The organism is Bacillus sp. BC05(2025) (assembly GCF_056725905.1).
Genome location: NZ_JBWYRA010000001.1, coordinates 747,374 through 978,059, shown reverse-complemented (window position 1 = coordinate 978,059; position 230,686 = coordinate 747,374). Strand labels below are relative to the sequence as shown.

General features: G+C 35.1%; 231 protein-coding genes, 5 pseudogenes, 1 riboswitch and 1 other annotated feature (2 of these 238 cut by a window edge). Of the genes and pseudogenes, 167 read left to right on the top strand and 69 right to left on the bottom strand.

Going from position 1 to position 230,686, the window contains the following annotated elements:
• From fdhF to ACZ76X_RS05035, 17 genes are all read left to right on the top strand, one after another.
• On the top strand, window positions 1-2,892 hold the 3' portion of the coding sequence (gene fdhF, locus ACZ76X_RS05115; RefSeq protein WP_479849777.1) for a formate dehydrogenase subunit alpha. 48 nt of this gene lie to the left of the window's left edge; 2,892 of the gene's 2,940 nt are visible here — the last part of the coding sequence; its start codon lies beyond the left edge, outside the window; it ends in the stop codon at window positions 2,890-2,892.
• A 12-nt stretch (window positions 2,893-2,904) separates the two neighbouring features.
• A complete protein-coding gene (locus ACZ76X_RS05110) occupies window positions 2,905-3,387 on the top strand; it encodes a helical membrane plugin domain-containing protein (RefSeq protein WP_000729898.1) in 483 nt (160 codons plus the stop codon).
• A gap of 115 nt (window positions 3,388-3,502) precedes the next feature.
• The gene (locus tag ACZ76X_RS05105; protein ID WP_000039582.1) at window positions 3,503-3,847 is read left to right on the top strand and encodes a Na-translocating system protein MpsC family protein; all 345 of its coding nucleotides are present in this window, start codon (window positions 3,503-3,505) and stop codon (window positions 3,845-3,847) included.
• A 16-nt stretch (window positions 3,848-3,863) separates the two neighbouring features.
• Window positions 3,864-4,661, top strand: a complete 798-nt coding sequence (gene fdhD, locus ACZ76X_RS05100) for a formate dehydrogenase accessory sulfurtransferase FdhD (RefSeq protein ID WP_479849776.1) — start codon at window positions 3,864-3,866, stop codon at window positions 4,659-4,661.
• A gap of 20 nt (window positions 4,662-4,681) precedes the next feature.
• Window positions 4,682-5,698, top strand: coding sequence for a GTP 3',8-cyclase MoaA (moaA, locus tag ACZ76X_RS05095; RefSeq protein WP_479849775.1), 1,017 nt, complete (start codon window positions 4,682-4,684; stop codon window positions 5,696-5,698).
• A gap of 199 nt (window positions 5,699-5,897) precedes the next feature.
• The gene (locus tag ACZ76X_RS05090; protein ID WP_479849774.1) at window positions 5,898-6,677 is read left to right on the top strand and encodes a formate channel; all 780 of its coding nucleotides are present in this window, start codon (window positions 5,898-5,900) and stop codon (window positions 6,675-6,677) included.
• A 24-nt stretch (window positions 6,678-6,701) separates the two neighbouring features.
• The gene (locus ACZ76X_RS05085; RefSeq protein ID WP_479849773.1) at window positions 6,702-7,718 is read left to right on the top strand and encodes a molybdopterin-synthase adenylyltransferase MoeB; all 1,017 of its coding nucleotides are present in this window, start codon (window positions 6,702-6,704) and stop codon (window positions 7,716-7,718) included.
• An 18-nt stretch (window positions 7,719-7,736) separates the two neighbouring features.
• Window positions 7,737-9,044: a molybdopterin molybdotransferase MoeA gene (gene moeA, locus ACZ76X_RS05080; RefSeq protein ID WP_479849772.1), complete on the top strand. Its 1,308-nt coding sequence runs from the start codon at window positions 7,737-7,739 to the stop codon at window positions 9,042-9,044.
• Complete coding sequence (moaE, locus tag ACZ76X_RS05075; protein ID WP_479849771.1) at window positions 9,025-9,489, top strand: molybdopterin synthase catalytic subunit MoaE; 465 nt, start codon at window positions 9,025-9,027, stop codon at window positions 9,487-9,489. The genes moeA and moaE overlap by 20 nt, the downstream gene beginning before the upstream one ends.
• A gap of 4 nt (window positions 9,490-9,493) precedes the next feature.
• Complete coding sequence (gene moaD / locus ACZ76X_RS05070) at window positions 9,494-9,730, top strand: molybdopterin converting factor subunit 1 (RefSeq protein WP_479849770.1); 237 nt, start codon at window positions 9,494-9,496, stop codon at window positions 9,728-9,730.
• A 72-nt stretch (window positions 9,731-9,802) separates the two neighbouring features.
• Window positions 9,803-10,852: a P-loop NTPase gene (locus ACZ76X_RS05065; protein ID WP_479849769.1), complete on the top strand. Its 1,050-nt coding sequence runs from the start codon at window positions 9,803-9,805 to the stop codon at window positions 10,850-10,852.
• 14 nt (window positions 10,853-10,866) lie between these two features.
• Window positions 10,867-11,091, top strand: coding sequence for a hypothetical protein (locus tag ACZ76X_RS05060; RefSeq protein WP_479849768.1), 225 nt, complete (start codon window positions 10,867-10,869; stop codon window positions 11,089-11,091).
• A 38-nt stretch (window positions 11,092-11,129) separates the two neighbouring features.
• Window positions 11,130-11,528: a hypothetical protein gene (locus ACZ76X_RS05055; protein ID WP_479849767.1), complete on the top strand. Its 399-nt coding sequence runs from the start codon at window positions 11,130-11,132 to the stop codon at window positions 11,526-11,528.
• A gap of 137 nt (window positions 11,529-11,665) precedes the next feature.
• Window positions 11,666-11,914, top strand: coding sequence for a DUF1294 domain-containing protein (locus ACZ76X_RS05050; protein ID WP_000871327.1), 249 nt, complete (start codon window positions 11,666-11,668; stop codon window positions 11,912-11,914).
• Window positions 11,915-12,005: 91 nt separating this feature from the next.
• Window positions 12,006-12,947, top strand: coding sequence for an EamA family transporter RarD (gene rarD, locus ACZ76X_RS05045; RefSeq protein ID WP_479849766.1), 942 nt, complete (start codon window positions 12,006-12,008; stop codon window positions 12,945-12,947).
• A 79-nt stretch (window positions 12,948-13,026) separates the two neighbouring features.
• Window positions 13,027-13,452: a divergent PAP2 family protein gene (locus tag ACZ76X_RS05040; protein WP_048527641.1), complete on the top strand. Its 426-nt coding sequence runs from the start codon at window positions 13,027-13,029 to the stop codon at window positions 13,450-13,452.
• Between the two features lie 99 nt (window positions 13,453-13,551).
• Window positions 13,552-15,405 carry a terpene cyclase/mutase family protein gene (locus tag ACZ76X_RS05035; RefSeq protein WP_479849765.1) on the top strand — a complete coding sequence of 618 codons (1,854 nt, stop codon included), beginning with the start codon at window positions 13,552-13,554 and terminating at the stop codon, window positions 15,403-15,405.
• A 72-nt stretch (window positions 15,406-15,477) separates the two neighbouring features.
• Here the strand turns inward: ACZ76X_RS05035 and ACZ76X_RS05030 are convergent, their stop codons facing one another.
• Window positions 15,478-15,627: a YfhD family protein gene (locus ACZ76X_RS05030; protein WP_479849764.1), complete on the bottom strand. Its 150-nt coding sequence runs from the start codon at window positions 15,625-15,627 to the stop codon at window positions 15,478-15,480.
• A gap of 284 nt (window positions 15,628-15,911) precedes the next feature.
• Between ACZ76X_RS05030 and fabG the strand changes: the two genes are divergently transcribed.
• Complete coding sequence (fabG, locus tag ACZ76X_RS05025) at window positions 15,912-16,652, top strand: 3-oxoacyl-ACP reductase FabG (protein WP_479849763.1); 741 nt, start codon at window positions 15,912-15,914, stop codon at window positions 16,650-16,652.
• A gap of 51 nt (window positions 16,653-16,703) precedes the next feature.
• On the opposite strand, the gene dhaS is transcribed toward fabG, so the two are convergent.
• Window positions 16,704-18,188: an aldehyde dehydrogenase DhaS gene (dhaS, locus tag ACZ76X_RS05020; protein ID WP_479849762.1), complete on the bottom strand. Its 1,485-nt coding sequence runs from the start codon at window positions 18,186-18,188 to the stop codon at window positions 16,704-16,706.
• A 272-nt stretch (window positions 18,189-18,460) separates the two neighbouring features.
• Here dhaS and ACZ76X_RS05015 point away from each other — a divergent pair, with 272 nt between their 5' ends.
• The 6 genes from ACZ76X_RS05015 (at window position 18,461) to ACZ76X_RS04990 (ending at window position 24,966) form a co-directional block, all read left to right on the top strand.
• The gene (locus tag ACZ76X_RS05015) at window positions 18,461-18,739 is read left to right on the top strand and encodes a YhdT family protein (RefSeq protein WP_000800722.1); all 279 of its coding nucleotides are present in this window, start codon (window positions 18,461-18,463) and stop codon (window positions 18,737-18,739) included.
• A gap of 3 nt (window positions 18,740-18,742) precedes the next feature.
• Window positions 18,743-20,176 carry a sodium/pantothenate symporter gene (gene panF / locus ACZ76X_RS05010; RefSeq protein ID WP_479849761.1) on the top strand — a complete coding sequence of 478 codons (1,434 nt, stop codon included), beginning with the start codon at window positions 18,743-18,745 and terminating at the stop codon, window positions 20,174-20,176.
• Between the two features lie 114 nt (window positions 20,177-20,290).
• Entirely contained in the window at window positions 20,291-21,232 is a 942-nt protein-coding gene (locus ACZ76X_RS05005; RefSeq protein WP_479849760.1) for a nucleoside hydrolase, read from the top strand.
• Window positions 21,233-21,349: 117 nt separating this feature from the next.
• Entirely contained in the window at window positions 21,350-22,459 is a 1,110-nt protein-coding gene (locus tag ACZ76X_RS05000) for a serine hydrolase (RefSeq protein ID WP_098669860.1), read from the top strand.
• A gap of 98 nt (window positions 22,460-22,557) precedes the next feature.
• Window positions 22,558-24,066 carry an argininosuccinate lyase gene (gene argH, locus ACZ76X_RS04995; protein ID WP_479849759.1) on the top strand — a complete coding sequence of 503 codons (1,509 nt, stop codon included), beginning with the start codon at window positions 22,558-22,560 and terminating at the stop codon, window positions 24,064-24,066.
• 66 nt (window positions 24,067-24,132) lie between these two features.
• Complete coding sequence (locus ACZ76X_RS04990) at window positions 24,133-24,966, top strand: GNAT family N-acetyltransferase (RefSeq protein WP_479849758.1); 834 nt, start codon at window positions 24,133-24,135, stop codon at window positions 24,964-24,966.
• 35 nt (window positions 24,967-25,001) lie between these two features.
• Here ACZ76X_RS04990 and ACZ76X_RS04985 read toward each other — a convergent pair whose 3' ends face one another.
• Complete coding sequence (locus ACZ76X_RS04985; RefSeq protein ID WP_479849757.1) at window positions 25,002-25,751, bottom strand: (S)-benzoin forming benzil reductase; 750 nt, start codon at window positions 25,749-25,751, stop codon at window positions 25,002-25,004.
• Window positions 25,752-25,867: 116 nt separating this feature from the next.
• Here ACZ76X_RS04985 and ACZ76X_RS04980 point away from each other — a divergent pair, with 116 nt between their 5' ends.
• Window positions 25,868-33,340, top strand: a complete 7,473-nt coding sequence (locus tag ACZ76X_RS04980; RefSeq protein WP_479849756.1) for a DUF7507 domain-containing protein — start codon at window positions 25,868-25,870, stop codon at window positions 33,338-33,340.
• A gap of 43 nt (window positions 33,341-33,383) precedes the next feature.
• On the opposite strand, the gene ACZ76X_RS04975 is transcribed toward ACZ76X_RS04980, so the two are convergent.
• Window positions 33,384-33,941 carry a CatB-related O-acetyltransferase gene (locus ACZ76X_RS04975; RefSeq protein WP_098669855.1) on the bottom strand — a complete coding sequence of 186 codons (558 nt, stop codon included), beginning with the start codon at window positions 33,939-33,941 and terminating at the stop codon, window positions 33,384-33,386.
• Window positions 33,942-34,080: 139 nt separating this feature from the next.
• Here ACZ76X_RS04975 and ACZ76X_RS04970 point away from each other — a divergent pair, with 139 nt between their 5' ends.
• The 8 genes from ACZ76X_RS04970 (at window position 34,081) to ACZ76X_RS04935 (ending at window position 39,154) form a co-directional block, all read left to right on the top strand.
• Complete coding sequence (locus tag ACZ76X_RS04970) at window positions 34,081-34,422, top strand: ASCH domain-containing protein (protein WP_479849755.1); 342 nt, start codon at window positions 34,081-34,083, stop codon at window positions 34,420-34,422.
• Window positions 34,419-34,814, top strand: a complete 396-nt coding sequence (locus ACZ76X_RS04965; RefSeq protein WP_479849754.1) for an NUDIX hydrolase — start codon at window positions 34,419-34,421, stop codon at window positions 34,812-34,814. Before ACZ76X_RS04970 ends, ACZ76X_RS04965 begins: the two co-directional genes overlap by 4 nt.
• An 86-nt stretch (window positions 34,815-34,900) precedes the next feature.
• Window positions 34,901-35,521 carry an acetate uptake transporter gene (locus ACZ76X_RS04960; protein ID WP_000070938.1) on the top strand — a complete coding sequence of 207 codons (621 nt, stop codon included), beginning with the start codon at window positions 34,901-34,903 and terminating at the stop codon, window positions 35,519-35,521.
• 137 nt (window positions 35,522-35,658) lie between these two features.
• Entirely contained in the window at window positions 35,659-36,102 is a 444-nt protein-coding gene (locus ACZ76X_RS04955) for a flavodoxin (protein ID WP_098669852.1), read from the top strand.
• A gap of 16 nt (window positions 36,103-36,118) precedes the next feature.
• A complete protein-coding gene (locus tag ACZ76X_RS04950; RefSeq protein ID WP_479849753.1) occupies window positions 36,119-37,018 on the top strand; it encodes a WD40/YVTN/BNR-like repeat-containing protein in 900 nt (299 codons plus the stop codon).
• Window positions 37,019-37,234: 216 nt separating this feature from the next.
• A complete protein-coding gene (gene cspB, locus ACZ76X_RS04945; protein ID WP_001179150.1) occupies window positions 37,235-37,435 on the top strand; it encodes a cold shock-like protein CspB in 201 nt (66 codons plus the stop codon).
• Between the two features lie 342 nt (window positions 37,436-37,777).
• On the top strand, window positions 37,778-38,623 hold the full coding sequence (locus ACZ76X_RS04940) for an exonuclease (RefSeq protein WP_479849752.1): 846 nt from the start codon (window positions 37,778-37,780) through the stop codon (window positions 38,621-38,623).
• Window positions 38,624-38,806: 183 nt separating this feature from the next.
• Window positions 38,807-39,154, top strand: coding sequence for a hypothetical protein (locus tag ACZ76X_RS04935; protein ID WP_479849751.1), 348 nt, complete (start codon window positions 38,807-38,809; stop codon window positions 39,152-39,154).
• A gap of 238 nt (window positions 39,155-39,392) precedes the next feature.
• On the opposite strand, the gene ACZ76X_RS04930 is transcribed toward ACZ76X_RS04935, so the two are convergent.
• Together ACZ76X_RS04930 and ACZ76X_RS04925 are read right to left on the bottom strand one after the other, a co-directional pair.
• Window positions 39,393-40,484 carry a DUF3900 domain-containing protein gene (locus tag ACZ76X_RS04930; protein ID WP_001979919.1) on the bottom strand — a complete coding sequence of 364 codons (1,092 nt, stop codon included), beginning with the start codon at window positions 40,482-40,484 and terminating at the stop codon, window positions 39,393-39,395.
• A 262-nt stretch (window positions 40,485-40,746) separates the two neighbouring features.
• A complete protein-coding gene (locus ACZ76X_RS04925; RefSeq protein WP_479849750.1) occupies window positions 40,747-41,088 on the bottom strand; it encodes a hypothetical protein in 342 nt (113 codons plus the stop codon).
• Between the two features lie 362 nt (window positions 41,089-41,450).
• Between ACZ76X_RS04925 and ACZ76X_RS04920 the strand changes: the two genes are divergently transcribed.
• Both ACZ76X_RS04920 and ACZ76X_RS04915 read left to right on the top strand, forming a co-directional pair.
• The gene (locus ACZ76X_RS04920; RefSeq protein ID WP_479849749.1) at window positions 41,451-42,362 is read left to right on the top strand and encodes a VanW family protein; all 912 of its coding nucleotides are present in this window, start codon (window positions 41,451-41,453) and stop codon (window positions 42,360-42,362) included.
• A gap of 174 nt (window positions 42,363-42,536) precedes the next feature.
• Window positions 42,537-43,445 carry a VOC family protein gene (locus ACZ76X_RS04915; protein ID WP_479849748.1) on the top strand — a complete coding sequence of 303 codons (909 nt, stop codon included), beginning with the start codon at window positions 42,537-42,539 and terminating at the stop codon, window positions 43,443-43,445.
• 21 nt (window positions 43,446-43,466) lie between these two features.
• On the opposite strand, the gene ACZ76X_RS04910 is transcribed toward ACZ76X_RS04915, so the two are convergent.
• Both ACZ76X_RS04910 and ACZ76X_RS04905 read right to left on the bottom strand, forming a co-directional pair.
• The gene (locus tag ACZ76X_RS04910; RefSeq protein ID WP_479849747.1) at window positions 43,467-44,384 is read right to left on the bottom strand and encodes a GNAT family acetyltransferase; all 918 of its coding nucleotides are present in this window, start codon (window positions 44,382-44,384) and stop codon (window positions 43,467-43,469) included.
• Window positions 44,381-44,899 carry a GNAT family N-acetyltransferase gene (locus ACZ76X_RS04905; protein WP_479849746.1) on the bottom strand — a complete coding sequence of 173 codons (519 nt, stop codon included), beginning with the start codon at window positions 44,897-44,899 and terminating at the stop codon, window positions 44,381-44,383. The genes ACZ76X_RS04910 and ACZ76X_RS04905 overlap by 4 nt, the downstream gene beginning before the upstream one ends.
• 304 nt (window positions 44,900-45,203) lie before the next feature.
• Here ACZ76X_RS04905 and ACZ76X_RS04900 point away from each other — a divergent pair, with 304 nt between their 5' ends.
• Window positions 45,204-45,881 carry an MgtC/SapB family protein gene (locus ACZ76X_RS04900; protein WP_098670259.1) on the top strand — a complete coding sequence of 226 codons (678 nt, stop codon included), beginning with the start codon at window positions 45,204-45,206 and terminating at the stop codon, window positions 45,879-45,881.
• A gap of 203 nt (window positions 45,882-46,084) precedes the next feature.
• Window positions 46,085-49,000 (top strand): collagenase ColA, encoded by a 2,916-nt coding sequence (colA, locus tag ACZ76X_RS04895; protein WP_479849745.1) that lies wholly within the window; start codon window positions 46,085-46,087, stop codon window positions 48,998-49,000.
• A gap of 421 nt (window positions 49,001-49,421) precedes the next feature.
• Here colA and ACZ76X_RS04890 read toward each other — a convergent pair whose 3' ends face one another.
• On the bottom strand, window positions 49,422-50,675 hold the full coding sequence (locus ACZ76X_RS04890; protein ID WP_479849744.1) for an ATP-binding protein: 1,254 nt from the start codon (window positions 50,673-50,675) through the stop codon (window positions 49,422-49,424).
• 634 nt (window positions 50,676-51,309) lie between these two features.
• Here ACZ76X_RS04890 and ACZ76X_RS04885 point away from each other — a divergent pair.
• The 5 genes from ACZ76X_RS04885 (at window position 51,310) to hlyIIR (ending at window position 56,686) form a co-directional block, all read left to right on the top strand.
• A complete protein-coding gene (locus tag ACZ76X_RS04885; protein ID WP_479849743.1) occupies window positions 51,310-51,750 on the top strand; it encodes a hypothetical protein in 441 nt (146 codons plus the stop codon).
• A 435-nt stretch (window positions 51,751-52,185) separates the two neighbouring features.
• A complete protein-coding gene (locus ACZ76X_RS04880; protein ID WP_017560598.1) occupies window positions 52,186-52,479 on the top strand; it encodes an ArsR/SmtB family transcription factor in 294 nt (97 codons plus the stop codon).
• Between the two features lie 442 nt (window positions 52,480-52,921).
• Window positions 52,922-54,157, top strand: a complete 1,236-nt coding sequence (locus tag ACZ76X_RS04875; protein ID WP_479849742.1) for an N-acetylmuramoyl-L-alanine amidase — start codon at window positions 52,922-52,924, stop codon at window positions 54,155-54,157.
• Window positions 54,158-54,459: 302 nt separating this feature from the next.
• On the top strand, window positions 54,460-55,698 hold the full coding sequence (gene hlyII / locus ACZ76X_RS04870; protein ID WP_479849875.1) for a hemolysin II HlyII: 1,239 nt from the start codon (window positions 54,460-54,462) through the stop codon (window positions 55,696-55,698).
• A gap of 382 nt (window positions 55,699-56,080) precedes the next feature.
• Window positions 56,081-56,686: a hemolysin II regulator HlyIIR gene (gene hlyIIR / locus ACZ76X_RS04865; protein ID WP_098670252.1), complete on the top strand. Its 606-nt coding sequence runs from the start codon at window positions 56,081-56,083 to the stop codon at window positions 56,684-56,686.
• A gap of 122 nt (window positions 56,687-56,808) precedes the next feature.
• On the opposite strand, the gene ACZ76X_RS04860 is transcribed toward hlyIIR, so the two are convergent.
• On the bottom strand, window positions 56,809-58,287 hold the full coding sequence (locus ACZ76X_RS04860; protein ID WP_479849741.1) for an Lsa family ABC-F type ribosomal protection protein: 1,479 nt from the start codon (window positions 58,285-58,287) through the stop codon (window positions 56,809-56,811).
• 861 nt (window positions 58,288-59,148) lie between these two features.
• Entirely contained in the window at window positions 59,149-59,652 is a 504-nt protein-coding gene (locus tag ACZ76X_RS04855) for a GNAT family N-acetyltransferase (RefSeq protein ID WP_479849740.1), read from the bottom strand.
• A gap of 255 nt (window positions 59,653-59,907) precedes the next feature.
• Here ACZ76X_RS04855 and ACZ76X_RS04850 point away from each other — a divergent pair, with 255 nt between their 5' ends.
• The 6 genes from ACZ76X_RS04850 (at window position 59,908) to ACZ76X_RS04825 (ending at window position 64,484) form a co-directional block, all read left to right on the top strand.
• Entirely contained in the window at window positions 59,908-60,306 is a 399-nt protein-coding gene (locus tag ACZ76X_RS04850; RefSeq protein ID WP_353768449.1) for a DUF2871 family protein, read from the top strand.
• A 171-nt stretch (window positions 60,307-60,477) separates the two neighbouring features.
• Window positions 60,478-61,869: an FAD-binding oxidoreductase gene (locus ACZ76X_RS04845; RefSeq protein ID WP_479849739.1), complete on the top strand. Its 1,392-nt coding sequence runs from the start codon at window positions 60,478-60,480 to the stop codon at window positions 61,867-61,869.
• A 4-nt stretch (window positions 61,870-61,873) separates the two neighbouring features.
• On the top strand, window positions 61,874-62,839 hold the full coding sequence (locus ACZ76X_RS04840; RefSeq protein WP_479849738.1) for a bile acid:sodium symporter family protein: 966 nt from the start codon (window positions 61,874-61,876) through the stop codon (window positions 62,837-62,839).
• Between the two features lie 12 nt (window positions 62,840-62,851).
• Entirely contained in the window at window positions 62,852-63,199 is a 348-nt protein-coding gene (locus tag ACZ76X_RS04835; RefSeq protein ID WP_479849737.1) for a DUF4260 domain-containing protein, read from the top strand.
• A gap of 23 nt (window positions 63,200-63,222) precedes the next feature.
• Complete coding sequence (locus tag ACZ76X_RS04830) at window positions 63,223-63,750, top strand: GrpB family protein (RefSeq protein ID WP_479849736.1); 528 nt, start codon at window positions 63,223-63,225, stop codon at window positions 63,748-63,750.
• 134 nt (window positions 63,751-63,884) lie between these two features.
• Window positions 63,885-64,484: an FMN-binding negative transcriptional regulator gene (locus ACZ76X_RS04825; RefSeq protein WP_479849735.1), complete on the top strand. Its 600-nt coding sequence runs from the start codon at window positions 63,885-63,887 to the stop codon at window positions 64,482-64,484.
• Window positions 64,485-64,557: 73 nt separating this feature from the next.
• Here the strand turns inward: ACZ76X_RS04825 and ACZ76X_RS04820 are convergent, their stop codons facing one another.
• The 5 genes from ACZ76X_RS04820 to ACZ76X_RS04800 all read right to left on the bottom strand — a co-directional run bounded on the left by ACZ76X_RS04820 (window position 64,558) and on the right by ACZ76X_RS04800 (window position 69,250).
• On the bottom strand, window positions 64,558-64,746 hold the full coding sequence (locus ACZ76X_RS04820; RefSeq protein ID WP_098669557.1) for a Phr family secreted Rap phosphatase inhibitor: 189 nt from the start codon (window positions 64,744-64,746) through the stop codon (window positions 64,558-64,560).
• Window positions 64,743-65,837 (bottom strand): response regulator aspartate phosphatase, encoded by a 1,095-nt coding sequence (locus tag ACZ76X_RS04815; protein WP_479849734.1) that lies wholly within the window; start codon window positions 65,835-65,837, stop codon window positions 64,743-64,745. The genes ACZ76X_RS04820 and ACZ76X_RS04815 overlap by 4 nt, the downstream gene beginning before the upstream one ends.
• Before the next feature lie 253 nt (window positions 65,838-66,090).
• Window positions 66,091-67,557: a protein adenylyltransferase SelO gene (locus tag ACZ76X_RS04810; protein ID WP_479849733.1), complete on the bottom strand. Its 1,467-nt coding sequence runs from the start codon at window positions 67,555-67,557 to the stop codon at window positions 66,091-66,093.
• 178 nt (window positions 67,558-67,735) lie between these two features.
• A complete protein-coding gene (locus tag ACZ76X_RS04805) occupies window positions 67,736-68,734 on the bottom strand; it encodes an NADP-dependent oxidoreductase (RefSeq protein WP_479849732.1) in 999 nt (332 codons plus the stop codon).
• Between the two features lie 114 nt (window positions 68,735-68,848).
• Window positions 68,849-69,250, bottom strand: a complete 402-nt coding sequence (locus ACZ76X_RS04800; protein ID WP_479849731.1) for an ArsR/SmtB family transcription factor — start codon at window positions 69,248-69,250, stop codon at window positions 68,849-68,851.
• A gap of 470 nt (window positions 69,251-69,720) precedes the next feature.
• Here ACZ76X_RS04800 and ACZ76X_RS04795 point away from each other — a divergent pair, with 470 nt between their 5' ends.
• Both ACZ76X_RS04795 and ACZ76X_RS04790 read left to right on the top strand, forming a co-directional pair.
• On the top strand, window positions 69,721-71,340 hold the full coding sequence (locus ACZ76X_RS04795) for an FAD-dependent oxidoreductase (protein WP_479849730.1): 1,620 nt from the start codon (window positions 69,721-69,723) through the stop codon (window positions 71,338-71,340).
• Window positions 71,341-71,720: 380 nt separating this feature from the next.
• Complete coding sequence (locus ACZ76X_RS04790) at window positions 71,721-72,665, top strand: glycerophosphodiester phosphodiesterase (protein WP_479849729.1); 945 nt, start codon at window positions 71,721-71,723, stop codon at window positions 72,663-72,665.
• Between the two features lie 48 nt (window positions 72,666-72,713).
• Here the strand turns inward: ACZ76X_RS04790 and ACZ76X_RS04785 are convergent, their stop codons facing one another.
• The 3 genes from ACZ76X_RS04785 to ACZ76X_RS04775 form a co-directional block, all read right to left on the bottom strand.
• Window positions 72,714-73,391: a YdcF family protein gene (locus ACZ76X_RS04785; protein WP_479849728.1), complete on the bottom strand. Its 678-nt coding sequence runs from the start codon at window positions 73,389-73,391 to the stop codon at window positions 72,714-72,716.
• Window positions 73,392-73,484: 93 nt separating this feature from the next.
• Complete coding sequence (locus ACZ76X_RS04780) at window positions 73,485-73,994, bottom strand: DUF3916 domain-containing protein (RefSeq protein WP_479849727.1); 510 nt, start codon at window positions 73,992-73,994, stop codon at window positions 73,485-73,487.
• A gap of 2 nt (window positions 73,995-73,996) precedes the next feature.
• On the bottom strand, window positions 73,997-74,839 hold the full coding sequence (locus ACZ76X_RS04775; RefSeq protein WP_479849726.1) for a LysR family transcriptional regulator: 843 nt from the start codon (window positions 74,837-74,839) through the stop codon (window positions 73,997-73,999).
• A gap of 85 nt (window positions 74,840-74,924) precedes the next feature.
• Between ACZ76X_RS04775 and ACZ76X_RS04770 the strand changes: the two genes are divergently transcribed.
• A complete protein-coding gene (locus ACZ76X_RS04770; protein ID WP_479849725.1) occupies window positions 74,925-76,157 on the top strand; it encodes an MFS transporter in 1,233 nt (410 codons plus the stop codon).
• A gap of 110 nt (window positions 76,158-76,267) precedes the next feature.
• Here the strand turns inward: ACZ76X_RS04770 and ACZ76X_RS04765 are convergent.
• Window positions 76,268-76,477: pseudogene (locus tag ACZ76X_RS04765) on the bottom strand (hypothetical protein).
• 257 nt (window positions 76,478-76,734) lie between these two features.
• On the opposite strand from ACZ76X_RS04765, the gene ACZ76X_RS04760 reads away from it, so the two are divergent.
• Window positions 76,735-77,868: a serine hydrolase domain-containing protein gene (locus ACZ76X_RS04760; RefSeq protein WP_479849724.1), complete on the top strand. Its 1,134-nt coding sequence runs from the start codon at window positions 76,735-76,737 to the stop codon at window positions 77,866-77,868.
• A 35-nt stretch (window positions 77,869-77,903) separates the two neighbouring features.
• On the opposite strand, the gene pepF is transcribed toward ACZ76X_RS04760, so the two are convergent.
• Window positions 77,904-79,691 carry an oligoendopeptidase F gene (gene pepF / locus ACZ76X_RS04755; RefSeq protein ID WP_479849723.1) on the bottom strand — a complete coding sequence of 596 codons (1,788 nt, stop codon included), beginning with the start codon at window positions 79,689-79,691 and terminating at the stop codon, window positions 77,904-77,906.
• A gap of 117 nt (window positions 79,692-79,808) precedes the next feature.
• Window positions 79,809-80,600, bottom strand: a complete 792-nt coding sequence (locus ACZ76X_RS04750; protein WP_479849722.1) for an arylamine N-acetyltransferase family protein — start codon at window positions 80,598-80,600, stop codon at window positions 79,809-79,811.
• Between the two features lie 215 nt (window positions 80,601-80,815).
• Here ACZ76X_RS04750 and amyS point away from each other — a divergent pair, with 215 nt between their 5' ends.
• Window positions 80,816-82,357: an alpha-amylase gene (gene amyS, locus ACZ76X_RS04745; RefSeq protein ID WP_479849721.1), complete on the top strand. Its 1,542-nt coding sequence runs from the start codon at window positions 80,816-80,818 to the stop codon at window positions 82,355-82,357.
• An 83-nt stretch (window positions 82,358-82,440) separates the two neighbouring features.
• Here amyS and ACZ76X_RS04740 read toward each other — a convergent pair.
• A pseudogene (locus tag ACZ76X_RS04740) lies at window positions 82,441-82,527 on the bottom strand (exosporium leader peptide); the annotation flags it as partial.
• Between the two features lie 234 nt (window positions 82,528-82,761).
• Between ACZ76X_RS04740 and ACZ76X_RS04735 the strand changes: the two are divergent.
• The 4 genes from ACZ76X_RS04735 (at window position 82,762) to ACZ76X_RS04720 (ending at window position 87,238) form a co-directional block, all read left to right on the top strand.
• On the top strand, window positions 82,762-83,481 hold the full coding sequence (locus tag ACZ76X_RS04735) for a hypothetical protein (protein ID WP_479849720.1): 720 nt from the start codon (window positions 82,762-82,764) through the stop codon (window positions 83,479-83,481).
• A gap of 453 nt (window positions 83,482-83,934) precedes the next feature.
• Entirely contained in the window at window positions 83,935-85,836 is a 1,902-nt protein-coding gene (locus ACZ76X_RS04730) for an endonuclease MutS2 (protein ID WP_479849719.1), read from the top strand.
• 6 nt (window positions 85,837-85,842) lie between these two features.
• The gene (locus ACZ76X_RS04725; protein WP_479849718.1) at window positions 85,843-86,367 is read left to right on the top strand and encodes a GNAT family N-acetyltransferase; all 525 of its coding nucleotides are present in this window, start codon (window positions 85,843-85,845) and stop codon (window positions 86,365-86,367) included.
• 160 nt (window positions 86,368-86,527) lie between these two features.
• Entirely contained in the window at window positions 86,528-87,238 is a 711-nt protein-coding gene (locus tag ACZ76X_RS04720) for a histidine phosphatase family protein (RefSeq protein WP_479849717.1), read from the top strand.
• Between the two features lie 50 nt (window positions 87,239-87,288).
• Here the strand turns inward: ACZ76X_RS04720 and ACZ76X_RS04715 are convergent, their stop codons facing one another.
• A complete protein-coding gene (locus ACZ76X_RS04715) occupies window positions 87,289-88,254 on the bottom strand; it encodes a quinone oxidoreductase family protein (RefSeq protein WP_479849716.1) in 966 nt (321 codons plus the stop codon).
• A 122-nt stretch (window positions 88,255-88,376) separates the two neighbouring features.
• Between ACZ76X_RS04715 and ACZ76X_RS04710 the strand changes: the two genes are divergently transcribed.
• The 3 genes from ACZ76X_RS04710 (at window position 88,377) to ACZ76X_RS04700 (ending at window position 90,578) form a co-directional block, all read left to right on the top strand.
• Window positions 88,377-89,270 carry a LysR family transcriptional regulator gene (locus ACZ76X_RS04710; protein WP_479849715.1) on the top strand — a complete coding sequence of 298 codons (894 nt, stop codon included), beginning with the start codon at window positions 88,377-88,379 and terminating at the stop codon, window positions 89,268-89,270.
• Between the two features lie 301 nt (window positions 89,271-89,571).
• Window positions 89,572-90,084 carry a DUF2690 domain-containing protein gene (locus ACZ76X_RS04705; RefSeq protein ID WP_479849714.1) on the top strand — a complete coding sequence of 171 codons (513 nt, stop codon included), beginning with the start codon at window positions 89,572-89,574 and terminating at the stop codon, window positions 90,082-90,084.
• A gap of 17 nt (window positions 90,085-90,101) precedes the next feature.
• Window positions 90,102-90,578 (top strand): DUF2690 domain-containing protein, encoded by a 477-nt coding sequence (locus tag ACZ76X_RS04700; protein WP_061659197.1) that lies wholly within the window; start codon window positions 90,102-90,104, stop codon window positions 90,576-90,578.
• Between the two features lie 97 nt (window positions 90,579-90,675).
• Here the strand turns inward: ACZ76X_RS04700 and ACZ76X_RS04695 are convergent, their stop codons facing one another.
• Window positions 90,676-91,167 carry a DinB family protein gene (locus tag ACZ76X_RS04695; RefSeq protein ID WP_479849713.1) on the bottom strand — a complete coding sequence of 164 codons (492 nt, stop codon included), beginning with the start codon at window positions 91,165-91,167 and terminating at the stop codon, window positions 90,676-90,678.
• A gap of 184 nt (window positions 91,168-91,351) precedes the next feature.
• Between ACZ76X_RS04695 and ACZ76X_RS04690 the strand changes: the two genes are divergently transcribed.
• Together ACZ76X_RS04690 and ACZ76X_RS04685 are read left to right on the top strand one after the other, a co-directional pair.
• The gene (locus ACZ76X_RS04690) at window positions 91,352-91,828 is read left to right on the top strand and encodes a DinB family protein (RefSeq protein ID WP_113710877.1); all 477 of its coding nucleotides are present in this window, start codon (window positions 91,352-91,354) and stop codon (window positions 91,826-91,828) included.
• A 219-nt stretch (window positions 91,829-92,047) separates the two neighbouring features.
• Window positions 92,048-93,085 (top strand): DUF4003 domain-containing protein, encoded by a 1,038-nt coding sequence (locus tag ACZ76X_RS04685; RefSeq protein ID WP_479849712.1) that lies wholly within the window; start codon window positions 92,048-92,050, stop codon window positions 93,083-93,085.
• Between the two features lie 103 nt (window positions 93,086-93,188).
• Here ACZ76X_RS04685 and ACZ76X_RS04680 read toward each other — a convergent pair whose 3' ends face one another.
• Window positions 93,189-93,953 carry a DUF817 domain-containing protein gene (locus ACZ76X_RS04680; protein WP_479849711.1) on the bottom strand — a complete coding sequence of 255 codons (765 nt, stop codon included), beginning with the start codon at window positions 93,951-93,953 and terminating at the stop codon, window positions 93,189-93,191.
• Between the two features lie 271 nt (window positions 93,954-94,224).
• On the opposite strand from ACZ76X_RS04680, the gene ACZ76X_RS04675 reads away from it, so the two are divergent.
• The 5 genes from ACZ76X_RS04675 to ACZ76X_RS04655 all read left to right on the top strand — a co-directional run bounded on the left by ACZ76X_RS04675 (window position 94,225) and on the right by ACZ76X_RS04655 (window position 98,298).
• Complete coding sequence (locus tag ACZ76X_RS04675; RefSeq protein WP_479849710.1) at window positions 94,225-95,259, top strand: FecCD family ABC transporter permease; 1,035 nt, start codon at window positions 94,225-94,227, stop codon at window positions 95,257-95,259.
• On the top strand, window positions 95,260-96,276 hold the full coding sequence (locus ACZ76X_RS04670; RefSeq protein WP_479849709.1) for a FecCD family ABC transporter permease: 1,017 nt from the start codon (window positions 95,260-95,262) through the stop codon (window positions 96,274-96,276).
• Window positions 96,277-96,297: 21 nt separating this feature from the next.
• The gene (locus ACZ76X_RS04665) at window positions 96,298-97,206 is read left to right on the top strand and encodes an ABC transporter substrate-binding protein (protein ID WP_479849708.1); all 909 of its coding nucleotides are present in this window, start codon (window positions 96,298-96,300) and stop codon (window positions 97,204-97,206) included.
• A gap of 218 nt (window positions 97,207-97,424) precedes the next feature.
• Window positions 97,425-97,976 (top strand): GNAT family N-acetyltransferase, encoded by a 552-nt coding sequence (locus ACZ76X_RS04660; RefSeq protein WP_479849707.1) that lies wholly within the window; start codon window positions 97,425-97,427, stop codon window positions 97,974-97,976.
• 94 nt (window positions 97,977-98,070) lie between these two features.
• Window positions 98,071-98,298: a coiled-coil domain-containing protein gene (locus ACZ76X_RS04655; protein ID WP_001047302.1), complete on the top strand. Its 228-nt coding sequence runs from the start codon at window positions 98,071-98,073 to the stop codon at window positions 98,296-98,298.
• Between the two features lie 74 nt (window positions 98,299-98,372).
• On the opposite strand, the gene ACZ76X_RS04650 is transcribed toward ACZ76X_RS04655, so the two are convergent.
• The gene (locus ACZ76X_RS04650; protein WP_479849706.1) at window positions 98,373-99,698 is read right to left on the bottom strand and encodes an ArsB/NhaD family transporter; all 1,326 of its coding nucleotides are present in this window, start codon (window positions 99,696-99,698) and stop codon (window positions 98,373-98,375) included.
• Window positions 99,699-99,960: 262 nt separating this feature from the next.
• Here ACZ76X_RS04650 and ACZ76X_RS04645 point away from each other — a divergent pair, with 262 nt between their 5' ends.
• Both ACZ76X_RS04645 and bshB2 read left to right on the top strand, forming a co-directional pair.
• On the top strand, window positions 99,961-100,311 hold the full coding sequence (locus tag ACZ76X_RS04645) for a YojF family protein (protein WP_479849705.1): 351 nt from the start codon (window positions 99,961-99,963) through the stop codon (window positions 100,309-100,311).
• A gap of 15 nt (window positions 100,312-100,326) precedes the next feature.
• Window positions 100,327-100,989 (top strand): bacillithiol biosynthesis deacetylase BshB2, encoded by a 663-nt coding sequence (gene bshB2, locus ACZ76X_RS04640; RefSeq protein WP_097907609.1) that lies wholly within the window; start codon window positions 100,327-100,329, stop codon window positions 100,987-100,989.
• Between the two features lie 107 nt (window positions 100,990-101,096).
• On the opposite strand, the gene ACZ76X_RS04635 is transcribed toward bshB2, so the two are convergent.
• A complete protein-coding gene (locus ACZ76X_RS04635) occupies window positions 101,097-101,525 on the bottom strand; it encodes a cytidine deaminase (RefSeq protein ID WP_097907608.1) in 429 nt (142 codons plus the stop codon).
• Window positions 101,526-101,633: 108 nt separating this feature from the next.
• Complete coding sequence (locus ACZ76X_RS04630) at window positions 101,634-102,185, bottom strand: DUF5823 family protein (protein WP_479849704.1); 552 nt, start codon at window positions 102,183-102,185, stop codon at window positions 101,634-101,636.
• Window positions 102,186-102,545: 360 nt separating this feature from the next.
• Between ACZ76X_RS04630 and ACZ76X_RS04625 the strand changes: the two genes are divergently transcribed.
• On the top strand, window positions 102,546-103,745 hold the full coding sequence (locus ACZ76X_RS04625) for a multidrug effflux MFS transporter (RefSeq protein WP_479849703.1): 1,200 nt from the start codon (window positions 102,546-102,548) through the stop codon (window positions 103,743-103,745).
• A 579-nt stretch (window positions 103,746-104,324) separates the two neighbouring features.
• Window positions 104,325-105,716 carry an amino acid permease gene (locus tag ACZ76X_RS04620; protein WP_142291789.1) on the top strand — a complete coding sequence of 464 codons (1,392 nt, stop codon included), beginning with the start codon at window positions 104,325-104,327 and terminating at the stop codon, window positions 105,714-105,716.
• 57 nt (window positions 105,717-105,773) lie between these two features.
• Here ACZ76X_RS04620 and ACZ76X_RS04615 read toward each other — a convergent pair whose 3' ends face one another.
• On the bottom strand, window positions 105,774-106,793 hold the full coding sequence (locus tag ACZ76X_RS04615) for a zinc-binding alcohol dehydrogenase family protein (RefSeq protein ID WP_479849702.1): 1,020 nt from the start codon (window positions 106,791-106,793) through the stop codon (window positions 105,774-105,776).
• A 310-nt stretch (window positions 106,794-107,103) separates the two neighbouring features.
• Between ACZ76X_RS04615 and ACZ76X_RS04610 the strand changes: the two genes are divergently transcribed.
• From ACZ76X_RS04610 to aiiA, 4 genes are all read left to right on the top strand, one after another.
• Window positions 107,104-107,433, top strand: coding sequence for a PadR family transcriptional regulator (locus ACZ76X_RS04610; RefSeq protein ID WP_001969260.1), 330 nt, complete (start codon window positions 107,104-107,106; stop codon window positions 107,431-107,433).
• Complete coding sequence (locus ACZ76X_RS04605; protein WP_479849701.1) at window positions 107,420-107,983, top strand: HAAS signaling domain-containing protein; 564 nt, start codon at window positions 107,420-107,422, stop codon at window positions 107,981-107,983. Before ACZ76X_RS04610 ends, ACZ76X_RS04605 begins: the two co-directional genes overlap by 14 nt.
• Window positions 107,973-108,839, top strand: coding sequence for a DUF4097 family beta strand repeat-containing protein (locus ACZ76X_RS04600; RefSeq protein WP_479849700.1), 867 nt, complete (start codon window positions 107,973-107,975; stop codon window positions 108,837-108,839). The genes ACZ76X_RS04605 and ACZ76X_RS04600 overlap by 11 nt, the downstream gene beginning before the upstream one ends.
• A gap of 333 nt (window positions 108,840-109,172) precedes the next feature.
• Complete coding sequence (gene aiiA / locus ACZ76X_RS04595) at window positions 109,173-109,925, top strand: quorum-quenching N-acyl homoserine lactonase AiiA (RefSeq protein ID WP_479849699.1); 753 nt, start codon at window positions 109,173-109,175, stop codon at window positions 109,923-109,925.
• Between the two features lie 40 nt (window positions 109,926-109,965).
• Here aiiA and ACZ76X_RS04590 read toward each other — a convergent pair whose 3' ends face one another.
• The 3 genes from ACZ76X_RS04590 to ACZ76X_RS04580 form a co-directional block, all read right to left on the bottom strand.
• The gene (locus ACZ76X_RS04590; RefSeq protein WP_479849874.1) at window positions 109,966-110,460 is read right to left on the bottom strand and encodes a hypothetical protein; all 495 of its coding nucleotides are present in this window, start codon (window positions 110,458-110,460) and stop codon (window positions 109,966-109,968) included.
• A gap of 89 nt (window positions 110,461-110,549) precedes the next feature.
• Entirely contained in the window at window positions 110,550-111,014 is a 465-nt protein-coding gene (locus ACZ76X_RS04585; protein WP_479849698.1) for a DMT family transporter, read from the bottom strand.
• A gap of 13 nt (window positions 111,015-111,027) precedes the next feature.
• A complete protein-coding gene (locus tag ACZ76X_RS04580; protein WP_479849697.1) occupies window positions 111,028-111,474 on the bottom strand; it encodes a DMT family transporter in 447 nt (148 codons plus the stop codon).
• Window positions 111,475-111,583: 109 nt separating this feature from the next.
• Between ACZ76X_RS04580 and ACZ76X_RS04575 the strand changes: the two genes are divergently transcribed.
• From ACZ76X_RS04575 to ACZ76X_RS04555, 5 genes are all read left to right on the top strand, one after another.
• Window positions 111,584-112,276, top strand: a complete 693-nt coding sequence (locus tag ACZ76X_RS04575) for a cyclic nucleotide-binding domain-containing protein (RefSeq protein ID WP_479849696.1) — start codon at window positions 111,584-111,586, stop codon at window positions 112,274-112,276.
• 352 nt (window positions 112,277-112,628) lie between these two features.
• Window positions 112,629-113,141 (top strand): DUF4352 domain-containing protein, encoded by a 513-nt coding sequence (locus tag ACZ76X_RS04570; protein ID WP_479849695.1) that lies wholly within the window; start codon window positions 112,629-112,631, stop codon window positions 113,139-113,141.
• Between the two features lie 77 nt (window positions 113,142-113,218).
• Window positions 113,219-113,557, top strand: coding sequence for a DUF4064 domain-containing protein (locus ACZ76X_RS04565; RefSeq protein ID WP_479849694.1), 339 nt, complete (start codon window positions 113,219-113,221; stop codon window positions 113,555-113,557).
• A gap of 112 nt (window positions 113,558-113,669) precedes the next feature.
• On the top strand, window positions 113,670-114,758 hold the full coding sequence (locus tag ACZ76X_RS04560; protein ID WP_479849873.1) for a flavin-containing monooxygenase: 1,089 nt from the start codon (window positions 113,670-113,672) through the stop codon (window positions 114,756-114,758).
• Between the two features lie 266 nt (window positions 114,759-115,024).
• The gene (locus ACZ76X_RS04555; protein WP_063262580.1) at window positions 115,025-115,273 is read left to right on the top strand and encodes a hypothetical protein; all 249 of its coding nucleotides are present in this window, start codon (window positions 115,025-115,027) and stop codon (window positions 115,271-115,273) included.
• Window positions 115,274-115,309: 36 nt separating this feature from the next.
• On the opposite strand, the gene ACZ76X_RS04550 is transcribed toward ACZ76X_RS04555, so the two are convergent.
• The gene (locus ACZ76X_RS04550; protein WP_479849693.1) at window positions 115,310-116,353 is read right to left on the bottom strand and encodes a serine hydrolase domain-containing protein; all 1,044 of its coding nucleotides are present in this window, start codon (window positions 116,351-116,353) and stop codon (window positions 115,310-115,312) included.
• Between the two features lie 242 nt (window positions 116,354-116,595).
• A complete protein-coding gene (locus ACZ76X_RS04545; RefSeq protein ID WP_479849692.1) occupies window positions 116,596-116,802 on the bottom strand; it encodes a hypothetical protein in 207 nt (68 codons plus the stop codon).
• 131 nt (window positions 116,803-116,933) lie between these two features.
• Here ACZ76X_RS04545 and ACZ76X_RS04540 point away from each other — a divergent pair, with 131 nt between their 5' ends.
• Window positions 116,934-117,215, top strand: coding sequence for a hypothetical protein (locus ACZ76X_RS04540; RefSeq protein WP_262787228.1), 282 nt, complete (start codon window positions 116,934-116,936; stop codon window positions 117,213-117,215).
• 29 nt (window positions 117,216-117,244) lie between these two features.
• Here the strand turns inward: ACZ76X_RS04540 and ACZ76X_RS04535 are convergent, their stop codons facing one another.
• The gene (locus tag ACZ76X_RS04535) at window positions 117,245-117,535 is read right to left on the bottom strand and encodes a DUF3784 domain-containing protein (RefSeq protein ID WP_097889798.1); all 291 of its coding nucleotides are present in this window, start codon (window positions 117,533-117,535) and stop codon (window positions 117,245-117,247) included.
• A 111-nt stretch (window positions 117,536-117,646) separates the two neighbouring features.
• On the opposite strand from ACZ76X_RS04535, the gene ACZ76X_RS04530 reads away from it, so the two are divergent.
• From ACZ76X_RS04530 to bla2, 3 genes and pseudogenes are all read left to right on the top strand, one after another.
• Window positions 117,647-117,928 carry a MazG nucleotide pyrophosphohydrolase domain-containing protein gene (locus ACZ76X_RS04530; RefSeq protein ID WP_479849691.1) on the top strand — a complete coding sequence of 94 codons (282 nt, stop codon included), beginning with the start codon at window positions 117,647-117,649 and terminating at the stop codon, window positions 117,926-117,928.
• A pseudogene (locus ACZ76X_RS04525) lies at window positions 117,927-118,127 on the top strand (hypothetical protein); the annotation flags it as partial. The gene ACZ76X_RS04530 and the pseudogene ACZ76X_RS04525, both read left to right, overlap by 2 nt.
• 283 nt (window positions 118,128-118,410) lie before the next feature.
• Window positions 118,411-119,181: a BcII family subclass B1 metallo-beta-lactamase gene (bla2, locus tag ACZ76X_RS04520; protein WP_479849690.1), complete on the top strand. Its 771-nt coding sequence runs from the start codon at window positions 118,411-118,413 to the stop codon at window positions 119,179-119,181.
• A gap of 451 nt (window positions 119,182-119,632) precedes the next feature.
• On the opposite strand, the gene ACZ76X_RS04515 is transcribed toward bla2, so the two are convergent.
• Window positions 119,633-120,664: a hypothetical protein gene (locus ACZ76X_RS04515; protein WP_479849872.1), complete on the bottom strand. Its 1,032-nt coding sequence runs from the start codon at window positions 120,662-120,664 to the stop codon at window positions 119,633-119,635.
• Between the two features lie 275 nt (window positions 120,665-120,939).
• Here ACZ76X_RS04515 and hcp point away from each other — a divergent pair, with 275 nt between their 5' ends.
• The 6 genes from hcp to ACZ76X_RS04485 all read left to right on the top strand — a co-directional run bounded on the left by hcp (window position 120,940) and on the right by ACZ76X_RS04485 (window position 125,739).
• Entirely contained in the window at window positions 120,940-122,226 is a 1,287-nt protein-coding gene (gene hcp / locus ACZ76X_RS04510) for a hydroxylamine reductase (protein WP_033692232.1), read from the top strand.
• 454 nt (window positions 122,227-122,680) lie between these two features.
• Complete coding sequence (locus ACZ76X_RS04505; RefSeq protein ID WP_000429483.1) at window positions 122,681-123,001, top strand: PadR family transcriptional regulator; 321 nt, start codon at window positions 122,681-122,683, stop codon at window positions 122,999-123,001.
• 75 nt (window positions 123,002-123,076) lie between these two features.
• Window positions 123,077-123,418: a DUF1048 domain-containing protein gene (locus ACZ76X_RS04500; protein WP_001969217.1), complete on the top strand. Its 342-nt coding sequence runs from the start codon at window positions 123,077-123,079 to the stop codon at window positions 123,416-123,418.
• Between the two features lie 155 nt (window positions 123,419-123,573).
• Entirely contained in the window at window positions 123,574-124,335 is a 762-nt protein-coding gene (locus tag ACZ76X_RS04495) for an ABC transporter ATP-binding protein (protein ID WP_479849689.1), read from the top strand.
• Window positions 124,336-125,085, top strand: coding sequence for an ABC transporter permease (locus ACZ76X_RS04490; protein WP_000837837.1), 750 nt, complete (start codon window positions 124,336-124,338; stop codon window positions 125,083-125,085). It begins immediately after the preceding gene.
• A gap of 282 nt (window positions 125,086-125,367) precedes the next feature.
• Window positions 125,368-125,739 carry a DUF805 domain-containing protein gene (locus tag ACZ76X_RS04485; protein ID WP_001267895.1) on the top strand — a complete coding sequence of 124 codons (372 nt, stop codon included), beginning with the start codon at window positions 125,368-125,370 and terminating at the stop codon, window positions 125,737-125,739.
• A 187-nt stretch (window positions 125,740-125,926) separates the two neighbouring features.
• Here the strand turns inward: ACZ76X_RS04485 and ACZ76X_RS04480 are convergent, their stop codons facing one another.
• Window positions 125,927-126,889, bottom strand: coding sequence for a helix-turn-helix transcriptional regulator (locus ACZ76X_RS04480; protein WP_479849688.1), 963 nt, complete (start codon window positions 126,887-126,889; stop codon window positions 125,927-125,929).
• Window positions 126,890-126,998: 109 nt separating this feature from the next.
• Here ACZ76X_RS04480 and ACZ76X_RS04475 point away from each other — a divergent pair, with 109 nt between their 5' ends.
• The 8 genes from ACZ76X_RS04475 (at window position 126,999) to ACZ76X_RS04440 (ending at window position 136,191) form a co-directional block, all read left to right on the top strand.
• On the top strand, window positions 126,999-127,478 hold the full coding sequence (locus tag ACZ76X_RS04475) for a GyrI-like domain-containing protein (protein ID WP_098254461.1): 480 nt from the start codon (window positions 126,999-127,001) through the stop codon (window positions 127,476-127,478).
• Between the two features lie 146 nt (window positions 127,479-127,624).
• Window positions 127,625-127,882, top strand: a complete 258-nt coding sequence (locus ACZ76X_RS04470; protein ID WP_163254273.1) for a DUF3963 domain-containing protein — start codon at window positions 127,625-127,627, stop codon at window positions 127,880-127,882.
• Between the two features lie 151 nt (window positions 127,883-128,033).
• On the top strand, window positions 128,034-128,663 hold the full coding sequence (locus ACZ76X_RS04465; protein ID WP_479849687.1) for a LysE family translocator: 630 nt from the start codon (window positions 128,034-128,036) through the stop codon (window positions 128,661-128,663).
• Window positions 128,664-128,762: 99 nt separating this feature from the next.
• Window positions 128,763-129,524: a glycosyltransferase family 2 protein gene (locus tag ACZ76X_RS04460; RefSeq protein ID WP_001969207.1), complete on the top strand. Its 762-nt coding sequence runs from the start codon at window positions 128,763-128,765 to the stop codon at window positions 129,522-129,524.
• A gap of 593 nt (window positions 129,525-130,117) precedes the next feature.
• A complete protein-coding gene (gene sigI, locus ACZ76X_RS04455; protein WP_000950302.1) occupies window positions 130,118-130,840 on the top strand; it encodes an RNA polymerase sigma factor SigI in 723 nt (240 codons plus the stop codon).
• Window positions 130,830-132,161 carry an anti-sigma factor domain-containing protein gene (locus ACZ76X_RS04450; protein WP_479849686.1) on the top strand — a complete coding sequence of 444 codons (1,332 nt, stop codon included), beginning with the start codon at window positions 130,830-130,832 and terminating at the stop codon, window positions 132,159-132,161. Before sigI ends, ACZ76X_RS04450 begins: the two co-directional genes overlap by 11 nt.
• Window positions 132,162-132,338: 177 nt before the next feature.
• On the top strand, window positions 132,339-135,686 hold the full coding sequence (locus ACZ76X_RS04445; RefSeq protein ID WP_479849871.1) for a trifunctional glycoside hydrolase family 18/polysaccharide deacetylase/glycosyltransferase family 2 protein: 3,348 nt from the start codon (window positions 132,339-132,341) through the stop codon (window positions 135,684-135,686).
• A 229-nt stretch (window positions 135,687-135,915) separates the two neighbouring features.
• A complete protein-coding gene (locus tag ACZ76X_RS04440) occupies window positions 135,916-136,191 on the top strand; it encodes an ArsR/SmtB family transcription factor (protein ID WP_000662958.1) in 276 nt (91 codons plus the stop codon).
• Window positions 136,192-136,350: 159 nt separating this feature from the next.
• Here the strand turns inward: ACZ76X_RS04440 and ACZ76X_RS04435 are convergent, their stop codons facing one another.
• Entirely contained in the window at window positions 136,351-137,553 is a 1,203-nt protein-coding gene (locus ACZ76X_RS04435; protein WP_042514799.1) for an ankyrin repeat domain-containing protein, read from the bottom strand.
• Between the two features lie 371 nt (window positions 137,554-137,924).
• Here ACZ76X_RS04435 and ACZ76X_RS04430 point away from each other — a divergent pair, with 371 nt between their 5' ends.
• The gene (locus ACZ76X_RS04430) at window positions 137,925-138,725 is read left to right on the top strand and encodes an ABC transporter ATP-binding protein (protein ID WP_479849685.1); all 801 of its coding nucleotides are present in this window, start codon (window positions 137,925-137,927) and stop codon (window positions 138,723-138,725) included.
• 193 nt (window positions 138,726-138,918) lie between these two features.
• Here the strand turns inward: ACZ76X_RS04430 and ACZ76X_RS04425 are convergent, their stop codons facing one another.
• A complete protein-coding gene (locus tag ACZ76X_RS04425) occupies window positions 138,919-139,242 on the bottom strand; it encodes a winged helix-turn-helix transcriptional regulator (RefSeq protein WP_001072989.1) in 324 nt (107 codons plus the stop codon).
• A gap of 124 nt (window positions 139,243-139,366) precedes the next feature.
• Between ACZ76X_RS04425 and ACZ76X_RS04420 the strand changes: the two genes are divergently transcribed.
• The 7 genes from ACZ76X_RS04420 to ACZ76X_RS04390 all read left to right on the top strand — a co-directional run bounded on the left by ACZ76X_RS04420 (window position 139,367) and on the right by ACZ76X_RS04390 (window position 145,324).
• The gene (locus ACZ76X_RS04420) at window positions 139,367-139,900 is read left to right on the top strand and encodes an NAD(P)H-dependent oxidoreductase (RefSeq protein WP_033691915.1); all 534 of its coding nucleotides are present in this window, start codon (window positions 139,367-139,369) and stop codon (window positions 139,898-139,900) included.
• Window positions 139,901-140,042: 142 nt separating this feature from the next.
• Window positions 140,043-141,533, top strand: a complete 1,491-nt coding sequence (locus ACZ76X_RS04415) for a class I adenylate-forming enzyme family protein (protein WP_479849870.1) — start codon at window positions 140,043-140,045, stop codon at window positions 141,531-141,533.
• Window positions 141,534-141,644: 111 nt separating this feature from the next.
• Window positions 141,645-142,193, top strand: a complete 549-nt coding sequence (locus tag ACZ76X_RS04410; protein ID WP_479849684.1) for a GNAT family N-acetyltransferase — start codon at window positions 141,645-141,647, stop codon at window positions 142,191-142,193.
• Between the two features lie 182 nt (window positions 142,194-142,375).
• On the top strand, window positions 142,376-142,939 hold the full coding sequence (locus ACZ76X_RS04405) for a GNAT family N-acetyltransferase (protein WP_071722856.1): 564 nt from the start codon (window positions 142,376-142,378) through the stop codon (window positions 142,937-142,939).
• Complete coding sequence (locus ACZ76X_RS04400) at window positions 142,936-143,640, top strand: SDR family NAD(P)-dependent oxidoreductase (protein WP_479849683.1); 705 nt, start codon at window positions 142,936-142,938, stop codon at window positions 143,638-143,640. Before ACZ76X_RS04405 ends, ACZ76X_RS04400 begins: the two co-directional genes overlap by 4 nt.
• Window positions 143,637-144,413, top strand: a complete 777-nt coding sequence (locus ACZ76X_RS04395) for a GNAT family N-acetyltransferase (protein ID WP_479849869.1) — start codon at window positions 143,637-143,639, stop codon at window positions 144,411-144,413. The genes ACZ76X_RS04400 and ACZ76X_RS04395 overlap by 4 nt, the downstream gene beginning before the upstream one ends.
• A gap of 11 nt (window positions 144,414-144,424) precedes the next feature.
• Complete coding sequence (locus ACZ76X_RS04390) at window positions 144,425-145,324, top strand: PhzF family phenazine biosynthesis isomerase (RefSeq protein ID WP_479849682.1); 900 nt, start codon at window positions 144,425-144,427, stop codon at window positions 145,322-145,324.
• 32 nt (window positions 145,325-145,356) lie between these two features.
• Here ACZ76X_RS04390 and ACZ76X_RS04385 read toward each other — a convergent pair whose 3' ends face one another.
• Window positions 145,357-145,566, bottom strand: a complete 210-nt coding sequence (locus tag ACZ76X_RS04385) for a hypothetical protein (RefSeq protein ID WP_479849681.1) — start codon at window positions 145,564-145,566, stop codon at window positions 145,357-145,359.
• A 175-nt stretch (window positions 145,567-145,741) separates the two neighbouring features.
• Between ACZ76X_RS04385 and ACZ76X_RS04380 the strand changes: the two genes are divergently transcribed.
• From ACZ76X_RS04380 to ACZ76X_RS04320, 13 genes and pseudogenes are all read left to right on the top strand, one after another.
• Window positions 145,742-146,581, top strand: coding sequence for a phosphotransferase family protein (locus ACZ76X_RS04380; protein ID WP_479849680.1), 840 nt, complete (start codon window positions 145,742-145,744; stop codon window positions 146,579-146,581).
• A gap of 28 nt (window positions 146,582-146,609) precedes the next feature.
• On the top strand, window positions 146,610-147,170 hold the full coding sequence (locus ACZ76X_RS04375; RefSeq protein WP_479849679.1) for a DUF7010 family protein: 561 nt from the start codon (window positions 146,610-146,612) through the stop codon (window positions 147,168-147,170).
• Between the two features lie 25 nt (window positions 147,171-147,195).
• On the top strand, window positions 147,196-148,020 hold the full coding sequence (locus tag ACZ76X_RS04370) for an MBL fold metallo-hydrolase (RefSeq protein WP_479849678.1): 825 nt from the start codon (window positions 147,196-147,198) through the stop codon (window positions 148,018-148,020).
• Window positions 148,021-148,036: 16 nt separating this feature from the next.
• Window positions 148,037-148,603, top strand: coding sequence for an SGNH/GDSL hydrolase family protein (locus ACZ76X_RS04365; protein WP_479849677.1), 567 nt, complete (start codon window positions 148,037-148,039; stop codon window positions 148,601-148,603).
• A 358-nt stretch (window positions 148,604-148,961) separates the two neighbouring features.
• The gene (gene spxA / locus ACZ76X_RS04360; protein ID WP_479849676.1) at window positions 148,962-149,357 is read left to right on the top strand and encodes a transcriptional regulator SpxA; all 396 of its coding nucleotides are present in this window, start codon (window positions 148,962-148,964) and stop codon (window positions 149,355-149,357) included.
• 31 nt (window positions 149,358-149,388) lie between these two features.
• Complete coding sequence (locus ACZ76X_RS04355) at window positions 149,389-149,523, top strand: BA3454 family stress response protein (RefSeq protein WP_479849675.1); 135 nt, start codon at window positions 149,389-149,391, stop codon at window positions 149,521-149,523.
• A 192-nt stretch (window positions 149,524-149,715) separates the two neighbouring features.
• Entirely contained in the window at window positions 149,716-150,129 is a 414-nt protein-coding gene (gene saiR, locus ACZ76X_RS04350) for an Rrf2-family transcriptional regulator SaiR (protein WP_479849674.1), read from the top strand.
• A gap of 125 nt (window positions 150,130-150,254) precedes the next feature.
• The gene (locus ACZ76X_RS04345; RefSeq protein WP_479849673.1) at window positions 150,255-150,590 is read left to right on the top strand and encodes an IDEAL domain-containing protein; all 336 of its coding nucleotides are present in this window, start codon (window positions 150,255-150,257) and stop codon (window positions 150,588-150,590) included.
• Between the two features lie 15 nt (window positions 150,591-150,605).
• Window positions 150,606-150,775: pseudogene (locus ACZ76X_RS04340) on the top strand (DUF3888 domain-containing protein); the annotation flags it as partial.
• Window positions 150,776-151,761: 986 nt separating this feature from the next.
• Complete coding sequence (locus tag ACZ76X_RS04335; RefSeq protein WP_098671070.1) at window positions 151,762-153,081, top strand: aromatic amino acid transport family protein; 1,320 nt, start codon at window positions 151,762-151,764, stop codon at window positions 153,079-153,081.
• Window positions 153,082-153,188: 107 nt separating this feature from the next.
• On the top strand, window positions 153,189-153,611 hold the full coding sequence (locus ACZ76X_RS04330) for a SpoIIAA family protein (protein ID WP_479849868.1): 423 nt from the start codon (window positions 153,189-153,191) through the stop codon (window positions 153,609-153,611).
• 193 nt (window positions 153,612-153,804) lie between these two features.
• A complete protein-coding gene (locus ACZ76X_RS04325; protein ID WP_479849867.1) occupies window positions 153,805-154,314 on the top strand; it encodes a heme-degrading domain-containing protein in 510 nt (169 codons plus the stop codon).
• 563 nt (window positions 154,315-154,877) lie between these two features.
• On the top strand, window positions 154,878-155,477 hold the full coding sequence (locus ACZ76X_RS04320) for a nitroreductase family protein (protein WP_479849672.1): 600 nt from the start codon (window positions 154,878-154,880) through the stop codon (window positions 155,475-155,477).
• A 333-nt stretch (window positions 155,478-155,810) separates the two neighbouring features.
• On the opposite strand, the gene ACZ76X_RS04315 is transcribed toward ACZ76X_RS04320, so the two are convergent.
• A complete protein-coding gene (locus tag ACZ76X_RS04315) occupies window positions 155,811-156,128 on the bottom strand; it encodes a winged helix-turn-helix transcriptional regulator (RefSeq protein ID WP_001000104.1) in 318 nt (105 codons plus the stop codon).
• Between the two features lie 302 nt (window positions 156,129-156,430).
• Between ACZ76X_RS04315 and ACZ76X_RS04310 the strand changes: the two genes are divergently transcribed.
• The 6 genes from ACZ76X_RS04310 (at window position 156,431) to ACZ76X_RS04285 (ending at window position 165,541) form a co-directional block, all read left to right on the top strand.
• On the top strand, window positions 156,431-157,168 hold the full coding sequence (locus ACZ76X_RS04310) for a GTP cyclohydrolase II (RefSeq protein ID WP_479849671.1): 738 nt from the start codon (window positions 156,431-156,433) through the stop codon (window positions 157,166-157,168).
• Entirely contained in the window at window positions 157,161-158,264 is a 1,104-nt protein-coding gene (ribD, locus tag ACZ76X_RS04305; protein WP_098228819.1) for a bifunctional diaminohydroxyphosphoribosylaminopyrimidine deaminase/5-amino-6-(5-phosphoribosylamino)uracil reductase RibD, read from the top strand. The genes ACZ76X_RS04310 and ribD overlap by 8 nt, the downstream gene beginning before the upstream one ends.
• A gap of 59 nt (window positions 158,265-158,323) precedes the next feature.
• The gene (locus ACZ76X_RS04300) at window positions 158,324-158,893 is read left to right on the top strand and encodes a 5' nucleotidase, NT5C type (RefSeq protein WP_061658569.1); all 570 of its coding nucleotides are present in this window, start codon (window positions 158,324-158,326) and stop codon (window positions 158,891-158,893) included.
• A gap of 458 nt (window positions 158,894-159,351) precedes the next feature.
• The gene (locus tag ACZ76X_RS04295; RefSeq protein ID WP_479849670.1) at window positions 159,352-161,076 is read left to right on the top strand and encodes a methyl-accepting chemotaxis protein; all 1,725 of its coding nucleotides are present in this window, start codon (window positions 159,352-159,354) and stop codon (window positions 161,074-161,076) included.
• A 366-nt stretch (window positions 161,077-161,442) separates the two neighbouring features.
• Window positions 161,443-163,671 carry a putative mucin/carbohydrate-binding domain-containing protein gene (locus tag ACZ76X_RS04290; protein WP_479849669.1) on the top strand — a complete coding sequence of 743 codons (2,229 nt, stop codon included), beginning with the start codon at window positions 161,443-161,445 and terminating at the stop codon, window positions 163,669-163,671.
• 172 nt (window positions 163,672-163,843) lie between these two features.
• Window positions 163,844-165,541: a M4 family metallopeptidase gene (locus ACZ76X_RS04285; protein ID WP_479849668.1), complete on the top strand. Its 1,698-nt coding sequence runs from the start codon at window positions 163,844-163,846 to the stop codon at window positions 165,539-165,541.
• A 287-nt stretch (window positions 165,542-165,828) separates the two neighbouring features.
• Here the strand turns inward: ACZ76X_RS04285 and ACZ76X_RS04280 are convergent, their stop codons facing one another.
• Window positions 165,829-166,824 carry a zinc-dependent alcohol dehydrogenase family protein gene (locus tag ACZ76X_RS04280; RefSeq protein WP_479849667.1) on the bottom strand — a complete coding sequence of 332 codons (996 nt, stop codon included), beginning with the start codon at window positions 166,822-166,824 and terminating at the stop codon, window positions 165,829-165,831.
• Window positions 166,825-167,151: 327 nt separating this feature from the next.
• Between ACZ76X_RS04280 and ACZ76X_RS04275 the strand changes: the two are divergent.
• From ACZ76X_RS04275 to ACZ76X_RS04240, 8 genes and pseudogenes are all read left to right on the top strand, one after another.
• Window positions 167,152-167,676, top strand: a pseudogene (locus ACZ76X_RS04275) (glucose-6-phosphate dehydrogenase); the annotation flags it as partial.
• Between the two features lie 350 nt (window positions 167,677-168,026).
• Entirely contained in the window at window positions 168,027-169,511 is a 1,485-nt protein-coding gene (gene zwf, locus ACZ76X_RS04270; protein ID WP_479849666.1) for a glucose-6-phosphate dehydrogenase, read from the top strand.
• A gap of 39 nt (window positions 169,512-169,550) precedes the next feature.
• Complete coding sequence (gene tkt / locus ACZ76X_RS04265; RefSeq protein ID WP_479849665.1) at window positions 169,551-171,545, top strand: transketolase; 1,995 nt, start codon at window positions 169,551-169,553, stop codon at window positions 171,543-171,545.
• A gap of 112 nt (window positions 171,546-171,657) precedes the next feature.
• Window positions 171,658-172,551, top strand: a complete 894-nt coding sequence (gene gnd, locus ACZ76X_RS04260; protein ID WP_479849664.1) for a phosphogluconate dehydrogenase (NAD(+)-dependent, decarboxylating) — start codon at window positions 171,658-171,660, stop codon at window positions 172,549-172,551.
• Between the two features lie 51 nt (window positions 172,552-172,602).
• Complete coding sequence (gene fsa / locus ACZ76X_RS04255) at window positions 172,603-173,271, top strand: fructose-6-phosphate aldolase (protein ID WP_000667676.1); 669 nt, start codon at window positions 172,603-172,605, stop codon at window positions 173,269-173,271.
• Window positions 173,272-173,657: 386 nt separating this feature from the next.
• A complete protein-coding gene (gene gntP, locus ACZ76X_RS04250) occupies window positions 173,658-174,983 on the top strand; it encodes a gluconate permease GntP (protein WP_479849663.1) in 1,326 nt (441 codons plus the stop codon).
• Between the two features lie 54 nt (window positions 174,984-175,037).
• Entirely contained in the window at window positions 175,038-176,579 is a 1,542-nt protein-coding gene (gntK, locus tag ACZ76X_RS04245) for a gluconokinase (protein WP_479849662.1), read from the top strand.
• 127 nt (window positions 176,580-176,706) lie between these two features.
• Window positions 176,707-177,768, top strand: coding sequence for a lactonase family protein (locus tag ACZ76X_RS04240; RefSeq protein WP_479849866.1), 1,062 nt, complete (start codon window positions 176,707-176,709; stop codon window positions 177,766-177,768).
• A 165-nt stretch (window positions 177,769-177,933) separates the two neighbouring features.
• Here the strand turns inward: ACZ76X_RS04240 and ACZ76X_RS04235 are convergent, their stop codons facing one another.
• Window positions 177,934-178,110, bottom strand: a complete 177-nt coding sequence (locus ACZ76X_RS04235) for a DUF1272 domain-containing protein (RefSeq protein ID WP_479849661.1) — start codon at window positions 178,108-178,110, stop codon at window positions 177,934-177,936.
• A 195-nt stretch (window positions 178,111-178,305) separates the two neighbouring features.
• Here ACZ76X_RS04235 and ACZ76X_RS04230 point away from each other — a divergent pair, with 195 nt between their 5' ends.
• Complete coding sequence (locus tag ACZ76X_RS04230) at window positions 178,306-179,127, top strand: pentapeptide repeat-containing protein (RefSeq protein WP_479849660.1); 822 nt, start codon at window positions 178,306-178,308, stop codon at window positions 179,125-179,127.
• A gap of 42 nt (window positions 179,128-179,169) precedes the next feature.
• Here the strand turns inward: ACZ76X_RS04230 and ACZ76X_RS04225 are convergent, their stop codons facing one another.
• On the bottom strand, window positions 179,170-180,054 hold the full coding sequence (locus ACZ76X_RS04225) for a DMT family transporter (protein ID WP_479849659.1): 885 nt from the start codon (window positions 180,052-180,054) through the stop codon (window positions 179,170-179,172).
• 205 nt (window positions 180,055-180,259) lie between these two features.
• Here ACZ76X_RS04225 and ACZ76X_RS04220 point away from each other — a divergent pair, with 205 nt between their 5' ends.
• Both ACZ76X_RS04220 and ACZ76X_RS04215 read left to right on the top strand, forming a co-directional pair.
• The gene (locus tag ACZ76X_RS04220; RefSeq protein ID WP_479849658.1) at window positions 180,260-180,610 is read left to right on the top strand and encodes an SH3 domain-containing protein; all 351 of its coding nucleotides are present in this window, start codon (window positions 180,260-180,262) and stop codon (window positions 180,608-180,610) included.
• A 63-nt stretch (window positions 180,611-180,673) separates the two neighbouring features.
• Window positions 180,674-181,471: a glycosyltransferase family 2 protein gene (locus ACZ76X_RS04215; RefSeq protein WP_479849657.1), complete on the top strand. Its 798-nt coding sequence runs from the start codon at window positions 180,674-180,676 to the stop codon at window positions 181,469-181,471.
• Here the strand turns inward: ACZ76X_RS04215 and ACZ76X_RS04210 are convergent.
• The 5 genes from ACZ76X_RS04210 to ACZ76X_RS04190 all read right to left on the bottom strand — a co-directional run bounded on the left by ACZ76X_RS04210 (window position 181,440) and on the right by ACZ76X_RS04190 (window position 186,329).
• Window positions 181,440-182,363, bottom strand: coding sequence for an NAD-dependent epimerase/dehydratase family protein (locus tag ACZ76X_RS04210; protein ID WP_479849656.1), 924 nt, complete (start codon window positions 182,361-182,363; stop codon window positions 181,440-181,442). The two genes, ACZ76X_RS04215 and ACZ76X_RS04210, sit on opposite strands and share 32 nt — an antisense overlap.
• A complete protein-coding gene (locus tag ACZ76X_RS04205) occupies window positions 182,360-183,583 on the bottom strand; it encodes a methyltransferase domain-containing protein (RefSeq protein WP_479849655.1) in 1,224 nt (407 codons plus the stop codon). The genes ACZ76X_RS04210 and ACZ76X_RS04205 overlap by 4 nt, the downstream gene beginning before the upstream one ends.
• Window positions 183,584-183,595: 12 nt before the next feature.
• Entirely contained in the window at window positions 183,596-184,651 is a 1,056-nt protein-coding gene (gene rfbG / locus ACZ76X_RS04200; protein WP_479849654.1) for a CDP-glucose 4,6-dehydratase, read from the bottom strand.
• A gap of 1 nt (window position 184,652) precedes the next feature.
• Window positions 184,653-185,420: a glucose-1-phosphate cytidylyltransferase gene (gene rfbF / locus ACZ76X_RS04195; protein ID WP_000648812.1), complete on the bottom strand. Its 768-nt coding sequence runs from the start codon at window positions 185,418-185,420 to the stop codon at window positions 184,653-184,655.
• A 114-nt stretch (window positions 185,421-185,534) separates the two neighbouring features.
• Window positions 185,535-186,329 (bottom strand): glycosyltransferase family 2 protein, encoded by a 795-nt coding sequence (locus ACZ76X_RS04190; protein ID WP_479849865.1) that lies wholly within the window; start codon window positions 186,327-186,329, stop codon window positions 185,535-185,537.
• 275 nt (window positions 186,330-186,604) lie between these two features.
• Here ACZ76X_RS04190 and ACZ76X_RS04185 point away from each other — a divergent pair, with 275 nt between their 5' ends.
• The 4 genes from ACZ76X_RS04185 (at window position 186,605) to ACZ76X_RS04170 (ending at window position 189,674) form a co-directional block, all read left to right on the top strand.
• On the top strand, window positions 186,605-187,012 hold the full coding sequence (locus ACZ76X_RS04185; RefSeq protein WP_000285637.1) for a MerR family transcriptional regulator: 408 nt from the start codon (window positions 186,605-186,607) through the stop codon (window positions 187,010-187,012).
• A gap of 120 nt (window positions 187,013-187,132) precedes the next feature.
• Complete coding sequence (locus ACZ76X_RS04180; protein ID WP_061658585.1) at window positions 187,133-188,461, top strand: hemolysin family protein; 1,329 nt, start codon at window positions 187,133-187,135, stop codon at window positions 188,459-188,461.
• Window positions 188,462-188,512: 51 nt separating this feature from the next.
• Window positions 188,513-188,926: an ATP synthase subunit I gene (locus ACZ76X_RS04175; protein ID WP_479849653.1), complete on the top strand. Its 414-nt coding sequence runs from the start codon at window positions 188,513-188,515 to the stop codon at window positions 188,924-188,926.
• A gap of 199 nt (window positions 188,927-189,125) precedes the next feature.
• Window positions 189,126-189,674, top strand: a complete 549-nt coding sequence (locus tag ACZ76X_RS04170) for a DUF2179 domain-containing protein (RefSeq protein WP_098668961.1) — start codon at window positions 189,126-189,128, stop codon at window positions 189,672-189,674.
• Between the two features lie 117 nt (window positions 189,675-189,791).
• On the opposite strand, the gene ACZ76X_RS04165 is transcribed toward ACZ76X_RS04170, so the two are convergent.
• From ACZ76X_RS04165 to ACZ76X_RS04155, 3 genes are all read right to left on the bottom strand, one after another.
• Window positions 189,792-190,031, bottom strand: a complete 240-nt coding sequence (locus ACZ76X_RS04165; RefSeq protein ID WP_144574996.1) for a DUF3923 family protein — start codon at window positions 190,029-190,031, stop codon at window positions 189,792-189,794.
• A gap of 76 nt (window positions 190,032-190,107) precedes the next feature.
• Window positions 190,108-190,488 (bottom strand): hypothetical protein, encoded by a 381-nt coding sequence (locus tag ACZ76X_RS04160; protein WP_479849652.1) that lies wholly within the window; start codon window positions 190,486-190,488, stop codon window positions 190,108-190,110.
• Between the two features lie 152 nt (window positions 190,489-190,640).
• Window positions 190,641-191,840, bottom strand: a complete 1,200-nt coding sequence (locus tag ACZ76X_RS04155) for an MDR family MFS transporter (RefSeq protein ID WP_479849651.1) — start codon at window positions 191,838-191,840, stop codon at window positions 190,641-190,643.
• A gap of 112 nt (window positions 191,841-191,952) precedes the next feature.
• Here ACZ76X_RS04155 and ACZ76X_RS04150 point away from each other — a divergent pair, with 112 nt between their 5' ends.
• The 4 genes from ACZ76X_RS04150 (at window position 191,953) to ACZ76X_RS04135 (ending at window position 198,209) form a co-directional block, all read left to right on the top strand.
• Window positions 191,953-192,495 (top strand): CGNR zinc finger domain-containing protein, encoded by a 543-nt coding sequence (locus tag ACZ76X_RS04150; RefSeq protein ID WP_479849650.1) that lies wholly within the window; start codon window positions 191,953-191,955, stop codon window positions 192,493-192,495.
• Between the two features lie 41 nt (window positions 192,496-192,536).
• Window positions 192,537-193,292 carry a class I SAM-dependent methyltransferase gene (locus tag ACZ76X_RS04145; protein ID WP_479849649.1) on the top strand — a complete coding sequence of 252 codons (756 nt, stop codon included), beginning with the start codon at window positions 192,537-192,539 and terminating at the stop codon, window positions 193,290-193,292.
• Between the two features lie 148 nt (window positions 193,293-193,440).
• Window positions 193,441-195,948: a collagen-like protein gene (locus ACZ76X_RS04140; protein ID WP_479849648.1), complete on the top strand. Its 2,508-nt coding sequence runs from the start codon at window positions 193,441-193,443 to the stop codon at window positions 195,946-195,948.
• Window positions 195,949-195,971: 23 nt separating this feature from the next.
• Window positions 195,972-198,209 carry a collagen-like protein gene (locus tag ACZ76X_RS04135; protein ID WP_479849647.1) on the top strand — a complete coding sequence of 746 codons (2,238 nt, stop codon included), beginning with the start codon at window positions 195,972-195,974 and terminating at the stop codon, window positions 198,207-198,209.
• Between the two features lie 54 nt (window positions 198,210-198,263).
• Here ACZ76X_RS04135 and ACZ76X_RS04130 read toward each other — a convergent pair whose 3' ends face one another.
• Both ACZ76X_RS04130 and ACZ76X_RS04125 read right to left on the bottom strand, forming a co-directional pair.
• Entirely contained in the window at window positions 198,264-198,407 is a 144-nt protein-coding gene (locus ACZ76X_RS04130; protein WP_000945246.1) for a hypothetical protein, read from the bottom strand.
• A gap of 97 nt (window positions 198,408-198,504) precedes the next feature.
• Window positions 198,505-198,647: riboswitch (cyclic di-AMP (ydaO/yuaA leader) on the bottom strand.
• Between the two features lie 38 nt (window positions 198,648-198,685).
• On the bottom strand, window positions 198,686-199,147 hold the full coding sequence (locus ACZ76X_RS04125) for a GNAT family N-acetyltransferase (protein WP_479849646.1): 462 nt from the start codon (window positions 199,145-199,147) through the stop codon (window positions 198,686-198,688).
• A gap of 127 nt (window positions 199,148-199,274) precedes the next feature.
• Between ACZ76X_RS04125 and ACZ76X_RS04120 the strand changes: the two genes are divergently transcribed.
• Window positions 199,275-199,523, top strand: coding sequence for a GlsB/YeaQ/YmgE family stress response membrane protein (locus ACZ76X_RS04120; protein ID WP_000539720.1), 249 nt, complete (start codon window positions 199,275-199,277; stop codon window positions 199,521-199,523).
• Between the two features lie 63 nt (window positions 199,524-199,586).
• Window positions 199,587-200,708, top strand: coding sequence for an AI-2E family transporter (locus tag ACZ76X_RS04115; RefSeq protein WP_479849645.1), 1,122 nt, complete (start codon window positions 199,587-199,589; stop codon window positions 200,706-200,708).
• 64 nt (window positions 200,709-200,772) lie between these two features.
• Here ACZ76X_RS04115 and ACZ76X_RS04110 read toward each other — a convergent pair whose 3' ends face one another.
• Entirely contained in the window at window positions 200,773-201,084 is a 312-nt protein-coding gene (locus ACZ76X_RS04110; protein ID WP_479849644.1) for a hypothetical protein, read from the bottom strand.
• Between the two features lie 150 nt (window positions 201,085-201,234).
• Window positions 201,235-201,443: a binding site (T-box leader), on the top strand.
• 195 nt (window positions 201,444-201,638) lie between these two features.
• Here ACZ76X_RS04110 and ACZ76X_RS04105 point away from each other — a divergent pair.
• The 4 genes from ACZ76X_RS04105 to ACZ76X_RS04090 all read left to right on the top strand — a co-directional run bounded on the left by ACZ76X_RS04105 (window position 201,639) and on the right by ACZ76X_RS04090 (window position 206,098).
• Window positions 201,639-202,637 carry a tryptophan--tRNA ligase gene (locus tag ACZ76X_RS04105; protein ID WP_479849643.1) on the top strand — a complete coding sequence of 333 codons (999 nt, stop codon included), beginning with the start codon at window positions 201,639-201,641 and terminating at the stop codon, window positions 202,635-202,637.
• 74 nt (window positions 202,638-202,711) lie between these two features.
• Window positions 202,712-202,861, top strand: coding sequence for a hypothetical protein (locus ACZ76X_RS04100; RefSeq protein ID WP_000633429.1), 150 nt, complete (start codon window positions 202,712-202,714; stop codon window positions 202,859-202,861).
• Window positions 202,854-203,612: an ABC transporter ATP-binding protein gene (locus ACZ76X_RS04095; RefSeq protein ID WP_479849642.1), complete on the top strand. Its 759-nt coding sequence runs from the start codon at window positions 202,854-202,856 to the stop codon at window positions 203,610-203,612. Before ACZ76X_RS04100 ends, ACZ76X_RS04095 begins: the two co-directional genes overlap by 8 nt.
• Window positions 203,609-206,098, top strand: coding sequence for an FtsX-like permease family protein (locus ACZ76X_RS04090; RefSeq protein WP_479849641.1), 2,490 nt, complete (start codon window positions 203,609-203,611; stop codon window positions 206,096-206,098). The genes ACZ76X_RS04095 and ACZ76X_RS04090 overlap by 4 nt, the downstream gene beginning before the upstream one ends.
• A gap of 41 nt (window positions 206,099-206,139) precedes the next feature.
• On the opposite strand, the gene ACZ76X_RS04085 is transcribed toward ACZ76X_RS04090, so the two are convergent.
• Window positions 206,140-206,589 (bottom strand): NUDIX hydrolase, encoded by a 450-nt coding sequence (locus ACZ76X_RS04085; protein WP_479849640.1) that lies wholly within the window; start codon window positions 206,587-206,589, stop codon window positions 206,140-206,142.
• Between the two features lie 18 nt (window positions 206,590-206,607).
• On the bottom strand, window positions 206,608-207,447 hold the full coding sequence (locus tag ACZ76X_RS04080) for a DUF2785 domain-containing protein (RefSeq protein ID WP_479849639.1): 840 nt from the start codon (window positions 207,445-207,447) through the stop codon (window positions 206,608-206,610).
• 123 nt (window positions 207,448-207,570) lie between these two features.
• Here ACZ76X_RS04080 and ACZ76X_RS04075 point away from each other — a divergent pair, with 123 nt between their 5' ends.
• The 5 genes from ACZ76X_RS04075 (at window position 207,571) to ACZ76X_RS04055 (ending at window position 212,646) form a co-directional block, all read left to right on the top strand.
• Complete coding sequence (locus tag ACZ76X_RS04075) at window positions 207,571-208,293, top strand: GNAT family N-acetyltransferase (RefSeq protein ID WP_479849638.1); 723 nt, start codon at window positions 207,571-207,573, stop codon at window positions 208,291-208,293.
• A 265-nt stretch (window positions 208,294-208,558) separates the two neighbouring features.
• Entirely contained in the window at window positions 208,559-209,578 is a 1,020-nt protein-coding gene (locus ACZ76X_RS04070; RefSeq protein WP_479849637.1) for a tyrosine-protein phosphatase, read from the top strand.
• Window positions 209,579-209,692: 114 nt separating this feature from the next.
• Window positions 209,693-210,625 (top strand): phosphotransferase family protein, encoded by a 933-nt coding sequence (locus tag ACZ76X_RS04065; RefSeq protein WP_479849636.1) that lies wholly within the window; start codon window positions 209,693-209,695, stop codon window positions 210,623-210,625.
• Between the two features lie 175 nt (window positions 210,626-210,800).
• Window positions 210,801-211,511, top strand: a complete 711-nt coding sequence (locus ACZ76X_RS04060) for a YjjG family noncanonical pyrimidine nucleotidase (protein ID WP_479849635.1) — start codon at window positions 210,801-210,803, stop codon at window positions 211,509-211,511.
• Between the two features lie 172 nt (window positions 211,512-211,683).
• Window positions 211,684-212,646 (top strand): tubby C-terminal domain-like protein, encoded by a 963-nt coding sequence (locus tag ACZ76X_RS04055; RefSeq protein WP_479849634.1) that lies wholly within the window; start codon window positions 211,684-211,686, stop codon window positions 212,644-212,646.
• Window positions 212,647-212,745: 99 nt separating this feature from the next.
• On the opposite strand, the gene ACZ76X_RS04050 is transcribed toward ACZ76X_RS04055, so the two are convergent.
• Both ACZ76X_RS04050 and ACZ76X_RS04045 read right to left on the bottom strand, forming a co-directional pair.
• On the bottom strand, window positions 212,746-212,946 hold the full coding sequence (locus tag ACZ76X_RS04050; RefSeq protein ID WP_479849633.1) for a helix-turn-helix transcriptional regulator: 201 nt from the start codon (window positions 212,944-212,946) through the stop codon (window positions 212,746-212,748).
• Window positions 212,934-213,293, bottom strand: a complete 360-nt coding sequence (locus ACZ76X_RS04045; protein ID WP_479849632.1) for a DUF3796 domain-containing protein — start codon at window positions 213,291-213,293, stop codon at window positions 212,934-212,936. The genes ACZ76X_RS04050 and ACZ76X_RS04045 overlap by 13 nt, the downstream gene beginning before the upstream one ends.
• 179 nt (window positions 213,294-213,472) lie before the next feature.
• Between ACZ76X_RS04045 and ACZ76X_RS04040 the strand changes: the two genes are divergently transcribed.
• From ACZ76X_RS04040 to ACZ76X_RS04015, 6 genes are all read left to right on the top strand, one after another.
• Entirely contained in the window at window positions 213,473-213,667 is a 195-nt protein-coding gene (locus tag ACZ76X_RS04040) for a hypothetical protein (RefSeq protein ID WP_000958869.1), read from the top strand.
• An 87-nt stretch (window positions 213,668-213,754) separates the two neighbouring features.
• Window positions 213,755-214,480, top strand: a complete 726-nt coding sequence (locus ACZ76X_RS04035; RefSeq protein WP_000570194.1) for an ABC transporter ATP-binding protein — start codon at window positions 213,755-213,757, stop codon at window positions 214,478-214,480.
• Window positions 214,473-216,131, top strand: a complete 1,659-nt coding sequence (locus ACZ76X_RS04030) for a putative ABC transporter permease subunit (protein WP_479849631.1) — start codon at window positions 214,473-214,475, stop codon at window positions 216,129-216,131. Before ACZ76X_RS04035 ends, ACZ76X_RS04030 begins: the two co-directional genes overlap by 8 nt.
• Window positions 216,132-216,187: 56 nt before the next feature.
• The gene (locus ACZ76X_RS04025; protein WP_479849630.1) at window positions 216,188-216,946 is read left to right on the top strand and encodes an SDR family oxidoreductase; all 759 of its coding nucleotides are present in this window, start codon (window positions 216,188-216,190) and stop codon (window positions 216,944-216,946) included.
• Between the two features lie 337 nt (window positions 216,947-217,283).
• Window positions 217,284-217,994 (top strand): hypothetical protein, encoded by a 711-nt coding sequence (locus ACZ76X_RS04020; RefSeq protein WP_479849629.1) that lies wholly within the window; start codon window positions 217,284-217,286, stop codon window positions 217,992-217,994.
• Between the two features lie 92 nt (window positions 217,995-218,086).
• Window positions 218,087-219,145, top strand: coding sequence for a pyruvate kinase (locus tag ACZ76X_RS04015; protein WP_479849628.1), 1,059 nt, complete (start codon window positions 218,087-218,089; stop codon window positions 219,143-219,145).
• Between the two features lie 47 nt (window positions 219,146-219,192).
• Here ACZ76X_RS04015 and ACZ76X_RS04010 read toward each other — a convergent pair whose 3' ends face one another.
• Both ACZ76X_RS04010 and ACZ76X_RS04005 read right to left on the bottom strand, forming a co-directional pair.
• Window positions 219,193-219,477: a DUF1292 domain-containing protein gene (locus ACZ76X_RS04010; protein WP_479849627.1), complete on the bottom strand. Its 285-nt coding sequence runs from the start codon at window positions 219,475-219,477 to the stop codon at window positions 219,193-219,195.
• A gap of 150 nt (window positions 219,478-219,627) precedes the next feature.
• Window positions 219,628-220,308, bottom strand: a complete 681-nt coding sequence (locus ACZ76X_RS04005) for an NAD(P)H-dependent oxidoreductase (protein ID WP_479849626.1) — start codon at window positions 220,306-220,308, stop codon at window positions 219,628-219,630.
• 128 nt (window positions 220,309-220,436) lie between these two features.
• Between ACZ76X_RS04005 and ACZ76X_RS04000 the strand changes: the two genes are divergently transcribed.
• Entirely contained in the window at window positions 220,437-220,817 is a 381-nt protein-coding gene (locus ACZ76X_RS04000) for a winged helix-turn-helix transcriptional regulator (protein ID WP_071758723.1), read from the top strand.
• 59 nt (window positions 220,818-220,876) lie between these two features.
• Here ACZ76X_RS04000 and ACZ76X_RS03995 read toward each other — a convergent pair whose 3' ends face one another.
• The 3 genes from ACZ76X_RS03995 to ACZ76X_RS03985 all read right to left on the bottom strand — a co-directional run bounded on the left by ACZ76X_RS03995 (window position 220,877) and on the right by ACZ76X_RS03985 (window position 223,489).
• Window positions 220,877-221,476 carry a hypothetical protein gene (locus ACZ76X_RS03995; protein WP_479849625.1) on the bottom strand — a complete coding sequence of 200 codons (600 nt, stop codon included), beginning with the start codon at window positions 221,474-221,476 and terminating at the stop codon, window positions 220,877-220,879.
• A 261-nt stretch (window positions 221,477-221,737) separates the two neighbouring features.
• Entirely contained in the window at window positions 221,738-222,049 is a 312-nt protein-coding gene (locus ACZ76X_RS03990; RefSeq protein ID WP_479849624.1) for a hypothetical protein, read from the bottom strand.
• Between the two features lie 162 nt (window positions 222,050-222,211).
• Complete coding sequence (locus tag ACZ76X_RS03985) at window positions 222,212-223,489, bottom strand: histidine--tRNA ligase (protein ID WP_479849623.1); 1,278 nt, start codon at window positions 223,487-223,489, stop codon at window positions 222,212-222,214.
• 340 nt (window positions 223,490-223,829) lie between these two features.
• Between ACZ76X_RS03985 and ybaK the strand changes: the two genes are divergently transcribed.
• The 5 genes from ybaK to ACZ76X_RS03960 all read left to right on the top strand — a co-directional run bounded on the left by ybaK (window position 223,830) and on the right by ACZ76X_RS03960 (window position 228,417).
• Entirely contained in the window at window positions 223,830-224,306 is a 477-nt protein-coding gene (gene ybaK / locus ACZ76X_RS03980; protein ID WP_479849622.1) for a Cys-tRNA(Pro) deacylase, read from the top strand.
• Between the two features lie 323 nt (window positions 224,307-224,629).
• A complete protein-coding gene (locus ACZ76X_RS03975; RefSeq protein ID WP_479849621.1) occupies window positions 224,630-225,271 on the top strand; it encodes a class I SAM-dependent methyltransferase in 642 nt (213 codons plus the stop codon).
• Between the two features lie 204 nt (window positions 225,272-225,475).
• Entirely contained in the window at window positions 225,476-226,021 is a 546-nt protein-coding gene (locus tag ACZ76X_RS03970; protein WP_479849620.1) for a GNAT family N-acetyltransferase, read from the top strand.
• A 284-nt stretch (window positions 226,022-226,305) separates the two neighbouring features.
• Window positions 226,306-227,430 (top strand): helix-turn-helix domain-containing protein, encoded by a 1,125-nt coding sequence (locus ACZ76X_RS03965; protein ID WP_479849619.1) that lies wholly within the window; start codon window positions 226,306-226,308, stop codon window positions 227,428-227,430.
• Window positions 227,431-227,445: 15 nt separating this feature from the next.
• Window positions 227,446-228,417, top strand: a complete 972-nt coding sequence (locus ACZ76X_RS03960; protein WP_479849618.1) for an alpha/beta hydrolase family protein — start codon at window positions 227,446-227,448, stop codon at window positions 228,415-228,417.
• A 299-nt stretch (window positions 228,418-228,716) separates the two neighbouring features.
• Here the strand turns inward: ACZ76X_RS03960 and ACZ76X_RS03955 are convergent, their stop codons facing one another.
• From ACZ76X_RS03955 to ACZ76X_RS03940, 4 genes are all read right to left on the bottom strand, one after another.
• Window positions 228,717-229,373, bottom strand: a complete 657-nt coding sequence (locus ACZ76X_RS03955) for a GAP family protein (RefSeq protein ID WP_479849617.1) — start codon at window positions 229,371-229,373, stop codon at window positions 228,717-228,719.
• A 13-nt stretch (window positions 229,374-229,386) separates the two neighbouring features.
• Window positions 229,387-230,145 carry a MerR family transcriptional regulator gene (locus tag ACZ76X_RS03950; RefSeq protein ID WP_479849616.1) on the bottom strand — a complete coding sequence of 253 codons (759 nt, stop codon included), beginning with the start codon at window positions 230,143-230,145 and terminating at the stop codon, window positions 229,387-229,389.
• Between the two features lie 65 nt (window positions 230,146-230,210).
• Window positions 230,211-230,354, bottom strand: coding sequence for a hypothetical protein (locus ACZ76X_RS03945; protein WP_479849615.1), 144 nt, complete (start codon window positions 230,352-230,354; stop codon window positions 230,211-230,213).
• A 240-nt stretch (window positions 230,355-230,594) separates the two neighbouring features.
• Window positions 230,595-230,686, bottom strand: partial view of a YfcC family protein gene (locus tag ACZ76X_RS03940; protein ID WP_479849614.1) — the 3' end only. 1,339 nt of this gene lie beyond the right edge of the window; the window shows 92 of its 1,431 coding nt (coding positions 1,340-1,431); its start codon lies off the right edge, out of view; its stop codon occupies window positions 230,595-230,597.

The window sequence follows — 230,686 nt, the reverse complement described above, 5'->3', positions numbered from 1 at the left end:
GCGGAGCCCGGTTCAACGATATTGGGTGTGATTAATGAGAACGGGATTGAACATCCGCAAATTTGTTACGTGCCAGAAGTAGATCCTATTCAAACATGTGACACTTGTATTGTAGAAGTTGACGGAAAGTTAATGCGCTCTTGTTCGGCAGTAGTGACAGACGGTATGAATATTGAACGTAATTCTGCCCGTGCAAAAGAAGCACAAACAGAGGCGATGGATCGGTTACTAGAAAATCATTTACTATACTGTACAGTATGTGACAACAACAATGGGAACTGTAAACTGCATAATACAGCAGAATTAATGGAAATCGAACATCAAAAATATCCTTATGAACCGAAAGTAGATGTAAGTGAAGTTGATATGACGCATCCGTTTTATCGCTATGACCCGAATCAATGTATTGCATGTGGTCAATGCGTCGAGGTGTGTCAAAACTTACAAGTAAATGAAACGTTATCAATAGACTGGGAAGCAGAACGCCCACGAGTTATTTGGGATGAAGGAGTAAATATTAATGATTCTTCCTGCGTGAGCTGTGGTCAATGTGTAACGATTTGCCCTTGTAACGCTTTAATGGAAAAAACGATGCTCGGTGAAGCTGGATTTATGACAGGGTTAAAACCAGATATTCTTGAACCGATGGTAGATTTAATTAAAGAGGTTGAGCCTGGATATAGCGGTATTTTTGCGGTATCAGAAGTGGAAGCGGCCATGCGTGATACTCGTACGAAGAAAACGAAAACAGTATGTACATTTTGTGGTGTAGGTTGTTCATTTGAAGTGTGGACGAAAGGGCGTAAAATTCTTAAAGTACAACCTTCTTCTGATGCGCCGGTTAATGCGATTTCTACTTGTGTAAAAGGGAAATTCGGTTGGGATTTCGTAAATTCTAAAGAAAGAATTACGAAACCATTAATTCGTAAAAATGGAACGTTTGTTGAATCTACATGGGAAGAAGCATTACATGTAGTTGCAAGTAAATTAGGATCGATTAAAGAAGAGTACGGTAAGGATGCTATCGGTTTTATTTCTTCATCAAAAATTACGAATGAAGACAATTATGTGATTCAAAAATTAGCTCGACAAGTATTTGAAACGAATAATATTGATAACTGCTCACGTTATTGTCAATCGCCAGCGACAGACGGATTATTCCGTACAATTGGTATGGGCGGAGATGCTGGAACGATTAAAGATATCGCACAATCCGGTCTTGTTATTATTGTAGGTTGTAATCCGACAGAAGGTCATCCTGTGTTAGCTACACGTATAAAACGTGCACATAAATTACACGGACAAAAATTAATTGTGGCTGATCTTCGTAAAACAGAAATGGCAGAGCGTTCAGACGTCTTTATTAGTCCAAAACAAGGAACAGATCAAGTATGGTTAATGGCTGTTACAAAATATATGATTGATCAAGGCTGGCACGATCAGGAATTTATTAATGAGAATGTAAACTTCTTTGAAGATTTCAAAGAAAGCCTAGAAGAATATACACTTGAATATGCAGAAGAAGTAACAGGTATTTCAAAAGAAACACTTATTCAAATGGCTGAAATGATTCGTGATGCAGATGGTACATGTATCCTTTGGGGTATGGGGGTAACGCAAAATACAGGTGGTTCTGATACTTCCGCTGCAATTTCAAACTTACTTCTTGCAACAGGGAACTATCGTCGTCCAGGAGCAGGTGCATACCCACTTCGAGGTCACAATAACGTACAAGGTGCTTGTGATATGGGTACTTTACCAGGATGGCTTCCAGGATATCAGCACGTTACGAACGAAATGGAACGTGCGAAATTTGAAACTGCTTACGGAGTGAAAATTGATAGTGAACCAGGTCTTAATAATATTGAAATGCTACACGCAATTGACGAAGGAAAAATGAAAGCAATGTATCTTGTCGGAGAAGATATGGCTCTTGTAGATTCTAATGCAAATCATGTACATCAAGTGTTATCGAGCCTTGATTTCTTCGTTGTGCAAGATGTTTTCCTTTCTAAAACTGCTCAATATGCAGATGTTGTATTACCAGCAGCGCCATCTCTTGAGAAAGAAGGTACGTTCACAAATACAGAGCGCCGTGTCCAAAGATTATATCAAGTTCTTCCTACGCTAGGAGATGCGAAACCAGACTGGTGGATCGTCCAGGAAGTTGCGAATAAACTAGGTGCAAACTGGAATTATAGCCACCCAAGTGAAATCTTTGCTGAGATGGCAAGTTTATCACCATTGTTCTCGCAAGCGAACTATGAAGTGCTTGAAGGATGGAACAGTTTCCATTGGGGAAGTTTTGATGGAACGAATACACCACTTCTGTTCCAAGACGGATTTAACTTCCCAGATAAAAAAGCTCGTTTTGCGATTGCTGACTGGGTACGTCCAGCTGAATTTCCAGCTGAGTTTGACCTTCACATTAACAACGGTCGTATGCTTGAGCATTTCCATGAAGGGAATATGACAAATAAATCAACAGGTATTCAAACGAAAGTACCTGGTGTTTTCGTTGAAATCTCTCCAGACCTTGCAAAAGAACGTGGCGTAAAAACAGGTTCGTTAGTTCGTCTTGTCTCTCCTTTTGGAGCATTGAAATTACGTGCACTCGTTACAGATCGTGTAAAAGCGAATGAGTTATACTTACCGATGAACTCTACAGATAACGAAACGGCAATTAATTTCTTAACAGGTCCTGCTGTGGATGTACGTACGAATACACCTGCGTATAAACAAACGAAAGTACGTATGGAAGTATTAGAAGTTGATGGCGAAAATCCGATGCCAAAAGCGAACCCACGTAATAAAAAACGTCACCCTCAAGCTGGAATTGAGGTACATCGTAAGTGGGCACGTCCAGGGTATGTGCATTTAACGGATAAGTAGGAGGAGAAAACTATGGCTGCACCTATAAAAATGATTCAAAAACAAGAATTAACTGAGGAAGAAATAAAACAGCAAAAGTTAGATGATTTAAAAGAGCTTCTAACTAATAATGAAGAAGCTCTAAATCAGATGTTTAATATAGTAGGGGAATTAAATGACATTGGAATGCTAGAAGCTGCAAATTCAATGCTAAAAGCGAAAGAACCAATTGCGAAAATTGTTCTAGGTCAAGTAACTCGTGAGCCTGTTACAAATTTAATTAATAATATGATGGGCGCTGCAGGTGCGTTAACTGAACTTGACCCAGAACTTACGAAAAAGCTTATAGGTAGTTTATTAGTCGGGCTAGAAGAAGGTAATGAACATCTAGAAAGTAATAAAAAAGTAGGGGTATTCGATCTTATGAAAGTATTGAAAGACCCAGATATTAACCGTGCTATCGGGTTTGGGCTTCATTTCTTAAAAGGTATGGGGAAAGGGTTAAAAGGCGAATAAACTTCATGAAGTGAACCTTTCCGCCCAAATATTTGTACGAAATAGTTTGGGCGGAAGGCTCATTTTGGTAAAATATATAATAAAGTAAAATGAGGCTTTTTGGAGGTATAATTGTATGTCAAAAAAAGTACATGAATTTAATGATATGATACGAAAACTTCGAAAGGAACTTTTCGGAAAAGGGCCAGAACGAATTCATACTGTTTTTGCTGAAAATATGGCGATTGCGACTCTTTACGGAAACTTAACACCTACTGAAAAATTCATTTCAAGTACGATGGACGGTGCGGAAATGGTTCATATGGCTAGAACGAAAATGATTCAAGAAGTATATGCTGCAAATTCTCGTGAACATTTGGAGGAACTTGTTGGAGCGAAATTAGTGAATTTGTTTTCAGATATGAAAGTAGAAGAAGATATTGCAGTTTCGGTATTTGTTTTTGATAAAAATATAACGTGAGAGAAGGATACTGATCGTGAAACCGATACAGGTAGAAAGAGAAATCTTTCGTTATGAACAAGGGGCGTTTAAACGTATAGAGGACAGCATTGTAACAGAGTTTCCAGTCACGATTAAAATGAACGGACAGGAGTTTGTTACAATGGTTAGTACTCCAGAATATATAGAAGATATGGTAATAGGCTTTTTAGCATCTGAAGGAATCATTCGGAAATATGAAGATATTGATGAAATATGGGTACAAGAGAAAGAAGGATTTGTACATGTCACGGCGGCAAAATTGAATCCGTATTACGAACAAATGCAAAATAAACGTTATATTACGTCGTGTTGTGGTATGAGTAGACAAGGTTTTGTTTTTGCAAATGATGCACTAAGCGCGAAAAAAATGAATGGTGTCCATGTGCAGGTTGCTGCAGAAGACTGTTTTCGGTTAATGAAAGAAATGCAGCAATCTGCAGAGACATTTCATCATACAGGTGGCGTTCATAATGCATCTTTGTGTGATGTGAATGGCGTTATTTTAAGCCGAATGGATATCGGTAGACATAATGCGTTAGATAAAATTTACGGTTATTGCTTAAAAAATAATATTTCTATAAGCGATAAGATCATTGTTTTTAGTGGTCGTATTTCTTCGGAAATATTATTGAAAGTTGCAAAGATTGGTTGTGAAATTATACTTTCAAAATCAGCTCCAACTGAGTTGGCTTTGCAGCTAGCAGAAGAATTAGGTATTACTACGATAGGATTTATTCGGAATCAATCCTTAAACGTATATACGCATCCAGAGCGTGTTTTAAATATAAAATAAGTAAAAGCGAGGCAATAAATATGAAATCTGTCACATTAGACAAACTACAACGTCCTTTAAAGGATTTACGTATTTCTGTTACTGATCGCTGTAATTTTCGCTGCCGTTATTGTATGCCGGAAGAAATATTTGGTCCTGATTATTCGTTTTTGTCTAATGATAAAATTTTATCTTTTGATGAGATTGAAAGGATAACACGTATTTTTGTTTCTTTAGGTGTAAGAAAGTTACGAATTACGGGCGGAGAACCGTTACTGCGAAGAGGTCTTCCGCAGCTTATTGAGCGCCTTAATAAAGTGGATGGTGTGGAGGATATCGGCTTAACAACCAATGGATCGTTACTGAAAAAGTTTGCTCCTGATTTATATAAGGCGGGTTTATCACGTGTGACAGTTAGTTTGGATTCTTTAGAAGAAGAGCGTTTTTTCTATTTGAACGGCAATAGAAGCAAGGTACAAAGGGTACTAGAAGGAATACAGGCTGCAGCTGAAGTTGGTATGAAAATTAAAATAAACATGGTCGTTCAAAAGGGGAAAAATGAACAGGACATCTTACAGATGGCGCGATACTTTAAGGCAAATAAACATATTCTTCGATTTATTGAGTATATGGACGTTGGAAATTATAACGGTTGGGAGTTAAAAGAGGTCGTATCTAAACAAGAAATAGTAGATGCCATTCATCAAGTTATGCCATTAGAACGGATAGAAGCGAATTATGCAGGTGAGGTTGCAACTCGCTATCGTTATATTGGAAGTGAAGAGGAAATAGGTATCATTTCATCAGTAACCGATTCCTTCTGTTCCTCATGTACGAGAGCACGTATTTCTGCAGAAGGGAAATTATATACTTGTTTGTTTGCTTCTAAAGGAAATGACTTGAGAGAATTACTTCGATCTGGTTACACAGACGAGGAAATAACAGATATCGTACGTGATATCTGGAACAACCGAGAAGATCGTTATTCAGATGAACGTTTAAGTCATACAAGTAAGAAAAGAGTACCTAAAATTGAAATGTCACATATTGGTGGCTGATATGTAAAAGTGATACTATGATGAAGTATATACAAAATGGAAAATGTGCAATGTTTGTAGATTTTCTATTTTATAGTAAAAGTGATGATTGATATCTCTGTAAAAGATGTGCAGAGAAATTAAGCAGCATTCAAAAACCTTTTTTTGAGGAGGTTTTTTGAAGCTGCTTTTTTATTTGGAGAAAATGGAGGAATTAGTAATGGCATTTCATAAGCCGGAACAAATTGCTGAACTCGTAATTGAGGCCGGTGTTCAAAAAGTAAGTCAGACGTTGCCAGCAATGCTTATTCTCGGTTTTTTAGGAGGAGCGTTTATTTCGTTTGGTTTTTTACTTAACATTCGCGTTTTAGGTAATTTACCTGAACGCTGGGGTAGTTTAGTCAATGTTTTAGGAGGAGCGGTTTTTCCTGTTGGATTAATGCTCGTCGTATTAGCAGGAGGAGAATTAATTACTGGAAATATGATGTCACTGTCTATGGCGCTATATGCAAAGAAAATTACATTGGTAAGTGTACTAAATAACTGGATTTGGATTACTTTCATGAATTTTGTGGGAGCTATTTTTGTTGCGTATTGTTTCGGTCATCTCGGTGGATTAACAGAGGGAGATTATTTAAATAAAACGGTAGCGATAGCAGAAGGGAAATTACATGAATCGTTTGGAAGAACTTTAATTTTAGCAATTGGTTGTAATTGGCTCGTTTGTTTGGCGCTTTGGCTCGCTTATGGGACGAGTGATTTTATCGGAAAAATAATCGGAATTTGGATCCCGATCATGGCATTTGTAGTCATTGGATTTCAGCAAGTGGTAGCAAATATGTTTGTCATCTCGGCAGTTATTTTTGCAGGTCATCTGACATGGATGGACCTTGCTAGAAATTTTGTTCCTGTCTTTATTGGAAATGTAATTGGAGGAGCTGGATTTGTTGGATTTGCTTACTTTGCTTGTTATCAAAAACAACATTCTAATATGAAATAGAGTTCGTGAGAGGAAGGGTATGTAATGGCTGAGCGGTATTCACGACAACAGTTGTTCAAACCAATTGGGAGTAAAGGACAAGAAAAAATCCGTAATAAACATGTATTAATTGTAGGAGCAGGCGCATTAGGAAGTGCGAGTGCTGAATGTTTCGTACGTGCAGGTATTGGCAAGTTGACGATTATCGATCGTGACTACGTTGAATGGAGTAATTTACAAAGGCAACAATTGTACTCTGAACAAGACGCGAGAGAGAAAATGCCGAAAGCAATTGCTGCTAAAAACCGGCTAGAACAAATTAATTCGGAAGTACAAATACATGCTTTCGTAATGGATGCAGTTGCAGAAAATATGGAAGAGCTATTAAAAAATGTAGATGTAATAATTGATGCAACAGATAATTTTGATATTCGATTTGTAATCAATGACTTATCACAAAAACATAATATTCCTTGGGTATATGGTTCTTGCGTTGGATCGTACGGTATGAGTTATACAATTATTCCGCAAGGGACACCGTGTTTACATTGTGTGCTGAAGAACGTTCCAGTTACAGGTGTGACGTGTGATACCGATGGAATTATTAGCCCGACTGTTCAAATCGTTGCAGCCTATCAAGTGGCGGAAGCAATCAAAATTTTAGTAGAGGATTTTTCAGCAATTAGAAAAACATTTTTCATGTTTGATGTATGGAGTAATCAAAACCATTTTATAAAACTAGGGAAAATTAAAACAGACGATTGCCCTTCGTGCGGTTTGAATCGCACTTATCCTTATTTATCATACGGAAACCAAACGAAGGTAGCTGTTTTATGCGGAAGAAATACAGTTCAAATTAGGCCGGTAGAAAATAGGAAGTACGATTTTGATGATATAGAAAAAGTACTAAAAAAACTAGGGAGAGTAGAGCGGAATCCATATTTACTATCTTGCCAACTAGATGATTACCGCGTCGTTATTTTTCAGGATGGTCGTGTTTTCATTCATGGTACAAATGATATATCGAAAGCGAAACAATTATATTATCGCGTATTCGGTTAATAGAAAGGGTTGTCAACAATGGAAAGAAGAGTGCCAATTACGGTTGAAGAAGCTGTTCGTAAAGTAATGGAATTTGCTAATGAGGGATTAAAGGAGCTACTACCTATTGAATTAGCTTACGGGCGTATATTAGCAGAGGATTTAGTAGCTGACCATGATGTACCTTCATTCAATCGTTCACCGTATGACGGATTTGCTATTAGGGCAGAAGATACGAATGTAGCAAGTTATGAAACGCCAATTGTGTTTGAAGTAATTGGTGAAATTGGTGCGGGGTCACTATTCCATGAGAAAATAGGTCCGTTTCAAGCAGTTCGAATTATGACAGGAGCCCAAATTCCGAATGGGTGTGATGCGGTTGTTATGTTAGAGTTGACTCGTCAATATGAGAAGGATGGCAACAATTATATGGAAGTGAAGCGATCGTTCAAAAAAGGCGACAATATTTCTTTTCAAGGTGAAGATGCTCGTAAAGGAACGGTTCTTGCAAAGAAAGGATCATACATTCATCCAGGTATTTCAGCTCTTCTTGCCACATTCGGTTATAGTGAAGTACCAGTGGCGAGAAAGCCTGTAATTGGATTATTAGCGACCGGTAGTGAATTACTGGATGTAAATGACTCATTACAGCCAGGGAAAATCCGAAATAGTAATACGTATATGATATCGTCTCAAATTCGAAGAGCGGGCGGGAGAGTGAAATGTTTTGGGAAGTTTAGCGATGATTTTCCTACATGTTTTACAGTTGTTAAAGAAGTGTTAAGCCAAGTAGATATGCTCATTACAACAGGTGGTGTATCAGTAGGAGATTACGATTATTTGCCAGCTATATATGAAAAATTAGGTGCATCTGTTCTTTTCAATAAAGTTGCAATGCGACCAGGGAGTGTTACGACTGTAGCACAATTAAATGGCAAGTTATTATTTGGTTTATCAGGAAATCCATCTGCTTGTTACGTAGGATTTGAATTGTTTGTAAGACCTTGTATTCGGACATATATGTTTAGTGAAAAAGCACATGCAAAAAGAGAAAAAGCGTTATTAGGAGAAGATTTTCTGAAACCAAATCCATTTACGAGATTTGTACGAGCAAAACTGACATATAAGGAAGGACAATTAATCGCTTATCCGTCAGGGTTCGATAAATCTAGTTCGGTTTCTTCATTAGCAGAGACAAATATATTTATTGTACTTCCCGGTGGTACGAGAGGTTATAAAAAAGATATGTTCGTAGACGTTCTCTTGCTGGAAGATAACGAAGGTAGTGAATGGCCTGGAACATTTTATAAAGTGAGGGGTGTTTCTAATGGGACAAGTACTATTTGAAATTGTAGATATACCGATTGTAGTTGAAGGAGTAACGAATAAAGTCGCAAGAAGAGAAGCAGGTGCAATTACAACATTTATTGGTACGGTAAGAGAATTAACAAAAGGAAAACGAACGCTACAGTTAGAGTATGAAGCATATAAACCGATGGCAGTAAAACAACTTACGAGAATTGGTGAAGAAATAAATGAAAAGTGGCCGGATGCAAAAGTAGCAATTACGCACCGTGTAGGGCGGCTAGAAATTATGGATATCGCGGTCGTTATTGCAGTTTCATCACCGCATCGGAAAGTAGCTTATGAAGCCAATGAATACGCGATTGAACGTATAAAGAGAATCGTCCCAATTTGGAAAAAAGAATTTTGGGAAGATGGAACGATGTGGATTGGGGATCAACTTGAAAATACGGCATATCCAGAAGGAAAACCGAAGAAGGAAGAATGAGAAAATGATTACAATTTTATTGTTCGCAAATTTGCGTGAGGAAGTCGGATTGGATCAATTAGTCATTTTAGAAAAACAAGAAATGACAGTAGTGCAATTAAAAGAATGGTTGAAAGAAAGCTATCATTTGCAGTCGTTAGATACTGTAATGGTAGCAGTTAATGAAGAGTTTGTAACGAATGAAGGGATGATAAAAGCTGGAGATATAGTCGCATTCATTCCGCCTGTTAGCGGAGGGTAATAAGCTTTTTCACGAGATGAAGCGCTAAGAAGATGTTGTATATAAATTCGAACACGAGAAGGGATGAGTTCAATGATTACTCAAGAACAAATAATGAACGCGTTAAAACATGTAGAGGATCCGGAGCTACACAAAAGTATTGTAGAATTAAATATGGTTAGAGATATACAAATAAATGGAACAAAGGTTAAACTGGAAGTAGTGTTAACGATTCAAGGTTGTCCGTTAAAAGCAAAAATTCAACAAGATGTGGAAGAGTCTCTGCATGCAATTGGTGCATCTAAAGTAGATGTGACATTCGGTTCTATGACACAAGAAGAGCGAGCTGCGCTAACAGAAAAGTTAAAGAAAAATAGTAGAACAGAAACTGGTATGCCAAGCATGCTTCGCCTTGATTCAGGGGTACGATTTATTACTGTAACGAGCGGAAAAGGTGGAGTTGGAAAATCAACAGTGACAATTAATCTTGCAACTGCTTTAGCTCGTATGGGCAAAAAAGTGGGGATATTAGATGCAGATATATATGGTTTTAGCATTCCAGCTATGATGGAAACGAATCAAAAGCCAACGATGATTGATCAAACGGCAATTCCAGTCGTTAGTCACGGTGTTAAAATTATGTCGATGGGATTTTTTACGGAAGGAAATAACCCGGTTATGTGGCGCGGGCCGATGTTAAATAAATGGATTCAAAATTTCCTAGCGAATACGCACTGGGGAGAATTAGATTATTTACTTCTTGATTTACCACCTGGTACAGGGGATGTTGCTATTGATGTTGCTGCAATGATCCCGCAGGCGCAAGAAATTATCGTTACAACACCACACAATGTAGCTTCATTCGTAGCATCTAGAGTAGGTGTTATGGCAAAACATACGAAACACGAAATTTTAGGTATTGTGGAAAATATGGCTTATTATGAAGAACAAGTTGGATCGAAAAATTATCTCTTCGGAAAAGGTGGAGGCGAAATGCTTGCAGAACAATTGCAAACAGAAGTGATCGCGCAAATACCTTTTGCAAAACGAGAAGAAAACAACGGTTCATCTGTATATGATGAAGACTCTCTTGTGGGAGAAGTGTTTACATCGTTAGCAGAGGATATTATTTATAAAGGATAAAGGAGGGATTTTTTATGGCTTGTAATATCGATCATACTATGGAAGATGTAATGAATAAGCTGGAAAGTCAGAAGAATTTTTTACCGGAAGGGATTTTTACAGGATTGGAGGGATTTTTGCAACGTAATCATTCGCAGGAAATATTAAACGATATCTTTCATCTTTTAAAAAAGTATGACTTAGTTAGTGAAGAAGAAAGAGAGACGAGAAATACTCAATTATTGCTGATTATAAAATAAATATTTTTTGCTTTGTTTTTTCAGGAGGGGTAAATGTAATGGATATGAGAAAGATGGTTGAAACAATAGAAGCAACACAAGTGACTGAAAAGGAATTATCGATTTCTCGTTTACATCAAAAACTTGTGACGTTATATAGCCAAAAAAATGTTGTTTATTATACAAAGTTATTAAAATATATATTATCATTATCCGTGCAACTGAAGCTGAATCTCGTATTGAAATACTTTGGCGTGCGACCGTTTGTTGCTACAGATGAGCGTATGCAATTTCAAGAGATATTTAAATGTTTAGCTAACAAAGATGATAATGGCGAATGGTTTCTAAATTTCGTTTCTTTATATGTAGGGTTAATCGTAGTTCTTCATTTTGATGAAAAAGAGATTGAGAGAAGTTTTTTCAATGATATGGTAGTGGGTGAAGGGAATGAAATATAAGGTTCTGCTCATAACATCTTTCTGTTTAATTGGCTATACAAATATGAAGATAACTAATTAATAAAAAGTGTTCTTCAGTTGTTTCCGTCGTTTTTTCATGTTACCATTAAGCGAATTTTTCATAGGGAGAGAAAGCGATGAAATGGATTTATTTTATTATTATTAATGTTATAGCTTTTAGCCTTATGGGGCTTGATAAACGAAAAGCGAAGAAAAAGCAGTGGAGAACGCCAGAAAGTACGTTGTTTTTATCAGCGGCAGCTGGAGGAGCAGTTGGTGCTTGGATCGGTATGTATATGTTTCACCATAAAACTCATAAAAAGAAATTTGTTTTCGGTATACCGTTACTTGTCGTTATAACGGTATGTTTACTTTTTGTTGTATGAGAAATGTCGAAAGAATTGCAGATTGATTATTGGTAAAGTGAGCACGCGGGACCGTATAATGGAGAAAAATGAGAAGAGGAGAAAAAGGAAGATGGGGAGTCAATCAGCACAGCAAAAAAAAGGGATTATATATGCGGCTGGTGCTTATACGATGTGGGGAATCCTACCAATCTATTGGAAATGGGTTGAGGAAGTTCCTGCAGATGAAATATTAGCACACCGCATCGTTTGGGCGTTCGTTTTTATGTTACTAGTAATAGGTGTTACGAAAAGGTTTCGCCAGTTTATTGGGGAGTTTGTGAATCTTTTTAAACGACCTAAATTATTAATGTCATTAACAATAGCTTCGGTTTTGATTAGTGGAAACTGGTTTGTTTACATATGGGCCGTGAATCATAATCATGTCATTGAAGCTAGTCTTGGGTATTATATTAATCCGCTTATTAGTATTTTACTTGGTACAGTCGTTCTAAAGGAAAAGTTAAACTTTTGGCAATATGTTGCAGTTGGTTTAGCTGGAGTAGGAGTTATTATTTTAACGGTACGTTTCGGATCTATACCGTGGGTTTCTTTATCACTAGCCTTTTCATTTGGATTATACGGATTAACGAAAAAATTGTTAAACTATGATGCAACAATTGGGCTTACGATGGAAACGATGTTAGTGACGCCGTTTGCAATTATTTATCTTATTATGACTGGAGCACATGGCTTCGGTTCATTTGGATCTATTTCCATGGTATCGACGTTACTATTAATAGGAGCGGGCATTGTTACTGCTTTACCACTTTTTTATTTTGCGAAAGGAGCGCAACTTATTCCACTTTATATGGTCGGATTTTTACAATATATTGCGCCAACGATTAGTTTAATTTTAGGTGTATTCGTATTTGGTGAACATTTCACCTCTACTCATATGATTGCATTTTTCTGTATATGGGTTGCATTATTTGTATTCTCGGTAGCGAAAACAAAGTTCTTAGTGCAGAAACAACCGAAATTTATAAAAAATAAATCAGCAAAAGTATCATAATGCGTAGTATTTTCTACGCATTTTTCTTTATACTGATACTATATAGGATTTCCATTATAGCTAGTAGGGAGCTGAGAACGTGGAAACAATTTTACATAATGATCCGCTTATGGCCGCTGTAATTTCATGGTTTTTAGCACAATTAACGAAAGTAGTCTTTAAATTGGTTAAAACGGGTGAATTTGATTTTGCAAAGTTTTTCGCTTCAGGTGGGATGCCAAGTTCTCATGCTTCAACTGTTACAGCACTCGCGACAGGTGTTGGCGTTGTGGAAGGCGTGGAAAGTTCCATGTTTGCGATTGCTGCTATTTTTGCCATTATTGTTATGTATGACGCCTCAGGAGTAAGGCTTGCGGTAAGTAAACAAGCAAAAATTTTGAATGAGTTTTTTCACGGTAGACAAACAGAGTATAAGAAATTAAATGAACTTGTTGGACATACACCGTATGAAGTAGTAGTTGGTGCTTTAGTAGGGATAATTGTCGGAGTGGGATATTGTTTATGAGCAGAACATTTTATATGTTCTGCTTTTCTTTGTTTTCATACATATTCAGCTCCCTTTTTGAATATCGTTATACGGATTTCAAAAGGGTGGGTGAGTAAGTTGTTATTATATGAAAAAGTGCATGAAGAAATAGCGAGGCGAACAACGGCCCTTCAAACGATGCAACAGCGAGATGGAACGTGGCGGTTTTGTTTTGAAGGGGCACCATTAACAGATTGCCATATGATTTTTTTATTAAAATTATTAGGTAGAGATAAAGAGATAGAACCGTTTGTAAAAAGGTTAGCATCACTCCAAACAAATGAAGGAACATGGAAATTGTATGAAGATGAAGTAGGTGGTAATTTATCTGCTACAATTCAATCTTATGCGGCCCTGCTAGCATCGAAAAAATATACAAAAGAAGATGCGAATATGAGGCGGGCCGAAATGTTTATTAAGGAACGTGGAGGCGTAGCGCGTGCTCATTTTATGACGAAGTTTTTGTTAGCAATTCATGGAGAGTATGAATATCCTTCACTCTTTCATTTGCCAACACCAATCATGTTTCTCCAAAATGATTCCCCTCTCAGTATATTTGAATTGAGTAGCTCAGCACGTATTCATTTAATTCCGATGATGCTTTGTTTAAATAAAAGATTTCAAGTAAGGAAAAAGTTATTGCCAAATTTAAATCACATTTCCGGCGGGGGCGGAGAATGGTTTCGGGAGGATCGGTCTCCGTTGTTTCAAACATTATTAAGTGATGTAAAGCAAATTATATCGTATCCTCTTTCGTTACATCATAAAGGATATGAGGAAGTTGAACGTTTTATGAAAGAGCGTATTGAAGAAAATGGAACGTTATATAGTTACGCAACTGCCTCGTTTTATATGATTTATGCTTTACTCGCATTAGGACATTCTCTTCAATCATCAATGATTCAAAAGGCCATAACGGGGATAACATCTTATATATGGAAGATGGAAAGAGGGAATCATTTGCAAAACTCTCCTTCAACTGTATGGGATACGGCTTTACTCAGCTATGCGTTACAAGAGGCACACGTTCCGAGAGATAACAAGATGATTCAACAGACAATAACATATTTATTAAAAAAACAGCATACAAAAAAAGCTGATTGGAGCGTACATGCTCCCGTGCTGACTCCTGGCGGTTGGGGTTTTTCGGATGTGAATACGACAATTCCAGATATCGATGATACAACAGCTGTGCTAAGAGCGTTGGCAAGAAGTAGAGGAAACGAAAATATAGAAAATGCATGGAAGAAAGGGGTCAATTGGATTAAAGGATTACAAAATAATGATGGTGGCTGGGGAGCGTTTGAAAAAGGCGTAACGAGCAAATTATTAGCAAATTTACCAATCGAAAACGCAAGCGACATGATTACAGATCCTTCTACACCAGATATTACAGGGAGAGTGTTAGAACTTTTCGGGACATATACGCAAAATGAATTACCTGAGAAACAAAAACAAAGTGCGATAAATTGGTTAATGGATGTACAAGAGAAAAATGGATCCTGGTATGGGAAATGGGGGATTTGTTATATATATGGTACGTGGGCTGTTATGACTGGTTTACGGTCACTCGGAATTTCATCTAGCAATCCATCATTGAAACGAGCAGCTTTATGGCTTGAACATATACAGCATGAAGATGGTGGGTGGGGAGAATCATGCCAAAGTAGTGTGGAGAAAAGATTCGTTACTCTACCATTTAGTACACCATCTCAAACAGCATGGGCGTTAGATGCTCTCATTTCTTACTATGATAAAGAAACACCAACTATTCGAAAAGGCATTTCATATTTGCTTGCGAATCCTTATGTGAATGAAAAATATCCTACTGGAACAGGTTTACCAGGTGGGTTTTATATTCGTTATCATAGCTATGCCCAAATTTATCCGCTACTTACTTTGGCACATTATAAAAAAAAATATCGAAAATAAACCGAGAGATGTCTCTCGGTTTATTTTGTTGGGTAGTAGGTCCCTGTTGAAAAGAATAAGGTTGTGCTTTCCTTATTTTTTTGTAGACTGGCGTTTTTGACGTGCATCAGCGGCATTTGCACGTGCGTTCGCTTCTAAGTCATCGTGATCAGCGAGTTCACGAGAGAACTCAACATCAATGCCATCAGTAGCTTTGTTTTGTTTGAAATTTTTTTTGTTCATTCGACACAATCTCCTTACACTTTATCCCGCTTTAATGGGCAGTAAGACCCCCACCTCAAAATTCAGCGAAAGCAAAGAAGTTAGGTGGGGGTCGGGCCGCCCATAAAAGTCGGATTGGTTCAACTAATAATCAGTGGGGGATGGAGAAAAAACCACTGATTAAAGTTTCACTTTATGCGACGTTGCAAAGTTAGTTTGACACAAATAGACTTTTTTATACAAAGAGGAATTGGAAAGTAAAAAGCCGAAATATACAGTATAAGTAATAGAAATGGGGGATAGGGATGGAGTTTTTAAATGGGAAAACAGCTGTTGTAACAGGAGCTGCACAGGGAATTGGAAAAGAGATTGCAAGGGTTTATGCAAAACTAGGGGCGAAAGTATTAATTAGTGATGTAAATGAAGAGAAGTTACAAAAAACGACACGGGAGTTATCGGATGAAGGATATGAAGTGAGCCTATATCGATGTGATGTGAGTAATCAAAATGAAGCGAAGTCATTAATTGAATATGCGGTTCAAAAATTCGGAACATTACATATTTTAGTGAATAATGCTGGAATTACAAGAGATGCAATGTTACATAAAATGGAGAAATCTGCTTGGGAACAAGTAATGCAAGTAAACTTAACTGGTGTTTTTTATTGTATGCAACCAGCTCTCCTTTACATGAGACAACAAGGGTATGGACGCATTATTAACATATCTTCAATTAGTAGAGAAGGAAACATAGGTCAAGCAAACTATGCGGCTACGAAGGCAGGCGTTGTAGGTTTAACGAAAACGGCAGCGAAAGAAGTTGGAAGTTTCGGTATTACGTGTAATGCGATTTGTCCAGGATTTATGGATACAGATATGACAAAAACGATACCAGATAAAGTGAAAGAAAAGATGGTCGGGGCAATTCCAGTTGGTAGAATCGGAACGCCAGAAGATATTGCGAACGCAGCTGCCTTTTTAGCATCAGAATACGCATCCTATATTACAGGAGAAGTATTGAATGTGAGCGGGGGACTGCAAGTTTAAAGGCATACATAATGAAAAGAACCTGACCGGATAGGTCAGGTTCTTTTTCCGTTAGTTTAAGTTGAGCCAAACGCTCTTCACTTCTGTATAGTTATTTAATGCGTAAGATCCCATTTCACGGCCAAGACCGGATTGTTTAAATCCTCCAAATGGAGATGCTGCATCAAAGACGTTATAACAGTTTACCCATACAGTACCAGCACGTACTTTACTTGCAACATAGTGTGCCGTTTTAACATTTTCTGTCCACACACCAGCTGCTAAGCCGAATTGTGATTTATTTGCACGTTCAATTACTTCATCAATATCGTTAAAAGGTATTGCAGAAATAACTGGGCCGAAAATTTCTTCTTTTGCGATCGTCATTTCATCATTAACGTCAGCGAATACAGTAGGGGAAACGAAGTAGCCTTGATCGAATGGATTGCTTCCTCCGCAAAGTACTTCAGCGCCTTCTTCAATTCCTTTTTCAATGTAGCCCATTACACGTTTTTGTTGTTCTTCAGAAACGAGAGGACCAATTGTGGTTTCTGGGCTTAAGCCAGCACCTTGATTTAATTTTTTAGAGTAAAGGACAAGGTCAGCCATGACATTATCATACATTTTCTTCGGAACAAATAAGCGTGATCCAGCAGAGCATACTTGTCCTTGGTTAAACATAACACCAGAAAGGGCACCAGGAATCGCGCGAGATAAATCGGCGTCTGGCAAGATGATATTTGGTGATTTTCCGCCTAACTCAAGTGTAACGCGTTTTAATGATTCAGATGCTTGTCGCATAATTTGTTTACCGACTGGAGTAGAACCAGTAAATGCAATTTTATCAACGAGTGGATGATTAACAAGAGCTTGTCCAGCTGATTCACCGAATCCAGGAACAATATTAATAACACCTTTTGGGAATCCAGCTTCTTCAATTAATTCAGCTAAATATAGAGCGGATAGTGGAGTTTGTTCTGCAGGTTTTAAAACGATTGTACATCCTGTAGCAAGCGCTGCTCCCATTTTCCACATTGCCATAAGAAGTGGGAAGTTCCAAGGGATAATTTGACCAACGACACCAACAGCTTCATGGCGTGTATAGTTAAAGAAATCACCAGAAACAGGGATTGTTTGACCAACGATTTTCGTCGCCCAGCCAGCATAATAGCGCATATGCTCAATTGCAAGTGGTATGTCTGCTGCCATTGTTTCACGGATGGGCTTTCCGTTATCTAACGTTTCGAGCTGTGCAAGCTCTTCTTTATGTTCTTCCATTAAATCAGCTAATTTGTACATAAGACGACTGCGCTCAGCAGTGCTCATACGTGACCAAGGACCTTCGTCAAAAGCCATGCGAGCTGCAACGACAGCTTTATGAATATCTTCGCGACCAGCTTCAGAAACGACGGCAAGTGTTTCACCAGTTGCTGGGTTAGGTGTTTTAAATGTTTTTCCGGAAGCGCTTTCAATGAAAGATCCATTCACATATAACTTTTTTGTACCTTGAAGAAACTTTTCTACTTTTTCATGAAGATTTACAGCTAGTTGACTCATTGTATAACCCCCTTGAAAATATAATGTAAACGCAGTACGAGACGGCGTTTATTCCGAAGTCAAGGATGTGGAAACTAGATGGAAAGCCTCTAATTTAAATCATAATTAACAAATACTGAAAATTCAAATTTCATTTGTGTTACAATTGTAAAAAATATGTAATATAAGAGAATCTTCTATATAATTATAAAAAATCCTGCTTGTTTTTGCTTTCTAGTAGGAAAAACTAGAAGAACAATGGTACAATAATACATCGTGAGAGGAGGGAGAAAATGAAGAATTATCATGATGATCCACGCTTTCGAATTGCCCATAGAGAAGCGTTAATTGGTCTTGGACTTGCTATTATTAATTTTATAATATGGTACGGATTTGCTTATGGGCTTGGTAGTAAAAATCCAAGTGAATATACATATGTATTCGGTTTTCCAGCATGGTTTTTTTATAGCTGTATCGTTGGATTTATCGTTATGGTTATTTTACTTAGTTTAGTTGTTCGTTTTGTATTTCAAGATATTTCACTCGATGAGGAAGAAAAAAGTGAGGAATAATAGATGAATTGGTATGTAATCATTCCAATGATAATTTCGTTTATCGTTGTATTTTTAATTGGTGTATATGCTTCAAGACGCGTGCAAGCAACGGCTCATAATAAATTTTTGCAAGAATATTTTCTTGGTGGGCGTGAGCTTGGCGGTTTATTATTAGCTATGACAATGATCGCTACGTATGGTAGTGCAAGCAGCTTTATTGGTGGTCCTGGTATTGCATACAATATGGGTCTTGGATGGGTACTACTATCTGCGATTCAAGTTGTAACAGGATACATCGTTTTAACGGTTATCGGTAAAAAGTTTGCAATTATCGCTAGGAAGATGGAAGCCATTACTCTTATCGATTATTTAAAGGGAAGATATAATAATAAAGCAGTTGTTATACTTTCTGCATTATGTATTATTATTTTCTTATTTTCAGCAACAGTAGCTCAGTGGGTCGGCGGTGGTCGTTTAATTGAGTCGTTAACGGGTCTTTCTTATACAACAGCACTATTTTTATTTACTTTTTCTGTACTTGTGTACGTATTAATTGGTGGATTCCGTGCCGTTGCTTTATCAGATACGTTATTAGGTATTATTATGTTAGTTGGAACGACAATCATTTTAATTGCTACTGTCATTGCCGGTGGTGGAATTGAAAAGATTATGCAGGAACTTGTTCAAATCAATCCGAATTTAATTACACCATTCGGAGCAGATGGCAGTTTAACGAAATCATATGTAACATCATTTTGGATTTTAATTGGAATTGGTGTAGTTGGTTTACCGCAAATAAGCGTGCGTGCCATGTCTTATAAAAATTCAAAAGCGATGCACCAAGCTTTAATAATTGGGACGATTGTTGTAGGTACAATTATGATTGGTATGCATTTAACGGGTGTGTTCGCAAGAGTCGTACTTCCAGGGATAACGGTACCAGATAAAGTAATGCCGCTACTCGCGATGGAAGTATTGCCACCTTGGTTAGCTGGAGTTTTCTTAGCTGCACCAATGGCAGCAATTATGTCTACAGTAAACTCGTTATTGTTACTTGTAAGCTCATCAATTATTAAAGACATATACGTAAATTACATAAATAAAGATGCCGCAGACAGTACGATTAGAAAAGGAAGTTTATGGATTACTGCTATCGTAGGACTGCTCGTTTATGCAGCAGCGATTAAACCACCAGATTTTTTAATATGGTTAAATTTATTTTCTTTCGGTGGATTAGAAGCAGCATTCATTTGGCCAATCGTATTAGGATTATATTGGAGGAAAGGAAATGCAACAGGGGCACTCGCTTCTATTTTAGTTGGAGTAGGCTCATATATGTGTATTCATCTTTTCTACCCAAATCCGTTCGGTATACATACAGTGGTCTTCCCGATTTGCTTAGCGTTTATCGCTTATATCATTGGAAGTATGAGTGCTGTGAAAAAAACAGTATAGGTTATATAAAGAACGTAGTCCTTATAGGACTGCGTTTTTTCGTATGAATTTGTTCTTTTTTATTCTGTATATCAATGACTATTCATAAATTAATAACAATTGAGGGGGATGGAGTTGAGGTCGATGAAAAAAGTATTATTTTTAGGAGACCCGGGAATTGATGACTCTTTAGCAATTATGTATGGATTGTTGCATCCTGATATTGACATTGTTGGCGTAGTAACTGGATACGGAAATGTAACGCAAGAAAAGGCGACGAGTAATGCAGCATATTTATTACAATTAGCAGGAAGGGAAGATATACCGATTATTAATGGTGCGAAGATTCCTTTATCTGGAGATATTACAACATACTATCCAGAAATTCACGGGGCAGAAGGTTTAGGACCAATTCGTCCTCCGAAAAATCTTTCTCCGAATATAAAGCCTTTTTGTGTGTTTTTTGATATTCTTGAAAAATATAAAGGAGAATTAATCATTGTTGACGCTGGCAGGTCAACGACGCTCGCAACAGCGTTTATTTTGCAAAAGCCGATGATGAAGTATGTGAAAGAATATTATATAATGGGCGGTTCTTTCTTAATGCCTGGAAATGTTACACCAGTTGCAGAGGCGAATTTTCATGGTGATCCCATTGCTTCACAATTAGTGATGCAAAACGCCAAGAATGTGACATTAGTGCCACTTAACGTTACATCTGAAGCAATTATTACGCCAGAGATGGTGAATTACATTACGAAACATTCTAAAACGAATTTTAATAAATTAATTGAACCGATTTTTACGTATTATTATAAAGCTTATAGAAAGCTAAATCCGAAAATAAAAGGAAGTCCAGTGCATGACGTTGTCACAATGATGGTTGCGACGAATCCCTCTATTTTGGACTATGTATACCGCCGTGTCGATGTAGATACAGTAGGGATTGCTAAAGGAGAAAGTATTGCTGATTTTCGTCCTCAACCTGATGCAAAAGCTTTAAAGAATTGGGTTCGAATTGGTTGGTCATTGCATTATAAAAAATTTCTCGAAGACTTCGTGAAAATTATGACGTAGACATAATAAGAGGATACAAGTTAAAATAGTGGAGATGATTACTAAAATAATCATCTCCACTATTTTGTTTGTAAGAGATAAATAGAGAAGAGTTACACAATAGGAGAGGAATTTTACTTGAAAAAAACTATAGTATGCGCAGTAATTGTGGGTATTTTCGTTTTGCTAATATCGGGTAATTTTTTAGTGAAAAAAGTATGGAGTTCAAATAATGATGATGCGCAGTATATCGCATCCTTTATTGAAGAACATAAAGATGAAAAAAATAGCGCGCTTCTAGTAAAAAGAAATGATAAAGTCGTTTATTCTGTAAATCCGAATGTTGTATTGCCAGTTGCTAGTACGATGAAGTTAATTGTGGCGCTTGAATATACGAAACAAGTTACGGAAGGGAAAATTGATCCGTCTAGTTTCGTTTCCATAAATGATGTGAATCGTTATTACGTACCGAATACAGATGGCGGTGCACAAGATAGATGGCAAAGGTATTTGCAAAAGACAGATAAGATAACAGAAGGGGCAGTTTCTTTAGAAGAAGTGGCAAAAGGAATGGTTAAATTTAGTTCGAATGCGAATGCTGAATATTTAATGGAAGTGTTAGGGTTAGATAATATTAATAGAAATTTACAAAGTTTATCCCTTCCAGCACATCAGCCGCTATTTCCGATTGTTTCATCTTTATACATCCCTGGATATTTGCATAAAGAACTACATGTTCCGAAATATAAAATAGAGAAAAAGTTAAAAGAAATGTCTCAAGAGCAATATCGTGAATATGCAATGATTATTCATGAACGCTTAAAAAAGAAGGGACCATTATTACAAAAGGAAATTCCTCTTTATTTAGAGGAACGTTACGATAAAATTTGGTCAGATCGATTACCAGCAGCTTCTGCAAACGATTATATGGTACTGCTTCAAAAGGCAAATCATAAAGGTGGCCTGACAGACGCAGAAGAAAAAGTGTGGGCGAATATCGTTGAAACAGATATGAGCGCTAAGAAATACCGTAAAACATTTAGACATGCAGGGCAAAAAAATGGCTATACACCATGGACAGTTACAAAAGCAGTTTATGCAATGGATAAACGCGGGAACTGTACAGAAATCGTGTTTTTAGCAAATAATTTAAATGAGGAAGACAGTGCAGAAATACGTAAACATTTAGCAAACTTACATTTCCAAGTGTTGCAAAGTGATAAGTATGATGCAACTTTTATTAAATAAACTCGGTGCAGGGAGCACCGAGTTTTTTATATACAAGCACTTTTTTCCTATCGCTGGGTATGATGGGTAGTAATAATTAGGTGAGAGGGGAAAAGGTGATGAAACAAAGTAAAGAAGAGTTTATAAAGAGTGAAGGCGCTGATTTCCCTGGGAAAACATATGTGGATTGTGTATTACAACATGTATTTCATTTTCAGCGAGATTACTTATTAAAAGATATGTTTCAAGTGCATAAAGCGCATATTACAATGCTGACTGAAGAAAAGTTAATGAAAAAGGAAGAAGCTAAAGTTATATTACACGCCCTAAAAAAGATAGAGGGAATCCCGAAAGATCAATTGCTATATACAAAGCAGCATGAAGATCTCTTTTTTTTAGTCGAACATTTCATTTCTCAAGAAGCAAAATGCGATTATGTAAGTAATATGCATATTGGTAGAAGTAGAAATGATATGGGTGTAACGATGTATCGTATGAGTTTAAGGCGATATATACTACGATTAATGGAGCATCATTTGTTATTGCAAGAAAGTATGTTGCAACTTGCCGATGAGCATAAGGAAACGATTATGCCAGCTTATACACATACACAACCAGCACAGCCAACTACATTTGGTCATTATACGTTAGCGATTTATGATACGATGCAAAGAGATTTAGAAAGAATGAAAAAAACGTACAAACTTTTAAATCAATCTCCAATGGGGGCTGCGGCTCTTTCCACAACAAGTTTCCCAATTAAACGGGAGCGAGTTGCCTATTTACTTGGATTTACAAATGTAATTGAGAATTCATATGATGCTGTTGCGGGAGCAGATTATTTATTAGAAGTTAGCTCGTTACTGATGGTAATGATGACGAATACGAGTAGATGGATTCATGACTTCTTACTATTAGCGACGAAAGAATATGATGGTATTACTGTTGCAAAACCATATGTACAAATTAGTAGCATTATGCCGCAAAAGCGAAATCCAGTTTCCATTGAACATGCCCGTGCGATTACGAGTAGTGCTTTAGGAGAAGCATTTACAGTATTTCAAATGATTCATAATACACCATTTGGTGATATTGTTGATACAGAAGATGATTTGCAGCCGTATTTATATAAAGGAATTGAAAAGACTATTCGTGTTTTTTGTATTATGAATGCGGTCATTCGAACGATGAAAGTAGAAAAAGAAACGTTAAAAAATCGTTCTTATAAACATGCAATTACGATAACTGATTTCGCAGATGTTTTAACGAAAAACTATGACATTCCATTTCGACATGCGCATCAGGCAGCGAGTGTTGTTGCGAATATATTATTGGAGCAGAAAAAAGAGCTACATGAATTGCATGTAAAAGATGTAAATATATACTTACAAGAAAAATTTAAAATAAAATTATTAGAAAAAGAGTGGGAAGAAATTGTATCACCAGAAGCTTTTATACAAAAAAGAAATGTATACGGTGGACCGAGTAAAAAAGAAATGGAGCGTATGATTAACAATCGAAAAAAATCATTTCAAAAAGAAGAAGAGGTATTTGAAAAGGAAAAAAAGAGAATTTTACAAGCGGAAGATGATTTGAATACGTTAGCCTCGGATATTATTGAATCGTAAAAGAGGGATTTAGTGAATTAATCGCCAATACTTAATGAAACTATAAATAGAGAGAAGAGATTGTCGATGATTCAATTACATGTATATGAAGAGATTCTTACTTTTAAAGAAGAGGTTACACCATTTTTAGAAAAGAATGAGCAGGAAAATAATCTCATATTAGGTGTATTACAAATGGTCCAACAACCGATATTTATGGGGATAGCGAAACAAGGAGAAGAAATTGCGGTTGTATTTCTTCAAACAGAAGAAAAGAAACAAATCATTGTTGCTACGTCTGAAATGCCGGAAGAGGACATCGTGGAACTTGCAAAAAAATTAACGAAAGTATATCCAAATGTTCCTGGATTGATTGGTAATAAGAAAATTGTACAGAGATTAGCAGAAGAGATTGCCGTGTTAGAAAATAAGAAAACTACTATTGCAATGGAGCAAGGTGTATATGAATTAAGACAAGTGAAGAAAAAGTGGAAAGGAGATGGAGTTTTTAGAGAAGTAAGTAGTGATGAGCTAACATTAATAGAACAGTGGATATATCAATTTTGCGAAGATGTGAATTTGCCTACTACGAAAGAAGAAGCGACCCAAACCGCTCATACATTAATTACTAACCGTCGTCTATTTGGTTTAGAAGTAGATGGGAAGCTTGTGTCTGTAGCTGCAAAAACGAGACCAACTACAAACAATATAACAGTTAATTTTGTATATACACCGAAAGAAGCGCGGAAAAAAGGGCACGCATCTAGTTGTGTCGCTGCACTGAGTCAACGTATGTTAGATGAAGGTTACAAAACAACGACTTTATATACAGATTTGGCAAATCCGACATCAAATAAAATTTATCAAGAGATTGGTTATGAACAAATTGCGGAGTCTGTACTTATATTTTTAGAGAAATAAAATGAAAAGGCACGCTATTAGAGCGTGCCTTTTTGTTATTCATCAATTCGAATGACTTCACCTTGCGGAAAATTCTCGGTTTCTAGTAAGCTGCGAATTGCTTTCGCAACGTATTCAGGTGACAATAGTTTTCCTTCTTTTTTTAGTGCGATGAAGCGGTCTAAATTGATGAAATCTTCTTTATTTGTTTCACGAATTTGTGCTTGCATACTTGTGTCAACGACACCAGGTGCAAAAGAGACGATTTTTACTGGATATTCTTTTTCTGCTTCTTCGGTTGCTACGCACTGCGTAAACATATTTACACCAGCTTTCGTCGTGCAATAAGCGCCCCATCCGAAATAAGGATTTTTTCCTGCGCCAGATGAAATGTTTATAACACGTTTATCTACTTTCCATTCTTTCGTATGTTTCATGAAAGTAGATGTAAGAATCATAGGTGCAAGTAAATTAATGTGAACGTTCGTAATGAACTGTTCGCTTTCTGCTTTTTCTATTGGTTTCATCGGTGCGAGCGTACCAGCATTATTAATTAAATGAATAGATGATACAGTGTCTTCTTGAATAGATGAAATGATTTCGTTAAAGTTCGTTTCTAAATTATGTACATCTTGAAGATCTAAGGAGTGGAAAACACAATTGCTGTTATATTGCTGTGCAAGTTTCGTAAGCTCTTTATTTTCTCTTCTAGAAATAGATATGATACTCGTGTTTTCTTCTAACAATTGCGCGGCGATTGCCTCACCTAAACCTTGTGAAGTTCCTGTTACGATAACATAGCGCATAGTGTAGTAAGCTCCTCTCGTATATGCGGAATTTTGTTGGACAAAGTACATTGCATAGTTTGTCTACATTTTATAGTATAGAGCACTTTTTACTATAATTGAAATGAGATGATTGTGTGCCTTTTATAAATCGTTTTACAACAACAGTACCTGGTGCCGTCACTTTTACGGGGAATACGTTAGGGCTTAGCCCTACATCGCCTGCGCCAGGCAATATTTTTGGTACACTTGCTGTGTTTACGACAGTAAATACAGCGCTGCAAGTACCAGGATTCCCAGCAGGGACAACAGATGAATGGCAATTGAATTCTTCAAGTGCAATTTTAAATCTTCCAGCGGGAAGCAGTGTGTTATATGCAGAATTAGTTTGGGCTGGTACTTTCCGGACTGATACGGAAGATGTTTTACCATTTTTAAATGATAACATTACATTTACAACACCAGCAGGCACGTTTTCTGTTATGCCAGATCCTGCTACCGCACAGCAAGGTTCAGTAGGAAATCAGTTTTATTATGCGCGCTCTGCCAATGTAACGAATCTTGTTAGTGCAGGTGGGGCAGGAACTTATACTACAGGTGCAGTGCCAGCTGCAAGAACTTCGTTTGATCCAACTATTAGTCGTTCGGCTGGTTGGACACTTGAGGTTGTGTATCAAAATGCAAGTTTGCCACTTCGGAATTTGTCAGTTTATGCAGGTCAAGAAATTATCGATGCTTCATCACCACCAGTTGATGCTACTATTTCAGGATTTGCTACCCCAGCGACAGGAGCGGTAACAGGGCGAGTGCTCGTAACTGCTCAAGAAGGTGATTCTAACATAGTTGGAGATCAACTTCGCTTTGGACCGAATGCGAATGCTACAGTTGCATTATCTGGCCCGAGAAACCCCGCAAATAATTTTTTTCAGTCACAAATTTGTAATGATATTGGAGATTTAGATACAACTGGAACATTTGGAGATTTGAATCAGCCGTTAGGGATAGCTTTGGCTGTCCGAAGACAAGGGTGGGATATTACAAATGTAAATGCCTCTGCATCATTAGTAAATAATCAAACGTCAGCAACTGTTCGATTCGTTACAAATGGCGATGGATACGCTGCAGCTGGTTTTGGTGTTCAAATTGATGCAACGGGGCCAATTATTAATCCTGTTAAATCTGTTAATAGAACAGCCGCAGGGGTAGGGGATACTCTCACTTATACGATTACGGTCCCAAATACGGGAACAGGAAGTGCAGAAAACGTTGTATTACGTGATAGTATTCCGAATGGAACGACGTTTGTTGCAGGTAGTGTAACGGTAGGAGGCGTAACACAGCCGAATGCGAACCCTGCTAATGGAATTAATTTAGGAACAATCCCAAATAACACGCAAAGAATTGTTACTTTTCAAGTGCGAATAACATCGTTTCCGAACCCAAATCCTATTCCAAATCGCGCAATGGTGTCATATCAATTCCGTCCTTTCGTCGGTAGTCCACCTATTACAAGTACGTCTACTTCAAATACAGTACAAACGACAGTGAATCAAGCAACTATAAGTATGCAAAAATCTGTAGATTTACAGACAGCAACACTTAATGATGTATTAACATACACGGTTAATGTGACGAATAATGGAAATGTCACGGCAAATAATGTTATTTTTGTTGATAGTATCCCTGGTGGCACAACATTTGTTCCAAATAGTGTTACGGTAAATGGGATAGCACGTCCAGGAGCAAATCCAGCAAGTAGTATTAATCTAGGAAGTATTAATGCTTCGCAAACGACTGTAGTGCGCTTTCAAGTTCGAGTAACATCTAATCCGCTTGTCAATCCAATTCCGAATCGTGCGAGTGCAACATTTAACTTTATTCCAGTACCCGGCCAACAACCAGTTTCAGGGCAAGCGACAAGTAATACTGTAGTTACTACTATTAATATAGCTGATATAAGAACGAGAAAAACAGTAGATAGAGCTTTTGCGACAGTGAATGATGTTCTTACGTACACTATTACAATTGAAAATACAGGAAATGTACTTGCGACAAATGTTATTTTTCAAGATCCAATCCCAATTGGAACGACTTTTATAGCGAATAGTGTGACTATAGATGGGGTTTCACAACCAGGAGCAAATCCAGCGACTGGGTTTACGGTAGCAAATATTTCTCCAGGCGGAAGTAGGACGGTTACATTTCAAGTACGGGTTACATCTACGCCATCCGGAGGCACGATTGCGAATCGCGGAAATGTATCTGCTAACTTCGTCGTTATTCCGAATCAACCACCAGTGACGATTAATAGGCAAACGAATACAGTTGTGACACAAGTGAATACAGGTGGTTTAAATGTAATAAAAGAAGTGAATACGACACAAGCGGCAGTAGGGGACACTTTAACATATACGATTGCCGTTCAAAATACAGGAAACGTTCCGCTAACAAATGTATTTTTCCAAGACCCTATTCCTTCTGCTGTTTCATTTGTTGCGAATTCTGTAACAATTAATGGAGTACCGCAAAGTGGATTGAATCCGAATACAGGATTTTCTCTTCCTAATATTCCTGCGGCCCAAACAGTTGTAGTCACATTTGACGTATTAATTGTACAGGATCCAGAAAATGAAGATATTTTAAATCAAGCAAATGTAACAGCAAGTTTTCAAGTGAATCCGAGTGAACCCCCCGTAACGATCAATGTTCCGAGTAATGTTGTGAATACAACAGTACAAACAGGGAACTTTGAAGTTGTGAAATCAGTGAATACGGATGTTGCAACGGTAGGGGATGTTTTAGTATATACAATTGAAATTATAAACGCTGGTAGTGTACCAGCTACAAATGTATTTTTCCAAGATTCAATTCCACAAGGGACATTATTTATCGAAAATAGTGTAGTTGTTAATGGTGTTTTACAAGAAGGCGCAGATCCAGAACTTGGATTCCCATTAAATAATTTGCCTACTGGCGCGAGTACAATTGTTACGTTTGAAGTATTAATTGATGAAATTCCACAGGGAAATAATGTTGTAAATAATGCGAATGTCACTGGAGATTTTCTTGTGAATCCAACAGAGCCACCAATTACTGTAACGGTGCCAAGTAATACTGTTATGACAGTCGTGAATTCTCCAGGGTTAAATGTAATAAAGAGTGTAAGCGCTGCTGAAGCAGGAGTAGGAGATACGTTAACGTATACGGTTCGTATACAAAATAGTGGAACGGTAGCAGCGACAAATGTGTCATTCCTTGATCCGATTCCATCTGGAACAACGTTTGTAGCAAATAGTGTAATAATAAATGGAACGCCTCAACCAGGTTTAAACCCAACAACTGGATTCCCACTTGCTAATATTCCAGTCGGAGGGATGGTAACAGTTACTTTTCAAGTGACAATCACGAGTGTACCACCAAATAGAGTTCTTCCGAATAATGCGAATGTAACTGCTGATTTTCAAGTAAGTCCTCTCCAGCCACCAATTACAGTTGTAACGATTAGTAATATTGTAGTGACGCGAGTGAATGTAGGATCACTTAATGTAATAAAGAGTGTAAATACAACGCAAGCAGGAGTAGGAGATACGTTAACATATACGATTCGCATTCAAAATACAGGAACAGTTCCTGCAACGAATATTATTTTTCAAGATCCAATTCCGTCTGGTGCTGCGTTTGTAGCAAATAGTGTGACGATAAACGGAGTCGTTCAGCAAGGTGCGGATCCTATGGCAGGTTTCCCGGTACCGAATATTCCGGTCGGGCAAACGGCTACGATTACGTTTCAAGTTACAGTGACGAGTGTTCCGGGCGGTGGAAATATAAGAAACCAATCGAACGTTACTGCAAGTTTTCTTATAAATCCAGCAAATCCTCCAATAACGACTGTAACGAATAGTAATTTCGTTGTGACGCAAGTAAATACAGCTCGATTAAATATACAAAAATCTTCATCTGTACAACAAGCTGCACTTGGAGAAACTTACACGTATTCTGTTGTCATTCGAAATAACGGCACAGTAACAGCGACGAATGCTTCCTTTATTGATCCAATTGCTCCAGAAACAACATTTGTAGCAAATAGTGTAACGATAAATGGAACGCCGCAACCTGGATTTGATCCAAATATAGGTTTTCCGCTTCCTAATATCGCAGCTGGAACATCATTGACTGTAACGTTCCAAGTAACGGTAGTTGCGCCATCCACGCGCGGAGCCGTACTAAATACGGCATCTGCTACAGCCACTTTTTTATTAAATCCTTTACAGCCTCCTGTAAAAACGACAAATTCAAGTAATACGACAGTAGTTACGATACCGTTACCTCCTCCTGGTGAAGTAACAGCAACAAAAACAGTTGATATTGCCGCTGGTGCTGTTGGAGATGTATTAACGTATACAGTGTTAATAACAAATGTAGGAATCATCCCTGTTACAGATGTGCTCTTCCAAGATGTCATTCCAGAAGGGACGGCGTTTGTAGCAAATAGTGTAACGATAGGCGGGATACAGCAACCTGGTTTAAATCCAGAAATAGGCTTTACAGTTAGTCCACTATTGAATGCTGGAGCGAGTATTTCTGTGACGTTCCAAGTGACGATTACGGAAATTCCAGATAATGAAGTTATATTAAATGATGCTGACGTTACGTTTACTTCACAACCGAATCCGCAGGAACCGCCAATTACACAAACAATATTAACGAATTTAGTCGTAACGACAATTAATATAGCTTCGATTTTCCCGTTAAAACTAGTAGATAAAGAAGTAGCGACTGTAGGAGAAATATTAACGTATGATGTATTAATCTTTAATAATGGCACAGTGGCAGCGACGAACGTTGAATTTATAGATACAACTTCCGCCGGCGTAGCATTTGTACCGGGAAGTGTGAGCATAAATGGGGTACCGGCACCAGGATTAGATCCTTTCATCGGTTTTCCAGTTCCAGATATACCTGTAGATGATTTTGTACTTGTCACATATCAGGAAGTGGTTACGAGCATACCTGAAGGTGGAACGATTGTTAACTTTGTAGACGTTACAGCTACATTTGCTGTAAGTGAAACAGAACCACCGATTACAGAGACGACAACAAGTAATACGACATTAACAGAAATTAATGAACCTGGTTTAAATGTTTTAAAATCAGTAAGTCAGCCGGTTGTTGCAGTAGGTGATACAATCACATATACAACAGTAGTTCAAAATACAGGTACAGTGGTAGCGACGAATGTTCAATATAGTGATGTATTACCGTCCTCGATCACATTTATACCAGATAGTGTAACGATAGATGGCGTGCTACAACCCGGATTCAATCCTAATAATGGATTCTCGCTTCCAGATATAAGCCCAGGTGAAAGTGTAGAAGTTACGTTCCAAGTAACAGTTGTCAGTGTCCCATCAAACGGAACAATTGCTAATACCGCGAATATTACGGGAAGCTTTATACTAATACCAGGAGAACCACCAGTTGTAGTAAACCAACCGAGCAATACAACACTTACAACTGTAAACAGAGGAAGATTTAATGTTATTAAACAAGTAAATAGGGCTGCTACTCTCGTTGGAGATGTATTAACGTATACAGTTCAAATAACGAATACAGGAACGGTAACAGCTAATGATGTTCAGTTTATTGATACGATTTCAGCAGGAGCGTCATTTATACCAAATAGTGTAACGATAGATGGAACCCCGCAAACAAACTTAAATCCGATTACTGGTTTTGGAGTTGGAGATATACCAGTTGGTGAAACAGTTATCGTGACGTTCCAAGCGACAGTTACAAACATCCCGTCATCAGGAACCATTACGAACGTTGCAAATATAACAGGAAGCTTTACTTTAGTACCAGGAGAGCCGCCGGTTGTAGTAACTGAACCGAGTAATACGACAATAACAAGGGTAAATAGAGGAAGATTTAATGTTATAAAAACCGTAAATAAGCAAGCAACACGATTAGGGGATACGTTAACTTATAGTGTGCAAGTTACAAATACGGGAACGGTAATAGCGACGAATGTTCAGTTTATCGATGTTCCGTCACCTAGTTTAGAATTCGTTCCTGGAAGTGTACAAATAAATGGAATTCCGCAAGTAGGTTTAGATCCATTTGTAGGCTTTTCATTACCAGATGTTGCAGTAGGGGACAGTATAGTAATTACATTTGAAGTAAATGTAATCGCAATTCCGCCTTCTAGTAGCATTATGAATACGGCGAGAGTAACTGGTGATTTCGAATTGATTCCAGGAGAACCACCGTTTACAATTACGAACTCAAGCAATACGACAGTCACACCAGTAAATCGAGGTAGTTTAGATATGTTGAAAGAAGTAGATCATTCGGTTGTTGGAGTGGGAGAAACGGTAACGTATACAGTTCGTATATTAAATACTGGTACGGCTGATGCGATGAATGTTCAATTTATAGACGTGTTATCTCAGGAAGCTGAATTTGTTCCAAATAGTGTAACGATAAATGGAGTTCCGCAGCCAGGAGTAAATCCACAGGCTGGATTTACGATACCAGACATTCCAGTCGGTGAGACGGCACTTGTAACATATGAAGCTACGATTACAAGTTTTCCAGATGGTGGTACAGTAGTGAACCTTGCTGGGGCGTTAGCTGAATATATTTTAGTACCAGGAGAACCGCCAGTTACAGTGATGGATACGAGCAATACAGTTATCGTGACGGTAAATACGGCAATCTTATTTGTTGCAAAAGGAGCGGATTTTGAAGTAGCGATGGTAGGAGATGTTGTCACTTATGGAATTGCTGTTATAAATGATAGTACAGTTCCTGTGACGAATATTGTTTTAACGGATATCATTGATCCGAATACGCTATTTATAAATGGCTCGGTAACGGTAAATGATGTACCTTTTCCATTTGCCAACCCGAATACAGGTATTCCGTTAGGTGATTTTCAGCCAAATGATGCAGCAATTATTAATTTCCAAGTCGTCATAACAGGAGGACAAATCAATAATTTAGTTACAAATACTGCTACAGCGAATGGGTTTGCAACTGTGAATCCAAATGAAGCGCCTGTAGTAGTTGAAGGCGATAGCAATACAGTTGTTATTCCGTTTATTCCTCAAAATGTTTCAACGACAGTCGTAAAAACGGCAGACCATCAAACAGCAACGATTGGAGACGTTATTACGTTTACGACAGTTATTACGAATACAGGGGATACTGTCATACAAAATATTCGTTTTCAAGATATGTTAGGCAGTAGTATACAATTTGTCCTTGGAAGTGTAACGGTTGATAGTACGCCAGTGCCAAATGTAAATCCAGTATCAGGATTTCTTATAGGTAATTTAAATCCAGGTGAAGCACGGACAGTTTCGTTCCAAGTAGTAGTTCAGAGCGCGCCAAGTGGTTCAGGAAATTATATTAATCAAGCGAGTATTCGATTTGAATATCAAGCAGGCACAGTATTACCACCTGTTACGCAAATAATGGAAAGTAATATTGTGGTCATACCGTTCGTTCCAACGATTGAACAAATTTGTGAAACGAACTTTAATTGTCTAGATAAAATTCCGTTTTCATGTTCTCCGTGTAATCAGTTGCACGGACATAAAAAATAAAACCAAAAAGAGCATCTTGAAAGAGATGCTCTTTTTGGTTTGATCATATAGATTCATTTTCCGATGAGGTAAAAAACTCGTTGATTTTGTTGGAGAGTAGAAATGGAATAGCTCCTTTTATAACAGAAATATCCCAGTCCCACCATGCGAGATTCTCTAGTTTGTCAATCGTTTCTTGCGGGAAACGATATCGAACAAATTTTGCAGGATTACCAGCTACAATTGCATATGGAGGTACGTCTTTTGTAACAACGCTCTTTGCTCCAATGATGGCCCCGTTACCAATTGTAACACCAGATAAAATGCAGGATTGATAACCAATCCATACATCATTGCCGACTACGATATCACCTTTTGAAGAAGGGTGACCAGTAATATGTGCTCCTTCATTGAAGAGAGCGTTAAATGGATAAGTCGTTATCCAGTCTGCGCGATGTTCGCCGCCAAGTATGAAAACGACTTCTTCTCCTAACGAACAAAATTTTCCTATTTTTAATTTTGTTTCATCGTTCCAAGAAAAAATGGTTGGCCCTACTTTACTATAAGTATAATCACCAATATCATATTTATTATATTCAGGTTTTTGATTTAAATATAACATAACGAATTTAGCATCCTCTCTAAAGCAAGTAATGGATATGGAACATTATATGCAACTTGGAATAAGGTGAACTGTGTTGTATGAATTGGTAATGCACAAATATAGTAGTAAGCGCAACGAATAAAAGGGAGTGGAATGAATGATATACGAAATGGGGTTATATAATAAACCTTTTCAGTCAATTCAATTAGGAAAAAAAGTATATGAAGTACGTTTATACGATGCGAAACGTCAACTTATAAAACGAGGCGATCATATTGTATTTACGAATCTTACGACAGAGGAGACGATCACTGTAAAAGTAACGGAAATAAAACGATACAAAAGCTTTAAAGGAATGTACGAACAAATTGATAAAAAATTATTGGATTGTGAAAATGACAGTTTAGAGGAAATGTTAGAAAGTACATACAAAATATATACGAAAGAACAAGAAGAAAAGTGGGGAACAGTTGCGATTCGTATTGAGGTAATAAAATGATAAGAAATCGTGGCGCGGCTATCATTGTGCAGGAAGGGAAAATCGCACTTATAAAACGTATCCGAGACGGGGAAACATATTATGTTTTTCCAGGAGGAAGAATTGAAGAAGGAGAAACACCCGAAGAAGCAACGAAGCGAGAGGCTTATGAAGAGTTAGGGGTACATATAGAAGTGGAGCATCTAATTGCAAAGGTGGAGTATAAGGGTACGGAGTATTATTTTAATGCCCATATTATAGGTGGAGTTTTCGGAAGTGGTAAAGCTGAAGAATTCGAAATAAAAGATAGAGGGAGTTATATTCCGTTATGGTTGCCGATACAAGAGTTGGAAAAAGTGAATATAAAACCGTATGAAGTGGTCGGAAGTATATGTAATCATTATAAAAAGTAAGGTCTGACAACATACAAAAAAAACCATTGACATAGCCTTCTGATTTAAGTATTGTATTCGAGTATGTTTATAATCAGGAGGTTTATATGAGCAATCAAACAACTACACATCATGTGAAAATGACAACAGCAGATCCATCTGGAATTGGTCTATTTGGATTAGCGATGGTAACACTTGTAGCATCATCTCAAAAGTTAGGCTTAACGGATGGCGTTTCTCTTGTATTACCATGGGCAATCTTTTTAGGAGGATTTGCACAAATCTTTGCGTGCATTCACGATGCAAAGCATAACAATACGTTCGGTACAACAGCATTCGGTGCGTATGGCCTATTTTGGTTAGGTGTTGGAATGACTTGGTTAATTCAACTTGGAGTATTTGGCGAAAAATTAGCACAAGCTGCAGATTCAAAACAGCTTGGGGTAGCCTTTATCGGATATTTGATTTTCACAATCTTTATGACAATTGGTGCAATGGAAACACATAAAGTATTATTTATGATTTTCGTTCTTATTGATTTCTTATTTATTGGTCTTTCATTAAGTACTTTAGGTGTTATGCCGCATGCAATGCATAATTTAGCAGCATATTCTGAACTTCTTATTTCATTACTATCTTTCTATGGTTCAGCAGCAGCAGTGTTAAATACACACTTTGGAAAAGTTGTTTTACCAGTCGGAAAGCCGTTCGGTATTTTTAAAAAGTAATAAAAAAGCACAGATGATTGTATAGTCATCTGTGCTTTTTTTGTGGGATAAAAAATAATAAAAATATAATTGAAATTGATTCTCATTATTAATATAATGAGAATGAGAATCATTTATTGCAAGAGGGGGATGCCGAAGTGGCGAAAATTTTAATAGCTTATGCAAGTATGTCAGGAAATACAGAGAGTATTGCTGATTTAATTAAAGTTAGTTTAGATGCTTTTGATCATGAAGTAGTATTGCAAGAAATGGAAGGCATGGATGCTGAAGAATTATTGGCTTATGATGGAATTATTTTAGGGTCTTATACGTGGGGCGATGGTGAACTACCATTTGAAGCGGAAGATTTTCACGATGACTTAGAAAATATAGATTTATCAGGGAAAAAAGTAGCGGTATTCGGATCAGGAGATACGGCGTATGAACTGTTTTGTGAAGCGGTAACGATATTTGAAGAGAAACTTGTAGAACGCGGTGCAGAGCTTGTACAAGATGGATTGAAAATCGAATTAGCTCCAGAAGATGAAGAGGATGTTGAAAAATGCAGTAATTTTGCCATTGCATTTGCTGAGAAGTTCTAAGAATGGGAGTGTCAACGTGGAGACAATGTTAAGTGCGACCGCTATTACAAAGTTAAGAGATGGAAAGCTTATGTTAGCTACTACATATAATGGCTTATTTATTGAACAAGACGGAGAATGGAAACAAATTTTAAATGGTTTTCAAAAACGAATTAGGGATTTACATAGCGAAGGTAATGTAGTGTATGGTGTAGGTGACGAAGGAATTTTTATTCGTAGTATGAATGGTGGAGAGAACTGGACAGTTCAGCGTTTTCCAACAAAAGCAACGAGTTGGAATGTGTGTAGTAATGAAAAAGGAACTGTCATTGCTCATGGAGATAAAACGTTGTATCATTCTAATGATTTTGGTTCGATATGGGAAACCATTCATCCATTTCTTGAGTATGGTAGCGGGGCACCATCTATTCGATCGTTATTTTTATATAAACATTACCTATTTATCGGCACAAAAATACATGCTAAATATGGTGGCGTTTGGCTCTTTAATTTGGAGACACATAAATTAAAGAGGATTAAAATCGTGATGAATCAGATGATTTCAGCATTGACTTTACACAATTCTTATTTAGTAGCAGCAAGTGGATCGTGCAAGGGAATTAGCGGTAATATTTCTTTTTGTAAAATAGATGAAAGTATTGCGTGTGAAAAAACATATTGGCACATATGCCAAAGCGAGCAAAAAGCAAGTAGCTATTTAGACTTAAGTGTAGATCAGCATGTGCTATATACAACGTCAACGCAAAATAAGGCGGGGATTAGTAATGTCTGTCGTGTACTTCTAGAAGAAGGAATTGTTACAGTATGTGACTCAGTTAAAGGGCATGGCTGGCGCATTGTGAACGAAAAAGAAGGCTATGTTGTAGCTGGATCAGGTGAATCAAAAGCAATGCAATGGAAGAAAAAAGTTGTATAGCAAAAAAAACTTTGCTTTTATTATATTGATATGATATATTATATTTAAACCATTTTACTTTTAATAATATAGAGATTTAAATGAGCTGTAACTTCCGAGGAGGATAGCAATGTTAAATCTCCTCAGAGTTGCAGTTTTTTTAATGTCTGACTTATTTTTGTAAAGTGGTTGAAAATGAATATGTACATATAGGTACATTGTAGGAGGATTTTTTACATGCAAAACGGTAAAGTAAAATGGTTTAACTCAGAAAAAGGTTTCGGATTCATCGAAGTTGAAGGCGGAGAAGACGTATTCGTACATTTCTCAGCTATCCAAGGCGAAGGCTTCAAAACTTTAGAAGAAGGTCAAGAAGTTACTTTCGAAGTAGAACAAGGTAACCGTGGACCTCAAGCTACTAACGTTAACAAGAAGTAATTATGGAAAAAAGAAGGGCTTGCCCTTCTTTTTTTTTTGTATTTTTCATTGAATAACCTCCTATGTACATAGCATAATGAGATTGAATTTTCGTTTTTTGACGAAGTATTACATGCATAAAGTGTATGAATAAATGAATACTGAAAATAAAGTGAAACTTTAATCAGTGGGGGGGTCTTCATCCCCCACTGATTATTAGTCCTCACCAATCGGACTTTTATGGGCAGCCCAACTCTCGCCTAAATTCTTTGCTTTCGCTGAATTTTGAGGTGGGGGTCTTACTGCCCATTAAAGCGGGATAAAGTATGTTTGTGAAAAGGAATGTAGAAAGAGGTAAATAAATTGGAAAACGCTACACATTTTATTGTGTTTGATATAGAGAGAAATTTCAGGCCGTATAAATCAGACGATCCGTCAGAGATAGTTGATATCGGGGCTGTAAAAATAGAAGCGAGTACAATGAAGGTAATTGGAGAATTTTCGGAGTTAGTAAAACCAGGTGCACGACTTACTCGCCATACGACAAAATTAACAGGAATTACAAAGAAAGATTTAATGGGTATAGAGAAATTTCCGCAAATTATAGAGAAATTTATTCAGTTTATCGGAGAAGATTCTATATTTGTTTCATGGGGAAGAGAAGATTATCGCTTTCTATCTCATGATTGTACGTTACACGGTGTAGAATGCCCAACTATGGAAAAAGAGAGCAAATTTGATTTGCAGAAATTTGTTTTCCAAGCGTATGAAGAATTATTTGAGCATACACCAAGTTTACAATTTGCAGTAGAACAGCTCGGTTTAACATGGGAAGGAAAGCAACACAGAGCTTTGGCAGACGCTGAGAATACAGCAAATATATTTTTGAAAGTATATAGCGAGAGAGATATTCATAAACGGTACAAAAGACATGGTGAACTTGAACTAGTAGAGAACGGAAAACTAACAGAAAAAGCGAAAAAAAAGATGAGAAAATGGGTATTTAAAGAAATGAGAAAAAATACTGAGCGTCCTTTCGTTTGGAGTATATTTGAAAGTAGTGACACGTGGGAAAGTATTACGGAAAGATATTATATAAGTGAACCTACAGTAGAACTTCTGAAAAAGCATTTTCGTACGGCGGTTAGAAAAGCGGAAAGGCAGATTAGGTATTTGGCTGAGATGGAGAAGAATGCAGAAGTTAAATGATATTCTTCTTTATTTCTAGCTACATAAATGTAACGTCATTGTTTTTATAGGTGAATAAAATATTCATATTAAATAGCAATTGATTTGTTGTGATTGGGTCATTATAATTACTTTGAAAATTAAGGTGTATTCATGATTAAAATCAAAGAGTAAGATAAGAGTTTTATATGGGGAGGTGTGATAGTGATAGACTTAGATATTAAAGACGTCAACGTACAGATGGAATTAAACGGAGTCTTTTGGAATGAGGATGGGATTGCTGAAATGACGGTGACTACAAAAGAAGAGCATTCTCTTCTTCTTCGTTTAGTAGTTGACTTAGAAAGTAAAACGATTAGGGCAACGAGTGTCGAAATAGTCAATGGATTTTGTCCTCTGTGCAAACAGGAAAAGGATGAATGTAGTGAACTGAATGACTTACAAAACAAAATGGATATTTTAGAAGAAGCTTACGATTGGGTGAGAGAGCATCCGGAATATCGTTTTCAATTATCTTTTTACGAGTACAATAAGTTAGAGGTAGTCAAGTGAAATTTTCGTTTTACGAATATACATAGTGACTACTCTATTGGAAATACACTTGTACAACAAAAAACGAATCTACTGAATCCTGTGACAAATGTCCTTTTGGGTTAAAAATAAGCATATTTTGTTATAAAGTAGAAAACCGATTCTTAGTAGAGTCGGTTTTTAATATAAACATCAACTAAGTTCAAAATAAAAGAGCGCTTATTAAAAGCGCTCAGTAAAAATAGGGATATATAAGAATTTATTCAATCCCGTTCGAATCATAAGAATACTGCTGCTTATTCTCAATCCGCTCAATCACGTCTTGCAATTCATCTGGCTTCAGGAACTCAATAGGAGAGAAACCTTTTTCAAACGTAAGTGTATCAGCCTCAATCATTAATACGTATCGGTCATTTACCTTTGCGATATGTATTTGATCCCCGAAATCAGCAAGCAGGGCCTTCACAGAGATATGGTCTGCTTTTAGCTTTAATTCCACTTCAGGAGCATGCTCGACGATTTGGGCGGTAGCTTCCATTACTTCTTCGGTTGAAAATTGTTCCATAATTTCGCGTTTCGGACTGGCAGCCCATACTTCCATTGCTTGGTCGAATTGTTCGCGTTCTTCCGTACCTTCTTCAAATACATCTTCAATTTGGTCGTATACCATGTCCATTACTTGTGTTTTCATAATTTCAGGCATAGAGCGTTCGTACTCAACGAATTTTAAGAAGTCTTCAAAATAACGGGCGTGTGATGCTTGGTGAATTTTCAGCTCGCCTACTTCAACCATACCTTCTTCAGGCATGTACGGATATTGAATAGATTTCATGTTTTTTGTTGTGATGGCCATTTCAACGTTACGAATCAGTGTGGATTCATCTGAAATAGAAGCAACTTTCGGTTCAAAGTCACATTTCATAACGAAAACGAATGGATCATCAAAGTATTTACGTAGTTTTGCTTGCGCAATTAAAAATACACCACCGCGTACAGCGCTTGTGTCAAGATATGTATAAACAAGTGGTTCACTCATATCTTTGAAGTTTTCTTTAGTTTCCGCGAAGCGAATGCGATTAAATAGGTTGTAATGAGGGTTTGAATCAAGTTCGTGCCCTTCTTCTACAATGAAGCGACCGATTTTTGTCGGAGCTTGTTCTGTTTTCGCATGACGTTCTACTTTTCGCTTTGAAATTTTTAATAATTCACCATTCAAAAATTCTTTTAAAGAGCTATCTTCATACTCTTCAGCGTCTAATGTTTGAAAATGTTTGTAGCGTTTATCAACAGCTTCACCTTTTCCTTCTACTTGTACAACATAAAAGGAAAGATAATTTATTTCGAAATCCATATTTATCACCTTGTTTCATTTCATTCACTCTTATCAGTATAGAGATGGAAAAAACTTTCGTCAATTTATATAAGGAAGGGAGAGCCCCTTCCTTATATATTGTTTATCCCGCATTAAGGGGCAGTAATACTCCCACCTCAAATTTCGCAAATGCCAGTAAGTTAGGTGGGAGATAACTGCCCATAAAAGCCCGATTGGTTCAACTAATAATTAGTGGGGGTGGACACCCCACACTAATTAAAGTTTCACTTTATCTTCAAAATTAAAATCCGTCTTCTAATGCTGCAAATGGAATGTTTAGTCTGTTTTCTACTGTACGTAAACGCTGATTTAAGCGATTTAATCTACGTGTATGTCGCTCAACCGTGTTTTCTAATTGACGTACTCTTTGTTCAAGCTCATTTACTCGTCTTTCTAGTTGACGGTTTCCAGCACCAGGAAAAGAGATTGGAAGTTGGAATTGTCGAGTTTGATCATATGGATTAACTTGTTCTACTGGATCTATATATTGTTGGTATTGTGCTTGTAAATCATATTGAGGCTGATAACCATTTTGGTTATATGGATCGTATGGATTGTAGGGGTACATAAAAATATCCTCCATTTCTTTAAAATAGGTTAATTCACCATAATGTATGTGTAAAAGCGGAGTGTGGCACGGCAAATACCTATTTATGTTCACAGGATGTTTTTTTGTAAATACGAATATGGAGTTTTACATTTGTATTTCGTTCGATTTATGGTATATACTGGATAATAGGGAGAGGTTACATAAAAGTTATAATTCTATCAAGCTCAAACTTTTATGTAAATATGTATAGACAATTGGAAAAGAAAAGAGTAATTTATATAGAGTAAAAAATAACTTGTAACATTTTATAAATATATTGTAAAATGATTGTAACAAAACATACATAAAAATGAAATAATACATATAAGTAATATTGGGGAAAAGGGGAGAGTATATTGTTCCGTAAAGTAAAGGGTATATTAGTTGGGGTGTTATGTGTAGCTGTAGTGAGTGGCTGTGGTACAAAAGTAAGTGATGTTGCGTTAGTAAGTGATATTGGTGGCCACACGGTAGAGGCTAAAGCAGAAGTACAGGATTCTATTAGTTTAGTAGATGGTCGTACAGGTACGGAAGTGAAAAAGCTAGATTTATCGAGTTTAGGTTATTTTGAAGATGAAGCGAAATTTAAAAAATCGGTTGAGAAGGTTGCTAAGGAAGTTGGGAAAAATGTTGACAAAAAGATGGTCCCTTCACGCTTAGGACCTGATGGAAGTTGGCAAGAAGGAAAACCTTCTTATGAATTAATGGAAAAAGAGTTAGTAAATAAATTATTAAACGTAGGTATGTGGGATTCTTCCTATCAATTACCTATTGTTGAGAAAAAGCCTACTGCAACTTTAAGTGATGCACAAGGAAGTGGCACAGTAATTGGTAGATATGAAACGAATTTAGGTGGCTCAACAGGTGGACGTATTGAAAATATTCGTTTGTCAGCAGCGAGCATAAATGGGGTTGTATTAGCAAAAGGGGACAGTTTCTCTTTCAATGCATTAATTGGTGATACAACACCGGATAAAGGATATCAATTAGGAAAAGAAATTGTAGATGGTAAGTTAGTAGATGGATATGGCGGTGGTGTTTGTCAAACATCATCAACATTATACAATGCAGCAGATCAAGCTGGTTTGAAAATGGTAGAGAGAACGACACATTCTAAAACGGTAGGTTACGTTCCACAGGGAAGAGATGCTACAATTGCATATCCATACTTAGACTTAGTGTTTGAAAATACGAATGATGCACCTGTGAAACTTTACATGGGCATCCAGGGTGGAAAGTTAGTTGCCGAAGTACATAAAATGAGATAAGAATTATAAAGTCACCTTTTCTAAAAGCTAGAAGAGGTGACTTTTTTATTACGAAAATAAAAATGTGTATAAATTCTGACTTTTCGTATTTACATAGGTTGATTTTAGTTGTATTCTTCATAGTAACGGTTATATGGAATAGGAAAATATCGGGATAAGGAGATGGAGTTATTCATGGTACAAATTCATCCGAAAACACGTATTGGTCATGTCGAATTTAAGGTGTTAGATTTAGAACGTCAAATTGCTTTTTACGAGAATGTTGTAGGCTTAGAAGTAATTAAGCAAGAGGGGAATAAAGCGTATTTATCTGGAAAAGGTGGAAAGAACGCGTTATTAGTTCTTGAAAAATTAGAGGACGGGGTACTACAAGAGCCGCGTACGACTGGTATATATCATGTAGCCTTTTTAGTTCCGACTCGTGAGGCGTTTGCTTCGGCACTATTTGGTGTGATTCGTAATAAGAATGTAATTGATAGTCCGGTTGAGCAAGAAGGACGTTATACATATTCAAATGAAATTTTACCAATTTCAAGGTTTAATAGCGCAAGCGATCATACGTATAGCGAAGCGTTTTATTTACAAGACTTAGAGGGAAATGGTATTGAAATTTATGCGGATCGTCCGCGAGATCAATGGGGAGAGGGAGCAGGAGGCAGTACGCCACTTGATTTAAAAGCACTGGCAACGCTCGTTGATTATGAAGTTGATGGATTGCCTGCTAATACTGTTGTCGGGCACGTACATTTACGAATAGCTGATGTAGAGAAATCACACGAGTTTTACGTAGAGACAGTAGGATTTGAAGTGCAACAACGCGAAGATGACTGCTTATTCATTTCTGCAGGAGGGTATCATCACCATATCGGTGCGAATACGTGGAACGGATTAAATAATCCACACCCACCCGCACATGCTACTGGACTTAAAGTGTATACAATTGTATTACCGTATAAAGAAGCGTTAGATGAAGTGAAAGAAAGATTAATAGAAAAACAACATAAAGTAAATGAAAGTACAAATGGATTTACTGTAGTAGACCCAAGCGGTATTACAGTGCAGTTTGAAATAGAAACAGCATAAAAGAAGTCGGAAGGTGTATAATTACCTTCCGGCTTCTTTTTGATACGTAATCCAAGTAGCACAAGGGTTAAAAGGAAAGGATTTTAATACTTCCATTGCATATATACTCGTTGAATCGAATTCACCTTGAATGAAAGAATAACCGTGTTTATTTGCATACATAGCTTGTTTGAAAACGAGCAGTTTCAGTAAGGATATATTTTCTGTAGTGTGAGTCCCGCACCATCCTAGTTCTACTGTATTATCCTTTTCTGACGTATGGAGGAAAGAGTACGCAATCATTTCATTCTCTTCATCTATCAATACAAAGCTCCCATCTAATAATGTGTCATCAGCTAAGATTCTTTCTTTCCAAGTTTCTAGTGGGAATGAGGCAACCGGATTTGCTAAGTGAGTATCCTCATAATTTGTTTTTACTAAGTGAGCTAGTTTTTCAAAGAAGCTATTATTGGACAAGATGTTTGATAAGGTTTGTATATCGTAATTTGAATGAAGAGTTATATCGATAGGGATGATTTTTCGTACGTCTAATATCGGCATATATGTTCTTCGGATTTCCGTAAATTTATGTTTTTCATAATAGGCTTTTAAATGAGCAGATGTTTCCCATATAGAGGTTTGTAATGGTAATTTGAAGTTTTCTCGTTTTAGAATCTCGTTTAATAAAAATTGTTCTATATGTAGCTCTGAATAGAAAGGATTCGTATATATTCGAAAGTATGTGCAGTATGGATGGAAGTTACTGTTCCAGGTGAAAAAGACGCCTACTACATCTTTTTTATAGTAGGCAACATACGCACATTTTGTTTTACTATCTCGTAATAAGTTAAATAGATAAGAGTCTTCATTATATAAATCAATAAGTTGTTTTACTTTTAGCTCGTTACTTCTATTATATTTCTCTATAATAAGATTATTTTCATTGGATGATTTTTTCATAGCTCAATCCAAAACCTTCTTACTACATTCCCATCTTCTTCAGTGAAATCATCATCACGAAGCCCACCGTTATGTAAAATCGTTTTTTCAGAAGCTGTATTCACTTCGTCACAAACGACAAGTACTTTCTCAATGTTTAATTCCTTCGTTTTTTCTAGCGATAATTCTAATAACTTCGTAGCATAACCTTTTCTTCTTTCAGAAGGGCGAATGCCATAACCAATATGACCGCCAGCGTTAAATAAATGTTCGGTTAAACTATGACGTATATTAACAGCTCCTACAATTCTATTATTATCTGTAACGAGCCAATACGTAGAGTCAGGTACCCAAGATTCGGGAAGATTTATTCCGTTATGCGCATCGTGAAGTTCTTGAATCATTGCAGTAAAATTAGAAGGATCTTTTGAGATAACCCACGGAATCATCGTTTCACCGCTATCTTTCCATTCGTTATAAAAATCTAAGTATTCTTCTTCTAAATCGGTAGTAGGTGTAAGTAAAGAGACGTTCATTGTTGGTAATCTCCTTTATTTATGTAGTATTTTTAAAAAATTACGATACAAAATGAAAACGTTTTCTTAACTTTCTCAACCTCATTTTATGCAATCCATATCTCGTTTTTAAATGGAAAGTACAGTTTATGGTTTTTCGTATAAAAAGTAGGTTGAATTTCATTTATGTTAATATTAAAAATATTAACATAAATCACCTAGGATATTAAGTATATTTTAATGAAAAGCTTTTATATCGATAAATCGATGTGTGTGATAATTTTTGTTTTATTTATCTATAATGAACGAAAGGGGGGAAGGGCTCGTGAGTGTAAATGTTGATTTAATTATACGAATCGGTGTTGCGGGTTTATTAGGAGCGATAATCGGAATTGAAAGGGAGATTCGATCAAAAGAGGCGGGATTAAAAACACATTTCCTAGTAGCGGTAGGAAGTGCCTTAATAATGGTCGTTTCGAAATATGCTTTTTCAGATATTATGAATGAAGAACATATGGCTCTTGATCCAAGCCGTATTGCAGCGCAAGTTGTTAGTGGAGTAGGGTTTTTAGGTGCAGGTACAATTATTATTCAAAAGCAGGCGGTGAAAGGATTAACGACAGCGGCTGGTTTATGGGCTACAGCAGGAATTGGATTAGCAATTGGGGCTGGCATGTATGTAGTAGGAATTGGAGCGACGATTCTCGTTTTAATTGGTTTAGAGATTGTAAGCCGTATTTTTAAGGTGCAATTTTTATTTCCTCAAAACATAACGGTGCAAATACATATAAATAAACATGAAGCGGTACAACAAATAGTAGAAACGATACAAGTGAAAGGCATTCCAATACTTTCATATGAAGTGGAAGCTTTACAGAAGGATGCAGAAATAGTTTATAAAGTAGGAATGCAGCTGAAAAATATATCATCAGAAGAAAAGAATGCGTTTATTCAGCATATGCAAACATTACCAGAAGTTACGTTTATAAAGTTAAAATCATAGCGTTAAAAACGAGGATAGATGTAGCAGGAAACTCGCTATTATCTATCTTTTTTTGATATAAAATGCACATAAAGTCAAGTGTTAATTTTGCAAGGCATGGATACGTGTGTGAACGTTCCCTTATTTTTTCTCAATACAGAATAAAAAGTAAGAATAGTAAAATAATGGTGTGGGACACTAAAAAATGTAAGGTAGGGGAGAGCATGAAAGGCTATTCAAAAAAAGTGTTAGTAGGGGTAAGTTTTGCTAGTTTCATGTTAGGCAGTTTCCAAGGGAGCACATTGGCGGAAAGTACAAAGGGAGAGCAAGTTTCTTATCGGAATGTGCTCAAAATGGAGCCAGTTGGTGTACAACTGCCAGTGCAAGAATTAGCTCATTCATCAAAAGTGCTTGAAAATAAGTCTTTTGAGAAAAGGCTACAATTTGCTGATTTGTCTCAAAGACCGCCTGAAGTAAAAAAAGAAAGTAAGCAATTAGCTGCAGCGAAAACTTATACAATTGCTGAATTAAATCAATTAAGCAATCAGCAGTTAGTAGATTTACTTGTAACAATTGATTGGGAGCAAATTATGGGGCTATTTCAGTTTAATAGGGATAGTCTTGCATTCTATCAAAACGATAGTAGAATGCAGGCAATTATTGATAAATTGAAGCAGCAAGGACAAGTTTATACGAAAGATGATTCAAAAGGGATTGAGACTTTAGTAGAGGTATTACGCTCAGGATTTTATTTAGGATTTTATAATTCAGAATTAAGTAAACTAAATGATAGAAGCTATCATGATAAATGCTTACCTGCATTAAAAACAATTGCAAATAACCCGAATTTTAAACTCGGTACGTTAGAACAAGATAGAGTTGTATCATCATACGGAAAATTAATAGGAAATGCTTCGAGTGATGTGGAAACGATAACAGCAGCTGCAAAGATCTTTAAACAATATAACGATAATTTCTCTACGTGGGTAGACAATCTATCAGCTGGAAATGCAATTTACGATATTATGCAAGGTGTTGATTACGACATTCAATCGTATTTGTACGATACGAGAAAAACACCGAAAGATACAGTATGGTACCAAAAGATTGATAGCTATATTAATGAATTAAGTCGTTTTGCATTAATTGGAACGGTGACAGAGAAGAATGGATGGTTAATTAACAATGGTATTTATTATACAGGTAGACTTGGTACATTCCATAGTACAGGGACGAAAGGATTGCAAGTTGTAACGGATGCAATGAAAATGTATCCGTATTTAGGAGAGCAATATTTTGTAGCTGCTGAGCAAATCTCGACGAATTATGGCGGGAAAGATGCAAATGGAAATGTTGTGAATTTAGATCAAATACGAGAAGATGGAAAGAAAAAATATTTGCCGAAAACGTATACGTTTGATGATGGGGCAATTGTTTTAAAAGCTGGAGATAAGGTGACAGAAGAAAAAGTAAAACGTCTATATTGGGCGGCAAAAGAAGTAAAGGCACAATTCCATCGTACGGTTGAAAGTGATCAGCCTTTAGAAAAAGGAAATCCTGACGATGTATTAACAATGGTTATTTATAATAGTCCAGCTGAATATCAATTTAACCGTCAATTGTACGGGTATGAAACGAATAACGGCGGTCTTTATATAGAAGGAACAGGTACGTTCTTTACTTATGAACGTACGCCAGAAGAAAGTATTTATAGTTTAGAAGAATTGTTCCGACATGAGTTCACACATTACTTACAAGGTAGATATGAAGTACCGGGACTTTGGGGACAAGGGAAGATTTATGAGAATGAGAGATTATCTTGGTTTGAAGAAGGAAATGCGGAGTTTTTTGCAGGTGCAACGAGAACCGATAATGTTGTACCGAGAAAGAGCATTATAGGAGGAATATCTTCAAATCCAGCAGAGCGTTATACGGCAGAGAGAACGTTAAACGCAAAGTATGGAACGTGGGATTTCTATAATTACTCTTTCGCTTTACAATCGTACATGTACACGAAAAGATATGATATGTTTGACAAAATTCATGATCTTATTAGGAAAAATGATGTAACAGCATATGATGCATACCGCTCTGCATTAAGTAAAGATGCGAATTTAAATAAAGAGTATCAAGATTATATGCAAATGTTAGTCGATAACCGTGAGAAATATAATGTTCCATTAGTATCGGATGATTATTTAGCAACGCACGCACCAAAACCAGTTTCAGATATTGCTGCAGAAATTACAGCAGAAGCAAAATTAAGCAATGTATCAGTTAAGAAAAATAAATCACAGTTCTTTCATACATATACGTTGCAAGGAACGTATACAGGTACGACTGCAAAAGGGGAATATGAAGACTGGAAAACAATTACACAAAACGTGAATGATACGTTAAAGCGTTTAAGTGCAAAAGAATGGACAGGCTATAAAACAGTAACAGCCTATTTTGTAAATTATCGTGTGAATGCATCAGGACAATTTGAATATGATGTTGTATTCCATGGTATGAATACAGAAGAAGGTGCTGTGAATAAAGCACCAGTTGCGGTTATAAATGGTCCATATAGCGGAAATGTAAATGAAGTAATTTCATTTAAAAGCGATGGATCAAAAGATGAAGATGGGAAAATTGTTTCTTATAAATGGGAGTTTGGTGACGGTACTGTAAGTAATGAACAAAATCCGACTCACGTGTATACAAAAGAAGGAACATATACAGCGAAATTAACAGTAACAGATGATAAAGGATTAACGAATACTGTTACAACGAATGTAACGGTTCAAAAGAAAGAGGACAACAGCGTAGAAAAAGAGCCAAATAATTCATTCCAAACAGCAAATAAACTGCAATTAAATCAAGTTTTACGCGCAAGTTTAGGAAATGGCGATACGAGTGATTTCTTTGAAATTAATATAGAAACGGCAAAAAACCTTCAAATTAATGTAACGAAGGAAAATAATATCGGAGTAAACTGGGTTCTTTATTCTGAAGCGGATTTAAATAATTATGTTACCTATGCCCAGCAAGAAGGGAATAAGTTAGTAGGAAGTTACTACACGTATCCAGGGAAATATTATTTACATGTATATCAGTATGGCGGGGGAACAGGGAATTATACGGTAGAAGTAAAGTAGAAATTTATGACTGGAAATCAATTTTAGCTTATATTTAGTAATGCAGGTAATAATATCAGTTATAAAGATAAATACTGGAGTATCGTTATGAATATCAAAAAAATTATACTTTAACTGAAAAAATAACTGTAAGTAATGTATCTAATGATAGTAAGAAATCAAGTATCACGAGATTTTATCTTGAAGTTAAGTAGACCTAATTAGTAAATGAGATACAATGGTTGATGAATTATGATTTCATAGAGAAGTGAGTAAAGTAATAAGGACTAGAGTTTATCGGCAAAAACGGATATGCTCTGGTCCTTGTTACTTTTAATTTATTTAAGAAATGAAGATAATTAATGAATCAAGTAGTGGCATTTTTGAAATTTATTTAATAAGTTAAGTGGAAAGAATTTATCATTCTAATAATCCCGTCATATTAGCAGGGGATACTAATAGAAAAGCGTGTCCCCTTACCTAATTTACTCTCTATCTCTATATCACCATTCAACTCTTTAATAACACTATAAGCAATCATGGTACCAAGGCCAGTCCCTTTTTCTGTTGTTGAATAGAATGGTAAAGCAATTCGCTTTATTTGCTGAGAAGACATCCCAATCCCTGAATCAATAATATCAATTATAATATTCCCTTTTATTTTCTGTATATTTATTTGTAATACGCCACCATTTATCATGGCCTCAATTCCGTTTTGTATGATGTTGTTCAGACAGAGTCTGAATTTTTCGGGGTCTCCATTTATATAAAAGGAATCTGTATTATTTTGTTTTATTTCAACTTTGTATGATAGAGCTAGTGGTGAAATAGTGTCTTTCACTTGATTTAAAATATGATTAATATCTATTTTCTCTTTTAGGATGTTCTGTGGTTTTGTTAAAGATAAATAGTTATTAATAGTAGATTGTATTTGCTGCATTTCAATTAACATGATTTCTAAGTACTGATCCTGAGGTAGCTTAGAGGCATGTTTTTCATTTAACAATTGAGTGAATCCATGTACTGTAGTTAGTGGATTGTGGATTTCGTGTGCAATGGACGCCGCTAGTTCGCTAGCTATATAAAATTTTTCAGCCCGTTGCAGCTTTTCTTTCATTTTATATTTCTCAATCATGCCCTCTATTAAATATACTGATAATAATACTGTGAAAATATTAATGATTATATAATTTAATAAAAATTCTATGAGAGTAGAGTCTATTTTACTACCTGTATGTATTTGAGTTACAATACCGCAGATAGAAAGTGAAGTTGTACAAACTAAAATAAGAAGCAAGCTCAATAATATCTTTTTTTCTTTAACATATAGAGGTAATAAGTAACGGAAGAGCATTGTTATAACAGAAATAATAGTAAAGATAATAAATGATGGAAGAACGCCATTTCCGCCTAAGTAAAATCGATAAGAAAGATATAAAATTCCTATCAAAATAATATTTTTTGTATTTCCATATAGAAAAACTAATATGATAGGAATAAAACGTAAATCATAAATAAATCCATCATGTAACTGAAAAGGAAAAGTCATACAAAAAATAATGGCAATGGAGGAAAGGATAGAAATCAATATATTATTACATGTTATTTTTTCTTTAAATTCTAGCCAAAATATGTGGTAGCTAAGGATACAAATTATTATTATAAAGGTATTTAATAAAAGCGTAGATATTCCCATAGTTTTGCATCTCCGATAGTTTATATATTGGATTATGTATGAGTTAAACTTAGATGTTTAGTTATTAATAGACTTTCTATCTAAAAAAGGAAGAGCGCTTGAAAAAGTACTATAATATTACTTTTATTAGAATTGATAAGGAAGTTAACAAAAATAATAGATAAAAAATCTACTTGGATATTTATACGTATGAAACTAGAAATTGACTTTTGTATAAGTAAAATTGGGATTGAGTTACTAATAAAATAATAGGATTTTAAGTATGAATATGCTATGAAAAAATATATTTTGTGGATTCTATTTGTAGCCTTCGTTATATTAACATGGAATATACCAAATTATAAAGTGGAAATTTCGAAATTTTTCATTAGTATATTTTATCTAAAATGGAAACGCTATTTATTTGAGTGCATTGGTACTTAATTGTATGAATTCTCGTTAAACAAATTTTGAAATTCACATATTTTTTTATGAATCATAATACTGTAGCTTTATCAATGTGAGTTTTTCAGTAACTATTTTAAGATATAAAGTTAAAATATATAGGTTTAAAGATATGAATTATTACATAAAAACGTACTTGAAAAAGAATGTATGATGGTAATAGATTATAAACATCAAGGGGGAGCTTAAAATGAAGTTAAATAAACTAGTGCTTAGTTGTGGAGTAATTTCAGCATTAACACTTGGTGTGTTAGGAAATAATACTTATGCTGAAGAAATACACAAAACAAATGATACCATTCATATAGTTGAACATGTTCCTGCAGACTTATTATTAACTCAAACAATGGATTATAGTGGAGAGGCTGTAACTTCTTTTGTATATAATGGGAGTGAAAATTTAAGCTTCTTTATGAAAAATAATGGTCAAAATACAATGGGATATAGTGTGAAAGGTCCAAATATGGAGCTAATTGTTGGTGGTTATATAAAACCTGGAGAACAACAAATGAATGTTACAAATGTACAGAATGCTTTATCTCCATTACCGAGCGGAACATATAAAATTTACGTTTCAAATGATGATGGTTCTAAAGGGCAATTCCAAGTTTCAGTAAGATCTAAGAATTAAATTTAAGACGCTTTGTTTTAAGTTGATTTAATCTTTCCTTATGGGAAAGAAACTAAATTGAATTAAGAATTACCGATCAAAATGAAAACGAGCACCTTATCTAATTTGAGAGGATGCTCGTTTTTGGCTATTAAACAAAAAACAATTACTTCCAAACGCTTATCAATACATTTTGATATTTCCATCGCTAATCTACTAGTTTGTGTCAACGAGAAAATGTCTACTATAAAATAACTTTTTTAAAACAAAATATAGTTCGGTTAAAAATTAGAGGACATCAATTCATTGGAACAGTAAAAACTGTTCATAGAATTGGTGTCTTTTTTAATTAAGAACGAGAATACATTTTCTCAACAGGATAAATGGTAAATATATATAAGTACTACTTATAAGGATAATTGGAAAATAGAAATTAATAATAAAGGGGAATGCGAAATGACAATATTAATATCTAATAGAGATCTAGCTAACATCCGAGAGGAAGATGTAGATGTATTAAAAGTAATGGCACATCCCGTTCGATTGAAGATTGTAAATGAATTAATGCACCATAAACTGTGTAATGTTACACAGTTGACAGAAATATTAGGACTCCCGCAATCCACTGTTTCACAGCATCTATCAAAATTAAGAGGAACCGTGCTCCGTGCAGAAAGACGAGGGTTAGAGATGCATTATTATATCGATAATGTTAAGGCTCGCCAGATTGTAGGAATTCTAGGTTTGTAGCTAAAAAGAGCACTTTTCAAAAGTGCTCTTTTTAAGATGTGTATTAGGACTTGAAGGAGGCACCAATGCTAATTTAGAAGGAGTGTACTTTGAATCAATCTTTGCTTAAAATAAGAGATAATTGTTTACATTGTTTAATAATTACTTAATATATTATTAAGTTTGTTACCTTACAAAACTGTAAGGTTATTTCAATTGACACTCATATATATAAGTAACTATACTAGTTACACAATGTTGGTGAATATATTTAATAGTTTCAATCTATAAGTGTATGTCTGGAGATTCTTTTCGGAATAATAGTTCGATGTAAATTTATTCATTTGTAATATAGTGTTAGTGCCAACTTAATCTATTTTTTTATTCAAAGGACTATCATTTAAAGATTAACTATAAATGATATATTTACTAACTTGTAATAAATTTTTAGAGGTGCTAAATTTTGAAGAACAAATTAATTGCTACAGGAATTCTCGCTGGAAGTCTACTATCTTATTCTTCTAGTATTTTTGCAGATACTCACAAATTCCCAGATGTTCCTGCATGGGCTGACAAATCTGTTACTTATTTAGTTGATAAGCAAGTATTGAGTGGTTATCCAGATGGAACTTTTGGTTCGAATGATACATTAGATAGAGCTTCTGCAGCAACCATTATGACAAGGGCTCTTGGTATACACATTGATTTAAATGCAAAACCATCTTTTAAAGATTCACAAAACCACTGGGGAACTCCTTATATTGCTGCTGCTGAAAAGGCAGGAATAATTAAAGGTGAAGGAAATGGAACTTTCAATCCTTCTGGAAAAGTTACTCGTGCTGCTATGGCTACTATGCTAGTGAATGCATATAAACTACAAAATGAAAGCAATAACAATGGGCAAAGTAAATTTGAAGATTTAAAGGGACATTGGGGTGAAAAGTTCGCAAATACTTTAATTGATTTGAAAATTTCAGTTGGTACAGATACTGGTTGGCAACCAAATAGATTCATAACACGCGCTGAAGCTGCACAACTAACCGCAAAAACAGATATGCTTCAATATAGTCAAAGTAGTCCTTTAGAAAATAAAGTAATAATTATTGATCCCGGACATGGCGGCGAAGATCCTGGAAAAAACACAAAGGGATTACCTGAAAGCAAGATTGTACTAGACACTTCTTTACGTCTACAACAATTGCTTGAAAAACATACTCCCTTTACAGTTTTACTAACTCGTGAATCTGATACTAGACCTGGATATGATCAAAAAAGTTCTTTACAGGAACGTGTTAAGTTTGCTAAGCGAAATCAGGGTGATATCTTTATAAGCATACATGCAAATGCTTTTAACGGTAATGCAAAAGGGACAGAAACATACTATTATAAATCTTCCAAATCTGAAAAAACAAATCCTCATGTGGAAGAAAGTCGTGTTTTAGCTGAAAAAATTCAAACACGATTAGTAGACGCACTTCAAACACGCGATAGAGGTGTTAAACATGGAGATCTTCATGTTATAAGAGAAAATGACATGCCAGCTGTGTTAACGGAACTTGCTTTTATAGATAATGGTATCGATTACAGTAAGTTATCTACAGAAAACGGAAGGCAGATTGCAGCAGAAGCCATTTATGAGGGGATTTTAGATTATTATGAATGGAAAGGGAATAATGTATCTGAATATAGATTGCAATAAGTAAATGAAAATATAGTAATTCTCTAAATAAAGAATTCTATAATTTTTTTTACACTTTTTTAAACAATAATTTTAAATTTGAATTTAAAATTATTGTTTAAATTATTATTTTGTGTTTTAATGATATTGATAATAGTTATCAGTAAGTGAGAGGTGAAAATTAGCAAAATAAGTGTTGATAGTTATTGTCATAAAGATTAATAAATTTCTACATTGTAACGTTATGAATCTATCTCTAGTATGGAGAGATGAAAATAATACGTTTATATCTTTTAAATGTTTAAGAAGGAGTGGCTGTCTGTATGAAAAAAACAAATGAAATAGCTAAAAGTGTTGCGGTAGCATCTGTTATTATGTCTGGATCACTTGGTTTACAAGCAACATCTGTATTTGCAGATTCTAAAGGAACTGTAGAAAATCTTCAAAATGGTGGAAAAGTCTATAATAGTTTTAAAACTACTTATGACATGAAGCAGAATATTAAAAATTCAATAAAGGTTTCTTTTATTGAGGATCCTTACGCAGATAAAAAGATTGCGATTGTTACTACTGATGGTAGTAATGTAGATGCTAAATATACAATTAATGGCGGATACTATAACGCAGGTTTAAAGTGGCCATCGGCTTATCATACTGAAGCAGAAATAACAAGTGGTGATAGCGCTCAATTCCATAAAGCTGCCCCAGTTAATACAATGACTTCAGCAAAGGTTACTTCTGAAGTAGGGTATACACTTGGCGGAAGTGTTAAAGTTGGGGTAAATGATAAAGGCCCAAATGCTGATGCAAGTATTACAGGTAGCTTTGCTTGGAAAGAAAGTGTATCTTATGATCAAGTAGACTATAAAACGGTATTAGAGACTCACACAGATAAAAAGTTAAATTGGAAAGTAGGATTCCAATCATTTAATTACCCGGAGTGGGGAATTTATAATCGAGATTCATTTAATACTTTCTACGGTAATCAACTATTTATGAAATCACGTAGTTATAATGAAGGAACGAATAATTTTGTTTCAAAAGATACAGTACCAGCTTTAACAGGATATGGTTTTTCTCCTAATGTAGTAGCAGTTATTACTGCAGATAAAACAGAATCTACATCTGATTTAAAAATAACAAATCGTAGAATATCAGATCAGTACAATATCGAATGGGTAAGTTCGAAATGGTGGGGAACAAATAATAAAGATACATATAATGAGTTCTTTACAAACAACTATAAGTTAGACTGGAAAAACCATCAAGTTACTCTTGATAACCAAAAAGCCCTTGAAGAACAAATGAGTAGTATCAACAATGTGAATAACCAACTTAACAAAGGCAAAGGGAAATTATCTTTTTCAATGAATGGAAATCAGCTCAAAGCGACATCTAGCAATGCTGGTTATGGTATTAGTTACGAGGATAAAAATTGGGGTATCTTTGTGAATGGTGAAAAGATCTATACGTTTAATGAAAAAACAACTGTAGGTAATATTTCAAATGACATTAACAAATTAAACATTAAAGGACCTTATATTGAGATTAAACAAATCTAATTAGTAAATGAATTGCAAATGAAAGGGCCAGAGTTTATCTGTAAAGGTAGATAAACTCTGGCCCTTATTATTTTTTTATTCTTATACGCAATTAGAAAAGAGCGTGAGGTAAAGCTATTCATACCACGCAGGGAGATATTGTTTTAAGTAGGGTATTTATTTTTATTTCATTTTTAAATGAATTCTTTGTATGATGACATAGGGTAGGCGATGTTTCTTTTTGGGGAGTATGTTGTGTGGAGAATAGTTTAAAGTAATCAAGTCTTCATCGGTTGTTAAGTTATTACTTTAAATATATAATTAAACTTCATTAAAAAGATACTCTATTCAAAGTCCTTAGTGGATTTTTGAAGTGAAATATATATTATTTGAGGTGTGTGAAATGGGGAAATCTCGAGAGCAGACGATGGAAAATATTTTGAAGGCTGCTAAGAAAAAATTTGGAGAGAGTGGTTATGAAGGTACGAGCATACAAGAAATTGCAAAAGAAGCGAAAGTGAATGTTGCTATGGCTTCTTACTATTTTAATGGGAAAGAAAACCTATATTATGAGGTGTTTAAGAAATATGGTCTTGCTAATGAGTTACCTAATTTTCTTGAGAAAAATCAATTTAATCCTATTAATGCTCTAAGAGAATATTTAACAGTCTTTATTACACATATAAAAGAAAATCCTGAAATTGGTACATTGGCATATGAGGAGATTATTAAGGAAAGTGCAAGATTAGAAAAGATTAAACCGTATTTTGTAGGTAGTTTTGAACAGTTAAAAGAAATATTGCAGGAGGGGGAGAAACAAGGAGTATTTCATTTCTTCTCTATAAATCATACGATACATTGGATCACTTCTATTGTTTTATTTCCAAAGTTTAAAAAGTTCATTGATTCTTTAGGACCAAATGAATCGAATGATACAAATTATGAATGGATGCCAGAAGATTTGGTGAGCAGAATTATTTCTGCTTTAACAGATAAGCCCAATATGTAAATTACTCATTGTATATGAATCCTAATTTTCTTGTTAAAAAGCCTAATTTCTCAATAGATTGTAGAGAAATTAGGCTTTTTTTGATACTTCATTCAAATACTTTGTTAATGATTCGAGTGGAGTTACATAGATATAGTTTTCGTTGCAACGGTTTGTTGAAATGCCTTATCATGCTCAACAATAATCATTGTGGGATTAAATTGTTGAATTAGCTCTTCAATTTGCATACGTGAATAAATATCTATAAAGTTTAATGGTTCATCCCATATATACATATGGGCTTTTTCACATAAACTTTTAGCAATAAGCAGTTTTTTCTTTTGTCCACCAGAATAATGAAATATATCTTTTTCAAATTGAATTCGGTCAAAATCCATCTTTCGTAGGATGGATTTAAATAATGTCTCATCAATCTTGTGCTCTTCAATAAAATTTGATAGCGATCCTTTCAAATGAGAAGTATCTTGTTGAACATAGGAAATGGTGAGTCCTGTACCTAATGTAACTAAACCTGTATGCTGTATCGGATATCCTAGAATTAGTTTTAGGATACTGCTTTTCCCGCTCCCATTCTTGCCATCAAGCACAATTCGGTCACCTTGTTCAACTACGAAGTTAATTGGCTCATTCACGACTTGGTCATCGTACGTAACAGACACGTCAGCCAAAGTAACGAATTCATTTGACTTGAACTTCAATGCTTCTAATTTTAATGACTCAGTTTTCTCCACATTTTTTAGTAATTTTGACTTTTCTTCAATAGCTTTTTGTTGCCTTGATTCTAGGTTTTTTGCCCTTTTCATCATCTTGGCTGCTTTATGTCCTACAAATCCCTTATCCAACTTAGAACCTGAATTCCTTGTTCCATTTTTTGAAGCTTCTACATCATGAGACCAACTTGCTGAACGCTTGGAAGACTGTTTTAATCTTCCTATGTCTTTTTGTAGACGATCATTTGTAGCCTCTTCATGCTCTTGCTGTCTATCGAAATTTAATTTCCAAGAAGAATAGTTCCCGCTTTGAACTTCAATATTTGCTCTATTTATAGATAAGATATGGTCAACGCATCCATCTAAAAAGATTCTGTCATGTGAAATTAAAATAAACCCTTTCTTCTTCCTTAGATAATCAGAGACTATTTTTCGTGCATCCGTGTCTAGGTGGTTTGTTGGTTCGTCAATTAATAGAAATTGGCCCTCATTTAAAAACAGTGCAGCAAGCAACACCTTTGTTTGTTCTCCATTTGATAAAGTTTTAAACGGTCTGTACATGACCTCGGCATCAACATTTAAATAGGATATTTCACGTAGAAATTCCCAATCTTCTGCTTGGGGACAAATTTCTTCAAGGATTTCATGAGTAAATTTGTTCTTATCTGCGACAGGATAGGGGAAGTAATTGAATTCTACAGAAGCAAGGATTTTCCCACTATACTCGTAATTTCCTAATAATAAATTAAAGAATGTCGTTTTACCTCGTCCGTTTCTACCGATAAATCCTAGTTTCCAATCCGTATCTATTTGAAAGTTTACACCTTCAAAAATATTATTAAAGCTACCTGGGTATGAAAAAGTTAAGTCTTGAACTTTTATCATTGACATAATAATTCCTCCTTTATATATCGAAACGTTTCATATAAAGTCGGAACATCCATCCATTTTTTAATTCCTCTATATAAGTTTGATGGATATTAACGACTTATATAGAGCATTACATGTGTCACAATAGTATCTGAATTAGCCATTTTTTTCGCTCCTTTATTTGTTAGTTAAATTTAGCGATTAATAAATTTTAACTTACATAAAAGGGAATAAAAAAATCCCCCAATTTTTAATCGGAAGGATTAGTCTGTCGCTTATACTTAAGTAAGTACTTATTAATCATTTGAATTATGACAAATAAAGTATGAAATGAATTATAAAAATGGATAGACTAACCCTATATTTTGTAGTTTGAAGTTATAAAATTCAACTTAAAATATAAATTAGTTAATCATTATTCATCCATCATTCCTTTCAGTATTCTATTTTTAGAGTAACATTCTTTTTTGAGAGATGCAATATGAGAATCTCCTCTACTTATTCCTAGATCATTTCTAATTTTTTGAGTAAGGAAATAAAGCTGAAATGAATTTTAATATGTATAAGCAAGTGATAAGTAAATTAAATAAACAAAGGCCCTATAAAAAATACAGGGCCGGATACAGGGTTAAGGGAACGCATAGTTTCTTATTAATATATTAGCATGAACTTTTCATGTAGCTACATAAGAGTTTTGACAACTTTAAGAACAAAATAGGGTGTTTTTAAGAATAAATACAGTACCGAAAATCAGAATTTTAATTTAAATTAGTGTGGTTATAATGTTAAAAAATAGATGAGTAATTTAATCATAATAACTTTTAGGAATGTATATGTAAGAAATATTTTTTGATTAGATTAAAAGAGAACCCTGACAATTCATTATATGCTATAGCCAAACAACTTTAAATTTTCTCCGGAGTCTGAAATTATCTCTTCGAACTGAAATCCTATTTTTTCTAAAAGCTTCCCTGAATTGATGTTATCCATAGTAGTAATTGCTACAATTCGTTTTAGTCCTAGTTTGTGTACTCCGTATTCGATTACAGCAGAAGCTGATTCAAAGCCATACCCATTTGAACGGAATTTCTCTAAAAAGGCAAAGCCGATATCGACATCTTCTAATGAATCTCTTTTAATAAGTCCGCACATCCCGAGTGGAGTGAGATCTTCTTTTCGTTCAACTAAATAAAGACCAAATCCCATTTTATTATACATATCAACGGGTCCGTTTATGATGTATTTTTTTGCATCTTCTAAGTTTTGAATTCTTTTATCACCAATAAACTGAATCCATGCAGGATCGTTTACTAATTCAAGAATAAATGGAGCGTCTTTTATATCAAGCCAGCGAAGAACGAGTCGTTCAGTTTCAAGAACTATCAATCTAGTGCACCACCTTTAAAAGTTATAATAATTAGTATGGATTGTGTAACACAAAATCGCAACATATTTTAAAAGAATCTTGCTTGTTCACATAAAGTTCGTTTGTTTTGTATAAAGGGATATTTTATAATTAGAATTGATTGTAAAGAGTGAGATGCTTATACAATGACTCCTAGGTAACTAGGAGTTTTTACTATATAACTATCATTATTACTAAATATGACACACTACACATTCTACTCAAGGAGGTACATAATGAAAAAATTATATAATGCATCGTTTACGTATTTGATTATCGGTTTATTATCAGGAATTTTCGCTAGGGAGTATGGAAAGTATAAGGGGATTTTAGGATCTACTTTGTTAAATCTTCTGCATACACATACACTTGTACTTGGCTTTTTCTTCTTTTTAATTGCTTTAGGATTAGCAAAAGTATTCGCGTTTCATGAAGCGAAAAGCTTTAATAAGTGGTTTGTTTTACATAATATTGCATTAACTTTAATGTTAGGTTCGCTAGCAGCGAGAGGGCTTCTTCAGCTAAATGGAGCGGACTTTAAAGGGTTAACTTATATTGTAGGGTTTTCCCATTCGTTAATGGCAGTTACTTTAATTTGGTTTATGTTGTTAATAAAGAAGTCATTTAAAATATAGTTTTATAGAAAAGAACTTGCAGCAATTGTTGCAAGTTCTTTTTGTTTCTTCGATAGTATGAAACGAATTTCATAGGTATAAAACTTGAATTATTTAATTTTTCGGATTATTATGTATAAAATAGTTAGCATATTTTGTAATTTAAATTTATAGAGAGTAGGAGAGTGTACGATGGAAATAACAGTAGAGCGTTTAGTAAATGCATTAAAGGGTGTACTTCCCGAAGATCGGGTAGTTGTAAATACGACAGTAAGAGAGTTACATAGTAAAGATGAATCTTATCATACTAGTAGTTTACCTGATGTAGTAGTTTTTCCGAAAACGACTGAAGAGGTTAGTAAATTAATGAAAGTAGCGAGTGAGCATAAAAAACCTGTCGTTCCTTTTGGGGTAGGTTCTAGCTTAGAAGGCCACGTTATTCCATATGAAAAAGGAATTACAATGGACTTTTCGCTTATGAATAAAATACTCGAAATAAGAGAGAAAGATTTTCTAGTGAAAGTACAGCCGGGAGTGACTCGCTCTCAGCTTAATAAAGAATTGAAAAAGTATGGATTGTTTTTTAGTGTAGACCCAGGAGCAGATGCAACGTTAGGTGGAATGGCTGCTACAAATGCGAGCGGAACGACAGCGGTTAAATACGGAGTAATGCGTGATCAAGTTCGTGATTTAGAAGTCGTTCTTGCTGATGGGGAAGTTATACATACTGGAAATTTAGCGGCGAAGTCATCATCAGGTTACCATTTAAATGGTGTTTTCGTAGGATCAGAAGGTACGCTTGGATGCTTTACAGAGTTAACATTAAAAGTATACGGCATACCAGAACATGTTATGGCTGCTAGAGCATCGTTTCCAACTATAAATGATGCAGTAGAAGCTGTTATTCATATACTGCAAGCGGGTATTCCAATTGCGAGAATTGAACTTGTAGATGAATTATCTATGAAACAAGTAAATCATTATAATGAAACAAGTTATAGAGAAGAGCCTACACTGTTTTTAGAGTTTCACGGTAATGAAGCAGGTCTTAAGCAAGATATTGAATTTACGAAGGAAATTGTTTTTGATCATAAATGTAAAGAAGTTGCTTTTGAAACGGAAACTGCGGCGAGAAATAAATTATGGGAGGCACGGCATAATCTAGCATATTCTTACGTTCATAGCTATCCTGGTAAAAAGCTTATGAGTACAGACGTATGTGTGCCAATTTCAGAATTAGCTGGTGCAATCCAACATGCGAAAGAGACGTTGGATAAGATTGGACTTGTCGGCGGTATTCTTGGCCATGTAGGAGACGGAAATTTCCATGTGCTCTTAATGGTTGATCCAAACGATAAAGAAGAAGTGGAAAAGGCGGACGAAATAAACGAAAGTATCGTTTTATATGCTCTGAAACGAGGTGGAACGTGTACGGGAGAACATGGCGTTGGAATCGGAAAACAAAAGTATCAAGAAGAAGAACATGGGGCGGCATTACTCGTAATGGAAAAAATAAAGAAAGCTCTTGACCCGCAAAACATTTTGAATCCGAATAAAGTTTTTCAGCTAAAGGATAGGGGATGATGGGGTGAAAGTACTAGAAGCGATAAGTAATATAGCTGGAAAGTATTTTGCATTTTGGGTTATTTGTATTGCAGCAATTGCATATTTCATTCCTGGACCATTTCTTGGGTTAACTAGTTACATAACAATTTTACTCGGAGTTGTTATGTTTGGGATGGGATTAACATTAAAGGCTGTTGATTTTAAGATCATTGCTACAAAACCATTGCCAGTTATTATCGGTGTATGTGCTCAGTTTATTATTATGCCACTTGTCGCATACGTACTAGCCTACGTTATGAATCTGCCAGCTGAATTAGCAGCAGGATTAGTGTTGCTCGGTTCAGTACCGGGTGGCACTGCATCAAATGTTATGGTTTATTTAGCAAAAGGGAACTTAGCATTGTCTATTGCAATGACGTCATTATCAACGTTACTAGCACCGATTGCTACACCTCTTATTTTATTATTACTCGCGGGACAATGGATGCCAGTGAATGCTATGTCTATGTTTCTTTCTATCGTACAAGTTATTATCATACCTATTATTTTAGGATTAGTAGTGAAGAAGTTTTTCCCTACAACTGTTACGAAAGGGATGACTGTTATTCCGTTAATATCAGTTGTAGCAATTATCATTATTGTTTCTGCAGTTGTTTCAGCGAATGTAAGTAGCATTACTTCTTCAGGCCTGCTTATCTTTATTGCAGTGATGCTTCATAATGCATTTGGCTTTTTACTCGGATATATAACAGCGTTCGTACTTAGACTAGACGAAGGGACAAGAAGAGCTATTTCAATAGAAGTAGGAATGCAAAACTCAGGTTTAGGTGTTGCGCTAGCAACTGCACATTTTGGACCAGCTGCTGCACTTCCAAGTGTATTAGCAGCAGTATGGCATAACATTGCAGGACCGATTTTAGCAACCATCTGGTCAAAAAATGCAAATACTTTCAATGGTGAAAATTTAACGGTAAATATAGAAAAATAGGAATGATAAAGAATGCAAAAGCGTATTTTACATTTTGAAGGCTTAGTTATTTTCGTAGCTACGATCTATGCGTATTCGATATATGAATTTAGTTGGATTATATTTTTGGTGTTCCTTTTAACGCCGGATTTATCAATGTTCGCGTATGGGATAAATAATCATGTAGGTGCTACAATTTATAATATATGTCACACATATATTATATCGATAGTAATAGCTATTATAGGTGTCTATTTTAAGGTAGATACCGTTATAATGATTGGATTAATATGGACAGCGCATATTGGAATGGATCGAATGTTTGGATATGGATTGAAATATGAGACGGATTTTAAGGATACTCATATTCAGAGGTTATAGTTGCTTTTGAGGAGAGGGATACATTGAAACAGAGAATTACTATCGAAGAATATAACATCAAATGGGAAAATGAATTTTATAGACTACAATCGCTCATTAACAATGTAATAAATGAACTTGTTTTGTCCATTGAGCATGTTGGGAGTACATCTGTTAAAGGACTTGTAGCAAAACCAGTATTAGATATTGATATAGTAATAGAAGAGTGCGAAATTTTTCCTGAAGTAGTAAAAAGACTTGAAACGATAGGATACTATCATCAGGAAAAATGGAGTTACAAAGGGAGAGAGGCGTTTGGCAGAAAGGATGCTTTTGTTCCGTGGGACGGGGAAAGTACAGTTTGGATGGAACATCATTTATATGTTTGTGACAAAAATAGTGAAGAACTAAGAAGACATATAGCGTTTCGGGATTACCTTCGTGAACATGAAGACGTTGCTGGTGAATATGGGCGATTAAAGGAAGAGTTGGCAAGAGAGTCAAAAAGTAGAACTAGCTATAGTGAAGGTAAGACGAAATTTATTACAAATATATTAGAAGAAATAAACTAAGGCGGCATGGAGTACATGCTGCCTATTCTTTTGAAATAGAACGCTGCCATTATAAAACAAATATAAACTGGCCCTGTTGAATGCTACGAGATTTAAATATAATGAGAAATAAAAGACCGGAAAAGAGGGAGCTTATGTACGTACCAAAATATTTCGCAATACAAGATGAAGAGATGAAATACGAAATAATGGAACAAAATAGCTTTGCAACATTATTTTCTCACCATAACGGGGAACCATATGCAACGCATTTACCGTTGTTATTAAATAGGGAAACACTCACGTTACATGGCCATTTCGCACGGCCGAATGAACAGTGGAAAGATATTGAGAGTCAACAAGTGCTTGCTATATTCCAAGGGCCGCACAGTTACATATCGCCGTCATGGTATGAAACAAACAATGCAGTACCAACTTGGAATTACGTTGCAGTGCATGTATACGGTGAATTAGAAATTGTTGAGGGTGAACAGGAATTAATTGACTCTCTTCAACAATTAGTACATAAATATGAAGATTCAAAGAGCACGTACTCATTAAACGATGTAAATCCGAATTATATGGCAAGATTAAGTAAGGGAATAGTTGGATTCAAAATAAAGATAAATAAAATAGAAGGAAAAGCGAAGTTAAGTCAAAATCATTCTGTGACAAGAAGAAAATTAGTTGTGGAGGAACTTGAAAAAGTTGATAGTGAGGGGAGCAGGGGGATTGCGGAGTTGATGAGAAAATAAAGTCTACATGAAAGGAAAATATTCTAAATAAACGTATTTAAAAAGACCTTCTTAATTGAAGGTCTTTCATTTTTTAAAGTGTTTTTTCAGCTGTTGTTGAGTTGTAGTCTTTATTTGTGTCAACAGATTGAACAAAGTCAGGTCTTTGTGGTGCCGGGAAATCTGCATGGCCTGCTTGATATGTAAATGAACTATTTAGACCAATAGATACAATACCTAGTACAGATAATCCTAAAACGATAGAACTAATTTTCTTTATCATTTTAATGCCCCTTTCTCAAACGTTTTTTCTTTTGCTTGTAACGCTTTATGAAAATACTCACTTGCTTTTATATGGTTATTTTCATCGTAAAGTTTAATAGCTAACTTTTCTGAATATTCCTGAGTGTAGTTATATAAAGATTCTTTGTCGAAATACGTAATTCCTTCAAGAATAATTTTTTCTAAGTCTTCAGTTGATTCATTATTGTTAAGGGATTCTAAAATTTTAAAGTGAAGCATATATTCTTCATTGTTAAGTTCTGTACAAATTTTTAATCCTTTTTTAATAAATTCTGAAGCGATATTTATTTCACCAAGTTTAGAATGTTCCCTTGCTTGTAAGAAAATTGCTTTAAAATGTGTAGGCATTTTTGTTGTCACTTCAGATAGATGACGAATAGCTAATGTTGATAAGTTTTGATTAGCATATAGCCAACCTAAGTTATTACGCACTCTTAACAGTAATGATTCTTCACCCTGTTTCTGTAAAATATTGATTGCTGAATTATATTTTTCCTCTGCTTGCTCGTATTGTTTTAAATATACAAATGCTGCACCTAATACGCTTTCACAAGAGGCGACATTTTTTTCATATCCTACAGCTTTTATGAAGAATTCTTTTGCTTTGGATGCATATTCAATAGCCTCAATTGGCTGGTAAAAATGATAATAGAAAATAGCCATTCGATAATTAAATTCCCCTTTTTCTAGATCATCAGTGGCATTTACCAGTAGTCTCTCAGCTTTTTCATAATGTTCACTTGCTAAATTATAATTTGTTGTTAGAGTAGCATGAATAGCTTTAAAGAAATGATAGTAGTAAGAAAGTTGGTGATTAGGTGAAATCGCGTAAGAATCTATTTTATTGAAACTGTCTTTTGTGATACTTAAACCGTCAGTTAAAACTTTGAAACGAAAATCTAGTAGAGAATAGTATAATGCTAAGTTTTCATCTTCTTCAAAGTTTAGTTCCTTTTCCTCAATTTCATGCTTTAAGTTTGTCGCCTGGGACACATCTTGTTTAAGCATAGCTAAATACCAATCATTAAATAATTTCGTAATTTGTTCATTACCTTGTAGTTGAACGTTCATGAAATCCCCTCGCTTTTTGAATATTCTTATAAAATATATTATCAAAAATAACAATATTTAGAAATGTAATTTTTATTTCTCAATATTTGTTTAACAAGTTCATGAGTAAGTCTATTGGAATAGTTGGTTTTTTGTTTTGGAGTAAAGAAAAGGAATCGGGGGAAGTGCATTTTAAAGTTCTAGTTGAGAGGGGAGAATATAAAAAAGGTGTGTTCACACAATTTGTATGAACACACTTTTTTATATTAAACAATCAAGTCCCACAAAAAGTACGATAAGGACGATTCGTCGGTGCAGGTGGAACGCAGTATTCTTCTTGATCTGTAGCATACGCATAAGGATTTGATAGAGCTTCAAGAAGTTTTTCCATTACGCTATAGTCACTATTTTCCACAGCTGCTTCTAGTGCTTCTTCTACGCGATGGTTTCTTGGGATGATCGATGGGTTATTATTTTTCATCATCTCGTAGGCATTGTCTTTCGATTCTTCTTGTCTTTCTAATCGAGATTGCCACAGTTTGTACCATTCTTTAAATTCAGGACTTTCAAATAGAGCTGTATTTTCAATCGTATTAAGAGTTAATGAACGGAATGTATTTGTGTAATCTGCTTTATGTTTCTCCATCATTTTTAAAAGTTGCTCAATAAGTGATTGATCCTGTTCCTCGTTGCTAAATAGTCCTAATTTCTTTTTCATTCCAATGAACCACTGTTTTTCATACTGTACGCTAAATTTTGAAATTTCGTCTTGAGCAATCTTTAATGCTTCTTCCTCATCTTCATGTAGAATTGGTATTAAAGATTCTGCTAAACGTGCGAGGTCCCATGCGCCCATATATGGTTGATTTCCATATGCGTAGCGACCTTGTGTATCAATAGAGCTAAATACAGTTCCTTGGTCGTAATTGTCCATAAATGCACAAGGGCCGTAATCAATTGTTTCTCCACTAATCGTTATATTGTCAGTATTCATTACACCATGGATAAATCCAATAAGTTGCCATTTAGCGATGAGACTTGCTTGTTTTTTTATGACTTCTTGTAGTAATGCAGTATATCGGTTTTCATGAGCTTCAATTTCTGGATAATGTCTTTCTATCGTATAGTCAGCTAGAGATTTAAGGTCATCGATAGAACCGCGAGCTGCAGCATATTGAAATGTGCCGACACGTATATGACTGCTAGCGACTCTAGTTAAAATTGCTCCAGGTAACTTTGTTTCCCGATATGTTGGTTCGCCTGTTGTGACAACTGCTAAACTGCGCGTAGTTGGAATATCAAGTGCATACATTGCTTCACTAATAATATACTCACGTAGCATCGGACCGAGTGCAGCGCGACCATCACCGCGTCGTGAATATGGAGTAGGGCCAGAACCTTTTAATTGAATGTCAAAGCGTTTACCTGAAGGAGTAATTTGTTCACCTATTAAAAGCGCACGACCGTCGCCTAACATATTAAAATGTCCGAATTGATGACCGGCATACGCTTGTGCTAATGGACGAGCTCCTTCTGGGAGTGCATTACCAGCAAAAACAGCAATTTCAACTTCTTTTTTCAATTCTTCAGGATTAAAGCCAAGAGATATTGCTAATGAATGATTTAGTTTAACTAGCTCCGGTGAACTTACGGGAGTAGGGGGGATTTCTGTATAAAATGATTGTGGTAAAGTCGTATAACTATGATCTAAATTCCAACCAGCTTCATTATTTTTAGTCATTTTATCTCCTCCTTGTTTATTTTTTTATTATGTATTTGTACGTATGTATTCTTTGTAAAATTAGCTAAAAGTATAATATGATATTTCCCCTTGCAATCTATTGTAAGGACTTCACTGCGCTATGTCTATTTAACAGTAAATATAAAGACCCCATTTTAAGAAAATGGGGTCTTTGTTATTATTTTATTTTTACAATTATTTTTCCTTTTGCTCTGCCAGCCTCTGAATATTCCATTGCTTTTTGCGCATCTTCAAAAGGGAAAACTCGATCGATTACCGGTTTGATTTTTCCGACTTCAATATAATTTGCGATAGTACGTAATTGATCCCCGCTTGGCTTCATAAATAAAAATGAATATTGAGCATTATGCTTTTTTTCAAGTGCAGTAATTTTTTTGCTTGCTAATGAAAATAAGAATGTTTTAAAAAATCCGGAACCAAATTCTTTACCGAAACGAGCATTTGGCATTCCTGAAACGGAAACAATGTTGCCTCCGCTTTTTATAATATCGAATGATTTTTCAAGTGTTGTACCGCCGATTGTATCAAATACTGCATCATAATCTTTTAGTATTTCTTCAAATTTTTCTGTTTTGTAATTAATAATTTTATCTGCACCAAGAGACTTTACTAAATTTGCACCAGCTTCACTAGCGGTCGTTGCAACGGTAGCACCCATTATTTTTGCTAACTGAATAGCGAAGGTACCAACACCACCAGATCCAGCGTGAATTAATATCTTTTGCCCTTTTTGTAAGTGCATGATGTCATGTAGTGCTTGATAGGATGTTAAGCCAACGAGTGGAATCGACGCCGCTTCCTCAAAACTTAAATTTTTTGGTTTTAAAGCTATATCATCCTCATGAATGGCTATATATTCCGCGAAAGTACCGATCTTATTTTTTCTTGGACGTGCATATATTTCATCGCCGACTTTAAAACGAGTTACTTGCGACCCAACCTTCACGATGACACCGGAAAAGTCATTACCAAGGATTAGGGGCATTTCATATTTAAGTAACATCTTTACTTTTCCATCACGTATTTTAAAGTCAATTGGGTTAATACTAGCTGCATGAATTTCTGCGAGCACTTCATGTTCATTTATTTCAGGAGTAGGTACCTCTGCCATACGCATTGGAACTTTCCCGTATTTATCAATTATCATCGCTTTCATTTCTTGTACCTCCAAATTTCAATAAAGTGAAACTTTAATCAGTGGGGGTTTTCTTCATCCCCTACTGATTATCAGCCCTCACCAATCGGACTTTTATGGGCAGTTGATCCCCCATCAAAATTCTTTGCTTTCACTGAATTTTGATGGGGGGGTCTTACTGCCCGTTAAAGTGGGATAAAAGTTGTGCAATAGTTTCTCAATATCTAATACAAGATTTTTTAATACACCTAATTTTGTACGTATATCAATATAATAAAAATTTTTTGTACCTTCTTTTCGCATTAAAATAATCTCGGCTTCTCGTAAGATTCTAAGGTGATGTGATACTGCTGGTCGAGAAAGATGTGTTTGTTTCGTAATTTCTCCTACACGTAATCCAGTTTGACATTCTGTTTCCATGAGAACTAACAAAATAGCTTGACGTGTTTCGTCACCAATTGCCAATAATACTTTTTGAGAATCAATAAAATCTTTTTTTATAACACTTAATTGTTCTTGTTTATTCATTTCAATCACTTTACCTCCTGCTGATTAGTCGAAAGGTTTAAGATGATGGACCATTACTTCGATAAGGTAATGCTACATGATTGTTGAATGAGCTGCAATATTGGGAAAGAAAATCGAGACGAATGAAATTTTATGAGTTGAAAATGGTAGGGGGATAGAAAAGGCTTTAATGATACGTTGTTTACAGATGAGAAAGGATAAGGATTTAAAAAAAAGCAGTCGTGCCCTGTATAACTTATAGGGTTACGACTGCTTATCATGTTTTTATTATGTTAGTGTCTACTAAAGTGAGTTGTTTCGTTTTACTCTTTCATACATGCATAATTCAAACAGATTATAGATGTATGAAAAAGTAAAAGTAATTTGGGGCGTAATCTATCTATATGATAATTTAAAATGAAATATAAGTCTATATCTTTGTTGTTTTTTTGATTATATTTATATCACTGAGCTCAGAACAATGATGGGAGGATAAATATATGAAATCGAATTACGTACCAGTTTTAATTATTGGAGGAGGATTATCAGGGTTAGCATCTGCGCTATTCCTTGCAAAACATAACGTTGATTATTTATTGGTTGAAAGGCACCGGTCCACTGCAATTCATCCAAAAGCAGGTGGAATCACTTTTCGTACGATGGAGTTATTTCGAGAATTGGGTTTAGAACAAAGAATTAGATCAGCGGGTAAAGCGTTAGAAAATTGTCGCGGAAGAATAGCAGTTCATACGATAGCTGAGGCGAATAAGGAAGAATTGGCACAAATGCGGGCGACTCAGTATGGAAACGATGAGAAGTTACTTCGAAAAATAGAAGAGATTAGTCCATCAAAACAAACGGCTTGTTATCAAATTATTTTAGAAGAGATCATGTTACAAGAAGCGAGAACATTAGGCGGAGAATTATCTTTTTATCATGAATTAGTTTCTTATAAACAAAATGAGCAAGGAGTAATCGCAACGATTCGGAATCGCGAAACGGAAGAAGAAAGTATTATTCATTGTGATTATGTAATTGCAGCGGATGGAGCGAAAAGTAAAATACGTGAGCAGCTAGGGATAAGTACGGAGGGACGAGGTACAATCGGTGGCTATTATATGAATATTTATTTTGAAGCGGATTTAAGCGAGTTTATACAAGGAGATGCATTTGGTTTTTCTATGGTACTTCATCCGGAAGTTCTCGGTGCACTCATTCCAGTCGATAACGCAAGAAGATGGATTTATCATGTATCCTACGATCCATTAAAAGGAGAGCGACCAGAGGATTTTACTATAGAACGTTGTAAACAAATTCTTCAAACCGCAATAGGAAGTACAAATGTTGAGTCAGAAATAGTAAGTGTTTTACCGTGGGAAGCGACTGAAAGTACTGCTACAAAGTTTCAAGATAATCGCGTTTTTTTAGTTGGCGATTCTGCACATATTATGCCGCCAACTGGAGGGTTTGGTTCAAATACAGGAATACAAGATGCGCACAATCTAGCTTGGAAATTAGCGGCTGTTATAAAAGGGAAGGCAAATCCAAAATTGTTAGAAACATATCATAAAGAGAGGTATCCTGTTGCAAAAATAACGACGGATTATGCGAGTAGTTTGTTGTTTCGTGCTGCGAATAGGGAGGAAGGCAGTTTGAATAATATGGATGGTTTAGCTGTAACTGTTGGGTATCAGTATTGTTCAGAAGCAATACTAGATGAATCAGCCACTCCACATAGAATGGATATCGTAGATTTGAATGGAAGACCTGGAACACGAGCACCGCACTTTTGGGGGATGTATAAAGGGAAAGAAGTTTCTATATTAGACTTATTTGGTAACAATTTTGTATTACTTACTGGAGTAGACAATAGTTCTTGGGCTGAAGCTGTATATGATGTTTCATCTAAATTAGGGATAAATATTAATGTGTATCGAGTAGGGTTAAGCGGAGATTTTATTGCTCAAGAAAATGTTTTTCTTGAATTATATAGGATAGAAAATGAAGGAATTGTATTAATTAGACCAGACGGCTTTATTGGATGGCGTTCGGAAAAAGCAGTGGTAAATCCAGATGTAATACTGGAGGAGGTAATGAGTAATTTATTATGTGATTTTTAAGTAACTATGGAAGCATTGTCTTATAAGCTTCACTTTACTGAAAAAATAATATTCACAAATATTAATAGGTTTGGTATGATTAATTTCGACAAGTTAATCGAGGCCGGAGATATTTGAGATAAGCCATAAATTTATTTAGGGATACAGCAGTGTCCTCTAAATAATTTATGGCTTTTTTTATTGATGAACTGTAATCAATAAGGAGTTACATGTGAATAGGAGGGATATGGAAAATAAATAGTATAGTAATAACATAGGGGAATTGTATTTGTAAGATTGGAATTTTTATATAAGCTTATAAAAATGATGAAAGTATATCTTCTATTTCGTGTAAATCTCATTAACTTGTTGAAATTTGCAACGTAGGAAGGGTTAGAAGGATGAGAAAAATTATTAGCGTGTTAGTTATTTTCTTTATGACGGGGAGTATCTTTGCTGGGGGAGCTGTTCATGCGAAAGCAGAAGGGCAGCATGAATGGAATACGAATAAGTTTTTAAATATTGCACATCGCGGAGCAAGTGGACATGCACCTGAGCATACTTTTGCTTCTTATGATTTAGTGAAAAAAATGAAAGCGGATTATTTGGAGTTAGATATTCAATTAACTAAGGATGGCCAATTAATTGCAATGCATGATACAGCAGTTGACCGCACTACAAATGGAACAGGTGAAGTACGAGATAAAACATTAAGTGAAATAAAAAGCTTAGATGCAGGATCTTGGTTCAATAAAGCTTATCCAGAAAAGGCTAAGCAAGAGTATGTTGGGCAAAAAGTTCCGACTCTTGAAGAAATCTTCCAAAAGTATGGAAGAAGCATGAAGTATTACATTGAAACAAAATCACCAGATGTGTATCCAGGAATGGAAGAGAAATTATTAGCTTTATTAAAAAAATATAATTTAGTAGGTCAAAACATGTCTTCTAGCCGTGTTATGATTCAATCATTTAGTAAAGATAGTTTAACAAAGATTCATAGTATGAATAAAAATATTCCGCTAGTTCAACTGCTTTGGTATTACCCAAATGAAAACAATGAGATTGTTGAATGGACTGGCATTACACATGAACCAAAAAGTGTAACAAATGAAGATTTTCAAGAAATTAAAAAGTATGCAGTTGGTATTGGACCAAACTTACGTAATGATAACGGGGAACTAATTATTGATGAGTCATATATGAAAATGGCTAGAAATAATGGGCTGTTAATTCACCCTTATACAATTAATGAGAAACCAGATATGAGATTGTTAATTAAATGGGGTGCTACAGGAATGTTTACAAATTATCCTGATCGATTACATAGTGTACTAAAAGAAAAATAAGTGAGATAGGATAAAAGGTATACCGACGTTTTGGTATACCTTTTCCTATTATGCTAGGTTATAGTAGTAGGATACATATTCTTCTAAGCCTTGAACTTCTTTTTCAGGTGGCTCAATGCCACCTTTTTTACCGTAGCAAATATTTCTCAAGTATTCTCCGAAAATCATAGAGCGACTTTTCTCATTTTCCATCCAATTATATCTATTAATGATAAACTCACCATCGAAACTTGTATCAAATGTATATGGGATACAAGTAACAGTATTAGGTAGGTGTTTTTTCAATACTCTATATTGCCGACCGGCTCCTAAACTTTTGCAAACAAATAGTAGCCGATTAATTTTTGTGAAATCAAAAATCTTTTTCGCTTCCATTACATTAGCGATAGAATGGAGGGAGTTTGCCTCGAATATAATAACGTCTTTTGGTACGCCATGTTCAATTAATTTATTTACAATTACTTCTGCTTCTGACAAATCCCCGTAATTCCAGCTCGGATGTTTCATGCCATGCAAACTAGTACCACCTGTAACGATAATTTTGTTTCCTAAACCTTGTCGATAAGCTTCTAGAGGAGCTTGCCAATTGCCAGGATGAGAACCGCCGAAAACGAAAATTGCATCACATTTTTGTGGTGTAATGTCTTTTAGAAAAGTGATTTCTGTAATTTGATGGATTTGTTTTTTGGTAAGAGTAGGGACATCAGGATATTTAGGGATTACCATTTGAAAACCTCCTATATAGTAGAATGATAAATTCATTATATAGCGATTTTATTAAGTGAAAAAAGGGAAGCTTTTCATTTGAAAGTCCCCCTTTTAAGTTAATTCTCCAACAAACCAAATTTCTTTTTCATAGCATTCACCTTCATCATAAATGACTTCTTGAAAGTGTAACATTTGGGCAGTAGGACAAATTGAAATTCTCCAGGTTTTCCAAAAATCAGATTCGTTTGCAAGAGGAATCCACTTTTGAAATTCACTATTTCTCTTAAAGAAATTATGAAAGTCCCCCTCATTTTTAAATATAATGATTTGAGAATCCCACAACCTTTCTATAGAAATCAAAACAACAACTCGATATGTATGTGTATCGCTCGGTTTTATTTTTATTAAATGGCTTGCTTGATTTAATAGAGTTTGTATACACAATCGTTTTACTTTTCTAGGTGTTTTACATGAATTGATAAAAGCTTGTGAAACTGGTAAAGGCATATACCAATATTCATCGTTATAGAAAGTAGAAGGGAACGTTTTTGTATGTTCTTCAATTCGCTGTATCATCGTGTTTGTTTTACGCTTCACCCCACGTATTTTCTTTTCACGCATTGTCAAATCATCTCCATAAATTTTTGTAGTGCAGCTGAGTGATATATATCTTTTCTAGTAATAAAAGTAGTAGGAACTTTTTTAAATCTATTAGGTAAAGGATTGAATGATAAATTATGTTCATGCCCCTTTAAAATTGATTTCATCATAATCGCTACGCCCATACTTGATTTTACACATGCAAGTATAGCTTCGATTGTCCCGAATTCCAAAACTCGTTTAGGCGAGATGTCTTCTTCTTGAAGCCAGTCTTCTAATAAACTTCTATAATAGCACCCGTGACTAAAAGCGAGTAAATTCATATCTTCTATGTCTTTAAGAGAGGATAAAGGTTTTTTACTAATGAGAACTAATTCTTCTTCACGAAATACATTTGTATGAAGTTCAGTATGCTGAGTAGATCCTGCTATAAACGCTCCGTCTAGTTTTCGCTCTAATACAAGCTTAATTAGTTGTTCAGTCGTATTTGTTTCCAAAATCAATTCGACTTCTGGGTACCTCTCATAGTAGGCCGTTAATATAGAGGGGAGCCTTACCGCGGTTGTAGATTCTGTACATCCAATTTTTAAAGTGCCTTTTGGTTCCATTCCATTACTTTGAACCGCTTTTATAGATTGATCCATTAAGTGGATAATTTGTTTGGCGTATGTTAATAAAATCTCACCGTTAGAAGTTAATGTTACACCTTTTCCGTTACGATAAAATAAAGGCACACCTAATTCGTTTTCTAGTTGTTTCATACGCATTGTTACGCCTGATTGTACATAGTTCAAATTTTTCGCTGCGTGAGAAATATTACTTTCCTTTGCAACTTCGTAAAATACAGTTAAATCTTTTATGTCCACGTATCATTCCTCCGAAAAGGTATCAATTTTTTTGATGGATTATATGATGAATCTTTATTTTATATGATATCAGAACTTTCATACAATGGAAGAGAATGGGGGGATTATTGTGTTAATGGAAGAAAGGATGAATAGTACTTATAAGTGGGTTATGTTATTGTTTGCGACGATTACTCAAACAACAGCGACACTTATAACATATGGTGTTGGAGCTTTCGCTTTATTTTGGAAAGAAGAATATGCGCTTACGAATATGGAAAGTGGATTGTTAGTAAGTGTTGTAAATGTTGGACCATTATTTTGCATGCTTTTTGTCGGTCGGTTACTGGATCAATATAATGAAAAATTGTTAATTTCTATCAGTTCATTTTTATTAGGAGGTTCGTTTTTACTAACTAATATAGTAAGTGGATTGAATGGTCTGTTATTTGTACTTTTATTAGTAGGAATGTTTTATAGTGTTTCCCAGCCAGGAGGAAGTAAAGTGATTTTGAAATGGTTTTCAAAAGAAAATCGTGGATTAGCGATGGGAATAAGGCAAGCTGGTATACCGATTGGTGGCGCATTAGCGGGAGTGCTAATCCCATTTCTTACGATACAATATAATGTGACTTACGCGATAAATAGTATGGCATGCATTTGTATAATTGGAGGATTATTATTTTTTATGTTTTATAAAGAACCATATGTTCAAGTGGATGCAAGGAAAGGACATATTAAAATTTCTTTTTGGACGCAGCTAAAAGTAGTGATATGTAAAAAAGATTTGTATCCAATATATATAACGGGTATTTGTATGATTTCATTGCAAATGGTGTTAGTTGGACACTTTATGAAATTTTTAGTAAAGGAACAATCTATCACATCTATTGTAGCCGGAACAGTATTTTCAGTGATGTTCTTTTCTGGAATGATTGGTCGTGTTATATTAGCATCTATTAGTGATTTGTTTTATAATGGAAATCGGCGCACGCCATTATTTATAGCTGTCTGTGCTTCTATCGGTTTAATTCTATTGTTAGTCATGAACATACATACGGTAACGACTGGTGTATTGTATGGTGTAAGTGCATTGTTAGGTTTCTTTTCAATTGGTTGGTTTAGTCTTTTTATCGCCGAAATTGCTGAATTGGCGAGTGAAGATTCCGTTGGGATAACAGTTAGTTTGGCACTTACATTCAATCAAATTGCTATTATTGTTGCACCTATTTTATTTGGTTATATTGTAGATAAAAAAGGGTATACGTATGCGTGGTTGTGTATAGTAGTATTACTATGTATCTCAGCAGTCAGTTTATATAGAAAAAACAAAAAATAAAGGGAAGTTAGCAATGTGAATTTTTTATGAAGAAAATCTAAAGAAATGCCGAATGAGCGACATTTCTTTTTTTATTTGTTGTATAATCAAAACATAAATGAGATTTATTGTCAATGATGTTCATTGCCTGTAATTTTAGACATAATGAGTTGTTTTTCTGTATCGTTATTTGCATGATTTATTTTGATTGAAAATTTTCAGTATCATTTCCCTTTAAAGTTATAATCCGTTTTACTTAATATTAAATTATAACTATATTTTATTGTAGGATAATAAAACATTATATCATCTAAACGATTATCTCTATCTGTATTTTTCATCTTAACAACTCTGTTTTTATAGTGTGTAACAAATGTTACATAAGATATTGAAATTATAGTAGGGTGCATCCGATTGTAAGGTGGAAATTTTGCAAGAAAGAAATACAATAGAGAGTAGCCAAAAACTGAATATGAGAAAAGGGAATCTAGTTCACTTGGATGAATAATAGATAGTTATTATAAAAAATTGAAAATTAATAGATATAGAATAGAATGGATGTGCGTTAAGTGAAACTAGATAAAAGAGGGTTCCTATTATGTTAAAGAAATGGTTAATCGTTTTCTTTATTTTTGCTATTTTTTGTGGGAGTGTCGTTGCACTCATACATGCAAGTAAAGGAAAGAAATATGATATAAAGGCATTTTCTAATGTAAATAGTAAGCAAAAGGACGATATGCAAGAAGTTGATGCCAATGAGAAAAAGCACTATGAAGTTGTAGCTGGAAAACTAGATCAATATTTAAAAGATAAAGGATTTAATGGGAGTGTTCTTGTAGCTAGTAAAGACCATGTGATTTTACGAAAAGGTTATGGGTATGCAAATGTGAAAGATAAAGTAGCGACAACGCCAAGAACGAAATATCGTATTGGTTCTATTACGAAAACAGTCGTTGCAATATCTATTATGCAGCTAAAGGAAAAAGGGAAATTAAATATTGAAGACAATGTAAATAAGTATATTCCATCGTTTCCAGCAGATAAAAACATTACGTTACGAAATTTGTTAACACATACGTCCGGGTTACCAGATCAGGGACAAGGTAGGGTTGATGCGGCGTCACGATTAAAGTTAGTAACGTGGATTGGCGCGCAAAAATTGCAATTTCCTGCAGGGACAGGATGGAAATATACAGACTATAATTATATGGTACTTGCGTATATTGTAGAAAAAATAGCAAATAAACCGCTCGCTGAATATGTGAAAGAAAATATTTTTACTCCTGTTGAAATGCATGAGTCTGGAATGGGGGCAACTCTTCCTGAAGATATTTTTTTAGCAGAAGGTTATACGAGAAAAGATAATGAGTTAATAGCTACACCCCGTTTGAAAATGAACTGGTTGTATGGGTGTGGTGAAATGTATACGACTGTTGAAGATATGAAAAGACTAGATGAGGCAATAATGGATGGAAAACTGTTATCGAAACAAAGTGTAATAGATATGTTTACTGCATCACCAGCAAGAAAATATGGATTTAGTTTCTATACGTATCCAGATTATTATCATAACCACGGCGTATTAGCAGGTTGGAATACTTTTAATAATTTTAACTGGGATAAAAAAACGTTCGTCATATTATTCTCTAACGTTCAAAATGGTATGAATGATGCATTTAATCAAGAGTTTAGGAAAATGGCGAATGATTTAATAGAAGGAAAGGGAGCATAAAAGAGAAAGAGCCTCTAGCGAGAGGCTCTTCTTTTTTATAGAGTTGAAAACTCTTCAACAAGTGAGCTAAACCGATTTAGTGCACTCTCAATCGGTTCAGGAGTAGTTAAATCGACACCAGTTTTTTTCAATAAGTTTAATGGGTAGTCTGAACTTCCACTTTTAAGGAATTCAATATAATGTTTTTGAGCATTTGGATCGCCGCTCAATAATTTATCGGCAATTTGGATTGCGGAAGCGAATCCAGTTGCATATTTGTATACGTAAAATGGACGGTAGAAATGCGGTATTCTAGCCCATCCGTATTTTACTTCTTCGTCAAATACGAGGGAGTCGCCATTATACTCTCTAAACAAGTTTTCATAAACTTCGCTAAAGACTTGGGCATTTAATGGTTTACCTTGCTGCGCCATTTCATGTGTGATTTTTTCAAACTCAGCGAACATGATTTGTGTAAAGAAAGTGCCTTTAAATTTATCGATGAAATGGTTTACTAAATGATTACGTACATTAGCATCTTTTGCTTCTTTTAATAAATGATGAATTAATAATACTTCATTTACTGTAGAAGCGACTTCTGCAACAAAAATAGTATAGTGTGCAGAAATTCTTGGTTGGTATCCGTGTGAGTAGTGCGTATGCATACCGTGTCCACATTCATGAGTGAGAGTGAAAAGGCTATTTAAATCATCGTGATGATTTAAAAGAATGAAAGGATGAACACCGTACACACCAAAGTTATAAGCACCGGAACGTTTTCCTGGCGTTTCTCTCACATCAATATAACGTTTATCTTTAAAGCTTTTTAATGTTTCAATATATTCTTCACCTAATGGAGCTAGTGATTCAATCATGATGTCAAACGCTTTGTCATATGGAATGTCTTGTTTTACACCCGCTACTAAATCAACGCTCAAATCGTACTGGCGTAGTTCATCTACATTTAATTTTTCTTTTCGAAGTTCATTATAAGTATGTAGTGATTGAATGTTTTTTTTCGTCGTATCAATTAAATTTTCATATACTTCTTTTGGAACCATGTCGCCAAATAATGATTTTTCTAAAGCTGATGGATAGTTTCTTAGCTTTGAAACAGTAACATTATTTTTAATAGCAGCAGATAAAGTAGAAGCGATAGAATTTTTTAATTGTACGTATGGCTTGTAATAAGCTTTATAGGCTTCTTTACGTTTCTCGCGATTCTCATCTTCTATTAACTTTGCATACATCCCGCGTGTTAAATTTACTTTTTCTCCATCATCATTTGTAATTTCTCCAAATAGTATATCTGCATTATTTAACATGCCGTATGTATGCTGAGGAGAGGAAAGTGCTTCACCCATTTGTGATAAAATCTCTTCTTGGTCCTTATTCAATACGTGTTTTTTATAACGATATAATTCAAATAAGTCTTCTTTATAATATTGTAAGCCTTCTGCTTCTTCTATGTAAGAATGTAATGTGTCTTCATCTATGCTAAGTAAGAATGGAGAAAAGAAAGATTTAGCCGCACTTACTTTCACGTGCAATTGTGACACTTTATCAACAAGAGATTGAGCGTCAGTATCACGCGTATCAAGATCAGATTGTAATCGTGCATAAGCAAACATTAAAGATATGATGCTAGATATTTCTTCGCTCTTTGTTAAATAGGCTAATAAACTATTGCCATCGTGAATGTTTCCATTAAACTCGTGTAATTCATTCGTTAATACTTCAATTTTATGAAAATCGCTTTCCCAATCTTCAATGGTATCGTAAATATCCGTTAAATCCCATTTCTCTTTCTCATCTACTTGTAGTCGCTCTTTAAGTTCAGTCATAATCATTTCCTTTCTAAATATGTAGTTATATTCCTATATAACTATGAAATACAACAAATTGCAAAAAATCCCTGCTGAAAATTGAAAAGCCTTGCTAAAATGGCAAGGCTTGAAAAATTATAATGTAATTCCGAATTTTGAATGTAAAAGATTTTTATATTGCCCATTTGTAACGTTTTCTTTCGTTTTTTTACCGTTTTTTGCTATTGTCAGACTATCCTTCGTTAATGATGCATGCCCATCTTCAGTTAGTTTTACAATAAGAGGTACTTTATTAAATGGTGAGCCATCATGTTCAACGATAATTTTTTGTGCTGCATTTGCTTTTTCTTCAGTGACTTCTTCTAAATAAAATGCATAGCCTAACGTCCAATCATCAGCAGAAGATTGATCCAAAAACTCATTATTTTTACGCATCTCTAAAGTATAGTTTCCTTTTTCGGTTATTTCTTTACGAATACGATAATCTCCTGTAACGGAGTGAATGACTTCACCTGAGAAAGGAATAGGTGCAAGAGGTAAGTATGATCCAAATCCCACTTCAATTAAATAAAGTTCATTATGATATGTTAAAACGGTTGCGATATGGCCAGAATCAACAGCCCATGTAGAATTTGCAGCATTGTACACTGTTCCTGAAACGAGATGAACATCGAATCCAGCGTCTTTAAGGAAGTAGTACATAGTAGGATTAAGTTCATAACAAAGACCGCCACGGTTGTTTACTAAAATTTTTTCTTCTAGATTTTCTTTTGATATTTCTGTAAAGTTGTTTTCGAGTATATTTAAGTTTTCAAAAGGGACAGTTTGTGCCATTGCGTACATAATGTTAGGTAAATCTTCAAATGAAACGTTGTCTTTTTCTTCTATATGTATTCGTGCGAAAAATTGTTTTTGAAAGTCGGTCATAGAAATCCCTCCGTCATGCTTTTATAGATAAATTGTAAACAATCTTGAATAAGATGTGAAATAAAACTACTTTGAAGTATTTGCTAAATATGTGAGGTTAGACTGAAAAATAACGTGGGAGAGTGAGAGATTGCTACTTTACTAATTGCAGAACGAATATTATAATAATTCCGATAAACTATGCAAACGTTTTCTTGAAGGGGGATGGTGTAAATATGTTGAAAAGAATAATAGTAGTCGGCTTTTCGGTTGTTTTGTTTTTACCTAGTATATATGGGGGGAGTAAAGTGTATGCAGATACAGTTAACAATGGAACGTTAATGCAGTATTTTGAGTGGTATGCTCCGAATGATGGGAATCATTGGAATCGTTTGCATTCGGATGCTGGAAATTTAGCTCAGAAAGGAATTACATCTGTGTGGATACCGCCTGCATATAAAGGAACTACGCAAAATGACGTAGGATATGGAGCGTATGATTTATATGATTTAGGAGAATTCAATCAAAAAGGAACGGTGCGGACGAAATATGGGACAAAAGCACAGTTGAAATCTGCAATTGAAGCTTTACATAAGCAAAACATCGATGTATATGGCGATGTAGTTATGAATCATAAAGGTGGAGCAGATTATACTGAAACTGTAACAGCTGTTGAGGTAGACCGTAACAATCGAAATATTGAGGTATCAGGTGATTATGAAATTAATGCATGGACAGGGTTTAACTTTCCAGGGCGTGGCGATGCTTATTCTAATTTCAAATGGAAATGGTATCATTTTGACGGAACGGATTGGGATGAAGGAAGGAAATTAAATCGAATTTATAAATTTAGGGGGATAGGTAAAGCGTGGGACTGGGAAGTGTCTAGCGAGAATGGAAATTATGATTATTTGATGTATGCAGATCTTGATTTTGATCATCCAGATGTTGCGAATGAGATGAAAAATTGGGGAACGTGGTATGCGAATGAATTAAATTTAGATGGCTTTCGTTTAGATGCTGTTAAACATATTGATCATGAATATTTACGCGATTGGGTAAATCATGTCAGACAGCAAACAGGAAAAGAAATGTTTACGGTGGCTGAATATTGGCAAAATGATATCCAGACTTTAAATAATTATTTAGCGAAAGTCAATTATAATCAATCTGTATTTGATGCACCACTGCATTACAATTTTCATTATGCTTCAAAAGGAAATGGGAATTATGATATGAGAAATATTTTAAATGGAACAGTAATGCAAAATCACCCTACACTTGCAGTTACTCTCGTTGAGAATCATGATTCTCAGCCTGGACAATCATTGGAGTCTGTAGTAAGTCCGTGGTTTAAACCGTTGGCATATGCATTTATTTTAACTCGTGCAGAGGGCTATCCTTCAGTTTTCTATGGTGATTACTATGGTACAAACGGAAATAGTAGTTATGAAATTCCAGCGTTAAAAGATAAAATTGATCCGATTTTGACGGCACGAAAAAACTTTGCATATGGTACGCAGCGTGATTATTTAGACCATCCAGATGTAATTGGATGGACAAGAGAAGGTGATGGTGTACATGCGGATTCTGGTCTAGCAACATTAATCTCAGATGGGCCAGGAGGATCAAAGTGGATGGAAGTTGGAAAGAATAACGCAGGAGAAGTATGGTACGATATGACGGGTAATCAAACAAACACTGTAACAATTAATAAGGACGGATGGGGGCAGTTCCATGTAAGCGGAGGATCAGTTTCCATATATGTTCAGCAGTGAACTGGTGATAAAAAAAGAGGAAGACTGAAATATAAGTCTTCCTCTTTTTTTATATTGTTATCATTTCTATTTTTATAAATGAACTAGTCGACTTTTAAAACAACGAGAGGTGCGTTGGAATAAATAATGTCACCCGTGGCTTCTCTTATTCGTACTCGAAGAATATCTCCTTACTGTGAGTGCTATAGAACTAAATATTAGTATGTTTTTAACGTAATTTTTATAGATATTATATTTGCTTTACGATAAAACAATTATAGTGTAAAATTACACTATAATTGTAAAGTTACAATAAAAAGTGTTTTTACACTTGTGGTTATAAGCAGAAGTTCTTTATATAAATCGTAATTTAAAATCAATAAGGACATTTCTGTATAGGCAGTAGTAGCAAAAGGAGAGGTAATATGAAAAGAACAATAATGAAATATAGCATAATGTTTAGTTTATTCCTATTAACATCATGTGATATATCGGATAAAGAAATGGAACAAAAAGCACAAAGTTATACAAAAGCTGAGTATGGTATTTCTGTAAAACTAGATCGAATTGAAATACCCGACCTAGGTAAGGATTTTTTAGGTCCAGACACACGAACAGCTTATGTACAGCAAGTAGATGAACCGCATTTACACTTTCAAATATCCTTCGATGGACGAAGCTCTCCAAAGGTAAACAATGATAACTATAAAATAAAAAAAGGAGCGAATGATTTACGAGAAAGATACAATACATATTATGAAGAAAAAGGAAATAATACTATACTTACTTTTGAACAAATGCAGACGGGGGATATTGTTTTCGATAAGGATGCAGAGAAAAGAATAGTGAAGAAGCATCCGAAGCATTATGTTACGGCAGTTTTCAAAAGTAATCTCTTGTTGGACGTAAACAACCGTGTACATATGGAAACATTAGCGGAGGTTGCAAGAAATATTCAGGAATTTAATAAAACAATTGAAAATAGTAAGAGTAGCGTGGATGATATAACGATTCAGTTGCCAAATGATAATAAGGATGTATTACAACATATTCCGGTAGATTATATAGTAACGGCTGAAGAGGCAAAAAAGACACTTGAGAAAAATGTTGATTATATGAAAGCTTTACAATCTGTAAGGAAATAGTCTGACACCTTTACTTCTCAAGAAACATATAGTATGATGATTTCAGTAAATTAGATTTCAATGACTATAATATAAATTAATGAGAGGTGCTTTTTGTGAGTGCGGTAGGTACTAAATAGGAAAAATTTAATGAAATAAATCGGATAAGAGCAGGGGATTTTTATGTATACCATACCCCTAATTTTGTCATGGATTTATTTCGAAACCTATGAAGATACCTACAATACTTTATAAAGCGTGTAATAAGGGGATTGCCATCTGTTTTTTATGGCTTATTTCCTCATATGTTATTACTCATGCCTTGTAAATGTAAAAGCTGCGGTATCCCCGCAGCTTTTTTGTGTATATTTTTAATGTATAAAAATGGTAATTGAATCATGTAGAACTCATTGGAATCTAATGAGTAGGTATCTTCATTTATGATAGAAATCAATCATAGTGAGGAGAAACAAAATGAATACGATGACTTTTGAAAAGTTACAATATAACGAATTAAAGGATATAGTGAAATCTTATTGTGTAAGTGGATTGGGTAAGGAATTATTAAATAAATTAGAACCAAGTACGAATATAAAAGTAGTGAGGAATCGCTTGAATGAAACGACGGAAGCACGAGCTATATTAGATGCAGAAGGGCATGTTCCTTTTTTTGGTATTTCAAATATCGCAAGTACGATTCAAAAATTAGAAAAAGGAATGATTTTAGATCCTGAAGAGTTAGTAAGCGTTTCAGATTTTTTACGTGGCTGTAGGAAGATTAAAAAGTTTATGTTAGATAAAGAATTTTTTGCGCCAGTATTAGCTTCTTATGCAAATTCAATGACTGAATTTAAAAGTATTGAAGAGGAAATTAATTTTTCAATAAAAGGAAATAGCATTGATTCTGCCGCTAGTAAAGAGTTAAAACGAATTCGAAATAACATCGATTCTGTAGATGGAAAAATAAAAGAGCGTTTAACGAAGTTTTTAAATAGTAGTGCAAATAAGAAGTATATTCAAGAATTCTTTATTAGTAAGAAGGATGATAAGTATACGATTCCAATTAAATCTTCTTATAAAAATCAAGTTGCGGGAAGTATAGTTGAAGCGTCTGCAAAAGGTTCTACTGTATTTATAGAACCACACACGGTTACAAAGTTAAATGGGGAACTCGCAAGTTTGAAAGCAGAAGAAGCGATGGAAGAGTATCAAATTTTAGCGACTTTATCAGGAATGGTGTTAGAAAACATTTATAGTATAAAGATTAATGTGGAGTTAATTAGTCAATATGATATGGTATTTGCGAAAGCGAAGTTTAGTAAATCAATCGATGGAATAGAGCCGAAATTAAATGATCATGGCTACATGCATTTAGTAAATTGTAAGCATCCGCTTTTAAATGGAAAAGTAGTACCGTTAAACTTTGAAATCGGTCAAAATTACCGTAGTTTAATTATTACAGGACCAAATGCAGGTGGGAAAACAATCGTGTTAAAAACAATTGGATTGTTAACATTAGCGACAATGTCAGGCTTGCACATTGCCGGAGATAAAGAAACAGAAATTGCTATTTTCGAAAATGTGTTTGTAGATATTGGTGATAATCAAAGTATCGAAAATGCATTAAGTACATTTTCATCTCATATGAAAAATTTATCTGAGATTATGAGGATGTCAAATAATAATACGTTACTATTATTTGATGAAATAGGAAGTGGGACCGAACCAAATGAAGGGGCAGCACTTGCAATTTCTATTTTAGAGGAGTTTTACCTTGCAGGATGTATTACAGTTGCGAGTACGCATTATGGTGAAATTAAACGCTTCTCAGAAATGCACGATGATTTTATGAACGCAGCAATGCAATTTAATAGTGAGACACTAGAACCGCTTTATAAATTAGTAATCGGTAAATCAGGTGAAAGTAATGCACTTTGGATTGCGAATAAAATGAACGTAAGAGAGCGTGTACTGCAAAGAGCGAAGGCGTATATGGAAAATAAAGAGTACGCTCTAGAAAAAGTGAATGAAAGTAAAATTAGAAAACCGAAATTCCTGCAAGAAAAAAGAGAAAACCATTACGAGTACAAAATTGGCGATCGTGTAAATTTATTGGATTATGATGATTTTGGTATTATCTATAAGGAAATAGATAATTTCTATAACGTCGTTGCATATTATAACGGTGAATTTGTTGAAGTAAATATAAAACGTATTACGTTAGATGTAGCGGCAAAGGAATTATACCCAGAGGGATACGATTTAAATACACTATTTGTCGATTATAAAGAAAGAAAAATGCAGCATGATATAGAGCGGGGATCGAAAAAAGCGCTTCGTAAAATCCAAAAAGAAATAAGAAAGAGTAGAGGATAATATAGAATGGTAACGATTAGAAAAGAGCAAAAAAACGATTATAGAAAAACAGAAGAAGTTGTACAGCAAGCATTTTTACATGAAGAATTTAGCGATAAAACAGAACATGAATTTGTGAGTCGTATTAGAAAATGTGATGCATTTATTCCAGAGTTATCAATCGTTGCAGTAGATAAAGAAATAGTCGGTCACATTATGTTATCTAAAATTACGATAGAACAAGGTGGAACTTTTGTGGAATCGTTAGCACTTGCACCGGTTTCAGTTGCTAGGTGTCATCAGAAAAAAGGAATCGGCGGGAAGCTTATTGTAGCTGCGTTAGAAAAAGCGAAAGAACTTGGATACGGATCAGTTGTAGTATTAGGACATCCAGAGTACTATCCGAAATTTGGTTTTAAGAAAGCAAGTGAGTGGAATATAAAAGCACCATTTGAAGTGCCAGATGAAGTGTTTATGGTGATTGAGCTAAGTGAGAACGCTCTGCAAGGTGTAGAAGGAATTGTACAATATTCGAGTGCATTTGCTGAGTAGGAGTATCAGTTAAAAAAATGTAATCATAAAAGATGCTATCTTTTTGTAGGGATATACAGAAAGATAGCTTTTTTATTAAACAAATGTACTTACGTATATTTTGCTCAATGAATAATTAAGGTGGTAAAATTGACATAGAAATGTAAAGGGAGAGAATTGAATGAAGAAGCGAGAAACAGATAGCAATGAGAATGTAGTTACGTTATATGTTACGAGACACGGTAAAACAATATTAAATACGAATCATCGTGCGCAAGGGTGGGCAGACTCTCCGTTAGTAGAAATAGGTGTGGAAGTTGCCTCTAATTTAGGAACGGGATTAAAAGATATTCATTTTGCGAATGCGTATAGTAGTGATAGTGGCCGAGCGATTGAAACTGCTAATTTAGTATTAAAATATAGTGAGCAAACAAAGTTAAAACTTGAGAAAAGAAAAAATTTACGAGAATTAAATTTTGGTATTTTTGAAGGTGAAAAACTTGAAAATATGTGGGATGTGGTTGGAAAAGCTGCGGGCGTTGCATCACCAGAAGAACTTATGAAGTTTTCTATTCAAGAAGTGATTAATCTTATTAGAGCAGCAGACCCTACGAAACAGGCAGAAGATTGGAAATTATTTTCTACTCGTATAAAAGAAGAGATTGATAAAATTAGTGAAGAATCTGCTGCAAATGGAGGCGGCAACGTTTTAGTTGTCGTTCATGGGCTTTTAATTACTACCTTAATCGAAATGTTAGACAGTAGCAAAACAAAACTTGGGGTAGAAAATGCTAGTGTGACGAAAATTGTATATAAAGACGGAACATACACAGTCGAGTCGGTTGGAGATATGAGCTACGTTGCAAAAGGGAAAGAAAGTGTGGAAATATAAAAATAAGAAAAGGAAGGTAGAGAAATCTAGCTTCCTTTTTATTTTGTTAATTATGGGATCAATAAAATCTTCCCAGTACTTTTTCTGCTCTCTAATAATTCATGTGCAAGAGCACCATCTTGTAAGGAGAATGTAGTAGGGCTCGCAATATTTAATTTGCCAGTAGCGATCCAATCAAATAATTGAGTAGAACGCTTTTTACGTTCTTCATACGTAGTAAGCACGTTCCAAAGGTCTCCGCCAGTTAAAGTTTTCGAAGTATCCATCAGCATACGCGGATCAACAGGCGCAGGATTACCACCGGCCATTCCGTAAAATACGACAGTGCCACCAGTTTTAGTAGCGCTAAAACTATTCTCTAATGTAGAACCTACTGATTCATATACCACATTTACTCCATCACCGTTTGTTATTTCAAGTACTTTCGCAGGCCATGCTTCCGTATATAAAAATACGTGGTCAGCACCAGCTAATGTAGCTATTTGTACTTTTTCTTTTGATGACGTGAGGCCGATTACTGTTCCGCCTAGTAGTTTAATGATTTGAATAAGAAGTTGCCCAACACCACCAGCTGCGGCATGTACTAAAGCTATATCACCTTGTTTTATTTCATAGCTATCTTTCGTTAAATAATGTGCTGTTAATCCTTGTAATAAGACAGAAGCGGCTGTTTCAAAAGAAATAGAATCTGGAAGTATAATTGCTTTCTCAGACGGAACAGCAACTAGTTCTGCATTAGCAAATGGTACATCAGCAAATGCAATACGATCTCCAGGATTAATATTCGTAACGTCAGCTCCTACTTTTTCAACAATGCCAGCCCCTTCATAACCTAATATATACGGCGGGTTGCCAGCGAGATGATAATCACCGCGGCGTCTATAAATGTCGGCGAAATTTAAACCGATTGCTTTCGTACGGACGAGAACTTCATTTGGATTTATGATTGGATCATTTAGTTCTTTATATTGTAGTACATCCGGATTTCCAAACTGTTCAAAACAAAGTGCTTTCATATGGAATACCTCCATTTTATTGTTTGTCGATGCTTTTTATCATACAATACAAATATCAATAGACAAAGAGGATTATTTCGATGAAATCAATCGGAAATATCGATTGAAAAGAGGGACGATAAATGGAGATAAAACAATTAATTACATTTAAAATAGCCGCGGACACTTTGAATTTTACGCAAACTGCGAAGAAATTAAACTTTGCTCAATCAAGCGTAACAGCGCAAATTAAAACATTAGAAGCTGAGCTCGGTACGCCGTTATTTGAAAGATTAGGAAAACGCCTTTTCTTAACTGAAGCAGGCAGGAAGTTTCAACTATATGCCGACAAGATGATCGCACTCAGCAACGAAGCGAAAATGGCTGTGAAAGATGATGAAGAAATAGCAGGTACGTTAATAATCGGTGCGCAGGAAAGCCAATGTACATATAGACTTCCTTCTATATTAAAGAGGTTTAAAGCACAATTTCCTCAAATAAAGCTTATATTTAAACCGGCGCATTCCAATAAAGATGCGAAAGAACAATTGATGGAGGGAAAAGTCGATTTTGCCTTTATTTTGGACGAATGTAAAACAGAAGATACTTTACATGTGGAGCCGCTTATGAAAGAAGAATTAAAAATAGTAGCTGCTTCAGGGCATCATTTACTCGAGAAAGCTTCCATTTCTACAAAAGATTTAGAAAGTGAGACGCTGTTGCTAACAGAGCTAGGGTGCTCGTACCGGACTTTATTTGAAGAGCTACTTCGTACAGAAGATGTGTATCCAGCAAATAAAATTGAGTTCGTTAGTGTAGAGGCAATTAAACAATGTGTTATTGCAGATTTAGGAATAGCTGTTTTACCAGCGATAGTAGTAGAAAAAGATATACGAGAAGGGACGATAAAAGAGTTACATGTAGAAAGTGCAATCTCACCAATTTACACACAAATTGCATGGCATAAAGATAAATGGATGACAGTGCCACTGCAGCAATTTATTGATGTAACGAGGGAGTTTCTTACAACGGATTAAGTGGAGAAATATTTATTTTATATAGTAGTAAAAATGGAAATTTTGTATAAAGAACCGATGCTTGCATGAAACGAGTATCGGTTCTTTTATGTTTTAAATAAAGGATGCTATAAAATGTGTATTTCTCAACTTTTTTTCTTAGATGGATACGTAAATTTCTTCGTATATTCCAATAATCATAAGGAAATTTACAACGTTTATTGGTTTCTGTAAGATGCCTCTAGGAAGTATGAAAGGAGGGGCGTACATAGGGGATAGATTGTCTTTATTATACGTACTTATTTTGAGGGGGAGATTTAAAATGTTTAAAAAGCTAATGAAAGTATGTGCGTTAAGTGTAGTGAGTGTCGGGGGATTATTTAGTTTTCAAGAAAGTACATTTGCAGCTACTGATTTAAGTAGTTATTATGACGGGAAAAATCCAGCAACAACAAAGGTATACGGGGGAAGTACAACGTGTGATGCTGATGGATTTAATGCAAAGTCTACAGCCGTGTACGAAGGTAGTAAAAAAGTAGGAACAGTCTATTTACGTTACAGTAATAAATGTCATGCAGCATGGTCTAAGCTTGTTTTAGATCAACCAGCACCTTCTGTTTCTGGAGGAGTATATGCTTACGCTGTTATTAATAAATATAAAAACGGTGTATTCCAAAAATCAGTAGATTCTAATAGTGGTAATGGAGCAATAAAAACAGGTCAAACGAGCACGTATACAGGAATGGTATTTGATTTAACTGCTGATTTTGGTTATACAGCTGATGCCGAAGCGGTGACGATTAATAATGGTTACGGGAAAACTGGACGTTATTAATAAGGGAGCAGAGTGCTATGAAACTTTTAAAAAAGCTGAGCGCATGTTTTTTTCTATCTTTGCTCGTTTTAACTAGTATGTTTAGTACGACTGGTAATGAAAAAGCATATGCAGAAGACCATTCGTATGATGGGAAAAGTCCGTATTACAATAGTTGTGACCAATCCGCAGTAACGAAAGAAAAGAAATGGATTGATTCCAATTCTTATGTGGAATTAAAATTTAGCACGACGTGTAAGACAGCGTGGGCAAAAGTTACTGTAACCCGCCCAGCAGTATATAATAATGAAGCTGATGCAAGAATTGTAAGAAAAACAGATGGAAAGGCATACACTTGCGGCAGTGCTGGAGGAAATGGTGTTGTAAATAAAGGGCAAACATCATGCTATACACCAATGGTATACGATTTAGATCCAAGAAAGGCGCAAGCGCAGGGGAAACATGCCATTCCGAATAGTGATGCATATAATTATGCTGAGACTATTTGGTATTGATCATATTATAAAAAATTAAGATAGCATATTTAAAGAGCATGTTTTGAGTGGTTTTCAAAGCATGCTCGATTTGTATTCTTTCTAAGTTTTTAGGTAATCAACTAATAAGGTCCGTATTAGGAGGAGTATATCCAAGGTGACGAGCCATCGATACAATTTGTCCTTTATGATGAAATTCATGTGTCTCTGTATGAGTTAAAAGCCATAGCGGTGTTGTGCTCCAAGGTTCTTTTTGCCATTTTACTTCATTTGCTATATTTTCGAGCCAGCGGTCATTGTATTCATCTAAAAAACGTTGTACAGTCTCATCTACTAACTTAAATCTAGCACGGACTTTCTCCACATCTGTATGCCCAATTTCATCATCACTAGCAAATGAAAAATCTGCTCGCTTTTGCTTAAATGCAAATGATCCAAGCCAGTATCGATAGCAATCAGCTACATGAATATGCGTCTTTATAATGCTACCGCTCCCGAAATTTGGAACAGTACTATGTAATTTTTCTAGTGGGATTTCTTCCAAAAATGAAAATAGAGTTTCTCTTGTAGAGCTAATAAGATTATATTGCTGTTTTAAAACATGTAACATGTGATTAACACTCCTCTTTTATTTACTAAACTATTTGTGTAGTAACTAATTCTATATGTACGAGAGGTGAACCTTTTTATTATTTTTACTAAGCATATTAGATGTATTTCTCCATTGTTTCTGATAGATTAAACAAGGTGAAACTTTAATAAATTGACCATTCTTAGTTCATAATAAATGGTACATGAAGAAGGAGAACGATCAAATGAATAGACTAGTTGGTTTAAAACAATTTGAAATAACGCGTGGGGAATTGCTTAAATTTATGGAGACGCTAGACGATAAAACTGTAGATACACAGCCAGAGGGTTTTAACAATACAATTCGCTGGCATATCGGTCATGTATTAACGGCAGCAGAAGTTTTCATGTTTGGAAAAGAATTCAAACAATTACCAACTGAATATCCAGGTATGTTTGGGTATGGATCAAGACCATCTAAATGGAAAACAGAGGGGCCGTCATTGGAAGTGTTAGCAGCTCAATTAAAAGAACAAGCAAAACGTATTAACGAAATTCCAGCAGAAGCATTTGAAAATAAACTTCCAGAGCCATTCCTAGGATTGGAAACGGTAGGTGAGCTTTACGGCATGATGCTTTATCATGAAGCTGATCATATTGGGCAAATGAAGGCGATGGAGCGTATTATTAAAGCTCTTTAGTTGTAATTGCATGTAAAAAACGAAATTACACCTGTATTGTGAAATAATATAACGACAAAAAGGATAGATAATTTATTATCTATCCTTTTTGTCGTTGCGCTTAAAGGGGGTATAAGCGCTTGCAATCTTGATACTGATAAAATAGGAATAGTTATTATATTTGCTTTACATAATAGGAAAATATTGAAGATAATACAGAATTAAGGTTGTGAAACCTGCATGAAATATAAGTATAATAAAAGAGAAGAACTAGAAATAGGGGTGAATACTATGATTACATTAGAACAAAAGTTGGAGCAATACACACATACGTATACACAGTTAAAGCGAGAACTAAAATGGAAAACGAGTGATTCTCGAACAGGTATGATGATTGCTGCTATGTATACAGGTAGTGATAAATTGTTTGATCTCGGACGTTTTTTAGAGATTAGTAGTTATATTAAAAATCAAGTAGGGATGTTTTCATACTTAAAGTCTTATCATCGCTTTGTGGTGGCCGCAACTTTAGATATTCACTTTACAGATTACAAGAAGGCTTTTCGGAAGTTTTTAGATTTATATGAACAATTGGTTGCTGGTGGTTTTAGTCGGAGTATATTTACTTATCTCGCAGCATCTGTGCTTTTAACAGAAGAAAATGAACAGCATGGCACGCACATTCAGCGTTCGATGCAAGTATATAAACGGATGAAAGAGGATCACCTTTTTCTTACAAGTACAAATGATTACCCACTTGCAGTTTTACTAGCAGGACAATCAGAGAATGTAGAAACACTTATGGACCGTGTAGAACGTCTGTATCAGAAACTAGCGAAAGCTGGTTTGCGTAAAGGGAATGATCTTCAGTTTTTAAGTCATATCCTTTCACTAAAGAAGGATGTTCGTGAAGAAATGTTAGTTGCAACATGTACAAACATATGGAATTCGTTAAAAAAAGAAAAGGTAAAAGTGAAACAGATGCATTACCCAGCCATAGGGCTACTAGCGTTACTTGAGGATGGAGAAAAAGAGATTCATTCTATTACAGCGTTGATTGAAAAATTGCAGGGAGAGAAATTATTCCGTTGGCATACAGACACGAATATTCTTATTGCTATTCAATTGTTCGTAAGTCAGAAAGGTGAGGAAAGTAAAGCTACTAACACAGGTTTACAAACAATGATAGAAGTCCTCATACAAGCACAACAAGCAGCTATGATGGCAACGATTGCCGCTTCATCTGCAGCAACCTCTTCAGCTACTAGTAGTTCATAATGTGTAACTGCTTATGCTCTTGTAATGTATAACTCCTTTGATAAGGACGGTAAAAAAGCCCATCACTCTTTAATGAGTGATGGGCTTTTTTACATAATCAGCATTATTTTTTCGACTCCTTCAAATGTTTAAGTTGTGTAACAATTATAATGCTAATAACAACGAGTAAAAACCATGAGCTAATTTTGCTTAAGTGAACGAGTTTCCACGCTTCCCGCTGATTTGGATATTGCCATGCTCCGAAAAATGTTGCGATGTTCTCTGCAATCCAAATAAAGAAACCGATAAGGAAAAAGGAGAGAACAAGTGGTATTTTATAGGTAACGCCTCGTAATGAAAATTCTACAAATGTCCGAAAGAAAACGATGAATAAAAGGACAGTTAATACCCATCTAAAGTCATATAGAAAATGATGTGTAAAAAAATTAAAGTAAATTATTGCTCCTAGAGGAATTGTAAAAATAGCTCTCGGCCAATGAAGCATTTGTAAATGCAATCTTCTCCACGCTTGGCATATGTAACTTGCGACACTTGCATACATAAAACCACTGTAAAGTGGAACTCCCAAAATTTTCGAATACGCCTCTTCCGGATAACTCCACGAACCGAAATGTATTTTATATATTTCTAGTAAAAGCCCGATAATGTGAAAAACAGTAATTACTTTTAATTCGTCTTTCGTCTCAAGTTCAGTCTTATACATAATCCACTGCATAAGAAGACATACGATGAGTATAAAATCATAGCGGTATAACCCTGGGATCGAAATGATTTTTGATAGGGCTAGTGTTAAGAAAATAACGACTGGGAATAAACAAGATAATGCTTGCTCGTAAGTGAAATGTAATAGTTGTTTTATATAGAACATTGTGTCTCCTTTATTTTTGTTAGAAAACTCAAAATAATGACTAAGTATACTACAATTTAAAAAATAAACCAGTAGTCTATTTTGCATGTATTTGTAAGTTTTAGAGGGGAATTGTAATAAGTATTTTAATATATAACAAAGTAAAAAATAGTTTGCTATTTAAAAAAAGTGGGGATATAATATCTAAATGAAAATGATAATTATTATCAATATTAATTATAAATAAAAAATAATTATAAAAAACAACTGAATATAAAGGATGAAATGAAACATGTTACATAAGTCTACTATACGTGCTGGCAATAACCGCTGGATACATATTAAGTTCATATGTTTTATGAGCTTAACAATTATATGTTTAATTGGATCTATATTTTTGGCCGTCGCATTTGGTGCAAAGGATATTCATTTGCAAACGGTGTGGACAGCGGTTTTTGATTACAATCCGAAATTAACGCAGCATCAAATCATTTACGAATTAAGGCTCCCAAGGGTAATTGGCGCAGCAGTTGTAGGAGCGGCTTTTGCGGTCGCTGGGGCTGTTATGCAAGGAGTAACACGAAATCCTTTAGCTGATGCAGGTGTGCTTGGCATAAATGCAGGTGCGATGTTTGTAGTAGCACTTAGTTTTGCCTTTTTTCCGCATATGCCATATTCCTATTTAATGATTGTCTCTTTTATTGGAGCGGTTTTAAGTACAGTACTCATTTTTATTATCGGATCGGCCACATCAGGCGGATTAACACCGATGAGATTAACGATTGCAGGGGCAGTTATGGCCGCGCTATTGCATTCGTTGAGTTCAGGTATCGCGATTTATTATGACTTAAGTCAAGATTTAGCGTTTTGGTACGCTGGTGGTGTTGCAGGGGTTAAGTGGGAACATTTGAAGTTTTTAGTTCCTATTATTCTTATAACGATTCTTTTTGCGATAGTGATAGGGCGATCTATTTCACTCATATCAATGGGGGATGATGTTGCTACAAATTTAGGAGTAAAAACGAACCGAACGAGAATACTAGGGATGATTATAGTAGTTATTCTAGCGGGTGTTTCTGTTTCAGCTGTTGGTTCTATCGGATTTGTAGGACTCGTTATCCCGCATATTGCTAGAAAAATAGTTGGTGTGAATTATCGACTCATTATTCCTATGTCAGCATTATTAGGTGCTATGTTATTAGTTTTAGCTGACCTAGGGGCAAGAACAGTAAACCCTCCTAAAGAACTGGCGATAGGAATTATGGTAGCTCTTGTTGGAGTTCCATTCTTCCTCTATATAGCACGTAAAGTTGGGAGGGAGCTATAAGTGAAGGATCTTATTACCGCAGATAAAAAAAGAGCCATTACTGTAACTACAATATTCGGTTGTATTAGTATCGCTGTCATTTTACTTAGCTTAAATACAGGGACACTTAGCATTGCACCACTCAAAGTAATTCAAACACTTTTCGGTTATGGTGATTTTGAGAGCGTAACAGTGCTATACGATTATCGTATGCCAAGAATTATAATCACCATGTTAGCTGGTATTGGCCTTGGGATTTCTGGTGCGATTTTACAAGGATTATCACGTAATGCACTTGCAGACCCTGGTATTTTAGGATTACATGCAGGTGCATCCTTCGGGCTAATTATATTTGTTACTTTCTTTCATTCTATTAATGAGAATGCATCGATTTTAATACCGTTATTTACATTTGGCGGAGGAGTGCTAGCTGCATTTTTAATTATTATACTTGCGAGTGATCGGTCAAAGGGTTTACTGCCTATTAGACTTATTCTTGTTGGTATTGCTATTTCAGCTGGATTTAGTGCAATTTCGTTATTTTTCTCTCTCAAGTTAAATGATGAGACATATACATTCGCTTCTAGATGGTTAGTTGGTAATGTGTGGGGAAGGGATTGGATTCATGTCCTTGCATTATTACCTTGGATTTTCATACTAACTCCGTATGCATGGCTAAAATCTAAAACATTAAATGCATTGTCACTAGGTGATAGTGTGGCAGCGGGACTTGGTGTTTTTGTTCAAAAAGAACGGTTACTCCTTTTAGCTACAGCGGTTGGATTATCTTGCGCGAGTGTATCGATGGCAGGAGGGATTGGTTTTATTGGTTTAGTTGCTCCGCATATTGCAAGAAAGTTAGTAGGTACTACGTATCAACATTTCCTTCCACTAGCTGGCATTATCGGAATGATTATTTTAGTACTAGCAGATACGATAGGTCGTTCTATATTTGAGCCAAACTCTATTCCAGCTGGTGTAGTAGTGGCAGCTTTAGGAGCGCCGTATTTTCTTTATTTACTTACAAAAACAAAATAAATACTTCAAAGAGGAGAACATATGAAAAAGAAACTTACTATTTTATTTAGCATCATGTGTATTTTAGTATTAGCAGCATGTGGTCAAACGAAATCTAATGAAGAGGCAACGAAAAAAACGGAAAAAAGTAATGACCCAAAAATCGCCTCTATGTCTATTCACTTAACGAATAATTTACTTGCATTAGGAATTACACCAGTAGGTTCTGTAATTGGTGGAGATTTAAAAGATTTCTTACCACACGCAAAAGAACAACTGAAAGATACGAAGAAACTGGGCGTTGTAACAGATCCGAATATGGAAGCGTTACTTCAGTTAAAGCCATCTGAAATTTATGTGGATGAAAAATACGCTGGCAAAGATTTAGCGAAATACGAAAAAATTGCAAAAACACATTCTTTCAATTTAGATGAGGGTACGTGGAGAGACCATTTAAAACAAGTTGGTAAACTTGTAAACCGTGAGAAAGAAGCGGATACATATATTCAAGATTACGAAGAGCAATCAAAACGAGTAAAAAGTTTAATAGATAAAGAGTTAGGTAATAGCGAAAAAGTAATGGCAATTCGCGTTACTGCAAAAGAATTACGTGTATTTAGTACGAAAAGACCGATGGGCCCAATTTTATTCCAAGACTTAGGATTACAACCTGCAAATGGTGTAGAGAAAATTGATGGAAACCGTCCTTTCGAAGTCATTTCCCAAGAAGTATTACCTGACTTTGATGCAGATGCTATTTTCGTTGTTGTAAATAGAGACGATAAGGCAAAAGCTGCATTTAAACAACTTCAAGAAACACCAATTTGGAAAGACTTAAAAGCTGTTAAAGGCAAGCATGTATACATTATTAATGACCAACCATGGCTTGACTATTCTGCTTTAGGTAACAAAATGGCAATGGATGAGGCGGAGAAAATGTTTACGAAATAATGTAGTTTTATTATTAGGGAAGGCCCTCTAAATTTGGAGGGCTTTTTTATTGTTGTTAGAATAAACAGGAAATTATACAATAAAGTTAATTTCGTGTAGAGGAGATGTGCCAATGTCAGCGCTTATTGTATGTATCCCGTTTATAACGCAGTTTATGGAACAAGGGGATAAATAGGCTAAAATAAGTATCCCCGTTATTAAAAAAGGGGGAGTTTGAAATGACAATGAAACTTTTTCAAAATAAAACGATGAAATTAACAGCTATGAGAGAAAACGATGCTGAAGTAATGGCTAAATGGCAAGAAGATAGTGAGTATTTAAGAAATGTCGATACAGATATAGCATTCCCACAATCTTTACAGGAAATAGCAAGTGATGGTCTATTAAAGGGAAGGAAATCGAATAGTGTTTCTTTTATGGTAAGGACAGTTCAAGATGATCGCTTAATTGGTTTTGTTGCAATTCATGGCATAGAGTGGAATAACAGGACGGGTTTATTAGCAATTGGTATAGGAGATGCAAATGATAGAGGGAAGGGATATGGAAGAGAAGCGATCCACCTTATCTTAAAATATGCTTTCTATGAATTGAATTTACACCGTGTCGGTCTGGATGTTATTTCTTATAACAAAGCTGCTATTGAGTTGTATAAAAAAATGGGTTTTCAGATCGAAGGCTGTATGAGAGAAGCGGTTCAAAGAGATGGGAAGTGTTTTGATCGTATCGTTATGGGGATATTGCGGGATGAATGGATAGAGATGCAAGATTAAAAATGCATTCTTATATGTGTAATATGCAGGAGATAAAACGGTAATTGGCGAATTTTTACAATGTATTGATTGAACTTATAAGGAGTTATGCAAAATGAACTTAGAAAAAGCAAAACCAGTAAATGAAGAGGTCGCTGAATTAAAGGAATTAATTAAAGAATTACACGGAAGTGTACATCAACTTCAAAGTGAAGTGCAGCAATTAAGGCATGAAAGACCGGTTGTTGAAGTGAGAAAAGGTGTTCAATTATCGCCAGCAATCGTGGGGCAAATTGGTGGTATGATATTAGGTGGGTTAGCAATTATCGGTATATTTTGGTGATGAAAAAAGGTTTGCAGCATAGTGCTGCAAACCTTTTGTATTTGACGATATAATTTCATGCAATATAACTTTTATTACATTAAATAACGTAAATATATGTAAGCATGTGATAACAATAGCGCAATAATTGTTAACGGTAAACCAATTTTTAAGAAGTCCATATACGAGAATCCATGTCCTTCACGTTTTGCAATACCAGCAACGACTACGTTTGCGGATGCTCCGATTAATGTTCCGTTTCCACCTAAGCAAGCTCCAAGTGATAACGCCCACCATAGTACTTCGATTTGCGGAGAGTCAACAGATAGTCCGAGTCCTGTAGCTAAATCTTGAATAAGCGGAATCATCGTTGCGACAAAGGGGATATTGTCAATTGTCGCAGATGCGATGCCTGATACCCATAAAATAAGTACCGCAGCGAAACCGATATTACCGTTTGTTACGTCGAGTACTTCTTTTGCGAGTGAAGAAATAAGTCCGATATCAATTAACCCGCCAACGAGAACGAATAGTCCAGCGAAGAAGAAAATAGTTACCCATTCAACGTGGGCAAATACATCTTCAATATCATGTTCTTTCACGCCGATTAGCATAAGAAGTGTAGCGCCTGTCATCGCGATAACGGCAGCGTCTACATGAATAATCGAATGAAGTACAAAGCCTAAAATAGTTAGTCCCAAAATCGTGATCGATTTTAAAAGGAGGCTTTGATCTTTAATATAATCTTTTTCGTTCAATGCCATTAATATTTTAATTTGCTCAGTTGTTGTTTTTAGTTTGTTGCGATACATGAAGTAAATAATGCCAAGTGTAACGATAGAAATAATAATTACGATTGGAGCTAAGTTTAGTAAAAAGGCATTAAAATCTAAATGCTTGTTTGCTGATCCAATCATAATGTTCGGTGGGTCACCGATTAATGTTGCTGTTCCGCCTATATTTGAAAATAGCACTTCTGAAATCAAATAAGGAACAGGGTTTACTTTTAAAATACGTGTAATGGACAGTGTAACAGGTACGATTAATAAAACGGTTGTTACGTTGTCCAAAAATGCTGATCCGACAGCAGTTAATAGGGATAGCAATAATAAAATGCGGATTGGTTTTCCGCCAGCTGCTTTTGCCGCTTTAATGGCTACAAATTCAAATACGCCTGATTGACTCGTAATATGTACGAGAATCATCATCCCAATTAAAAGGGTGATCGTTTCCCATTGAATATGTGATGTGAAAGCGGTATGTAAATCTACAACTCCAAAAATAATCATAATAGCAGCACCGAATAGTGCGATTACAGCACGATTCAATTTCTCAGAAATAATAAATCCGTACGTGATTAAAAATACGGCAATTGCAAAATAATATTGCCAATTTGCTACTTCATGTGCTGATTGTTCCAATCATGTCACCTTCTTTAAAGTATGTATTCAATTGTCGAAATGTATCTCGCTGTATTCATACGGGATAAAATATATTGTAGCAAATTCAAAAAAGAAAGAAAACTATTTAACAAAGTGAAGGGAAAAATGATGATTTTACATATGATATAAAAAAATAAAGAAACACAGTGCAAATTATTAGGAAAAGTGGGCGCTGTCCTCTAATATAGAGATAGCAATTTACATTATTTTTGCGTAAAATGGTTTAAAGAGGTGAATTCCGATGGAAATAGTAAAAGATAGTTCTCTTATTCAAAATGAAATTGAACGTTTTGTAAATAAAGATGTATATATTCATTTAGAAACAACGAACGGAGCGTATGCGTCACACTTTAACGAAAAGATGATGACGGTTGGTGCATTCATTCGAAATGCAATTATTCGCTTTGAGCGCGGGAAGATTACTGGAACGAATCCATACCGAGTTGGTTTGAAAGTGGATCACGGCTGGGTATATGCAGAAGGTATTACGCACTGGGAAGTAGACGATAAAGAGCGTTTATTACTTGCAGGGCACGATAATCAAGGCCGTTTAGCAGTTGCACTTGAGTTAAGCTTAACGCCATTTAAGTAAGAAGGAGGGAAACTTATGGAGAGACATGTACTTGTTGTATTTCCGCATCCAGATGACGAAGCATTTGCTGCGGGAGGAACAATTCGCTTATTAACAGATCAAGGAGTACCTGTAACGTATGCATGTGGTACTTTAGGACAAATGGGACGTAACATGGGGAAAAACGTATTTGCTAACCGTGAAACGATTCCAAATATACGTGAAAAAGAATTAAAAGATGCATGTGAAGCGATGGGAATTCAAGATTTAAGAATGCTTGGTTTCCATGATAAAACGTTAGAATTTGAAGATGTTGATTTCGTTGCAGATAAAATTGAAGCAATCATTCAAGAAGTAAATCCATCTCGAATTATTACATTTTATCCAGAGCACGGCGTACATCCAGATCATGATGCATTTGGTCGCGCTGTCGTTCGCGCTGTATCACGTATGCCAAAAGAAGAACGTCCAGTCATTCATGCAGTTGCAATTACGAAAAATCGCGAAGCTGTCTTAGGTGAGCCGGATGTTGTAAATAATATTAGTGAAGTATTCGAGCATAAATTAGCTGCACTAGGTGCGCATCGTTCCCAAACAGAAGCGATGTTAGAAGAAACACACGTAAAAATCAAAAACAAAGATGCAGCAACATTAAAATGGCTGCAACTTGAACAATTTTGGACTTATAAATGGGAGTAGGCTAGAAGGAAACCTTCTAGTAGCTCTTACATAGAAAAAGCACCGTCATTTGTGACGGTGCTTTTTTAATAGTTTTTATTCTCCGCTAATTGCGAGCAACCTTTCCTTTATCTTGTACTCCATTCTTTTGTAAATTCATCATGATATGCTTCGCTCCAATGGTATGGCTGTAACTCTTTTAACGGTTTGAAAATAATATCTTGTTTCGAATTTGTAATGGCGCATAGTACTTCCGGTCCCCAATAAAATAAACGTTCTTGGCATACACCACAAGGTGATAACACTTTTAATTCAGAATGTTCATTTTCCCTTGCAAGACAAATAGAATGTGTAACTTTCTTATGAAATTTATGCGCCTCTAAAATAGCACCTGTTTCCATACAAAGTTCTGTTGAAGCATTTATTACATCAGGGGCCACACTTGTATAAATGGACCCATCTTCTACACGAATTGCTGCAGCTCCGCCCCAACCATGTGGGTATCTTTGGTCAATTAAACGTTTCACTGCATCATATAATTGTTGTTCAATGCTCAATTGTAGTTCCTCATTTCTACGTAATTTTCGATTCAATCACTATGTTATTTTTTTAGTAATACCGTTAAAAAAGAATAGACATCCAATTTCACACTATATATGTAAGAATTACTCTTCATCTGCATACTTTTCGTCTAAAGAAATTAATAGAGCAATTAACCCGAGTACTACAATAATTAAAGTAGATATAAAAGATTTAGAAAGAGAAAAGGAACCTGCAATGAAAGGTGATAAAAACTTGAATGACAGTATACTAGCTATTAAGGAAACTACTAAAGTGGTAAAAAGAGCTATATTTTTATTATTAATAGATGTTAGTAAAAAGTCTTTAATAAAGCCAATAGAGACAAATATAGTTAGTATGATAAGAGAAATAAAATAATGTGTTACATTTGTCATACTAATAGTAGGATCGTCTATTATGTAGGCAAGTAACTTAGATATTAACATACCGCCAAACAATAGAATGATAAAAGCGAGTAATTCTGTTGACATATAGGTGCTGAAATTGACTTTCTTTTTAAAGAGCTTATAGCTGAGAGTAGCCTGGATTATTTGCATGATAAATAAAGCGATAATCCACACATAATATACAATTGGTAATTCTCCTGAGAATAGAGAAATTAGGAAATTTACTATTGTCTTTAAAATTTCAATCATTACGAAAGGCCTCCTGTTTGTAAGCTTTACGACATTAAAAAGTGCTAGTCTACCGTTTAATGGAACTGTTAATTCAAACTATTTCTAATTATTCCACAAAAAGGTGGTAGCTTCAAGTTATCTTCTTAACAAATCCTACAAGGCTCAACACTAGAAAAAGAAACGAAATATGTAATATAATTGAAAAAGTATATATTAAAATCAATGTTAATATTACCCTCCTATAAGTATTAACATACGTAATTGAGGTGTTTTCTTTGTTATTTTATGATCGTATTTCTATAATGGCCCCTCCTGTTCCGTAGCTAAGGAAAGTCTTTTTATTTCTGAGATTTTCAAAGTTATAGGAGGGTATGAAAAATGAAAAAAGTCTCAGTACCATCACTTTTGTTAATGATCATTCTTGTCGCATTTCCGCAAATTAGTGAAACGATTTACACACCGTCTTTACCTGACATCTCAAAGGCACTACATGCAAGTAATAATGAGGTACAGTTAACACTAAGTGTGTATTTTGCTGGATTTGCTTTAGGTGTATTTTTTATTGGGTGGTTATCGGATATAATTGGCCGTCGCCCGGCAATGTTATTTGGAATTGTTGTATATGGCGCTGGGAGTTTCTTATGCTTTATTGCAAATTCCATTGAAGTTTTATTGGTAAGTCGTTTTATTCAAGCATTTGGAGCAAGTGCTGGCTCTGTTGTTACACAAACGATTCTACGTGAAAGTGTAGAAGGGCATAAGAGGCATGTTATGTTTGCTCAAATTTCGGCAGTCATTGCCTTTACACCAGCGATAGGGCCATTAATTGGTGGCTTTCTTGATCAGATGTTTGGATTTAAAATCGTATTTTTAAGTTTAGTAGTTATGAGTGTCGGGATTTTTCTATATACGTTTGTTTCTCTTCCCGAAACAAAGACGGACTCAGTAACAAATAAAATAAATGTGTTTTCAGTCTTGAAGAGGTTAATTACAAATCCGAAAGTAGTAACATATGGGTTATTAATTGGAGGAGCGAATGGTGTTTTATTTAGCTATTATGCAGAAGCGCCATTTATCTTTATTGAATACTTTCAGTTATCACCTAGTATGTATGGATTTTTAGGAATTGTTGTTGCTTCTGCTTCTATTATTGGAGCGAAAGTTTCAAAACAATTGCTTGCCACATATAAACCAGAGAAGATTATATATATCGGTTGTCTTGTAATGACAGGAGGAGCTATCCTTTTAACTGTTATTACTTCATTGGGATCAAATCCAAATATAATATATATGATTGGATTTTTAGTAGCGATGTTTTTATTGCTATTAGGAATTGGGATAGCGTTACCTAACTGCTTAAGTTTAGCGTTAGTAGATTTTCAAGATGTTATTGGTACAGCCGGAGCTTTGTTTAGCTTAGGGTACTATGTAATTGTAACGGTGACAATTTGGGGAATGAGTCAGCTTCATACGGGCTCGTTACTCGTGATGCCACTTTATTTTCTGGCTATAGTAGTTATCATGATGGTGTTTACTAAAGTGTTTATTTTAGGTAAAGAAACTTCAAAAATGAATTAAATATGAAATGGTAAAAGAGTCTCATTTTTTAGTGAGACTCTTTTATATTTTATTCCGCTGTTTTGAGGAAGCAAGATTTCTGTCTCAAAATTGGGCTGGACTAAAGAAGTTAGTAGTTTATTAATATATTAAATTTCTGGTTGGTATATGAATCGGACGTGTAGGAAATCACGCTATCAACTATAAAGATTGAAGTACATGAGATGTGAAACCGAGGAAGAAATACTCTCCTTGGTTATTTATATTGTAATAATATTCATACCGGAATCAAATTGAATAGATGTATTTTATTGTTAATTCAGTTAAAAATTAAACATAATCATGCATATTGATTTATTGAAAAAATAATTGAATTTTTCAGATTAATGAATTAATATAAGGTAAGTAATTTTAAGATTTATAGAATATTGGAAGATGAAAGGTTTTGAAAATTTTGTAAGAGGCAAAAAACGATTTTAAGATAGCTTTAAAGCTAGTGTAAAATGACGTTTGCTTCATCATTTTCAATGCCGAAAGGAATTAGGGGAAGGCATCTTGTTTTAAAATGCGGTTATGAATCATCTAAGAGGGGGAAGTGAAGTGGCAAACAAAGAATTGAAAAGAGGCTTAGAAGCACGTCATATTCAAATGATTGCTTTAGGCGGAACGATTGGTGTTGGCTTGTTTATGGGGTCAGCCAGCACGATTAAATGGACAGGTCCGTCAGTAATGCTTGCGTATGCAATTGCAGGTATTTTTATTTTCTTCATTATGCGTGCGATGGGTGAAATGTTGTATATGGAGCCGAGTACAGGTTCATTTGCGACGTTTGGCCATAAGTATATCCATCCGTTAGCTGGTTATATGACAGCGTGGAGTAACTGGTTCCAGTGGGTTATCGTTGGGATGTCAGAAATTATTGCGGTAGGAGCATATATGCAATATTGGTTCCCAGACTTACCAGCTTGGATACCAGGTGTAATCGCAATGGTTATTCTTGGCGCAGCTAACTTAATTTCTGTTAAGTCATTTGGTGAATTTGAATTTTGGTTCGCGATGATTAAGATCGTTACGATTCTATTAATGATTATTGCCGGTTTTGGACTTATTTTCTTTGGAATTGGTAACGGCGGAGAAGCGATTGGCATATCAAATCTTTGGTCAAATGGTGGTTTCTTTACAGGTGGTTTTTCAGGATTCTTCTTTGCTTTATCACTTGTAGTGGGAGCATACCAAGGTGTGGAATTAATCGGTATTACTGCTGGTGAAGCAAAGGATCCGAAGAAGACACTTACAAGAGCGATTCAAAGTACAATTTGGCGTATTTTAATTTTCTATATTGGTGCTATTTTCGTTATTGTAACTGTGTATCCGTGGGATCAATTAAGTACAATTGGTAGCCCGTTCGTAGCAACTTTTGCGAAGGTTGGTATTACGGCAGCAGCTGGACTGATTAACTTCGTTGTTATTACAGCGGCGATGTCTGGTTGTAATAGTGGTATTTATAGTGCGGGTCGTATGCTTTATACGTTAGGTGTAAATGGACAAGCGCCGAAATATTTCACGAAACTTTCTGGAAATGGTGTGCCTTTATTCGGTACAGTTGGCGTAATTATCGGTTTAGCGGTCGGTGTTGTTTTAAGTTATATTGCACCGAAAAACTTATTCGTATATGTATATAGTGCGAGTGTACTTCCTGGTATGGTACCATGGTTCGTCATTTTAATTAGTCAAATTAATTTCAGAAAAGAAAAGGGAGCAGAGATGAAAGATCATCCGTTCAAAATGCCATTTGCTCCTGTCACAAACTATTTAACAATCGCCTTTTTAATTATGGTATTAATCGGAATGTGGTTTAACGATGATACACGTATTTCACTAGTTGTAGGTATTGTTTTCTTAGCTATCGTAACAATTAGTTTCTATGCTTTCGGAATAGGGAAACGACGTCCATTAGATGTTCCAAATGATCAAGAGATTTCAAGTAAATAAAGATAATAAAAAGGTCCGATTTCTCATTTTCTCATTTGGAAATCGGACTTTTTATTATTAAAACTTTTCTAAAACGATTTTCCCAATTGTACTTCCGCTTTCAAGTAGTGCATGTGCTTTCTTTATGTTTTCAGCGTTAATTGGTGTGAATGTTTCATTTAATGTAGTCTTTAAAATACCTTCATCTAATAGTTCGCTTACTTTATTTAATAGTTCGTGTTGCGTAATCATATCGCCAGTTTCATACATTGCTTTTGTGAACATAAATTCCCAAACGAATGTAGCGCTTTTACTTTTTAAAATCCCCATCTCAAGAGGGTGTTCATTTTCTACGATAGAGCAAATTTTTCCTTGTGGTTTAATGAGGTCACACATTGCTTGCCAATGTTGATCTGTATTGTTTACGCAGAAAATATAATCTACATCTTTTAGACCAAACTCTAATATTTGATCTTGTAAAGGTTGGTGATGGTTAATAATATAATCGGCACCAAATTTTTCAACCCAGTGTATCGTTTCAGTGCGGGATGCAGTTGTGATGACATTCAGTCCAGCCCATTTCGCAAGTTGAATGGCAATTGAACCTACACCACCAGCACCGCCAATAATTAAAATGTTTTTAAATGTATTCTCATCTCTTTTATTATAATCAATACCTAAACGTTCAAATAAACCTTCCCATGCTGTAATAGCTGTTAAAGGGAGTGCTGCAGATTCCGCATCACTTAACGTTTTTGGTTTCTTACCGACGATTCTTTCATCAACTAAATGATATTCACTATATGTACCTTGTCTCGTAATGCTTCCAGCGTAAAACACTTCGTCGCCTTCTTTAAATAACGTACAACCTTCTCCAGTTTGCACGACAACACCACTAGCATCCCAGCCAAGTATTTTCGCTACATCTTCTTTTTTATCTTTCGGAGAGCGAACTTTTGTATCAACTGGATTAACGGAAATAGCGTTAATTTTAACGAGTATATCTCTTCCTGTAGCAACAGGTCTTTCAACTTCAATATCAATTAAACTGTTTTCTTCTTCAATAGGTAAGTATTCATGTAAACCGATTGCTTTCATTTGTATTCCCTCCATTAAAGTAAGAGTCATTTACTCTTTTATTATAGTAGGTAAAGTGTGATTATGTAAAAAAGTTGAGTCCTTTCTATTTTGTAAAAGGCTTGTTTTAGCCTCATTTATAACTTTGTAACTGCAGAGGGCCAGCCATCGTTTTGATTTTATAAGCTTTGGATGAAAGGTATATATTTTTTTCTACTGTACCTTGCAATGAACAATACTAAGTGTTATGTTATACTTGTAGTTACTTATTATAAAACAGTACTAAATAATAAATAGTAGTGGATATTAATTAGAATAGGGTGAATGAATATTGAATGTACAATTTAAAAAAGGAGTTTTGGAACTTTGTGTTCTTGTCTTACTGGATAAGCAAGACCGTTATGGATATGAATTAGTTCGAAATATTTCTAATCGAATTGAAATATCAGAAGGGTCTGTTTATCCTCTTCTTCGAAGGTTAACAAAGGAAGAATATTTTACCACGTATTTACAGGAGTCTTCAGAGGGTCCTTCAAGAAAGTATTATACACTCACGGATAAAGGTAGAACGTATTTGTATCAACTTTTGGAGGAATGGAATGAGTTCTCACAAGGTGTCAATCAATTAATTAAAGAAGGTGTACGTAATGACGAAAGATAAATTTTTACAACAATTAAATGTATCTCTAAAAAGATTATCTGATAAAGAGCGTGCAGATATTTTAAAAGATTATGAAGAACATTTTACTTTCGGCTTAGAGGAAGGGAAGAGTGAAGAAGAAATTGCAGCTTCATTAGGTTCGCCAGCTCAAATCGCCAAAGAGCTATTAGCAGATTATCATATTGAGAAAGTAACAACAAGTGCAACAACAGGAAATGTTTTCCGTGCAATTTGGGCAGTAATTGGATTAGGTTTTTTCAATTTGTTAATCGTGCTTGCACCTGCAATTACATTAGCGGCATTGATTTTTTCAGGATGGGTTCTAGGTATCTCATTTTTAGGCGCACCATTACTTGTTTTAGTTGATGCTATTATACATCCAAATACATTCTTGCTATTTAATCTTTTTGTTTCTTTAGCATTTTGCGGACTTGGATATTTCATTGTTATTGCTATGTTATTTTTAACGAAGCTAGCAAAGAATGGATTTGTTCGTTATTTAAAGTTCAATATGGCATTAGTAAAAGGTGGTTTGAAGCATGATAAATAAAAAGAGTCTTTCAATTATTGCAGGTATTGTTTTCCTTATTGGTATTATTGGAAGTTTATTTACTTATCGTTCAATTGCTACAGTACCAATTTCAGAAGAAAAGGTCATTAACAATAATAATGTGTCAAGCGTCATTATCGACACGAATAACGTTCGTGTTAACATCAATCCTACAACAGATAGTAGTATTAAAGTAAAATTAGATGGCGAAGTTAATCCTAATGTAAAAAGGAAATTAGCTACGGATGAGAAAGATTCAAAGCTTATCATTTCTTACAAAGAAAAACAACAGAGCTGGTTTAACTTTAATATTTCTGAAGTATTGGCACCATTAACATTAAATGTGTATCTACCCGAAAAACAATATGATTCATTAAAAGTTTCCAATAATAATGGATACGTTTCTGCTAAAAAACTAAACACAACACATTTTAATATCAATACAAGCAATGGACGTGTTGAATTAAGAGAAATCAATTCGCCAAAAATTATCGCAGAAGCAAATAATGGAATTATGGATTTCAAAGATGTATTGGCACAAAATATTCATGTGAAATCGAACAACGGACGAATAGTGCTAGACCATGTTGAAGGTGAAATAGAGGGGCAAACTAAAAATGGAAGTCTTACTCTGAAAACGAATGAACTGGATCGAAATCTCAATTTTATGACTCACAATGGAAAAATCAATATTGAAACTGAAAAAGAACCAACTAATGTTCAATTTAATGTTTCTGTTGACAATGGCAGAGCGAATATCCTTGATAAATATAATGGAAATACGGTTATTGGAAAAGGAGAAAATGTAATTAAATTAAACACACATAACGGAAATATTACAGTGAAAAAACAATAGTATATTATCTTTTATAATCTCAGCTCGCCACACATAAAGAGCAATAATAAATAAAAGAACCGACTCCTTTTCTCGATATATAGGTAGTCGGTTCTTTTATTTGTAACATTCGTTTAAGTGTGTATCTTTTTCGTATTACAAAATACAAACAGTTGATTTATTACTCTGGATTCTTAGGGGAATAATGAATAGTAATTAAAAGTGTAAGGAGAATTTGTGAATGACTCAAAAATAATAATTGAAACAGTGAAGGAAGAGAAGGAGTTTATTTCTAACAGGAGGAATTTTTTACTGTGAACTTTATCCAAAACTAAATGTAAAGGTGGATACATAATGACAGTAAAGAAGCTTTATTTCATCCCAGCAGGTCGTTGTATGTTAGATCATTCTTCTGTTAATAGTACACTCGCGCCGGGAAATTTATTGAACTTACCTGTATGGTGTTATCTTTTGGAGACAGAAGAGGGGCCTATTTTAGTAGATACAGGTATGCCAGAAAGTGCGGTTCATAATGAAAATTTATTTGAAGGGACATTTGCAGAGGGACAGATTTTGCCAAAAATGACTGAAGAAGATAGAATCGTAACTATTTTAAAACGTGTAGGATATAAGCCGGAAGACCTTCTATATATTATTAGTTCTCACTTACATTTTGATCATGCAGGAGGAAATGGTGCTTTTTTGAATACGCCAATTATTATACAGCGTGCTGAATATGAGGCAGCGCAGCATAGAGAGGAATATTTGAAAGAGTGCATACTACCAGATTTAAACTACAAAATTATTGAAGGTGATTATGAAGTGGTACCTGGTGTTCGGTTATTGTATACACCAGGACATTCTCCAGGGCATCAGTCATTATTAATTGAGACGGAAAAATCCGGTCCTGTATTATTAACGATTGATGCATCTTATACGAAAGAGAATTTTGAAGATGAAGTACCGTTTGCGGGATTTGACTCGGAATTAGCCTTATCTTCAATTAAACGTTTAAAAGAAGTTGTGATGAAAGAGAAACCGATTGTTTTCTTTGGACATGATATAGAACAGGAAAAGGGATGTAAAGTGTTTCCAGAATATATATAGTGCAAAAAGTCATGAGCTTATTTGCTCATGACTTTTTCGTTTAAATAATTTTTTTAAATAAGTTATATACTTTTTTAGAACTATCTTCATTTAATTGATAGTACGTAAGGTTTACATCATCAGGAGTATCTTGCTGAGCAATCATCACTTCGTTACTGTGATGGTCAACTACCCATATGAAATATTTTTTATAAGTTCCATCCTCGAAAGTAATCCACATATCACAGTCTATTAAATCTGATCCTTCTTCATCTAATGTTAATTTTCCTTTTTTGGCTGTATCCATACTGTTCATGAATGTCTTTAATTCATCTGTTTTTGTGAGAAAGATATCTTTTTTTGTTTTAATTGACTCGACATGTATATCTTTTATTTCCTGTTTTCCTAAAAAGACAGGGGGCTCATTTGGATCTCTTTGAGTTGAAATGATAGTAGCTTTCTTCTTTGGCTTATTTGCTGTATACAAATCTTGAATAGATTTTCCAGAGTTAAAAAACCATACGATACCAAAAATAATCAATGCGCTACCGAGCAGTAAAATGATTTTCTTAATAGAATATTCTCCTTTCTATTACTTCGTATGAAGAGCGTTTCTATTAATATATGATAGGGAGGCGCAAAGTATTATAGTTGAACTTGGTTAGGCTTCACAGTTTTTATCGGACGATCCACGAGTAAATTGTAAGTGAGACCAATTAGTACGAAAATGCCACCGATAACTTTGCCCATTGAGAGTTCGTGTGACAAGATGAAATCAATGATAGCCCCCGCAAATAATTGTCCGATAAAGATGAGTAACGTTAAATAAAATGCTGAGATTTTAGGCGTAATATAGTTCGATAACGAGATGACAATAACGCCTACTAATCCGCCTAAGTAAACAGCGATAGGAATAGACTGCAACGTATGAACAGGAATGTACATTGAATCTGAGCTGAAAATTAAAAATAACATAGAGAAAAATAATCCAGTAATATAATTAAAAAACGTGCCTTCCCAATTACCAATTTTCGCTGCTAAATTCGCGTTTATTATTCTAGCAACAACGATAGAAACACCAGCTAAAATAGCGATCGTAATATATAACATTTTTTTGCCTCCATTAATAAATTGTCATGATTATAATTCCGGAAGAGATGAAACATAATCCAATTAGTTTTTTCTTTTCAAACTTTGCAACTTTCATTCCTAATAAGCCGAAATGGTCAATAACGATGGAAGCAATAGATTGACCGAGTAAGCTTAATGCAATCGTAATAGAGGCACCAAGGACAGAGAAACTTATATTATTAAAAAGAACAGTGAATACTCCAATCGCTCCAGCGCTATATAAAAAAAGTGGAATGCTTTTATCGAAACGAATTTTATTTTTGTTTATGATTAAAATGAAGATAACTGCAATTAAGCCGACAAGGTGAATGACAACGCTTGCGGTATACTTGCCAATTAACTCAGATAAAATTCCATTCAGTGGAAGCATAACGGCGATGAGCACACCAATAAAGACAGAAAGAAAGTTATACAATGTAATATCCCCTTTAATTTTCATATTTGTAATGACTGTATCATGCTGAAATTGTGTATTACTATGACATATGTCATAGTAGAAGAAGAAAATTTTGATTACAATGGGGATGAGTTATAAAGGCGGGGGACCTATGAAGAAAGTATGTAATTCTATTAAATTAGCAGAGTATATGAAACAAAATAATATTGACTCCTTTTTTAGTAATAATATGAAACCGTATATGGAACTGATATTTTTTAAAAAGAATGAGTTTATTTGTAGAGAAAATGAAGAGATAGATTATTTGTTTTTCTTCGTTGAAGGAAAAGCGAAAGCGTTTAATACATTAAGTAACGGAAAATCTGTATTATTATGCTTTTATGATAGTTTGCAGCTGTTAGGAGATGTGGAGTTAATTCATTCTCAAAAGACTGCTTCAAACGTACAAGTAATGGCAGATTCATATTGTGTTGGTTTGCCTTTAGGAAAAGTGAGAAATCAACTATTTCATGATGCGAAATTTTTACGATGTATTTGCGGATCGTTAGCACATAAGTTAAATCGACTTTCAAAAAATAGTACAATTAATTTATTATATCCACTTGAAAATAGACTTGCGAGTTACATGTTAGCAGCGGGAGAACGAGCTGTGCAGCATGGAAATCGAATTGTATTTAGTGGGAATTTAACAGAAACAGCTGAATTGTTAGGAACGAGTTATCGGCATCTATTACGTACATTAAATATTTTTTGTGATAAAGAGATTATAAAGAAAAACAATGGTTGCTTTGAAGTAGTGAATGTGGATATTTTGAGGGAATTGGCGGCAGATGTTTATAAATAAATGAGATGTATTGAAAAAGAGCTTCCTATTTATCCCGCGTTAACGGACAGTAAAACTCCCATCTCAAAATTCAGTTGGAGCAAAGAAGTTAGGTGAGAGATTAACTGTCCGTAAACATCCGATTGGTTCAACTAATAATCAGTGGGGGATGAACAAAACCCCCACTGATTAAAGTTTCACTTTATAAGCTCTTTTTATTTTTGAAAAACGAAATAAAATTGGAAAATATTTGTCGTTGAAATGGGCTGCCAGTTCCCTTAATATTGTTTAAGGTTCTTCTAATAAGGTCATAAGAACTTAAAAATATCTTTTTAGAACGGATTACTTTTACATATATTTAAGAGGAATAAGCATGAAAAAGTTTGTTGCAATTGTTACTGGTATTCTTTTAACAGCGGGATTAACAGCGTGTGGAGATACAGAGGTAAAAGAAGTTAAAAAGGATAGCTCTGCAAAACAGGAGCAAAAGAAGGAAGAAAGTAATAAAGTATTTGCAATTGGGGATACATTTGAAGTAAACGGACTACAACTTATGTTTACTTCTGCTAACTTTGTTGAACCAAATGAATATACTGCTCCTGAAAAAGGAAAAGTGTTAGAGATTCAATTCTCAGCGAAAAACAACGGAAAAAAAGAAATGTACTTTGGAGCTGAAGAATTAAAGCTTGCTGATGGAGCAGGAAATCAGTTTAAAGAATACTTCGGTATGGATAATAGCTTTATGAATGAAAATATTGCAGCAGGAAACCAAATTACTGGGAAAATGTATTATGATGTTGCAGAAGCAGACAAATATACTGGAACATATAAGCCAAGTTTCACATTTGATGAGAAGTCTGTGAAAATCGATTTTCAAGTAAAATAGTAAAGTGAAACTTTAATTAGTGGGAGTCTTACTGCCCATAAATAGCGAGATAAATTATAAATAAGGAAGTTTGAAATATGAAAAGAACGACTGAATTTGTTTTAGGTCTTATTGGTGGTATTTTTGGAATTCTTTGCTCTTTTATTCCATTATTAATTGGTGGAATGGGTGCAGCAGTTGAAGCAGAAGGAGCAAATGAAATTATTGGACTAGGATGGGGAGCGGTATTTCTTTCTATCTTAGGAATTGTTGGAGCTGCTATGGTAAAGAGTAAAGCGAAAGTAGCAGGAATTATGATGACAATCGCAGCAATCGGTGGATTCATTTGTATTTCGGTTGTATATTTATTACCAGGCATTCTATTATTAATTGCTGGTCTAATGGGGATTTTCCGTAAACCTAAGACTGTAGAATAATATAAAGTTTAGAAACACGCTAGTAATTAAATTCTGGCGTGTTTTTTTGTTATAAACAAGAAGTATAGTAGTGGATTTACAGAAAAATAAATTGTATGATGAAGAAAAACGTATGAGTATATATTCATATGTTTGTTTTAGAAAGGAGAATGAAGCGTTGTTAGATGTATTAATAGTTGGAGCTGGTCAAGCTGGATTAGCTATGGGATATTACTTGAAGCAAGAAGGATATAATTTTTTATTACTTGAGGCAGGAAACCGAATTGGGGATTCATGGAGAAACAGATATGATTCTTTACAGCTCTTCACACCGAGAGAATATAGTAGTTTACCAGGTATAGTGGTAAAAGGAGAAGGAAAGGGATTTCCATGTAAAGATGAAATGGCAACATATTTAGAAGAATATGCAAGACACTTTACATTACCGATCCAATTGCAAACCGAAGTTTTAAAAATAAAAAAAGAAAAAGATATATTCGAATTACATACTCCTACAGAAGTTTTACAATCAAAAAAGGTTGTTATCGCAACAGGTGGTTTTCAGCAACCATACATCCCCTCATTTTCACAACATCTTTCATCGCATGTTTTTCAAATACATTCATCACAATATAAATCACCATCACAAATTCCTAAGGGGAAAGTACTCGTAGTAGGTGGCGGGAATTCAGGAATGCAAATTGCAGTAGAACTTGCAAAAACTCATGAAGTTACAATGTCTATCAGCCACCCTTTAACATTTTTACCGTTACGTCTTTTTAGAAAAAGCATTTTTAATTGGTTAGAAACATTAGGTTTATTGTACGCCGAAGTAAATACTAAGAGGGGAAAATGGTTTCAGAAGAGAAAGGATCCTATTTTTGGTTTTGAAGGCAAAGAACTTATTCGTAATAGAGCAATTAAACTAGAGGAAAAAGTGGTTCATGCATCAGAAAATGGCATTATGTTTCAAAATGGTGGCACGTATAGCGGAGGAAGCATTATATGGTCAACTGGTTTTATTCAGAACTATAAATGGATTGAAATAGAAAAGGCAGTGAATGAGAAAGGATTTCCTAATCATGTAAAGGGGATAAGTCCAGTAAAGGGATTATATTACATCGGTTTACCTTGGCAATCTCAAAGGGGCTCTGCACTTATTTGTGGTGTAGGAAAGGATGCATCGCATTTACTTTCTGAAATCAAAAAAATAGATCAGTAGCAGCGACTACTGATCATCCATATGTACATGAATTAGGAGAGGTCAAACATTTATTAACTTTATTATAATTGATTTTCATAAGAATAAAAACTGAAAATTCTAATTTTATGTTGAGAAAGTTTTTTGTATCGAAATATATAAAAGAATAGGGGGTTTTTAGTAAAAAGAAATATGATATTTATATTTTAATAAATTATGATATAGTTTATAAAGAGTAGATTACATAAAATGTTATTTTATTACATATAAAGTAAGGGGGAATGGTTGTGAAGTTTGATGATCAACGCCTACTAGGAGTACGATTAGGTTCTGTGCTTGTAACAGAGGAAAATCAATATTTAGTAATTAAGAAAAAGGATCATTATGCACTATTAAATATACATAATTTAGAATGCACACATGTTGAAGTGCAGCTAGAACATATTGAAGAAATGTTGCAGGAAGATTTCCAAGAAAGTATAACGGAGATTATTGCACCAGAACATATAAAAATTGTTGCGAAAAATATTATATAAAGGAAGAAGCTGGAAGGGACAGCTTCTTTCTTTTCATTATAAGGATAACGTTTTTAACACTTCACCAATAATTCCTTCCATTTGATGAACGCCTACGTCAGTGTTCGTCATAATAATGGCACCATTACCTCGGTGTGGATAACAAACCATCATACATTGAAATCCAACGCCCCATCCAAGTGAATATATTTGTAAGTCTTCATTAGAATTATCTAGAAAAACCCCTAATCCAGTCCATTTTGAGCAACCTTGAGGTGAAATCATATCTTGTACTGTTTTTTGAGAAAGTTTTAGTTTTCCCTTTCCCTTTCCTTGTAAGGAATGAATGATTTCAATTACTAAAGTTGATAAGTCTGTTGGTGTTGTCCAAATACCTGAAGCAGCTGCGAAGGGATAAAATGGATATTTTTCATCTGTGACAATCCCATCCTTATTATGCCCACAAGCAAAGGCCTCTATTTTATTTATATCTTCAGGAGGGAATAGCATACTATTTTTCAGTTGCAGTGGCTGAAAGATGTATTCTTCAAGTAAAAGGTTAAATGGTTTTCCAGTTATATCTTCAAGTAGTAATTCGATAATACAAAAGTTTGCATCAGAGTAGTGAAATTCACTTTGTGGCTTATAAGTTATTTCTATCGGTACTGAACAATAGGATGTTTTACCGGCAAGGAGTTCAGACATGTTTGGTCGCCCTTGTGCAAATGTATAATGTCCAAAACTATTAGGAGGATCAATAATTCCAGATTGGTGACTTAATAAATTTCGCAGGGTGACTTTTTTCTGTGAGGTAAATAGGTTGGTAGGTATGTTCCAAGATGTGAGTCTATCATTTATGTCTTCATCTAAATGTATGATTTCTTGATTTGATAACGTTAGTACGAGCATTGTAGTGATGAATTTACTAATTGAACAAGAGTTGAATATAGAATTCGTAGTGACAGTTCTAGTTGTTCTAGATTCAAGCGTTCCAAAGGCAATCGTTTCGTCTAGTTTGCCATCACGTATAATAGCAAGGCTTAAACCTGCAACGGAATATTGGTTCATTTTTTCGTATATATTGTTACTTTTTAAGTTCATAGTGACTCCTTTCTTAAAAAGACAGAATGTTAGTTCTATTATACAGTAGTAAATAGAGAGAAAAAGAAAAAACTTCATCTTTTATTGATGAAGTTTTTTTAGTTAATCCCGCTTTAATGGGCAGTAAGACCCCCACCTCAAAATTCAGCGAAAGCAAAGAAGTTAGGTGGGGGATCAACTGCCCATAAAAGTCCGATTGGTTCAACTAATAATCAGTGGGGGATGAAGAAAACCCCCACTGATTAAAGTTTCACTTTATTCGAAGCGAATGTTTTAAAAAATTTATCTCGGTACATGTACATTAACCATGAGGCTGTTAGTAAGGAAATGATAACTTGTTTATTTTGAATTGGCGCATTGAAAACAAGCCAGCCAACGATATCAAATAATAAATGTAGTGCAATTGAAAGAACTACAAATTGTAGCAACGTATTTAAAAATCTTTTCATAAAGTGTCCCCCTAAAATAAAAGGTTTTATCAACATTGTTGTATATTACTATTATACATTAAATGTGTTTTGTGGTAAAATTTACATAAGATAATGAAATAAAACAAATGAAAGCTAATAGGGGGATAGTCATGGAATTTTGGATGATCATACCGATAGCGGTCTTTGGGTTTATTTATATTGTTGAAAAATTAAATAGAATCGAAAAGAAAACGGATGCACGTTTAAAGAGGATGGAAGATAGATTACAGCTAATTACGAAAGAAATGGGAATTATAGATAGAGAACCTGAAATTAATAAAGAGTTGCGCCAGCTTATGGAAGAAGGAAAAACAGTTACAGCAGTTAAAAGAGTAAGAGAGGCTTTTGGTTTTTCTTTACTAGAAGCGAAGCAATATGTTGATAAATTATAAAAAAGATCATCCATTTGGATGATCTTTTTTCAATGCACCATGCGTGTATTTACATAAGCAGCGATTATAACGTGGCCAATTATAATGATAGGAAATAAGATTTTGACATTAGGAGTAGTGAAGACACTACCAATTGTGGCGATAACACCGGCAATTAAATTATAAAGACCAACTATTTTTGATAACTTATCTTTATTTGGCACACGGCGTTCATTGAATCCTGATAAGAGCCAAGTGTATTGTTTAACTCCGATAAAATAAGCTAGTGCAAATGAAATAATTGCAAGAATGAATAATGATGGGGAAGCGAAGAGAGTCATTGAAAACACCTCCATTAAAGGGTTATAAATAAATTATAGTATGAATGTTATAATTTAACAAAATATAAGTGTAATAGAAAATGTAGTATGTATCATGAAGGGAGATTAAGTATGAATATTGTGGAATTCCAGAGATATGTATCAAATTTCAGTAAAGAAAAAGGATTTCAAGATACAACAATTGAAGAGCGTACGATGTATACGATGGCGGAATTGGGTGAATTAGCGGAAGTTATATTAAAGCGTGATAAAATACAAGATTCGAAAAGAGAGATTGGTTTAGAAATGTTTGATGTTATTTGGAACGTATGTGACTTAGCAAACAAGTTAGACATTGATTTAGAGAAGGCATTTGAAGAAAAAATGAGGATTAATAAAAAACGTGAATGGTAATGCGTATTCCCAATGTGATATATAGATTCGTAGTGTCTTTACAAAACCGAGTTTATCTGAAGAGAGAAAATGGACGTTTTGGCAATACACGAACCAGGGGAGATTAAATGGTTATAATGGAAAAGAAAAGTATATTGATTTGAATGTATTTTATCCCACGTTAACGGACAGTAAAACTCCCACCTCAAAATTCAGTTGAAGCAAAGAAGTTAGGTGGGAGATCAACTGTCCGTAAACGTCCGATTGGTTCAACTAATAACCAGTGGGGGGATGAACACCCCCCACTGATTAAAGTTTCACTTTATGGGAACGAGGAAGAGTTTGAGAATTACGGAATAAAAGATTAAGTTTTAAAGCGTACAAAATTTGTGCGCTTTTTATTAATGGTATGAAAAATATGCAAAAAAAGATGGAACAAACATTTGAGATGAATTGTCTATTATAGGTAATAACTATTTCGTTTGAAAGAAAGGGTGGAGAAAATGAAAAATACATTATTAAAAGTAGGGGTATGTGTTAGTTTACTAGGAACAACTCAACTGGTTAGTACAGTTTCTTCTGTGAAAGCGGAACATACGCTAGAGCAAAAAATAATAAAAAATGAGACAGGAACTATTTCAATTTCTCAGTTAAACAAAAATGTATGGGTTCATACGGAGGTAGGTTATTTTAACGGGGAAGCAGTTCCTTCGAACGGTTTAGTTCTTACTACTTCTAAAGGGTTAGTACTTGTTGATTCTTCTTGGGATGACAAGTTAACGAAGGAACTAATAGAAATGGTAGAAAAGAAATTTAAGAAACGCGTAACAGATGTCATTATTACACATGCACACGCTGATCGTATTGGCGGAATTAAAACATTGAAAGACAGAGGCATTAAAGCGCATAGTACGGCATTGACTGCAGAACTAGCAAAGAAAAATGGATATGAAGAACCGCTTGGTGATTTACAAACCATTACAAATTTGAAGTTTGGAAATATGAAAGTAGAAACATTTTACCCAGGGAAAGGACATACAGAAGATAATATCGTCGTATGGTTACCGCAATACAATATTTTAGTTGGAGGCTGTTTAGTGAAATCTACGTCCGCGAAAGATTTAGGAAACGTTGCTGATGCTTATGTAAATGAATGGTCTACATCGATTGAGAGTGTGCTGAAGCGATATGGAAACATAAGTGTAGTAGTGCCCGGTCATGGAGAAGTGGGGGGCAAAGGTTTACTTTTACATACATTGGATTTGTTGAAATAAAAAACTGTGGGAATAGAAAAGCGAGGAGAAACAATTTTCTCCTCACTTTTTTCTAACTATATTTAAATGCGAAGTCTGCATATGTTACTGAGATTTTAATTCCAAGTATACAAATACCAATACTGTCATAATTGCTATAACAACGTAAGTAGCATCAAGCATTATAAGTGTTTTTAAAGTTTCAGTCATTATCATTCACCCCTGGTATAAAAATATAAACATAATCTTTTATCAATCGGATAATAAGATTATAAAGATAACAATGTACATGAAATTTATTAAGTAGATTCTATATAAATATATCATATAAATAATGTAAACAATGTAAAGATAGTGTAAATATATTGTAAAGGAAAGGGTGGTTTATCATGACTATAAATCTTTAATTTATAAATACTATGTATCTCTCGTGTGTCGTATAGAACACAGTTATAAAATGTGAAAAATAGATTCATTTTGATAAATCAATCAAGATGCTAGTTGTTACTACATTTTCCTCTATAACTTCTACCTGCACTTGTTCATCGTTTCTCCAATTGATATTGAAGTTGTCTGTCGTATACATTTCCTTAAGAGTGACCTCTTTATATTTTTCTAAAATGCTACCTCTTTTCCCATAATAGATTCTTACAGTTGAAGTGGGGCTTGGTCCTTTTGATTTTATTGTTTCTCTAAGCTCGATAATATTTATGAGATTTGGAGATTCACTTTTTTCAAAGGTAAAGGAACTGACCACTTTTTGTACCTTCTTAAAAATAGGACCATTGGATTTATTTGATATGTTAAATTCCACAACTTCAGGTACGGATTCTTTTCCTCTTAGTGTTATCGTTGCTTCATAATCGTTTTTCCAATCTACGAAAACGTTTGAGGAATCGAGACGTTCTCCCTCATTTGCAATACTTATGTCAAAATGTTCCCATAAGCCGTATTTAATTCTGACGGGAGAGGAACCATGAGAAGAGTCTGAATCTATTTTCACTACTTTAATCGTATTTTTATTATTTGGAGAATGACTTTTTTTTAGTGTAATGTCCTGTAAATACAAAATGTAAGACAAACAGCCTACTACTAAAATAATCGAAATTACAATACGTAAGGCAGTAATTGGCCGGATTCGTTTTCTTTTTTTCTTAGTGCTTTTACTATCTTGTTCAAGGTCTTTTTCAATACTCGTTTGAACTGTTACTTTTGGCGGGCGAATAAACCACCAAACGAAAGCTATAAGTAGTAAGAAAAGAGGTATTCCTTGAATAAAGAAAAATCCTTTCCAAAAATCAAGTGCAGTACTATATGGAGAATCTGTTGCCATCCCCCCTATAAAAAGTGCCATTGGACTTGCAAGTATATTTATCCCTAAACCGATCAATACGAATGAAAGATTTTTATTCCTAATTTTTCGTGACCCAGCCATAATAAACAGAAATACTGCAATACCAAGTATAAGAAACAGTATTCCGTAATAAAACATCATATATACCATCATATTGTCCCTCCATAACTTTAATTGTACCATTAGTAAGGAAAAATTTGTGAAATGTTAGGTGGATATGATATTTGTATTCCTTAAAAGTGCACCGATATATGATGCAAATAAATCATGTGCAAGTATGAATATCAGGATACAGTAAAAATATTATGTCGACAATGTGAACTGTCACAAATTCTTATATATTATTGTGATTGATATCACATCCTTTTTTCTCAATGGGTATTATCCTTAGTTTGTAAGCAATCATTGGGAGAGGGTGGGATGATATGTTTTGTTATCAATGTGAACAAACGCCAACAGGCGGATGTAAAGTAATAGGTGTTTGCGGTAAAAATGAAACAATTGCAAGTTTACAAGATACGATTGTGTTTGGATTAAAAGGAATTGCTGCCTATCGTACGCATGCTGCTCAGCTAGGATATACGGATGCTTTTGTAGATGCTACGACGCAAGAAGCACTGTACATGACATTAACAAATTCTAATTTTAATGAACAAGAACATATTGATATGGCTATGAAAGTTGGGAAATCAGCTTTACGAGTAATGGAGTTGTTAGATGAGGCACATACGAATCACTTTGGTGTGCCAGAGCCTGTTCAAATTACACAAAACCATGTAGAGGGTAAAGCTATTGTAGTTACAGGCCATAATTTATTTGCATTAGAAGAACTATTAAAGCAAACGGAAGGAAAAGGAATTAATATTTATACGCATTCTGAAATGCTACCAGCGCACGGTTATCCGCAGCTGAAAAAATATAAGCATTTAAAAGGGAACATTGGTAAGGCATGGTATGATCAAAGACGTCTTTTCGAAAAATTTACAGGCGCCATATTAGCGACAACGAATTGTGTTATGCCAATTAAAGGATCATACTCTGATCGATTCTTTTCGTATGATATTGCAGGTTTAGAGGGCGTAGAAAAAATTGAAAATGATGATTTTGCACCATTGATTCAAAAAGCGCTAGAACTTCCAGAAGTACATATGGAATCGGATGAACAGTTAGTAACAGGGTTCCATCATCATACAGTATTATCATTAGCCCCAGAAATTATTGAGGCAGTACAAGAAGGAAAGATTAAGCGTTTCTTTGTTATCGCCGGTTGTGATGCACCGGGAAAAGGTGGAGAATATTATCGTGAATTAGCAACGTCACTTCCTCCAGAAACGGTTATTTTAACGACTTCTTGCGGGAAATTCCGCTTTAATGATGTGGATTACGGTGTTGTACCTGGTACGGGGATTCCACGTTACATTGATTTAGGACAATGTAATAATTCCATTTCTACAGTGAAAATAGCGACTGCATTAGCTGATGCTTTCCAATGTGAAGTGAACGAATTGCCAGTAAGTATTGTCCTATCATGGTTTGAACAAAAAGCGGTTGCCATTTTACTTGGACTATTTAGTCTTGGTATTCAAGATATTCGCATCGGTCCAAAGGCGCCTGAATTTATTTCATCTGGCGTACTTGATGTATTACAAGAAACATTCGGTTTAAAACTAATTACAACTGCAGCAGAAGATATGGATATGATGTTATCGTAACAAAAAGGATAATCGGTCTTTATGAATAAGAATCGCTAGTCTATAGCGCCCCAAAACAAAATGTAGCATATTTGTTTTGGGGTATTTTCTTTTCTAGGGATAGGTATGTGATGAAATTTCTTTTTAAAAAAATCGACTGTATCAGTTGATTTTAGAAAAATATAAAAATCGAGTTGACATTTACAACTACTCAGTCATACAATGTAGTCGTAATAGGTGATACTGAGTAGTGTTGTTTCTCAAAAAATTTTCAGTAGACAATAGGTAATAGCGGATTTTAGAAAAATTTTGAAAATCAGTTGACATCTACATCTACTTAGTCATACAATGTAGATGTAATAAGTGATACGGAATAGTTCGGATTAACAAAAACTATTCGGTAAAAAAATCGCCTTAGTACTCTGTAATACTGAATATAAGTCAGACAGAATAGGGGGTAAAGGAGGATCAGAACATGGAAAATTTAACTGAAATGCTGAAAGGTTCACTGGAAGGGTGTGTGCTGGAAATCATTAGCCGCCGTGAAACGTATGGCTATGAGATTACACGTCACCTGAATGATCTTGGGTTTACTGAAGTCGTGGAAGGTACGGTGTATACCATCCTCGTACGATTAGAGAAGAAAAAGCTTGTGAATATTGAAAAGAAACCATCAGATATGGGACCGCCTCGTAAGTTTTATTCATTAAATGAAGCTGGACGTCAGGAACTTGAATTGTTTTGGAAAAAATGGGATTTTGTATCGTCAAAAATTAACGTCTTGAAGTCAAACTAGCTTCATAATATAAAATGTTCCGGCTCATATTTGGAGAGTTTCTTGTTCTGCTTTATAAAAAAGGAGGAAAATAAGATGTTAGAAATGTTCAAAAAGTTAATTGGTGATAAAAAAGAGTACAAAATGATGATGGCACGAGTTGAGGCTCTGCCAGAGGACTACCAATTTGTATTTAAGAAGATTCAAAACTACATGTGGAATTTCTCAGCGGGTAACGGGATGGATATGTTACACATACAGTATGAATTAATCGATTTGTTCGAAGCGGGTGCAGCGGAAGGAAGACAAGTGCTTGACATTACTGGGGAGGACGTAGCATCCTTTGCTGATGAACTAGTGGCAAACGCTAAAACGTATGTCTCTAAGTATCGTGAAGATTTAAATGAAAGTATTATGAAGAAATTGAGAAAAAAATAAATGCAATACGTAATACCGACTGATTAGCTGGTTACAAATGTGAACTGCCGCCATCGCTATTCAGTTATATTTTTAAACCGCTACTAAGTAATACAGAATATCAGTGTTACTAAATAGAGGGTGTAGGTAATCTATTTTTATAAGGGGGAAAAAGTATGAGCAATGTAGCGATTTCTGTAAAAGGCTTGAAAAAATCCTTTAAAGACAAGGAAGTTTTAAAAGGGGTAGATTTTGAGGTGCAGCGTGGAGAAATTTTCGCGCTGCTAGGCTCAAATGGAGCTGGAAAGACGACAACGGTCAACGTCCTTTCGACGCTACTGAAGCAAGATGGTGGTGAAGTAAGTATTTGCGGATTTGATATCAAGCGCCAACCAGATTATGTTCGCCAAAGTATCAGCTTGACAGGGCAGTTCGCAGCTTTAGACGGTATGCTCACTGGGAGAGAAAACTTGATAATGGTTGCTAAGTTACGCGGAGTTTCCAATCCTGCACAAGTCGCTGACAATTTGCTTGAGAGATTTAGCTTGACTGGTGCAGCTAATCAGAGGGCAGAGCAATATTCAGGAGGGATGAAGCGCCGACTTGATATCGCCATGAGTTTGATTGGGGCGCCAGCAGTTATTTTTCTTGACGAACCGACGACAGGGCTTGATCCTGAAGCGCGGATTGAAGTTTGGGATACAGTGAAGGAACTTGCTGGTAGCGGCACAACGATTTTGCTTACGACTCAGTACTTGGAGGAAGCAGAACAACTGGCGGACCGTATCGCTATTTTACATGGCGGAAAAATTATTACGACAGGTACTCTTACTGAACTGAAAGAGATGTTCCCACCAGCTAAAGTGGAGTATATCGAGAAGCAGCCGACATTGGAAGAGATTTTTCTTGCTATTATCGGTAAAAAGGAGGAGATGTAAATGAAAAGCAAAACAGGGGTATTACTAGGTCGTTTAATGCGTAACATTATGCGTAGTCCGGATACAATTATTACGGTAGCGATTACACCGATTATGATGATGCTATTATTTGTCTACGTGTTTGGCGGCGCAATACAAACAGGAACGGAAAACTACGTAAATTATTTATTGCCGGGAATTTTGCTAATGGCTATCGCATCCGGTGTAGCTTACACTTCCGTTCGACTATTTACAGATGTAAAGAGTGGGCTGATGGCACGTTTCATTACGATGCCTATTAAGCGCTCATCGATATTGTGGGCTCACGTATTAACCTCTCTTGTTGCTAATGTACTTACTATCGTGGTGGTTATTCTTGTTGCACTCTTAATGGGCTTTCGTTCCAGTGCGAATATGCTAGATTGGCTTGCAGTAGCTGGGATACTAGGAATGTTTACGTTATCGCTAACATGGCTAGCTATCATTCCAGGGCTGAAAGCGAAGTCTATGGAAGGAGCGACAGCATACTCGTACCCACTCGTTTTTCTTCCATTTATTAGTTCAGCCTTCGTACCTACTGAAACGATGCCAAAAATTGTTCGTGCATTTGCTGAGAATCAGCCTGTAACCTCAATCGTGAATGCGATTCGTGCTTTATTATATGAAGGAACTGTTGGTAACGATATTTGGATTGCGCTCGCTTGGTGCGTAGGTATCATGATCATTTCTTACTTTTTCGCTAGTAAAGCATTTAAACGTCAGTTAGGGTAAGTGAAATAAATCGTCCGAAATCATATATATTTTTGAAAAAGCACGGGAAGATTTTCCGTGCTTTAATCATACATTCATACTTCGCTTAATTGTAGTAGTTTTAAAGTGAATAGGAGAATAATAAATCGAATACACATGACTTGAAGTATGGTATGTAGCACTTCGTAAAAAATAAACAGAATATTCTATATAAAAATAGAACTAAAAGATGTTATATTTATACTTATAAGGTATATAATGTATAACTTCGTTGTTTAGGGGATAGAAAAGGGAGAGGTTCAAATGAGATGGTATTTATATACTCTCAAAAACTATGCGAAATTTAGTGGGAGAGCTACGAGAAAAGAATACTGGATTTTTACTTTATTTAATAAGATTACGTTTTGGTCATTAATATATTTGGCCTCTTATTCTTCGTCTGCCTTTTATTTAAGAGCCAATATTACCTTGCTATATATAGCAATTTTTATCGTTCCTACTCTGGCAGTGGAAGCTCGTCGATTACATGATAGTGGAAAAACAGGATGGTGGCAGCTATTAAATTTGGTGCCATTTGGAGGAGCGGTTCTACTTGTGTTTTGTATCATTGAAAGTGATGAAGGTGAGAATAAGTACGGACCAAATCCACATTCAAATCTTAAACAAGCAATTTAATGTATGTATAGTAAACTCTAATATAAAAAGGTGTGGACTAAAAGTTAGTTCACACCTTTTTGCTGTATTATTCCTAGAAAATTCGTTCAGCATTGATAGCAAATACACGGTTTTCCCTAGGTATTTAAAAATATGGGCAACTGGTAACGAATGAAACTCAATATTTTGAGGTTTAACCGATTACTGCTTATGGGGAATATAAACATAACCGCTTTTGTAAGTCGTTTAATACTTCTTCAGGCATTTCCCTTATTGTAATATCTTGTCCTAGGAAAAGTAGCCAATTTGTTATCTCTGTCACTTCATCGGAATTGTTAACATTGATAAATGTTTTTAAAATGGCTGTGGATTGGTAAGGGTTTGTGTAAAATATTGAAACTTTGAAAGGGTGGTATTTTTTGAACTGGGCAATTGCTTTCGGGCCAAGTTCAAATACAAGGTTAATTGCTTCGTCTTTCTTACTTAGTTTTTCTAAAATCTTTTTCTTATTTAACCTCTTTTTCGTTGTGTACGGTTCGATATTGATAAGGTCATCGACAGGAAACAGCAGCTTCTTTTCTTCTTTTAAATCAAACCCTTCAATAATCCAATGGCTTTTTTCTTTATAAAGATGTAATAGATAAATTGGATAAGATTGGATTTCCTCTTCTTCTTTGACAGTAATCAATAAATGTCTATCCAAAAGAAGGATTTGGATGAGTTTTTCTAACATCGGATGGGGGAGGTCAGAAAGCTCAAGTAGATCAGGGTTATGTGGGTTAGTCCCTTCAAAAAGCAAGAGTTGATTTAAAAGAACAAGGTCATCCTGCTGGGTTTCTGAAATGAGTCCTAGTAGTTTTTCGGCTAAAGATTGACGACTCTTGAGATAGGGAAGTTGTTGATTTCTTGTAGCCATAAAGGCAATAAATAGAGCTTTCACTTCGTTATCAGTAAAGCGAACAACGGGTAAGATAGAGTTATGCATAACACAATATCCACCAGCTCTTCCGACTTCTGCTACAAGTGGCATCCCCATAGCTTCAATTTCTCTAATGTCTCTAACAGCTGTCGATCGTGATATGTTAAATTCTCGTATGATTTCTGAAATTGTAAAGTGGGAGCGGTTGTTGATATACCGCATAATTGTATTAATCCGTTCAACTTTTTTCATTTGAGTCTCCTAAACAGTATCATTTTTTGACATGATTTAAAGATATTATAAACTCATCAGATGAAAAGATAAATCGTTTGATTAATAAAAAAAGAGGCAGGTTTTGCATATGAAAAATTATACGATAGAAGAAAAAGATAGCTTTATTGTGTTAGGTATTGGAACTGAAATTAAGAGCGAATACACAGACTTTGCTGGAATAAATAAAGAAAAGGAAGGCTTTTGGTCGGCTATTAAAGAAGATGGAAGGCTGGACACTTTAAAAGCTCTAGCTACAAATGAATACATTTTTTCTGTGAGTGAAGCGGTGAATAACAAGATGATGTATTATGCTGGTGTCATGACAGAAGCACAAATAGAAGAAGAGTCTAGAGTGATCCAGTTTCCGAAGGGAGAATACTTAGTAGTGAAAGGAGAAGACAAAACTGCTGAAGAGCTAAGCAATAAGCTTACTGGCATCGCCTTCGGTCAAGCTTTACCAGATGCAAAAGATTTTGCCTATGTTGGTGGGCCAAATACAACGGTTGCGATGGGACAAAGAAACGGCTTAGTTTTTGGTGAAATGTGGATTCCGGTTGTTAGGAAGTAAAGTGATAAAAGGTACGAATATGGGAAGTAGAGGCTAACAATCTTGCATTGTTGGCCTTTTTGGCATAAATAAATTATTCATATGCTACTGCACTTTATGTTCTGATAAAATGGAATAAAAGGGAATTAATGTAAGGTGGTGACGGGTTGAATAAAAAAAGGATATTTGAGCTATTTATAGTAATGTTTGTTTTTCTATTCCTTCATGTAAGCACATATACCAATGAAAAATTTAACGATAAATTAGGTTCCTTTACTTTCGTTGTTCTATTTCTTATGATTTATATTTACGCTGTATTTATAGAACGTTATTTTGATGATATTCAGAAGTGGGTTCGAAATATAACAATTTGTTTTGCTTTGTTAGTAGTTGCTGTAGTGTCACTATGGATAGGTTATTTTTAGTTCTTACTTAAGAGAATGAGAAATATGTGATTACACTACATTCGATCTGATAATATTACTGAGCCGCATCGGTTTATATTAATCTTTTCTTTCCTCGATCATGATAATATGTACAATAGGAAATTTTATGTAACATAAAGGGGGAAGGTTTATGGTTAGCTTGAGTACTTTGGTAGCTTTTGCAATTGTTTCGCTTAGCATGGTTTGTTCACCTGGGCCTAATATGATTTACCTCATTTCCCGTTCCATTACGCAGGGACGTATGGCGGGATTTATTTCTTTATTGGGCATCATGCTCGGATTTGTAATCTATATAATTGCAACTATGTTTGGACTTACAGTTCTATTCCTTGCTGTTCCCACTGTATATGAAGCAGTAAAGTGGGCAGGTGCTGCTTACTTACTCTGGCTAGCTTGGAATTCGATTAAACCGGGTGCTACATCTATTATGGAACCTCGTACGATTTCTAATGAACTACCACGGAAATTATTTTTAATGGGACTCATGACTAATCTTCTCAATCCAAAGATTGCTATTTTGTATGTATCACTTTTACCTCAATTTGAAGATCCAGAGAAGGGATCGTTACTTTTTCAAGGTGCAGTTTTGGGCCTTACGCAAATCACTGTTAGCTTTATAGTTAACCTTCTAATTGTATGTACAGCAAGTAAAATTGCGAAATGGTTTGGCACACGCCCAACGTGGTTACGAGTGCAGTGTTGGCTTATGGCAAGTGTTTTAACGGGGCTTGCTGTACGTCTTGCTTTTGAACGTCGATAGTAAGAGCCTCTTTACCTTCAGTTTCTATAATATAACCTAATAAATATTAATATAATTTATGTATAGTAGGTAGTTACCTTATAAAATAAGGGGGATATTATGACTGATACAAACGAATCTTCAGGAGTCAATTTGAAAAAAGATGTGAAGTTTTCTATTATAATCCCTGCACATAATGAAGAAAAATACATTAGAAAATGTTTAGATTCAATTGCAAAGGCATCAGAGGCATATAAAGAGCAAACGGAGGTCATAGTTGTTTTAAATCGTTGCACAGATCAAACAGAGGAAATAGCAAAATCTTATCATTGTATTACATTAAAAAATAACGATAAAAACTTATCTAAAATTCGAAATGCAGGGGTTAAAATAGCTAGTGGAGAAATAATCGTTACTATAGACGCCGATACGATAATGACAGAGTCTTTGTTATCTAATGTAGATAAATATTTAGCTTCAGGTAAATACATTGGTGGTGGGGTAAATGGGAAGTTTGAAAGAATCTCTTTTGGAATATTCTTTTCTGCTATTTTCATTATAATCCCCCTACTTTTTAAATACGGTGCTATATCTGTAGGGATTTTTTGGTGTTATAAAAAAGACTTTATGGCAATTAACGGATTCAATGAAAACATGCTTATGGCAGAAGATGCAGATTTTGCGAAACGGTTAAAAAAATGGGGAAAACGAAATAATAAGAAATTCGGTACCATCAAAAATGGAATGATAACTTCATGCAGGAGATTTGATACATATGGAGACTGGGCTTTATTTAAAAACCCAAAAGTAATATTAGCTTATCTAAAAGGAAATGATAGAAAATATGCAGATAAGACATATTATGATAATCAAGAAAGATAACGCTTTAGAAAATCGGTAGGAAATAGGGAGAACAGCTGATTTTCTAATATATAATGAGAGCCCAACTTAATTTAATAGATATGATAAGAAAACCATTGATTAGCCTTTTTTCAAATCAATGGTTTTTATTTTTGAAATAAATATGTATTTTTTATAAAAAATATTTTTTGACCCCCATAAAATTTTGTACTCCTCCGAATATGTATAGTGAAGAAAAGAAATAGAAGAAAAATGACTATGAAAGAATATAGAAGTATTAATAAAATTACTAGATTAAGTGGAGCATCCGAAATAAAAGGGTGAAATTACCAATTATATAAAGAAGAGTTATGCAAGGATTGCAGATAAAATAGAAAAAGAGCAAGCAAAACAAGCGGAAGAACATAAGAACGTATATTAAAATATAAGCTTAACTTTAGTGCCGAGGGAAAAGGAAAATCATTAGGAAAACGGTGGGAAAAGTTAGACTCGAAAAATATAACTAACAGCAAGAAGACAAGACCAAAGAAAAGTGCTAACAAAATGTGGTTAAATGGTCGCTTGTTTAGTGACCATTTTTCTATTTAAAGCAGAAGGAGGCTGAGAGATTACCAGTGTTAAGTTTAGTAATGAAAATCTTAAGAAAACCGAAAATAGAAGATATCGTATGTAACATACAAAATAACGAAGAAGATAAAGAAGCATTTATCGTACAGTATCAGCCGTTTATTAGAAAATCAATCTCGTCTGTCTGCCGCCGATATATTACAGAACAGGATGATGAATATAGTATTGGATTGTTTGCGTTTAACGAAGCAATTGAACAGTATTCATATAAAAAGGGAAAATCTTTTCTAGCGTTTGCTGATCTTCTTATAAAAAGAGATGTAATTGACTATATACGCAAGGAGTCTAAGCATAATCGTGTCTTTTTAAAAGAAGATGAGCAAGAGGAAATGTTAGAAATGCAAGTGTCGCTTACGGAGTATATGAAAGAGATGGATAATAGTAACCGTAAGGAGGAAATTCTTCATTTTCAAAGTGTGTTAGCTGAGTTTAAAATCACATTTTCAGAGCTTGCAAAAGAATCTCCTAAGCATCGTGACACCCGTGAGCACTTAATAGAAATTGTAAAGATGATTATAAAAGAAGAGGAAATGATGGAGGAGCTGTTCCGAAAGAAAAAATTACCGCTTAAACATATTGAACCGCGTGTTAGGGTAAGTCGTAAAACGTTGGAGCGGCATAGAAAATATATCATTGCCATGTGTATTATATTCGCAAACAACTATACATACATTCTTGATTATATAAGGGGAGGGAAGCATGATGAATAAAGGAATTGTGATGGATATAAAAAAGCATAGTGTAGTTGTATTAACACCGAATGGAGAGTTTATTACGTGTAAAAGAAAAGGGGATTCTTGCATGATTGGGGAGGAAATTTCATTTGATGAGCAAGAACAAAAAGCATCGCGTTTTTCAATCCCTTATTTCTTAAAGCCGGCATCATTACTTGTTGCTTGTTTTCTATGTGCGCTGTTATTTTTCTACAACCAACCGGAAGAAAAAGTATTTGCTTACGTCTCAGTTGATATAAATCCAAGTTTAGAGGTGAGCGTAACGAAGGATCTTCGCGTTATAGATTTACAAGCTTGTAATGATGATGGAAGGCGTATTTTAAAAGAAATGAAACGGTGGGAAAATGAACAATTGCAAGAAGTAATACGTACAATTATAAAGCAGAGTCAGGAGGATAAGTATTTAACGAATGATAAGCAAGTTATGCTAACAGCTGTTGCAAAGGACAAGTCGTTAAGACCACAGTTGGAACAGGTTATGCAGGAATTAAAGAAAGAATATGAGATCAAGCATATTACAGTAGAATATCAAAGCAGTACGATGCAAGTACGAGAGAATGCTAGAAAAGCTGGAATTGGCACAGGTGTCTATATAAAGCAAGAGAATGAGAAGAATAAATCGCTTACTCCACCTGCTACGCCGTCTAATCCGGTGGAAAAGGAAGAAGAGGTGCAATCGCAGCCGGAGTCATCTTCTGGTGCAGCACCAGATTTGTCTTCTGTAAAAGAAAAAAAATATGAGAAGCCAGAGCATGAAGAACAAAAGAAAACAGAGGAACAACCATCGAAGCAAATAAAAGAAAATAATGGTAGAGGAACTCAGCAAGAAAATAGAGGGAATCAGCAAGGGAGCAATGGTAGAGGATCTCAGCAAGAAAATAGAGGGAATCAGCAAGGGAACAACGGTAGAGGATCTCAACAAGGAAATAATGGGAATCAGCAAGGGAACAACGGTAGAGGGTCCCAAGGAAATAATGGGAATCAGCAAGGGAACAACGGTAGAGGGTCCCAAGGAAATAATGGGAATCAGCAAGGGAACAACGGTAGAGAATCTCAACAAGGAAATAATGGGAATCAGCAAGGGAATAATGGTAGAGGATCTCAACAAGGGAATAATGGGAATCAGCAAGGGAACAATGGTAGAGGTTCTCAGAAAGAAAATGGTGGAAACGAGCAAGGGAACAATGGTAGAGGTTCTCAGAAAGAAAATGGTGGAAACGAGCAAGGGAACAATGGCAGGGGTTCTCAACAAGAGAATAGAGGCCACCAGCAAGGGAATGAAAAGAAGAATCAATAGAAATATGGAAGTGAGAGATTCATTTTAAAGCGAAAAGGATTTATCTCGCTATTGCGGGCAGTAAAACTCCCATCTCAAAATTTGGCTGGGACAAAAAAGCTAGGTGGGAGTTGGGCTGCTTAAAGTTGCACTTTACTATTCTATCGTTCTATTAAGAAGGAGTATGTGAAAAATATAATGGAGAAAAATATTCAACAAGAGAAAGATAAAGCAAAACCTGTTTTTTATGATCCGAAAGGAAGGAGAAACATAGCTTTTATTTCGTTTCTATGTATCTCAATCGTTAGCGTAAGTATTGTATTTTATTTTTTCTTTCAAAGTATTTTTTCAACACCAGAAATTCCAAATATGAATAACGCTGTACAACAAGATAATAAACTTGTACCAATTAATCAAAAACTTAGTGATCAGCAGTTAAAGAGGGAAGATTTTAAACCAAATACCGAAACGAAGGATAATAAAAATTTGGTGAATTCGCCGAAGGATAGTAAACAACCTAAGGAAGTGTATGGTTTTTATGTAAACTGGGATGAAAATAGTACCGCTTCTTTAAAAGAAAATATTGATTCATTAACTACGCTAGTACCAGAGTGGTACCATCTAAAAGCAGATTTAACGATTAGAAGTGAGATAAAACCTGAGATAGTAAAGTTAGCAGAAAAAAATCAAGTGAAAATTATGCCTTTACTTACGAACTATACAGAGGAAGCTTCTGGTCCTGATAGTGGGCTAATTCATAAGTTGCTGAATTCCTCAAATGATGTAAAGACAAAGTTTATAAATGATTTAGTAAAGCAAGTTGAAAAGAATCGATTTGCGGGTATTAATATTGACTTTGAGGCGATACCTGAAAGTGATAGAGAAAACGTAACAAATTTTATGAAAGAACTTACTACGGTCTTTCATAAACATGATTTGCTCGTTACACAAGATGTTCCAGCTAACGATAAGGCTTTTGATTATAGTGCGTTAGCAAAGGTAATAGATCGAATGATTGTAATGATGTACGATGAGCACTATGGAGCGGGGGAACCAGGGCCGATTGCTTCTAATAAATGGTTTCAACACACATTGAAAGAACTGAATATTCCGTCTAATAAACTTGTGGTTGCTTTCGGTAACTATGGATATGATTGGAAAGTAAAGAGTAAAGAACCTGCGAAGTCTTTAACTTTTTCAGAAGTTATGGCAATGGCTCATAATTCAAATATGAAAATTCAATGGGATAAGAGTAGTGGAAATCCTTATTTTAGATATAAAACAGGAGAGAAAGAACATACTGCTTGGTTCTTAGATGGCGTTACTCTCTATAATCAAGTGAAAATCGCAATGGACAACAATGCAAAGGGATTTGCGTTATGGAGATTAGGAGCAGAAGATCCTACAATATGGAAAGTTTTAAAAAATCCGGTTGAGGCACAAAAAAATCCTGATGTATTACATAAAATCACTAGTTTAGATGAAATGAATTATTCTGGACAAGGTGAAATTTTACAGATTGAGAATGAAAAGCAAAATGGATTGAGAGATTTTAAAGTAGGAAAAGATGGGTACCTTACAGATGAAGTATATCAAATCTTACCATCTGCATACGAAGTGCAACGATATGGAAAACCGAAAGGGAAACAAGTAGTATTAACATTTGATGATGGACCAGACCCGAAATATACGCCAGAAATTTTAGATATATTAAAAGAGAATAAGATCAAAGCTGCTTTTTTTGTCCTTGGTGAAAACGCGCAACTAAATACTAGTATTGTGAAAAGAATATACGATGAGGGACATGAAATTGGTAATCATACTTTCAAGCATCCTAACGTAGCTGATACGTCTTTACTACGAACAAAAGTAGAACTTAATACGACGCAACGTCTGATCCAGGAAATAACTGGGCATTCTACAGTTTTGTTTAGGCCACCATACGAAGCGGATGCGAACCCGGATTCCTCAAATGAAATATTGCCTATTTTACGGGCACAAAATATGAACTATACAATGGTAGCAGAAAAAGTGGATCCTGGGGACTGGGCAACACCATCAACAAATGAATTAGTAAAGCGTGCTCTTAATCCTGTTTATAAGGGAGAGGGAAATATTATTCTTCTCCACGATGCGGGAGGGAATCGTACCCATACGGTAGAGGCGTTGCCGATCATTATTAAAGAGCTTAAAAAGCATGGATATAGTTTTGTAACAATTTCAGATTTAATGAATAAAGAACGTGATGAAATTATGCCCCCCGTTTCTTCTGAGGGTGAGCAATATTTACTTTACAATAAAGCTGTCTTTTTAGGGGCGGGATACTTTAAACATATGTTAACAACTATTTTTTATATTGCTATTGGATTAGGTATTTTTCGATTCTTATTCTTAATTTATTTTGCATGGAAGCAAAAAAGAAAAACGCTATCTCGCACTATTCATTCGTCCTACCAACCTTTTGTTAGTGTTGTCATAGCAGCATATAATGAAGAAAAGGTGATAGCTAAGACAATTCGCTCAATTTTGGATAGTAAGTATGGAGAATTTGAAGTTATTGTTGTGGATGACGGATCGACAGATGGTACGTCAAAAGTAATGAAAGAAACATTTTATAAACACCCTAAAGTTCGTTTCATTCAGAAAGAAAACGGCGGGAAATCATCGGCAATGAACTTAGGGTTTCAACAATCGCGAGGAGAGATCATTGTCACTTTAGATGCGGATACTATTATTGCGCAAGATGCCATTTCTCTCATGGTTAGACACTTTGAAGATCAAAATGTAGCAGCAGTTTCAGGTAATGTCCAAGTGGGGAATAGACGAAACTTGTTAACTACTTGGCAACATGTTGAATATATAACAGGATTTAATTTAGAACGTAGAGCTTTTGATGAGTTAAATTGTATTACAGTAGTTCCAGGGGCTATTGGGGCGTGGCGTAAGAAGGATGTAGTTGAATCTGGATATTTAAGCGAAGATACATTAGCAGAAGATACAGATCTTACTATTACATTTTTACGTCAAGGACATAGAATTGTATATGAAGAAAAAGCGTATGCTTTTACGGAGTCACCTGAAGATGTGAAAAGTCTCATTAAACAGCGATATCGTTGGTCATATGGTACACTCCAATGTCTTTGGAAACATCGAAAAGCATTGTTTCATACAAAACAAAAAACGTTAGGGTTTATTGCATTGCCTAACATGTGGTTATTCCAATATGTTCTGCAATTCATTGCTCCTTTTGCAGATATATTAATGATTATAGGGTTATTTAGTAGTGATCCGCTAAAAGTTTTAGGATTTTATTTTGTATTCTTTTTAATGGATCTTCTCGCATCTCTATTTGCATTTAAATTAGAGGAAGAGAATCCGAAACCATTAGTATGGTTAATTTTACAACGCTTTATTTATCGTCAATTTATGACTTATGTTGTTGTTAAGTCTATATTCTCATCGATTCGAGGAATAGCGGTAGGTTGGAATAAGCTAAAGAGAGTGGGAAGTGTAGAACATTCTACGGAACATAAGGAGGCATCTTAAGAGAGCAGGTTATCTGCTCTCTTTTTTATTGATTTTAGTGAGCTGAGTGTAGAGTACATACATCTGTATCTATAAGAGTTCTAATAGTGAGACATTATGTAAAGATGCTCCTTTAGTTTCGAGAAAAAGTTTTTTTATATTTTTTTAAAATGACGGACATAAAATCGTATATACCTTCGAATTATATATATGGATAACATAAATATGTAAATAAAAGGGGAGCAATAAGATGAAAGAACAAAAAGAAATGTTTGAAGAAATCTCTGAAGTACTAAAGGTATTGGCGCATCCTGTTCGTTTATCCTTAGTAAAAATAATGCTTGCAAAAGGTCCAACTAATGTAACAACAATGTACGGGGATTTACAAATGCCTCAAAGTACAATTAGTCAACATTTATCTAAATTAAAAGCTGCTAAAATGGTTACAGGTACTCGAAAAGGATTAGAAATTTATTATGAGGTAACTGACAATCGCACAAAATCAATATTAGCATGTTTAGTTTAAATGCTGACTTCTATTTCAAAATAAAAAATGCTATTCTTTTCTATGATTTTACAGAGAGAATAGCGTTTTTTATTTTTAAGGAGTATCTTTTTATTAGCTTGATGGTGATATGGTATTATCTCTAAAATAAAAAAATATTGATTTTGCTTTTATTCTTTCTCAGGAGTTTGAGCTCAAAAGGCCGACGATCTCATCGTATCCAAGGCGTTTAGCTGTTTCGATGGGGGTCTCTTTTAAATTTTCATTCCTTGGCATACTGTATAATGTTGCTTTCGCATGCAAGTTCGGTTGATGTTGTAGTAACACTCGAACTACTTCAATAAAGCCTCGTTCACATGCACTATGTAACGGTGTAACTTTTCCTTGTCCTGTACTATGAATGTTAGCTCCATTTTCTAACAACAGCCCTGCCATCTCTGGTTTATTGCGGTCGCAAGCAAGACTTAATGCACTCCTTTTGTATTCTTCTAGTAATTCCATATCAATACCGTTGTCTATTAAAACCTTTGCTGCTTCAAGATTGTTATCCTCCACTGCGTAGTGGAGAGCTGAACGTTTTCTGTTTGTCACCGCATTTATATTGGTAATACGTTCTAAAATATAATGAACAATTTCTTGATTGCCAGAACTACTAATTAAATGAAGAGGAGTGACTTTTCCGACCATGATTTCATTTGCATTTTCACCTTGAGAAATTAAGTATTTAATAATTTCTACATTACCTTTTCTGCATGCTAGGGCAAAAGGTGTTTCTCCATGATATTTAATCTTCAAATCTGCTCCTGCTTCAACTAGTAATGTAACTATCTCAATATTTTCATTTAAACAAGCAATGTGAAGGGGCGTTTTTCTATCAGGTCCTTTTTTATTTAATGTAGACAATTTAATGTTTATTAACTTTTTTTTAACTGTTTCTATGTCATTCCTCATACACGCGTAGTTTAACGTTTTCTTAAAGCTCTCTGCTTTAATAGCGCTTTTTAGTTGTGATTTACTAAAATCAGAGGTTGGTTCAATATGATAATGGTTGTATGCAAGCAAAAGTAGTGCAGAACCGGACTCTAAAGTAGGGTTTAAATCGTCATAATAATCAACTTCATATAAACCATTTCTTTTAACGGTTAAAACAAAGGCAGTCCAGTTGGATTCCCCAGTATGGCGTACTCTTTGAATATTGTCCATAATTTCATTAGATGGAAGTCCTTCTGAGCCATGTTCAAATACCTTCATAGATTCATAATGAAAGTAACTATACGTCGTGACAACCCCATTGTAAAATGCAAATAACATTGATTTGTTGGCTGCATTGGGTATATGCTTTAACATGATTTCAACAAGTGTTTCTATATATTGATTCTTCAATAATTTCACCTCTATTAATATTTGAACTGGTAACGTTATAATTATTTGGAATTTCCAACATACTATTAATCTTAAACATCACTTTATGTAATTTTTTGAAAATTAATTTTTTATATATATTATAACATTTATATATTATAACATTTCATATTAGTTTGTTGGTAAAAGGCTTTCATTTTCACTAAGTTATCTGTTCTTTATCTACAAAGTTTATGGAAACTCAATTGACAGAAATAAAATTTATTAAGTTAATAATTATGAAGAGTAACAAATTACCTAGGCAGTGAAACTCATACTTTTGAATAGAGGGCATTATATGTTTTTGATATATTAATAGTTAGGAACCACAAATAAGGGGTGAAGATATAGAAATGGAATTATTTGATTACTATAAGCGAAAAGGAAAGATGAAACTGTTAATTGGGACGGGTATTTTTATTCTTGCTTTATGCACTGTATATGAAGATTGGGGACATATTAATTGGGGGCAGTTTATCTTTTTTGTTATCGCTGCTTCTATCTTTTTTGGAATTGGATTTTGGCAGTTAAGAAAAGGAAAGTTGATACAAAAGAATATGATAAAAAGTAATGCAACATTTTGGGATGTTGATACTTTGGTTGTATTAGAATTACCAAAACGAAACAAGCAATTTGGTTTATATCATCCTGATGGTAAGTATATAGCAGGAACAAAGATGGTTTCATCAAATATTCTTTTTTCAGTAATACCCTTTTTACATAATAAAGATGTTTACGGATTAGAAACGAGTAACGGGGAAATTCTAGCTTATTTTCATACTGAAGTGGACGGATATGATTGGGTAATTTATGACTCCAATTATAACCAAATTGGTATGTTTAAAGAAAAAATGATACAAGGATTTACTATGATACGTGGTACTTTGATGACAGATAAAGCCACAAAATTGTCAGATGTAGAAGTTGAGTTTGATTTTATTCAAAGTACTCTCCGTACAATAGATGGACGTACATTAGCAATTGGTAAGCAGGGATATATGCCTATAGAATGGAGTGAAAGGTTTATGGGGTTAAATGTACCTACTATTACCTTAGGTTCTAATGCGTCTAATAATGAAAAAATTCTCGGTTTAGGGGTGCTCCTTTATAGTTTACGTACAATTGAGATTAGAAAAAGTCGGGCAAGTGTTTAATGAGGCGGAAGTAGTGTTTATATGCGAAATTGTATAGAAATCTCATTTTTCTAATTATATCTTTTTAGATTGATGGATGTGGGGTCACGTCCATCAATCTAAGAAAACAAGTTAGCCCAAAAACGATAAAAATAAAATTTATAAAAATACAAAATATAAACATAGAGGATTAAATAAAGTATATGGTGCCTTTTTAGTCATGTAATCTTTTGATCTGATGACCTTTTCCCCATTCAAATAGTTCATTCATAATTTTCATTAAAGATTTTCCGTGCTCACTTAGTGTGTACTCAACCTTTGGTGGTACTTCTTGATATACAGTACGATGGATAATCCCATCTGCTTCAAGTTGCCGAAGTTGTTGTGTAAGTACTTTTTGTGTAAGGTTTGGAATTTCTCGTTTAATTTCATTTGTTCGCATTTTTCCATCCATCAAAACACATAAAATATAAACTTTCCATTTTCCGCCGATTACATCGAGTGTTGTTGCAATTGGGCAGTTATCATTTTGATTCATATAACACCTCCAAAGGTACCTCAAGGTTCCTATAGCACCTGAAAGTACGTACTTTTCAATTATATGTAATGCATTCATACTAATATGTAAAGGATTGATTCATTTATAAAGGGGATGGAAAATGATGAGAACACTTGTAATTGTAGCACACCCTCATATTGAAAAATCAAAAATTAATAAAAGATGGATAGAAGAACTTGAGAAACATTCAGATGAAATTACGGTGCATGAATTATATAAAGTGGCACCAAACTGGGAGTTTAATATTGAAGAAGAGCAAAAGTTATTAGTAGAACATGACAGATATATATTCCAATTTCCGCTTTACTGGTACAGTTCACCGCCATTATTAAAAAAATGGTTTGATGATGTATTGACATATGGATTTGCGTACGGATCAAAAGGGGATAAAGTGAAGGGAAAAGAGTTTGGTGTAGCTATTTCTATAGGTGGATTAGAAAAAGATTATGAAAATAGCGGAATTACGATGGATGAGTTGACGAAACCATTCCAAGCTACATGTCTATATACAGGTATGGAATTTATACCTTCATTTTATTTATATGGTGCCGAATATAAACTAAGTGATGAAGAGATTAATAAAAGTGCACCTGAGTATGTGCAATATGTGATGAACAAGAAGTATTCTAATATATAATGAAAAATAGCCATTTACTTATGAAGTAAATGGCTATTTTATATTCTTATTATATTCACTAAGTGTAATCTTTAGTAAATTAATAGTTAATCTGGTAAAATAAAAACCTAACATATATAAAGGGGAGTTTTACTTGAGAACGATGCAAAAATTATTACAAAAAAGAGCAATGCAATCACCAAATTTGGAAGCGCTTGTAGGGGGAGAGAAAAGGTATTCGTTTCAGCAGTACAATGAACGAGTAAATCAGCTTGCACACTATTTGTTACAAAGCGGTGTACAAAGAGGAGATCGTATTGGAATACTATGCAAAAATAATCATCCGTTTCCAAGCGTTATGATGGCAAGTTTAAAAATCGGAGCGGTATGTATTCCACTAAATCATCAGCTTACTGCGTATGAATTAGAAACGATTGTAAAAGAAGCAAAATTAAAAGTGTTAGTTATTGATGAAGAGTTCCATGAAGCTTTAAAGATTGATGCTGTTAAAGAAATTCCTTATGTAATTCAAATGACAAAAGAAGGCTTTGGTTCATTTGAGTTAACATTACAAGAACAGCCAAGTACAGAGCCCAATGTAGAGGTTCATGAAGATGATGATGCGATTTACTTGTTTACTTCAGGAACGACTGGACAGGCGAAGGCATGTGTCATTGGACATAAAAACTTACATCATTATTTTGCTGAGATTGCAGGACAAAGAGAAATTCCAGCAGGAGAACGCTTTTTATCCGTGCATCCATTGTTCCATATGAGTGGCGTGCTTTCTATTTTAAATTGTATTTATCATGGCGTTACGATGATTTTCTTAGCTGATTCGAATCCTACTCTCATTTGGGATAAGATTGAAGAAGAGAAAATTACGACGATGCTTGCATTCCCGGCTGTTTATAGCTACATGCTGGATGAACTAAATAAAAAAGAACGTAACATCTCTACTTTTAAAGTAGCACAAAGCGGTGGAACAAAAGTGCCAGAAACACTCATCCAAAAATATATGGAAAAAGGAATCTATATGGTGCAAGGCTATGGTAGTACAGAAGGGTGGGTCGTAACATCATGGCATCCAATGATGGGAAAAGAAAAGATGTCTTCTGTAGGAAAAACATTGAAAAATGTAGAGGTGAAAATTGTTCATCCAGAAACAGGTGATGAACTAACAACAAATGAAGTCGGAGAGATTCATGTAAGAAGTCCATACATGTTTAAAGGATATTGGAATAATGAAAAGGCGACGAAGAAGGTAGTAAAAGATAATTGGTTTAACATGGGCGATGCTGGCATGATAGATGATGACGGATTCCTGCATATTATGGGAAGATATAAAGACGTTATCATACGCGGTGGTGACAACGTATATCCAGATCAAGTAGAAGATGTCATTCATGAAATACATGGTGTTTTAGAAGTTGCAGTAGTTGGGGTTCCGGATGACTTTTGGGGTGAGGTTCCGACAGCGTATATTGTAAAAGATATGCAAACGTCCTTAACAGAAGAAGAAATTATACAACATTGTAAAGAAAAACTAGCAAGTTATAAAATACCAGAAGTTGTATTTATGGAAGAATTACCGAAAAATGCGTTAGGGAAAGTGTTGAAGAGGGAATTAAGAGAAGGTGTACTTGTAAAATAAAAAGCGATTAGATGATGAGGAATCCAGTTATGCAGTGAGCATGACTGGATTTTTTGGTGTAATATTGAAAATAAAGGAATTTCATTCATTTCAGTACAAGGGGGAGAAAATATGGCTATAAAATTAGAAACTGAGCATTTATGTATACAACCTTTTACCAATGATGATGTATGTAGAATTAAAGAATTGGCTAATGACAAGGAATTAGCCAATATTCTTGGGCTCCCACATCCATATAAATTGGAGTTCGCGCAAGATTGGGTTGATATGCAACCAGAACTTATAAGGAAAGGAATCGAATATCCTTTAGGAATTGTCTCTAAAGAATCAAGAGAAATTGTAGGTACAATTACACTAAGAATTGACAAGGGTAACAATAGAGGTGAACTTGGTTATTGGATTGGTAAGAATTATTGGGGAAAGGGTTTTGCAACCGAAGCTGTAAATAGAATGATTCATTTTGGTTTTATTGAATTAGGTTTAAATAGAATTTGGGCATCTGCCATTTCTAGAAACCGATCATCGATTAAGGTGTTAGAGAAGTCGGGCTTACGTAAAGAAGGCACGTTGAGACAAAATAGACTTTTATTAAATACATATGAAGATGTTGATGTGTATGGAATATTAAAGACAGAATACAACGTTTTAAATCACAGATAAGTCTGGTAGTGTGATGACAAAAGGAAACCCTTCAGAACAGGGTTTCCTTTTTGTATTTCTCAAAAATTAATATTGTAGTTTAACAGGCCCTTGTTTATCAAAAACATAATAATTTACTAGATTTTGTATTTTGTGTAAGATAATAAAGAATATTCAAATATTAATCAAGGGAAGAGATATAAATGAAGCTGCCGCTATTACAAATAGAGACAGAGAGACTTATGATCCGTCCGTTTCAAAAAGATGATTATGAAAGTTGGTTAGATGGATTTAATAAGAGGTTACCATCTCAGTATAAATATGACGATGGTTATCAAGTTATGGCATCATCAACAAAAGAATGGTTCACGGAATGGATAAGAGGCTTTGATGAAGCAGCACATCGAGATGAGATGTACGTATTAGGTATTTTTCGTAAAGAAGACGGAGCTAATATTGGTAAGTTAGAGCTTATAAAAATTTTACGTATGGACTATCAGTGGGCAATGATGGGCTACTCTATTCATAATCAATATTGGAAAAATGGATATGGGATAGAAAGTGTAAAAGCCGCGTTACCGTTATTTTTTAATCGTCTTCATTTTCATAGAATCGAGTTACATATACATGTTGATAATGAACCATCCGTTCGTCTTGCGGAAAGAGCGGGTTTTTCTTTTGAATGCAAGAGAGAAGCGTTTTCATTAGAGAATGGTAAGTGGATGGATTTTCTTATTTATTTTAAAAATAAGGAGACAGATATATGAGAGTGGTTATTACAGGTGGAAATCGCGGATTAGGGTTACAGTTAGTAAAAGTGTTTCATGAAAATGGACATATTGTTTATCCGTTAGTTAGAACTGAGGTTGCGTTAACACAATTGAAGAAAATGTTTAGTTGCAGATGTTTTCCTATATTGGCAGACTTATCGATTGATGAGAGTACGGAGCAAATGAAAAACCAGCTTGAGGAATATACAGAGTATATAGATCTAGTTATCAATAACGCAGGAATTACTGGAAAGGAGACTGAGGTTTTACATACAAATTCAGAAGAGTTAACGGACTTATTTAATATTCATTGCTTAGGTGTAATTCGAGCTGTAAAAGGTACATATGTGTCTTTAGCTAAATCGGATTATCCGAGAATCATAAATGTGTCTTCTCGATTAGGTTCATTGCATAAAATGGCGAACAAAGAGTTTCCAGAAGGTCAGTTCTCATATTCATATCGAATTGCTAAAGCTGCGCAAAATATGTTAACGCTCTGTTTACAACAAGAGTTTGAGGATAAAGGAATTCATGTAACTGCTATTCACCCTGGAAAATTAAAGACTGACATTGGTGCTTTTGATGCGAATATGACTCCCGCTGAAGGAGCAAAAAATATATATGATTGGGTAATAGATTCAAACGAGCATGTTTCAGGCAAGTTTATTGAGCCAGGTGTAGGTGAATTAAAATGGTGATATACGATCTTGCGATCATTCAGAATCTGTTTGGCCCTTCTAAAAAAGTATTAAATGGCTTACCAAATGCAGTAACGATTGAAGAAATCGAAGAAGACGTTTTGTATAACGTACAAACATATAAAGAAAAGATAAGTAGATTTGAAGAGGTTTGTTTTAATTGGGAGTTAAAAAGAGCGAGTATTGTATTAAACAAAAGGTTTAGTAGTCATAACTCAAGCGCAAAAGTGTTACTTGATGGCGGTTTTTCTTTGTATGCCGCAAAGATAGAAGTATGTAGAGAATTGAACAATGTAGAAGAGCTTGAAAGAAAATATACATATCGATCAATAGCAGAAGGAACGTTATCGGAAAAAGATTTTAAATATATTTGGGAACAATGTATGTCGGGTTCAGGGAATCAAACTTCAATTTTAACTATCGATGAACATTTTTATTCTGTACAAACAGAGTTAGGTAAGGGTTGGGAAAAGTCATGTATTGTTTTTTATGATAAAAATGAGCCGATTGGTATGTCCATACCGCATATAGAAACTGGAACAGAAAGTGAAGGACGATTATTTTATTTTGGGGTAATGCCTTATTATCGTGGGAAAGGAATTGCTTCCCGGCTGCATCTTCAATCTTTACATATGTTAAAGGAAATAGGGGCTACTTATTACATCGGAAGCACACATACTTCAAATGAAAAGATGCAGAGAATATTTTGGAGAAATAATTGTTCGTTGAAAACGGAGATAGAGCTTTATTATAAAATTTTTAAAGAAGGTTAGGAGAAAAGAAAATGAAGACTATAAACGTATTTCATTATGACGCATTTACGAATAAACCGAATATGGGGAATCCAGCAGGTATTGTATTAGAGGCAGATGGATTAACGGAAGAGGAAATGCAAATTATTGCTGAAAAAGTTGGATATAACGAAACAACTTTTGTTCTTTCCTCAGAAGTAGGAGATATAAGAATGCGCTACTTTACACCTGGTTTTGAAATGGATTTATGTGGTCATGGGACAGTAGGGACGCTATATGCCTTGCGCGAAAAAGGTTTATTAGAAGAGAAAAGTAACCTTACGATTGAAACGAAGGCTGGGATTTTACCGATACAAATAGGTGTAAATGAAAATGGAGAAACCTTTATTAAAATGAGGCAGGCAGCTCCTCAGTTTAAAGAATTTACAGGTTCAAAAGAAGAATTAGCTCATAGTATCGGTTTAGAAGTAAATGATTTAGATGTAAGTTTACCGATTGTATATGGAAGTACGGGGAACTGGACTGTAATTGTACCGATTAAAAATCTAGATGCGTGTGAGAGAATGAAATCTAATAATGCTGCATTTCCATCAGTATTAAAAGAAATACCTAACGCTTCTATTCACCCAATTTGTCTAGAAACTTATGATGAACTAGCACAAATGCATGGACGTCATTTCTCATCGGCTTATGCTGGAACGATAGAAGATCCAGTGACAGGAACAGCTTCAGGTGTAATGGGGGCGTATTATGCGATGTATTTGGAAAAAGATTTTGACCATGAAATGGAGTTAATTGTTGAACAAGGACAGGAAATACATAAAGATGGTCGTGTAACGGTTTATGTAACGAAAGATGTAGAAAATGAGAAGTTACAAATAGATATTGCGGGGACAGCGGTGTATGTGAAAGAGTTTGAAGTTTTAATATAAAAAAGAAAGCCCGGCATACATCCGGACTTTCATTATCTGTTTAATACTTCAATATACGAAGCATCTCCAGTTGTTCGTAAAGCAGAGCGGAAATTGTTGTTTTCTAACGTTTTAGCGACTTGTTGTAACTGCTGTGCATCATCATGATGGATAAGTAAGCTGTCCGCACCACTTTCTTCTATATGAATGTGTTCGACATTTCCAATAGCATCATGTACCGCTTTTAAAAATTCAAGTTTCATAATGACCTCCTATATGTATGTAGCGTTGTTGTTATTATTTCCTTATTTTTGAAATATAAAAGTAAATGAATTTTTGTTATATTAAGATTTTGGAAGGAGTTTCCTATTTGTTTGTCAAATAATAGTAAAGTTGTCTTTCAAGTTGAGGGAATCTTCGGAATTGAAGGGTGAGGAAATGGACATTTCAATAATTGCTGCACAACTCGTTAAGGAGAAAGTGATTTCACATGATCCAAATAGCGTAAAAGTGTTGAACGGGGGAACGACAAGTACTGTGTATTTGTTGGATGAAAAATATGTAGTAAAGCTGAATGAACCGGACGTAATACGTGAAGAAGCTAATTTTCTCTCGTTTTATGGGGGGAATACTTTATTTTCAAAGCTTTTGTATAAGGAACCTTTCCATACATATTTCGTATATTATTTCCTTGAAGGTAATACTTCGTGCGAACAAGGATATAAACGAAGTACGCTTCGTACACTTGTAAAAGAAGTTATTAATCAGTATAAAATTGTCCCAGAGGCAGATGGCTGGGGATGGAAAGAAAGTCCGGTTCAATCTTGGAATGAATTTTTAACGACAAATGTGATGGAAGCTTATGAAAATGTAAAACGTTACATAAGTGAGGAAGAGTATAGAATTGTTCTTAAACTGGCAAATAGGGATGCCGGAGTAAATCAGCCATTTTTATTACATGGTGATTTCGGATTTCATAATTTTATATTTCGAGAAAATAGGTTACATGGAGTAATTGATCCGTTACCAGTCCTCGGAGATCCTTTATATGACTTAATTTACGCGTTCTGTTCAACTACGGAAAATTTAACGAAAGAAACGATTGATTATGCGATGAAAGAATGTGTATTTCTTAAAAAAGATAGAGATTTATACGAGGAAATAGTCATAGGATTATATTTGCGTATAGACACATGTTTAAGACACCACCCGAAAGATTTAGAAGATTATTTAATAGCTTGGCGTTATTGGATGGGCGAAATTAAGCCGGCTTTATAGTATAAATAGTTTGGGGGGAGATAGTGAAATGAACATAGCAGAAGCAAAACAAGATTTAGCACAAAGAACGAAAAGAGGATTTCCAGTTATAATAGCTGGTATTTTATTTTGGATTGTAGCGAGTGTAACTGGTGTCCTTCTTTCAGAAAAACAAGTAGTGTGGGTATATTTAATCGGTATGGGATGCGTCTTTCCTTTCGGCTTAGCGATAGCTGCTATATTGAAAATTGATATGTTTGCGAAAGGAAATCCGTTAGGGGTTTTAGCTGGATTAATTGGCGGGATAAATGTATTAAATATTCCGTTTGTATTACTTGCCTATTTTCAATTTCCAGAATGGTTACCTTTTGTAGTAGCGATGTTAATAGGCGTTCATTTTATACCGTACGTATGGATTTATGAAAGTACAAGTTATGGTTTATTGGCAGTAGGGACTGTATTCGTAACATCAGTTTGCGGGATTCTTTTTGCAGACAATGGATTTACTGTCATTCCATTGTCAGTTACAGTTGTCTACTTACTCACTCTAATTGGTTTATTAATTGAAAATAAAAAAGTAGAGCAGTATCAACAAAAATCAGTTTCATAAAAATATAGGGGTAGGGGGAATTATGATGAGAAATTTTGTTTGTACAACGTGTGGCGTACAGTATGCAGCGAGTGTGGAAGAACCGGTAAGTTGTGTTATTTGTGATGAGGAGAGACAATATGTGAATCCGAAAGGGCAGTCTTGGACGACTTTAGAAACCTTGCAATCGAGTGGTACATATAAAAATGAAATGATAGAAGAAGAAAATGGGCTTTATAGTATTACAACAAAACCGACATTTGCAATTGGTCAAACGGGATATGTAGTAAAAACGGAAACGTATCGATTACTATGGGATTGTATTACGTATTTAGATGAAACGACAATTGAGAAGATAAAGGAGTTGGGCGGGTTAGATGCGATAGCACTATCTCATCCTCATTACTATTCAACGCAAGTAGAATGGGCAGAAACGTTTGATGTACCAATTTATATACATGAAGACGATAAAGAGTGGGTAGTACGCCCGAGTAGCCGTATTATTTATTGGTCTGGTGAGTCTTTACAATTAGCGGACAGAATTACTATTCATCGTCTCGGAGGACATTTTAGAGGCGGTTCTGTATTACATTGGAAAGAAGGAAATGATGGAAAAGGTATTTTATTAACAGGTGATATTATTCAAGTCGTAGCAGATAGGCAGTGGGTGAGTTTCATGTATAGCTATCCAAATTTAATTCCATTACCCGCAAGAAAAGTGGAGGAAATGGCGAATCGAGTGAAGCCGTTACAATTTAATCGTTTATATAATGCTTTTCACCGAGTAGTGAAAGAGAATGCAAATGAGGCAGTGGAACGTTCTGCGGAAAGATATATTAAGGCGGTAGAAGGAAAGTTATTTCATACGTAAAAGGAGAATTAGCTCTATGAAAACATTAGTATGCTTCGGTGATAGTATTACAGCTGATGAAACGTTTTTTGATGGAACACCGAGGTTAACACCACGTCTAAAAGAGATGTTTCCAAATTGGAAGGTGGTAAATGCGGGGGTTCCGGGTGATAATACGTTCGATGCGTTACATAGGATTGAAGAGGATGTACTATCACATAAACCAGACTTTGTAACAGTTTTTCTTGGTACGAATGATTCGGTATTATTTGATCCAGTACCATTACAAGTATACAAAGACAATTTAGAGAAGATTGTAAGTATGATTTCACCAGAAAAAATATTACTTATTAGTCCTGCGCCAGTTGATGAAGAACGTCAACATAATAGAACCAATAAAGTACTTGGTCAGTATGCAGACGTAGTAGAGGAAGTGGCGAAGGAAACAGGAAGTTATTTTCTAAATTTATATGCTGAAATGATTCAAGAGCCTCATTATAAAAGATTAGTAGAAGATGATGAAAAAGACGGTTTACATTTTGGCCGACAAGGTTATGAGTATGTAGCGGAGTTAATTGGTAAAAAGTTAAAAGGGATTTTGTAAGAAGCAAAGTGTGCGCGCTTTGCTTTTTTTGCTCGTGTATTTCCTCCTACAATGTTGCTGTGTTCATTGCGGTAGCTTTTATTATGCTAAACATATAGGGGAGAAATGAATAAAGTGGAATATGATTTGCTCGCTAATGGAATGCACCCAAGACTTAACAGTTGATTAATTGAACTGTAAAGTTTAAAATTACAGTATAGTTTTTAGAAGTGAGTTTCTATTGTTTGTAAAAAAACAGATAAATTAAATATTCTCCAATAAATAATATAACGTGTATTTTATTCTAAACTGTAATTTTTTTAAATACATTTCAATAATCTATATAATAATTTTAAAAAAATAAAGGAGTGTGTAAAATATGGTGATTCTATATACGACAGCAAGCTGTAGTTCATGCCGAAAAGCAAAAGCGTGGCTTGAAGAACATCAAATTGATTATACCGAAAAAAATATCGTATCAAATTCGCTTACAGTCGATGAACTTAAATCCATTCTTCGTTTAACTGAAGATGGTGCTACTGAAATTATTTCAACGAGATCTAAAACTTTTCAGGAATTAAATATAAATATTGAGGCGCTTTCGCTTAATGAGTTTTATAAATTAATAATTGAGTATCCTCAAATGTTACGTCGTCCAATTATGCTGGACGAAAAAAGATTGCAGGTTGGTTTTAATGAGGAAGAAATTCGCAAATTTTTACCGCGTAGCGTTCGAACGTTTTTGAATGTTGAATTGCAAAAAATGGCTAATTAATAAATAATATTTTGATAAGGAGGGAATAGAAGTGATTGAAGTATGTGTTACAGTTCATTATAAAGATAGAAACTATCGAACAAATGTTATTGTGAGTAAAGATACGATTTGGACAAAAATTAAACAATTGGCAGAAGAACAAGTTAAGAAACAGTGGACTGTTTAAATTGATTTGCAACTTAAAAAGCTACATGAAGTTAGGAGATATAGGGGAGTTCTGATAGAATATAAAGGGATTTATTTTTTCATGCTAAGCATGCTTCTATATATTTTAACGTTTGACTAACCTATCTGTAATATTAATGGCTACAGTATGTTACGAAGAGAGGAATCATTTTTTTATCGTAGGAGGACAACAATGAACAGCGACTTTACCTTGGCCATACACAGTTTAACTTATTTAGCTTTACAGCCAGATCGAATGTCAACAAGTAATGCTATTTCCGAAAGTGCAGGTGTTCATCCAGTACGCATTCGCAAAGTGCTAAGTTTGTTAAAAAAACATAAGTTTATACAATCAAAAGAGGGAACTGGCGGAGGCTTTATTTTTGCCCGTGATTTAAGTGAAATTAATCTTTGGAATATGTATCAAATAACTTCTGAAGGGGCACTGCAGCCGAAGTGTCCAGAATCAAACGATCAGTGTATTGTAGGTTTGAACATGCGGAAAGTTCTTTTTGCTATTTTCTTAGGTGCAGAAGAACATCTAGGTGAATATTTAAAGAATTATACAATGAAAGAAGTTGTTGACCTTATTAATCAAGAACGTTAAGCGGCTTAATTATTATGTAGCCGTGAGTTCTTAAAAAATAACTGTAAATAAAAATGTTACAGTTAAAGTTAGTTTTTATATCTTTTTTATTGCTACAAAAAATATGTATAAGAAGGTGAAAAAGTATGATGTCAAATAATAATCATGTTTTAAAAGTGGGAGATTGGGTTCGTGGAATATCAAATGAGGGTGAATTCATAGTTGGTTATATTGTATCACTTGATGAAGTAGAAGGTGTAGTTACAGTTAGCATTGTGAAACGCGATGATAAGTATACAAAAAACGAAGCGATTTTACTCTTTAGTAAACACGTTAACAAACTTCCTGAATCAAAGGTAATAAATAAGGAGCAAATCCTTTATCTTATAGATCTTGCATTATTAACAGGGGATGAAGAATGGTTTATTGAGCTCTCTGCAAAATTAAACTCGATAAAAGAGCTAGTTAATGAGGGGTTGTAAAGATTACACTATTATATTTTCTATATAACTGTGCAAATTCAAACTTTTGAAGGGGCACACAATCCGCCTTATGGAGAGGACACAATTACTTTTCGTATGGAAGGGAATGAAATAAAATAAAATCCATTCATTACAAACATAGAATTATCCCTAAAGAAGAGTTGAAAAAACTAAAGTTAAGATGACATTGAGGTGATTTGTTTGCTCACTCCTAATAATGATAATGATATAAATAAGCTGTCCGTATACGGGCAGCTTATTTTATGTTTTCGTTTAGCAAAATGTTACCGGTTCTCTCATTACCATCAATTTGAAAATGTATGTGAATGCAATATCTGTAATATATATCCTGGGAATTAGCTTGTGCATTTGAAGAAATATTTCTTTTTAACCACATTAATTATTTACTAGAATATCTTTTTTAAATCAAAATAAAATTTTTTGGTAAATGAGGATATAAGTATTTTAAAAATAACTAGCTTAAACAAACAATATTTTACTGTATTTTATGCTAATTAAAGCTGTTATAAGTGATAGGAACAAGGGTTACATACCAACTGTAAAATATTATCCATGTAAAATTATATCCAATTAATATTTCTGAAAATATAAAAATATTAATTTTATAAATATACACGTTATAATGAGGGCGTCGAGAGAAATTTTATGATCTCTGGAGAAAATATAAAAAATGCGATTACTAGTAAGAAAGGTGTGTGGTTAGAGGCGAAATGTATGTAAAGTGCTTCAGTGGCTTGTGTAATCAATACCATAAATGCTGCCGAAGCTATGAAAGTGATGTGTAGAATTGAGAAAGAAATGCCTCATAAATGAAGAGAGGCCGGTTTCACTAAAATTACTGTTACAAGTAATTTAGAGAAACCATTAAAGTAATACACTGTTATTAGAAATGTTGCAACGTATTTATGAAATCTATTCTATATTGTTCTCTTAAGCGGTCTTTATATAAGGAGCGGATAGTACGAGTAAACTTTTTTGTTAACGCTAACAATTATATTAGGACGCTATCTAGCGAATGTTTTAATTTGAATTCAGTTTGATGAAGGACTTGCAATGTGGGGCAACTTGTAAGGAATTCATTTTTCAAAAAAGAAAGTATTTGTTAGCCATAAAGAGAGATACAGGAATAGAAAAAAGGGGGAGTTATTATATGAACGGGAATACTGCAAAGAAAATAGAAGTTCAAGCTGAAAATACCGCACGAAAAAATGAGCAATATGCAGATCCGAAAAAGTGGCATAAGCAGGATACTACATGGGCATTGAGCCTATTTGGAACTGCAATTGGAGCAGGGGTGCTCTTTTTACCGATTAATGCAGGTTCAGGTGGTTTATTATCATTACTACTAATTACATTGCTTGCATATCCAGTTATGTATTACTCACATAGGGCACTTGCTAAAATGATATACGCTTCTAATTCTGCTGATGAGGGGATCACAGGTACAATTAGAGAGTATTTCGGAAATAAAGCGAGTATCATTTTTAACATCGTATATTTCGTTTCAATTTATACAATCGTACTAATGTATTCGGTTGCACTTACAAATACTGCAAGTAGTTTTATCGTGCATCAATTGCACATGCCAGAACCTCCAAGAGCTATTTTATCACTTGTATTAGTTCTTGGTCTTATCGCTATACTGAATTTTGGTCAAGATATTACTGTGAAAATCATGAGTATGCTAGTGTATCCTTTCATAGCTTCTTTACTGTTTATCGCAATATCTTTAATTCCACAGTGGAATACGTCAATGCTTAGCTTCTCAGCTGTTTCTACTGCTTCAACAGGAACAGGATATTTTGGAACGATATTGTTAATTCTACCAATCATCGTATTCTCATTTAATCATTCACCTATGATTTCATCATTTGTTGTGAAACAGAGAGCTACGTATGGAATAGAAGCTACTGATGCTAAATGTGCGCAAATACAAAAAGTTTGTTATATTATGACATTCGTTGTAGTTATGTTCTTCGTCTGGAGTAGTGCACTGAGCTTAACTCCAGAGGATTTAAAAATGGCAAAAGAGCAAAACTTATCAATTCTTTCATATCTTGCGAATGAACTGAATTCACCTGTAATCACGATTGCAGCTCCAATCATTGCTTTTGTGGCTATTACAAAATCTTTCCTTGGACATTATATCGGAGCGTTTGAAGTAATGCGTGACATGATTATTAAGTTCGGTAAATCACGTGGAAAAGTAATTGAAGAAAAAACAATTAAGACAATCGTACTTACTTTTGTTGTATTATCATGCTGGTTTGTCGCTTATACAAATCCAAGTATTCTTGGACTTATTGATTCTCTAAGTGGTCCATTAGTTGCTGCTATCTTATGTCTATTACCGATGTATGCGATTCAAAAAGTACCAGTACTAGCTAAATACAAAGGGAAAATGAGTAACGTATTTGTTATTATTGTAGGTATACTTACTGTTTTAGCAAGCATTAAATCATTATTCTAAATCACGATTGTTAGTTCTAATGCAAGATAGAACTATTTTGGGACAGGCTTCTCCGTTTGAAGAGTCTGTCCCTTTTTAATGCGTTACAATTTAATCTTATTGATTTTATGGGATATTTCCGCATAATTGTAGCTAAGGGAGATGATTTTAGGTTGAGTAAACTGAATATTAGTACAACGATTTTGGGAGATATAATTGTTACCCGTCTTATCGGCAAAATTAAAACAGATGATGTGTATGAATGGTTTAATGGTTTCGAGCAAGTTTGTCAGCAATTTATTTCCGAGGGGCGGAAGTATAAATTGCTGGTCGATAGAAAAGGATACATACCAGATCATTTTTCTGTTCAAAAAGCATGGAAAGATAAGTTTTTCAATGAAACGATTTTGAATCATAGTAAGGCAATTGCTTTTCTCCTTGAAGAAGGGGAAATACTGAATTATTTACAACAGTCCAATACGAAAGAATCCGTAAAGTTTTTTGATGATTATGAACAAGCATTCCTTTGGTTAAGTGAATATCCAATATGAAACTGTTAGTGAACCAGCTGCTTAAGCAACTGGTTTTTTTATGTTTGCGAGTAGTATTCGGAAGAAAACTTCTATACGAAATGTTTAGCATTAGAGGACATACATTTTTAGTGCGTTAAATATAATTCATAATAGCACCAGGAAGAAAAGAATACGCTTTACGGTATGAGATATATTGATTTTAAAAATATCAATGCGGCATAAAGTGAGTAAGGGGGATAAAGATATGAGTACTTCAAATTTGAATGAAATCAGTAAACAAATTTTAATAGAGGAGGAAACACTTCTATTTTCCTCTTTTACAAATGAAGATGCACTGCAAATAGGTTTATTTATCGTTGAAACAGCGAAAAAGGAAGGGAAATTAATTGCTGTTGATATAGCGAAAAATGGTGTGCAACTATTTCATTTTAAGATGACAGGGACAACTGAGGAAAATACGCAATGGATTGAGCGTAAAAAAAGAGTTGTTTCTCTGCATAATCATAGCTCGTATTATATGCAAATACAAAGTGAAATCACTGGCGTTCCATATAATGAAAAGTATCTTTTAGATAGGTCTGATTATGCTGCGTTTGGTGGATGTTTTCCTGTCCAAATAAAAGACGTAGGGGTCATTGGAATGATAACAGTTTCAGGATTACCACCAGAAGAAGATCATGAATTGGTGATAAGGGCCGTTAAAAATCATTTAAAGCAATAATAAAAAGGCAAAACCGAACAAGGATATGTTCGGTTTTGCCTTTTTATTATACTTTTTTATAAACAGCAAAGAGGACTCCATCATAGGAGGTATTTAATTATACACTGTTTTGGGATTACATCGTCTTCTTTTAGTTTGCGAAATTGTTGCATTAGTATTTCTTTTGTAAGGCATTGAAATTTTTAATGCCTCTGTCACTTTTGTTAAATGACAAAGGAGAGAAGCTTAAATGTAATAAGTTAGATAATGAGTTATTAATGGTTCCTGTCTTTCTTGATGATTGAAATAGTTACATCTCATATTTGTGTAAATATGAAACACCTAGGATACATGAATAGAGAATGGGTAAAATAGTACCGAATGCTGATTAGATTTAATTAGTAATGTTATAAGCCTTTTTAGGTAAACTGAAGCGTCTTGGACAAGAAATAGTGGGTTTATATTTAGAATGATTGGCAACTGGTGTTATGGAGTTCAATCATTAAAAATGAACGCATTTAAATTCATATTATCTTCGAGATTTATCATTTTTGAGGATATTAGAACTCAGGAGGAAATAAATTATGACAAAAGATTTCTATACCGCACTGAAAGAAAGACGTACTTATTATGGGATTAATAAAGAGGTACAAGTATCAGATGAAAAAATTAAAGAAATTGTGGAGTTTGCTGTGAAATATACTCCATCAGCTTTTAATTCTCAAACTGCACGATTAGTTGTATTATTTGGTGAGGCTCATAATAAATTATGGGAGATTACAACTGAAACATTAAGAAAAGTAGTTGGAGATGGAGATTTTTCAGGAACGCAACAAAAAATGGATTCCTTTAAAGCTGGCTATGGAACCGTACTATACTTTGAAGACGAAGCTATAGTTAAATCGCTTCAAGAAAAATTTGCTGCATATGCTGAAAACTTCCCGATTTGGTCAAACCAAGCATCGGGTATGCACCAATTAGTTGTATGGGCAGCATTAGAAGCTGAGGGGTTAGGGGCATCTTTACAACATTATAATCCATTAATTGACGATGAGGTAAAACAAGAATGGAATGTCCCTGCTAATTGGAAACTAATTGCACAAATGCCATTTGGTAATCCAACAGCTGCACCAGGTGAAAAAGAATTCCAACCACTTGAAGAGCGTGTGAAATTTCATAAGTAATATTCGAATGTAATAAAATGGAAATTTAATCAGTGGTGGTCTTACTGTCCGCAAATAGCAGGGGAAGCTAACTGTATTGTAAAAATAAAACTGTTTATTAATAAAAAAGCTTATCCGTTTTTTTTATTAATCGAGTATGTATGAATAAAAGATTTTAAAACACTATTTTAATCTGTAAGGGAGCAAGGTGATCGTTTTGATCACCTTGCTTTATTTCTTACATTTTATTTATTAAAAAACGCTAGCTTTTCATAAATGCTTGAAAAATTAGCGTTTTAATAATAGGTATCTGTAATTTGATTACTTAAAACTATATACGAAAAAGCTTTTATGTTATTCCTCAAGTTCTATCCATTCCTGTGACCATTCTTCTATTCCACGAATAATAGCTTCTAAAGCAAATCCTTTTTGAGTTAAAGAATATTCTATACGAACTGGTGTCTCAGGAAAGACTTTACGTTCGACAATTCCTTCTAGTTCTAATTCTTTCAATCTTTCTGAAAGTAATCTTCCGCTAACAGGAAGAGAAGATTCAAGCGTACAAAAGCGCTGAGATCCAGAAAAAAGTTGGTAAATAATTAGTGCTGTCCATCGTTGACTAAAAAATTTCATTCCTTTTTCAAAGCGAGGGCATAATGTAGAATCATTCATTTTCCTTCACCTCCTAAAATAAATTATATAACATCTTACTATTAGTAACAAATGTTTTTATAATTAATTACTTGACGTAAATTGATTACAAATGTATACTCACTTACATAAAGTAACTAAGTTGTTTTATGTAACTAAAACTCTTTTCTTTAAATGGCCAAAGTTGTAATGATACATATTGCATATAAGCTGAGAGAAAAAAGAATAGCATCTGTAAAAACACTTACGTTGTGTAAGTTAAACAATAAAAAATATAACAATGGAAGAGAATTTTAGAGATTCTCTATACTAGGAGGTACCTAATGGTTACAACAGATACAACTCATATGTTAGAAGATAAAATTCAATTTATACATCAAGATGGAAAGGATATTTATTTAGTAGGCCCTATCAAATTGCCAATTAATTTATATGGGGAGACTAAAGTTTTCCAATGGTATTCTTGGTTACAATGTAGTGAGGTTACAAATAGTGTAGAAGGAATTATCGAAAAACTCTCATCTATTAATTTAGCTGATATGCAGCAATCTAGTGTACTTGTATATGGTGATTTTGAGAATTCTGAAGATGCCCTAATTCGAATGCATAGTATTTGTCACACCGGTGATATCTTTGGTAGTAAACGTTGTGACTGTGGATTCCAATTAAAGCAGTCTTTACAAATGATTACAGAACATGGTTCAGGTGCTTTATTTTACTTAGCGAATCATGAAGGAAGAGGAATTGGCTTGTTTAGTAAAGCTATGACGTACCTCTTGCAAGAAAATGGGTTAGATACAGTAGAAGCTAATCTGAACCTAGGTTTTGAAGATGATGTTCGAAACTATGATGATACAATTGAAGTATTAAAAGCGCTACGCTCAAAACCTGTAAAACTTATTACAAATAATCCGAAAAAATTAGAAGCGTTACAAAAAGCTGGATTAAATGTTACGAGTCGTGAACCGTTATGGGGTGATGTCTCAGAGTTTAATGAGAAATATTTGCAAACGAAGATTCAGCGTTCTGGACATTTTGAAGGGGGACACCTACATGCTTGAGCATGAATTGTATATGAAGCTAGCACTAGAAAATGCCAAGGCTATGAAGGGACAAACGACTCCAAATCCATTGGTTGGATCTGTAATTGTAAATGATAATCGAATTGTAGGGGTCGGAGCACATATGAAGGCCGGAGAACCACATGCCGAAATACATGCGATACGTATGGCTGGAGAACAGGCACGTGGTGGTACAATCTATGTAACTCTTGAACCTTGTTCTCATCATGGTAGAACAGGGCCTTGTGCTGAAGCAATTGTACAAGCAGGAATTAAGAAGGTGGTAGTTGCTACACTTGATCCAAACCCGCTTGTTTCTGGACGTGGAATTAAAATTCTACAAGATGCAGGTATTGAAGTACTTGTAGGAGTGTGTGAAGAAGAATCTAAAAAAATGAATGAAGTCTTTAATAAATATATTTTGACAAAGCGTCCATTTGTAACGATTAAATCAGGAGTTACATTAGATGGGAAAATTGCTACGTCTTTATCGGATAGTAAGTGGATTACATCTACAGAAGCAAGACAAGAAGTACACCAAATACGAAACGAAAATGCGGCTATTTTAGTAGGAGCGAATACTGTTCAAAAGGATAATCCATCATTGACAACGCGTATTCCAAATGGCCGAAATCCAATTCGAGTAATATTGGACTCGACATTACGCATACCGATGGAAGCTAACGTTGTTACAGATGGAGAAGCTCCTACCTGGATATTTACAACAAGTAATCATGCAGAGGAAAAAAAGAAAGCATTAGAAAATGCAGGAGTTAAAGTATTTGTTACTAGCGGAGAAAAGCATATAAACTTACATGAAATGCTTGATGTTTTAGGACAAAAAGGAGTTTCCTCCCTGCTTATTGAAGGTGGTGGAGAAGTAAATGCTTCGTTTATTGAAAATAAACTAATGGATAAAATTATTTTATATTTCGCACCTAAAATTATTGGAGGTAGATTGGCGCCTAGTTTTGTAGAGGGGACTGGTATTACTAAAATGAAAGATGCAATTGAATTTAAGGATATATCATTTACCCAGATTGGAAAAGATTATAGATTTATTGGCTATCCAGCATATCGGAAAGATGAGAAATAAGGGGAATAAAAACTACTTATATGTTCCGATAAATGGATTGCAGAAAGGAGCGATGAAGAGTGAAGTTTGGATTTGATATCGATGATACATTAATTGATTTAAGGCAGCATGCTTTTCATTTATATAATAAGAAATTAAACAAAAAAGTAGGGTTGGATGTATTCCATTCTTTAAAAACAATTGAAATTCATGAAGCATTTGGCATGACTTCGGAGGAAGGCGGTCATATGTGGAATAGTTTGCTGGATGAGATTTATTATACTTCTTGTTCACCGTTTCCGTATGCTGTAGAGACATTGCAAGAATTAAAAAGACAGGGACATGAAATTTACTATATAACGGCGCGACCTAAAGAGCATGGAGAGCAAACAAAAAAATGGTTAATAGAAAAAGGATTTCCGGTACATGAAGATCGCTTTTTCTATGGAATGAAGGATGAAGAAAAAATACACTTCATACAAGAAATAAAATTAAACTATTTCTTTGATGATAAGCCGGCTGTTTTAGAAACGTTAATAGGAAAACCGATAAATGTATATGCAAAAACTACTTCTTACAATCAATATCTCAATATCCCGCGCATTACAAATTGGATGGAGTTAGGAGATATTATAAAGAAAGATATGTGAGGATTTAAATGGAAAATCAAATAGAGCCAAGAGCATATTGAGTATTACAATTTTAGAGGAAAGACATACGTATTATGTCTTTCCTTATTTTTTAATACTATCGTTTTTATTAGTGTGATGTGCTAGGAGTACTTCTAATAGAGGGGAAATAGAAAAATGAGCAATAAGAAAAATATTTTTAAGCTAGTCTTGTATGGAAGCGTAATTTATATATCATATCAGTGATGGTTTTCCCTGGTGCCACAGTATATGCGGATATTTTGGATAAGAAGTTCAAGAATTAATGAGATGTGTTCATAATCATGAATTTTTGGAAAACGAAAATTACAATGTTAGGTTATTTTGAATCAGTAGTGGACGATATGCAAAATTACATATTACAAAATAAACATCGTAATTTTTGGATTCTTGGTATAAAATACATTACTTAAACTATATATTAGAATGGAGAAAATGAATTGGAATTATTAAGAAACAGTAAGGTTGGTACAAAACTAAACATATTAATAACTATATCAAGTATTGCATGTATAGTATTATCCCTAATAGGGTTTTGGGGATTAGAAAGAGGGAAAAGTACTTCCTCTAATATGTATGAGGATAATTTACTACCAATTGAGTGGATTGGAATTGTAGAATCTAATTTTTATCACGTTAATATGAACTTTATGGAAATAATGTTATCAAAAGATGAAAAAAGAATGAACGAATTAATAAGAGAAATGGATGGGATTCGTAAGGAAAATGATCATCTTTTAAAGCAGTTTGAGGCTAAACTTATTTCTACTAAAGAAAAAGAATTATATAACAGGTTTCATGAAACATTTAATGAATTAAGGACTCAAATGAAGAAAGCTCAAGAATTAGGGAAGTCTAATAATGAGGAAGCATATGCATATTATCTAAAAGAGATTGAACCTAATATGCAAAAATCAATAAAATCAATTCGTGAATTGATTTTATATAATAGTAATAATGCAGAGCTTTTACAGAAGGAAAATAATAATAGTGCTCAAAATACAATGATAATGTTTGTTAGTATTTCGATTTTAGCAATTTTAATAATTATATTAATTGGATATGTTATTAAATTAACTATCCGAAAACCACTTGCATTACTACAAAATGATATGGAAAAAGTAGCAGCTGGAGATTTAACAACACGTACTCCTTATAAAGCAAATAATGAATTAGGGCATATTGTTCAGTCTTTTAATAGTATGTTAGATAACCTTCAACAATTAATTGCGAATGTTAAGATGACAACACAAGAGGTTATTTTTACTACGGAGGGCGTATTACAAGATACAAATCGAGCGTCTAGTATTTCAAATGAGGTTGTACAGACTGTTTTAGAAGTAAAAACAAAAATAGAAGGACAGGTAACTAGTATTCAGGAGAGCTCATCCTCAATGGAAGAAATTACAACCGGGGTGCAAACTGTAGCCGAATCTTCAGCAGTAGTCGCTGAGGTAGCAGTAACGACTACAGAACGAATAAATATCGGTAGTGAAGTGATAAATCACTCTATTCTTCAAATGAATAGTGTGCATGATGTTGTCGAGGAAACATCAAAAGTAATAAATAAACTTGTTACACGTACACAACAGATTGATACAGCTCTCGCTGCAATTACTAATATTGCCGAACAAACGAATCTTCTTGCCTTAAATGCCGCTATTGAAGCGGCACGTGCTGGAGAGAATGGGAAAGGATTTGCAGTGGTTGCCGCAGAAGTTCGAGACTTGGCTGAGCAATCTAAAGAATCTGCAAAAGAAGTTAATCATTTAATAAAATCCATTCAAAAAGATACCCAAGATACAGTTAATATCATGCAAAAAGGACAACAAAAGGCAGTAGAAGGGAAAGAAGCTGCTTACAAAGCGAATCAAACCTTCTTGTCTATTATGAGAGATATTGATAAGATTACAGGTCAAATTCAAGAAGTATCCGCAGCGACAGAAGAGATGTCTGCTGGTACAGAAGAAGTAAATGCTTCTCTTTCGCTAGTTTCTGAAACTGCAACGGATGTGAAAAAGGAGACTCTTCAAACTGTAAATTCAATTCAATCACAGGCCGTATCAATTGAACAAATATCAATCCAATCCAACAAAATGAAAGAAAAGGTGGAAGAATTAACGGAATTGGTTTCAAAATTTAATATTACAGAACAAAAAGAATGAGTAAATTGTAAAAGATTAGGTACGGCTATCAGCCTAAAAATAATTGATTTTTTACGATTAAAAAGATTTTAGTAATTAATTCAATCACAAGTGTAATAACATGTATAAAAAACATGAAGACTTAAGAGTCTTCGTGTTTTTTTATTGAATAATGTCTGGAAAAATATTGATAATTATACGATATTTTGAAATTTATCACGAAATATTCATATATGCAAAATTACATACATTTAATGATTGATAATCACGAGTTAATGTAACTATAATAATTACACTGATAAGTAACTTATTGACGACAGTTATAAGTGAAGAAGGAGGGCTTTATTGTATTTTTGTATATAAAAAAATAGAGAAGGAGATATGCAAATGAAAAGGTTACTTGTTATAGGCCTAATGTATACAATGTTTTTCCTCATAGGAAATATACACTTACATGCTGATGAACGAATAAATGCAAAAAAAATTACTAGTTTAGAAGAGCCTACTTGGATATTTCAGGCGGGCATAAGTAAGGGGAAATATCATGACCGACAAGATTTAGGATTTATTTTGAAGAGAAATACACCATTAAAGGTAAGACAAACAAATCCTAATTTTAAAGACAAATTAACATTACGTTTATTGTCTAATGACTCAAAAAATGAAAAATCCATACAAGTAGGAAATGAATGGGTTACTATCCAAGGTGATACGTCTTTAGTTCCTTTCATAGATACTCCGTATGGTCAAGAGCACGCTGTACTTGAGTACCAAGTAGGGAATGAAAGTGCTACTAAACCCCTTCCCATTTATAAACAACAAGGAAGTGTATCTCAATTTTTTAGTACATGGGATCAATTTGATGGAGAGTATGCGTTACTTCAAGGGGAGAGTTTTCAATTATTTGTACCTAAAAAAGATAAAGAGTTAGTAAGATCTTTAAAAGATTTTCAATCGTTGGATGAGTTAATTGCGTATTATGAAGATATTTTTGTGATGTATGATTCAATTATTGGTTTAGATGGCTCAACGTTTGAAAATAAAAAAAGTCAAAATCGTTATTTCTTAAAAGCAGATATATCTGGTGCTGGCGGTGCCTATTATGGCACAAATTGGACAGCGAATAGTACAGATAGTACAAAGATGTGGTTAGATAAACTAAGTTGGGGAACTTTACATGAAATCGCTCATGGATACCAAGCTGGTTTTGATAATCAAGGAATATTTACAGGAGAAGTTTCTAATAATCTATTTGGTGTTCAATATCAATATAGTAAATACGGCAAAAAAGCAGATCAAGTTGGTTGGTTGTTTAATTTCGGGAAAAAGGAACAGGTAGAACGGAATTTATATAATGCTTTAATGAAAGAAAATAAAAATTATGATGATTTAGATTTACGACAAAAACTTATTCTTTTAACGATGGCGAAACAAAAAGCTGGCGATGAAGCATTTGCAAAAATGTATCAAGGTTATCGAAAACTAGCTAGCAATGCTGCTTTCAAAAAAGGTGACCATTCTTTACCAGATTTAATGAATCAGTATTATAGTGAGAATGGACAAGTTGATTTTACACCTGTTTTTGAAAGGTGGGAATTTAAGCTTAATCATAAACAAATAGAGATGAATAGGGCGAAAGGTTTTCCGGCTGTTACTTCTTTAGCTTATATAGTGCCTGAATCACAATTAGCGAAAGCAAGAGCTATAGTTGATCCTGATATTCCGATAAACTCCAACTTCGAAATAGTTACGAATCAGCAAATTGCTCCACTTGGGTTAAAAGGGAATTTGCATATCCATTTAAATACAAATGAAATAGATACATTAGAAGGAGGAAAAATTAAATTAAAAGAAGGGAATACAGTTATTCAAGAGAAAACAATTGAAACAACAGATATCAATTTACAAGACGTACCAAATGGAGTGTATACGGTTGAAATTTCAGGTGGGAAAACGAATAGTATGTACCATTTCAGTTCGTATTATGCCTATGTAAAAGAAAAAGATAATAGTCTAAAGATTGATATTAACGAAATGAAAGTGAGTAAGTTGGTAAATGAAACGATTCAATTCCTAGGATTAGGAGATGACCAGTTTGCTGTATTAAATACAGACTTAGAGCAAAATCGAGCTATTTTTACGGTTACTACTAAAACGCCTCATAGCTATTATGCAGGTGAAAAATATGCATCGATAGAGGTCTTTAATGAAAAAGGTGAAAAAATTTATACGAAGGAAATGGAAGGAACAAATGTAACAATTGTAAAAGATATCATTCCACTAAAAGAGGGATATAGAATTAAAATCTATCATGATGAAATAAAAAAACGATTAACTAGTAAAGCTACTATTATTAATCCTATGAATAAAACAAATGAATTTATAATAACAAAATGGGGATTGAAAAATACTTCTTTGCAAAATAATCCAGAAGAAAATCTTATACAAAGAATTGATGAAGAAATGGAAGCGATTATAGGTAATCAGTTTTTAAAAGAGATACCAATGCAAAAATTAGAAATGAAAAAGAATGTGTGGATGGCAATAAATATGTTATCAGAACCACAAAAAATAACGTATATGAATAAATATAAAGATAGCTTATATAATGAGTAATTTTTGAGAAATGAATTGAATTGAATCTAAAAAAAGTAGCAAACCAATCTATTAACCTATGTATGTAGAGGTATGTAAAAACGATTGGCTATAGTTAAAATTTTTTATCTATGCTTAAAATTCTAAAATACATTTATTTAATTTAATAATACGATTATAAAGGAGTAAAAATATGAATAATTTCGTAAAGGTAGGTTTAACTACAGGAGTGGTGTTATCGGCGATTATGCCTTATGGAGGAGTACATGCGGAAACAGAAGATTTAAAAGTGGAAACAAAGGAAGATACGTTCCGAACAGGTAATTTAACAGCACCTTCTCAAAATTCGGCAGAAAATGTAGCAAAGGATGCACTAAAAGGAAAAACAGAACAAGCATTATCATCAAAGCAAGTTAATACGGAATCCAAAGTTAATTATAATGTTACGCAAAGTCGTAAATCCTATGATGGTACTACATTGGTACGTCTTCAACAAACGTATGAAGGACGTGATGTATACGGATATCAACTAACAGCACATATTAATGATGATGGTGTACTTACGAGCGTTTCGGGAGATAGTGCCCAAGATTTACAACAACAGGAAGATTTGAAACAACCTATTACTCTATCAGAAGAGGATGCAAAGAAACAGCTTTTCAACATCTATGGAAATGATCTCACATTTATTGAAGAACCAGAAATTAAACAAGTGGTATATGTAGATGAAAATACAAATAAAGCTACAAACGCATATCAAATTACTTTTAGTGCATCTACACCTGAATATGTATCCGGTACAGTATTAATTGATGCTTTTGGTGGTAATCTATTAAAAGAACTCGTTCAAAAATTGGGTATACAAGTAGAGAGTAGTATTGTCCAATCTGCGACATCAAATAAATCAGCAGATCCTTCAAAATTAACAGGTACAGGAAAAGATGACTTAGGTATTAATCGTACGTTTGGAATTACACAAAGAAGTGATGGAACGTACATGCTTGCAGATTATTCTCGTGGTAAGGGAATTGAAACATATACTGCTAATTATAAAGATTATAATAATTATAGAAGAAATGTATGGGGTTATCTCGATGATTTAGTAACAAGTAATTCTACAAATTTTACAGATCCTAAAGCAGTTAGTGCCCATTATTTAGCAACGAAAGTATATGATTTTTATCAAGAAAAATATGGCCGTAACAGCTTTGATAATAACGGACAAAAAGTAATTTCTGTCGTTCATGGTTGGAACACAAATGGTACGAATAAAGGAAATCCTAAGCAGTGGTTTAATGCATTTAGTAATGGAGCTATGCTAGTATACGGAGATCCAATTGTTAGAGCATTTGATGTGGCAGGACATGAATTTACACACGCGGTTACAAGAAATGAGTCTGGACTTGAGTACGCAGGAGAAGCTGGTGCAATTAATGAAGCGTTATCTGATATTTTAGGAGTAGCAGTTGAAAAGTATGCCAATAACGGAAAGTTCAATTGGACAATGGGAGAACAATCAGGTCGTATTTTTAGAGATATGAAAAACCCATCATCTATCTCTTCTAGATATCCAGAGGATTATAGGCATTATAATAACTTACCTATTGATGCTGACCACGATCATGGTGGTGTACACACGAACTCTAGCATTATTAATAAAGTAGCTTACTTGGTTGCTAGTGGTGGAAGCCATAATGGAGTAAACGTACATGGCATTGGAGAAGATAAAATGTTTGATATTTTCTATTATGCAAATACGGATGAATTAAATATGACTTCTGATTTTAAAGAATTAAAAGAAGCTTGTATTCGTGTAGCAACGAACTTATATGGTAAAAACTCATTAGAAGTACAAGCTGTCCAACAAGCCTTTAAAGCAGCGTATATTTAATATTATTGTGATGAATTACAAACTCTTTCATTTTAATATAGTGATTAATTTGTATTTATAGACAAAAACCTTGTAGAATTTTTCTGCAAGGTTTTTTTGAATGTTATCCCGCTATTTGCCGGGCAGTAAGACCCCGCTTCAAAATTCAGCTGTTATTTTTTTACTTGTTGTAAAGGATGGAAAGCTTTTAAGGTTGTGGCACGCCTCTTAAGAAAAAGATAAGGCGAAGCGATCTCGCTGTTATTTTCAAACAACAAACATTTGTTATTTGTATTATTTAGTGAAAGTTACCAAACGTTTTTCAAAACTATTTTACCTATTGCTTTATTTGACTCCAAATATTCATGTGCTTGTGCAACTTCATCAAACGTAAAAGGTTTAGAATCTAGCAATGGACGAAGTTTTCCTTCTTCTATAATTTGCGTTATTTTCGTTAAGATTTCTCCGCAATCATTACGCTTATCTGTATGTAATATTTTTAATGCCATAAAAGTAACGTGCAGAGTAAGTCCTTTTGTGTGTAAAGGAGAGAGGTCATGAGTTGAACGAGCTGCAATTGTTACGACAGTGCCATTGACCGCAGCAGCTTCAAAAGAATGATCAAGATTCTTGCCGCCTACTGTATCAAATATAACTTCAAATCCGTTTCCATTCGTATGTTTTTGCACATATTCTTGAACAGATTCTTCTTTATAATTAATAGCTATATCGGCTCCTAGACGATGGGATATTTCCATTTTGCTCTGCTGAGAAGCGGTTGTAAAAACTTTAGCACCTGCCCATTTAGCTAGTTGAATGGCTACGTGTCCTACGCCACCAGTAGCTCCATGAATGAGAATATTTTGATCAGGTTTAATATTTGCACGATCAAATAAAGATTCCCAAGCTGTAATTGCCACTAATGGTAGAGCAGCTGCTTCTTCCATTGTTAAATTGTTAGGTTTGTGAGCAATTAATCGTGCATCAGCAAGCATAAATTCTGCAAGTGCACCTCCAGTTTCTTTAAAACCTCCGGCACATCCGTATACTTCATCCCCTGATTTGAATTTCGAAACACCTTCTCCTACTTCAATGACAATACCAGCTACATCTCCGTGTAATATAGCCGGAAACTCAGGAGCGACTGCTGAAACGGCACCACTACGCATTTTTGTATCGATTGGATTTACACTTGTTGCTTTTACATGGATTAGAACATGACCTGGTAAAAGTTTCGGTTTTGAAACTTCTTCTAATTGAAATACAGATGAATCCCCAAAAGAATGGATAATTTGTGCTTTCATAGTTTATACCTCCTGTTTGTGGTTATAGCATAGCAAAGTACGAAAAATAAGTATAATATTTTGAATTTGGTTGGTGAGAATTTTATATAAAGAAGAGGAAAGTGCATGAAATGAAATAATGTAACGTACTTCTAAAAACTACTGTAAAGCTTGTTGAAGAAAGGGTATATGTTATTTTTGCAGCATGATTTATTCATTACGTTTATCCCGCTATTTGCCGGGCAGTAAGACCCCCGCCTCAAAATTCAGCGAAAGCAAAGAAGTTAGGTGGGAGTTGGGCTGCTCGTAAAAGCCCGATTGGTGAGGGCTGATTAAAGTTTCACTTGATTCGGAGCGACAGAGGATTTAGCGAAACGCAAAATTTACCCTGCTTTATATAAACTATTTAGTAATGAAAATATACCGCAATCTATTTCGATTATCGGTATTGGCAGAAGGCTAATGTCAGATATGGAATTTCAAACAAAGGTAGAACAATCCCTTGCTACATTTTCTAAAATATCTACTGATGACGAATCAGGAGTAGAAAAATTTATTAGTACATTTCGTTATTGTCAATTAAATACAGCGAATATAGAGGACTATCAAGATTTGTTACGTCTTGTAAAGATGCGTGAAACAGAATTAAACATTCTTGAAAATCGCATGTTTTACCTATCTGTTATACCAGAAGTATTTGATGTCATTGCTTTAAATATTAAGGAAAGTGGATTGTGGGCTACAAAAGGATTGAACCGTCTTATTATAGAGAAGCCTTTTGGTTATCATGTAACGTTTGCTTGTGAGTTTAACGGAAAAATGATTGAAGATTTTGATGAAACTGACATTTGTTATATCAATCATTATCTTTGAAAATGAATGGTAATTAGGAATACACTTAGAAAAGCATTACGAAATAAATAGTATGTAATGCAAGACATTTTTATTGACGATAATAATTTATATGGTTAATATACTAGATATAGTATTATTTAATTACTAAAAGTAATTAAATATACATTTGTTTGTTAAGTTCGATAAATAAGTAATCTGTGGTAGAAATGCTTTGAATTGCCACTATTAATATTGGGGACAATTAGAAAGCGAAAGGTATAAAAAGAATTGGAATTTGATAAATCTTTGTTTTTTATAAAAACAGGGGCTTCTGTACAATTCATTTTTAGTATATTGACGAGGATTATACAACAAGAGGGGGACTGAACTTGGAATCAATGACCTTTGTTTTATTTGGAGCGACAGGGGACTTAGCGAAGCGCAAAATTTACCCCGCACTCTATAACTTATATAGAGATCAAAAGTTTCCAAAGCAAATATCTGTTATCGGGCTTGGAAGACGTCAAGTATCTCATGAAGATTTTCAAGAAAGAATAAAAGAATCAATAGAGACGTTTTCCCGTCAGAGGGAAGAAGGTACTCCGGAACTCGAAGGTTTTTTAGATAATTTTCGCTATTGTCCATTAGATGTGAGTAAGCCGGAAGACTATGAGAGATTATTACAAGTCGTTCGTGAAAGGGAAGAAGAACTACATATAAAAGGAAATAGAATGTTCTATCTTTCAGTTGCTCCTGAATTTTTCGAGACCATTGCTTTAAATATTAAGGAAAGCGGACTTGATAAAACGGATGGATGGAAACGCCTAATGATTGAGAAACCGTTTGGGCACGACCTTACATCTGCTCGTGAGCTGAATGATAAGCTTAGTCGCACGTTTGAAGAAGACGAGATATACCGTATTGATCATTATTTAGGTAAACCGATGATTCAAAATCTTGAAGCACTAGAATTTGCAAATCCTGTTCTCCAGTCTATTTGGAATAAAGAACATATAGCGAATGTACAAATCACAGCTAGTGAAACAGTTGGGGTTGAAGAAAGAGCAGGATATTATGATCAGGCAGGAGCCATTCGAGATATGGTTCAAAATCATATGTTACAAATATTAATGATGACTGCTATGAATCTGCCGGAAAAGGTTAATGCATGTGAAATTCGAGAGGAAAAGCGAAAGGTAATGGAGACGCTTCGTAAAGTGAAAAAAGAAGACGTTCAAAACCATATCATTCGCGGACAATACGCTTCAGGAGAGATAAAAGGCGGGCAAGTTGTAGCATATAAAGAGGAACCAGGAGTAAATCCTTCTTCTAACATAGACACATTTGTTGCTGCTCGATTGTGGATCGATAATCCGTTTTGGACTGGCGTTCCATTTTATATACGAACAGGTAAACGAATGAAAGAAAAATCTACTCGTATTGTAATCGAATTTAAAAATACGTTAAAACAGCAATATCAAGATAGTAATCCAAATGCAGCACCTAACTTATTAATAATTGAAATTAGTCCAGGTGAGAACGTTTCATTACAGTTAAACAGTAAAAATCCATTGAAAAATGGAGAAATTGAACCGATGCGTATTAACTTTACTTGTGAGCAAGCGGATGTGGGAGTACCTGAAGCGTATGAAAGACTCATTCATGATGCTGTGAGTGGAGACGCTACATTCTTTGCACATTGGAGAGAAGTTGAATTGTCATGGGAATGGGTACAACCAATTCTTGAAGCGTTCGAGGAAAACTTATTGCCGCTTCATGAATATGAGTCTGGTTCATATGGTCCAGAAGCGTCGAATGAATTATTGCAAGAAAGTGGATTTAAATGGTGGTTAGATCAAGAAACGGAAAAATAAGTACTTTCTTTCATGAAAGCATTTAGGGGGACGATTACTATGACACAAAACATAAATCAATTAGCAGTGAATACACTTCGTACGTTATCAATTGATGCTATTAATGCGGCAAATTCAGGTCATCCAGGTCTTCCAATGGGAGCAGCACCGATGGCTTATGCATTATGGGCGAATCATTTAAATCACAATCCTAATCATCCGAAATGGTTTAACCGTGATCGATTTGTTTTATCAGCGGGACATGGATCGAGCTTATTATATAGCTTGCTTCATTTAGCTGGATATGACGTTTCAATTGATGACTTGAAAAGTTTCAGAAAGTTAAATAGTAAAACACCGGGACATCCTGAATTTGGTCACACTTCTGGAGTTGAAGCGACGACAGGACCGTTAGGACAAGGGATTGCAAATGCTGTCGGAATGGCAATGGCAGAAGCTCATTTAGCAGCGAAGTTCAATAAGGATGGTCACTCTATTATAGATCACAATACGTACGCTTTAGTTGGAGACGGTGACTTAATGGAGGGTGTCGCTTATGAAGCGATGTCAATGGCAGGGCATATGAAACTTGGCAAGTTAATTGTACTGTATGATTCAAATGAAATTTCACTTGATGGTGAATTAAACATTGCTTTTTCTGAAGATATGCAGAAAAGGGTAGAATCTGCACATTGGCAATATGTAAGAGTTGAGGATGGAAACGATGTTGATGCGATTACAAAAGCGATTCAATTAGCGAAAGACAATACGGACCAACCTACTCTTATAGAGATTAGAACCGTTATAGGTTACGGAAGTCCAAAAGTTGCTGGAACGAACAAAGCACATGGTAACCCGCTTGGAGTAGAAGAAGCGACAGCGACAAAACAAGTGTATGGTTGGCATTATGAGGAAGACTTCTTTGTGCCTAAAGAAGTAACAGCTCATTTTAATGATTTGAAACAAAAAGGTATTGAAAAAGAGAACGAATGGAATGAGCAGTTCAACGTATACAGAGAGTCGAACCCTGCACTAGCAGATGAATTAGAAAAAGCGATTACAGGTGAGGTTTTAATTGAAGCGAAAGACATTCTATCCTTTGATACTGAAAAAACGATTTCCACTCGTGTTGCAAGTGGAGAAGCTATTAATCATTATGTGAAATCGATTCCTTCTATTTTCGGTGGAAGTGCGGATCTTTCTCATTCTACTATGACAGATATAAAAGGTGAAGCAGTGTATGCCGTAGAATCGTATGCTGGCCGAAATATATACTTCGGTGTACGTGAACATGCAATGGGCGCGGCAGCGAATGGACTGGCTCTTCATGGCGGAGTAAAACCGTTCGTAAGTACATTCTTTGTATTTAATGATTACCTTCGTCCATCTATTCGACTGGCTGCATTGCAAAAGTTACCTGTTACTTACGTATTTACACATGATTCGATCGCTGTAGGAGAAGATGGTCCAACGCATGAACCAATTGAACACTTAGCAGCTCTTCGGGCAATTCCTGGTTTAACAGTTATTCGCCCGTCAGATGCGAATGAAACAGCAAGTGCGTGGGCGTATGCTTTACAGCGAACGGATGGTCCAGTCGTTTTAGTACTTAGCCGTCAAAATTTACCGGTGTTTAATGAAACGAAAGCAAATATAGAGAATCTTTCTAAAGGAGCTTACGTATTAACACAAACGAATGAAAATCCAGATGTGATTTTAATTGCGACAGGTTCTGAAGTTTCTTTAGCTACTAGTGCGAAAGCAAAACTAGAAGAAGACAATGTCTCTGTTCGCATCGTTGCAATGCCGAGCTGGGAATTATTTGATCGCCAATCGAAAGAATATAAAGAATCAGTTCTTCCGTCTTCTGTAACGAAGCGAGTATCTCTTGAGATGGGTGTATCTCTCGGTTGGGAGCGTTATGTAGGACAAGAAGGAAAGGTACTATCAATTGAAACATTTGGAGCTTCAGGTACTGGATCTGAAGTCATGAATCTATTTGGATTTACGACAGAAAATGTTGTTCAAATTACAAAAAATGTGTTGAATTCTTAAGCTGTGACTATGAATACCTTTCTGTACATACTAACATTTCAGTGCTGAAAGGTATTCCAGATTGTAGTGATATGAATTTTTAATAAAAGATGATTTGAGGAGGAATTATTTTATGCAAGTAGGATTAATTGGTTTAGGTAAAATGGGATTAAATTTAGGGAAAAATCTAATGGATCATAAACATGAAGTAGTAGCATTTGATTTAAATGCGAGTGCAGTGGAAGAAATGAAAGAGTACGGGGCTACAGGTGTATCTAGCTTAAGTGAACTCGTTCAATCATTACAATCACCAAGAATTCTTTGGGTAATGGTTCCGCACGCTGTCGTTGATTCTGTTATTGATGAAGTTACACCACTTTTATCAAAAGGAGATATTTTAATTGAAGCGGGGAATTCACATTATAAAGAGTCTATTCAACGATATGAGCAACTAAAGAAAGATGGCATTCACTTTATGGATGCAGGAACTTCTGGCGGAATGGAAGGCGCTCGTAATGGTGCTTGTTACATGATCGGAGGAGATCAAGAAGCTTGGGATATCGTTGAACCTATCTTCCGTGATACTGCTGTAGAAAATGGATACTTATATGCTGGAAAAGCGGGTAGTGGTCACTTCTTAAAAATGGTTCATAACGGAATTGAATACGGTATGATGGCTGCTATTGGTGAAGGATTTGAAATTCTAGAGAAAAGTGAATTTGATTACGATTATGAAAAAGTATCAAGAGTATGGAACAATGGTTCAGTTATTCGCTCTTGGTTAATGGAATTAACTGAAAGCGCATTTTCTAAAGATGCAAAACTGGATGAAATTAAGGGCGTTATGCATTCTTCTGGTGAAGGAAAATGGACAGTAGAAACAGCATTAGATCTTCAAACAGCAACTCCTGTTATTGCAATGTCTTTATTAATGCGCTACCGCTCATTAGACAATGATACGTTTACAGGAAAAGTAGTAGCAGCTTTGCGTAATGAATTTGGTGGACATGCAGTAGAAAAGAAATAAACATCTTAAAATTTTAACTCATCAACGTTTAAAAACTGGAGGGAATGGATCATGAAATTTTTTATTGATACTGCAAATCTTGAGGACATAAAGAAAGCCTATAAACTTGGAGTTTTAGCTGGTGTTACAACGAATCCTTCTTTAGTAGCAAAAGAGGGCATTAAGTTTGAAGACCGTATTGCAGAAATTTGTCAGGCAGTGCCGAAAGTTGAATCTGTTTCGGCAGAAGTAACGCCAGATGCTGTGACGGCTGAAGAGATGATCGCTCAAGCAGAAGAACTGATTAAAATTAACGGTGGCGATGAAAAAGTTACAATAAAACTTCCGATGACACTAGCAGGATTAGAAGCTTGTCGTTATCTTACTGAAAAAGGTGTGAAAACGAATGTTACACTTATTTTCACTGTGAACCAAGCTCTTTTAGCTGCTCGAGCAGGTGCAACGTATGTTTCTCCATTTTTAGGTCGCTTAGATGATATTTCTGAAGATGGCGTATTATTAGTTGCTAAAATTGCTGAATTATTCGATGTTCATCAATTAGATACACAAATTATTGCTGCTTCCGTTAGACATCCAGATCATGTCACTCGTGTAGCAATGGCAGGTGCGCATATTGCTACAATTCCTTATAAAGTCATTGAACAACTTGCTATGCATCCACTAACAGATCAAGGTATTGAAAAGTTTGCTGCGGATTGGGCGAAAGCGCCTAAATTATAATGCATGAAAGTGAAGGGGCTTTCCGAAAGTTGCTTTTCATGAGAGGACAAATGCTAAGTAACTTCATCGCTGAAACTGGATCCTGAATTTGTAGTCTTACTACGTGAAAATAGCAAGAGAAGAAAGTGTCATTCACTTTTAAAGAAGGAAAATTTGCTCACGCGAAGCGTTTATCACAATAACATTATAATTATGAAAAAGAAATCCCCTTATTAGAGAGAGTAGTTAACATGTATCTCTGATAAGGGAGATTCTTTTTGTATAAATTATTATTTTGTGAAGATGATTTGTATATTGATATATATATTCTTACTCAAGAAAGAACTATATAGGTTCTTTAATTATATAGCATTTTTGAAAAGGTTTACATAAAGGAGGTATTGAGTATGAATATGTACCTTTTAATAATTACATTATTATCAATTGTAATTGTTATTTTAGGGGTATCGTGGTGGAGATGGCATGCATTTATTAGCTTAACGATTGCAAGTTTGTTTTTAGCAATTATGTCTGGAATGCCAATGGATAAAATAGTGAGTGCTTATGAAACGGGAGTCGGAAGTGTTCTCGGACATTTAGTAGGTATTTTAGTATTAGGTACAATTTTAGGGAAAATGATGGCAGAGTCAGGTGCTGGAATGCAGGTGGCAGAGTTCTTTATTAAATCCTTTGGAATAAAAAATTTACCATGGGCGATGTTAATTGCAGGTTTTATTATTGGAATTCCAGTGTTTTTTGAAGTAGGTATTTTAATATTATTGCCGTTGGTAATTTCTATTCATAAAACAACGAAACAAAATATTCTATTGATTGCGTTACCAGCAATTGCTGGGTTATCTGTCGTACACGGCCTTGTTCCTCCGCATCCAGGAGCAATCGTTGCAATTGGTATTTATAAAGCGAACCTTGGAAAGGTACTAATGTATTCACTCATTATTACATTTTTTGCAGCGATTATTGCTGGTCCTATATTTGCTAAATGGATTCACAAACGTGTAATGCCTGAAAATGAGCCAGAATTGATTCGTGTAAATACAAAATCAACGAAATTACCAGGAATAGGAGTTTCATTTTTAGTTATATTGTTACCTGTTATGTTAATGGTTTTAGCAGCGGCAGCTCCTTATGTTCCTCTTTCTACTACTTTAATGAAGATTGTTACATTAATCGGTAGTCCTATCATTGCGCTATTGATTGCATGTTTTGCGGCATTCTATTTTCTTGGATTTCGTCAAGGTATCGATAAAAAAGCTATTAAGAAGATAACAGAAGATAGCTTATTACCAATCGGTTCTATTGTTGCAATCATTGGTGCTGGTGGTGGATTTAAGCAAATTCTTATCGATAGTGGTGTAGGGAATGCTATTGCTCAAATGTCTGAGCATTTAGCTCTATCTCCAATTGTATTAGCATTTATGGTAGCGGGATTAATTCGAATCGCGACAGGGTCAGCGACAGTCGCCTTAACAACAGCAGCGGGCATCGTCTCTCCAATCGTTGAAAATACGACAGGTGTAAATTTAGAGTTGCTCGTTATTGCAACAGGTGCAGGAGCACTCATGTTTTCACACGTAAACGATGCTGGTTTTTGGATGGTAAAAGAATACCTAGGGTTAACAGTGAAAGAAACATTTAAAACATGGACGGTATTAGAAACATTACTTTCATTTATTGCTTTTGGAGGAGTTTTACTACTTGATATGTTTGTTTAAAATAAGAATGTTTTTATGGTGGGATACTGTAGTGATTTTTGTTAGGAGGAAGAAATGGTGAGCTCAAAATATATGATTGGTGTAGACATTGGGACAACTAGTACAAAATCAGTTCTCTTTTCTACTGATGGATCTGTTATTGCAAGTCATGGAATTGAATATCCTTTATATTCTCCAACACCTGAAACAGCAGAACAAGATCCAGAAGAAATTTTTCGTGCAGTAATAAATACGATTAAAGAAACTGTACGATCAAGTAGTGTACAGCCGAATGATATTCTTTGTGTTTCTTTTAGTTCGGCAATGCATAGTATCATTGCTGTAGATGAGAAGGGAAAACCGTTAACGAGATGTATCACTTGGGCAGATAATAGAAGTGCAAGCTGGGCGGAGAAAATAAAGAGTGATATGAATGGTCATGAAATTTATTTGCGTACTGGAACACCAATTCATCCAATGTCACCACTTTCAAAATTAGTTTGGTTACAGAATGAGCAGGCAGAATTGTTCGCAAAAAGTTATAAATTTATTTCTATTAAAGAGTATGTTTTTTATAAGTTATATAAGGAGTATGTAATTGATTACTCTATAGCATCAGCAACAGGCATGTTTAATTTGAAATCTTTAAAATGGGATGAAGAGGCTTTACATGTAGCAGGAATTACAGATGAAAAGCTCTCTAAACTTGTTCCAACAACGCACAGCTTAATAGGATTAGATGAAGAACTTGCAAATGAGATGAATGTACTTGTTTCTACTCCTTTTATAGTTGGAGCGAGTGACGGAGTCCTATCAAATTTAGGTGTAAATGCAATTGATCCTGGTGTTGTGGCTGTTACGATTGGTACAAGTGGTGCGATACGTGCTGTGATAAATCGTCCAGTAACAGATCCGAAAGGTAGAATTTTTTGTTATGCTTTAACTGAAGACCATTGGGTAATTGGTGGACCAGTTAATAACGGTGGTATGATTTTTAGGTGGGCTCGTGATCAATTAGGCACTTCAGAGATTGAACTTGCGAAGCGTTTAGGAAAAGATCCATATGAAGTGCTTACTGAAATAGCAGCAAAAGTGAATCCGGGATCTGACGGTTTATTATTTCATCCGTATTTAGCAGGGGAAAGAGCTCCTTTATGGAATGCAAATGCACGAGGATCTTTCTTCGGGCTTGGATTGCATCATAAGAAAGAACATCTTATCCGTGCTGTTTTAGAAGGGGTAATTTATAATTTATATACCGTTCTTCTCGCTTTAAAAGAACTAATTGGCGAACCGAAAAAAATTCAAGCGACAGGTGGTTTTGCAAGATCGGAACTTTGGAGACAGATGATGGCGGATATTTTTCATCAAGACGTATATGTTCCGGAAAGTTTCGAAAGCTCTTGCTTAGGAGCTGCAATCCTCGGTTTATATAGTCTAGGTGAAATAGATACATTATGCGTAGTATCTGAAATGGTAGGTGCGAATTTCCACCATGAACCAAACATGGAAAGTGTGGAAAAATATAAAGATTTAACACCAATTTATATTCGTCTGTCCCGTCAATTGGAAGAAGAATATGAAAGTATAGCAGCGTATCAAAAAAAGTGGGTTTAAAGGCTATTTAGCAGAGAAATATGGTAACGTATAAAGAAGTACTCCAATTTTTTTAGGATACTCTTTCAACATAAAATTTTTTAAGAGGTATGATGAACAAAAAATATAGGGAGAGAGGGTTATGAAAATGACGGATAACAAAGAGTTTATTGGATATGTTGGAACGTACACGAAAGAAAATAGTGAAGGAATATACAAGTTTACGTTAGACACGGAAGCAAAAAAAATTAGTAATGTAACGCTTGCAGCTAAGCTGGATAACCCTACATATGTAACGATTAGCAAAAATAATGAATATCTCTATTCTGTTGTTAAGGAAGGCGAATCTGGTGGTGTAGCTGCTTATTCGATTCATAGTCATATTGGAGAGCTAACGGAACAAAACAGACAAGTAGTAGAAGGGGCTTCTCCTTGTCATATTAGTGTTGATAGTGGAAATCGTACGGTAGTTACAGCGAATTACCATAAAGGAACGATTGAGTCTTTTGTAGTTAATGAAGAAGATGGAACTGTAAATCCTGCCACATCTATTATGGCACATGAAGGTTCAGGTCCGAATAAAGAAAGACAAGAGAAACCACATGCACATTACGCGGGATATACTCCTGATGAAAAATATGTGGTTGGTGTTGATTTAGGAATTGATAAAATACTTACGTATGAAATAAGAGATAGTAAGTTAAAAGAAGTGAATAGCTTGTCCGTAAACCCAGGAAGTGGTCCGAGACATATTGCTTTTCACCCGAACGGAAAGCACGCTTATGTCATGACTGAACTTAGCTCGGAAGTTATTGCATTATCATATAATCCGGAAGAAGGGTCCTTTACAGAGTTGCAGTATATTTCTACCGTTCCGAAAGAATTTGATGACAATAGTCAAGGAAGTGCGATTCATATTTCTTCTGACGGCCGCTTTGTATATGCAGGTAATCGCGGTCATAATAGTATCGCTGTTTTCAGTGTGGATGAAAACTCAGGTGAGCTTACATTTGTTGCACATACATCTACAGAAGGGAATTGGCCGAGGGACTTCGTGTTAGATCCGACTGAAAAGTTTCTTATTGCGACAAATGAAAAGTCACATAATCTTGTGTTATTTTCAAGAAATGAAACGACAGGGAAGTTAACATTGTTACAATCCGATGTTATTGTACCAGAGCCTGTTTGTGTGAAGTTTTTGAACGTTTAATTTAAGTTTTCATTGCATATAGCAGTGTCGTTATTTGTCGGTAAGTCGATATTCTTTGTCGAAACGTCGATATATTTGAAGTTGTGTTCGATATATTTGAAAAATCGTTGATATAATTTCAAATCCTCAAAAACAGAGAGAAGCAAAGCGATATCGCTTTGCTTTTTACTGTTTCTTTTTCGGTCTACGTACTAATTCGCCGCCGCAGTTTGGGCAAACGTTTTCTCTTTCTTCTGTACACGGTGCACAAAATGTACATTCATACACGCAAATGTAAGCTTCAGAGTTTGGTTCGAGAGATTGATCGCAAATTTGACAGTTTGTTTTCATTTCGAGTGCCATAGTAAGTCTCCTTTTAGTTGGAATGTTTGTAATTTAATTATAATTCATCGGATAGAAGTTGTCTTTTTCAATTGAAAGGAAATCGAATGATAGAGTTATGATTTGAAATGAAAGAAGCTCGTTTATTTTTAAATTGATTATTTAATAAGGTTGGAATATTATGAAATAGTCAAAAGACAACAGGGGGTATATATTTTGACTAATCACAACGATCATTTAAAAGCAAACTGCGAAAAATGCTTCGGTTTATGTTGCGTGGCGTTACCATTCGCAGCATCGGTAGATTTTGCGGTGAATAAAGATGGCGGGACACCATGTTCTAACTTACAATCAGATTTTAAATGTAGCATACATAAAAATCTTAGAGGAGAAGGTTATAAAGGTTGTACAGTGTTTGAGTGTTTCGGTGCTGGGCAGAAGATCTCGCAAGTTACATTTAACGGGATTGATTGGCGGAAAGATACTAAGCATGCGAGAAAAATGTACGATGCTTTTCCAGTTATGCATCAGCTTCATGAAATGCTTTGGTACTTAAATGAGGCCATTCTATTAAAGGCGACACAATCGATTCATAAAGAACTAAGTAAAGCAATCGAAGAGACGGAGCGCCTTTCAAATTTAAATGCGGACGAGTTAATGAAAGTAAATATTCCATTACACCGTGCGGAAGTAAATGTGTTACTTTTAGAAACGAGTGAGCTAGTTTGGAAGGAAATGAATGTCGCGCGTAAGAAGCGAATGAGTCACCGCGGAGCAGACCTTATGGGGGCAAATTTGAAGAAGAAGGATTTGCAAGGAGCGAATTTAAGAGGTGCTTACTTAATTGCGGCTAACTTAAATGGAGCAAATTTAAGAGGAGCAGATCTCATCGGAGCAGATTTACGAGATGCAGATATTCGCGGGGCTGATTTTACAAATAGTATTTTTCTGACGCAAGTTCAAATTAACGCAGCGAAAGGGGATAAGCATACGAAATTACCGAAAATGTTATCCCGTCCATCGCATTGGAGTGCGTAAAGAATGTAGAACAGGCAGAGATTCTTAGTCTCTGCCTGTTTTTCATTTCTTTTCAAAAGTAGTAATAAAAACACTACATATAATAAGAATACCACCAATAAAAAAGTTGCTGCTCAATGTTTCGTTTAATAGTAACCAACCAAGCAACGATCCGACGATAGGTTGGAAGAAGAAAAATAAGGAACCAATGCTTGCGTCCATTAATTCTAATCCTTTATTCCAAAGGAAAAAGGCACCTGCTGTTGAGACGACTCCTAAATATATTACGCCTAATATTACGTACGCATTTACTGTTTCGATAGAGGTTGATTGTAGTTCCCATAGCATAAAAGGTGTAATGAAAAAGAGTGAAAAGAATATGGCGTATGTTGTAATCACTAAAGATGAAAATCGGGCTGAAGCAATCTTCACATAAATAGATAGTAAAGCCCACGTAATAGCGGCCCCAACTAATATGATTGTACCGATAAAATAGGAGCCAATTTCAATATCCCATCCAATGACGATAATGACACCGATTGTCGCTATGATAGTAGATAGAAGTCTACGAGCGGTTAGCTTTTCTTTTAAAATGATCGCTGCAAATATAACCATAAATGCAGGTGTAGCAGATGTGACTAAAGAGCCTGTATGAGCGTCGGATAATTTTGTTCCGATAAATTGACATGTAATCGAAATGAAATATCCGATAAATCCAATCCAGGCGAAGAGGAGCCAATCTTTTTTACGAATGGTTACTTTTTTCTTTTGCTTTTTCTCAGCTATTTTCAAAATGAAATATAAAACAACAAAAGCAATGATAAAGCGTAGCCAAACGAGTGTCAGCGGTGGGATAAAGTCAAGTACATATTTACTAACAACATACATACCGCCCCATATACTAGCTGCTAGTGATAAACATATAGCTCCTAAAATTGTTTGTTTCATGTAAAGTACCTCCGTCTATTTTTAGGGTTTTATGAGTTCCCTAAGACGAGGCATAGTGTTATGTGTTATATGAATGCCCGCCTTAGTTTAAAGACGGCCTACAGGTTGATCGTTTTCGAATGAAGTGTTGTAGTACATGAGTCCATTCCTCCTTCATATTTTATAATGACATTATAACTTAATTTTCAGTTTATTGGAGGGTGTTATGAAATATATTGTTATAAAATCACATGTTAGCAATTATCCGAATCCAATTTTTTTAGAAGAGGGGGATGTAGTGAAAATGATAGAAAGTTACACTGGTCCTGAAAACTGGGATAACTGGATGTTTTGTCATGAAGAGAAGTATAACCGAAAAGGTTGGGTTCCGGAGCAAATTATAATGAAAAATACAACGGATGTAGGAATCATTACGAAACAATATACAGCCAAAGAATTAAATGTAAGTATTGGAGAAAGATTGATTGGATTAGAAGAATTGAATGGATGGACTTGGTGTGAAAAAACAGGTGGTGAGGATGGCTGGGTACCGAAGGAAAACTTACAAAAATATTAGTAATACTATTTGGTTATTAATATAGGAAACATATTTTTGGTTTATGAGTATATTGGTTGTAGGATGAAAAATAGATTAATAGAGAAAGAGGAGATTATTATAACTACAACGGTTATTTCTCATTTTTATAACGAAGAGTATTTATTACCGTGGTGGCTTGCTCATCATACGAAACTGTTTGATCATGGCATTTTAATTAATAAAGGTTCAACAGATCGTTCGGTTGAAATTTGTAAAAAGTTCGCGCCACACTGGGAAGTACGAGATTCTACAAATCCAGAGTTTGATGCGTTAGCGACAGATCATGAAGTGATGAGGGTGGAGCAAGAAGTAAAGGGATGGAAAATGATTTTAAATACGACTGAGTTTCTTTGTGTGCAAGATAAAAATCAGTTTTGGAAATCACTAAATGAATTGGGAGGGAGGATGTATTGGCTGGAAGGGCTTATTATGGTTGATGACCCTAACTACAATTATCCGGACCTTAACTTTGGGATACCTTTAATGCAACAGCGATTTCACGGTTATTTACCAGAAGATTGGCCGTTATGGAGAAGAGGTAGATTTATTCATAATCATGAACACGGAAGTTATACGGTTGGAAGACATTTATCTGCGCATGAATCTATAATTTATCCACCTCTTGCTTGTATATTGTGGTTTGGATTTAGTCCATGGACCGATGCAATGAGAAAACGAAAATTACAAATTGGTCCGACTCTTTCTGAAGCTAGTAAGGATCGGGGAATGGGAACGCATCATATTATTACACCTGAAAAATTAGAGGAATGGTATAAAGATTTAGCAAGAGGGACGAAGGATTTACGTTTTAGTGATGCGTATCGTTATGTTTTTTTATAAATGATTCCCACCATGAAATTGTTTCTTCGATTCCTGTATTTAGATCGTATGTTGGTTTCCAGTTTACTTCATTTTTTAAACGCTCTATATGAACGCCGACGAATAAAGGTTCATCTTTAGAGAAAGGGATTGCACCTAATTTAATTAAATGTTCTTTTCCTATCTTTTTAGCAATGTTAGATGCCAATTCTTTAATTTGTACAGATTGACCAGAAGCGATATTGATTGTGCCTGTAACGTCGTGTTGTAATATTGTTACGAGAGCATCAGCGACGTCGCCCACATGGAGGAAATCTCTTGATTGTTTTCCATGTGTACATAGTGCTTCCTTGTTTTTTAATAAGGAAGTGATAATGTTAGAAACGAGCCGATTCCCTTGTTCGTGAGGGCCATACATATGAAAAATGCGGCCCCAACACATGTTGAGGCCTGTTTGCTCAGCGTACGTTTGTAGCCAAGAGTGTAGTGCGTTTTTACATAATGCATACGGTGTTTTATAGGAAAGAAGCGGTGAATCTTCAAATAGTACACCGTTAAACCATTCATACTCTGCGCCGGTACCGGCAACAACGACTCGCTTTCCGCCGCATGTTGTGAAGTGTTGAATCAATGAGATACTAGACGTAAGCCAATAGTAATTATTGATAGATACATAACAAGCTGGCGGCACTGCTTCCCAAGCTAAATGAATGAGATGACTAGGCTTCATATCGTAAATGAGTTTTTTTACTTCCTCATCACAAAGTAAGTTTACTTTATGCCAGTGGCAAGGGATGTGAGAAGGCTTCTTTGTATGATAAGTGGCGTGCACCTCATAGCCCTTTTGTATAAGAGAATTTACAACATATTTACCAATCCATCCACTACCGCCTGTTACAAGAATTTTTTTCATGGCTCAATTACCTCAACTTCCGGAATGGTTACTAAAAATTTGCCGCCCCATTCACGAATGAAAGAGCATTCTTTCATAATTTCATCTTTCAAATTCCAAGGGAGTATGAGAATGTAATCAGGTTTTGTACGCTTAATTTCTTCTGGAGATTTTATTGGAATGCGTGTTCCTGGTAGTAGGAGATTTTGTTTATGAGGGTTTTTATCTACTGTATAAGCTAGAAATTCTTTTCCTATCCCGCAATAATTTAATAGGGTGTTTCCTTTAGCTGGCGCACCGTAACCGATAATTTGTTTGTTTAAAGCTTTTGCTTCGATAAAAAACTTTAAAATATTTATTTTCAATTGCTCGATGCGTTTAGAAAAAAGGAGATAACAATCTAATGTATTTAGCCCGTAATCTACTTCTTTTTCGATTAATTTTGTAACACTGGAATGGATAGTGGATTTGTCACTTTGATGTTTGACAAAAATACGTAAGGAACCACCGTGCGTTGCAAGCTCTTCGACATCGACAATTTGTAAATGATGATGAGCTAAAACTTTTTGAAGACTTATAAGTGAGAAATAGGAGAAGTGCTCATGGTATATCGTATCAAACTGTTTAAAGGATATGAGATTTAATAAGTGAGGGAATTCAATTGTTATTGTTCCGTCTTGTTTTAATAACGTTTTTAAACCAGCGACAAAATCATGTAAGTTCGGGACGTGTGCCAATACGTTATTTGCGATGATTAAATCAGCTTGCGGTAATTTTTTTGCTAAGTCATTGCTGAAAAAATTCACTTCAGTAGGAATTCCTTTTTGGATAGCGATTTCTGCTACATTTTTTGCTGGCTCAATTCCTAACGTTTCGATATGTTCTTTTTGAAAGTATTGTAATAAGTACCCGTCGTTACTTGCGATTTCAATTACTTTTGAATGGTTTGTTAAGTTAAAACGCTTAATTGCCATTTCTACATATTGCTTAGCGTGTAGTAGCCAGCTTGATGAGTAAGAACTGAAGTATAAATAGTCATGAAAAATATTGTGAGGAGATTCAAATTCATCTAATTGTACGAGTAAACAAGAAGGACAGACAAATGTGTGCAGCGGATAAAATGGTTCCATTTTATAGGAGTGTTCTGGAGCGACAAATGAGTTAGCGAGAGGGGAAACACCTAAATCTAAAAAAGTATTTGCGAGTAATGAGTGGCAAAAACGGCATTTTTTCTGTTCCATTTTATAGCCCCCTTATAAATTTTTGAATGCATCGATTTGTTGTCGCGTGAAAGACTCCATATTTTCACCAGATGCATATTTTTTGTACCAATCAACAGTCCAAGCAATAGAGTAATCTGTTGATAACTTAGGAGTCCAACCGAGTTTATTTACTGCTTTTGTACTATCGAGTGTTAAAATTGGTGATTCATACGGGGTATTTGTATGAGGAGAAAGGACCGTTAATGGTTGATTCCATAATTTCATGATAGATTGAATGACCTCATAAACGGTTCTGTTAGATTCATTCATCGGGCCGAAATTCCACGCTTCTGCATACGCGGCGTCTTGCCAAAGTTTTTTGGCTAAAAGGATATAGCCGTGTAAAGGATCTAATACGTGTTGCCACGGGCGAATAGCGTGTTTGTTTCTAATATTTAACGTAGCATCTTGTAAATATGCACGAATGACATCTGGGAATAATCGGTCTTTTGCCCAATCACCGCCGCCGATAACGTTACCTGCTCTTACTGAGGCAAGATTCTGGGTGTTAGTGCGGAAGAATGAGTTTTGATAGGACGTTGCCACTAGTTCGGCACAAGCTTTACTCGCACTATAAGGATCGAACCCCCCCAATCGGTCACTTTCCACGAATGCACGGTTACCGCTCCCATCATTTTCATAGCACTTATCACTTGTAACATTAATAATGCTGCGTATACTTTCTATCTGTTTTGCCGCTTCTAATACGTGAACCGTACCTAAAACATTCGTTTTAAATGTTTCGATAGGATCTTTGTATGAAGTGGTGACGATTGGCTGGGCAGCTAAATGAAATAGTATGTCAGGGTTATGATGTTTTAGGGCGTGTAATAAAGAATCGTAATCTGTAATGTCGCCTTTAATTGTTATGCACTCTTTTGCTACGTTACCTTGCTCAAAAAGGTTTGGAATGGATGGTGGATGAGAAGAATAGCCAACTACTTCTGCGCCTAAAGAAGTTAAAAAAAGAGTGAGCCAGGAGCCTTTAAAGCCAGTATGCCCTGTAATAAATACTTTTTTCTTATTCCAAAAAGATGATGAAGCCATATTACCAAACCTTCCACGGAGCGTTATTACTTTCCCATAGCTCGACTAATTTATTTTTATCGCGCAATGTATCCATCGGATGCCAAAAACCAGAATGTTGATATGCGGCTAGTTCATTTTTGTTTACTAACTGAACTAAAGTTTCTGTTTCAAAAACAGATTTATCTCCGCTAATGTAATTGAAAACATCAGGATTTAAAACGAAAAATCCACCGTTAACCCATCCGCCATCCCCGAGTGGCTTCTCTTGAAAGGATGTGACAGACTGTTTATCTAATACGAGAGAACCGAATCTACCAGGAGGTTGTACGGCTGTAACAGTTGCCATTTTTCCATGTTTTTTATGAAATGCAATGAGTTCTTTTATATTTACATTACTTAATCCATCGCCATAAGTGAGGCAGAAAGGTTCATCCCCGACGTAATGTTGTATTTTTTTAACTCGTCCACCTGTGTCGGTATTTAGACCAGTATCAATTAATGTAACTTTCCATGGTTCAATGCGATGAGAGTGGTTTGTAATTGTATTGTCACTTAAATGTATCGTAAAATCGGACATGTGTAAGTTGTAATTTAGAAAGAATTCTTTAATTGCATATCCTTTATAGCCTAAGCAAATAATAAACTCCGTAATGCCGTAATAACTATACAAACTCATAATGTGCCATAGAATAGGTTTTGTCCCAATTTCAATCATAGGTTTTGGTTTTAAATGAGTTTCTTCCCCAATCCTTGTTCCATATCCACCTGCAAGAATAACAGCTTTCATTTTTTCCTCCTAAAATAAAAATTTATAATATATACAGTATTCATATGAAATACAAATGGTATAGTTTTTAGCTAAGTGCGTAAAAATGTGTGGAACATGATAGGATGAGAAATATTAAGGTTTGAATTTTGGGAATAATTGTTGATACTCAGGGTGGTTACGAAGATCTTGTGTTATGCTACTAAGCTCTAAAAATCGAGTTTCGAGTTGCTCATGGGATTGACCATAATGTGCTTGAAGTCCCATTCGAATGCCCTTTTTTGAAAGGGTAGGTGTTATTTGTAATTTTCTTGCCTTTGCATGTTCGTTCCAAGGGCTAAAATAAAATTTAACAATAAATGAAGGGGAGTTATAAACGATATGTTGATGCCGAGTAAAATGTCTGCCAGGTAAATATGCGCCATCAAGATGATTGTGTATAAATCTCCAGGCACATCCGATTTCTGGTTTATAAGGAAAAAGACCATGGTATCGTTGCTCTACTAATGGAATAGAATATCTTAGTTTGGAATAATTGTAATCATGCTTATCAATCATGACAATCATTCTTATCGCATACATATTTTGAGCTAGCGTATGAAGTGAAGAGAAAAATTCTTCTACATTATTACAACAAAGAAATTCTGTAGTATTTAATACCATCTTCCAACCTGAAACTTCTCTTTCGATTTCCATCACCTCAATATCAGTATTAGTGGGGTCAAAATCAGGGAATCTTGAATTTCGTACTTCCCAGTTGGGGGCAAATAATTTGCAAATTTCAACGGAACGATCTGTAGAACCTCTATTAATTAATATACCGTGATCAAATATTTTTGTATGATGCATAAGCCACCATGGTAATAAATACTCCTCGTTATAAAAGTGAGAGATAACTGTCCTAGTGATTTTAATCTCCTCCAATTGCATAAATAATGATTGTATTTCACTATTATTATCATATGTTTTACAGTAAGAAAGGTTGAAAGGAACGGGGAATTCCATTTTCCTATTTTAGTATCGGTATATCGAAAAAACAGCAATCTAACTATATAGATAGAGTTATAGAGTGTGAATATACTACATACTTAGATGTGTGCGGAATTGTGTATAAATTATGAATAGTAAACCGTCACGTTTGACTGTACAGTTTATGTATTGTATGATGTTAGTAATATAAACAAGGGGGGAAGATCGTTGGGAAGGTGTATCGAATCGGACAGTTGGCTCTCATGGCTCACGTGTCGAAACGAACGATTGATTATTATACGAATCTAGGTATCTTAAAAGCGGAGCGATCTCAATCTAATTATCGCTATTACGACGAAACAGCATTTGAGACATTACAATTTATTGAGAAGTGCAAAGAAATGCATATGCCGCTTTGTGAGATTAAAGAGAAAATCGAGGAGAAGAAGAAGCTGCTCGGTATCAATGAACACGTTTCGAAACAAGTGAATGAAGTGACAGACCATATTCATCGATTAGAAGCAGAGTTAACGGAGTTAAAGCCGCTTTTAGATGGATTGACTGATTCACAACGTGAAAAAATATCGAAATCTTTATCTGGTCAAACGACAGCTTTAATACAGACACTTGCTCTATTATTATAGAAAAAGTGAAATCCGACCTCTTTAATTTTTGTATCGGGCTATGTTTTCTAAGAAACAAATAAGAAAACATTATAGTATACAGGAGGTGGACACCTTAGTTTTTTAAACTAAGGGGATTCATTGGAAATATTTAATTTAGTCATGGTTGCGATTTTAATCGCATTTACTGGATTTTTCGTAGCAGCAGAGTTTGCGATTGTAAAAATACGTTCAAGTCGTATTGATCAGCTTGTTGCGGAAGGAAAACGCGGTGCTTTAGCAGCGAAAAAAGTAACAACAAATTTAGATGAATATTTATCTGCTTGTCAACTAGGTATTACAGTTACAGCTATGGGACTAGGTTGGTTAGGTGAACCGACAATCGAAAAGTTATTACACCCGTTATTTGAGAAATGGAACTTAAATCCTTCTATTTCATCAGTATTAACATTTGGTCTTGCTTTTATGATTATGACGTATTTACACGTTGTAGTTGGGGAATTAGCTCCGAAGACGATGGCAATTCAAAAGGCTGAAAGGGTAACGTTATTATTGGCAGGTCCATTAATGATGTTCTATAAAGTGATGTATCCATTTATTTGGGTATTGAACGGTTCAGCGCGTGTTGTAACTGGCTTATTCGGTTTAAAACCAGCTTCAGAACATGAAGTAGCTCATACAGAAGAGGAATTACGCCTTATCCTTTCAGATAGCTATGAAAGTGGCGAAATTAATCAGGCTGAATACAAGTATGTAAATAACATTTTTGAATTTGATAATCGTATTGCAAAAGAGATTATGGTACCGCGAACAGAAATCGTTGGTTTCTACCTGGAAGATTCAGTAGAAGAACACATGAAAGTAATCCAAAATGAGCGATACACACGTTATCCGATTTTTGGAGAAGATAAAGATGATATTATCGGTATGGTCAATGTAAAAGATTTCTTTATTCGATATATGACCGAGGATCAAAAAGATTTATCATCTATTCGCTCGTATATGCGTCCGATTATTGAAGTGATGGAAACAACTCCAATTCACGATCTATTACTTCAAATGCAGAAGAAGCGAATTCCGATGGCTGTTTTATATGATGAGTACGGAGGAACAGCTGGAATTGTAACGCTTGAGGACATCTTGGAGGAAATCGTCGGCGAAATTCGTGACGAATATGATGAAGATGAAGCACCACCAATTCAACATGTGAACGAGCAACATATCATTGTTGATGGAAAAGTGCTTATCTCAGAAGTGAAAGATTTATTTGGATTACACATTGAAGAAGATGATGTGGATACAATCGGTGGGTGGATCATGATGCAAAATCATGAAATTGAAGAAGGACAACACGTTGAGGCGGAAGGTTATGAATTTAAAGTGTTAGAAAAAGACGCTTACCAAATTAAACGTGTTGAAATTCGTAAGATGGAACAAGAGCAAGAAGAAGAGAAAGCAGCAACTGTGTAAGTTGCTGCTTTTCTTCTAAATATAAAAAATGCAAAATTAGGAGCGGATATTTTGATTCAAACAGCCTTACGTGTATATCGATTACAATTGTATGTGATCTTTAGTGGTTTACTACTTATGTGGACGATTACTCCGTTTGGAAAACAAGTAACAGGATTTGGTATCGGATTAGCTGTAAGTGCATATTGCCTTTGGTTATTAGCTCGCAGAGTGGAGAAACTCGGGAAAAGTATCGTAATGAAAGAAAAGGCTCCTGGACTAGGAATTTTAAATCGATTTGCAGCAGCCATATTAGGAGCTATCATTATGTATGAAATTGAGCATGAAATGGAAATGTGGGCATTCGGTACAGGCATTTTAGGTGGTCACTTTTTAATGATTGCGAATTTAGCTTATGCAAATATGCAGTTAGTGAGAGAAGAAGAGAAGCAAAGGGAACAGGCTTCGAAAAACATAGAACTATGATGAAAGGGACCTAATTGGGGTTCCTTTTTTAGTTTAGCGATATGATACAAGGAATCAAATTAACGACAAATATAATACGCCTCTTTTTTGTGTTTTTCAATAGTATGAAAAATAATAAAAAAAAATTTAAAAACCCATCGATTTCTAAAGGTTATGTATGTTATCATGACAAAAGACTTTTTGAAAGAGGTGGATACCAATGTTACAAGCGCTACTTATTTTTGTTCTTCAAATTATTTACGTTCCCATTTTAACAATCCGTACGATTTTGCTTGTAAAGAATCAAACCAGATCCGCTGCTGCTGTTGGATTGTTAGAGGGAGCTATTTACATTGTCAGTTTAGGTATTGTGTTTCAAGATTTATCAAATTGGATGAACATCGTTGCCTATGTCATTGGCTTTAGTGCGGGACTGTTATTAGGCGGTTATATAGAGAATAAATTAGCAATTGGTTATATTACGTATCAAGTTAGTTTACTAGACCGTTGTAATGAATTAGTAGATGAATTACGTCACTCTGGATTTGGCGTTACAGTATTTGAAGGCGAAGGTATTAATTCTATCCGTTATCGCTTAGATATCGTTGCAAAGCGTTCTAGAGAAAAAGAACTGTTAGAAATTATTAATGAAATTGCACCGAAAGCGTTTATGTCTTCTTATGAAATCCGTTCATTTAAAGGTGGATATTTAACGAAGGCGATGAAGAAGAGAGCGTTAATGAAGAAGAAAGATGAACATGTATCATAAAAAGGGGAATCGTGCTGTATTAAAAGTGCAGTATAAGCCCATATGTAAAAGAGAGGAATCTATTTGATGTAGATTCCTCTCTTTTTTATGAAAAAAATGTATCTGTTCATTGAAAAACTAAATCGTATAATTATTTTTTCTACTCATTCTCAAATTCATGATTAGCCATATAACTTGAATAAATACAGGTATGATAAACGCGATTAATAAAACGATAAGTGATAAGGATTTAAGTTCAGGTGTTTGAATCACTCCAGCACCATCAACGTCGCGTAGCCAAATAATAGCAGCCCATATTCCAAAAATGATAATCCAAAATAGGTTACCAATCCACCAAGAAATCCATCGTTTTTTCATGTTAACACCCCTTACATTTCTTCTCTGTTAAAAGTATATTTTCGTTCGTTACATTTATAATGAAACGACTATAAAATTAGTTGTTATTAACTATATATCTAACTTGTTTAAACGTTACCATTTCTCCATCCTTATCATCATCTTCATTCTGTAAAAGTTGAACTCTTGGTTTGTAGTCTGTCCGATGAGCATCCTTGATACCTGTAATATCAAGCTTGTAAGATTCACCATTCTTTATTTTTTGTTCGAATACTTTTGTATTGGCAACATAAATAAAAGTCACTTTATTTTCATCAATGCCTTCAGTCTTAATTTCTAATTCATTATCTTTTGTTGTAATCGTCGGTGTTAATAATTCAATACTGCCATTTCCGGTTTCTAAAGAATTTTCTGCTATAGTTGAACATCCAGATAACATGATTGCGGTGAATAGAAGAATAGCTAATTTCTGTTTCATAACATCCTCCGATTTCAAGTGATTTTTGATTTTGGCATTGCTAGACTGCTAGTGTTTTATGTAAATGTTTAGTTAGCATTCTTTTTTATCATACCATAATATGTAAATGGAAACAGGCGTATATCCAATTTAAGGGAGATTGAAAAGTTTACTTATTGCCGTAAATTAGTATTTTTACAGTAGGCATATATCTTCTTTAGGAAATCCTTTTTCATATTTAAAATATGCAATGAAATAAAACCAATAAGTCCTATTCCACCGAAAATAAGCCATGGTGTATACATTCCACTTAAGTTGGCTGTAAAAGATGTACCGGTATAATTACCGATGATAAAACCAAATGCAAGTGATAGTTGATAAAATCCGAAGTAAGTAGCTGTATAGGTTTCGTTACTGTAATTTGCAATAGCAATATCAGCGTTAGGTAATACGAGTGTTTCACCAATTGTAAATAAAATTACACAAATAAATAACCAATATGGGTGCTGGAATAAAGGGATGAGTAAAAAGGAAATCCCCATGAATAAAATACCGTATTTAATAATCGATAGCGTGTTGTACGTGTGAAATAGTTTTCGAAATAACACCATAAATATGACGCCTGTTATTGCATTTATCGTAATCACGAGTGTAGCAAGCTGATTGCTATTACTAATGTTTTTCATATGAAGTGGGAATGCGACAGTAAGCTGAGTAAACATAATATAGAAGAAAATCATGATAAATGAAAACAGAAGGAAAGACTTGTTTTGCAAGATAGCCTGTATACCTAATGTGATAGACGTATTATCAGTAGTGACTTGGAAGTGATTTTTAAGTAAGTAAAAGATAAAAGCGAATAACAGCATAAGAGATCCTGTTAGAGAAAAAGCATAGATTGGATCGAGTAAGAGTAAGAACCCTCCGGCAATTGGTCCAATTATTGCACCGCAATTAAAACTAAGATTTAAATATATAAATAATTTTTTTCTTGTATGAGCTGGTTGTGAGCCGAATATGGCGCGCGCAGCAGGTTCATAAAATGCAGTTCCAAAGCCGATAAGTGCAGAAGAAATAGAAATGGTATAGAAATCAGAGCATATTCCTAAAGCGATAAACCCAATTCCTCTTAAAGATAATCCGGCTATCATCATAATGATATAGCCTAATTTGTCAGCGATTAATCCTGAGAATAAAGGGACAACTCGTGATGTGATTGTCATAACCGTCAACACTGTTCCTACTTGGACAGCAGAAAAATGAAGAAAGGTTAATAGATAAATAGCTAAAAATGCGTATACCGCAAAATACCCAAAAGACATAAAAAATGAAGAAATAAGCATGAAACGTATCGGTATTGAGAAACTTTTCATAGAACTCCTCCTAATGTTGTAACCAGTAAAATAATTTGATGGTTAACTATTTTATATTATAATTATACATAAAGTCAGAAAAAAGTAAATTTTAAGAAGAAGGTGGATGGAATTGAATCAAAATGCACCAAATGAACTAGAATATATTCGGGAATTTTTAAATACATGGAAAATACCAAATGATACGAGAGAAGCAATTGATTTGTTGCAGACCGAAGATGATATAAAGCAATTTATGAACAAACATTTTCATGAAGAGTTTCCGTTTCATACGATAGAGGAATTAAAAAGTTTTCGAGAAGATATTCGGATGACGATTGAAGGCGGAGGATCATTGCAAAAGTGGTTAGAGAAATATCCATTTCATGTACATGTAAAGGAAGATATGGAAGGTATTACGTATGAACCAATGCGCGAAGAAAATATATATACAAAAGTATTAAGCATTGTTTTAATGGCAGTTCAAGAACATTTGTGGGGGAGGTTAAAAGCATGTCCAGATTGCCGCTGGGTATTTTATGACAATTCACGAAATGGAAGTAAAAGATGGTGCGGTATGTACGCTGGAGAAGAAGGAGGAAGAGCGTGCGGTACGATTGCGAAAGTGAAAAATTACCGGGCGAAGAGAAAAGGAAGATCAGGTTATAATGTGTAATTTAAATTAGGGGAAGAAAATGGGATGGGGGAATGTAGAATATGAAGGATACACAAATGTTAACTTTAAATAAAAAGTGTTGGGACACAGTTGCACCTTATTTCTTTCAAGTAGATTGTTTGCCGAAATATGGTCCGTATACAGCGTCTGAAGATGAGATTCATTTGTTCGATTCAATTAGAAATAAAAAGGTTCTTGATATTGGGTGTGGAAGTGGGCATTCGCTACAATATATGGCAGAGCATGGGGCGGAAGAGTTATGGGGTCTTGATCTTTCCAGTGAACAAATTAAAACAGCGAATGAAACGTTAAAGGGTTGGAATCCAAAGTTAGTATGCGGAGCAATGGAAGAAGAATCGGATATTCCGAAAGGGTATTTTGATATTGTGTACTCGATTTATGCATTAGGTTGGACTTCGGATTTAGGGAAAACGTTAGAACTAATTTATTCATATGTAAAGCCAGGAGGAAGTTTTATTTTTAGCTGGGAGCATCCAGTATATTCAAATTTACAGTATGGTACAGAAGAAATTGTTTTCAAGTCTTCTTACCATGAGGAAACGCCTATTACGTTTGAAACATTTAAAGGCGAGAATGTACAAGCGACATTATATAAGAGAAAAATAAGTACATACATAAATGAGTTAAATCGAGCGGGTTTTACAATTGAGAGAATTGAAGAGCCTGAACCATCTAGCGCGTTTGATGAAGAATTAGTTACACCGTCTACGAAATATTATTCGTTATATAAAGCTAGAATTTTACCAACTACCTTTATTATTAAGGCGAGAAAGTAAATTGTTTTATAAAAAGAAGCCTATCGTTTCAAATAGATGAAATGATAGGCTTCTTTATTTTTTTAAAAATGAGGTCAGAGGTGTACTTTTCTTATAAAAATGCATTTCATATAAAAGGTGTAATTATTTTTGGGGAAGGGGGATTGTTGTGCGTCGTCATAGAAAGTGCAAAAAATTTGGAGTGGCACTGCCTCTTCCGCTTATAGGAGCAACTGGCCCTACAGGTGATAGTGGTCCAACGGGTCCAACTGGAGGGCATGAAGGTCCGGTCGGGCCTCCGGGAATTACTGGCCCTACAGGGGCAACTGGTCCACAAGGTCCTCAAGGTATCAGGGGGATACAAGGACCACGAGGGACAACAGGAGCGCAAGGAATACAAGGTATCGTTGGTGATACTGGAGAGCAAGGAATTACTGGTCCGGTCGGCTTACAAGGTCCTCAAGGATTAATTGGAGAGCAAGGTCCTGTTGGGGATATTGGATTACAAGGTGTGCAAGGAATACAAGGAATTACAGGCCCTGCTGGTAGTCAAGGTATACAAGGCGCCCAAGGAATACAAGGAGAAATAGGCGAGCGAGGACCAACAGGAGCACAAGGAATGCAAGGAGAGATAGGGGAAACTGGTATTACAGGTGTAACTGGTCCTCAAGGTCCTCAAGGAGCGCAAGGAATACAAGGTGAGGACGGAACGACAGGTATACAAGGAGAAGAAGGTCCACAAGGAATACAAGGAATTACTGGAGAGCAAGGGCACCAAGGTGATCAAGGGATACAAGGAGTAACAGGCCCAACTGGTTCTACTGGAATACAAGGTCCGCAAGGTATAAGTGGAATAAGGGGGATAACAGGGGTAATAGGTCCTCAAGGTCCGCAAGGTATTCAAGGCATACAAGGGATAACCGGATCCACAGGTTTTCAAGGAGCAAAAGGAATGCGAGGAATAACAGGAGCAACTGGGTCTACTGGTACACAAGGTGCAGAAGGTCCACCTGGAGGACCAACAGGAATAACCGGTCCGATTGGTCCATCTAGTGGAGTGACTGGTCCATCAGGCCCGCCTGGTCCACCTGGAGGGCCAACAGGTCCAACCGGTGAAGCTGGTATTACAGGTGTAACTGGTCCCCAAGGTCCCCAAGGAGCGCAAGGTTTACAAGGAATAACGGGTCCTACTGGCCCTCAAGGCGTAAGGGGAGCACAAGGTTCTCAAGGGGGAATTGGTGTAGCTGGCGTACAAGGTGCACAAGGTCCTCAAGGTTTACAAGGAATAACGGGAGCAACCGGTGTAGAAGGTCCAATAGGCATACAAGGTCCGCAGGGAGAAATCGGTCCAACTGGTGCTGAAGGACCTAGAGGTGTGCAAGGAATACAAGGAGTAACAGGTCCAACAGGAGCGCAAGGAATACAAGGGTTACAAGGGATAATAGGTCCTACAGGCACAACAGGAGCGGCGGGAGCCCAAGGTCCACAAGGCATACGAGGAGAAACAGGAGATGCCGGTCCACAAGGTCCACAAGGCATACAAGGAGTTCAAGGAATAACAGGAGCAGCTGGCGTTCAAGGAATACAAGGACCTCAAGGTATACAAGGAGAAAATGGATTGACTGGTCCGCAAGGTGCTCAAGGCATACAAGGAGTTCAAGGAATAATAGGTCCGACAGGCGCAATTGGTTTACAAGGGCCTCAAGGCATACAAGGTATAGTAGGACCAACAGGAGCGCAAGGTTCTCAAGGTATGCAAGGCATACAAGGAATTACCGGTCCGACAGGGGCACAAGGAATTAGAGGTCCTCAGGGGAATTTGGGAGAAAATGGGATAACTGGTCCACAAGGAGTGCAAGGGGCACAAGGTACTCAGGGACCCGAAGGACCACAAGGAAATGTTGGGGTTACGGGTGTAACGGGAGAAACAGGAGCGACCGGAGAAACAGGAGCGACCGGGGCACAAGGAATACAAGGCGTTCAAGGGATTATAGGGATACAAGGAAGTACAGGAATGACAGGGCCTACCGGTGCAACTGGGGTAACCGGAATACAAGGCGTGCAAGGTATTCAAGGAATACAAGGACCAACTGGAGCAAGGGGAATGACAGGGGGGAACGGTAGTGTAGGTCCAACCGGAGCGCAAGGTAGTCAAGGTCCGATTGGAGCTGCGGGCTCTACTGGCGCAACAGGTAGTCAAGGGCCTATAGGTTTTTTAGGAATTGTAGGTGCAACAGGAGCGACTGGCTTACCTAGCGGTGGTGGTTATTTCTTTTCTACTTCAACGAGTGCAATTGTAGCGAATGCATTCATACCAATCAATTCAGGATCTACAACTTTTGGTTCTGGTGTTAGTTTAACCGATGCAACAACTGTAACGTTAAGTACGCCGGGAATATATTTAGTAAGCTATTATTTTCAAGGTGATCCAACTGCTGGAAATGAAACGATTTCAGTGAGGCTTACTTTAAATGGAACACAAGTCGCAGGGAGTTTTATTTTTTATGTTACAGGAGGTACTTTTATATTAGAACCAGCAGTTTCGAATACGATGGTTATTGAAGTTATTTCTTCAAATGCAACTTTGTCTTTACAAAATGGCCCATTAGCTATTGGTCATGTAACGACATTATCTGGTGTGATAACTGCTAGTTTAAATGTATTAAAAATAGTTTGACACGTTAGTTATAACGGGGGGAGATGCTTGTGAGGGATCAAGATAAGTGTAGTAAGTTTCAAGCACCTATTCCTTTTCCAGCGTCAGGTATTACGGGGCCAACAGGTCCAACGGGTCCGACAGGTTCTTTAGGTGGACCGACTGGACCACAAGGAATACAAGGCGTACAAGGGCCAATTGGTCCAACAGGTCCTACAGGAATTCAAGGAGTGCAAGGGGTGCAGGGAGAAATTGGTCCAACGGGTCCAACTGGCTTAACGGGACCACGTGGTGCTCAAGGTATTCAAGGACCGATGGGGGAACAAGGTCCACAGGGAATTCAAGGTGTTCAAGGAGTGCAAGGGGAAAGGGGACCAACTGGACCAACTGGAATACAAGGGATACAGGGAATACCAGGGCCAATGGGAGAAACAGGTCCAACTGGTATACAAGGTGTTCAAGGTATGCAAGGAGAAATGGGGCAGGCAGGCCCAACCGGAATACAAGGTATACAAGGAGTGCAAGGAGAAATTGGTCCAACGGGTCCGACAGGGAATACCGGTATACAAGGTGTTCAAGGGAATTTAGGAAGTAGTGGTTTACAAGGTGTAACAGGAATACAAGGTATTCAAGGACCAATCGGGCCGACTGGTCCAACAGGTTCACAAGGAATACAAGGAGAACAAGGGCCAATGGGCCCAACCGGTGCAACTGGCGTTCAAGGTTTACAAGGTCCACAAGGTGAGATGGGGGTAACTGGTCCAACCGGCTCTCAAGGAATTCAAGGCGTGCAAGGTATAATAGGCCCAACCGGTGCAACTGGTTTGCAAGGGGATCCGGGTCCAACTGGCGCTACCGGCCCAACAGGGGTAACGGGCCCAACTGGATCTGCAACGGGCCCAACCGGAGCAACGGGTCCAACCGGATTACAAGGTTTACAAGGAGTACAGGGACCGATAGGAGCAACGGGGCAGACAGGTCCGCAAGGTTTGCAAGGGGCACAAGGTCCGATTGGTCCAACCGGTCCGCAAGGTATCCAAGGAATACAAGGTGAGCAAGGAGTAATGGGGCAGGCAGGCCCAACCGGATTACAAGGCCTTCAAGGAATACAAGGTCCAGAGGGTCCAACCGGTCCTCAGGGTTTACAAGGAGTGCAAGGCCCAAGTGGAATAACAGGTCCAATCGGTCCGCAAGGTATACAAGGAATTCAGGGGCCGCAGGGAGATATAGGTCCAACGGGAGCGACTGGAATACAAGGCGTACAAGGTCCAGAGGGTCCAACGGGAGCAACTGGAGCAACAGGCCCGCAAGGAATTCAGGGAATACAAGGGATACAAGGTCCAACCGGTCCACAAGGCATTCAAGGCATTCAAGGAATACAAGGTCCGATTGGTCCAACAGGCCCGACTGGACCACAAGGCATACAAGGTATAACTGGCTCGACGGGTGCAACCGGAGCAACTGGAGCAACCGGAGCGACTGGAGTAACGGGTCCTCAAGGTCCTCAAGGAATTCAAGGACCACAAGGCGTAACGGGAGCAACTGGAGCAACAGGCCCGACTGGAGCAACCGGTCCACAAGGCGTGCAAGGAATCCAAGGTCCACAAGGGATAACAGGTCAGGCAGGAGCAACCGGAGCGACGGGAGTAACAGGTCCACAAGGCATACAAGGTATTCAAGGTCCACAAGGTGTGACGGGAGCAACCGGCGCAACAGGAGCGACAGGAGCGACTGGAGCAACAGGACCGACAGGAATCCAAGGAATAACAGGAGCAACAGGAGGAACGGGAGTAACAGGCCCAACAGGTGCTACGGGCCCAACCGGCGTAACAGGTGCAACTGGAACGTCTGCCATTTCAACAGGTGGCGGCTATTTCTTCTCTACCTCAATAAGTACAATTGCAGCAAATGCCAACATTCCGATTAATTCTGGATCCACTGTATATGGAACTGGTGTATCTTTAACTAGTGCTACAACTGTCACAGTATCCACACCAGGAATATATTTAGTAAGCTACTATTTCCAAGGGGACGCGACTGGTGGGAACGAAACAGTATCTGTTAGGTTGCTATTAAATGGAACACAAGTAACAGGGAGTTTCATACAAAATGTGACGACATCAACGGTAGTAATCGAACCAGCCATTTCAAATACGCTTCTTGTAAATGTAACGAGTGCCAATTCAACATTAATATTACAAAATGGTCCGTTAGGTGTAGGGCATGTGACCACTATAGCAGGTGCGATTACGGCAAGTTTAAATGTAGTGAGAATATTATAAAAAATATAAAAAACACAAGGTGTGTCTTTGTAGACACACATTGTGTTTTTCTCTTTATCTTTTCGGCTGGAAAATATGTTGAAAGAAGTATTTGTGATGTAAGTTATCTACAACTTTATTTGCTTGATATGTGCGGTGTTGTTCGAGTCGAAGTCTTTGCTCCATCATTTTTATTGCGTGATCAGATAAACGTAACATTTTACATTTCTCCTTTTCTATAAATATAGGTGACTATTTGGTATCGATCCCATATTTATAATTAAGGAGGCAAAATGTGTAACATAGGCAAAAAGCACCTTCCTCTCCCATTACGCTTACGAGGTTAGCTGTCGGACTCGGGAAGTGAGAGTTTCCCTACTTAAATAAGATTCGCCCCAAGTAGCATAGCTACAAAAATGGTTCCCCCGCTCCAAAATTTGGACTCAGCAAAAGGTTTTATAAAGTAAAAGATAACATAAGTAAATTGTTAAGTCAAACTATTTGTTGTTTTCTGATTTTTTAAGGGAGATTAAAACTACACCATCGGGTAACATGATATCCTTTACTTCCATAAATCCATATTTTTTATATAAAGACAGAGCAGGGGTATTTTCTTTCCCTGTTTGTACAATATATGTTTGGGAAGGGGAGAACATGTCAAATACATATAATAGTAGTTTTGTTGCAATCCCTTTATGAAAATAATCAGGAGATACTACTAAACGATGAATATCAACTTCCTCTTCATCTACTTTAAAAGAAATAAACCCAGCAAGTGTATCTTCATAAAAATAGCCGTAAAACATTTCATCACAGGATTGAATATCGGCTACAGTATCATAAAGGCGAGGGATAGCCGTACTATTTATATATTTTGCCTCGATTTCATAAGCGGGTATTTGAATGTTTAAAATAGAAGTAGCGGTGTTGCGGGAAGTTGTTATTAATTTTTGAATCATATGGCAAAACCTCCTTCTAGACTTTATTTTCATAGATTTGACAAGATTTTTCTTTTTTGGATATAATAATTACATAACAATTTAGTATGAAAAAGAAATACACCATAATAGAAATGGAGGACTAAAAATGGGATGGATTATCACATTAATAGTTGGTGCTATTATAGGTGCAATTGCAGGTTCTATAACGGGTAAAAATTTTCCGGGTGGTATGTTTGGAAATATTATCGCAGGTTTATTAGGTGCTTCGTTAGGCGGTAGATTATTTGGATCTTTTGGGCCATCATTTGGTGGGATTCATGTTGTGCCAGCATTATTAGGTGCAATTGTATTAATTCTTATTGTATCATTTGTAGTGAAAGCTGCAAAGAAATAGAGATATAGATTATGATGAAAAGCCCTGAATAAGGGCTTTTCATCTTTCGAAGAGGTGGTTTCGTTGGAGAAATTAAATATAAGAAAAAGAGATAAGTTGAAAAAGTTTTTTAGAGAACACAATTATTTATCGGTGCTACTTGGGTTTGCACTATTGTTCATTAATATTTTATTACTAACAAAAATATCATTTGTTTTTACACCGTTTATCGTCTTTTTAAAGACAATTTTCTTCCCCGTATTATTAGCGGGTGTACTATTTTATATTTTGCATCCATTCGTTTCGCTTCTCGAAAAGAAAGGTGTATCAAGAATTGTATCGATAGCTTCTATATATTTAATAGTAATAGGCTTGTTTGTATTTTTAGTCTTGACGGTTATTCCTATTATTAAAGATCAAATTGATGCATTAATAGATAACTTACCGTATTTCGGTCATGAAATTGAGAGAGCAGCACGTAGATTTGGAGAAAGTAATTTATTAGGGAAAATTCAGGAGAATTTAAATATCGATGTAGCGAGTATGGTAAAAGACTACACAGTTGATTTTACGAAGTCGTTATCATCAGTAACTGGAAATGTAACTGGATTTTTAAGTACTATTACAGAGGTCGTTTTAACATTTGTAATGGTTCCATTTATATTGTTCTACCTTTTAAAAGATGGTGAGCAGTTACCGAATCATTTTTTAAAGTTTATTTCAGAACAAAGACAGCCAGCAGCGATGAGAATACTAGATGATATGCATTATGCGATTAGCTCGTATATTAGAGGGCAAATTATCGTTAGCTTGTTTATTGGAATTATGCTATTAATTGGTTATCTTATTATCGGTATTAAATATGCGGTACTCCTTGCTATTTTAGCGATGATTGTAAATATCGTTCCGTATGTAGGGCCAATCATCGCAATTACACCAGCTTTAATTATTGCGTTTATTGACTCACCAGCAATGGTGTTAAAAGTAATCGTCGTTATGATGGTTGTACAATTAGCAGAAGGTAAGTTTATTTCTCCGCAAGTTATGGGGAAAAAGTTAGATATTCATCCAATTACTATCATTTTTATTATTTTAACTGCAGGAAACTTATTCGGTATTATGGGGATTATTTTAGCAATCCCAGGATATGCGATATTAAAAGTGCTAGTGACGCATGGGTATAGATTTGTTAAGTTGAATACGTGAAAAAAGCTAGAACAGATATTACTGTTCTAGCTTTTTTACTCTTTCTATAGTAGACAAATTGACCTTATGCGTAGGCTTTTAATTCAACAATAGGTAGATTGCTTTCCTGTAGTTTGTAAACAAATAATAAATCGTCCATGCGAAAATTAGCATCAACTTCAAGAGAAATGAAAGTACCCCCGATTTCTACTTGGTTTCCGTTTTCATTTTCAAAAGTGAGTGCACCGTCAAACGTTTCTATGTACTCATCACAAGTGTATACATATATAGCGACAGGTGTGAAATGTATAATGACCCCTAAAGTATCATCTTGCGCCTTATCATCGTTATTAAACGTATCAATCTTTCCATCATTCTTTTTAGTAAACCAACCCATGACATCACCTCGTTTTTGTAGTGCAAATCGATTCTATATATATTGATTATATATCGTTCGGAATAAATTGGTAATTACTATTATTAAAACTTAACAAAAAGAAAATTCAGTTTTTTGTGAACAGAAAATGTGATAAACTGTAAAAAATAACGAAAAGCAATGAAAGAGAAGAGTACATATTCGAAACTTTTCAGAGAGCTGATGTGTGGTGAAAATCAGTAAGGGATGAATATGGAATGGGCTCTGGAGCTTCTAGCTGAAATGAGTAGGCAAAGACGGTTACTTCACGTTAAGAAGTTGAAGTGAGCTATGAATGATAGCTAATGAAGGTGGTACCACGGGAGTCTCTCGTCCTTTTTATAGGATGGGAGACTCTTTTTATCCCACTTTAATGGGCAGTAAGACCCCCACCTCAAAATGCAGCGAAAGAAAAGAATTTAGGTAGGGGATCAACTGCCACTAAAAGTCCGATTGGTTCACTAATAATCAGCGGGGGATGAAGAAAACCCCCACTGATTAAAGTTTCACTTTATTTTGAGAAAGGAGGAGTTAGGTTGAGTGACAAAATAATGTTAACAGGGATTAAGCCGACAGGTTATCCGCATATAGGGAATTATATTGGCGCGATTAAACCTGCGTTGCAAATGTCGAAAAAGAATGAAGGAAAAGCATTGTATTTTATAGCTGATTATCATGCGTTAAATGCTGTACATGATCCAAGTCAGTTTAGTAGTTATACGAAAGAGGTAGCAGCTACTTGGTTATCACTCGGGCTTGGTGAAGATGTTATTTTTTACAGGCAAACAGAAGTGCCGGAGATTCTAGAATTAGCTTGGATATTAGCTTGCCTAACTCCGAAAGGGCTTATGAATCGTGCCCATGCGTATAAGGCGAAGGTGGAGCAAAATAAAGAAGCGGGTTTAGAGGTCGATGCCGGAGTGAATATGGGGCTATATACGTACCCGATTTTAATGGCTGCTGATATATTACTATTTCAAGCAACTCATGTACCAGTTGGAAAAGACCAAATTCAACATATTGAAATTGCGCGTGATATTGCGACGTATTTTAATCATACATTCGGCACGACATTTAGGCTTCCAGAGTATGTCATACAAGAAGAAGGTGCCATATTACCAGGCCTTGATGGAAGAAAGATGAGTAAAAGTTACGGGAATGTAATCCCATTATTTGCAGAGCAAGAAAAACTACGAAAGTTAATATTTAAAATTAAAACAGACTCCTCACTTCCGAATGAACCGAAAGAACTAGAAACGTTATTTACGATTTATAAAGAATTTGCGATGGAAGATGAAATACAGTGGATGCGTGAAAAGTATGAAACTGGCATTGGATGGGGCGATGTGAAAAAAGAGTTATTTCGCGTTGTAGACCGTGAATTAGCTGGACCTCGTGAAAAATACGCTATGTATATGAATGAGCCGAATTTATTATATGAAGCATTAGAAAGGGGTGCTAAGCGGGCAAGGGAAATGGCGAAAGTAAATTTAGAGGAAATTAAAAAACGGATTGGATTTGAAGGGGGACGTTAAGCGTTCCCTTATTTTTTATAAAAAAACGAACGAAATTTCAATTTGTTACCAATATAGAGTGAGGAGGGATAGAAATGATTACAACTCTCGAGTTAAAAGTGTTGTTATTCCAAATAGGAACAGAAATTGTACCACCTAGTAATTTAAAAGAAAAAATTTTAATTCAGGTTAATTTGGTGGAGGGAATAAAACTTAATAATGTTGAGGTGAATAATGATGAGTGAAGTTGTGTTAGCAGTTCAAGATTTAAGTAAAACATATGAGAGTGTAGATACAAATGTTAAGGCGTTACAAAATGTAACTTTGGAGTTAAATAAAGGAGAACTCCTTGCCATAATGGGAACGAGTGGATCTGGAAAGAGTACATTACTAAACATTCTTGGTGCTCTAGATAAGCCTGATGAGGGGGTTATCTATGTAAATGGTGAAGTGCCTACAAATATGTTTGTTGAACCATATGCAACGGAGTACAGGCGGGATAACATAGGATTTATTTTTCAGTCATTCCATTTATTAAAGGATTTATCTGTAGAAGAAAATATTGCGTTACCTCTCATATTATCAACTGATTCAGAAGAGGAGATACGAGAAAAAACCAATAAAATATTAGATGTTCTTGGTTTAGCAAATTGGAGAAATCATCGACCAGTTCAGCTTTCTGGAGGACAACAACAACGTGTTGCAATAGGTAGGGCGTTAATAACATCTCCTCCCATTGTTCTTGCAGATGAACCTACTGGAAATTTAGATTTCAATACGTCTAATGATATTTTACGAATACTAGTCGATATGAAACAAAGATTTAATCAAAGCATGATTCTTGTTACTCATGATCCCCACATTGCTACGTATGCAGATCGGGTTCTATTCTTTCATAATGGAGAAGTTGTTGATGATTATACGTGTTCTCATAAAGTAAATGATATGAATATTATTTTAGATAAATTTAAAAAATTAATGGAGAAATCAAAATGATAAAATCAGTACGAGGATTAAGTTTACGCTTTTTTAAGACGAATAAATATACTGCTATTTCCTCTATAGTTAGCGTTATGTTAGCTGTTTCTCTAATTGTTACGATGATTGTATTTTCGAGTCATGCGAAGCAGTCTGTTATAAATGAAGTTAAAAAATTATATGGAGATATGGATTTATCTGTTGGATATAACCCTGATCAAAATAAATTGATGGATAAATCTTTACTACAAAATATTAAGGAACAAGACAATATTGAATACATGTCAAAAGTATTAGTAAATCATTTGCAAGTGAATAAATTGAATACAGCTATTTATACAGTAGGTGTTCAAAATGATTCGTTATCTAAAAGTCGATATCACTTTTCTAAAAATCTATCAAATGAGGAAGTAACATTAAATGATGGATTAGCAGAAACTTTACAAGTAAAAATTGGAGAAAAGATTGAAATAGAAAATAAATCCTATGTAGTAAAAGAAGTGTTGCCTGATATAGAAGCTGGAGGTTCAGCTCCAGATATACTCATTTTATCGGAAGGTGCGGTGAAACAGCACGTATATGAAAAAACGGGTAAACACAATGAGGCTACTTATGTGTTGATAAAAGCAAAAGAGAATGCAGATGTACTAGCTTTGTCTAGTCAAATTCATAAAATAGACAAAGAATTAAGAATTGATATTGCGGAGGAAGATGAGTTTTTAAAAAGTAATTTAGCATCATTACATATTTTTATAATCGTTTTATCTGCATTAATACTAATTATTACTGCGTTATTATTGATGTCTAATTTTGAAGTGTTTTTATATAAATATAAGAGTCAATTTGCTATTATGCGTTCAATGGGAGCAACAACGAAACAAATGTTTAAAGTTATATTTATTCAATGTAGTGTAATTAATTTTTTGGGTGGAATATTTGGTCTGTTACTAGCTATAATCAGTAACCGTTTTTTACAAAGTTGGCTAGAGCATATATTTGCTTTTCAAATTAAATCAATGAATTTTGATTATGAAGTAGCAACTATAACGATGGTTTGTAGTATCTTTTTTATTGAAGTGTTTATGTTATATCCTTCATACAGAAGTTCGAAAATATTGCCAATAAAGCTTATGCGCGAAAATGAAGAATCCGACTTTTCTAATAAAAAAACACGCAGTATTATGGGGAAATTCCTTTTAATTAGTAGTATATTTTTAACTGTTTTTGGTGGCTTTGTAGCAAATGCGGGAGATACGCAGGCAATAGTGATATTAATAGGAGCTATATTTCTCGTTTTAGGAGTATATATTTTATTTCCGATTTATCTTTCTTCGATATTACTAGCATGTCTACCTTTAATGAAAAAAGTATTTGGAAGGAACACATTTGTCGCTATTAAAAATGTAATTCCGCAAGTAAGGAAAAATACATTTGTTATCTTAATGATAAGTACAATGATGGTGATAGTTGTATTTGGATCCACTATATTTAAAACGATGCAAAAAAATAATGAAAGATATTTAAAACGAGAATTTCCAACACATATTGTTGTAGAAAATCGTTTGAATAATGATTCAACAATTACCTCACCTCATATACAAAATATATGTAAAGAAATAAGTAGTGTAAAAGGAGCTAGTACGATTAGTACGAACTCACTGGCAGAATTAAAGCAAGGTGAAAAATATATTACTTTTGACTATAATTTAGGTGATTTGAAGGAAATGGAAAAGCAAGGATTACTGCCAGAAGTACCTGCAAATTTGGAAAATAGTATAATTATTACAGAAGGGTTAGCAGAGCGGCATAAACTTCATGTAGGTGATATTGTTCAATTGGGGCTATTTTCAGAACAGGAACAAAAGGTTAGACCGACTAGTAAGGTAGAAATCGGATTAATTGTTAATGAGCTACCGAATTCGCCTTCGGTGCTCATGGATTGGAGTAATGTAACATATAAACAAGATTATACAGTTTTTGAGCGTGCATTTATTAGTTCAAATAATAAGAGAGAGACGTTGGAGCAATTAAAGAAATTGAAAGGCCAATATCCACAATTAAAAATAAGTAGTTATACTCAATCGTTAAAGCAATCTAATTTAATGTTTCAGCAAAGGTGGTCCATCTTCATTGTTGTTATTGTAGTAATTTTGTTTAGTGTAACATTAGGGGTATGTAATACACTTATAAATAATATTCAATCTAAAAGAAAAGAGTTTGCGATTTTACGAGCAATAACAGTTAAGAAAAAAGGGATTGTACAAGTTATTTTGACACAAGTTCATTTATATGTACTTATTGGAATTATACTAGGGGCTGTAATAGGGATATTATTGACCTATATGGTAAGTATAATAGATCGTACACCGTTATATTTTGATTTCAAACTTATCGTAACGGTAATAGTGGGGATGTTCGGAATGGTCCTTATTATTTTTATTCCTTTTGCTAATAGAATAGGAAAAAGGGATATTGTTCAAGAGTTAAATAAGGATAATAAATAAAATATAGTCAAGATGAATTCCATCTTGACTATATCAATAATTCAATTCGAATTCCGAAAGTCCGTAACAATCCTCTCAATAACAGAAGGAAGATTACTAGGTAACTCATCAAGTGGAAAAAAGCGCAGTTCTTTTGATTCCGTTTGGTCGCATACAAGCTCACCATGGAATTCACGGCAAATATAAACAACGAGTACACCGTGTACTTGATCGCCGTTTGGATAGATTTGAAAGAAATCAGGTCCTGAGTATGTACGGAATAGTTCTGGATTTTTAATAATAAGTCCAGTTTCTTCATATACTTCTCGTTTTAAAGCTTCTTCTAACGTTTCGTTATATTCTAGGGCGCCTCCAATAATGCCCCAGCGGTTGAAATCTGTACGGAGTTGCAATAATATTTCATTTTTCTCATTTACTATAATAGCGTGTGAACCTATTAAAATAAGTGGATGATTTCCTACTAAATTTCTCATGTCTTCAATATACCCCATATTTGTTCTCCTTATATGTTAATAATAGTGAGGAAGTTCTTTTAACATTCTTTCTGTTTTACGTGCAGTAAAGGTTAAGTTATGGTCATCTTTCGTTCTGAAAAATAATGTGCGTAAAAAGGTTTTAATGTTGGCACATAAAATACAATATTCATTTAGCGAAAGGCGTTTTCTAATTTGAGGAAGCCTTTTTATTTTTTTATGAATAATTGAAATTAAATCATCTTGCGGGAAGTCATGATATAGCATCGATAGTAACGGCGTAACAATTCGTTCATCTTCATTGTTATGAAAAAGGTCAGATGGAATGAAGATTTTATTTAATAAACAATGAATTAATTCTTCATACCACTCAAAAGTCGTATAGGAATTGTGAACAATTTCAGTAAAGGCATCAGATACGTGTGCAAGACAATGAGCCCATCCTTTATTTTCAATATAGCCTCGAAAATCCATTTCTAAGTTTGTGTATGTAATGAGTTTGTTTTTTATGTCTTCGATATCCTCCTCTGTAAAAAAATAGTGCGAGTTAGCGAATTGGAGTATTAACGCAATTAACGAAACAGTGTAAGAACGTGTGAAAACCCCATCTGTATGTGGGGAGTAAATGTCACAATATAAATACTCATCACTTAAACAAGTTTGCAACAGTAATTTTAGCTGATCATCCATAAGGAATTCATGATGAATGAAATGTGCAAAACATTTATATATAAGTTGGTAACGAACGTAACTATCAGTCGTTCCGATATACTGAAGCATGTTGAGTGTTAACTCATTTATATCTATATGTTGCAGTTGCGTATAATCATTTTGTTGTATAAGCTCTAACTGTTGTTGCAGCTCTGTAATATCCAATGGAGAACCTCCTCCGCACTTTAAAGATGCGATGTTTTCTAGTATTCTATATATTCAAGGACAATCCTGCTCATGCAAGGAGAACAAATAGAAATTCGAGTATGACATAGATGAGGGAAGTATATGATGACTATAGAACAGTTAGAAAAACATTTTAAAATAAGAAGAAATGCTTCTTCTATCATAATTAAAGAAAATAATGCAGAGCCTTTTACAGAAGCGCAATTAAAGGAAATGGTGCAATACTGCGTTGCTGAGGTTGAAAAAGATGGAATAGAAAACTTACACTTTGAGATTTCTTCAAAAAGTCCAAATTACGATGTGTATAAAAAATGTTTCGAAACGTATTCATTTGAATATGTTACCGAAAACATGATTGTGTTTAAGGATATATATGAAGTAGAAGATGTAGAAAGTGAAATTGATTTTAAGCTGATTGAAGAAGTAGGAGAAGATACATTTTATTCTCTTTGGAACGAAATGACGGAAGAGCACGTCACTTATGATCAATTTGTAAATATGATGCTACAAGAAATTGGCGAGCAATGGAAAGAACATTGTTTAACCGCGAGTGTAGGTGAACAGCCGATAGGAATTGTAATTCCGCATATTGAAAGAGGAACGTTAGAAGAAGGAAAACTCATGTCTTTCGCAGTCGCTCCAAATATGCGAAATAAAGGATACGAAGCAGCATTCTTTACAGGAGCAATGTTTGTCTTAAAAGAAATAGGTGCATCTTATTATATTGGCGAGACAAATGTACAAAATGAGTGGATGAAGGATGTTTTTGAAAAGAATGGATGTCAGCTGCTAAGTTGTACTGAGCGATATGTGAGGGTGTTTTAGGAGGAGGAATGGTCTATATTCTCGAACTCGTATAGCGGGAGGGGACTATTTATTCGCACCCTGATCGCGGGACAGTTGTATATAAAGATTTAGGTGATGAACAAATTGCGTATGTCTTTCGAGGGAATCCGTGTACAACTTATGAACAAGTAAAAGAACTTTTTGCCTCTTTGTAAGATAAAAAGAAAAATGAGAACGACAAAATAGATATTCCTATAATACAATAAAGAAAGATTCGATTATATGAGAAAGTGTTGGTGAAAGAATGGAGCAGCAAAGAAATGGGTTACAAGCAACTGTAGAAAGAAACGAAGATAATACGTTACAAATAAAGTGGGGAAATAATATAGAGGAAGTTCGCATTTACTGGAGTACTTCACCAAATCATATTGAAGAAACTGGAGAGTTACTTGCAACGGTGAATGGAGAATCATCATGTACACTTGTAAACCCGAGTGAAAATGAGCGTTCATATTTTAGACTAGTAGGAAGTAATGGACAAGCAGTGACAGTAGCTGAGCGTAGATTGCCATTACAAGGCGCATTTAATTTCCGTGATATGGGAGGGTATGAAACGACTGAAGGCCGTAAAGTAAAATGGGGCAAGTTGTACCGTTCTGAAGAATTAGCAGGACTAACAGAGTGGGATATCGACTATTTACAAAAGTCTGGCTTAAAGTTAATTTGTGACTACCGTACAGACTTTGAGGTAAAGCATAAGCCAAACCCAGAAATTACAGGCGCTCGTCAAGTGTGCTTACCAGTTATGCAAGACTTAGCGAAAGATTTAAATATAAACGAGTTTTTCCAAGTTGGTGACCTTTCTATGCTAGGGAAGCCAGGTGAGTATCTTGTGAAAATGAATCAAGATTTCGTAAGTGGTAATGAGGCATTCGTGAGTTTCTTAAACTTAGCGCAAAACCCGGAAAACTTACCGTTAGTAAACCATTGTACAGCTGGAAAAGACCGTACAGGATTTGGATCAGCATTATTATTACTTTTACTAGGTGTACCAGAAAAAACAGTAATGGAAGACTACTTACTAAGTAACGGTTTCCGTGAAAAGTTAAATGAAAAAATGATGGCCTTTTTAGGTGCAAAACTACAAAACGACGAAAGCAGAGCGATATTAGGTGCAATGTTTGAAGCGCGTGCTGAGTATTTACAAGCTGCGATTGATGAATTGAAAAAGCAATACGGTTCAGTTGAAGCGTATGCTGAAAAAGCACTTGGCTTTACGAAAGAGTCGTTAGAGGAAATGAAAGAGTTATTGCTAGAGGATTAATAATGAGGAGGGAGGCTGATTGGGTTAGCCTCCTTTTCTTATTGTTGTTATAATTTTGTTTATGAGGGTTGTTGTGCACCGGGGATGAAAAGAAATTAAGAATCGGGGGATAAAATGATTCATACACGTGTAAAAGCAGAGGGGTTAAAAGGGAAGCTAGCAACAATACTAAGTCAAGATTATAAGGAACTGGCTGTTCAGAATTTAAAGGTGATTGGAACAGGAGTGCAAAATATTGTTTTTCGGGGAGATTCAGAAAAGGGAGCTTTAGCTTTTCGAGTGCCGTGGGAGAGAGAAGTAGAAAATATAAATGAAGATTTATTTAATAGTCGGATTTCATTAGAAAAGGAAGCAGAGCTCTCTGGTTTTTGTCATTCAAAAGGTATTCCAGTGCCAAAAATACACGGATTGCATCTTTCTACCGAACTTGATTTTTTAATTTCGGATTGTGTGTGTACCGATCATATTCCAATTTCTGCGTACAAAATAGGCGAGTTAGTTAGTAAGCTTCATAGTATGCCAATTGATGATTTACATTACGGACAAAACATTAGAGAGCCCATTAGTAAGTATATAGCAGAACGAATTGTGAAACGGATAGAAGGGTTTCATACAATCACGAACTGTGGAATGAAACTTCCAGATACGAAAACAATTGAACAGATTCTTAGTACAGCAGATCATCAAAAGTGTTTACTACATATGGATGTTCGACCTGCCAATTTAATTGGGTATAATGGAGAGGTTAAAGCGATAGTTGATTGGGATAACGCTCTCATTGGTCACCCATTACTGGAGCTTATGAGAATAGCTGAAACAAATGAGGTTAGTTGGGATGAATTTAAAGATGGATATAAGAATGATAGTATCTTTAACGCTACTTCTCATATTGTTAGTTTATTTTATAGGTTAGATACAGCAGTCATGCTTGCAAACTTATTTATAGCACATTTGAAAATAGAAGATAAAGGTGTATTCTATAAAGAGCGGGTTAAAGCAATCCATCACGAAATATATAAAATTTTATCCCACTTTAATGGGCAGTAAGACCCCCACCTCAAAATTCAGCGAGAGCAAAGAATTTAGGTGGGGGATCAACTGCCCATAAAAGTCCGATTGGTTCAACTAATAATCAGTGGGGGAAAAAGACCCCCCCACTGATTAAAGTTTCACTTTATAAGCTATGGAAATGAATTTTTGAAATAGAATTGAGGAGAACATCATGAAATACAGAGTTATATTATTTGACGTAGACGATACATTATTAGATTTCCCTGAAACGGAAAGACACGCGTTACATAATGCGTTTGTACAGTTTGGGATGCCTACAGGGTATAATGATTATCTTGCAAGTTATAAAGAGATTAGTAATGGATTATGGAGAGATTTAGAAAATAAAATGATTACGCTAAGTGAATTAGCGGTAGATCGATTTAGACAATTATTTGCCATTCATAATATAGAAGTAGATGCACAGCAATTTAGCGATGTATACCTTGAAAACTTAGGGAAAGAAGTACATCTTATAGAAGGTGCAGTGCAATTATGTGAGAAACTACAAGATTGCAAGTTAGGTATTATTACGAATGGATATACGAAGGTGCAACAATCGAGAATTGGAAATTCGCCTTTATGTAATTTCTTTGATCATATTATTATTTCAGAAGAGGTTGGTCATCAAAAACCAGCACGTGAGATTTTTGATTATGCGTTTGAAAAGTTTGGGATTACGGATACATCAAGTGTATTAATGGTTGGAGATTCGCTTACTTCTGATATGAAAGGCGGAGAAGATTACGGCATTGATACATGTTGGTATAATCCTAGTTTGAAAGAAAATAGGGCAAGTGTTAAGCCGACTTATGAAGTGGAGAGTTTGCTACAAATTTTAAAAATTGTAGAAGTGGCGGAAGAAAAGGTAGCCTCATTTTAATCGTGTTGATATTTGTCGATAAGTCGATATTCTTTGTCGAATCGTCGATATATCGAAAAAATCGTTGATATATTTTGAGTTACGGTAGATATATTGGAAAAATCGTCGATATAATTTGAGTTGCGTTCAATGTATAGGTACGATTGGTGTAATAACTAGAGGTGAGTAAAGAATGTTAACGTTTTTATTTGAGTTAGACAAAAATATTCCACAAAAGGATGAGTCACGGTATGCGGCTTATGCAAATGGCTTTATTGAAGGGGATTTAACAATTCGCGCGAGTGACAGCGTATTTTTCCAGAAGTCATGCATAAAGGTCGCAGAGCTCGGTATTTATTTAGGTCAGTGGATGGAACAAGTGCAACATGGGCAGAACGAACAGTTGAATTATGAAACGAGTGATCGTGAAGAAGTAATTCTCGGATTCGTATATGAAGAGGAAGATCAGTGGAGAGTTGCTTCCAGTTGGCAACAATTTGAACTGCAAGAGCGTATATCCACTACAACATTAGTAGAGAGCGTTGGGCGTTATTTGAATGAGCTAAATAAGGAACTGCGCGCGATAAAATATCCCGTTACGTTTGATCAGTACTTACGAGGAGAGCGAATGATGCAGCTTTCTTACAAGCGACTGTGTGATAGTAAAGCGGATACAACGTCGATAGAAGTTTATAATGAAAGCGAAAGAGTAGGCGCAGTACGGGGCTATTATAAAAATACGTTGATGAAAGTGCTAGACTTTATTCCGAAAGTCGGTAGTAACATTATTTATGAAATAAAGGATAGTAAGGAAAATATTCGTGTCATTGCAAAGGATGTAAGTAGGCAGCGTCAAAGAAGGATTTTAGTAACGTACATCGATCATCATGATGCAGAGCATGAAATACTTATATGTGACGGAAAGTTATTAGATGCAAATTTCTTATTTACCTTTACATATAAGAGGGAAGAATATGTTGTTCACAAAACTCCAATTGGACTTGGAAAGTTATTACGAAACGGCTATGTAATCGCAGATTGGAATATTCGTCTTGAGGAAGATATGTATGATATTGAGATGAGTGTATATGATGAGAATTATATAGAGGATCAATACTTACTATTAGGGGTATTTCATGCTGTTTTGTATGGGTGATAAATGAGAAATACCGGCATTCTTCATGGAAAGAATGCCGGTATTTTTTATCCCACTTTAATGGGCAGTAAGACCCCCACTGATTAAAGTTTCACTTTATTAATCCTCAAAAATAAAAATCTCATCAATCGTACTATGAAGTGCCTTCGCTATATCGTGAGCGAGTTGTAAGGAAGGGTTATATTTTCCTTTTTCGAGATGGCTAATTGTTTCACGGCGTACGCCAACGCTCTTTGCTAAATCTTCTTGTGTCATATTGAATTTGGTGCGGTATTCTTTTATTTTCGTTACGAATGCCATGGCGCATCTTCCGTTTCATCAACAGGTTTATCGTAAAAGAACATAGAGAAGCCGAACGTAAGGATGAGTGTACTGAAAATAAGAGCGATATCAATCTCTTGTAGTACCGGGTTTGGAAATAACATTTCAATAAACAGAATGATAGCGGTAGTTAGTAATGTAACGATAAAGGCATTGCGGCACGATTTATTGACGATTTGTTCAAATAGTTCATCGTGTTGAACCGTTCTATACGATGTGAAAAAGGAGAAGAAACAAAACATAGTAAACAATCCTTTTTCATAAAAAAAGCCGAGGAAACCGAAGAAACCGAGAAACCCTAAATATTTTATCCAAGTTGTTTTCACGATAGACTCTCCTTTCAATGTTAGAAATAATTCACGTTATGTTATAAATATATCACATGTGAAAATGTATAGTAATAATAGTTTTCCAATTCTTTTCATAATAATAGTAAAAAGAGGAAATATACTGCGAAATGAAGAGGATAATATTGTAAAATGGTTGTAAGGAGGGGGAGGAAGGCATGTTAACTTGGATCATGATCGTTGTATTACTTGTAGTCATTACTGTAGTGGCGACGGTGTTAATTGGGCGAAACGGTGATGCAAATTATAGTAAAGCGACAAAGGGGAATATTAGAAGGCTTACGATGATTTATATTATACTAGCTGTCGTTTTAATCGTTGGATTAGGTTTGTATATTTATTTCAAAGGTTAAAAACTGAAAAAATAAAAAAATCTAAAAATGGAAGTATGCTATAATGTTAATATAGTTATTTGGTAATTAAGGAAAGGATTGGATGGAATGATTGAAATTACGAATGTGTCAAAAAGTTATAATGGGTCTACCTATGCAGTAAAAGATTTAAGTTTATCTGTGCCTAGCGGAGAAATTTTTGGATTTCTAGGGCCGAACGGTGCTGGTAAATCAACGACAATTAAGATGATTACAGGTATTCATGGGGTGGACAAAGGGACGATTACGATTAATGGTATAGATATTATGAAAAATCCGATGGAAGCGAAGAAGACGTTTGGTTATGTTCCAGATAGCCCAGATATGTTTTTGCGATTAAAGGGAATTGAATATTTAAACTTTATGGCAGATATGTATGAAGTGCCGAAAGAAGTGCGCCAAGAACGAATTGAGTCTTTAGCGAAGAAATTTGATCTTTATAATGCGCTATCGGATCAAATTCAAAGTTACTCACACGGTATGAGACAAAAAATCGTTATTATTGGTGTGCTCGTGCATGAGCCAGATGTTTGGATTTTAGATGAACCGTTAACAGGGCTTGATCCGAAATCTGCATATATTTTAAAAGAAATGATGAGAGAACATGCGGATAAAGGAAAGATTGTATTTTTCTCTACACACGTATTAGAAGTGGCAGAAAAATTATGTGACCGCGTCGCGATTATTAATAAGGGGAATTTGCAGTTCAAAGGGAATTTAGATGAAATGAGAGATCACTTTAAATCCAATGAATCACTTGAAAAAATGTTCTTGGAGATGACGGGCAATGAGTAAAATTTGGACGTTAACGAAAGTATTATTAAAATTAAATTATGCAGATTTTATAACAGATAAGAAGAAGCGATGGGCGTATGTGTTTTCATTTGCAGCTATTTTATTTGTCGGCTTTTTAATATTTGGTTCTATCACGCACGGAATGTATGAAGGTATGAAGCATTTAGGGCAAGACCCAGGGATGATTATCGCGATGGGACTTGCGATTGCGAGTATATGGGTATTTTTAATGAGTATAACGAACATTTTAACTGTATTTTACTATAGTAATGACATTGAAATGTTATTGCCGTTACCATTGAAACCAGCCCAGATTATTTCGGCAAAATTTTTAACAGTATTAATTACACAATACATAATGAGTTCATTCATTTTATTACCAATCTTTATTACGTACGGGTTAAAAAGTAGCGCATTTATTACCTATTACATATATATGATTTTTATTTACTTACTCTTCCCGATTGTGCCATTAGTGTTAGCTTCATTACTGATGACAGTTATTATGAGGTATACAAATATAGCGAAAAATAAAGATCGAGGCAATATATTTATTGGAATCGTAAGTATACTATTTATTGTAGGAATTAATGTGTTTTTACAGTGGAAAAATAAAAGTTCGTTTTCTGAAGATGCAATTATGAATTATCTTGCGAACAACCAATCTTCTCTTCTAGTACAAATGACAAACTATTTTCCAACTACATATTTTGGAGCAGTGGCATTAGTAGAAAATGCAAATTGGAAGGGACCTTTATACGTATTAATCTTTGCACTTATTTCATTTGTATTTTTTGTGTTGTTTTATTACATTGCAGAGCGTACATATTTAAAAGGGGTTATTGGACTTTCAACGAGTACAGCAAAAAAAGAAGTTATTTCAGCAGAAGGCTTACAGAAATCAACGGTACAAAGTTCACATTTAAAAGCGTATGTGAAAAAAGAATTTAAAACGTTATTCCGTACACCACAATTTTTCTTAAATTGTATCGTACAAACTTTCGTTATGCCAATTATGTTATTCTTTGTTTTATTCGTGCAAGATGGAAATTTAGAGTGGATTACAGGTTATATTGATAACCCGAAATCAGCAGGTCTTGCAATTGGCGTGGGTCTTTGTGCATCGCTATTTTTAATGGGAAGTAACGTCATCGCAACAACATCATTTTCACGTGATGGAAGTTCATGGTTTGTGAATCGTTATTTACCTGTAAAAGCTTCGGATATCTTTTTTGCAAAAGCGATTACTGCTTGGTTAATTAATGTGATCATTTTAGCAGTATTCGGTATTACGATGGCAGTTGTAGCGGGGATTTCTCCTGTTTTCATGTTACTGTGGTTTTTACTAAGTGCAAACGGGTTACTGTTAATTAATTTAATCGGTACACGCTGGGATGCACAAACTGCGGATATACATTGGGATACAGAGCAGAAATTATTTAAGAGTCGCTATACAACATTGTGGAATTTCTTAGCGAATATTTTTATAGCTTTAGTTATTGTAGCGGGAGTAAGTTTATTATACTTCTTCCTTCAAGTAGGACTATGGGTTATGTTCATTGTTTTATTTGTGTTGTTTACCATTGCCAACTATATTTTAATTAAAATGTTAAAAATAGGTGCAGAACGCATATTGGCAAATATTCAATAAAAAGATAAATCCTCTGTATCCGTGCAGGGGATTTATCCATAGATGGAGGAGAAAAGGTGGAGAAAATAGCAATTGTAACAGGGGCAACTCGTCTGAATGGAATTGGTGCAGCTGTATGCAAGGTGCTTGCTCAAAAAGGGATAGACATTTTTTTCACGTACTGGTCTCAGTATGATAAAGCGATGCCGTGGGGAATGCATGACAAAGAGCCCTTTTTGTTGAAAGAGGAGATTGAAAGTTACGGTGTTCGATGTGAAATGGCAGAAATCAATTTATCGCAGTCGTATTCGCCAAATCGTTTGTTTTATATGGTCTCAGAACGTTTAGGTGATCCATCTATTTTAATTAATAATGCAGCGTATTCTACTCATACGAGAATTGAAGAATTAAATGTAGAACAGTTAGATAAACATTATACAGTGAATGTCCGCGCTACTATGTTATTAAGTTCTTTATTTATAAAACATTATGCACTGAAAACGAGTGGAAGTATTATTAACCTTACTTCAGGACAGTCGCTAGGGCCAATGCCTGATGAACTAGCATACGTAGCAACGAAAGGAGCAATTGAAGCATTTACAAAATCAGTAGCACCAGTTGCGATGGAGAAGGGGATTACAGTGAATGCTGTTGATCCAGGACCGACGAATACAGGATGGATTACAGAGGAGCTGAAGCATCATTTAGTGTGGAAATTCCCACAAGGTAGAGTTGGAGAATCAGTGGATGCAGCACGCTTAATTTCTTTTTTAGTAAGTGAAGAAGCAAAATGGATTACGGGGCAAGTTATTCATTCGAACGGTGGTTACTCATAAACATATTATGTTAACTGTTATTGAGAAACAAAAAATGAAAGAAAATTTTATTTTTTTGTATAAATAAAATGTCAAGAAAGATAGAAAATTGATAGGAGAGTATATCGTCATATGAAGATCGTAATTCTTCATGTGACAATATACTCTTTTTCTTTTGCTTGCGAGCAGAAAAATGAAGTAGAAGAAACTCGAATATTCGAATTGATTTATCAGTTTTTGTACGTATTATTATGAAGATTACTGTCGGAAAGATGGTGATTCGTATGAAAAGGGATTTTTTAAGGGGAAATCGAATCGTAAAGGGGAGGATAAATAAAGTAAACATAGGGGGATTTATATGAAAATGAAAAAGGTCGCTATCGCATCGATAACAATTGGTACAATGCTTACTATGGCAGCTTGTAGTCCATCAGCAGATAAAGAGGCAGAAAAGAAAGAGCAAGTAACAGCGCAAAATGAAGGAGAAGCAAAAACGACAAGTGCAGATGAAGCGTCAAAAACAACGAAAGATACTGAAAAAGAAACAAATACTTCTTCAAATGAAAAAACAGATAAAGATGCAAAAAATACGAAAGAATCATCAGGAACAGAAAGTAACGGTAAAACGTCAACTCAAAATGAGAATGTGAAAACAAAAGAAAAAGAAACGACAGGAAAAACGAATGATCAAACGACTAGCGGAAAAACAACAGATCAAAGTACAAGTACAAACTCAGACGGAAAAACAACGAAAGATCCGAAGAAAAGTGTAGCTGTGAAAACAAATGTAAAAGAAGTTGCTGCATTAGTTGATAGCTTAGACAAGCAATTAGCTGCCAATCCGAAATTAGAAACAGTAAATAAACTTGGAAAACAAATTAGTGAAAAGTGGGATGTGATTGAGAAAGAGCTAGAAGCATCACATCCAGCTGAATCTAAAACAATTGGACAAAGTATGTACCCATTAATTGTAGGAGCGGAGAAAGAAAAGATAGATATTAATAAAATGAAGTCATTAACGACGAAAACGAAAAAAGATTTGACTCAGTTATTAACGAAACTTTCGTAGTTTGAAAAGCCTACTTACACGAGTAGGCTTTTTTATGTTGAGAGTGTAATGAAAGTTTATGGGAATTCTAACGAAAAAGGAGGTTGATAAATATGACAATCGATCGAGTTTGTACAATTGGGCCAGCAAGTAATCATAAAGAAACGTTAGCGCAGTTAATAAACAATGGCATGAAAATAGTAAGGTTGAATTTGTCACATGGCACGCATGAAAGTCATAAAGATATCATTCGTTTAGTCAAATCGTTAGATGATTCTATAAAAATTTTAGGCGATGTACAAGGACCTAAAATAAGATTAGGTGAAATAAACGGAGAACAAATTACACTTCAGGCGGGAGATTCTTTTCTTTTACATACGCAACCAGTTACAGGGAGCAATGAAGAAGCAAGTGTTGATTATGAAGGAATTGCGAATGATGTGAAAGTGGGAAGTAGAATTTTAATTAATGATGGTGAAGTTGAGTTAATCGTTGAGAAGGTAAGTACGGACAAAATAGAAACAAGGGTCAAAACAGGTGGTAACATCTCCTCACATAAAGGGGTGAACTTACCAGGGGCAATCGTTCGTTTACCGGCTATTACAGAGAAAGATAAACAAGATATTCAGTTTCTTTTAGAAGAAAATGTTGATTATATCGCATGCTCTTTTGTGCGAAAAGCTGATCATATAAAAGAAATACGTGATTTTATACAGCAGCATAAAGAAACTTCGCCAAATTTAATCGCTAAAATAGAAACGATGGAAGCAATCGAAAATTTTCAAGATATATGTAAAGAAGCGGACGGAATTATGATTGCAAGGGGCGATTTAGGAGTAGAGTTGCCGTATCAATTTGTTCCGCTCTTGCAGAAAATGATGATTCGGGAATGTAATCGAACGAATACATATGTCATTACAGCGACACAAATGCTTCAATCTATGGTAGAGCATTCTATTCCAACAAGAGCTGAAGTGACTGATGTGTTTCAAGCTGTACTCGACGGAACGAACGCTGTTATGCTTTCTGCCGAAAGTGCGTCAGGCGAGCATCCGATTGAAAGTGTAAAAACATTACGTCTCGTTTCAGAATTCGCTGAGCATGTGAAAAAAGACGGTCCTTTTGTGATGAACGATGTACTGGAATTGCTACATAAGTCTTTGGATGCGTGATGAATAAAAAGAGGGCGGATATGTATCCGTCCTCTTGTGTTTTATTTCTATTCTTCTTGCTCTTGCTCATCCAAAATCTTTTCAAATGCAGCAGATACTTTATCAAACTCTTCATCATTTTCAATGTATGAAAACTCATTATCTTCTTCTACTTTTAAAAAGAAAATATCAATGTCTTCCTCAGTTTCTGTTTGAATGTCTTCTACAAAGGCAACTGCAATATATTCAGCACCTTCGACATCCATTGCTCCAAGTACTTCTACTTCCTGATCTTCGTTATTCTCATCACTAAGAGTAAACACTTCGCCAACTTCAATATCAGACATATTCATTTTCCTCCTGTCCAGCTCTAATAAATAGAGCGTTTAAACTGCATACATACTAATATAGTTTTCCATGAAAAATCAATTTCATACATAGGAAAAATCAAATTCTACTTCTTTAGTATGCGTATACAGCTATAAGGAGCGCGTGTTATCTGACTAAATCCATTCAACAATTGTATCCATAGTCTGTCTTGTTTTATCACGCTTTGGCTCTTCTTTACGGTAACCAAAGGCAACCATAACTGATGCTTCAAGATTATCGTCTTTTATAATGCCTTCTTGACGAAGTAAAGAATCTACTTTTTCTTTATCAAATCCTTCTATTGGACAAGAATCAATACCGATTTGAGCTGCGCTCGTCATCATATTACCTAAAGCAATATAAGTTTGCTTAGATGCCCAATCAAATACAGCACGATCGGATTGTAATAAGTTAAAATCTGTTTCCTGGAACTTTTTGAAGAATTCATATCTAATTTGTTGAGTGTCTTCAGGTAATCCAATAATATCGTTCATCATATGTTTAATATACTCTGCATCATAATGCATATCTTTAATGTTTCTTGAAAGAACAATAACAAAGTGACTAGCTGTTGCAAGTTGCCCACCAGCGCCCCATGAATGCGGTTGTAGTTTTTCTCTTAATTCTTTATTTTGTACGACAATAAATTTCCAAGGTTCATATCCAAAAGAAGAAGGAGATAATCTTCCTGTTTCTAAAATGAAATGAAAATCTTCTTCTGAAATTTTGTGCATAGGATCGAACTCTTTACATGCATGTCTGAAATGAAAGGCCTCCATAATTTCCTCTTTTGTAATTTCTTTTGTATTTGTCATAAAAGTTCCTCTTTTCATGAATGTATTTTGTAAGTAAATTATATTTTTAAAGTAACATAGATACAAGTACGCACATTTATGTGTTATAGTATCAAAAAAGATACTATTGGTAAGGGAAGGGACTTATGATGGATTGTTCAAACGAAAATAATATAAATTACCCATTTTTAAATAAATATTCTTGTCCAGTGGAAGCTATGGTTGAGGTTATTGGTGGAAAATGGAAAGGGGTTATTTTGTATCATTTATTAGATGGTACAAAGAGATTTAATGAATTAAAAAGATTAAAACCTAATATCACACAAAGAATGTTAACACTGCAGCTAAGAGAACTTGAAGCGGATGGCATTATACATCGTGAAGTATATCGTGAAGTGCCTCCGAAAGTAGAATATTCATTAACAGAGCTTGGTGAATCACTACGTCCAATCATTCTATTAATGATGGAATGGGCGACTCAAAATATGGAAAAAGTTTTGGAGAGTAGGAATACGAAAAATAATAGTTAAGAGTTGTAGAAATAAAAGGTGTTTTCCATATGTGAAGACACCTTTTATTTCTATATTTTTTACTTTTTAACTTCAACTGCTGAAATTGCAAAGTCATTCAAGTTTACAGTTTTACCATACCAATCAGAGTGTTTGAAGACGACACCTTTACCATATCCTTCAGTTGAAGTACGATCCCATAGCGTTGTCGAATAGCTAGCAGTAGGGGATGCTGTACTTACAGAAGAAATCCTATTTTGCCAATTAGGAGGCAAATTTTTAAAACCGCTACTAAGAGAAAAATACTCGCCACCTTTATTTGCATGTTCATAGAAATCTGTACTATTAGGTCCGCTCCCTCCGACACCAAGGGGATTGATTGTATGATTCAACCTTTGTTTATCTTTTTCAATAAAAGAATCTAAACTTTTTTTGCTCGAAAATCCATAAGATAACCAGTCTCCATTTTGATTTTGTTTCGGTAGAACTACAGTTATTTTTATGTCTTCTTTAGATAGAGCACCCAATTTATTAAACGAATCTACAGTCTTTTCATCTACAGTTACATATTCAAAAGAGGTAATCGAATAATCCTTTTCGGTACTAGCTGATACTGACCCTATTCCGCCAGTTAATGCTGAAATGGCTACTGCTGCACCTATTATCAATTTTTTAAGCATGCATTCATCTCCTTTAAACTTAGTTTTTTACATAACTAAAATGTATGATAATTAAGTTTTATTGTAAATATTTAGAATTTTATAAAAATAAAACAGAATATTCTTTTATTAGTCTGGAGTAAGGGGAGTAATTTGAAATTAAAACAGGATTTACTTAAAAAGTAAATCCTGTTTGGGTGTTAACAATAAAGTTAGTGTGTAAATTTTGCAATTTGCTAACCGACTTCAAAACTCTACTGATTAAAGTTTCATTTTATCCAGCTATGAATCATACACTTCTTTTGCATTTGTAGAAGCAGCATCTAATAAAAGGAAAACGGCTGCTATAATATGTAGAACGACGTCTATATAAGGAAAGAAGGCAAATAGAGTAACGATAATACCTATATAATGAGCGTACGTATTCCTGCCTGCCTTGTTAGCTAATAAAATAGTAGTAATATGTAAAGCAATCAATAGTAGTAAAGGTATCGCGTCTAGATTAACAAGACTTGGAAATATATAATAGCAAGGAAGTAATAAAAGGTGATAGATCCCTGTGATCCACTTTAGTGCTTGTATGTAGGTTTTCAAAACAATTCCTCCTAAAATAATTAACATCTATATATTACCAAAATTAACAGGTGATTGGATATTAAATATTTGTGGTTATTAGTTGAATGTAATTATTTTATGTTAACTAATTGTTTCGTTATCTTTAAAATAGAAAAACCACCCAAACGAGGGTGATTCGTATTATAAATAACTACTTAAAGAGGAAAGGGGAACCTTAACCTCACTACCTTCCTTCATATTCCGCAGCACAACAGTGTCTGTACTAAGTTCTTCTTCCCCAATAATAAGCACATAAGGGATGTTTTCTTTATTCGCATAATTAAGGGCACGTTTTAATTTGCGTCCTGCTAATTCGAGTTCGATTTTTAAGGAAGTGGTAGAACGTAATTGCTGGGCAATTTGTAAGCATTGTAATTCTGTCCCGAGTGGGATGATAAATACATCCGCTGTAGATGATATTGTTTCTTTCTGCGAGAGTGCTGTGTAAATAACGTCTAAGCCGAATGAAATACCGACTGTTGGATAGCTCATATTATCACCACGGAATACCCCAACAATATTATCGTATCGACCGCCGCTACCAATGCTGGATGTAATCGATTCGTCATTTAAAAAGATTTCATACACAGTACCTGTATACATTGTAAGTCCTCGCGCTAAAAATGGATTGAATATAGCATTCTCATTTATTCCGAGAGCGATTAAATATTGCTGTAATTGTTGTAATTCGTTTACTCCATCGGCAACGAGTGGATTATTGAAAGCATCTTTAAAGTCATCAATCGAAAGCTTTAGACAAGATAAAACAGTATTACATATCGTATCAGCCATTTCTTCAGAAATTCCGCGCTCTAATACATCTTTTCGTACGCCATCAATCCCAATTTTTTCGATTTTGTCTAATGATAAAATGACGTCACTCGTTAACTCAGTAGGGATGTTAATGGTCTGAAGAATACCGTTTAACAATTTTCGGTTATTATATTGGATCGTTACGTCTAAGTTTAACGTTCGGAACAGTTCAAACGCCATACTCATAAGTTCAGCTTCTGCCATGACAGACTCAACACCGACAATATCAACGTCGCATTGTATAAACTCACGAAATCTTCCTTGTTTAATTGGCCCTTCTCGAAACACTTTCCCAATTTCATACCGTTTAAAAGGAAGGCGGATGTTCGGATTCATTGCCACAACTTTTGCGAATGGAATTGTCAAATCGTAACGTAAGGCAAGTTCGCGTTTTCCTTGATCTTGAAGTGTATATATTTCTTTTAAAATTTCATCACCACCGCCGTACTTATATGACATCAGCTCATACATATTTAACGTTGGTGTCTCTAACGGTTTACAGCCATAACGTTCAAACGTGTCTTCACAAGCTCTTTTAATTTTATTTCGCAGTACTTGTTCCTCTGGTAAATAGTCTTTCGTTCCTTTTACATTTTTCATTTCCATCATAATCACTCCTTTTTTAAATGAAAAAAAGCTATGCAGGTATAAAAATACCCACATAGCTTTATGAACGCTTCGTGGGTCAACAGGAAAAGCCCTGTACCCACGAAGAAAAATTTTTCTTCGGATACACGGCGTTACGTATGATGATGAAGTTGGAAAGATGTATTAACATTTCGCATGACAAATCTCTCCTTAACATAAGTTTTTCCAAATTATATCAGAAGATTTTTGAATTATCAATATTTTTAGTTTTGAAATATACGTGAAGTTATGTAGGAGAAATGGAAAAGGGTGTATAATAAAACTTAATAATATGAAATAACCGTTTAAGGAGACCACTATGAAAAAAGATAAAACAAATGCGATGCGAATATTAGATAAAGAGAAAATTGAATATTCGATGATGTCATATGATCCAGACGATGGAAAAATTGATGGTGTATCAGTAGCAGAGAAAATTGGACGAGAAGTGAGAGAAGTATATAAAACGTTAATTGCTCAAGGAAATAGTAAAAATTATCATGTGTTTATCATTCCGGTAGATGAAGAACTGAACTTGAAAGCAGCAGCAAAAGCGGTTAGTGAAAAGAAGATTGAAATGATTCCTGTAAAAGATATTACGAAAGTGTCAGGATACATTCGCGGCGGTTGTTCACCAGTCGGAATGAAGAAGTTATTTTCAACATGCATTGATCAGAGTGCACAATCGCTTGAAACGATGATAGTAAGCGGCGGGAAAATTGGTATACAAATTGAGCTGAAAGTGGATGACTTGGCAAAAGTGACGAGAGCGCAGTTTGCTGAAATAACGAAATAATGATACATAGGGAAAAAGCTCTAGGTTTATAGGATAATTAGTCTATTATGGGGCTGATTGTCCTTTTTTTACATTTTTTTGCTAGTCCAGTAACAAACAAGAACACTAAAACTGCGTTAGGATAGGAATGTATAAAAAATGTATAGATTTATAGAACTAAAAAAGAAGATTCTTTTGTAAGTGCAGAGTTCTCCTTTTTCCTTGCTACTGATAATGAGACATTAGGTTAACTGAGATTGTATAGAATATCCAACATAAAAAACACTATACAAAATTAACTGAAAAATGTTAAAATTGGTTAATTTGTACAAAGGGGGATATTTATGAAGGTATATTATAGCGAACGAGCTCGTGAATATGAAAAGGTTTATTTTAGAAACGATCCAATTCGTCAAGAAGAGCAAACTCTCATTCAACGGAAACTTCAAAAACTATTTACGAACCAATCTATTTTGGAAGTAGCATGTGGGACAGGTTATTGGACACAGTTTATAGCTAAAACAGCAAAATATATAACGGCCATAGATTATTCCAAAGAAGTATTAAACATCGCAAGTCAAAAAGACATTCCTCCTTCTAAAGTGAATTTTCTTCAAGGAGATGCCTATCAGCTTGATAAAATCCCTGGGTGCTTTGAAGGGTTTGTTGCAAACTTTTGGTTTTCACATATACCAAAGTTTAGAATTCAAGAATTTTTAAAGCAATTACACGATAAACTTGACTCTGGAACAACAGTTTTTATGGCTGATAATACTTATATAGATTCCATGGGTGGAACTTTAGTACATAAGGAAAATGATCCAAATACATATAAAATAAGAACTTTGGACAATGGAACGAAGTATGAAATCATAAAAAACTATTACACTGAGGAGGAACTAAAAAATATATTTTTCCCTGTTTCAAATGATTTACAGATATATATGGGACAGTGTTTTTGGTGGGTGTCTTACAAGATTAAATAAAAAAATTTAACTTCTGATAATAATAATTATGTGGAAACGAAGGTCCTCCAGTTAAACAATCTGGAGGACCTTTAATAGTCTTCTAAATACATTGAATCCCGATAATGTTACGTTATGTTAATCTCACATGAATATAATATACAAAAGGAATTTATAAGATTTGACGAGAATAAAATTGTATTAAAAGAATATCGGAGGTTTTTTATGAAACTAGTAGGACAGCAAATATATCTTCGACTTTACAAAATTTCTGACGCCAAAGAGTTAGCTGAATTACTTACTAGAAATCGCGGATTTTTCCAACGAGTTAGCCCATTATTCCCAGAATCCTTTTTTACAGAAGAACATCAAAAAATACGTCTAGAACAGGCATTAAAAAAGAAGGATGAAGGGCAATTATATCCTTTTGGAATCTTTTTAAGAGCAACTGATAAACTTATCGGAGACATTTCATTAACTCAAATTGTTAGGGGGGACGTCCAAAGCTGTTATACAGGATTTACTTTGGATAAAGAGTATAATGCAAAGGGTTATACAACAGAAGCTCTTCAACTTGTTGTAGACTTTGCTTTTAAAGAATTAAAACTACATAGAATTGAAGCAGGGGCTATGCCTGACAATATAGCATCTATTCGTGTATTAGAAAAAGTAGGGTTTAAAAAAGAAGGTATAGCTAAAGAAAATCTGAAGATTAATGGCAAATGGACAGATCATCAAATATTGGCTATCATTAACAGCTTGGATTTGTAAGCCCATTTCACTTCCAATAACGAAAATTATGTAAATAATCTGGTCATTGGATTCTCATAGAAAACTGTGGTGAGATGAAATTTTTGATTTTGAAGCACTTCAAAATCTTAACTAGATGGCTAGTATCAGTACCCCACAATAAAAAGGCAGGAACATATCAAATATGTTCCTGCCTTTAATTTTAAAGAGATGTTTCCTAACAGTTGATTTTGTTAACGAAAGTCGACTTTAAATCCATATTTTGTGTGAAATAAAAGCATATAATAAAAGTATGAGGTGATGATGTGAAGGAGATAAACATTCATAAAATTATTGCGGATAAGAGAAAACAAAAGGGAATTACACAGGAAGAGTTAGCGGCGTATATCGGTATTACGAAGGCGTCTGTTTCTAAGTGGGAGACAGGGCAGAGTTATCCGGATATTACATTTTTACCACTGTTAGCATCGTACTTTAACATAAGTATTGATGAACTGATTAGCTATACCCCACAAATGGAGCAGGAAGATATTAAAAATTTATATCATAGACTAGCGGAAGCTTTTAGTGAAGAACCGTTTGATGAAGTAATGATAGAGTGCAGAGAAATGATTAAAAAATATTATTCTTGTTTTCCATTATTACTTCAAATGGGACTACTATTTATTAATCACCACATGTTAACAGAGGATACGGGTAAAAGAATTGAAATGTTAGAAGAGGCAATGTCTCTCTTTAGCAGGGTGCAGGAAGAAAGTAATGATGTTTCTCTTGTGAAAGAGGCGGTATCGTTTCAAGCGACTTGCTATCTTATACTCAATAAACCAAATGAGGTGCTTCAATTACTTGGCGAAACGATACGTCCTAACTTTCCAGAAGAGGATTTAATCGCACAAGCGTATCAAATGCTTGGAAATGCTGACAAGGCAAATGAAATGATGCAAATTAGTATGTACCAACATTTAATACACCTTGTTGCAACAATACCGAATTATGTAGTAGTAAATGCTTCAAATGCTGAAAAGGTAGAGATAATCTTAAATAGAGCTTTCATGTTAATAGATATATATGAAATAGAAACATTACATCCCAATATGACTTTAAAAGTATACTATGCTGCTGCACAAGTACATTGTATGCAAGGGGATTTTGAAAGAGCATTAGAAATGTTGCGGAAATACGCAACAGTTTGTGCAGCTAGTTTCACAGAAAATAGCCTTCATTTACACGGAGATTCCTATTTTGATGCGATTGATGGATGGTTTGCAGAATTTCCACTCGGTGCTAAAACGGTTAGAAGTGAAGAGGTTATAAAGCGAAGCATGTTACAAAGTATTGCAGAGAATCCAGTTTTCGCTCCTATGAAAGATGTAAGAGAGTACAAAAATATAATAGCGAGTTTGAAATTTAAATTGGATATAAAAGATTAGAGGGAGGACGAAATTATGGCTTTTGACGAATATGAAGTAGCGATAAATAGTGAATTTACTTTGCAAGGTACACTCACTAAACCGAAAGCTGACGGGAAGTATGCTGCGGTTATCATCATCGCTGGATCTGGAGAGATTGATCGTGATGGAACGATATTACCGCTAAAGCTTGAGGCGAACATATATAAAGACTTAGCGCATGTAATTGCGAGGCTTGGAGTAGTGACGCTCCGTTTTGATAAGCGCGGGGTAGGAAAGAGTGAAGGGGAATTTCTGAAGACTGGAATGTGGGATTTAGTTAGTGATATAGAGGCTACGATTACGTATGTAAAGGAACAACCATTTGTTGATCCGGAAAATATCATTTTAGCTGGTCATAGTGAGGGGTGTATGTTAGCAACTGTAGTAAACGCAAGAACACCAGTAAATGGACTCATACTTCTTACAGGAGCTGCGGAATCGTTAGAAGAAGCTACGAAAAGACAAAGAGAGATTGCTTATAAAGAATTAAAAGAACAAAAAGGAATAAAGGGAAAACTAATGCGCCTTCTCGATGTGGAGAAACGTGGAGAGAAGCAGATGGAAAAAATAAAAGAGAAAATGATGAACACAGAAAAAGATACGATTAAAGTTGGTTTTAAACCGATGAACGCAAAGTGGTTTAGAGAGCATTTTCAGCATGACATTTATAAAGATTTACAACAAGTAACATGTCCAGTGCTAGCAATCGCTGGTGATAAAGATATTCAGGCTGATCCTGAAAAAGCGAAGCGCATTGGTGATTATGTGAAGGGGGATTCTGAAGTACATGTAGTAAAAAATATGGATCATAGTTTGAAACGTTTTGAAGGGGAGTTCAGAGCTCTAGAGTTTAAAAAGAATTATGAAGAAGGGGCGGGAAAGCCACTTCACCCGATGCTGGAAGAAATAATTGTGAATTGGATAAGTGCGAATTTTATCTCGCATAAGATCCCTGCATCAACATGAAGTGAATATGAGGGAGATGGAAAGGAGAGTAACTGTCTGTAAAAGACGGATTGGTTTAGATTAATAATAGGTATAAGTTCAAGCACATCTCCCTGATTGTATATTCTATAGTAAGATAATAAACTTTTGTTATTAGATCGCTATAGAAAATCCTCTTATTCAATCTGATATGCTATTAAATTCTGTAGAGGGGTGTTTGTATAAGGTTCGAAGTATAAATTCATATTCCGCTTCAAAACTTTTATCTAAATCAATATAGGTGTAGGCTCAAAATAAAGTTAGAACAATTATACAACAATCTACAAATAATCTAGGCTATTTAATATTAAGAGGAAGCCAACTATACACATAATCCATGACAGCGCTGACCCTGAATGATTAGCGATTTTCATTCGAAGCCTCTCGAGAGGTTTTTGCATCCGCCGACCAAACAGGAGATAGAAGAGAAACAGCACGAGAGAGGGCAATACCATAATAAAGTTGTATCCAGCTAAAATAGAAGACCATTCTACCCATGATAGATTAGAAGTAGTTAGTATGCCAATTGCTACAAAATAAGGAAATGCAGTTCCCGCTTCAATTAATGTAGTAGTGAATCCGAGCGCAATTACGGAAAGAATGCTATTTGATTTTGGTGAAGGGAGGTTTGAACTTTTCTTTGGTGGAATATAAAAGCTTGCGATGAATAATAGGGCTCCAATAATAAATAACGTCCAGCTTACGATTCGGTTTTGAAATACGCTAGAAATAATTTCAAACAAAAAACCTAACCCTAGCATGAGTGAAACTCCAACAACAAAATAACATCCAGCTACCGTCAATAAATAAACGAATAAACGTTTCGTGAGACGCTCTTTATCTGTTAAAAGTAGATATATTGTTACTCCTATTGTAGTAGGGCTTAGCGTGTCTAATATAGCTAAGCCGCCTATTAGGAGAAGTTGTTCTGCATCCATTTCTTGTTCCCCCTTATTTCGGCTCAGTATTATTTTTTTCAGTCATAAAAATGGCATATGCCTCGTTCATAAACTGAAGCACATCTTGATCGATTGGATATAAACTAAGTTTCTCTGATTGTTTGGGAGACATTCTTATCTCCCAAAGCTTATTTAGAAATTCATCCTCACCTTCAAATTCTTCTAAGCGTTTTTCCTCCATTCTTCTTATGATATTTTGAACTTTCGTTGCTTTTGGGCCTTCCTTCATATAACGCTTTAACTGGCCAATGAGGGCAATCCATTCAAGTGAATCAGAACAGTCACTTGCCATTTTAGGAACCTTTTCCAATAGTTTTATTTCTTTTTCTTTAAATACAGATTCGCGATAATACTGTTGTATATCTTTATCTTTGCTGGATAATTGCATAATCTTTTGAATCGCAATCCAGCTTTCTTCTCCTTCTAGCGCAATTCCATTTATCAATTCCCGTAAGGATAATTCTATTTTCTTTAAATGTTCCTGCTCTTTTATTACATAAGATAATTGACTTTGTAAACTATCCGACCAATCCCATTCATTGAAGTCGAGCATATTTTTAATCTCTTGCAACGGAAATCCAACTTTTTTTAAAAATTGAACTTGCTGTAGTTTTTTTATTTCTTCATTTGTATATAAACGATGGCCACCTTCTGTTTTTGATGCTGGCTTTAATAATCCGATTTTATCGTAATAACGAAGTGTCCTTACTGTAACGCCTGTCAGTTCTCCAACTTTATTAATGTGTATCAACTGATAAACCTACCTTTCTGTACGTTAAGATTTTATCGTTAACGATTATTTTCCTCATACCACATCTACTCTTCTTTACTAAAAAGATTTTTAAGTAAGTGACCTGATCCTAATCCAATTAATACACCAGGAAATGCATGATTCAATGTTAGTCCGATACCTGCACCTATAATGACACATCCATAAATAATAATATCGCCTTGTTTCATCTAAAAACCTCCTATTTTTTTAATTTCTTTAATGAAATTGTGAAATAGTAGCTACTTAACAGTATATAAAATGACCCAACGTCAACTTCAAGTGCTTTTGATTTTTATTAATACATTTATATATAATTTGAACTAATAGGGATTAAACAAAAAAGGATTGATTATAATAATCAATCCTTTTTTGCATGCATTATTAATATAAGATAACAATGAAGTGATAGGGGGAGAGAGTTACATAGTTTAATACGGTCCCCACTCAATATTCACGCCAATAATAAGAAAAATAAGTCCGATGATAAACCAAATGAATGCAAGTGGAGCCATGAAGCGAA

Coding starts and splice junctions, on each gene's coding strand:
- ACZ76X_RS04615 (WP_479849702.1), bottom strand. CDS start 106,793: ATGAAAGCAATCGGTTTACATGAATACTTACCTATTGAAGAAGAAAAC.
- ACZ76X_RS04985 (WP_479849757.1), bottom strand. CDS start 25,751: ATGCGCTATGTTATCGTAACAGGAACTTCACAAGGTTTAGGTGAGGCA.
- ACZ76X_RS04170 (WP_098668961.1), top strand. CDS start 189,126: ATGTTACAAGCGCTACTTATTTTTGTTCTTCAAATTATTTACGTTCCC.
- ACZ76X_RS04085 (WP_479849640.1), bottom strand. CDS start 206,589: ATGGGGTATATTGAAGACATGAGAAATTTAGTAGGAAATCATCCACTT.
- ACZ76X_RS04805 (WP_479849732.1), bottom strand. CDS start 68,734: ATGAAAGCGATGATAATTGATAAATACGGGAAAGTTCCAATGCGTATG.
- ACZ76X_RS04705 (WP_479849714.1), top strand. CDS start 89,572: ATGTTTAAAAAGCTAATGAAAGTATGTGCGTTAAGTGTAGTGAGTGTC.
- gntP (WP_479849663.1), top strand. CDS start 173,658: ATGAATATGTACCTTTTAATAATTACATTATTATCAATTGTAATTGTT.
- ACZ76X_RS04485 (WP_001267895.1), top strand. CDS start 125,368: ATGAGATGGTATTTATATACTCTCAAAAACTATGCGAAATTTAGTGGG.
- ACZ76X_RS04125 (WP_479849646.1), bottom strand. CDS start 199,147: ATGATTCAAAAATTAATAACAACTTCCCGCAACACCGCTACTTCTATT.
- ACZ76X_RS05030 (WP_479849764.1), bottom strand. CDS start 15,627: ATGAACAAAAAAAATTTCAAACAAAACAAAGCTACTGATGGCATTGAT.
- ACZ76X_RS04655 (WP_001047302.1), top strand. CDS start 98,071: ATGAACTTAGAAAAAGCAAAACCAGTAAATGAAGAGGTCGCTGAATTA.
- gntK (WP_479849662.1), top strand. CDS start 175,038: ATGGTGAGCTCAAAATATATGATTGGTGTAGACATTGGGACAACTAGT.
- colA (WP_479849745.1), top strand. CDS start 46,085: ATGAAAGGCTATTCAAAAAAAGTGTTAGTAGGGGTAAGTTTTGCTAGT.
- ACZ76X_RS04335 (WP_098671070.1), top strand. CDS start 151,762: ATGAACGGGAATACTGCAAAGAAAATAGAAGTTCAAGCTGAAAATACC.
- hlyII (WP_479849875.1), top strand. CDS start 54,460: ATGAAAAAAACAAATGAAATAGCTAAAAGTGTTGCGGTAGCATCTGTT.
- ACZ76X_RS04930 (WP_001979919.1), bottom strand. CDS start 40,484: ATGGATTTCGAAATAAATTATCTTTCCTTTTATGTTGTACAAGTAGAA.
- ACZ76X_RS04010 (WP_479849627.1), bottom strand. CDS start 219,477: ATGAATATGTCTGATATTGAAGTTGGCGAAGTGTTTACTCTTAGTGAT.
- ribD (WP_098228819.1), top strand. CDS start 157,161: ATGCTTGAGCATGAATTGTATATGAAGCTAGCACTAGAAAATGCCAAG.
- ACZ76X_RS04500 (WP_001969217.1), top strand. CDS start 123,077: ATGTTAGAAATGTTCAAAAAGTTAATTGGTGATAAAAAAGAGTACAAA.
- ACZ76X_RS04975 (WP_098669855.1), bottom strand. CDS start 33,941: ATGTTATATTTAAATCAAAAACCTGAATATAATAAATATGATATTGGT.
- argH (WP_479849759.1), top strand. CDS start 22,558: ATGAAACAAAGTAAAGAAGAGTTTATAAAGAGTGAAGGCGCTGATTTC.
- ACZ76X_RS04475 (WP_098254461.1), top strand. CDS start 126,999: ATGAAAAATTATACGATAGAAGAAAAAGATAGCTTTATTGTGTTAGGT.
- ACZ76X_RS04695 (WP_479849713.1), bottom strand. CDS start 91,167: ATGTTACATGTTTTAAAACAGCAATATAATCTTATTAGCTCTACAAGA.
- ACZ76X_RS04685 (WP_479849712.1), top strand. CDS start 92,048: ATGAAATATAAGTATAATAAAAGAGAAGAACTAGAAATAGGGGTGAAT.
- bla2 (WP_479849690.1), top strand. CDS start 118,411: ATGAAAAATACATTATTAAAAGTAGGGGTATGTGTTAGTTTACTAGGA.
- ACZ76X_RS04490 (WP_000837837.1), top strand. CDS start 124,336: ATGAAAAGCAAAACAGGGGTATTACTAGGTCGTTTAATGCGTAACATT.
- ACZ76X_RS04410 (WP_479849684.1), top strand. CDS start 141,645: ATGGCTATAAAATTAGAAACTGAGCATTTATGTATACAACCTTTTACC.
- ACZ76X_RS03995 (WP_479849625.1), bottom strand. CDS start 221,476: ATGCTTAAAAAATTGATAATAGGTGCAGCAGTAGCCATTTCAGCATTA.
- ACZ76X_RS04820 (WP_098669557.1), bottom strand. CDS start 64,746: ATGATAAAGAAAATTAGTTCTATCGTTTTAGGATTATCTGTACTAGGT.
- ACZ76X_RS04070 (WP_479849637.1), top strand. CDS start 208,559: ATGGAGCAGCAAAGAAATGGGTTACAAGCAACTGTAGAAAGAAACGAA.
- ACZ76X_RS04760 (WP_479849724.1), top strand. CDS start 76,735: ATGTTAAAGAAATGGTTAATCGTTTTCTTTATTTTTGCTATTTTTTGT.
- ACZ76X_RS04545 (WP_479849692.1), bottom strand. CDS start 116,802: ATGAAAAGATTTTTAAATACGTTGCTACAATTTGTAGTTCTTTCAATT.
- ACZ76X_RS04815 (WP_479849734.1), bottom strand. CDS start 65,837: ATGAACGTTCAACTACAAGGTAATGAACAAATTACGAAATTATTTAAT.
- ACZ76X_RS04040 (WP_000958869.1), top strand. CDS start 213,473: ATGTTAACTTGGATCATGATCGTTGTATTACTTGTAGTCATTACTGTA.
- ACZ76X_RS04505 (WP_000429483.1), top strand. CDS start 122,681: ATGGAAAATTTAACTGAAATGCTGAAAGGTTCACTGGAAGGGTGTGTG.
- ACZ76X_RS04960 (WP_000070938.1), top strand. CDS start 34,901: ATGAGCAATCAAACAACTACACATCATGTGAAAATGACAACAGCAGAT.
- ACZ76X_RS04575 (WP_479849696.1), top strand. CDS start 111,584: ATGAAGAAAGTATGTAATTCTATTAAATTAGCAGAGTATATGAAACAA.
- ACZ76X_RS04060 (WP_479849635.1), top strand. CDS start 210,801: ATGAAATACAGAGTTATATTATTTGACGTAGACGATACATTATTAGAT.
- ACZ76X_RS04645 (WP_479849705.1), top strand. CDS start 99,961: ATGGAAATAGTAAAAGATAGTTCTCTTATTCAAAATGAAATTGAACGT.
- ACZ76X_RS04440 (WP_000662958.1), top strand. CDS start 135,916: ATGAAAGAACAAAAAGAAATGTTTGAAGAAATCTCTGAAGTACTAAAG.
- ACZ76X_RS04905 (WP_479849746.1), bottom strand. CDS start 44,899: ATGAACGTCTCTTTACTTACACCTACTACCGATTTAGAAGAAGAATAC.
- ACZ76X_RS04000 (WP_071758723.1), top strand. CDS start 220,437: ATGGATTGTTCAAACGAAAATAATATAAATTACCCATTTTTAAATAAA.
- ACZ76X_RS04445 (WP_479849871.1), top strand. CDS start 132,339: ATGGAGAAAAATATTCAACAAGAGAAAGATAAAGCAAAACCTGTTTTT.
- ACZ76X_RS04890 (WP_479849744.1), bottom strand. CDS start 50,675: ATGGGAATATCTACGCTTTTATTAAATACCTTTATAATAATAATTTGT.
- ACZ76X_RS04325 (WP_479849867.1), top strand. CDS start 153,805: ATGCGGCATAAAGTGAGTAAGGGGGATAAAGATATGAGTACTTCAAAT.
- ACZ76X_RS04860 (WP_479849741.1), bottom strand. CDS start 58,287: ATGTCAATGATAAAAGTTCAAGACTTAACTTTTTCATACCCAGGTAGC.
- ACZ76X_RS05065 (WP_479849769.1), top strand. CDS start 9,803: ATGATTACTCAAGAACAAATAATGAACGCGTTAAAACATGTAGAGGAT.
- tkt (WP_479849665.1), top strand. CDS start 169,551: ATGACACAAAACATAAATCAATTAGCAGTGAATACACTTCGTACGTTA.
- ACZ76X_RS04375 (WP_479849679.1), top strand. CDS start 146,610: ATGAACATAGCAGAAGCAAAACAAGATTTAGCACAAAGAACGAAAAGA.
- ACZ76X_RS04405 (WP_071722856.1), top strand. CDS start 142,376: ATGAAGCTGCCGCTATTACAAATAGAGACAGAGAGACTTATGATCCGT.
- ACZ76X_RS04785 (WP_479849728.1), bottom strand. CDS start 73,391: ATGGTAATCCCTAAATATCCTGATGTCCCTACTCTTACCAAAAAACAA.
- ACZ76X_RS04290 (WP_479849669.1), top strand. CDS start 161,443: ATGAAAAGGTTACTTGTTATAGGCCTAATGTATACAATGTTTTTCCTC.
- rarD (WP_479849766.1), top strand. CDS start 12,006: ATGGGGAGTCAATCAGCACAGCAAAAAAAAGGGATTATATATGCGGCT.
- ACZ76X_RS05105 (WP_000039582.1), top strand. CDS start 3,503: ATGTCAAAAAAAGTACATGAATTTAATGATATGATACGAAAACTTCGA.
- ACZ76X_RS04530 (WP_479849691.1), top strand. CDS start 117,647: ATGAATATTGTGGAATTCCAGAGATATGTATCAAATTTCAGTAAAGAA.
- ACZ76X_RS04155 (WP_479849651.1), bottom strand. CDS start 191,840: ATGAAAAGTTTCTCAATACCGATACGTTTCATGCTTATTTCTTCATTT.
- ACZ76X_RS04465 (WP_479849687.1), top strand. CDS start 128,034: ATGGTTAGCTTGAGTACTTTGGTAGCTTTTGCAATTGTTTCGCTTAGC.
- ACZ76X_RS03970 (WP_479849620.1), top strand. CDS start 225,476: ATGAAACTAGTAGGACAGCAAATATATCTTCGACTTTACAAAATTTCT.
- ACZ76X_RS04680 (WP_479849711.1), bottom strand. CDS start 93,953: ATGTTCTATATAAAACAACTATTACATTTCACTTACGAGCAAGCATTA.
- ACZ76X_RS04315 (WP_001000104.1), bottom strand. CDS start 156,128: ATGAATGATTCTACATTATGCCCTCGCTTTGAAAAAGGAATGAAATTT.
- moaD (WP_479849770.1), top strand. CDS start 9,494: ATGATTACAATTTTATTGTTCGCAAATTTGCGTGAGGAAGTCGGATTG.
- ACZ76X_RS04570 (WP_479849695.1), top strand. CDS start 112,629: ATGAAAAAGTTTGTTGCAATTGTTACTGGTATTCTTTTAACAGCGGGA.
- ACZ76X_RS04660 (WP_479849707.1), top strand. CDS start 97,425: ATGACAATGAAACTTTTTCAAAATAAAACGATGAAATTAACAGCTATG.
- ACZ76X_RS03955 (WP_479849617.1), bottom strand. CDS start 229,373: ATGGATGCAGAACAACTTCTCCTAATAGGCGGCTTAGCTATATTAGAC.
- ACZ76X_RS04790 (WP_479849729.1), top strand. CDS start 71,721: ATGAGAAAAATTATTAGCGTGTTAGTTATTTTCTTTATGACGGGGAGT.
- ACZ76X_RS04030 (WP_479849631.1), top strand. CDS start 214,473: ATGAGTAAAATTTGGACGTTAACGAAAGTATTATTAAAATTAAATTAT.
- ACZ76X_RS04600 (WP_479849700.1), top strand. CDS start 107,973: ATGATAAATAAAAAGAGTCTTTCAATTATTGCAGGTATTGTTTTCCTT.
- ACZ76X_RS04420 (WP_033691915.1), top strand. CDS start 139,367: ATGAGAACACTTGTAATTGTAGCACACCCTCATATTGAAAAATCAAAA.
- ACZ76X_RS03960 (WP_479849618.1), top strand. CDS start 227,446: ATGGCTTTTGACGAATATGAAGTAGCGATAAATAGTGAATTTACTTTG.
- ACZ76X_RS04430 (WP_479849685.1), top strand. CDS start 137,925: ATGGAATTATTTGATTACTATAAGCGAAAAGGAAAGATGAAACTGTTA.
- ACZ76X_RS04210 (WP_479849656.1), bottom strand. CDS start 182,363: ATGAAAAAAATTCTTGTAACAGGCGGTAGTGGATGGATTGGTAAATAT.
- ACZ76X_RS04090 (WP_479849641.1), top strand. CDS start 203,609: ATGATAAAATCAGTACGAGGATTAAGTTTACGCTTTTTTAAGACGAAT.
- cspB (WP_001179150.1), top strand. CDS start 37,235: ATGCAAAACGGTAAAGTAAAATGGTTTAACTCAGAAAAAGGTTTCGGA.
- ACZ76X_RS04330 (WP_479849868.1), top strand. CDS start 153,189: ATGGGATATTTCCGCATAATTGTAGCTAAGGGAGATGATTTTAGGTTG.
- ACZ76X_RS04515 (WP_479849872.1), bottom strand. CDS start 120,664: ATGGTATATATGATGTTTTATTACGGAATACTGTTTCTTATACTTGGT.
- ACZ76X_RS04675 (WP_479849710.1), top strand. CDS start 94,225: ATGTTACATAAGTCTACTATACGTGCTGGCAATAACCGCTGGATACAT.
- ACZ76X_RS04380 (WP_479849680.1), top strand. CDS start 145,742: ATGGACATTTCAATAATTGCTGCACAACTCGTTAAGGAGAAAGTGATT.
- ACZ76X_RS04565 (WP_479849694.1), top strand. CDS start 113,219: ATGAAAAGAACGACTGAATTTGTTTTAGGTCTTATTGGTGGTATTTTT.
- ACZ76X_RS04215 (WP_479849657.1), top strand. CDS start 180,674: ATGAAAAATAGATTAATAGAGAAAGAGGAGATTATTATAACTACAACG.
- ACZ76X_RS04165 (WP_144574996.1), bottom strand. CDS start 190,031: ATGAAAAAACGATGGATTTCTTGGTGGATTGGTAACCTATTTTGGATT.
- ACZ76X_RS04130 (WP_000945246.1), bottom strand. CDS start 198,407: ATGTTACGTTTATCTGATCACGCAATAAAAATGATGGAGCAAAGACTT.
- ACZ76X_RS04110 (WP_479849644.1), bottom strand. CDS start 201,084: ATGGGTTGGTTTACTAAAAAGAATGATGGAAAGATTGATACGTTTAAT.
- ACZ76X_RS04965 (WP_479849754.1), top strand. CDS start 34,419: ATGATAAGAAATCGTGGCGCGGCTATCATTGTGCAGGAAGGGAAAATC.
- ACZ76X_RS04385 (WP_479849681.1), bottom strand. CDS start 145,566: ATGAAACTTGAATTTTTAAAAGCGGTACATGATGCTATTGGAAATGTC.
- ACZ76X_RS04415 (WP_479849870.1), top strand. CDS start 140,043: ATGCAAAAATTATTACAAAAAAGAGCAATGCAATCACCAAATTTGGAA.
- ACZ76X_RS04535 (WP_097889798.1), bottom strand. CDS start 117,535: ATGACTCTCTTCGCTTCCCCATCATTATTCATTCTTGCAATTATTTCA.
- hlyIIR (WP_098670252.1), top strand. CDS start 56,081: ATGGGGAAATCTCGAGAGCAGACGATGGAAAATATTTTGAAGGCTGCT.
- ACZ76X_RS04835 (WP_479849737.1), top strand. CDS start 62,852: ATGCAAAAGCGTATTTTACATTTTGAAGGCTTAGTTATTTTCGTAGCT.
- ACZ76X_RS04240 (WP_479849866.1), top strand. CDS start 176,707: ATGACGGATAACAAAGAGTTTATTGGATATGTTGGAACGTACACGAAA.
- ACZ76X_RS04990 (WP_479849758.1), top strand. CDS start 24,133: ATGATTCAATTACATGTATATGAAGAGATTCTTACTTTTAAAGAAGAG.
- hcp (WP_033692232.1), top strand. CDS start 120,940: ATGTTTTGTTATCAATGTGAACAAACGCCAACAGGCGGATGTAAAGTA.
- moeA (WP_479849772.1), top strand. CDS start 7,737: ATGGAAAGAAGAGTGCCAATTACGGTTGAAGAAGCTGTTCGTAAAGTA.
- ACZ76X_RS04605 (WP_479849701.1), top strand. CDS start 107,420: ATGACGAAAGATAAATTTTTACAACAATTAAATGTATCTCTAAAAAGA.
- ACZ76X_RS05090 (WP_479849774.1), top strand. CDS start 5,898: ATGGCATTTCATAAGCCGGAACAAATTGCTGAACTCGTAATTGAGGCC.
- ACZ76X_RS04220 (WP_479849658.1), top strand. CDS start 180,260: ATGAAATATATTGTTATAAAATCACATGTTAGCAATTATCCGAATCCA.
- ACZ76X_RS04885 (WP_479849743.1), top strand. CDS start 51,310: ATGAAGTTAAATAAACTAGTGCTTAGTTGTGGAGTAATTTCAGCATTA.
- ACZ76X_RS04750 (WP_479849722.1), bottom strand. CDS start 80,600: ATGACCGACTTTCAAAAACAATTTTTCGCACGAATACATATAGAAGAA.
- ACZ76X_RS04480 (WP_479849688.1), bottom strand. CDS start 126,889: ATGAAAAAAGTTGAACGGATTAATACAATTATGCGGTATATCAACAAC.
- amyS (WP_479849721.1), top strand. CDS start 80,816: ATGTTGAAAAGAATAATAGTAGTCGGCTTTTCGGTTGTTTTGTTTTTA.
- ACZ76X_RS04450 (WP_479849686.1), top strand. CDS start 130,830: ATGATGAATAAAGGAATTGTGATGGATATAAAAAAGCATAGTGTAGTT.
- ACZ76X_RS04850 (WP_353768449.1), top strand. CDS start 59,908: ATGAAAAAATTATATAATGCATCGTTTACGTATTTGATTATCGGTTTA.
- fabG (WP_479849763.1), top strand. CDS start 15,912: ATGGAGTTTTTAAATGGGAAAACAGCTGTTGTAACAGGAGCTGCACAG.
- ACZ76X_RS04720 (WP_479849717.1), top strand. CDS start 86,528: ATGAAGAAGCGAGAAACAGATAGCAATGAGAATGTAGTTACGTTATAT.
- ACZ76X_RS04160 (WP_479849652.1), bottom strand. CDS start 190,488: ATGAAACAGAAATTAGCTATTCTTCTATTCACCGCAATCATGTTATCT.
- moaE (WP_479849771.1), top strand. CDS start 9,025: ATGGGACAAGTACTATTTGAAATTGTAGATATACCGATTGTAGTTGAA.
- ACZ76X_RS05055 (WP_479849767.1), top strand. CDS start 11,130: ATGGATATGAGAAAGATGGTTGAAACAATAGAAGCAACACAAGTGACT.
- panF (WP_479849761.1), top strand. CDS start 18,743: ATGAATTGGTATGTAATCATTCCAATGATAATTTCGTTTATCGTTGTA.
- ACZ76X_RS04880 (WP_017560598.1), top strand. CDS start 52,186: ATGACAATATTAATATCTAATAGAGATCTAGCTAACATCCGAGAGGAA.
- gnd (WP_479849664.1), top strand. CDS start 171,658: ATGCAAGTAGGATTAATTGGTTTAGGTAAAATGGGATTAAATTTAGGG.
- ACZ76X_RS04780 (WP_479849727.1), bottom strand. CDS start 73,994: ATGCGTGAAAAGAAAATACGTGGGGTGAAGCGTAAAACAAACACGATG.
- ACZ76X_RS04390 (WP_479849682.1), top strand. CDS start 144,425: ATGAAGACTATAAACGTATTTCATTATGACGCATTTACGAATAAACCG.
- ACZ76X_RS04970 (WP_479849755.1), top strand. CDS start 34,081: ATGATATACGAAATGGGGTTATATAATAAACCTTTTCAGTCAATTCAA.
- ACZ76X_RS04145 (WP_479849649.1), top strand. CDS start 192,537: ATGAAGGATACACAAATGTTAACTTTAAATAAAAAGTGTTGGGACACA.
- ACZ76X_RS04540 (WP_262787228.1), top strand. CDS start 116,934: ATGGAATTTTGGATGATCATACCGATAGCGGTCTTTGGGTTTATTTAT.
- ACZ76X_RS04235 (WP_479849661.1), bottom strand. CDS start 178,110: ATGGCACTCGAAATGAAAACAAACTGTCAAATTTGCGATCAATCTCTC.
- ACZ76X_RS04730 (WP_479849719.1), top strand. CDS start 83,935: ATGAATACGATGACTTTTGAAAAGTTACAATATAACGAATTAAAGGAT.
- rfbF (WP_000648812.1), bottom strand. CDS start 185,420: ATGAAAGCTGTTATTCTTGCAGGTGGATATGGAACAAGGATTGGGGAA.
- ACZ76X_RS03975 (WP_479849621.1), top strand. CDS start 224,630: ATGAAGGTATATTATAGCGAACGAGCTCGTGAATATGAAAAGGTTTAT.
- ACZ76X_RS04225 (WP_479849659.1), bottom strand. CDS start 180,054: ATGAAACAAACAATTTTAGGAGCTATATGTTTATCACTAGCAGCTAGT.
- aiiA (WP_479849699.1), top strand. CDS start 109,173: ATGACAGTAAAGAAGCTTTATTTCATCCCAGCAGGTCGTTGTATGTTA.
- ACZ76X_RS05015 (WP_000800722.1), top strand. CDS start 18,461: ATGAAGAATTATCATGATGATCCACGCTTTCGAATTGCCCATAGAGAA.
- ACZ76X_RS04735 (WP_479849720.1), top strand. CDS start 82,762: ATGAAAAGAACAATAATGAAATATAGCATAATGTTTAGTTTATTCCTA.
- ACZ76X_RS05110 (WP_000729898.1), top strand. CDS start 2,905: ATGGCTGCACCTATAAAAATGATTCAAAAACAAGAATTAACTGAGGAA.
- ACZ76X_RS04665 (WP_479849708.1), top strand. CDS start 96,298: ATGAAAAAGAAACTTACTATTTTATTTAGCATCATGTGTATTTTAGTA.
- ACZ76X_RS04280 (WP_479849667.1), bottom strand. CDS start 166,824: ATGAAAGCACAAATTATCCATTCTTTTGGGGATTCATCTGTATTTCAA.
- ACZ76X_RS04710 (WP_479849715.1), top strand. CDS start 88,377: ATGGAGATAAAACAATTAATTACATTTAAAATAGCCGCGGACACTTTG.
- ACZ76X_RS04495 (WP_479849689.1), top strand. CDS start 123,574: ATGAGCAATGTAGCGATTTCTGTAAAAGGCTTGAAAAAATCCTTTAAA.
- ACZ76X_RS04910 (WP_479849747.1), bottom strand. CDS start 44,384: ATGAAAAAATCATCCAATGAAAATAATCTTATTATAGAGAAATATAAT.
- ACZ76X_RS04700 (WP_061659197.1), top strand. CDS start 90,102: ATGAAACTTTTAAAAAAGCTGAGCGCATGTTTTTTTCTATCTTTGCTC.
- spxA (WP_479849676.1), top strand. CDS start 148,962: ATGGTGATTCTATATACGACAGCAAGCTGTAGTTCATGCCGAAAAGCA.
- ACZ76X_RS04715 (WP_479849716.1), bottom strand. CDS start 88,254: ATGAAAGCACTTTGTTTTGAACAGTTTGGAAATCCGGATGTACTACAA.
- ACZ76X_RS04365 (WP_479849677.1), top strand. CDS start 148,037: ATGAAAACATTAGTATGCTTCGGTGATAGTATTACAGCTGATGAAACG.
- ACZ76X_RS04690 (WP_113710877.1), top strand. CDS start 91,352: ATGAAGAAGGAGAACGATCAAATGAATAGACTAGTTGGTTTAAAACAA.
- ACZ76X_RS03985 (WP_479849623.1), bottom strand. CDS start 223,489: ATGGAAATGAAAAATGTAAAAGGAACGAAAGACTATTTACCAGAGGAA.
- ACZ76X_RS04320 (WP_479849672.1), top strand. CDS start 154,878: ATGACAAAAGATTTCTATACCGCACTGAAAGAAAGACGTACTTATTAT.
- ACZ76X_RS04015 (WP_479849628.1), top strand. CDS start 218,087: ATGACAATCGATCGAGTTTGTACAATTGGGCCAGCAAGTAATCATAAA.
- ACZ76X_RS04925 (WP_479849750.1), bottom strand. CDS start 41,088: ATGGAGGATATTTTTATGTACCCCTACAATCCATACGATCCATATAAC.
- ACZ76X_RS04190 (WP_479849865.1), bottom strand. CDS start 186,329: ATGCAATTGGAGGAGATTAAAATCACTAGGACAGTTATCTCTCACTTT.
- ACZ76X_RS04050 (WP_479849633.1), bottom strand. CDS start 212,946: ATGGCATTCGTAACGAAAATAAAAGAATACCGCACCAAATTCAATATG.
- ACZ76X_RS04625 (WP_479849703.1), top strand. CDS start 102,546: ATGAAAAAAGTCTCAGTACCATCACTTTTGTTAATGATCATTCTTGTC.
- ACZ76X_RS03945 (WP_479849615.1), bottom strand. CDS start 230,354: ATGAAACAAGGCGATATTATTATTTATGGATGTGTCATTATAGGTGCA.
- ACZ76X_RS04135 (WP_479849647.1), top strand. CDS start 195,972: ATGCTTGTGAGGGATCAAGATAAGTGTAGTAAGTTTCAAGCACCTATT.
- ACZ76X_RS04310 (WP_479849671.1), top strand. CDS start 156,431: ATGGTTACAACAGATACAACTCATATGTTAGAAGATAAAATTCAATTT.
- ACZ76X_RS04005 (WP_479849626.1), bottom strand. CDS start 220,308: ATGACAAATACAAAAGAAATTACAAAAGAGGAAATTATGGAGGCCTTT.
- ACZ76X_RS04915 (WP_479849748.1), top strand. CDS start 42,537: ATGGTACAAATTCATCCGAAAACACGTATTGGTCATGTCGAATTTAAG.
- ACZ76X_RS04845 (WP_479849739.1), top strand. CDS start 60,478: ATGGAAATAACAGTAGAGCGTTTAGTAAATGCATTAAAGGGTGTACTT.
- fsa (WP_000667676.1), top strand. CDS start 172,603: ATGAAATTTTTTATTGATACTGCAAATCTTGAGGACATAAAGAAAGCC.
- ACZ76X_RS04560 (WP_479849873.1), top strand. CDS start 113,670: ATGAGTATATATTCATATGTTTGTTTTAGAAAGGAGAATGAAGCGTTG.
- ACZ76X_RS04345 (WP_479849673.1), top strand. CDS start 150,255: ATGATGTCAAATAATAATCATGTTTTAAAAGTGGGAGATTGGGTTCGT.
- ACZ76X_RS04425 (WP_001072989.1), bottom strand. CDS start 139,242: ATGAATCAAAATGATAACTGCCCAATTGCAACAACACTCGATGTAATC.
- ACZ76X_RS04550 (WP_479849693.1), bottom strand. CDS start 116,353: ATGAACTTAAAAAGTAACAATATATACGAAAAAATGAACCAATATTCC.
- moaA (WP_479849775.1), top strand. CDS start 4,682: ATGAAATCTGTCACATTAGACAAACTACAACGTCCTTTAAAGGATTTA.
- ACZ76X_RS04795 (WP_479849730.1), top strand. CDS start 69,721: ATGAAATCGAATTACGTACCAGTTTTAATTATTGGAGGAGGATTATCA.
- ACZ76X_RS04075 (WP_479849638.1), top strand. CDS start 207,571: ATGATGACTATAGAACAGTTAGAAAAACATTTTAAAATAAGAAGAAAT.
- ACZ76X_RS04065 (WP_479849636.1), top strand. CDS start 209,693: ATGATTCATACACGTGTAAAAGCAGAGGGGTTAAAAGGGAAGCTAGCA.
- ACZ76X_RS04630 (WP_479849704.1), bottom strand. CDS start 102,185: ATGATTGAAATTTTAAAGACAATAGTAAATTTCCTAATTTCTCTATTC.
- ACZ76X_RS04035 (WP_000570194.1), top strand. CDS start 213,755: ATGATTGAAATTACGAATGTGTCAAAAAGTTATAATGGGTCTACCTAT.
- ACZ76X_RS04770 (WP_479849725.1), top strand. CDS start 74,925: ATGGAAGAGAATGGGGGGATTATTGTGTTAATGGAAGAAAGGATGAAT.
- ACZ76X_RS04400 (WP_479849683.1), top strand. CDS start 142,936: ATGAGAGTGGTTATTACAGGTGGAAATCGCGGATTAGGGTTACAGTTA.
- ACZ76X_RS04810 (WP_479849733.1), bottom strand. CDS start 67,557: ATGACTAAAAATAATGAAGCTGGTTGGAATTTAGATCATAGTTATACG.
- ACZ76X_RS04100 (WP_000633429.1), top strand. CDS start 202,712: ATGATTACAACTCTCGAGTTAAAAGTGTTGTTATTCCAAATAGGAACA.
- saiR (WP_479849674.1), top strand. CDS start 149,716: ATGAACAGCGACTTTACCTTGGCCATACACAGTTTAACTTATTTAGCT.
- ACZ76X_RS04055 (WP_479849634.1), top strand. CDS start 211,684: ATGTTAACGTTTTTATTTGAGTTAGACAAAAATATTCCACAAAAGGAT.
- pepF (WP_479849723.1), bottom strand. CDS start 79,691: ATGACTGAACTTAAAGAGCGACTACAAGTAGATGAGAAAGAGAAATGG.
- ACZ76X_RS04120 (WP_000539720.1), top strand. CDS start 199,275: ATGGGATGGATTATCACATTAATAGTTGGTGCTATTATAGGTGCAATT.
- bshB2 (WP_097907609.1), top strand. CDS start 100,327: ATGGAGAGACATGTACTTGTTGTATTTCCGCATCCAGATGACGAAGCA.
- dhaS (WP_479849762.1), bottom strand. CDS start 18,188: ATGAGTCAACTAGCTGTAAATCTTCATGAAAAAGTAGAAAAGTTTCTT.
- ACZ76X_RS05060 (WP_479849768.1), top strand. CDS start 10,867: ATGGCTTGTAATATCGATCATACTATGGAAGATGTAATGAATAAGCTG.
- ACZ76X_RS04585 (WP_479849698.1), bottom strand. CDS start 111,014: ATGTTATATATTACGATCGCTATTTTAGCTGGTGTTTCTATCGTTGTT.
- ybaK (WP_479849622.1), top strand. CDS start 223,830: ATGAAAAAAGATAAAACAAATGCGATGCGAATATTAGATAAAGAGAAA.
- ACZ76X_RS04205 (WP_479849655.1), bottom strand. CDS start 183,583: ATGGAACAGAAAAAATGCCGTTTTTGCCACTCATTACTCGCAAATACT.
- ACZ76X_RS04020 (WP_479849629.1), top strand. CDS start 217,284: ATGAAAATGAAAAAGGTCGCTATCGCATCGATAACAATTGGTACAATG.
- ACZ76X_RS04580 (WP_479849697.1), bottom strand. CDS start 111,474: ATGAAAATTAAAGGGGATATTACATTGTATAACTTTCTTTCTGTCTTT.
- ACZ76X_RS04285 (WP_479849668.1), top strand. CDS start 163,844: ATGAATAATTTCGTAAAGGTAGGTTTAACTACAGGAGTGGTGTTATCG.
- rfbG (WP_479849654.1), bottom strand. CDS start 184,651: ATGGCTTCATCATCTTTTTGGAATAAGAAAAAAGTATTTATTACAGGG.
- ACZ76X_RS04460 (WP_001969207.1), top strand. CDS start 128,763: ATGACTGATACAAACGAATCTTCAGGAGTCAATTTGAAAAAAGATGTG.
- ACZ76X_RS04095 (WP_479849642.1), top strand. CDS start 202,854: ATGAGTGAAGTTGTGTTAGCAGTTCAAGATTTAAGTAAAACATATGAG.
- ACZ76X_RS04370 (WP_479849678.1), top strand. CDS start 147,196: ATGAGAAATTTTGTTTGTACAACGTGTGGCGTACAGTATGCAGCGAGT.
- ACZ76X_RS04725 (WP_479849718.1), top strand. CDS start 85,843: ATGGTAACGATTAGAAAAGAGCAAAAAAACGATTATAGAAAAACAGAA.
- ACZ76X_RS05050 (WP_000871327.1), top strand. CDS start 11,666: ATGAAATGGATTTATTTTATTATTATTAATGTTATAGCTTTTAGCCTT.
- ACZ76X_RS05085 (WP_479849773.1), top strand. CDS start 6,702: ATGGCTGAGCGGTATTCACGACAACAGTTGTTCAAACCAATTGGGAGT.
- ACZ76X_RS04825 (WP_479849735.1), top strand. CDS start 63,885: ATGTACGTACCAAAATATTTCGCAATACAAGATGAAGAGATGAAATAC.